Source organism: Modestobacter sp. VKM Ac-2985 (assembly GCF_026967925.1).
Classification (GTDB): Bacteria; Actinomycetota; Actinomycetes; order Mycobacteriales; family Geodermatophilaceae; genus Modestobacter.
This window is the reverse complement of the sequence record NZ_JAPVBI010000001.1, coordinates 171401-402086: the sequence shown is the minus strand read 5'-3', so window position 1 is coordinate 402086 and position 230686 is coordinate 171401. Positions and strand designations below refer to the sequence as shown.

The 230686-nt window shown below is 73.6% G+C and carries 195 protein-coding genes, 5 tRNA genes, 1 other RNA gene and 3 pseudogenes (2 of these 204 cut by a window edge); 87 read left to right on the top strand and 117 right to left on the bottom strand.

Translation table 11 applies throughout. The features are described from left to right. The 4 genes in view from O2V61_RS01775 to nth are tightly spaced (each overlapping or abutting the next) and all read right to left on the bottom strand, a layout consistent with a single transcriptional unit that may run on beyond the window. Positions 1-482, bottom strand: partial view of a plastocyanin/azurin family copper-binding protein gene (locus O2V61_RS01775; protein ID WP_269181620.1) — the 5' portion only. Its footprint begins 28 nt before the window's first position; the window shows 482 of its 510 coding nt (coding positions 1-482); its start codon is at positions 480-482; its stop codon lies beyond the left edge, outside the window. After that, positions 479-1243 carry an NUDIX hydrolase gene (locus tag O2V61_RS01770; RefSeq protein WP_269181619.1) on the bottom strand — a complete coding sequence of 255 codons (765 nt, stop codon included), beginning with the start codon at positions 1241-1243 and terminating at the stop codon, positions 479-481. The genes O2V61_RS01775 and O2V61_RS01770 overlap by 4 nt, the downstream gene beginning before the upstream one ends. Next, on the bottom strand, positions 1240-1836 hold the full coding sequence (locus tag O2V61_RS01765) for a TlpA family protein disulfide reductase (protein WP_269181618.1): 597 nt from the start codon (positions 1834-1836) through the stop codon (positions 1240-1242). The genes O2V61_RS01770 and O2V61_RS01765 overlap by 4 nt, the downstream gene beginning before the upstream one ends. Then, complete coding sequence (nth, locus tag O2V61_RS01760) at positions 1833-2645, bottom strand: endonuclease III (RefSeq protein WP_269181617.1); 813 nt, start codon at positions 2643-2645, stop codon at positions 1833-1835. The genes O2V61_RS01765 and nth overlap by 4 nt, the downstream gene beginning before the upstream one ends. A gap of 158 nt (positions 2646-2803) precedes the next feature. On the opposite strand from nth, the gene O2V61_RS01755 reads away from it, so the two are divergent. Next, positions 2804-3094, top strand: coding sequence for a hypothetical protein (locus O2V61_RS01755; RefSeq protein WP_269181616.1), 291 nt, complete (start codon positions 2804-2806; stop codon positions 3092-3094). A 165-nt stretch (positions 3095-3259) separates the two neighbouring features. Continuing rightward, on the top strand, positions 3260-3934 hold the full coding sequence (locus O2V61_RS01750; protein WP_036335203.1) for a Crp/Fnr family transcriptional regulator: 675 nt from the start codon (positions 3260-3262) through the stop codon (positions 3932-3934). 283 nt (positions 3935-4217) lie between these two features. Here O2V61_RS01750 and O2V61_RS01745 read toward each other — a convergent pair whose 3' ends face one another. Genes O2V61_RS01745 through O2V61_RS01735 form a run of 3 tightly spaced genes read right to left on the bottom strand, consistent with a single transcriptional unit; the run spans position 4218 to position 5669 of the window. Beyond that, positions 4218-5024, bottom strand: coding sequence for an NUDIX hydrolase (locus O2V61_RS01745; RefSeq protein WP_269181615.1), 807 nt, complete (start codon positions 5022-5024; stop codon positions 4218-4220). Continuing rightward, positions 5021-5488, bottom strand: a complete 468-nt coding sequence (locus tag O2V61_RS01740) for a RidA family protein (protein WP_269181614.1) — start codon at positions 5486-5488, stop codon at positions 5021-5023. Before O2V61_RS01740 ends, O2V61_RS01745 begins: the two co-directional genes overlap by 4 nt. A 7-nt stretch (positions 5489-5495) precedes the next feature. Beyond that, positions 5496-5669 carry a hypothetical protein gene (locus O2V61_RS01735; protein ID WP_269159666.1) on the bottom strand — a complete coding sequence of 58 codons (174 nt, stop codon included), beginning with the start codon at positions 5667-5669 and terminating at the stop codon, positions 5496-5498. A gap of 61 nt (positions 5670-5730) precedes the next feature. On the opposite strand from O2V61_RS01735, the gene O2V61_RS01730 reads away from it, so the two are divergent. From O2V61_RS01730 to O2V61_RS01715, 4 genes are all read left to right on the top strand, one after another. Beyond that, a complete protein-coding gene (locus tag O2V61_RS01730) occupies positions 5731-6753 on the top strand; it encodes an ArsA-related P-loop ATPase (RefSeq protein WP_269181613.1) in 1023 nt (340 codons plus the stop codon). Then, the gene (locus tag O2V61_RS01725; RefSeq protein WP_269181612.1) at positions 6750-7973 is read left to right on the top strand and encodes an ArsA family ATPase; all 1224 of its coding nucleotides are present in this window, start codon (positions 6750-6752) and stop codon (positions 7971-7973) included. The genes O2V61_RS01730 and O2V61_RS01725 overlap by 4 nt, the downstream gene beginning before the upstream one ends. Positions 7974-8118: 145 nt before the next feature. Continuing rightward, on the top strand, positions 8119-9237 hold the full coding sequence (locus O2V61_RS01720; RefSeq protein WP_269181611.1) for a fatty acid desaturase: 1119 nt from the start codon (positions 8119-8121) through the stop codon (positions 9235-9237). A 100-nt stretch (positions 9238-9337) separates the two neighbouring features. Beyond that, positions 9338-11632: a transglycosylase domain-containing protein gene (locus O2V61_RS01715; protein WP_269181610.1), complete on the top strand. Its 2295-nt coding sequence runs from the start codon at positions 9338-9340 to the stop codon at positions 11630-11632. Positions 11633-11704: 72 nt separating this feature from the next. Here the strand turns inward: O2V61_RS01715 and O2V61_RS01710 are convergent, their stop codons facing one another. Then, a complete protein-coding gene (locus tag O2V61_RS01710; RefSeq protein WP_269181609.1) occupies positions 11705-12157 on the bottom strand; it encodes a GatB/YqeY domain-containing protein in 453 nt (150 codons plus the stop codon). 67 nt (positions 12158-12224) lie between these two features. Between O2V61_RS01710 and O2V61_RS01705 the strand changes: the two genes are divergently transcribed. After that, the gene (locus tag O2V61_RS01705; RefSeq protein ID WP_269181608.1) at positions 12225-13139 is read left to right on the top strand and encodes a metallophosphoesterase; all 915 of its coding nucleotides are present in this window, start codon (positions 12225-12227) and stop codon (positions 13137-13139) included. Positions 13140-13176: 37 nt separating this feature from the next. Beyond that, positions 13177-13253 (top strand) — tRNA-Pro (locus tag O2V61_RS01700). Between the two features lie 73 nt (positions 13254-13326). Here the strand turns inward: O2V61_RS01700 and O2V61_RS01695 are convergent. Next, positions 13327-14601, bottom strand: a complete 1275-nt coding sequence (locus tag O2V61_RS01695) for an MFS transporter (RefSeq protein ID WP_269181607.1) — start codon at positions 14599-14601, stop codon at positions 13327-13329. A gap of 169 nt (positions 14602-14770) precedes the next feature. Here O2V61_RS01695 and O2V61_RS01690 point away from each other — a divergent pair, with 169 nt between their 5' ends. Then, positions 14771-16576, top strand: a complete 1806-nt coding sequence (locus tag O2V61_RS01690) for a S9 family peptidase (RefSeq protein ID WP_269181606.1) — start codon at positions 14771-14773, stop codon at positions 16574-16576. Positions 16577-16817: 241 nt separating this feature from the next. On the opposite strand, the gene O2V61_RS01685 is transcribed toward O2V61_RS01690, so the two are convergent. Together O2V61_RS01685 and O2V61_RS01680 are read right to left on the bottom strand one after the other, a co-directional pair. Further along, positions 16818-17852, bottom strand: coding sequence for an aspartate-semialdehyde dehydrogenase (locus O2V61_RS01685; protein ID WP_269181605.1), 1035 nt, complete (start codon positions 17850-17852; stop codon positions 16818-16820). Then, positions 17849-19114 carry an aspartate kinase gene (locus O2V61_RS01680; protein WP_269172303.1) on the bottom strand — a complete coding sequence of 422 codons (1266 nt, stop codon included), beginning with the start codon at positions 19112-19114 and terminating at the stop codon, positions 17849-17851. Before O2V61_RS01680 ends, O2V61_RS01685 begins: the two co-directional genes overlap by 4 nt. 317 nt (positions 19115-19431) lie before the next feature. Here O2V61_RS01680 and O2V61_RS01675 point away from each other — a divergent pair, with 317 nt between their 5' ends. Together O2V61_RS01675 and leuA are read left to right on the top strand one after the other, a co-directional pair. Continuing rightward, positions 19432-20208 (top strand): helix-turn-helix domain-containing protein, encoded by a 777-nt coding sequence (locus O2V61_RS01675; protein WP_269181604.1) that lies wholly within the window; start codon positions 19432-19434, stop codon positions 20206-20208. A 156-nt stretch (positions 20209-20364) separates the two neighbouring features. Beyond that, positions 20365-22098 carry a 2-isopropylmalate synthase gene (gene leuA / locus O2V61_RS01670; RefSeq protein WP_269181603.1) on the top strand — a complete coding sequence of 578 codons (1734 nt, stop codon included), beginning with the start codon at positions 20365-20367 and terminating at the stop codon, positions 22096-22098. Between the two features lie 46 nt (positions 22099-22144). Here leuA and mnhG read toward each other — a convergent pair whose 3' ends face one another. From mnhG to O2V61_RS01610, 12 genes are all read right to left on the bottom strand, one after another. Then, complete coding sequence (gene mnhG, locus O2V61_RS01665; protein WP_269181602.1) at positions 22145-22636, bottom strand: monovalent cation/H(+) antiporter subunit G; 492 nt, start codon at positions 22634-22636, stop codon at positions 22145-22147. Next, positions 22633-22974, bottom strand: a complete 342-nt coding sequence (locus tag O2V61_RS01660; RefSeq protein WP_269181601.1) for a monovalent cation/H+ antiporter complex subunit F — start codon at positions 22972-22974, stop codon at positions 22633-22635. The genes mnhG and O2V61_RS01660 overlap by 4 nt, the downstream gene beginning before the upstream one ends. Continuing rightward, positions 22971-23561 carry a Na+/H+ antiporter subunit E gene (locus tag O2V61_RS01655; protein WP_269181600.1) on the bottom strand — a complete coding sequence of 197 codons (591 nt, stop codon included), beginning with the start codon at positions 23559-23561 and terminating at the stop codon, positions 22971-22973. Before O2V61_RS01655 ends, O2V61_RS01660 begins: the two co-directional genes overlap by 4 nt. Further along, a complete protein-coding gene (locus O2V61_RS01650; RefSeq protein WP_269181599.1) occupies positions 23558-25312 on the bottom strand; it encodes a Na+/H+ antiporter subunit D in 1755 nt (584 codons plus the stop codon). The genes O2V61_RS01655 and O2V61_RS01650 overlap by 4 nt, the downstream gene beginning before the upstream one ends. Next, complete coding sequence (locus O2V61_RS01645) at positions 25309-25851, bottom strand: Na(+)/H(+) antiporter subunit C (RefSeq protein WP_269181598.1); 543 nt, start codon at positions 25849-25851, stop codon at positions 25309-25311. Before O2V61_RS01645 ends, O2V61_RS01650 begins: the two co-directional genes overlap by 4 nt. Further along, on the bottom strand, positions 25848-28745 hold the full coding sequence (locus O2V61_RS01640) for a Na+/H+ antiporter subunit A (protein WP_269181597.1): 2898 nt from the start codon (positions 28743-28745) through the stop codon (positions 25848-25850). Before O2V61_RS01640 ends, O2V61_RS01645 begins: the two co-directional genes overlap by 4 nt. Positions 28746-28916: 171 nt before the next feature. Next, a complete protein-coding gene (locus O2V61_RS01635) occupies positions 28917-30767 on the bottom strand; it encodes an ABC-F family ATP-binding cassette domain-containing protein (RefSeq protein WP_269181596.1) in 1851 nt (616 codons plus the stop codon). Positions 30768-30827: 60 nt separating this feature from the next. Next, on the bottom strand, positions 30828-31472 hold the full coding sequence (locus O2V61_RS01630) for a dihydrofolate reductase family protein (RefSeq protein WP_269181595.1): 645 nt from the start codon (positions 31470-31472) through the stop codon (positions 30828-30830). A 68-nt stretch (positions 31473-31540) separates the two neighbouring features. Next, positions 31541-32446 (bottom strand): transglutaminase family protein, encoded by a 906-nt coding sequence (locus O2V61_RS01625; protein WP_269181594.1) that lies wholly within the window; start codon positions 32444-32446, stop codon positions 31541-31543. Positions 32447-32451: 5 nt separating this feature from the next. Beyond that, on the bottom strand, positions 32452-33402 hold the full coding sequence (locus O2V61_RS01620; RefSeq protein WP_269181593.1) for an alpha-E domain-containing protein: 951 nt from the start codon (positions 33400-33402) through the stop codon (positions 32452-32454). Next, a complete protein-coding gene (locus O2V61_RS01615; protein ID WP_269181592.1) occupies positions 33396-35015 on the bottom strand; it encodes a circularly permuted type 2 ATP-grasp protein in 1620 nt (539 codons plus the stop codon). The genes O2V61_RS01620 and O2V61_RS01615 overlap by 7 nt, the downstream gene beginning before the upstream one ends. A 71-nt stretch (positions 35016-35086) precedes the next feature. Beyond that, positions 35087-36115 (bottom strand): LacI family DNA-binding transcriptional regulator, encoded by a 1029-nt coding sequence (locus O2V61_RS01610; RefSeq protein WP_269181591.1) that lies wholly within the window; start codon positions 36113-36115, stop codon positions 35087-35089. A gap of 200 nt (positions 36116-36315) precedes the next feature. On the opposite strand from O2V61_RS01610, the gene O2V61_RS01605 reads away from it, so the two are divergent. The 8 genes from O2V61_RS01605 (at position 36316) to O2V61_RS01570 (ending at position 45399) form a co-directional block, all read left to right on the top strand. Beyond that, the gene (locus tag O2V61_RS01605) at positions 36316-37647 is read left to right on the top strand and encodes an ABC transporter substrate-binding protein (protein WP_269181590.1); all 1332 of its coding nucleotides are present in this window, start codon (positions 36316-36318) and stop codon (positions 37645-37647) included. Between the two features lie 156 nt (positions 37648-37803). After that, positions 37804-38790, top strand: a complete 987-nt coding sequence (locus O2V61_RS01600) for a carbohydrate ABC transporter permease (protein WP_269181589.1) — start codon at positions 37804-37806, stop codon at positions 38788-38790. Between the two features lie 9 nt (positions 38791-38799). Further along, complete coding sequence (locus O2V61_RS01595) at positions 38800-39708, top strand: carbohydrate ABC transporter permease (protein ID WP_269181588.1); 909 nt, start codon at positions 38800-38802, stop codon at positions 39706-39708. 55 nt (positions 39709-39763) lie between these two features. Continuing rightward, positions 39764-40861, top strand: a complete 1098-nt coding sequence (locus O2V61_RS01590; RefSeq protein WP_269181587.1) for an ABC transporter ATP-binding protein — start codon at positions 39764-39766, stop codon at positions 40859-40861. Between the two features lie 123 nt (positions 40862-40984). Then, entirely contained in the window at positions 40985-42382 is a 1398-nt protein-coding gene (locus O2V61_RS01585) for a GH1 family beta-glucosidase (RefSeq protein WP_269181586.1), read from the top strand. 13 nt (positions 42383-42395) lie between these two features. Next, positions 42396-43352, top strand: a complete 957-nt coding sequence (locus tag O2V61_RS01580; protein WP_269181585.1) for a glycoside hydrolase family 88 protein — start codon at positions 42396-42398, stop codon at positions 43350-43352. Positions 43353-43424: 72 nt separating this feature from the next. Further along, positions 43425-44423, top strand: coding sequence for a pirin family protein (locus O2V61_RS01575; protein ID WP_269181584.1), 999 nt, complete (start codon positions 43425-43427; stop codon positions 44421-44423). Positions 44424-44433: 10 nt separating this feature from the next. Continuing rightward, positions 44434-45399, top strand: coding sequence for a pirin family protein (locus O2V61_RS01570; protein ID WP_269181583.1), 966 nt, complete (start codon positions 44434-44436; stop codon positions 45397-45399). A gap of 67 nt (positions 45400-45466) precedes the next feature. Here the strand turns inward: O2V61_RS01570 and O2V61_RS01565 are convergent, their stop codons facing one another. From O2V61_RS01565 to O2V61_RS01540, 6 genes are all read right to left on the bottom strand, one after another. Continuing rightward, positions 45467-47152 carry an ABC transporter ATP-binding protein gene (locus O2V61_RS01565; RefSeq protein WP_269181582.1) on the bottom strand — a complete coding sequence of 562 codons (1686 nt, stop codon included), beginning with the start codon at positions 47150-47152 and terminating at the stop codon, positions 45467-45469. Next, entirely contained in the window at positions 47149-48336 is a 1188-nt protein-coding gene (locus O2V61_RS01560) for an ABC transporter permease (protein ID WP_269181581.1), read from the bottom strand. The genes O2V61_RS01565 and O2V61_RS01560 overlap by 4 nt, the downstream gene beginning before the upstream one ends. A gap of 1 nt (position 48337) precedes the next feature. Continuing rightward, entirely contained in the window at positions 48338-49447 is a 1110-nt protein-coding gene (locus O2V61_RS01555) for an ABC transporter permease (RefSeq protein ID WP_269181580.1), read from the bottom strand. 90 nt (positions 49448-49537) lie between these two features. After that, positions 49538-51181 (bottom strand): ABC transporter substrate-binding protein, encoded by a 1644-nt coding sequence (locus O2V61_RS01550; RefSeq protein WP_269181579.1) that lies wholly within the window; start codon positions 51179-51181, stop codon positions 49538-49540. Positions 51182-51359: 178 nt separating this feature from the next. Next, on the bottom strand, positions 51360-53429 hold the full coding sequence (locus tag O2V61_RS01545; RefSeq protein WP_269181578.1) for a TPM domain-containing protein: 2070 nt from the start codon (positions 53427-53429) through the stop codon (positions 51360-51362). 107 nt (positions 53430-53536) lie between these two features. Further along, complete coding sequence (locus O2V61_RS01540) at positions 53537-54295, bottom strand: VOC family protein (protein WP_269181577.1); 759 nt, start codon at positions 54293-54295, stop codon at positions 53537-53539. A gap of 143 nt (positions 54296-54438) precedes the next feature. On the opposite strand from O2V61_RS01540, the gene O2V61_RS01535 reads away from it, so the two are divergent. Then, complete coding sequence (locus O2V61_RS01535; protein ID WP_269181576.1) at positions 54439-54792, top strand: Rieske (2Fe-2S) protein; 354 nt, start codon at positions 54439-54441, stop codon at positions 54790-54792. A gap of 48 nt (positions 54793-54840) precedes the next feature. Here the strand turns inward: O2V61_RS01535 and O2V61_RS01530 are convergent, their stop codons facing one another. The 5 genes from O2V61_RS01530 to O2V61_RS01510 all read right to left on the bottom strand — a co-directional run bounded on the left by O2V61_RS01530 (position 54841) and on the right by O2V61_RS01510 (position 58748). After that, positions 54841-55662 carry a MetQ/NlpA family ABC transporter substrate-binding protein gene (locus O2V61_RS01530; protein WP_269181575.1) on the bottom strand — a complete coding sequence of 274 codons (822 nt, stop codon included), beginning with the start codon at positions 55660-55662 and terminating at the stop codon, positions 54841-54843. Positions 55663-55700: 38 nt separating this feature from the next. Next, the gene (locus tag O2V61_RS01525; RefSeq protein WP_269172337.1) at positions 55701-56360 is read right to left on the bottom strand and encodes a methionine ABC transporter permease; all 660 of its coding nucleotides are present in this window, start codon (positions 56358-56360) and stop codon (positions 55701-55703) included. Then, positions 56357-57448 carry a methionine ABC transporter ATP-binding protein gene (locus tag O2V61_RS01520; protein ID WP_269181574.1) on the bottom strand — a complete coding sequence of 364 codons (1092 nt, stop codon included), beginning with the start codon at positions 57446-57448 and terminating at the stop codon, positions 56357-56359. Before O2V61_RS01520 ends, O2V61_RS01525 begins: the two co-directional genes overlap by 4 nt. 321 nt (positions 57449-57769) lie before the next feature. Further along, entirely contained in the window at positions 57770-58369 is a 600-nt protein-coding gene (recR, locus tag O2V61_RS01515; protein ID WP_269181573.1) for a recombination mediator RecR, read from the bottom strand. Positions 58370-58412: 43 nt separating this feature from the next. Next, positions 58413-58748 carry a YbaB/EbfC family nucleoid-associated protein gene (locus tag O2V61_RS01510; protein WP_036335186.1) on the bottom strand — a complete coding sequence of 112 codons (336 nt, stop codon included), beginning with the start codon at positions 58746-58748 and terminating at the stop codon, positions 58413-58415. Between the two features lie 93 nt (positions 58749-58841). Here O2V61_RS01510 and O2V61_RS01505 point away from each other — a divergent pair, with 93 nt between their 5' ends. From O2V61_RS01505 to O2V61_RS01495, 3 genes are all read left to right on the top strand, one after another. After that, positions 58842-60092 (top strand): MFS transporter, encoded by a 1251-nt coding sequence (locus tag O2V61_RS01505; protein ID WP_269181572.1) that lies wholly within the window; start codon positions 58842-58844, stop codon positions 60090-60092. Between the two features lie 79 nt (positions 60093-60171). Continuing rightward, complete coding sequence (locus tag O2V61_RS01500; RefSeq protein WP_269181571.1) at positions 60172-60654, top strand: cation:proton antiporter regulatory subunit; 483 nt, start codon at positions 60172-60174, stop codon at positions 60652-60654. Then, on the top strand, positions 60654-61853 hold the full coding sequence (locus tag O2V61_RS01495) for a cation:proton antiporter (protein ID WP_269181570.1): 1200 nt from the start codon (positions 60654-60656) through the stop codon (positions 61851-61853). Before O2V61_RS01500 ends, O2V61_RS01495 begins: the two co-directional genes overlap by 1 nt. 16 nt (positions 61854-61869) lie before the next feature. On the opposite strand, the gene O2V61_RS01490 is transcribed toward O2V61_RS01495, so the two are convergent. The 3 genes from O2V61_RS01490 to ffs all read right to left on the bottom strand — a co-directional run bounded on the left by O2V61_RS01490 (position 61870) and on the right by ffs (position 65046). Further along, the gene (locus tag O2V61_RS01490; RefSeq protein ID WP_269181569.1) at positions 61870-64125 is read right to left on the bottom strand and encodes a DNA polymerase III subunit gamma and tau; all 2256 of its coding nucleotides are present in this window, start codon (positions 64123-64125) and stop codon (positions 61870-61872) included. Between the two features lie 81 nt (positions 64126-64206). Continuing rightward, positions 64207-64875, bottom strand: coding sequence for a YceI family protein (locus tag O2V61_RS01485; RefSeq protein ID WP_269181568.1), 669 nt, complete (start codon positions 64873-64875; stop codon positions 64207-64209). Between the two features lie 75 nt (positions 64876-64950). Next, positions 64951-65046, bottom strand: an RNA gene (gene ffs, locus O2V61_RS01480) — signal recognition particle sRNA small type. Between the two features lie 58 nt (positions 65047-65104). On the opposite strand from ffs, the pseudogene O2V61_RS01475 reads away from it, so the two are divergent. Then, positions 65105-65941: pseudogene (locus O2V61_RS01475) on the top strand (DMT family transporter); the annotation flags it as partial. 66 nt (positions 65942-66007) lie between these two features. Here O2V61_RS01475 and O2V61_RS01470 read toward each other — a convergent pair. Further along, positions 66008-66092 (bottom strand) — tRNA-Ser (locus O2V61_RS01470). Between the two features lie 139 nt (positions 66093-66231). Here O2V61_RS01470 and O2V61_RS01465 point away from each other — a divergent pair. Genes O2V61_RS01465 through O2V61_RS01455 form a run of 3 tightly spaced genes read left to right on the top strand, consistent with a single transcriptional unit; the run spans position 66232 to position 69093 of the window. After that, positions 66232-66579, top strand: coding sequence for a hypothetical protein (locus tag O2V61_RS01465; RefSeq protein WP_269181567.1), 348 nt, complete (start codon positions 66232-66234; stop codon positions 66577-66579). A gap of 34 nt (positions 66580-66613) precedes the next feature. Next, positions 66614-68566, top strand: coding sequence for a serine/threonine-protein kinase (locus tag O2V61_RS01460; protein ID WP_269181566.1), 1953 nt, complete (start codon positions 66614-66616; stop codon positions 68564-68566). A gap of 26 nt (positions 68567-68592) precedes the next feature. After that, the gene (locus O2V61_RS01455; RefSeq protein WP_269181565.1) at positions 68593-69093 is read left to right on the top strand and encodes a hypothetical protein; all 501 of its coding nucleotides are present in this window, start codon (positions 68593-68595) and stop codon (positions 69091-69093) included. Positions 69094-69145: 52 nt separating this feature from the next. Here O2V61_RS01455 and O2V61_RS01450 read toward each other — a convergent pair. From O2V61_RS01450 to O2V61_RS01435, 4 genes are all read right to left on the bottom strand, one after another. Continuing rightward, a tRNA-Ser gene (locus tag O2V61_RS01450) sits at positions 69146-69230 on the bottom strand. A gap of 10 nt (positions 69231-69240) precedes the next feature. Further along, positions 69241-69699, bottom strand: a complete 459-nt coding sequence (locus O2V61_RS01445; protein WP_269181564.1) for a nucleoside deaminase — start codon at positions 69697-69699, stop codon at positions 69241-69243. Between the two features lie 94 nt (positions 69700-69793). Beyond that, entirely contained in the window at positions 69794-70435 is a 642-nt protein-coding gene (locus tag O2V61_RS01440) for an HAD-IA family hydrolase (RefSeq protein WP_269181563.1), read from the bottom strand. Further along, the gene (locus O2V61_RS01435) at positions 70432-70956 is read right to left on the bottom strand and encodes a tRNA adenosine deaminase-associated protein (protein ID WP_269181562.1); all 525 of its coding nucleotides are present in this window, start codon (positions 70954-70956) and stop codon (positions 70432-70434) included. The genes O2V61_RS01440 and O2V61_RS01435 overlap by 4 nt, the downstream gene beginning before the upstream one ends. A gap of 12 nt (positions 70957-70968) precedes the next feature. Here O2V61_RS01435 and O2V61_RS01430 point away from each other — a divergent pair, with 12 nt between their 5' ends. The 3 genes from O2V61_RS01430 to O2V61_RS01420 are packed head-to-tail and all read left to right on the top strand — an operon-like array spanning position 70969 to position 72645. Beyond that, a complete protein-coding gene (locus O2V61_RS01430; RefSeq protein ID WP_269181561.1) occupies positions 70969-71451 on the top strand; it encodes a PaaI family thioesterase in 483 nt (160 codons plus the stop codon). Further along, positions 71448-72368: a prephenate dehydrogenase gene (locus O2V61_RS01425; RefSeq protein ID WP_269181560.1), complete on the top strand. Its 921-nt coding sequence runs from the start codon at positions 71448-71450 to the stop codon at positions 72366-72368. The genes O2V61_RS01430 and O2V61_RS01425 overlap by 4 nt, the downstream gene beginning before the upstream one ends. A gap of 43 nt (positions 72369-72411) precedes the next feature. Then, positions 72412-72645 carry a DUF2630 family protein gene (locus O2V61_RS01420; RefSeq protein ID WP_269181559.1) on the top strand — a complete coding sequence of 78 codons (234 nt, stop codon included), beginning with the start codon at positions 72412-72414 and terminating at the stop codon, positions 72643-72645. A gap of 6 nt (positions 72646-72651) precedes the next feature. Here the strand turns inward: O2V61_RS01420 and O2V61_RS01415 are convergent, their stop codons facing one another. Further along, the gene (locus O2V61_RS01415) at positions 72652-73857 is read right to left on the bottom strand and encodes a PucR family transcriptional regulator (RefSeq protein WP_269181558.1); all 1206 of its coding nucleotides are present in this window, start codon (positions 73855-73857) and stop codon (positions 72652-72654) included. A 170-nt stretch (positions 73858-74027) separates the two neighbouring features. Here O2V61_RS01415 and O2V61_RS01410 point away from each other — a divergent pair, with 170 nt between their 5' ends. The 6 genes from O2V61_RS01410 to O2V61_RS01385 all read left to right on the top strand — a co-directional run bounded on the left by O2V61_RS01410 (position 74028) and on the right by O2V61_RS01385 (position 81265). Continuing rightward, positions 74028-74927 carry an ABC transporter ATP-binding protein gene (locus tag O2V61_RS01410; protein ID WP_269181557.1) on the top strand — a complete coding sequence of 300 codons (900 nt, stop codon included), beginning with the start codon at positions 74028-74030 and terminating at the stop codon, positions 74925-74927. Further along, positions 74920-75690, top strand: coding sequence for an ABC transporter ATP-binding protein (locus tag O2V61_RS01405; RefSeq protein WP_269181556.1), 771 nt, complete (start codon positions 74920-74922; stop codon positions 75688-75690). The genes O2V61_RS01410 and O2V61_RS01405 overlap by 8 nt, the downstream gene beginning before the upstream one ends. Positions 75691-75739: 49 nt before the next feature. Further along, complete coding sequence (locus tag O2V61_RS01400; protein WP_269181555.1) at positions 75740-76624, top strand: branched-chain amino acid ABC transporter permease; 885 nt, start codon at positions 75740-75742, stop codon at positions 76622-76624. Positions 76625-76626: 2 nt separating this feature from the next. Further along, positions 76627-77802, top strand: coding sequence for a branched-chain amino acid ABC transporter permease (locus O2V61_RS01395; RefSeq protein ID WP_269181554.1), 1176 nt, complete (start codon positions 76627-76629; stop codon positions 77800-77802). 113 nt (positions 77803-77915) lie between these two features. Then, on the top strand, positions 77916-79250 hold the full coding sequence (locus O2V61_RS01390) for an ABC transporter substrate-binding protein (protein WP_269181553.1): 1335 nt from the start codon (positions 77916-77918) through the stop codon (positions 79248-79250). A gap of 353 nt (positions 79251-79603) precedes the next feature. Next, positions 79604-81265 (top strand): VWA domain-containing protein, encoded by a 1662-nt coding sequence (locus tag O2V61_RS01385; protein ID WP_269181552.1) that lies wholly within the window; start codon positions 79604-79606, stop codon positions 81263-81265. 41 nt (positions 81266-81306) lie between these two features. Here O2V61_RS01385 and O2V61_RS01380 read toward each other — a convergent pair whose 3' ends face one another. The 9 genes from O2V61_RS01380 to O2V61_RS01340 form a co-directional block, all read right to left on the bottom strand. Next, on the bottom strand, positions 81307-82284 hold the full coding sequence (locus O2V61_RS01380) for a glycosyltransferase family 9 protein (protein ID WP_269181551.1): 978 nt from the start codon (positions 82282-82284) through the stop codon (positions 81307-81309). Beyond that, positions 82281-83678, bottom strand: coding sequence for a D-glycero-beta-D-manno-heptose 1-phosphate adenylyltransferase (gene rfaE2, locus O2V61_RS01375; RefSeq protein ID WP_269181550.1), 1398 nt, complete (start codon positions 83676-83678; stop codon positions 82281-82283). The genes O2V61_RS01380 and rfaE2 overlap by 4 nt, the downstream gene beginning before the upstream one ends. Continuing rightward, positions 83675-84343, bottom strand: a complete 669-nt coding sequence (locus O2V61_RS01370) for a D-sedoheptulose-7-phosphate isomerase (protein WP_269181549.1) — start codon at positions 84341-84343, stop codon at positions 83675-83677. The genes rfaE2 and O2V61_RS01370 overlap by 4 nt, the downstream gene beginning before the upstream one ends. 23 nt (positions 84344-84366) lie before the next feature. Next, positions 84367-85575: a glycosyltransferase gene (locus O2V61_RS01365; protein WP_269181548.1), complete on the bottom strand. Its 1209-nt coding sequence runs from the start codon at positions 85573-85575 to the stop codon at positions 84367-84369. Continuing rightward, the gene (locus tag O2V61_RS01360) at positions 85572-86537 is read right to left on the bottom strand and encodes a glycosyltransferase (RefSeq protein ID WP_269181547.1); all 966 of its coding nucleotides are present in this window, start codon (positions 86535-86537) and stop codon (positions 85572-85574) included. Before O2V61_RS01360 ends, O2V61_RS01365 begins: the two co-directional genes overlap by 4 nt. After that, a complete protein-coding gene (locus tag O2V61_RS01355) occupies positions 86534-87535 on the bottom strand; it encodes a glycosyltransferase family 9 protein (RefSeq protein WP_269181546.1) in 1002 nt (333 codons plus the stop codon). Before O2V61_RS01355 ends, O2V61_RS01360 begins: the two co-directional genes overlap by 4 nt. Further along, positions 87532-89031: an HAD-IIIA family hydrolase gene (locus tag O2V61_RS01350; protein WP_269181545.1), complete on the bottom strand. Its 1500-nt coding sequence runs from the start codon at positions 89029-89031 to the stop codon at positions 87532-87534. Before O2V61_RS01350 ends, O2V61_RS01355 begins: the two co-directional genes overlap by 4 nt. Positions 89032-89120: 89 nt before the next feature. Beyond that, positions 89121-89636 (bottom strand): MarR family winged helix-turn-helix transcriptional regulator, encoded by a 516-nt coding sequence (locus O2V61_RS01345; protein ID WP_269181544.1) that lies wholly within the window; start codon positions 89634-89636, stop codon positions 89121-89123. Between the two features lie 59 nt (positions 89637-89695). Continuing rightward, positions 89696-90901 carry a hypothetical protein gene (locus tag O2V61_RS01340; protein WP_269181543.1) on the bottom strand — a complete coding sequence of 402 codons (1206 nt, stop codon included), beginning with the start codon at positions 90899-90901 and terminating at the stop codon, positions 89696-89698. Between the two features lie 246 nt (positions 90902-91147). Here O2V61_RS01340 and O2V61_RS01335 point away from each other — a divergent pair, with 246 nt between their 5' ends. Then, positions 91148-92470 carry an alpha-hydroxy-acid oxidizing protein gene (locus O2V61_RS01335; protein WP_269181542.1) on the top strand — a complete coding sequence of 441 codons (1323 nt, stop codon included), beginning with the start codon at positions 91148-91150 and terminating at the stop codon, positions 92468-92470. Between the two features lie 94 nt (positions 92471-92564). Next, on the top strand, positions 92565-93476 hold the full coding sequence (locus O2V61_RS01330) for a universal stress protein (RefSeq protein WP_269181541.1): 912 nt from the start codon (positions 92565-92567) through the stop codon (positions 93474-93476). A 136-nt stretch (positions 93477-93612) separates the two neighbouring features. Here O2V61_RS01330 and O2V61_RS01325 read toward each other — a convergent pair whose 3' ends face one another. Next, positions 93613-96294: a penicillin-binding protein gene (locus O2V61_RS01325; protein WP_269181540.1), complete on the bottom strand. Its 2682-nt coding sequence runs from the start codon at positions 96292-96294 to the stop codon at positions 93613-93615. Between the two features lie 231 nt (positions 96295-96525). Here O2V61_RS01325 and O2V61_RS01320 point away from each other — a divergent pair, with 231 nt between their 5' ends. After that, a complete protein-coding gene (locus tag O2V61_RS01320; RefSeq protein WP_269181539.1) occupies positions 96526-96945 on the top strand; it encodes a PaaI family thioesterase in 420 nt (139 codons plus the stop codon). 154 nt (positions 96946-97099) lie between these two features. Further along, positions 97100-97768: a biliverdin-producing heme oxygenase gene (locus O2V61_RS01315; RefSeq protein WP_269181538.1), complete on the top strand. Its 669-nt coding sequence runs from the start codon at positions 97100-97102 to the stop codon at positions 97766-97768. A 71-nt stretch (positions 97769-97839) separates the two neighbouring features. On the opposite strand, the gene O2V61_RS01310 is transcribed toward O2V61_RS01315, so the two are convergent. The 3 genes from O2V61_RS01310 to O2V61_RS01300 all read right to left on the bottom strand — a co-directional run bounded on the left by O2V61_RS01310 (position 97840) and on the right by O2V61_RS01300 (position 99321). After that, positions 97840-97912: transfer RNA gene (locus tag O2V61_RS01310), tRNA-Arg, on the bottom strand. A gap of 23 nt (positions 97913-97935) precedes the next feature. Continuing rightward, a tRNA-Ser gene (locus O2V61_RS01305) sits at positions 97936-98024 on the bottom strand. 88 nt (positions 98025-98112) lie between these two features. After that, entirely contained in the window at positions 98113-99321 is a 1209-nt protein-coding gene (locus O2V61_RS01300) for an MFS transporter (RefSeq protein WP_269181537.1), read from the bottom strand. Positions 99322-99425: 104 nt separating this feature from the next. Between O2V61_RS01300 and O2V61_RS01295 the strand changes: the two genes are divergently transcribed. From O2V61_RS01295 to O2V61_RS01280, 4 genes are all read left to right on the top strand, one after another. Next, entirely contained in the window at positions 99426-99956 is a 531-nt protein-coding gene (locus O2V61_RS01295; protein WP_269181536.1) for a CGNR zinc finger domain-containing protein, read from the top strand. A gap of 14 nt (positions 99957-99970) precedes the next feature. Beyond that, positions 99971-100516, top strand: coding sequence for a phosphatase PAP2 family protein (locus O2V61_RS01290; RefSeq protein WP_269181535.1), 546 nt, complete (start codon positions 99971-99973; stop codon positions 100514-100516). A 238-nt stretch (positions 100517-100754) separates the two neighbouring features. After that, positions 100755-101297 carry a hypothetical protein gene (locus O2V61_RS01285; protein ID WP_269181534.1) on the top strand — a complete coding sequence of 181 codons (543 nt, stop codon included), beginning with the start codon at positions 100755-100757 and terminating at the stop codon, positions 101295-101297. Between the two features lie 322 nt (positions 101298-101619). Next, positions 101620-102204 carry a hypothetical protein gene (locus O2V61_RS01280; protein ID WP_269181533.1) on the top strand — a complete coding sequence of 195 codons (585 nt, stop codon included), beginning with the start codon at positions 101620-101622 and terminating at the stop codon, positions 102202-102204. Here O2V61_RS01280 and O2V61_RS01275 read toward each other — a convergent pair. Then, on the bottom strand, positions 102195-102875 hold the full coding sequence (locus O2V61_RS01275; protein WP_269181532.1) for a hypothetical protein: 681 nt from the start codon (positions 102873-102875) through the stop codon (positions 102195-102197). The two genes, O2V61_RS01280 and O2V61_RS01275, sit on opposite strands and share 10 nt — an antisense overlap. 465 nt (positions 102876-103340) lie before the next feature. Here O2V61_RS01275 and O2V61_RS01270 point away from each other — a divergent pair, with 465 nt between their 5' ends. The 5 genes from O2V61_RS01270 to cysC all read left to right on the top strand — a co-directional run bounded on the left by O2V61_RS01270 (position 103341) and on the right by cysC (position 106656). Beyond that, entirely contained in the window at positions 103341-103889 is a 549-nt protein-coding gene (locus O2V61_RS01270) for a DoxX family protein (RefSeq protein WP_269181531.1), read from the top strand. A 9-nt stretch (positions 103890-103898) separates the two neighbouring features. Beyond that, positions 103899-104951 carry a PHP domain-containing protein gene (locus O2V61_RS01265; protein ID WP_269181530.1) on the top strand — a complete coding sequence of 351 codons (1053 nt, stop codon included), beginning with the start codon at positions 103899-103901 and terminating at the stop codon, positions 104949-104951. Between the two features lie 111 nt (positions 104952-105062). Beyond that, positions 105063-105206 (top strand): hypothetical protein, encoded by a 144-nt coding sequence (locus tag O2V61_RS01260; protein WP_269181529.1) that lies wholly within the window; start codon positions 105063-105065, stop codon positions 105204-105206. Positions 105207-105392: 186 nt separating this feature from the next. Further along, the gene (locus tag O2V61_RS01255; RefSeq protein ID WP_269181528.1) at positions 105393-105572 is read left to right on the top strand and encodes a hypothetical protein; all 180 of its coding nucleotides are present in this window, start codon (positions 105393-105395) and stop codon (positions 105570-105572) included. Between the two features lie 55 nt (positions 105573-105627). Continuing rightward, on the top strand, positions 105628-106656 hold the full coding sequence (gene cysC / locus O2V61_RS01250; protein ID WP_269181527.1) for an adenylyl-sulfate kinase: 1029 nt from the start codon (positions 105628-105630) through the stop codon (positions 106654-106656). Between the two features lie 3 nt (positions 106657-106659). On the opposite strand, the gene O2V61_RS01245 is transcribed toward cysC, so the two are convergent. From O2V61_RS01245 to O2V61_RS01235, 3 genes are all read right to left on the bottom strand, one after another. Next, positions 106660-107550 carry a hypothetical protein gene (locus tag O2V61_RS01245; protein ID WP_269181526.1) on the bottom strand — a complete coding sequence of 297 codons (891 nt, stop codon included), beginning with the start codon at positions 107548-107550 and terminating at the stop codon, positions 106660-106662. Positions 107551-107614: 64 nt separating this feature from the next. Next, positions 107615-108364 carry a 3'(2'),5'-bisphosphate nucleotidase CysQ gene (locus O2V61_RS01240; protein WP_269181525.1) on the bottom strand — a complete coding sequence of 250 codons (750 nt, stop codon included), beginning with the start codon at positions 108362-108364 and terminating at the stop codon, positions 107615-107617. 75 nt (positions 108365-108439) lie between these two features. Then, positions 108440-109942, bottom strand: coding sequence for a sugar transferase (locus O2V61_RS01235; protein ID WP_269181524.1), 1503 nt, complete (start codon positions 109940-109942; stop codon positions 108440-108442). Between the two features lie 351 nt (positions 109943-110293). On the opposite strand from O2V61_RS01235, the gene O2V61_RS01230 reads away from it, so the two are divergent. Both O2V61_RS01230 and O2V61_RS01225 read left to right on the top strand, forming a co-directional pair. Continuing rightward, positions 110294-111403 carry a glycosyltransferase gene (locus O2V61_RS01230; protein WP_269181523.1) on the top strand — a complete coding sequence of 370 codons (1110 nt, stop codon included), beginning with the start codon at positions 110294-110296 and terminating at the stop codon, positions 111401-111403. Next, entirely contained in the window at positions 111400-112848 is a 1449-nt protein-coding gene (locus tag O2V61_RS01225; protein ID WP_269181522.1) for a glycosyl hydrolase family 28-related protein, read from the top strand. Before O2V61_RS01230 ends, O2V61_RS01225 begins: the two co-directional genes overlap by 4 nt. Positions 112849-112857: 9 nt before the next feature. Here the strand turns inward: O2V61_RS01225 and O2V61_RS01220 are convergent, their stop codons facing one another. The 5 genes from O2V61_RS01220 to O2V61_RS01200 are packed head-to-tail and all read right to left on the bottom strand — an operon-like array spanning position 112858 to position 118576. Next, a complete protein-coding gene (locus O2V61_RS01220) occupies positions 112858-113364 on the bottom strand; it encodes a hypothetical protein (RefSeq protein WP_269181521.1) in 507 nt (168 codons plus the stop codon). Further along, positions 113354-114439: a glycosyltransferase family 4 protein gene (locus O2V61_RS01215; RefSeq protein ID WP_269181520.1), complete on the bottom strand. Its 1086-nt coding sequence runs from the start codon at positions 114437-114439 to the stop codon at positions 113354-113356. Before O2V61_RS01215 ends, O2V61_RS01220 begins: the two co-directional genes overlap by 11 nt. Further along, positions 114439-115761 carry an oligosaccharide repeat unit polymerase gene (locus O2V61_RS01210; protein WP_269181519.1) on the bottom strand — a complete coding sequence of 441 codons (1323 nt, stop codon included), beginning with the start codon at positions 115759-115761 and terminating at the stop codon, positions 114439-114441. The genes O2V61_RS01215 and O2V61_RS01210 overlap by 1 nt, the downstream gene beginning before the upstream one ends. Then, the gene (locus tag O2V61_RS01205) at positions 115758-117095 is read right to left on the bottom strand and encodes a lipopolysaccharide biosynthesis protein (protein WP_269181518.1); all 1338 of its coding nucleotides are present in this window, start codon (positions 117093-117095) and stop codon (positions 115758-115760) included. The genes O2V61_RS01210 and O2V61_RS01205 overlap by 4 nt, the downstream gene beginning before the upstream one ends. Before the next feature lie 2 nt (positions 117096-117097). Continuing rightward, positions 117098-118576, bottom strand: coding sequence for a hypothetical protein (locus tag O2V61_RS01200; protein WP_269181517.1), 1479 nt, complete (start codon positions 118574-118576; stop codon positions 117098-117100). Positions 118577-118774: 198 nt separating this feature from the next. On the opposite strand from O2V61_RS01200, the gene O2V61_RS01195 reads away from it, so the two are divergent. Next, on the top strand, positions 118775-119908 hold the full coding sequence (locus O2V61_RS01195; protein ID WP_269181516.1) for an acyltransferase family protein: 1134 nt from the start codon (positions 118775-118777) through the stop codon (positions 119906-119908). A gap of 8 nt (positions 119909-119916) precedes the next feature. Here O2V61_RS01195 and O2V61_RS01190 read toward each other — a convergent pair whose 3' ends face one another. After that, positions 119917-121236: a UDP-glucose dehydrogenase family protein gene (locus tag O2V61_RS01190; RefSeq protein WP_269181515.1), complete on the bottom strand. Its 1320-nt coding sequence runs from the start codon at positions 121234-121236 to the stop codon at positions 119917-119919. 242 nt (positions 121237-121478) lie between these two features. On the opposite strand from O2V61_RS01190, the gene O2V61_RS01185 reads away from it, so the two are divergent. Continuing rightward, positions 121479-122564 carry an LCP family protein gene (locus tag O2V61_RS01185; protein WP_269181514.1) on the top strand — a complete coding sequence of 362 codons (1086 nt, stop codon included), beginning with the start codon at positions 121479-121481 and terminating at the stop codon, positions 122562-122564. Positions 122565-123274: 710 nt separating this feature from the next. Here O2V61_RS01185 and O2V61_RS01180 read toward each other — a convergent pair. Together O2V61_RS01180 and O2V61_RS01175 are read right to left on the bottom strand one after the other, a co-directional pair. Then, positions 123275-124444, bottom strand: coding sequence for an acyltransferase family protein (locus O2V61_RS01180; RefSeq protein WP_269181513.1), 1170 nt, complete (start codon positions 124442-124444; stop codon positions 123275-123277). 526 nt (positions 124445-124970) lie between these two features. Then, the gene (locus tag O2V61_RS01175; protein WP_269182981.1) at positions 124971-126005 is read right to left on the bottom strand and encodes a glycoside hydrolase family 5 protein; all 1035 of its coding nucleotides are present in this window, start codon (positions 126003-126005) and stop codon (positions 124971-124973) included. A gap of 697 nt (positions 126006-126702) precedes the next feature. On the opposite strand from O2V61_RS01175, the gene O2V61_RS01170 reads away from it, so the two are divergent. Continuing rightward, positions 126703-127488: a hypothetical protein gene (locus O2V61_RS01170; RefSeq protein WP_269181512.1), complete on the top strand. Its 786-nt coding sequence runs from the start codon at positions 126703-126705 to the stop codon at positions 127486-127488. Positions 127489-127582: 94 nt separating this feature from the next. Continuing rightward, positions 127583-129040, top strand: coding sequence for a hypothetical protein (locus O2V61_RS01165; RefSeq protein WP_269181511.1), 1458 nt, complete (start codon positions 127583-127585; stop codon positions 129038-129040). Positions 129041-129145: 105 nt separating this feature from the next. Here O2V61_RS01165 and O2V61_RS01160 read toward each other — a convergent pair whose 3' ends face one another. The 10 genes from O2V61_RS01160 to O2V61_RS01115 all read right to left on the bottom strand — a co-directional run bounded on the left by O2V61_RS01160 (position 129146) and on the right by O2V61_RS01115 (position 144039). Continuing rightward, positions 129146-130093: an aldo/keto reductase gene (locus O2V61_RS01160; protein ID WP_269181510.1), complete on the bottom strand. Its 948-nt coding sequence runs from the start codon at positions 130091-130093 to the stop codon at positions 129146-129148. Continuing rightward, on the bottom strand, positions 130090-131499 hold the full coding sequence (locus O2V61_RS01155) for a GMC oxidoreductase (RefSeq protein WP_269181509.1): 1410 nt from the start codon (positions 131497-131499) through the stop codon (positions 130090-130092). Before O2V61_RS01155 ends, O2V61_RS01160 begins: the two co-directional genes overlap by 4 nt. A 25-nt stretch (positions 131500-131524) precedes the next feature. After that, positions 131525-132433, bottom strand: a complete 909-nt coding sequence (locus O2V61_RS01150) for a lipopolysaccharide biosynthesis protein (protein ID WP_269181508.1) — start codon at positions 132431-132433, stop codon at positions 131525-131527. A 430-nt stretch (positions 132434-132863) separates the two neighbouring features. Beyond that, a complete protein-coding gene (locus O2V61_RS01145; protein WP_269181507.1) occupies positions 132864-133841 on the bottom strand; it encodes a glycosyltransferase in 978 nt (325 codons plus the stop codon). Beyond that, positions 133834-134898: a glycosyltransferase gene (locus O2V61_RS01140; RefSeq protein ID WP_269181506.1), complete on the bottom strand. Its 1065-nt coding sequence runs from the start codon at positions 134896-134898 to the stop codon at positions 133834-133836. The genes O2V61_RS01145 and O2V61_RS01140 overlap by 8 nt, the downstream gene beginning before the upstream one ends. Before the next feature lie 804 nt (positions 134899-135702). After that, complete coding sequence (locus O2V61_RS01135) at positions 135703-136764, bottom strand: hypothetical protein (protein ID WP_269181505.1); 1062 nt, start codon at positions 136762-136764, stop codon at positions 135703-135705. A gap of 373 nt (positions 136765-137137) precedes the next feature. After that, entirely contained in the window at positions 137138-138448 is a 1311-nt protein-coding gene (locus tag O2V61_RS01130; protein ID WP_269181504.1) for a hypothetical protein, read from the bottom strand. Positions 138449-138655: 207 nt separating this feature from the next. Continuing rightward, positions 138656-140212, bottom strand: coding sequence for an oligosaccharide flippase family protein (locus O2V61_RS01125; protein ID WP_269181503.1), 1557 nt, complete (start codon positions 140210-140212; stop codon positions 138656-138658). Next, positions 140209-142098: a hypothetical protein gene (locus O2V61_RS01120; protein ID WP_269181502.1), complete on the bottom strand. Its 1890-nt coding sequence runs from the start codon at positions 142096-142098 to the stop codon at positions 140209-140211. The genes O2V61_RS01125 and O2V61_RS01120 overlap by 4 nt, the downstream gene beginning before the upstream one ends. A gap of 396 nt (positions 142099-142494) precedes the next feature. Continuing rightward, entirely contained in the window at positions 142495-144039 is a 1545-nt protein-coding gene (locus O2V61_RS01115) for a sugar transferase (protein ID WP_269181501.1), read from the bottom strand. Positions 144040-144430: 391 nt separating this feature from the next. Here O2V61_RS01115 and O2V61_RS01110 point away from each other — a divergent pair, with 391 nt between their 5' ends. Continuing rightward, the gene (locus O2V61_RS01110; RefSeq protein ID WP_269181500.1) at positions 144431-144619 is read left to right on the top strand and encodes a glycosyltransferase; all 189 of its coding nucleotides are present in this window, start codon (positions 144431-144433) and stop codon (positions 144617-144619) included. Here the strand turns inward: O2V61_RS01110 and O2V61_RS01105 are convergent. Together O2V61_RS01105 and O2V61_RS01100 are read right to left on the bottom strand one after the other, a co-directional pair. Continuing rightward, positions 144582-145709 (bottom strand): phytase, encoded by a 1128-nt coding sequence (locus O2V61_RS01105; protein WP_269181499.1) that lies wholly within the window; start codon positions 145707-145709, stop codon positions 144582-144584. The genes O2V61_RS01110 and O2V61_RS01105 overlap by 38 nt on opposite strands. Before the next feature lie 11 nt (positions 145710-145720). Next, the gene (locus tag O2V61_RS01100; protein ID WP_269181498.1) at positions 145721-147985 is read right to left on the bottom strand and encodes a fibronectin type III domain-containing protein; all 2265 of its coding nucleotides are present in this window, start codon (positions 147983-147985) and stop codon (positions 145721-145723) included. An 868-nt stretch (positions 147986-148853) separates the two neighbouring features. Between O2V61_RS01100 and O2V61_RS01095 the strand changes: the two genes are divergently transcribed. From O2V61_RS01095 to O2V61_RS01080, 4 genes are all read left to right on the top strand, one after another. Continuing rightward, positions 148854-149720, top strand: coding sequence for an alpha/beta hydrolase (locus tag O2V61_RS01095; RefSeq protein ID WP_269181497.1), 867 nt, complete (start codon positions 148854-148856; stop codon positions 149718-149720). Between the two features lie 50 nt (positions 149721-149770). Continuing rightward, the gene (locus tag O2V61_RS01090; RefSeq protein ID WP_269181496.1) at positions 149771-150460 is read left to right on the top strand and encodes a YveK family protein; all 690 of its coding nucleotides are present in this window, start codon (positions 149771-149773) and stop codon (positions 150458-150460) included. A gap of 71 nt (positions 150461-150531) precedes the next feature. After that, entirely contained in the window at positions 150532-151959 is a 1428-nt protein-coding gene (locus O2V61_RS01085) for a hypothetical protein (RefSeq protein ID WP_269181495.1), read from the top strand. Positions 151960-152071: 112 nt separating this feature from the next. Then, positions 152072-152803, top strand: a complete 732-nt coding sequence (locus tag O2V61_RS01080) for a hypothetical protein (protein WP_269181494.1) — start codon at positions 152072-152074, stop codon at positions 152801-152803. A 29-nt stretch (positions 152804-152832) separates the two neighbouring features. Here the strand turns inward: O2V61_RS01080 and O2V61_RS01075 are convergent, their stop codons facing one another. Beyond that, positions 152833-153699 carry an ATP-grasp fold amidoligase family protein gene (locus O2V61_RS01075; protein ID WP_269181493.1) on the bottom strand — a complete coding sequence of 289 codons (867 nt, stop codon included), beginning with the start codon at positions 153697-153699 and terminating at the stop codon, positions 152833-152835. A gap of 157 nt (positions 153700-153856) precedes the next feature. Here O2V61_RS01075 and O2V61_RS01070 point away from each other — a divergent pair, with 157 nt between their 5' ends. Continuing rightward, entirely contained in the window at positions 153857-155659 is a 1803-nt protein-coding gene (locus O2V61_RS01070; RefSeq protein WP_269181492.1) for an ABC transporter ATP-binding protein, read from the top strand. A gap of 102 nt (positions 155660-155761) precedes the next feature. Here O2V61_RS01070 and O2V61_RS01065 read toward each other — a convergent pair whose 3' ends face one another. From O2V61_RS01065 to O2V61_RS01035, 7 genes are all read right to left on the bottom strand, one after another. After that, positions 155762-156769, bottom strand: coding sequence for a glycosyltransferase (locus tag O2V61_RS01065; protein WP_269181491.1), 1008 nt, complete (start codon positions 156767-156769; stop codon positions 155762-155764). 2 nt (positions 156770-156771) lie between these two features. After that, positions 156772-157893, bottom strand: coding sequence for an acyltransferase family protein (locus O2V61_RS01060; RefSeq protein ID WP_269181490.1), 1122 nt, complete (start codon positions 157891-157893; stop codon positions 156772-156774). Positions 157894-158047: 154 nt separating this feature from the next. Beyond that, entirely contained in the window at positions 158048-158599 is a 552-nt protein-coding gene (locus O2V61_RS01055) for an acyltransferase (RefSeq protein WP_269181489.1), read from the bottom strand. Next, positions 158600-159853, bottom strand: a complete 1254-nt coding sequence (locus O2V61_RS01050) for a polysaccharide pyruvyl transferase family protein (protein WP_269181488.1) — start codon at positions 159851-159853, stop codon at positions 158600-158602. Further along, positions 159850-161481, bottom strand: coding sequence for a lipopolysaccharide biosynthesis protein (locus tag O2V61_RS01045; RefSeq protein WP_269181487.1), 1632 nt, complete (start codon positions 161479-161481; stop codon positions 159850-159852). Before O2V61_RS01045 ends, O2V61_RS01050 begins: the two co-directional genes overlap by 4 nt. Next, positions 161478-162644, bottom strand: coding sequence for a glycosyltransferase (locus O2V61_RS01040; protein WP_269181486.1), 1167 nt, complete (start codon positions 162642-162644; stop codon positions 161478-161480). The genes O2V61_RS01045 and O2V61_RS01040 overlap by 4 nt, the downstream gene beginning before the upstream one ends. 18 nt (positions 162645-162662) lie before the next feature. Further along, positions 162663-163583, bottom strand: a complete 921-nt coding sequence (locus O2V61_RS01035) for a hypothetical protein (protein ID WP_269181485.1) — start codon at positions 163581-163583, stop codon at positions 162663-162665. 297 nt (positions 163584-163880) lie between these two features. On the opposite strand from O2V61_RS01035, the gene O2V61_RS01030 reads away from it, so the two are divergent. The 7 genes from O2V61_RS01030 to O2V61_RS01000 all read left to right on the top strand — a co-directional run bounded on the left by O2V61_RS01030 (position 163881) and on the right by O2V61_RS01000 (position 170643). Then, positions 163881-165032: an Ig-like domain-containing protein gene (locus O2V61_RS01030; RefSeq protein ID WP_269181484.1), complete on the top strand. Its 1152-nt coding sequence runs from the start codon at positions 163881-163883 to the stop codon at positions 165030-165032. Next, positions 165029-165694, top strand: a complete 666-nt coding sequence (locus O2V61_RS01025; RefSeq protein ID WP_269181483.1) for a C40 family peptidase — start codon at positions 165029-165031, stop codon at positions 165692-165694. Before O2V61_RS01030 ends, O2V61_RS01025 begins: the two co-directional genes overlap by 4 nt. A 15-nt stretch (positions 165695-165709) precedes the next feature. Further along, entirely contained in the window at positions 165710-166681 is a 972-nt protein-coding gene (locus O2V61_RS01020) for a glycosyltransferase family 2 protein (RefSeq protein WP_269181482.1), read from the top strand. Positions 166682-166838: 157 nt separating this feature from the next. Beyond that, positions 166839-167960: a hypothetical protein gene (locus tag O2V61_RS01015; protein WP_269181481.1), complete on the top strand. Its 1122-nt coding sequence runs from the start codon at positions 166839-166841 to the stop codon at positions 167958-167960. A 5-nt stretch (positions 167961-167965) separates the two neighbouring features. Further along, positions 167966-169015, top strand: coding sequence for a glycosyltransferase family 4 protein (locus O2V61_RS01010; protein ID WP_269181480.1), 1050 nt, complete (start codon positions 167966-167968; stop codon positions 169013-169015). 436 nt (positions 169016-169451) lie between these two features. Then, positions 169452-170306, top strand: a complete 855-nt coding sequence (locus tag O2V61_RS01005; RefSeq protein ID WP_269181479.1) for a tyrosinase family protein — start codon at positions 169452-169454, stop codon at positions 170304-170306. A gap of 13 nt (positions 170307-170319) precedes the next feature. After that, the gene (locus tag O2V61_RS01000; RefSeq protein WP_269181478.1) at positions 170320-170643 is read left to right on the top strand and encodes a twin-arginine translocation signal domain-containing protein; all 324 of its coding nucleotides are present in this window, start codon (positions 170320-170322) and stop codon (positions 170641-170643) included. A gap of 242 nt (positions 170644-170885) precedes the next feature. On the opposite strand, the gene O2V61_RS00995 is transcribed toward O2V61_RS01000, so the two are convergent. Further along, positions 170886-172424, bottom strand: coding sequence for a sugar transferase (locus O2V61_RS00995; protein WP_269181477.1), 1539 nt, complete (start codon positions 172422-172424; stop codon positions 170886-170888). A gap of 691 nt (positions 172425-173115) precedes the next feature. Between O2V61_RS00995 and O2V61_RS00990 the strand changes: the two genes are divergently transcribed. The 4 genes from O2V61_RS00990 (at position 173116) to O2V61_RS00975 (ending at position 177547) form a co-directional block, all read left to right on the top strand. Next, a complete protein-coding gene (locus O2V61_RS00990; protein WP_269181476.1) occupies positions 173116-173907 on the top strand; it encodes a hypothetical protein in 792 nt (263 codons plus the stop codon). A 108-nt stretch (positions 173908-174015) separates the two neighbouring features. Next, a complete protein-coding gene (locus O2V61_RS00985; RefSeq protein ID WP_269181475.1) occupies positions 174016-174528 on the top strand; it encodes a diguanylate cyclase domain-containing protein in 513 nt (170 codons plus the stop codon). Positions 174529-174741: 213 nt separating this feature from the next. Further along, positions 174742-176178, top strand: coding sequence for a hypothetical protein (locus O2V61_RS00980; RefSeq protein WP_269181474.1), 1437 nt, complete (start codon positions 174742-174744; stop codon positions 176176-176178). A gap of 400 nt (positions 176179-176578) precedes the next feature. Further along, on the top strand, positions 176579-177547 hold the full coding sequence (locus O2V61_RS00975; RefSeq protein ID WP_269181473.1) for a nitroreductase family protein: 969 nt from the start codon (positions 176579-176581) through the stop codon (positions 177545-177547). A 117-nt stretch (positions 177548-177664) separates the two neighbouring features. Here O2V61_RS00975 and nrfD read toward each other — a convergent pair whose 3' ends face one another. The 3 genes and pseudogenes from nrfD to fdh all read right to left on the bottom strand — a co-directional run bounded on the left by nrfD (position 177665) and on the right by fdh (position 183342). Beyond that, positions 177665-178765, bottom strand: a complete 1101-nt coding sequence (gene nrfD / locus O2V61_RS00970; protein ID WP_269181472.1) for an NrfD/PsrC family molybdoenzyme membrane anchor subunit — start codon at positions 178763-178765, stop codon at positions 177665-177667. A 55-nt stretch (positions 178766-178820) separates the two neighbouring features. Next, positions 178821-179945: a 4Fe-4S dicluster domain-containing protein gene (locus O2V61_RS00965; RefSeq protein WP_269181471.1), complete on the bottom strand. Its 1125-nt coding sequence runs from the start codon at positions 179943-179945 to the stop codon at positions 178821-178823. Positions 179946-179991: 46 nt separating this feature from the next. Then, positions 179992-183342, bottom strand: a pseudogene (gene fdh, locus O2V61_RS00960) (formate dehydrogenase). Positions 183343-183807: 465 nt separating this feature from the next. On the opposite strand from fdh, the gene O2V61_RS00955 reads away from it, so the two are divergent. The 4 genes from O2V61_RS00955 to O2V61_RS00940 all read left to right on the top strand — a co-directional run bounded on the left by O2V61_RS00955 (position 183808) and on the right by O2V61_RS00940 (position 191085). Then, entirely contained in the window at positions 183808-186507 is a 2700-nt protein-coding gene (locus O2V61_RS00955; protein WP_269181470.1) for a putative bifunctional diguanylate cyclase/phosphodiesterase, read from the top strand. After that, positions 186504-189131, top strand: a complete 2628-nt coding sequence (locus O2V61_RS00950; protein WP_269181469.1) for a diguanylate cyclase domain-containing protein — start codon at positions 186504-186506, stop codon at positions 189129-189131. Before O2V61_RS00955 ends, O2V61_RS00950 begins: the two co-directional genes overlap by 4 nt. After that, entirely contained in the window at positions 189128-189940 is an 813-nt protein-coding gene (locus tag O2V61_RS00945) for an MBL fold metallo-hydrolase (protein WP_269181468.1), read from the top strand. The genes O2V61_RS00950 and O2V61_RS00945 overlap by 4 nt, the downstream gene beginning before the upstream one ends. Before the next feature lie 152 nt (positions 189941-190092). Beyond that, positions 190093-191085 carry a glucosyl-3-phosphoglycerate synthase gene (locus tag O2V61_RS00940; protein WP_269181467.1) on the top strand — a complete coding sequence of 331 codons (993 nt, stop codon included), beginning with the start codon at positions 190093-190095 and terminating at the stop codon, positions 191083-191085. An 85-nt stretch (positions 191086-191170) separates the two neighbouring features. Here O2V61_RS00940 and O2V61_RS00935 read toward each other — a convergent pair whose 3' ends face one another. Beyond that, positions 191171-191836 carry an HAD family hydrolase gene (locus O2V61_RS00935; RefSeq protein ID WP_269181466.1) on the bottom strand — a complete coding sequence of 222 codons (666 nt, stop codon included), beginning with the start codon at positions 191834-191836 and terminating at the stop codon, positions 191171-191173. Positions 191837-191911: 75 nt separating this feature from the next. After that, a complete protein-coding gene (locus O2V61_RS00930) occupies positions 191912-193018 on the bottom strand; it encodes an NDMA-dependent alcohol dehydrogenase (RefSeq protein ID WP_269181465.1) in 1107 nt (368 codons plus the stop codon). A gap of 140 nt (positions 193019-193158) precedes the next feature. Between O2V61_RS00930 and O2V61_RS00925 the strand changes: the two genes are divergently transcribed. After that, positions 193159-193830 carry a TetR/AcrR family transcriptional regulator gene (locus tag O2V61_RS00925; RefSeq protein WP_269181464.1) on the top strand — a complete coding sequence of 224 codons (672 nt, stop codon included), beginning with the start codon at positions 193159-193161 and terminating at the stop codon, positions 193828-193830. 5 nt (positions 193831-193835) lie between these two features. Here the strand turns inward: O2V61_RS00925 and O2V61_RS00920 are convergent, their stop codons facing one another. The 3 genes from O2V61_RS00920 to O2V61_RS00910 form a co-directional block, all read right to left on the bottom strand. Then, the gene (locus tag O2V61_RS00920) at positions 193836-194462 is read right to left on the bottom strand and encodes a TetR-like C-terminal domain-containing protein (protein WP_269181463.1); all 627 of its coding nucleotides are present in this window, start codon (positions 194460-194462) and stop codon (positions 193836-193838) included. A gap of 82 nt (positions 194463-194544) precedes the next feature. Beyond that, the gene (locus O2V61_RS00915) at positions 194545-194877 is read right to left on the bottom strand and encodes a hypothetical protein (protein WP_269181462.1); all 333 of its coding nucleotides are present in this window, start codon (positions 194875-194877) and stop codon (positions 194545-194547) included. Positions 194878-194889: 12 nt separating this feature from the next. Beyond that, the gene (locus O2V61_RS00910; protein ID WP_269181461.1) at positions 194890-195780 is read right to left on the bottom strand and encodes a 1,4-dihydroxy-2-naphthoyl-CoA synthase; all 891 of its coding nucleotides are present in this window, start codon (positions 195778-195780) and stop codon (positions 194890-194892) included. Between the two features lie 123 nt (positions 195781-195903). Here O2V61_RS00910 and O2V61_RS00905 point away from each other — a divergent pair, with 123 nt between their 5' ends. Continuing rightward, positions 195904-196698, top strand: coding sequence for an endonuclease/exonuclease/phosphatase family protein (locus O2V61_RS00905; RefSeq protein WP_269181460.1), 795 nt, complete (start codon positions 195904-195906; stop codon positions 196696-196698). Between the two features lie 36 nt (positions 196699-196734). Here the strand turns inward: O2V61_RS00905 and O2V61_RS00900 are convergent, their stop codons facing one another. Both O2V61_RS00900 and O2V61_RS00895 read right to left on the bottom strand, forming a co-directional pair. Next, positions 196735-197409 carry a Pr6Pr family membrane protein gene (locus tag O2V61_RS00900; protein ID WP_269181459.1) on the bottom strand — a complete coding sequence of 225 codons (675 nt, stop codon included), beginning with the start codon at positions 197407-197409 and terminating at the stop codon, positions 196735-196737. After that, the gene (locus tag O2V61_RS00895; protein ID WP_269181458.1) at positions 197406-197879 is read right to left on the bottom strand and encodes an NUDIX domain-containing protein; all 474 of its coding nucleotides are present in this window, start codon (positions 197877-197879) and stop codon (positions 197406-197408) included. Before O2V61_RS00895 ends, O2V61_RS00900 begins: the two co-directional genes overlap by 4 nt. Before the next feature lie 84 nt (positions 197880-197963). On the opposite strand from O2V61_RS00895, the gene O2V61_RS00890 reads away from it, so the two are divergent. Beyond that, complete coding sequence (locus tag O2V61_RS00890) at positions 197964-198260, top strand: hypothetical protein (RefSeq protein WP_269181457.1); 297 nt, start codon at positions 197964-197966, stop codon at positions 198258-198260. A gap of 47 nt (positions 198261-198307) precedes the next feature. On the opposite strand, the gene O2V61_RS00885 is transcribed toward O2V61_RS00890, so the two are convergent. The 12 genes and pseudogenes from O2V61_RS00885 to O2V61_RS22395 form a co-directional block, all read right to left on the bottom strand. Further along, positions 198308-198901: a hypothetical protein gene (locus tag O2V61_RS00885; protein ID WP_269181456.1), complete on the bottom strand. Its 594-nt coding sequence runs from the start codon at positions 198899-198901 to the stop codon at positions 198308-198310. Further along, positions 198901-200592 carry a PHP domain-containing protein gene (locus O2V61_RS00880; protein WP_269181455.1) on the bottom strand — a complete coding sequence of 564 codons (1692 nt, stop codon included), beginning with the start codon at positions 200590-200592 and terminating at the stop codon, positions 198901-198903. The genes O2V61_RS00885 and O2V61_RS00880 overlap by 1 nt, the downstream gene beginning before the upstream one ends. Positions 200593-200716: 124 nt before the next feature. Beyond that, positions 200717-201511, bottom strand: coding sequence for an IclR family transcriptional regulator (locus O2V61_RS00875; RefSeq protein ID WP_269181454.1), 795 nt, complete (start codon positions 201509-201511; stop codon positions 200717-200719). Then, positions 201484-202401, bottom strand: a pseudogene (locus O2V61_RS00870) (PDR/VanB family oxidoreductase); the annotation flags it as partial. The pseudogene O2V61_RS00870 and the gene O2V61_RS00875, both read right to left, overlap by 28 nt. A gap of 161 nt (positions 202402-202562) precedes the next feature. Continuing rightward, a complete protein-coding gene (locus O2V61_RS00865) occupies positions 202563-202883 on the bottom strand; it encodes a hypothetical protein (protein ID WP_269181452.1) in 321 nt (106 codons plus the stop codon). Continuing rightward, the gene (locus O2V61_RS00860) at positions 202880-203971 is read right to left on the bottom strand and encodes an aromatic ring-hydroxylating dioxygenase subunit alpha (RefSeq protein WP_269181451.1); all 1092 of its coding nucleotides are present in this window, start codon (positions 203969-203971) and stop codon (positions 202880-202882) included. The genes O2V61_RS00865 and O2V61_RS00860 overlap by 4 nt, the downstream gene beginning before the upstream one ends. A 78-nt stretch (positions 203972-204049) precedes the next feature. Beyond that, positions 204050-204820, bottom strand: a complete 771-nt coding sequence (locus tag O2V61_RS00855) for a TIGR03084 family metal-binding protein (protein ID WP_269181450.1) — start codon at positions 204818-204820, stop codon at positions 204050-204052. Then, positions 204817-206349: a class I adenylate-forming enzyme family protein gene (locus O2V61_RS00850; protein ID WP_269181449.1), complete on the bottom strand. Its 1533-nt coding sequence runs from the start codon at positions 206347-206349 to the stop codon at positions 204817-204819. The genes O2V61_RS00855 and O2V61_RS00850 overlap by 4 nt, the downstream gene beginning before the upstream one ends. A gap of 18 nt (positions 206350-206367) precedes the next feature. Beyond that, complete coding sequence (locus O2V61_RS00845) at positions 206368-207636, bottom strand: ABC transporter substrate-binding protein (RefSeq protein WP_269181448.1); 1269 nt, start codon at positions 207634-207636, stop codon at positions 206368-206370. Further along, positions 207633-208844, bottom strand: coding sequence for a branched-chain amino acid ABC transporter permease (locus O2V61_RS00840; protein ID WP_269181447.1), 1212 nt, complete (start codon positions 208842-208844; stop codon positions 207633-207635). Before O2V61_RS00840 ends, O2V61_RS00845 begins: the two co-directional genes overlap by 4 nt. Beyond that, positions 208837-209730 (bottom strand): branched-chain amino acid ABC transporter permease, encoded by an 894-nt coding sequence (locus O2V61_RS00835; RefSeq protein ID WP_269181446.1) that lies wholly within the window; start codon positions 209728-209730, stop codon positions 208837-208839. Before O2V61_RS00835 ends, O2V61_RS00840 begins: the two co-directional genes overlap by 8 nt. A 25-nt stretch (positions 209731-209755) precedes the next feature. Next, positions 209756-211318, bottom strand: a complete 1563-nt coding sequence (locus O2V61_RS22395) for an ATP-binding cassette domain-containing protein (RefSeq protein ID WP_269181445.1) — start codon at positions 211316-211318, stop codon at positions 209756-209758. A 182-nt stretch (positions 211319-211500) separates the two neighbouring features. Here O2V61_RS22395 and O2V61_RS00825 point away from each other — a divergent pair, with 182 nt between their 5' ends. The 7 genes from O2V61_RS00825 to O2V61_RS00795 all read left to right on the top strand — a co-directional run bounded on the left by O2V61_RS00825 (position 211501) and on the right by O2V61_RS00795 (position 218031). Beyond that, complete coding sequence (locus tag O2V61_RS00825; protein ID WP_269181444.1) at positions 211501-212343, top strand: PaaX family transcriptional regulator; 843 nt, start codon at positions 211501-211503, stop codon at positions 212341-212343. A gap of 67 nt (positions 212344-212410) precedes the next feature. Beyond that, on the top strand, positions 212411-213319 hold the full coding sequence (locus O2V61_RS00820) for an SDR family NAD(P)-dependent oxidoreductase (RefSeq protein ID WP_269181443.1): 909 nt from the start codon (positions 212411-212413) through the stop codon (positions 213317-213319). Positions 213320-213333: 14 nt separating this feature from the next. Then, on the top strand, positions 213334-214197 hold the full coding sequence (locus tag O2V61_RS00815) for an amidohydrolase family protein (protein ID WP_269182980.1): 864 nt from the start codon (positions 213334-213336) through the stop codon (positions 214195-214197). Next, a complete protein-coding gene (locus O2V61_RS00810; RefSeq protein ID WP_269181442.1) occupies positions 214194-215738 on the top strand; it encodes an acyl-CoA synthetase in 1545 nt (514 codons plus the stop codon). The genes O2V61_RS00815 and O2V61_RS00810 overlap by 4 nt, the downstream gene beginning before the upstream one ends. Further along, positions 215735-216190, top strand: a complete 456-nt coding sequence (locus O2V61_RS00805; protein ID WP_269181441.1) for a MaoC family dehydratase — start codon at positions 215735-215737, stop codon at positions 216188-216190. Before O2V61_RS00810 ends, O2V61_RS00805 begins: the two co-directional genes overlap by 4 nt. Before the next feature lie 142 nt (positions 216191-216332). Beyond that, positions 216333-216905: a TIGR00730 family Rossman fold protein gene (locus O2V61_RS00800; protein ID WP_269181440.1), complete on the top strand. Its 573-nt coding sequence runs from the start codon at positions 216333-216335 to the stop codon at positions 216903-216905. A gap of 10 nt (positions 216906-216915) precedes the next feature. Continuing rightward, positions 216916-218031 (top strand): NAD(P)/FAD-dependent oxidoreductase, encoded by a 1116-nt coding sequence (locus O2V61_RS00795; RefSeq protein ID WP_269181439.1) that lies wholly within the window; start codon positions 216916-216918, stop codon positions 218029-218031. Between the two features lie 19 nt (positions 218032-218050). On the opposite strand, the gene O2V61_RS00790 is transcribed toward O2V61_RS00795, so the two are convergent. From O2V61_RS00790 to O2V61_RS00770, 5 genes are all read right to left on the bottom strand, one after another. Next, positions 218051-218920: a WecB/TagA/CpsF family glycosyltransferase gene (locus O2V61_RS00790; protein ID WP_269181438.1), complete on the bottom strand. Its 870-nt coding sequence runs from the start codon at positions 218918-218920 to the stop codon at positions 218051-218053. 149 nt (positions 218921-219069) lie between these two features. Then, positions 219070-224844 (bottom strand): pectinesterase family protein, encoded by a 5775-nt coding sequence (locus O2V61_RS00785; protein ID WP_269181437.1) that lies wholly within the window; start codon positions 224842-224844, stop codon positions 219070-219072. 258 nt (positions 224845-225102) lie between these two features. After that, the gene (locus O2V61_RS00780; protein ID WP_269181436.1) at positions 225103-226362 is read right to left on the bottom strand and encodes a hypothetical protein; all 1260 of its coding nucleotides are present in this window, start codon (positions 226360-226362) and stop codon (positions 225103-225105) included. Then, complete coding sequence (locus tag O2V61_RS00775; RefSeq protein WP_269181435.1) at positions 226352-227635, bottom strand: O-antigen ligase family protein; 1284 nt, start codon at positions 227633-227635, stop codon at positions 226352-226354. Before O2V61_RS00775 ends, O2V61_RS00780 begins: the two co-directional genes overlap by 11 nt. After that, positions 227632-228540, bottom strand: coding sequence for a glycosyltransferase family 2 protein (locus O2V61_RS00770; protein ID WP_269181434.1), 909 nt, complete (start codon positions 228538-228540; stop codon positions 227632-227634). The genes O2V61_RS00775 and O2V61_RS00770 overlap by 4 nt, the downstream gene beginning before the upstream one ends. Positions 228541-228683: 143 nt before the next feature. Between O2V61_RS00770 and O2V61_RS00765 the strand changes: the two genes are divergently transcribed. Continuing rightward, positions 228684-230006, top strand: coding sequence for a Wzz/FepE/Etk N-terminal domain-containing protein (locus tag O2V61_RS00765; protein WP_269181433.1), 1323 nt, complete (start codon positions 228684-228686; stop codon positions 230004-230006). On the opposite strand, the gene O2V61_RS00760 is transcribed toward O2V61_RS00765, so the two are convergent. Then, positions 229999-230686, bottom strand: partial view of a GGDEF domain-containing protein gene (locus O2V61_RS00760; RefSeq protein ID WP_269181432.1) — the 3' portion only. It continues 338 nt past the right edge of the window; the window shows 688 of its 1026 coding nt (coding positions 339-1026); its start codon lies off the right edge, out of view — the gene reads right to left on this strand; the stop codon is at positions 229999-230001. The two genes, O2V61_RS00765 and O2V61_RS00760, sit on opposite strands and share 8 nt — an antisense overlap.

Sequence of the window (230686 nt, the reverse complement as noted above, 5' to 3'; positions counted from 1 at the left end):
CCGACCTGCCCCAGTGCCACGTGGAAGCTGCACTCGAAGGGGTACTCGCCGGGCTCGGTGACGGTGAACTCGATCGTCTCGCTCCGGCCCGGGCCGAGCACCGGGATCTGCTCGGCGATCTCGGCCGGGCCCGCCCCCGCGGTGAACAGGAGGTTGTGCGTCATCTGCTGCCCCGAGTTGAGCAGGGTGAGCCGCACCTCCCCGGGGGCCACGGTGAAGGCGTCCGGGGTGAAGACGTAGTCGTCGCCGGTCTCCACGGTGATCTCCTGGACGCCGTCGGCGGCGGTGCGCACCGCACCGGCCTCGGCGCCGGCGGTGCGCTCCACCTCCGGGAGGGCCGGCTCGGAGCTGCAGCCCGCGAGCAGGGCGGTGGCGACGGTCAGGGCCAGCAGCGGGCCGGGCAGCGTGCGGGCAGCCCGGCGGCGTCGTCCGCCGTCGGTACCGGGGAGGGCCGTGCGCATGGCCCTGGAGCGGGTGGTCATCGCCCCGGAACGGTACGCGCGGAGCCGGGCCGCCCGGCGTCCTCGGCGACCGTCGGCGCGGCGCGGTCGGCGACGTCGGAGTCGACCGGCTCGTCCCGCACGTCGCCCGGGCGCACGGGAGGGACGGCGAGGGGACGTACGTCACCGTCGTCCCACGGCAGCTCCAGCCCGGCAGCCTCCAGGAGCGCGTCGAGCAGGGCCGCGGTGAAGCCCCAGACCACCATGTCGACCACCCCGAACGCCGGGCCGACGTACCCGGCTGGGTGGCGCACCCGGAAGCGGTTGGCAGGGTCGACCAGGTCGCTCAGCGGCACCCGAGCCACCCGCGCCACCTCCCGGGGGTCACCGGTGGTCACGTCGCGGGGGTCGTCCCACCAGCCGAGCACCGGGACGACGAGGTTGTCCGACGGGCCCAGGAACAGGGCGGGCAGAGTGGCCAGCACCCGGACCCCGGCCGGGTCGACGCCGGCCTCCTCGTGCGCCTCGCGCAGCGCCGTCCCCACCGGGTAGTCGTCGCCCGGGTCGGCGCCGCCGCCCGGGAAGGCCGGCTGCCCGGCGTGACTGCGCAGGTGCGCCGACTTCTCGATCAGCAGCACGTCGGGCCCGGCCGGGCCCTCCCCGAAGAGGATGAGCACCGCCGAGCGGCGGGCGCTGCCGGAGGCCGTCCCGTGCCGGTGCCACAGCGGCAGCTGGCCGGCGTTGGCCAAGAGCCGCTGCAGGTGTTCGGGGAGCTCCTCGAGCTCTGCGGCGGAGGCCGTCACAGCTGCACCCCGAGGTGCTCGGCCACGAGCCCCTCGAACTCCTCCAGGGAGTGCACCGGACCGACCTGGACGTAGGCGACCGACCCGTCGGCGGCCAGGAAGAGCGTGTACGGGAGGTTGTTGACGCCCATGCCGGCCATCACCTCACCGTCGGCGTCGAACGCGCTGGGGAAGGTCACCCCGGCGTCGTCGGCGAAGGAGGCCGCCGCGGGCACCCGGTCCACCGAGACCACGCCCAGCACCCGTACCTGGTCACCGGCGGCGTCGGCGAGCTGCTGCACCAGCGGCAGCTCCTCCCGGCAGGGGCCGCACCAGCTGGCCCACAGGTTCAGCACCGTGGGCACCCCCGGGGCCCGGCTGAGGTCCAGGGTGCCGCCACCGAAGCAGTCGAAGACGGTCGCCGGCAGGTCGCTGTCGGCGGCCGGGACGTCGGCCTGCTCCGGACAGGGGTCGAGGTCGGTCTCCACCGAGCCGACGTCGCTGCCCGCCGGTGAGGCGAGGGTCGGCTCGGGTGCGGCGTCCTCGGACGAGCACCCGGTCAGCACGCCCACCAGCAGGCCGAGGGCGCCGAGGGCGCGCAGCGCGCGGCTCACTCGGTGTCCGAGGCGGCCGGGGACTTGACCAGCCTGGCCGCGGCCTCGGGGTCGAGCGGGCCGATCCCGGAGGACGGGCACCAGGCCGCCAGACCACACGCACCGCAGGCGGGCTTCTTGGCGTGGCAGACGCGCCGGCCGTGGAAGATCACCCGGTGGGAGAACATCGTCCACTCCTTCTTCGGGATCACCTCCGCGATCTGGGCCTCGACCTTGACCGGGTCCTCCTCCGCGGTCCAGCCGAACCGGCGGACCAGCCGGCCGAAGTGGGTGTCGACGGTCAGGCCCGGCACCCCGAAGGCGTTGCCGAGGACGACGTTGGCGGTCTTGCGGCCGACCCCGGGAAGGGTCACCAGGTCGGCCAGCCGGCCGGGCACCTCGCCGTCGAACCGCTCGACCAGTGCCTGCCCCAGGCCGATCACCGAGTTGGCCTTGGCCCGGAAGAAGCCGGTGGGCTTCAGGATCTCCTCCAGCTCGGCCCGGTCCGCCCCGGCGTAGGACGCGGCGTCGGGGTGACGGACGAACAGCACCGGGGTGACCTTGTTGACCGTCTTGTCGGTGGTCTGCGCCGACAGGACGGTGGCGACCAGCAGCTCCAGCGGCGTGGTGAAGTCCAGCTCGCAGTGCGCGTCGGGGTGGATGACCGCGAGCTCGCGGGCCATCCGCCGGGCCCGGCGCGTGCGGGCCAGCGCGCTCTCCTCCGGGTCGAACGGGGACACGCCCGACCGGGCGGCGCGGCCGGGGCGGGGGGCGCGCGCCGGGCGCGTGTAGGCCGGCGGGGCGTCGGGTGAGGTGGCGGGCCGGGACACGCGAGTGAGGGTAGGCGTCTCCGCTGACAGCCACGGCCCGTCATACTCGGTGGTGGTGCAGACCCGGTCGGTGGCCGGGGACGCCCCACGACCGCTGGAACGACCTGGTCCCCGCCCGACGCCCCCGTCCCGGGGGTCGTCCTCCCGAGGAGGTGCTCGTGGTCGCCCTCATCGTCATCCTGTTCCCTCCCCTGCTGATCGCGTTCCTGCTGGTCATGGAGCGGGTCGAGGAGCCGTTGCGGCGCCCGACGTCGCAGCGGGAGGTCGAGGACTTCCTCGGCTCGGCCACCCCCGGCGAGGTGGACACGCTGGCCCGCTCGGGCATCCGCCGGGCGATGAGCCGCTGGCGGGCCCGCCGCCGCGGCCGCGCCCGCAGCGCGCCCCGCCCGGTGCTGACCGAGCGGGCCCACCCGGTGGCCGACGACCTCGACCCGGTCGACGAGGACTGAGTTCCGAGCCTCCGACCTGCACGTCAGGGAGCCACGACCACCCCGCTGCCACTCAGAGTGGGCAGGCTCGTGACGGAGTGCACTGGTGAGGCGGGCCACAGGCCCTAGACTCTCCGAGTAACGCGGGTCGCCATCGCACCCGTGAGGACGTTGCGAGAGGTGCACGTGGACGAGGTCCTTGCCCAGTCCGGTCTCTTCCAGGGGCTGTCGGAAGATGCCGCCGAGCCGGTGGCGAGCGCACTGGAGACGGTGGTGCTGCCCCGCGGCCGGGTCGTCTTCAACGAGGGCGAGTCGGGCGACAGCCTCTACGTCGTCCTGTCCGGCAAGGTGAAGATCTCCCGCCGGGCACCGGACGGCCGGGAGAACGTGCTGGCCGTGATGGGCCCCTCCGATCAGTTCGGTGAGCTATCCGTGTTCGACCCGGGGCCGCGCACCGCGACGGCCACCGCCGTCACCGACGTGCGCCTGGCCAAGATGCCGAACACCATGCTGCGGCCGTGGATCACCGCGCACCCGGAGATCGGCGAGCAGCTGCTGCGGGTGCTGGCCCGGCGGCTGCGGCGGACCAACGACTCGGTCGCCGACCTCATCTTCACCGACGTCCCCGGCCGGGTGGCCAAGGCGCTGCTGCAGATGGCCGACCGCTTCGGCAGCCGCGAGACCGACGGTCTCCGCGTCAAGCACGACCTGACCCAGGAGGAGCTGGCCCAGCTGGTGGGCGCCTCCCGCGAGACGGTGAACAAGGCGCTGGCCGACTTCGTGCACCGCGGCTGGATCCAGCTGCAGGGCAAGTCGGTCGTCGTCCTCGACGAAGAGCGCCTCCGCCGCCGCGCCCGCTGACACCACAGCACTGACGAGGGCCCCGTCCGGTTCACCGGACGGGGCCCTCGTCAGTGCTGGGCAAGTGACCACCGCTACGGACCCGAGCGAAGCGAGGGTGGCCCGGGGACGGGGCCCGGAGGGTCCCTCACCGGGCCACGGCCAACAGCTCAACGCAACCGGCACCGGCACCTGGCCGCGCTGCGGCCCGTCAGGGTCGCAACGTGCACAGCCCTCACCGGGACACGGCCAACGGCTCAGCGAAACCGGCACCGAGTACTGGCCGCGTTGTGATCCGACAGGATCACGATGTGCCCAGAGCCAAGACCATCCGGATCCGCGTGCCGTCGGGCAGCACCGCATAGTTCCCGTCCGGCCCCTGCTCGAACGTGGGGCTGATCGGCTCGAGGGGCGCCGGTGGCGATCCGGCCAGCGTCGCCGCGGAGTCGGCGAACGCCGCCAGCTGGCCCAGCGTGTGGATCGTGGGGGGGAGCATCGGCCGGGTCCCGGCCGCGTGCTCGGCGAGCGCGGCGGCCGGCGTCGTCCAGACCGCCTCGTCCGCCTCGCCGGAGACGTCGCGCGCCTCCTGGCCGACGGGCAGCAGCGCGGCGAAGAACTTGGTGTCGTACCGCCGTCGTTCCGGGGGCGGGGTGATCCAGTGCGCGAAGGGCCGCAGCAGGTCTGCCCGGAGCGCGAGCCCGCGACCGGCCAGCAGCTCGGCGAGGGAGAGCTCGTGGGCCATCAGGGCCTGCCGCTGCGCCTCCCAGTCGTCGCCGGAGACGTCGGGCACGACGGCCCCGGAGCCGTCCGCCGGGCCGGCCAGCAGGACGCCGGCCTCCTCGAACGTCTCCCGGACGGCGGCGCACACCAGCTCCCGGGCCAGCCGCTCGTCGCAGCCGAAGGCGCTCGCCCAGTGCGCCGGTGGCGGCCCCACCCAGGCCAGCTCGGTGTCGCCGTCCCGGTCGTCGACCCCGCCACCGGGGTAGGCGGTCATCCCACCCGCGAACGGCATCCCCCGGGTCCGCCGGAGCAGGTACACCTCCGGCCCCGCGGCACCGTCCCGCAGCAGCAACACCGTTGCCGCCTGCCGGATCGGCACCTGCCCGTTCACCTCAGCTCGACGGTGAGCTCGACCTCGACGGGGGCGTTCATCGGGAGCTCGGCGACGCCGACGGCGCTGCGGGCGTGCTGCCCGGCCTCACCGAAGACGCGGCCGAGGAACTCGCTGGCGCCGTTGACGACCCGCGGCTGGGCGGAGAAGCCCTCGGCGCTGGCGACGTAACCGACGACCCGCACGATCCGGGCCACGGAGTCCAGGCCGACCAGGTCGTCGATCGCGGCCAGCGCGTTGAGCGCGCACACCTTGGCGTCGCCCGCGGCGTCCTCGATGTCGACGGCACCGCCGACCTTGCCGGTGCGGCGCAGCCCGCCGTCGACGAACGGCAGCTGACCGGAGGTGAAGACCAGCTGGCCGGTGCGGATGGCCGGCACGTAGGCGGCGACCGGGGCGGCCACCGGGGGCAGCCGGACGCCGAGCTCGGCGAGCCGGGCGTGCCAGGAGACGGGCGTGGTCATCGTGGCCTCAGCTGGTCGGGCGCTTGAGGTAGGCCACCAGCTGGTCGCCGCCGCCCGGACCGGGGACGACGGTCACCAGCTCCCAGCCGTCGACGCCCCAGGAGTCCAGGATCGCCTTGGTGTTGTGGGTGAGCAGCGGGATGGTCGCGTACTCCCAGGTCCGACGGGCTGAATCACTCATGCCGCGACGCTAGCGCAGCCGGGACGCGCCGGGATCGACCACCGCTCGTAGGCTGGTGCGGGTGAGCCCAGAGCCCGTGCACCGGGAACAGTCGCGTCCAGGAGCGGTGCCGGTGCGGTGCCATGTCGTCACCGGGAAGGGCGGCACCGGGAAGACGACGGTCGCCGCAGCCCTCGCCCTCTCCCTCGCCGCCGACGGCGGCCACGTGCTGCTGGTGGAGACCGAGGGCCGGCAGGGCATCGCCCAGCTGTTCGACACCCCGCCGCTGCCCTACGAGGAGCGGCGGGTCGCGGTGGCCCGCGGCGGCGGTGAGGTGAAGGCGCTGGCGATCGACGTCGAGGCGGCCTTCCTGGAGTACCTGGACATGTTCTACAACCTGAAGCGGGCCGGTCGGGCGCTGCGCAAGATGGGCGCGATCGACTTCGCCACCGCCATCGCGCCCGGGCTCCGCGACGTGCTGCTCACCGGGAAGATCAAGGAGGCGGTGACCCGGCGGGAGAACGGCCGCCCGGTCTACGACGCGGTCGTCGTCGACGCGCCACCGACCGGCCGGATCACCCGGTTCCTGAACGTGACCAACGAGGTGTCCGGGCTGGCCCGCTCGGGCCCGATCCGCGCGCAGAGCGACGGGGTGATGGCGGTGTTCCGCTCGCCGCAGACGGCGGTGCACGTGGTGACCCTGTTGGAGGACATGCCGGTGCAGGAGACCGCCGACGCGATCACCGAGCTGACCGCGGCCGGGCTGCCGGTCGGGTCGGTGATCGTGAACATGGCGACCGAGCCGCTCCTGCCCGCGTCCAGCCTGGCCCGCATCGCCGAGGGCCGGCTGACCGGGGAGGACCTGCAGCCTGCGCTCACCGCCGCCCAGCTGGCCGGGGTCGACGGGCTGGCGGACGGGCTGGTGGCCGAGGCGGTCGAGCACGCCCGCCGCTGGATCTCCCAGGACGCACTGCGCGGGGACGTCGAGGCGCTGGGCCGCCCGGTGGTCGAGCTGCCGCTGTCGTCGTCCCCGATCGACCTGGGCTGCCTGTTCGAGCTGGCCGACCGGCTCGACGGGCACCTGCGCAGCGAGGTCGCGGCGTGACCGCCGCCCAGCCGCCCCGGCGGCCCGCCCCGGCCCCGTCCCTGGACCTGGCCGCGCTGGTCAGCGACCGGGACACCCGGATCATCGTCTGCTGCGGCTCCGGGGGTGTGGGCAAGACGACCACCTCGGCGGCGCTCGCGCTGGCCGCGGCCGAGGCCGGGCGGGAGGTCGTGGTGCTGACCATCGACCCGGCCCGCCGGCTGGCCCAGTCGCTGGGCCTGGTCGAGCTGGACAACGAGCCGCGGCTGGTCGAGACGCCCGGTGCCCCGGGCGAGCTGCACGCGATGATGCTGGACATGAAGCGGACGTTCGACGACGTCGTGTCCGCACACTCGACGCCCGAGCGGGCGCAGGTGATCTTCGAGAACCCCTTCTACCAGGCGCTCTCCTCCTCCTTCGCCGGCACGCAGGAGTACATGGCGATGGAGAAGCTCGGGCAGCTGCGGGCCAGCGACCGCTGGGACCTGGTCATCGTCGACACCCCGCCGTCCCGGTCGGCGCTGGACTTCCTGGACGCCCCGAACCGGATGAGCCGCTTCCTCGACGGCACGATGATCCGGCTGCTCACCGCGCCGGCGCGGGCCGGCGGCCGGGCCGGGGTGCGGTTCGTGGGGGCCGGCTTCCTGCTGTTCAGCCGGATCATCAGCAAGATCCTGGGCGGCCAGCTGCTCAACGACATCTCCGCGTTCGTCTCGGCGCTGGACACCATGTTCGGCGGCTTCCGGGAACGGGCCGACGCGACCTACGAGCTGCTCCGCAAGCCGGGGACGTCGTTCGTCGTCGTCGCCGCACCGGAGCCGGATGCGCTCCGCGAGGCCTCCTACTTCGTCGACCGGCTCTCCACCGAGGGGATGCCGCTGGCCGGGCTGGTGCTCAACCGCACCCACCCGCCGGCCACCACGGCCCTGTCGGCCACCCGCGCCGAGGGCGCCGCCGAGGCGGTGGCCGAGGCCGGGGGGCCGGGCTCGAAGCTCGCCGCCGGGGCGCTGCGGGTGCACGCCGAACGGATGACGGTCGCCACCCGGGAGCAGCGGCTGGCCGACCGGTTCACCAGTGCCCACCCGGAGGTGCCCGTGCGGACGGTGCCGGCCGCGGCCGGGGACGTCCACGACCTGGACGGGCTGCGGGTGATGGGCGAGGCGCTGCTCGCCGCAGAGGGCGACACCGGGACGGGCACGCCGCGCAGCCGGGTGCTGCCGGTCCGCCCCCAGACCGGCTGACCGCTGCCCCTCCCGCGGGGCGGGAGGGGCAGGAGGAACAGGCGCGTCCCCCGTTCGTGTCCACGTCATCCCGGAGCCTGGTCCCGGTCGTGACGCTCCGTTAGCGTCCGCCCGACCGTTCCGTCGGAGGGATGACACACCACGCATGAGCACCACACCCGAGCTCGACCGCACCACCACCACCACGACGACGTCGCCGCGACCGGCCGGCCTCTTCGGCACCACCGTCCCCGCCGCCGCCGACCTCCCCGTCGACATCCCGGTCGACACCGCCGGGCTCTCCCCCGACGACAAGGCCCGCACCAAGGTCATCACCTCGGCGATCCGCCGCCGCTCGCAGGAGCTGCGGCGCGACCACCCCGTGCTCCGGCACCAGGACGCCCTCGGGCTCACCGCGTTCGCGGTCGCGGTGCTCGGCTTCACCGGCAGCGGTGCCCTCTACCTGACCGGGGTGCTGCCCTGGTACGTGACCCTGCTGCTGTCGGCGGCCTTCGCCGCGGTCGGCCACGAGGTGGAGCACGACCTGATCCACGCGCTGTACTTCCGCCGCCGCAAGGCCGTCCGGTACGCGCTGCTCTTCGGCGTCTGGGCGATCCGCCCCTACACGATCAACCCCGTGTACCGGATCCGGCTGCACCTGCGGCACCACGCGTACTCGGGTCTGCCCGACGACATCGAGGAGGTGTCGATCACCAACGGCAAGCCGTGGGGCGCCGTCCGGCTGTACAGCCTCCTCGACCCCTACGTCCCCGCCCTGATCCGGATCGTCACCACCCGACCGAAGGACGCCGAGGACGCGCTCTGGCGCCGCACCATCCTCAAGGCCAGCATCGGGCTGACCCCGGTGGCGATCACCATCTGGTACGCCTTCCTCGGCCTGCACCTGGCGAGCTGGCTGGGTGCCGAGGTGCCCGCGACCTGGCTGCAGACGCTGACCGTGCTGACCGTCGTGTGGGTCGGCCCGAACGTGTGGCGCGGCTTCTGCCTGCACTTCATCAGCAGCAACATGCACTACCAGGGGGACGTCGAGCAGGGCAACGTCCTGCAGCAGACCCAGGTCTTCAACCGCTGGTACCTGGTGCCCTTCCAGGTCTTCTGCCTCAACTTCGGCAGCACGCACCCGATCCACCACTTCTACGTGGCCGACCCGTTCTACGTGCGGCAGCTGATGGAGCGCGACATCCACCCGGTGCTGGCCGCCAACGGGGTCCGGTTCAACGACATGGGCACGTTCACGCGGGCCAACCGCTACCAGATGTCCTGACCGCCGTGCGGAGCGGCCAGCCGACACCATCGGCGGCCGCTCCGCGCGTTGCGTCCGAGGCACCCCACGCGGGCCCGCTGGGCAGGTACCTTGGCCTGCGATGTCCGAGTCTGCGAGCCCCCGCCTCGGCGCCCTGGTCAAGCTGGCCGTCACGATCGTCGTGGCCGGCGCCCTGGTCGCTGCCATGTTGCTGCCCTGGGTCGGGGGGACCGGGCTCGTCGCCCGGAACTCCGCCAGCCTGCTCGACGCCCTCCCGGTCGAGCTCACCGACGAGACGCCGAACGGCAACGCCCTCATGGTGGCCGCCGACGGCCAGCCGATCACCCAGTTCTACGACAACAACCGCACGCCGGCGACGCCCGACCAGATCTCCGACGTGATGAAGCAGGCGATCGTCGACATCGAGGACTCGCGCTTCTACCAGCACAACGGGCTGGACGTCGAGGGCACGACGCGTGCGCTGGCGAAGAACCTCGCCGCCGGGGACGTGCTCGAGGGCGGGTCGACGCTGACCCAGCAGCTGGTCAAGCAGACGCTGCTGCAGACCGCGGACAACGCGGAGGAGCGGGCTGCTGCCGCCGAGGAGTCGGTCGGCCGCAAGCTCAAGGAGGCCCGCCTCGCGCTCGCGCTCGAGGAGGAGTACCCGAAGGACGAGATCCTCACCCGGTACCTGAACATCGCCTACTTCGGGCAGGGCGCCTACGGCATCCAGGCGGCCGCCCAGACCTACTTCAGCATGAACGCGGCCGATCTCGCGCTGCCGCAGGCCGCGGTGCTGGCCGGCCTGGTGCAGAGCCCGGGCCGGACCGACCCGATCGGCTACCCCGAGGCCGCGCAGGCCCGCCGGGACCAGGTGCTGAACCGGATGCACCAGCTCGGGCACATCACCGACCAGGAGCTCGCCGACGTCTCCGCCGCGCCGATCCCGCTGGCCCCCGGCGGCAGCTCGCCGAACGGGTGCATCGACGCCACGATCGGTGGCTTCTTCTGCGACTACGCCGTGAGCTACCTCACGGGCACGCTCGGCCTGAGCATGGACGAGATCAAGAGGAACGGCTGGACGGTCCAGACCACCCTCCGCCCCGACATGCAGGCGGCCGCCGACCAGGCCGTGCTCAAGACCCAGGGCATGGGCGACCCGATCGTCGGGGTCTACGACGCGATCGAGCCCGGCACCGGGCACGTGCTGGCGATGAGCGTGAACCGGCGGTTCGGCTGCGGTGACCCGGCAGCCGGCTGCGAGTCGGTCAACTTCGCCGTGGTCCCCACCAAGGGCTCCGGGTCGACGTTCAAGACGTTCGTCGCCGCCGCCGCCCTGGAGCAGGGGCTGCCGGCCAGCCACACGATCACCACCAGCGAGCCGTACACCAGCCGGGTCTACGAGAACTTCGACACGGAGACCGAGGAGTACGAGCCGTACTCGGTCGGCAACGTGGGCAACAACTACCCGAACACGCTGACCATGACCCAGGCGCTCTACATGTCCTCCAACACCTACTTCCTGGCCCTGGAGGACGCCCTCGGTCGCATCGAGCCGGCCGTCACCATGGCGCAGCGGCTGGGCATGACCTTCGACTACTCGATCACCCAGACCCCGGCCGAGCGCATCATCGCCGAGAACCGCCCCTCGTTCGCCTACGGCACCGACGGGGTCAGCCCACTCGACCTCGCCAACGCCTACGCGACGATCGCGGCCAGCGGGGTCAAGTGCGCCCCGAAGCCGGTGCTCCAGATCCTCGACCGCAACGGCGAGCCGGTCACCGACGACGACGGCCAGCCCCTGGTCCCCGGCGACCAGTGCGAGCAGGTGGTGGAGCCCGGCCTCGCGAACACCTTGAGCCAGATGCTGCGCAAGGACGTCGAGCCGGGCAGCCGGATGCAGACCGGGGCGCGCGCCTACATCCCCGGCCACCAGATCGGCGGCAAGACCGGCACGGTGAACAACAACGACTCGGTCACCTTCGTCGGGTTCACGCCGGAGTACGCCGCCAGCGTCATGGTGTTCCGCCCGACCGGCATCGAGAGCGTCGGTGGCTACGGCGGCGGCCGGCCGGCCACCATCTGGCACGACGCGATGTTGCCGATCCTGTCCGGGCAGCCCACCGCGGAGTTCCCGGCGGCCGACCCGACGTACGCCGGGCGCGGGGTGGACGCGCCGCCCACGAGCACCCGACCCGCGTCCTCGTCCTCGTCCTCGTCCTCGTCCGACGACAGCGGCTCGCAGCGCTGGGACCGCACGTCGAGCCGGGACAGCAGCCCGGCGCCCGCCCCGGCCCCGGCGCCCGCCCCCCAGCCGGCACCGGAGACCGCCGCGACGCCGTCCACCGAAGCGACTCCCCCGGCCGACCCCGCGGCTCCGCAGCCCGACCTGGACGGGGACGGACAGCCGGGCTGACCCAACGGCAGAGGGGCCGGGCCTGCGGGCCCGGCCCCTCTGCCGTTCCCAGGGCGCTGACCGCGCCCCTGCTCAGCCGAGCTGGCGGCGCACCTCTGCGGCCACCCGGCCGCCGTCCGCGCGACCGGCCACCCGGCCCTGCACGGCGCCCATGACCTTGCCCATGTCCTTCATCCCGGCGGCACCGGTCGTGGTGACCACATCGGCGACGAGCGCGCTCAGGTCGGCGTCGTCGAGCTGGGCGGGCAGGTAGGTGGCCAGCACCCCCTCCTCCGCCTTCTCCCGCTCGGCCTGCTCGGCGCGGCCGGCACCGGCGAAGGCGTCGGCTGCCTCACGGCGCTTCTTCGCCTCCCGGCGCAGCACCGCCTGCACCTCGTCGTCGCTCAGCTCACGGGCCTCCTTGCCGGAGACCTCCTTGGCGCTCACGGCAGAGAGCACCATGCGCAGCGTCGCGGTGCGCAGCTCGTCGCGGCTCTTCATGGCGGTGGTCAGGTCGGCGCGCAGTCGGTCCTTCAGCTCAGGCACGGTGCAGAGCCTGCCACCTCCACCCGGACCCGGACGACGCAGTTCCCCCGCCCCCTAGGCTCAGGCGATGCGCGCGACCACCGCCGTCCCTGCCGCCCTGCTGGCCACCGGCGCCGCCACCGTCGCCTACGCCGGCCTCGTCGAGCGCACCCACTGGACGCTGCGCCGCTTCGACGTCCCGGTGCTGCCGCCCGGCTCGCGGCCGCTCACCGTCCTCCAGCTGTCGGACCTGCACATGACCGCCGGGCAGCACGGCAAGCAGGCCTGGGTCGCCGGGCTCGCCGCCCTGCACCCGGACGTCGTCATCACCACCGGCGACAACCTGGCCGGGATGGACGCCGTCCCGCCGACGCTGCGGGCGCTGGAGCCGCTGATGGCGCTCCCCGGCGCCTTCGTGCTGGCCAGCAACGACTACTACGCGCCCCGGCCGAAGAACCCACTGAAGTACTTCAAGACCGACCACAAGCGCGTGCACGGGGACGAGCTGCCGTGGCGCGAGCTGCGCGACGGCATGACCTCCCGCGGCTGGCTGGACCTCACCAACGGCACCGGCACGCTGGACGTGCGCGGGGTCCGGATCGCGCTGGCCGGCGTCGACGACCCGCACCTGAAGCTGGACCGGTACGACGACGTCGCCGGGCCGGCCGACCCCACGGCCGACGTGCGGATCGGGCTGGTGCACTCCCCCGAGCCGCGGGTGCTCGACCGGTTCGCCGCCGACGGGTACGACCTGCTGCTGTGCGGGCACACGCACGGCGGGCAGCTGCGGGTGCCGTTCCACGGCGCCCTGGTCACCAACTGCGGCATCGACCGGGAGCACGTGCGCTGGCTGCACCAGTGGACGCAGCCCGGCGAGGGCACCCCGAACGGCACCTGGCTGCACGTCTCGGCCGGGCTGGGCACCAGCCCGTACGCGCCGCTGCGGTTCGCCTGCCCGCCGGAGGCCACCCTGCTGACCCTGGTCCCCAGGACCGCCTGCTGACCGCCACGAGGCGTCGAGTACAGTTCTCGACGGACCTCGGGGTGTGGCGCAGCTTGGTAGCGCGCGTCGTTCGGGACGACGAGGCCGCAGGTTCAAATCCTGTCACCCCGACCAACGACTCAGGGACCGCCGATCCGGCGGTCCCTGAGTGCGTTCGTGCCTGAGTCCGTCCGTCGCCTCGACCCGCTCAGCGGCGCGGCGGGACCACCATCCGGCGGACGTCGACCAGGGCCAGCGCGGCCAGCCCGAGGATCGGCAGCAGGGTGACCTGCACCAGGCCGGCCCCGGACCAGTCGAAGGCGGCGACGAGCCGGGCGAACAACAGGCCGGAGAAGGCTGCTGCCATGTAGTACGTGAACATGAACAGCCCCGCGCCCCGGCCCACGTGCTCCGGGCGCACCGCACGCTGCATGCCCGTCGTGCAGTTGGTGAAGAGCACGCCGCTGGCGAAGGCGCCCATCAGGAAGGCCAGCACGTACTGCGCGGACGCACCCTCGGCGAACCGGTAGACCGCCAGACCGGTGAGCGAGGAGCCCACGAAGCCGATGGCCAGCAGCATCCGCTGGTCGTAGCGGTCGGCCAGCCAGCCCACCGGCAGCGCCATCATGGCGCCGAAGCCGACCAGCGAGGCCGCCCACGCCGCCTGCGCGGGCGCCAGCCCGAGCTCCTCCCGCAGGAAGGTCGGGTAGAGGCCGAGGAAGCCGTAGAAGACCAGGCCGGAGATCGCCGAGGCGATCCCCATGCCCAGGGTGCCTCGGTTGTACGGGCTCGCCGGCACGTGTGCGTAGTCGGCGGTGTCAGCCGTGCCGCCTCGTCCGGCCAGCGCCTCGCTCATCGCCTTCGGCACGGTGAACACCAGCACGACCGCCATGACCAGGCCCGCCACGCCGAAGACGAGGAAGGGCGCCCGCCAGCTGTCGACGGCGAGGGCGAGCTGCTGGCCGAGGATCGGTCCGAGGAACACGCCGAGACCGAAGGCGACGCCGATGAACCCGGCGGCGACGGCCCGCCGGTGGAAGAAGTAGGCGCCCACGATGGCGTAGATGGCGGTGGCCTGCACGCCCTCCCCCACGCCGGAGATGAGCCGGTACACGGCCATGTCGCCGAAGCCGGTCGCCAGCGGGATGGCGAGCGTGCCGAGGGAGTAGACGACCACGCTGACGACGACGATCAGCTTCCGGGACAGCCGGTCCAGCAGGTACCCCGCCGGGACACCGGTGAGCGCGATGCCCAGCGTGAAGCCCGTGGCCAGCAGGCCGGTCTGGTCGAGGGAGAACCCGTACTCCTCGCGGATCTGCGGCAGCAGCGGGTAGAAGACCTGCCGGTCCATCGCGTTGAGCATGTAGGAGAGGCAGAGGGCCGCGAAGCCCACTGCCACCGCCACGGTGGTCGCCGGGCCGCCCGTCCGGGTGGCTGCCGGCGCTGCTGCGCCGGGGGGCGGTGGGAGGGTCGAAGAGGACATGAGAGCTCCTGGGATCAGCACCGGTGACGCGTCCGGCAGACGGACGTCCGTCCGCTCTGCGGTAGAGTGAGGCCCATCACGCTGCCCGTCAAGCCCGCACCTCGAGGCCCCGCGTGTCCTGCGCGGGACGCGCCGGAAGGCTCGCCACCGACAGGAGGAAGATGACCCGGTGACCGCCGAGCCTCCGCAGGACCAGCCCGCAGCCGCCCTCCCCGAGGAGGTCACCACGCGTTGGCAGGCCCGCTTCCGCGCCCCCCGGGTCAGCCTCCCCGACTGGGCCGAGGACGCCCCGCAGCGCAGCCTGTACGCCTCCGACGTCAGCGGCGTCGTCGAGCAGTACGCCTGGGACCGGGACACCGACGCCCACCGGCAGGTGACCGACCGGCCCAACGGCACGCTGGCCGCGACGCTGACCCCGGACGGCGAGACGATCTGGTGGTTCGCCGACACCGACGGCGATGAGTTCGGCGTCTGGATGACCCAGCCCTTCGCCGGCGGCCCGGACGCCGTCGCGCTGCCGGAGGTGGGTCCGGCCTACCCCGCCGGCCTGGAGCTGGGCCACACGGTGACCGCCGTGGGCCGCTCGACCGACGACGGCAGCGAGCTGTGGATCGCGCCCGCCGGCGGGACGCCCACGGTCTTCTACTCCTCCCCGGACACGGCCGGGGTGGACGCGCTCTCCCGCGACGACTCGCTGCTCGTCTTCTCGCACTCCGAGCACGGCGACCCGCGCTACCCGGCCCTGCGCGTGCTGCGCACCGCCGACCTCTCCCTCGTCGCCGACAAGTGGGACGGCGAGGGCCGGGGCCTGCACGCGCTGAGCTTCTCCCCCGCGCCCGGCGACCAGCGCCTGCTGGTGGGCCACGAGCGCCGCGGCCGCGAGGAGCTGCTGATCTGGGACGTCGCCACCGGCACCGAGACCGAGCTGGTCCTCGACCTGCCCGGTGACGTGACCGCCGGCTGGTACCCGGACGGCTCGGCCCTGCTGGTGGGGCACGACCACGCCGCCCGCAGCGAGCTGTACCGCTACGACCTGGGCTCGGGGTCGCTGGAGCAGCTGGACACCCCGCGCGGCGTGGTCCGCGGCGCGACCGCCCGCCCCGACGGCACGGTGGAGCTGGCCTGGTCGTCGGCCGAGCTGCCCCCGGTCATCCGCCGGGCCGACGGCCCGGTCGTGCTGGCCGCGCCCGGTGAGGCACCGCCAGCCGCCTACCCGGTCGAGGACCGCTGGGTGCCCGGCCCGGGGGGCGACGTGCACGCGCTGCTGGTCCGGCCGGCCGGGGAGGGTCCGTTCGCGACCGCCTTCCTGGTGCACGGCGGCCCGGAGTCCCAGGACGACGACTCCTACCGCGCGCGCCGGGCGGCCTACGTGGACGCCGGCTACGCGGTCGTGCACGTGAACTACCGGGGCTCCACCGGCTACGGCAGCGAGTGGCGTGACGCGCTCACCGGGCGGCCGGGGCTCACCGAGCTGGAGGACGTCGGCGCCGTCTACGACGCCCTGGTCGCCGAGGGCGTGGTCGACCCGACCCGCACGATCCTCTCGGGCGGGTCGTGGGGCGGCTTCCTCACCCTGCTCGGCCTGGGCACCCAGCCCGAGCGCTGGTCGGCCGGGATCGCCGAGGTGCCGGTGGCGGACTACCTGGCCGCCTACGAGGACGAGATGGAGGGGCTGCGCGCCTACGACCGCGCGCTGTTCGGCGGCTCACCGGAGGAGGTCCGCGACGTGTACGTGCGCTCCTCGCCGATCACCTACGTCGACGCCGTCACTGCCCCGGTCCTCGTCGTCGCTGGTGCGAACGACCCGCGCTGCCCCATCCGCCAGATCGACAACTACCTGGCCGCACTGACCGAGCAGGGCAAGCACCACGAGGTCTACCGCTTCGACGCCGGCCACGGCTCCCTGGTGATCGAGGAGACCATCCGCCAGGTCGAGGCAGCCCTCAGCTTCGCCCTGCAGCACGTCAAGCCGTAGACGCGGTCGAGCCCGCACGTAGGAGCAGTCGAGCCCGTAGGAACGACCACTGCGAGTGCGGTTCGGCGGCACTGCAGCGCCAGCTGCTGGTGCCCGCCCGGCGCGGGGCCGAAGGCTCCCGCCGGGCGGGCACCGGTGCCGCGGTCGCGCCGACGGGAGGACGGAGTCCTCCCCGAGGTGCGACGGGCAGCGGCTCAACGCAGCCGGGGCACGGCTCCTGACCGCGGTGTGACCCGGAGGGTCACAGAGAAGACGCAGCGATCAACTCCGCGATCTGCACCGTGTTGAGGGCAGCGCCCTTGCGCAGGTTGTCGTTGCTGACGAACAGCGCCAGGCCACGGTCGCCGTCCTGGCGGATCCGGCCGACGAAGCTCGGGTCCTTGCCGGCGGCCTGCAGCGGGGTCGGGACGTCGGAGAGCTGCACGCCCGGCGCGGTCGAGAGCAGCTCGGTCGCCCGGGCCACCGACAGCGGCCGGTCGAACTCGACGTTCAGCGACAGCGAGTGCCCGGTGAACACGGGCACGCGCACGCAGGTGCCGGAGACCCGCAGGTCGGGGATGCCGAGGATCTTGCGGCTCTCGTTGCGGAGCTTCTGCTCCTCGTCGGTCTCGAAGCTGCCGTCGTCGACGACGGAGCCGGCCATCGGGAGCACGTTGAACGCGATCGGGGCGACGTAGACGGCCGGTGCCGGGTACGCCACGGCCGACCCGTCGTAGGCCAGCTCGTCGGCCTTCTCGACGACGGCGAGCGCCTGCCCGTGCAGCTCCCGGACGCCGGCGACGCCGGAACCGGACACGGCCTGGTAGGTGCTGGCCACGATGCGGGTCAGCCCGGCCTCCTCGTGCAGCGGCTTGAGCACCGGCATCGCGGCCATCGTGGTGCAGTTCGGGTTGGCGATGATCCGGCCCTCGCCGGCCAGCGCGATGTCCCCGGGGTTCACCTCGCTGCAGACCAGCGGGATCGCCGGGTCACGGCGGAACGCCGAGCTGTTGTCGATGACGGTCACGCCGGCCGCGGCGAACCGCGGCGCCAGCGCACGGGAGGTCGTCGCACCGGCGGAGAACAGCGCGACGTCCAGCCCGGTCGGGTCGGCGGTGGCGGCGTCCTCGACGACGATCTCGCCGTCCCCCCAGGGCAGCGTGCTGCCGGCCGAGCGGGCGGAGGCGAAGAACCGGATGGAGGCCAGCGGGAAGTCCCGCTCGGCCAGGATGGAGCGCATCGCCACGCCGACCTGACCGGTCGCGCCGACGATGCCCAGGTGCAGCGGGCGGCTCATCGTCCGGTACCTCCGTAGACCACTGCCTCGCCCTGCTCGGAGCCGAGGTCGAACGCGTCGTGCACCGCGCGGACGGCGAGGTCCACGTCGGTGTCCCGGCAGACCACGGAGATGCGGATCTCCGAGGTGCTGATCAGCTCCAGGTTGACCCCGGCGTCGGCGAGCGCGCCGAAGAACTTCGCCGAGACGCCCGGGTGCGAGCGCATGCCGGCGCCCACCAGGGAGACCTTGCCGATGTGCTGGTCGAAGCTCACGTCGGTGTAGCCGACCGTGTGCTTCACCCGCTCCAGGGCGGCGATGGCGGTGGGGCCGTCGCTGACCGGCAGCGTGAAGGAGATGTCGGTCAGCTTCGCCTCGGTGGAGACGTTCTGCACGATCATGTCGATGTTGACCTCGGCGTCGGCGAGCACGCGGAAGATCTGCGCTGCCTCACCCGGGCGGTCGGGCACCCCGGAGACGGTGATCTTGCCTTCGCTCCGGTCGTGCGCGACGCCGGTGATGATCGCCTGTTCCACGGTGAGGTCCTCCATCGAGCCGGCCACGATCGTGCCGGGGAGCTGTGAGTAGGAGCTGCGGACGTGCACCGGGATGCCGTACCGGCGGGCGTACTCGACGCAGCGGAGCATGAGCACCTTCGCCCCGGAGGCGGCCAGCTCGAGCATCTCCTCGTAGGTGATGGTCTCCAGCCGCTTCGCGTTCGGCACGATCCGCGGGTCGGCGGTGAAGACGCCGTCCACGTCGGTGTAGATCTCGCAGACGTCGGCCCGCAGCGCGGCCGCGACGGCGACGGCGGTGGTGTCCGAGCCGCCCCGCCCGAGGGTGGTGACGTCCTTGGTGTCCTGGCTGACGCCCTGGAAGCCCGCGACGATGACGATCGAGCCGTCGTCCAGCGCATCCCGCAGCCGGCCCGGCGTGACGTCGATGATCCGCGCCTTGCCGTGGCTGGAGGTGGTGATCACCCCGGCCTGTGAGCCGGTGAACGACCGCGCCTCGTACCCGTGGGTCGAGATCGCGATGGCCAGCAGCGCCATCGAGATCCGCTCACCGGCAGTCAGCAGCATGTCCAGCTCGCGACCCGGCGGGTTGGCGGTGATCTGGCTCGCCTGGTCCAGCAGCTCGTCGGTCGTGTCGCCCATGGCGGAGACGACGACGACCACGTCGTCGCCGTTCTTCTTCGCCTCGACGATGCGCTCGGCCACACGCTTGACGCGCTCGGCATTCGCGACGGAGGAACCGCCGTACTTCTGTACCACCAAGGCCACGGGCCCAGGCTACCGGCGCGGCGTGGCCGGCCCGACGCCCGCACGGCGCGCCGCCCGCATCTCGTCCACCGCGCCCACAAGCTGTGCGCACACCGTGGCCGCCCACCGGAAGACGGTGCTCCTCCGCGCGTCTGCGCCGCAGGTCCTCCGTGAGCCGCTCCGCAGGACGCACCTCTGGGCGAGTCGTGCTCTGGCGCAGCAGTGCAGCCAGAGCACGACTGCTCGCGACCTGCCTCTCCCCGTCCACCACGGTGCGCGGCGTCCACAGCTCTCTCGCGGGTGCGGTCATCGGGCCGCCGAGCCGACACGCTCGGCCGGTGCCAGCGCCCCACCCCCTCACCGCGCCCGGGGCCCAGGGTCCGGAACCCGAGGTCCAGGCCCCGGAACCCGAGGTCCAGGTCCCCGAGGCCGACGTCCAGGTCCCCGAGCCCCAGGCCGTGCCGATGGCCCCGGGGGTCGACGTGGCTGGGATGCTGCGGCGGGTGCGCCGGCTGGCGGACATGTCGCAGCGTGAGCTGGCCGAGGCGAGCGGCGTCTCCCGGGACCGCCTGGGCCGCGCAGAGTCCGGCCGCGGCGACCTGCACGTGGGCGAGTTCGCCCGCACCGTCTCGCTGGCCCGGCTGCGCCTGGTCCTGCTGGACGCCGCGGGGCAGGAGGTCGCACCGATGTCCGCCGCTGCCGTCCGGGACCGGGCCGGACGGCAGTTCCCCGCGCACCTGGACACCCGGCACGGGGACGAGGACTGGTGGTGCGGCCCGCACCGGCACACCCGGAGCCAGCCGGACGTCACCTTCGACCGGGACCGCCGCAGCCGGGACTCCTGGCGCCGGCAGCAGGGCACCCCGGACGACCACCTCGTGCACCGCCCGGGCGACTCCCTGGCGGAGCGGGCCGCCGCGCGGAGGTGGGCGGCACTCCTCCGCCGGCGGGAACAGCGCGAGGCCGCCTGGCGAGCGTGGCTCGCGGCCGGCGGTCTCGGCGGCCCCGACTGGGGCACCGGCTGCACCTGCCTGCCCGGGTGCGAGTACGCCGAGGCGTCCAACGCCGACCTCGGGCACGCACCGGCCTGCGCCTGCGGCTGCGACGTGGCCTGACCCGCTGCTACGGTTGCCCCGTGCGCGGCAGCCTCCTGCTTATCAGCCGCGGCGAGGCCCTCTCCTAGGTCGGCTCCCTCGCCGCGGCGATCGCGCGTCCCAGGGCGCCAGCTGACCGCATCCCGGAGCTGTCCGCAGCCCGCCAGAGGAGCCCCCGTGAACGAGAACCACCCGCACGCACGCAACCCCCAGCGCCCGTCGCCGATGCCGATCGGCAAGTACGCGCCGTTCGCCCCCGTCCCGCTGCCCGACCGCACGTGGCCGGAGACGACGACGACGGCCGCGCCCCGCTGGTGCGCCGTCGACCTGCGCGACGGCAACCAGGCACTGATCGACCCGATGACCCCCGAGCGCAAGCGGCGGATGTTCGAGCTGCTGGTGCGGATGGGCTACAAGGAGATCGAGGTCGGCTTCCCGGCGGCCAGCCAGACCGACTTCGACTTCATCCGCGAGCTGGTCGAGGACGACCTGGTCCCCGACGACGTGACCGTCCAGGTGCTCACCCAGGCCCGCGACGAGCTGATCGAGCGGACCTTCGAGTCGCTGCGCGGCGCCAAGCAGGCGATCGTGCACCTCTACAACTCGACCTCCACGCTGCAGCGCCGGGTCGTGTTCGGCCAGGACCGCGCCGGCATCACCGACATCGCCGTCCACGGCGCACAGCTGGTGCGCAAGCTGGCCGAGCAGGCCGGGGACACCGAGATCCGCTTCCAGTACTCCCCCGAGTCGTTCACCGGCACCGAGCTGGAGTTCGCCGTCGAGGTCTGCAACGCCGTCACCGACGTCTGGGAGCCGACCCCCGACCGGCCGACCATCCTCAACCTGCCGGCGACGGTGGAGATGGCCGAGCCGACCGTCTACGCCGACCAGATCGAGTGGATGCACCGCAACCTGGGCCGCCGCGACTCCGTCGTGCTGAGCCTGCACCCGCACAACGACCGGGGCACCGCGGTGGCCGCCGCCGAGCTGGGCCACCGCGCCGGCGCCGACCGGATCGAGGGCTGCCTGTTCGGCAACGGCGAGCGCACCGGCAACGTCGACCTGGTGACCCTGGGGCTCAACCTGTTCAGCCAGGGGATCGACCCGCAGATCGACTTCTCCGACATCGACGAGATCCGGCGCACCGTCGAGTTCTGCAACCAGCTGGGTGTCCACGAGCGGCACCCCTACGGCGGCGACCTGGTCTACACCGCGTTCTCCGGCTCGCACCAGGACGCGATCAACAAGGGCTTCGCGGCGATGAAGGTCGACGCCGAGGCGGCCGGCACGAGCGTCGACGGGATCCCGTGGGCGGTCCCCTACCTGCCGATCGACCCCAAGGACGTCGGTCGCAGCTACGAGGCCGTCATCCGGGTGAACAGCCAGTCCGGCAAGGGCGGCGTCGCCTACATCATGAAGACCGAGAACCACCTCGACCTGCCGCGCCGGCTGCAGATCGAGTTCAGCGCCGTCGTCCAGCGGCACACCGAGGACGAGGGCGGCGAGGTGACCGCCGAGCAGATGTGGGCCGCCTTCTCCAACGAGTACCTGCCCGACGCCGACGCCCCCTGGGGCCGGTTCGCCCTGAGCGGGCACGAGCACACCGCGTCCGGCGCCGGACCCGACGAGCTCACCGCCCAGCTCGTCGACGCCGGGGTGCCGCACACGCTCCTCGGCCGCGGCAACGGCCCGATCGCGGCGTTCGTCGACGCGCTGTCCAGCCTGGGCGTCGACGTCCGCGTGCTCGACTACGCCGAGCACGCGCTCTCCTCCGGCGGCGACGCCCGGGCCGCCGCCTACGTCGAGTGCGCCGTCGGCGAGCGGGTGCTGTGGGGCGTCGGGATCGACGCCAACATCGTCACCGCGTCACTGCGGGCGGTCGTCTCCGCGGTGAACCGGGCCCAGCGGTAGGAGCCCGACCCGTCCGGGTGCGGAGAGTGCCCCGCACCCGGACGGCTCAGCGGCGAGGTCCTCCGGCCGGCTCGTCCGCAGCGGGATCCTCGGCCTCGTCGTCCTCGGCCACCGTCGGACCCGGCCCCTGGTCGACCGGCGCATCCGCCGGTTCGTCGCCCCGCCGGCCGCGTTCCCCCGCCTGCACCTCCGCGCCGCGCGGTGCGACCCCGAGCTCGTCGACGAACAGGTGCTCCGGTGCCACGTGCCGGCGCCGGTAGGCGATCCGGCTGACCATGTGCGCGTTGACCGGTGCGGTGATCAGCTGGAACACCGCGACGAGCAGCAGCATCCAGGTCACCGACCAGCCGGTGAGCCGGATCGCCCCACCGATCATGATCAGCAGGACGCCCATGACCTGTGGCTTGGTGCCGGCGTGCATCCGGGACAGGACGTCGGGGAACCGCAGCAGGCCGACCCCGGCGGTGAGGCAGAGGAAGGCACCGACCAGCAGGAACGCTGCGGCGATCCAGTCGGCCACCGAGTCGAAGTCGTTCACGATCTGCCCCCGCCCTCGAGTCGCCCCAGTTGCTCAGCCGCCGGGGAGCCCCCCAGCTCCTCGTCGTCCGCTCCCGTGCGGATCAGCATGCCGCCGATGTAGCGGACGACGGAGATCGCGCCGACGAAGACCAGCAGGGCGACGACCACGAGCACCGGGACCACCGTGGGGTCCCGCTGCAGGGCCGCGTGCACCGCGAGGCCGACCGCGACGATGACCAGGATGGAGTCCGTGGCCACCACCCGGTCCAGCAGGGAGGGGCCCAGCGCCAACCGCACCATCGCCAGGAGGGCACCGAGCCCCAGCATGCCGTAGATGAGGACTGCCACGACGGTCATCGGGTGGGCTCCGCGGCGGCGGGAGCGGTGGCGCGCTCCTGAGGTGGTTCCTGGTCCAGCCGGGCGATGTCCTCCGCGGACCCGAAGGCCCGCACCACCCGTCGCTCGGTCGCCAGCACCTCCGCGCGCTGGCGCTCGACGTCGGCCTCGTCCCCCACGTCCAGCACGTGCACGCCCAGGGCCATCCGCCGTCGGTCCAGGTCCAGCACCATCGACCCGGGGACCAACGTGAGGTTCTGGGAGATGATGCTGAGCAGCAGGTCCGAGTCGGTGCGCAGCTGCACCCGGATGACCGCGCTCTGCCGGATGCCGCTCGGCCGCAGGGTCTGCCAGGCGACCTGGGCGCTGGACACGGTGAGGTTCACCAGGAAGTGGCCGATCAGGTAGAGCGCCGGCAACGGGTGGATCCGGGCACCACCGGCGACCACGGGCAGGGGCAGGACGACGGTCACCGTCAGGGCGACCAGCACCCCGGTGATGAGGTTCGCCCAGGACCAGGTGCCCCACAGCAGGTTCCAGATCAACACCAGCCAGATGAGCAGGGGTGCCCGGAGCCGCAACCGGCGGAGGGGTGAGTCGACGGTCACTCGTCCACCTCCGCGCCGTAGACGGCCTCGATGTAGGGCGTCCGCTCCCGCAGGTCCCCGGCGGCCCGTTCGGTCATCCCGTACAACGGCCCGGCGATCACCGTGAGCCCGACGGTCAGCAGCACCATCGCGGTGGTGGCCGCCATCATCACCGCCGGCAGCGGACGCGTCGACGGCCGGGAGTCCTCCGCCCCCCGGCTCGGCTGCCCCTCACCTCCGGCAGGTGCCGCGGTCGCCACGGCGACGTGCCGCAGCCAGGCCCCCCGGCGTCCGGTCTGGCGGGCGGTGGTGGTGGAGGTCGCGCCGCCGGCCAGCCCCGCCGGCAGGGGCTCCTCAGCGGGCTCCTCGCCTCCCGCGGGGTCGTCCTCGGGGCCGTTCTCGGGGCCGGCGTCGCGGGCCGCCGCGGCGGCGGTGTCCGCCGAGGCGGCCTGCGTCGGCGGCCGCCAGAACGCCCGGGTCCAGACCCGCGACATGGCCACCAGGGTCAGGAGGCTGGTCACCACCGCGCCGCCCACCAGCACGTACACCTGCCAGCCGCCGACGGCGACCCCGGCGTCCAGCAGTCCCACCTTGCCGATGAAGCCGGAGAACGGGGGGATGCCGGCCAGGTTCATCGCCGGCACGAAGAAGAGCACCGCCAGCAACGGGGACGCGGTCGCGAGCCCACCGAGGCGCGCCGTCGACGTACTGCCGCCGCGCCGCTCGATCAGCCCGGCGACCAGGAAGAGGGTCGTCTGGATGGCGATGTGGTGGACGACGTAGAAGATCGCTCCGGCCAGGCCGGCCGTGGTCGCCAACGCGATCCCGAAGACCATGTACCCGATGTGGCTGACCAGCGTGAAAGAGAGGATCCGCCGGATGTCGCTCTGCGCGACCGCGCCGAGGATGCCGACCAGCATGGTGGCCAGCGCCGCCCACATGAGCAGGTCGTCGAGGGCGCCGTCGGGGAACAGCAGCGTCTGGGTGCGGATGACGGCGTAGACGCCGACCTTGGTCAGCAGGCCGGCGAACACGGCGGTGACCGGGGCCGGCGCGGTCGGGTAGCTGTCCGGCAGCCAGGCCGACAGCGGGAAGACCGCCGCCTTGATGCCGAAGGCGATCAGCAGCATCGACTGCAGCATCAGCTGGGTACCGGCCGGGAGCTCGCCGAGCCGGCCGGCCAGCTGGGCCAGGTTGACCGTGCCGGTCGCGGCGTAGACCAGCGCGATCGAGGCCAGGAAGAGCAGGGAGCTGAGCAGGCTCACCACGACGTAGGTGATGCCGGCCCGGATCCGCGGTGCGGAGCCGCCCAGGGTGAGCAGGACGTAGCTCGAGGTCAGCAGGATCTCGAAGCCCACGTAGAGGTTGAACAGGTCCCCGGCCAGGAAGGCGTAGTTCACACCGGCCATCAGGACCAGGAACGTCGGGTGGAAGATCGACAGCGGCGTCTCCTCGTCGCCGTCGGCCGTGCCCTGGCCCACGGCGAAGACGAGCACGCCGAGCCCCACGGTGCCGGCCACCACCAGCATCAGCGCCGAGAGCCGGTCGACGACGAGCATGATCGCCACCGGGACCGGCCAGTCACCCACGGCGACCGCAGCCGCCCCCTCGGCGTCGGCGATGAGCAGCAGGGCGACCGACACCCCGACCACCCCGGCCAGCACCGCGATGCTGACCGTGCGCTGCACCCGGGGGTGCCGGCCGACGAGCAGGGCGGCGGCGGCCCCGAGCAACGGCAGCAGCACCGGCAACGGCGCGAGGTCGCCGATCACTGCTCGCCCCGCCGGGTCGGTGGGAGGGCGATGTCGTCGGAGGCGAACCCGTCGTACCGACGCGCCAGCTGCTCCTCGACGTCGACGTCGGAGTGCAGGGTGTTCCCCTTCCCAGCCGGACGGTCCTCCGTGCGGAGCTCGTTCGGGTCGATGTCGTCGGGGTCCACGTCGTCGGCGTCCATGCCCTGCCGGGCTGCCACCCGCCGGTCCTCCTCGTCGACCTCGATGACCTCCTGCCGGACCAGCCGCCAGGACCGGTGCACCATCGCCAGCAGGAACGCGGTGACGCCGAAGGTGATCACGATGGCGGTGAGCACGAGTGCCTGCGGCAGCGGGTCGCTCATCTCCTCGGGCTCGGCGTACCCGAAGAACGGGGCCAGCATGGCCGGGCCGCTGGAGGACAGCAGCAGCAGGTTGGTCGCGTTGCCGAGCAGGATGAAGCCCAGGATCACCCGGGTGAGGCTGCGGTCCAGCAGCAGGTAGACACCCGCCGCGTAGAGGCCACCGATCACGACCGGCAGCACGATGGTGGGGGTCATCGGGCGATCACCTCCTCGGGAGCGGTCTCGGCCGGGTCCTGCTGGTCCTGCTCGTCCTCCTGGCGGTCCTGCTCGGCGCCCAGGCTGCGCAGCACGTCCAGGACCAGGCCGACGACGATGAGGTAGACGCCGACGTCGAAGAACAGGGCGGTGGGCAGGCTCACGCTGCCGAGCACCGGCACCTCGCCCGAGAAGTAGGCGGACTCGAGCGCTGCACCACCCAACAGCAGGCTGATGACCCCGCTGCCGCCGGCCAGCAGCAGACCGCTGCCGAGCAGCAGGCCCGGCGACACCCGGGCCGCCTCGCCCAGCTCGTACCGGCCACCGGCCAGGTAGCGGAGCACCAGGGCCAGTCCGGCCACCAGCCCCCCGGCGAAACCGCCGCCGGGCTGGTTGTGCCCGGAGAACAGCAGGAACAGCGAGAAGACGACGATCGGGTGGAACAGGAAACGGGTGGCCACCTCGAGCACCACCGAACGTCGCTGGGGCGCGAGGCTGGAGCTGGCCGAGAGCCACCGGCTCTTCGGCGCCCGCCGGGCCTCCGTCGGGTCGGCTCCGGACGCGTGCTCCTCACCCGGCCGGTCGACCGCTCCGGTCCGGCCGCGGAGGAAGACCAGGCTGGCCACGCCGGTGGCCGCCACGACCAGCACCGACAGCTCGCCCAGGGTGTCCCAGGCGCGGATGTCGACCAGGATCACGTTGACCACGTTCTCCCCGTGCCCCTCGATCAGGGCGAGCTCGGGGATGTCCGTGGAGACCGGCGTGGCGGTGCGCGCGCCCAGCGCAGCGGCACCGACACCCGCCATCAGCACGCCGGCCGAGATGGCCAGCACCGCCCGGATCGTCCGCTCGACGGGGCGGTGCCGCTCGCTGATGTCCGAGGGGAGCTTGCGGAGCACCAGCACGAAGACCACCAGGCTGAGCGTCTCCACCAGGAACTGGGTCAGCGCCAGGTCCGGGGCGCCGTGCAGGACGAAGAGCAGGGCCAGGCCGTAGCCGGTCACGCCGACGACGAGGACGGCGGACAGCCGCTGGCGGAGCGGCACCGCCACGGCCGCGGCGATCAGCACGACCGCACCCACCACCGCCTGCAGGGGTGTGTCCCAGGCCCGCCACTCCTGCGGCCAGGGTGCCTGGAACAGCAGCACGGACCCCGGCAGCGCCAGGACGACGACGAGGATGGTGCCCAGGTAGGCGGGCAGCGACCCGCGCTGCGTCGTCCCGGTCACCAGCACGGCGAGCCGGTCCAGGCCCTGCAGGACGTTCCAGTAGCCCTCGTCGGCGGAGGCGCCCACGGCCAGCCGGTGCTGCAGCCGCATGAACGGCGACCGCAGGGCGAACAGCGCGGCGCCACCGAGCAGGGTGAGGGCGGAGAGCCCGAGCGCCGGCTGCCAGCCGTGCCACAGCGCCAGGTGCTCGGCCTCGGGGGCGATCAGCGGCAGCGTCTCGGCGTAGACCACCACCAGGTGGTCCAGCAGCGGGCTGGCCGGGCCGGCCACCAGCCCGGCGAGGGCGAGGACGGCCGGCGCGGCGAGGAACAGCGGACCGGGGTGGTGCTCCAGCTCCTCGGGTGCGCTGTCCGGCAGACCCGGCTTCCGCGCGAACGCGCCCCACAGGTACCGGGCGCAGTAGGCAGCGGTGAACACCGACCCCAGCACCAGCCCGACCAGGACGACGACGGCGGTGAGCCGGTCGGGGACCCCGCCCTCCCAGAGCGCGGTGAACGCCGCCTCCTTGCCCACGAAGCCCAGGAACGGGGGCAGCCCGACCAGGCTGGCGGCGGCCAGCGTGCTGATCACGGCGAGGGCGGGCATCCGCCGTCCGAGGCCGGAGAGCAACCGCAGGTCACGCACCCCGGTCGCGTGGTCGATCACCCCGACGGAGAGGAACAGCGTCGACTTGCTCAACGCGTGCGCGATCGTCATCGCCAGCCCGGCCGCGGCCAGCTCCTCGCTGCCGGCACCGACGAGCGTGATCAGGAAGCCCAGCTGGCTGACCGTGCTGAACGCCAGCAACAGCTTGAGGTCGTTCTGCCGCAGCGAGCGCCAGCCGCCGATCAGCATGGTGGCCACGCCGAGCCCCAGCACGACCGGCCGCCAGCCGGGGACGTCGGCGAAGCCGGGAGCGAGCCGGGCGACCAGGTAGATGCCGGCCTTCACCATCGCCGCGGCGTGCAGGTAGGCGCTGACCGGGGTCGGCGCCTCCATCGCGGCCGGCAGCCAGAAGTGGAACGGCACCATCGCCGACTTGGTCACCGCACCGGCCAGCACGAGCATCGTGCCGGCCACCAGCACCGGGCCGCTGCCGGGGTCGGCGACGATCTCCGACAGCAGCCGGCTGCCACTGGCGGAGGAGATCATCAGCAACCCGACGAGCATCGCCAGGCCGCCGGCCGTGGTGAGCAGCAGCGCCTGGCTGGCCGCCCGCCGCCCGGCCAGCTTGGCCCCCGAGCCGCCGATCAGCAGGAACGAGAAGACGGTGGTGAGCTCCCAGAAGACGTAGAGCACCAGCACGTCGTCGGCCAGCACCAGGCCGAGCATGGAACCGGCGAAGGCGGTCATCACGCCGGCGAACCGGCCGACGCCCTCGTCGTCGGGCTCGAAGTAGCGCGCGCAGTAGACCAGCACCAGCGCGCCGACCCCGGTGACCAGGGCGGCGAAGGTCAGCGCCAGCGCGTCCAGCCGCAGGGCGATCTGCAGGTCCAGCGCCGGGATCCAGGTGACGGTCTCCCGGACGTCTCCCCCACCGACGACGGTGCCCAGCTGGGTGAGCGCCCACCCGAACGCGGCGGCCGGCACCAGGGCGAGGGCCAGGAACGCTTGTCGCCCCCACCACCGCACGAGCAGTGGGGCTCCGACCGCGGCGAGGAGGTGGAGCAGGAGCAGCAGGCCCAACGGGTCCCTTCCGGTCGTTCTCAGGCTGGCGGGCAGCAGCGCGCCTGTGGCTCAGCGCGTTCGAGCGTCGTGGGCCATCCTCCTGGGCGCCGCCGGTCGCGGCGAGTCGAACGGTCCATCCCCGGGGCCAGCAGTGAGCACGCTCACGGCCGGCCCCGAGGGGGTGCTCCGTCAGGCGTCGGCGACCTCGGCCGCGGCCAGCCAGTCGGTCTCGACCTGTTCCTTCTCCGCCTGCAGCGCCTTGAGCTGAGCGTCGAGCTCGGCGGCCTTGCCGTAGTCGGTGGCGGCCGCGGCCAGCTGCTCGTGCAGCTTCTTCTCGTCGGCGTCCAGCTTGAGCATCCGGCGCTCCAGCCGGGACGCCTCCTTGCGGGCGGCCCGGGAGTCCGCCGCGCTGTGCGCCGGGGCCGAGGATCTGCCCACCGGCGCCGCGGTGCCGGACCCGGGCAGCGCGGCCTCTCCCGCGGCGCGGCGCCGCAGGTACTCCTCCACCCCGCCGGGCAGCGCGGCCAGCGAGCCGTCGCCCATCAGCGCGACCACCGAGTCGCAGACCCGGTCGACGAAGTACCGGTCGTGGCTGACCACCAGCACCGTGCCGGGGAAGCTGTCGAGCAGGTCCTCCAGCGCGGTGAGGGTGTCGATGTCCAGGTCGTTGGTCGGCTCGTCGAGCAGCAGCACGTTGGGCTCGGCCATCAGCAGCCGCAGCAGCTGCAGCCGGCGCCGCTCGCCGCCGGAGAGGTCGCCCACCGGCGTCCACTGCCGGTTCGCCGCGAAGCCGAAGCGCTCGGCCAGCGTGGACGCCGAGATCTCCTGGTTGCCGATCTTCGCGATCCGGGCGACGTCCTGCACCGCCTCCAGCACCCGCTGCCGGGGGTCCAGCTCGGTGACGTGCTGGGACAGGTACGCCGCGGACACCGTCTGGCCGACGACGACGCGCCCGGCGTCGGGCTGCGCCTCCCCCACCAGCAGCTTGAGCAGCGAGGTCTTGCCCGCACCGTTCACCCCGACGACGCCGATCCGGTCGCCCGGGCCGACGTGCCAGGTGAGGTCGCGGAAGAGCGTGCGCTCCCGCGGGCCGTCCGGGTCGGCGGGACCCGCGGGGTCGTCGGCGTCGTCACCGCGGCCGCGCACCGTGAAGGTGACGTCCTCGACGTCGTAGACCGTCTTGCCCAGCCGCCGGGCGGCGAAGCCGGCCAGCGCCATGGTGTCCCGGGCGGGCGGCTCGTCGGCGATCAGCGCCTGGGCCGCCTCGATCCGGAACTTCGGCTTGCTGGTGCGGGCCGGCGGGCCCCGGCGCAGCCAGGCCAGCTCCTTGCGCACCAGGTTGAGCCGGCGCTCCTCGGTGACGTTGGCGATCCGGGAGCGCTCGGCGCGGGCCAGGGTGTAGGCCGAGTAGCCGCCCTCGTAGGCGTGCACGCTGCCGTCGGCGACCTCCCACGTGGTGGTGGAGACCTCGTCGAGGAACCAGCGGTCGTGGGTGACGACGATCAGGCCGCCGGTGCGGGCCTTCACGTACTCGGCCAGCCAGGCGACGCCCTCGACGTCGAGGTGGTTGGTCGGCTCGTCGAGCACCAGCAGGTCCAGCGGGCGGATCAGCTGGGCGGCCAGCGCGACGCGGCGCCGTTCACCGCCGGACATCGGGGCGACCGGGGAGTCCAGCCCGATCCGGTCCAGCTCCAGCCCGGTGAGCACCGAGCGGACGGCGGCGTCACCGGCCCACTCGTGCTCGGCGGCGAACCGGGAGGGCGGGAGCACGACGTCGCGCACCGTCGTCCCGGGCGGCAGCGTGCCGGTCTGGTCGAGGACGCCCATCGCCAGGTCACTGCGTCGGGTGACCCGGCCGGAGTCGGGCTCCTGGGTGCCGGTGAGGACGCCGAGCAGGGTGGACTTGCCCCCGCCGTTGCGGCCGACCACGCCGATCCGCTCGCCGGCCGCGACCCCGAGGGAGACGTCGTCGAGGATGACCGTCGTGCCGTGTGCCTTGTGCACCCGTTCGAGGTTGACCAGGTTCAGGGGTGCGCTCATCACCACCCAGCATCCCAGGTCCGCCGGGCCGACTCCCGCCAGCCCGCGGCTGCCGGGTCCTCAGCGCCGCCAGAACAGGTGGTGGGTCACCCCGCTCGGGCTGGGCACGACCTCCAGGTGGAACCGGTCGCGCAGCTCGTCGGGCGACGTCCACAGCCGGGAACCGGCACCGAGCTCGACCGGGGACACCGCCACGTGGAGGGTGTCCACCAGGTCGGCGTCCAGGAACTGCCGGATGGTGGTGGCTCCCCCGCCGAGCCGGACGTCGCGCCCCTCGGCCGCCTCCTTCGCCTGCTCGAGGACCGTGGCCGGCTCGCCGGCGACGAAGTGGAACGTCGTGTCCGACAGCGAGAACGAGGGTCGCGGGTGGTGGGTCAGCACGAACACCGGCGTGTGGAACGGCGGCTCGTCCCCCCACCAGCCCCGCCACTCGTGGTCGCGCCACGGTCCGCGCTGGGGCCCGAACTTGTTCCGGCCCATGATCTCGGCGCCGATGTTGCGCCCGAACTCACGCATGAGGAGGTCGTCCAGGCCGCGGGTGCCGCCGGGTTCGGTGCGGTTGGGCCAGCTCGCGGTGGCGAAGGCCCAGGCACCCAGCACCGCCGGGTCGGCGTGGCCGAACGGCCGCTCCAGGCTCTGGTGCTCCCCTGCACCGAAGCCGTCGCTGGACAGCATGACGTTGTGGGCCCTGAGCAGCTGCTGCACGTGAACTCCTCCGACGCGGGTGTCGCGAGGAGAGACCGTCGCCGCCGGCAGGACTCATCGCCCCCCGCTCAGGCGAGGCGGGTGACCTCCACGGTGACGCTCGAGCCCTCGCTCCGGGGGCCGGAGAAGATGCCCTTGAGCGGTGGGACGTCGGAGTAGTCGCGCCCCCGGGCCAGGGTCACGTGCCGGGGTCCGATCTGCACCGAGTTCGTCGGGTCGTAGCCGGACCACCCGCCGTCCCACCACTCCACCCAGGCGTGGCTCTCGCCGGTGACCGACTGCCCGACCTCCGCCGCGGGCCGGGGGTGCAGGTACCCGGAGACGTACCGGGCGGGCAGGCCCAGGGCGCGGAGCAGGCCCACGGAGACGTGCGAGATGTCCTGGCAGACCCCCTTGCGGTGCGTCCACGCCTGCATCGCGTTGGTCTTCACGTTGGTCGAGCCGGTCAGGTACTCCATGTGCTCGTGCACGAAGTCGCAGACCAGGTGCCCGGCCTCGCGGGGACCGGCGTCCCCGACGACGGCCCGCACCTCCGCGACCACCGAGTCGTCCATCGCGGTCAGCAGGGTGGGGCGCAGCATCTCCCCGTACCGGTCGCGCAGGTCCGCGGTGGCGAGGTCGGCCCAGTCCACCGGGTCCGGGACGTGCGGCTCCGGCCCGGCCTCCACCTCCGAGGTGGCCTGCACGACGAGCTCGGTGTGCGGGCCGTGGGTGTCGAAGGCGGTCACCGTCGCCCCCCAGTAGTCGCGGTAGGCGTGCACCGTGGCCAGCGGCTCGATCTCCACGCGGGAGCGCAACGTGGTCTGCCGGCTGCTGTTCTCCGGGGTCATCCGCGCCTCGTTGTAGGAGGAGCGGACCGGCCCGCCGTAGCGGAACGCGCTGCGGTGCACGACCTGCAGCCGCCACCGGTCCACCGGGACCCGCACCGGGCCGGCCTGGACCTGCGACTGCGACTGGCTCTGTCCCTGCGGCACCGTGGTCACCCCACGCCTTCCGGCACCCAGACCTGCGGCGCCTGCTCGGTGAAGAACCGGTTGGTGACCGCCTCGCTGGCCGCTGAGCAGGTGCGCTGCAGCTCGTCCAGCCGGGCCGGCAGCCGCGCCAGTATCTCGTCGGTCTGCATGAACTCCAGCATCGTCCGGGCGCGGCCGACGATCCGGTGCGCCTCGCCGGCGACGCCGATCCGGTGGCCCTCGCGCACGTTCACCCGCTCCAGCTCGGCCAGGCACCCCTCCGCGCGCTCCAGCGAGGCGAACACCGAACGCGGGAAGAGCCGGTCCAGCAGCAGGAACTCCGCCGCACGGCTGGAGTTCACCGCACCCCGGTAGGTGCGCAGGTAGGGCTCGTAGGCGCCGGTCGAGCGCAGCACGAGGGTCCAGGACGGCGCGGCGTCACCGGCCAGCACCCGGGTGGACAGCATCCGGGCGGTCATGTCCACCCGCTCCAGCGACCGGCCCAGGACGAGGAACAGCCAACCCTCGTCGCGGCTCATCGTGGCGTCGGCCAGGCCGAAGACCATCGCCGAGCGCTCCCGGACGAACCGGAACATCGAGTGCGGGCCGTACCGGCGGGCCATGGTGCGCTGCTGGGGCAACGCGTTGTGGGTGACGTTGAGCGACTCCCAGATCTCCGCCGACAGCACCTCCCGGGCGCCGCGCGCGTTCTCCCGGGCGGCCGAGAGCGCGCCGGTGATCGAGCTCGGGCTGGCCCGGTCGAAGGCCAGGGTGGCCAGCACCCGCTCGGTGTCGGCCTCCTCGGGCGGGCAGGGCACCCCCATCAGCGCCAGCAGGTTGGCGCAGGCCCGCTGCTCGTCGATCCACGGGTCCTCGACCAGCCGCTGGGTGTGCACGTCGAGGATCCGGGCGGTGTCGTCGGCGCGTTCGACGTAGCGGCCGATCCAGAACAGCGACTCCGCGATCCGGCTCAGCACGGCCGGACCTCCCCCCGGGCAGAAATGGCCATTTCTGCCCCTTGCTGTTGTTGCTGGGACTGGGCGAGGGCGTCCTCGTTGGGCGGCCCCGGGTCCTGGGCGGGCGGATCGACGGGCAGGTCCTCGGTGGTGAACTCGATCCGGGTCACGTCGTGCTCGGGAACCGGCTCGACCGACGGCCGCGGCGGGGTGATCACCCAGGTGTCCTTCGAGCCCCCGCCCTGGCTGGAGTTGACCACCAGCTCCCCCTCCGGCAGCGCCACCCGGGTCAGCCCGCCGGGCAACACCCAGACGTCGGTGCCGTCGTTGACCGCGAACGGCCGGAGGTCCACGTGCCGCGGGGCGATCCGGCCGTTGATCAGCGTCGGGGACGTCGACAGGCCGATCGGCTTCTGTGCGATCCAGTCCCGCGGGCTGCTGCGCACCTTGACCGCGAGCTCGGCCAGCGTCTGCTCGTCGGCCCGGGGCCCGATCACGATGCCCTTGCCACCGGAGCCGTCGACCGGCTTGAGCACCAGCTGGTCGAGGGAGGCGAGCACCCACTCGACGGTGTCCGGGTCGTCGAGCCGGTGGGTCTCAGCGTTGGCGAGCACCGGCTCCTCCCCGAGGTAGTACCGGATGAGGTCGGGCACCCAGGTGTAGAGCAGCTTGTCGTCGGCGACCCCGTTGCCCACCGCGTTGGCGATCGTCACCCGGCCGGCGCGGGCGGCGTTCAGCACCCCGGCGCAGCCGATCACCGAGTCGGAGCGGAAGTGCACCGGGTCCAGGAACTCGTCGTCGATCCGGCGGTAGATGACGTCGACCCGCCGCTGGCCGTCCGTCGTCCGCATGCTGACCTGGCCGCCGGAGCAGACCAGGTCCCGGCCCTCGACCAGCTCGACGCCCATCTGCCGGGCGAGCAGTGCGTGCTCGAAGTAGGCGGAGTTGTAGACGCCGGGGGTCAGCAGCACGACCGTGGGGTCGCTGACCCCGGACGGCGCCGACGCCTTGAGCGCCGCGAGCAGCCGGCCCGGGTACTCCGCGACCGGCTGCACCCGGTGGTCGCCGAACAGCTCCGGCAGCACGGAGGTCATCGCTGCCCGGTTGGTGATCACGTAGCTGACCCCCGAGGGCGACCGGAGGTTGTCCTCCAGCACCCGGAAGTCACCGGCCTCGTCGCGGACCAGGTCGATGCCGCTGACGTGCACCCGGACGCCGTTGGGCGGGACCAGCCCGTGCGCGGCCCGGTGGAAGTGCGCGCTGGTGGTGACCACGCTGCGCGGCACGACCCGGTCGGTGAAGACCTCGCCGGCGCCGTAGACGTCGGCCAGGAAGGCCTCGAGGGCCCGCACCCGCTGGGTGACCCCGCGCTCGATCACCGCCCACTCCTGGTGGCCGATCACCCGCGGCACGATGTCCAGCGGGAAGGGCTGCTCCTCCCCGGCGTGGGCGAAGGTCACCCCGGCGTCGCGGTAGGTCTGTGAGAGGACGTCGGCCCGTGCGGCCAGCTCCTCCCCCGACATCGGCTGCAGCGAGCTGAACAGGCCGGTGTAGGGGGCGCGAGGCTGGCCGGGGGCCGAGAACATCTCGTCCCACTGCTCCCCGAGCGGGTAGCCGTCGAAGAGGTCCGCCATGGGACGAACCTAGACAGGCCGTGTGTCCCTCGCGTTTCGACGCCGTGGGTGACGCGCCAGGACGGCCCCCTTCAGGCCGAGGCGCGCCGGACGAGCGAGGTGTGGCACACCCGGGACTCCGCCGGCTCGCCCACGCCCTCGATCTGGCGCAGCAGCAGCTCGGTGAGCAGCGGCGTCATGTCGGTCAGCGGCTGCGCGATCGTGGTCAGCGGCGGGTCGCATCGGGCGGCGACGGCGGCGTCGTCGAAGCCGACCACGGCGACGTCCTCGGGGACCCGCCGGCCGGCGGCGCGCAACGCGCGCAGCGCACCCACGGCCATGGGGTCCGAGGCCACGAAGACCGCGTCGAGCTCGGGGTCGCGGGCCAGCAGCGACTCCATCGCCCGGACGCCCCCGACCTCGGTGAAGTCGCCCTCCGCCTCCAGCTCCGGGTGCACCTGCCGCCCGGCGGCGGTGAGCGCGGCGCGGTGGCCGGCGAGCCGGTCGACCCCGGCGATCATGTCCAGCGGCCCGGTGATCGTGGCGATCCGGCTGTGGCCCGTGGCGATCAGGTGGGCGGTGGCCGCCTCGGCGCCGCCGCGGTTGTCGGCGTCGACGTAGGCGACCGCCCGGTCGTCGAAGGGCCGCCCGCACATCACCAGGGGCATGCCGGCATCGGCGAGGATGTCGGGCAGCGGGTCGTTGCTGTGCACCGACATGAGGATCACGCCGTCGACGTGGCCCTGGCGCGCGTACCGGCCGATCTTCTGCTGCTCCCGCTCGTCCTGGGCGGTCAGCAGCACCAGGTTGAGGTCGGTGTCGGCGAGGGTCGCGGAGACGCCGCGCACGATGCTGGCGAAGAACGGGTCGGAGAAGACCTGGGTGTTCGGCTCGTTGAGGACCAGCGCGATGGTGTCGGTGCGCCGGGTGACCAGGCTGCGGGCCATCCGGTTGGGCACGTACCGCAGCTCGGCGATCGCCGAGTGCACCGCCGCCCGGGCCTCCGGGCTCACCCGCGGGGAGTCGTTGACCACCCGCGAGACCGTGGCGCGGGACACGCCCGCGAGCACGGCGACCTCGTCCAGCGTCGGCGACGCCGGCCGCGTGCTGATGTCGGTCATGGGTCTCCAGTGCTCCGGGGGTGGTCGCCATCGTGCCACTGTGAGAGCGCTCCCGCACAGACCCCAGGCCGTTACCCACCCGTTACTTGACAGCCTCGTGTGGCCCAGACCACTCTGATCGCCACGGCCGTGAGAGCGTTCTCACGCACCCGGTGGACGATGCAGCGGAGCACGCGTCCCGGGCCGACCCAGGAGGTCTGATGTTCCACTCCACCAAGAGCAGGGCGGCGTGGGGAGCGGCCCTGGCCGCGGTCCTGCTGACCGCCGGCTGCGGCGGTTCCGACGACGCGAGCGCCGACGCCGCCGACTACGACCCCGACGCTCCGGTCACCCTGACCGTCGGCACGTTCGGCACCATGGACCTGGACAACGCGGGGCTCTACGACGAGTACATGGAGCTCCACCCGAACGTCACGATCAAGCAGAACAACGTCGCCCAGTCCGCCGCGTACTACAAGTCGCTGCAGACGCGGTTGGCCGCCAACTCCGGCCTCGACGACGTCCAGGCCCTGGAGATCGGCTTCATCGCCGACGTCGTGCGCAACCACGCCGACGCCTTCGTCGACTTCGCCGCGGAGGAGAACGCCGACGAGCTCGAGGGCAACTTCTACGACTGGAAGTGGGGCCAGGCCTCCACCGCCGACGGTGAGACGATCGCCCTCGGCACCGACATCGGCCCGCAGGCCATGTGCTACCGCAAGGACCTCTTCGAGCAGGCCGGACTGCCCACCGACCGGGCCGAGGTCGCCGAGCTCTGGCCGACCTGGGAGGCGTACATCGAGGTCGCGGAGCAGTACATGGCCTCCCCGACCAAGCCCGCCGACAGCGCGTTCGTCGACAGCCCGGCGAGCATCTTCTCCTCCTCGGTGTACCAGGGCGACCTGGCCTACAACGACGAGGAGGGCAACCCGATCCCGGCCGAGAGCGACGGCGTGCAGCAGGCGTGGGACCACGCCAGCCAGGCCGCCGACGAGGGGCTGACCGCCAACCTCAGCCAGTTCGGTGACGAGTGGAACGCCGCCTTCTCCAACGGTGCGTTCGCCACGATCGCCTGCCCGGCGTGGATGCTCGGGTACATCAACTCCCAGATGGGTGAGACCGGGGCCGGCCTCTGGGACATCGCCCCGCTGCCCGGCGCCGACGAGAGCGCCAGCAACTGGGGCGGCTCCTTCCTCGCCGTCCCGGAGGACGGCCCGAACGCCGAGGCGGCCAAGGACCTCGTCGAGTGGCTGACGGCTCCGGAGCAGCAGGTGAAGATGTTCACCCGCGCGGCGCACTTCCCCTCCAGCCCGCAGGCGGCGGAGGACCCCGAGGTCGTCGGCGCGACCAACGAGTACTTCGGCGGCGCCCCCACCGGGGAGATCTTCGGTGACTCGGCCGCGAACATCCAGCGCACCCCGATCGGCCCGTACGACACCCAGATCCAGGAGGCGTTCACCACGGCGCTGACCGACATCGCCTCCGGCGGTGCGGACCCCGACGAGGGCTGGGACAACGCACTGAAGGCCGCGCAGCAGGCGACCGGCGGCTGAGCCCGGCTCAGCACCGCGCAACGCCGACCGGACGCGGTGCCCGGGAGCGTCACCCGCTCCCGGGCACCTGCACCGGCCCCCGCCGTCCCGGCCCGCTCGCGCCCCCGGGACCCGCCCGGCCCGATCCGCGCCCACCGACACCGTCGAGGACACTGCATGACCATCGCGAGTGGCACCGTCCGGGAAGCGGCGATCGCCGCACCACCACCGGCCCCCGCCGCCACCTCCCCCGCCCGCCCGCGCAAGCGCCGGCAGCTGACCCGCAACCGCTGGGGCTACGCCTACGTCGCACCGTTCTTCCTGGTCTTCGCTGCGTTCAGCCTGTACCCGTTCATGTACACCGCCTGGGTCTCACTGCACGAGACCAGCCTGTCGAACATCAACGGCGGCACCTGGGTCGGGCTGGAGAACTACCGCGACCTGCTGCAGAGCGAGTTCTTCTGGAACGCCACCCGCAACACCTTCACCATCGGGATCCTGGCCACGGTGCCGCAGCTGTGCATGGCCCTGGGGCTGGCGCACCTGCTGAACTACAAGCTCCGCGGCCGCACCTTCTTCCGCACCGTGATGCTGATGCCCTACGCGACGTCCATCGCCGCCGCGACGCTCGTCTTCTCCCAGCTCTTCGGCCGCGACTACGGCCTGATCAACACCATGCTGGAGGCCGTCGGCCTGCAGGCGATCGACTGGGAAGCCGGGACGGTGAGCAGCCAGGTCGCCATCGCGGTGATCGTCACCTGGCGCTGGACCGGCTACAACGCACTGATCTACCTGGCCGCGATGCAGTCGATCCCCGGTGAGCTGTACGAGGCCGCGGAGATCGACGGCGCGAGCAAGTGGAAGCAGTTCCTGCACGTGACGATCCCGTCGCTGCGCCCGACGATCCTGTTCACGATCGTGGTCTCGACCATCGGCGCCGTCCAGCTGTTCGGCGAACCGCTGCTGTTCGCCGGCAACGGCACCACCTCCGGCGGCGCCTCGGGGCAGTACCAGACGCTCGGCCTGCTGATGTACCAGCAGGGCTGGAGCAACTTCCACATCGGCCAGGCAGCCACCACGGCCTGGGCCATGTTCATGATCATCCTGGTGATCGTGGGGGTCAACGCCGTCATCGGCCGCCTCCGCAACCGGGCAGACCGGTAGGAGACCGGCATGGCGACCCTCGCTCCCCCCGTTCCCGACGCCGGCCGGAGTCCTTCCCCCGCCGCACCCCCGCCCCGCCGCCGGCACCGGGGCGGCAGCAAGGCCGGCAAGCCCGGCCCGGTCACCTACACGCTGCTGACCCTGGTGGCGCTGGTGTCGATCTTCCCGCTCTACTGGACGCTGGTGGCGGGCTCGCACACCAACGCCGAGATCGCCGCGACCCCGCCGCCGTTCCTGCCCAACGCCAGCCTGTTCGACAACTTCCAGGCAGCCCTCGAGCAGGCACCGATCGGCAAGGCGATCCTCAACTCGGTGCTGGTCGCCGGCAGCATCACCGTCGGCACCGTGCTCTTCTGCACGCTGGCCGGGTTCGCCTTCGCCAAGCTCCAGTTCCGCGGCAAGGGCCTGCTGCTCGGGCTGGTGATCGGCACGATGATGGTGCCGACCCAGCTGGCGGTGATCCCGCTGTTCATGATGATCGCCGAGCTGCAGTGGGTGAACCAGCTGCAGGCGGTCATCCTGCCCACGCTGGTCAGCGCCTTCGGCGTCTTCTTCATGCGGCAGTACCTGATCTCCGCACTGCCCAACGAGCTGCTGGAGGCCGGCCGCGTCGACGGCGCCTCGACCTTCCGGATCTTCTGGTCGATCGTCGTCCCGGTCGCCCGGCCGGCGATGGCGGTGCTGGCGATGCTCACGTTCCTCACCGCCTGGAACGAGTTCTTCTGGCCGCTCATCGCGCTGACCACCGCCAACCCGACGGTGCAGGTGGCCCTGGCCGGGCTCGGCTCGGGTTACGTGCCACAGCGCTCGGTGATCATGGCCGGGACGCTGCTGGGCACCCTGCCCGTCCTGATCGTCTTCACGATCCTGGGCAAGCAGATCGTCGGCGGCATCATGCAGGGCGCGGTGAAGGGATGACCCGCGGTACAGCTCCGTCCTCCCCTTCCTCCCCCCTCTCGAGAGGTGCCTGACCATGGCCACCGTGTCCTTCCAGCAGGCCAGCCGGATCTACCCCAAGGCCGAACGGCCGGCGGTCGACGCCCTGGACCTGGAGATCGCCGACGGCGAGTTCCTGGTCCTGGTCGGGCCCTCCGGGTGCGGCAAGTCCACCTCGCTGCGGATGCTCGCCGGGCTGGAGGAGGTCGACACCGGGTCGATCGTGATCGGCGACCGGGACGTCACCGACTCCCCGCCCAAGGAGCGGGACATCGCGATGGTGTTCCAGAACTACGCCCTCTACCCGCACATGACGGTGGAGGAGAACATGGGCTTCGCGTTGAAGCTGGCCGGCATCTCCAAGGACGAGCGCGCCACGCGGGTGCGCGAGGCGGCGAAGATCCTGGACCTGGAGGCCTACCTGGCCCGCCGCCCCAAGGCCCTCTCCGGTGGCCAGCGCCAGCGCGTGGCCATGGGCCGGGCGATCGTCCGCAACCCGCAGGTCTTCCTGATGGACGAGCCGCTGTCCAACCTCGACGCCAAGCTGCGGGTGCAGACCCGTACCCAGATCGCGGCCCTGCAGCGCCGGCTCGGCACCACCACCGTCTACGTCACCCACGACCAGGTCGAGGCGATGACCATGGGCGACCGGGTCGCGGTGCTCAAGGACGGCGTCCTGCAGCAGTGCGACACGCCCGGTGAGCTGTACGACCGGCCGGCCAACGTGTTCGTCGCCGGCTTCATCGGCTCGCCGGCGATGAACCTGGTCACCGGGGACGCCGTGGACGGCGGCGTCCAGGTCGGCGGCGCGGTGCTGCCGGTGCCTCGCGACCAGCTGACCCGGGCCGCGGCGAGCAACGGGACGGTGACCGTCGGGTTCCGCCCCGAGGCCGTGCGCCTGGCCGCCCCCGGCGAGGGACTGCCGGTGCGGGTCGAGGTGGTGGAGCAGCTGGGCTCGGACGCCTTCCTCTACACCTCGCTGGCCGACGCCCCGGACGACGTCCTGCACTCCGCCGACCTCGTCGTGCGCACCGAGCCGCGGTCGGGCGTCACCAGCGGGCAGCAGCTCTGGCTGAGCACGGACCGCAGTGCCCTGCACGTGTTCGACGCCCAGACCCAGCAACGGGTCGACTGAAGGAACACCCCCTGCCCCCAGCCCGCTCGCGGCGGGCCCGGCAGGGGGGCCACCACACCGTTTCCCGCACGGCCTGACCTCGCCGTGCGGTCCCCCCACGCCCTCGCAAGGAGCACTCCTGTCATGACCTCCACCGACGTGCGCCCGCAGACCGCTGCCGGGCTGACCTTCCCACCGGGCTTCGTGTTCGGCGCCGCCACCGCCGCCTACCAGATCGAGGGCGCGGTCGACGTCGACGGCCGCGGGCCGTCGATCTGGGACACCTTCAGCCACACCCCGGGAAAGACCTTCCAGGGCGACACCGGCGACGTCGCCGTCGAGCACTACGTGCGCTACCCGGCCGACGTCGCGCTGATGAAGGACCTGGGCCTGGACGCCTACCGGTTCTCCGTCTCCTGGTCCCGGGTGCTCCCCACCGGCGCCGGCGCGGTCGAGCAGCGCGGCCTGGACTTCTACCGCCGGCTGGTCGACGAGCTGCTCAGCGCCGGGATCGCACCGTGGCTGACGCTGTACCACTGGGACCTGCCGCAGGGGCTGCAGGACACCGGCGGCTGGACCAACCGGGACACCGCGCTGCGCTTCGCCGACTACGCCGGCATCGTGTACGACGCCCTGGGCGACCGGGTGCCGCACTGGTCGACGCTGAACGAGCCGATGTGCAGCTCGCTGCTGGGCCACATGGCCGGCCAGCACGCCCCCGGCCACCAGGACCCGGTCGAGGCCTCCCGCGCGGTGCACCACCTGCTGCTCGGGCACGGCCTGGCCACCCAGGTGATGCGCGACAAGGGCGCCGACCACCTGGGCATCACGCTGAACTTCACGCCGATGTCGCCGGCGACCGACTCCGCCGCCGACGTCGACGCCGCCCGCCGGCTCGACGGGCAGCAGAACCGGATGTTCCTGGTGCCGATCGCCACAGGCGAGTACCCGGCCGACGTCGTCGCCGACCTGGCGGCCGCCGGCGCCCCGCTGCCGATCGAGGACGGCGACCTGGAGGTCATCTCCACGCCGGTGGACTGGCTGGGCGTGAACTACTACTTCGAGTCGACGGTCCGCGGGCTCACCGAGCCCAGCGGCAAGCACCCGACCTTCATCGGCGCCGAGCGGGTCGAGGACCTGGCGCCCGAGGGCCCGACCACCACGATGGGCTGGGGCATCTCCCCGGAGGCGTTCACCGCACTGCTCACCCGGATCTCCGGGATCGCGCCGGGCACGCCGCTGTTCATCACCGAGAACGGCTCGGCCTGGCCGGACGAGGTCTCCGCGGACGGTCAGGTGCACGACCCCGAGCGGGTCGACTACCTGCTGCGGCACCTCGCGGCGATGACCGAGGCGATCGAGGCCGGCGCCGACGTCCGCGGCTACTTTGCCTGGTCACTGCTGGACAACTACGAGTGGGCCCGCGGGTACGCGCAGCGCTTCGGGCTGGTGCACGTGGACTACGACACCCAGGTGCGGACGCCGAAGGACAGCGCCCTGACCTACGCCGAGGTCATCCGCAACGCCAAGGACGGCGGGTGACCTGCGCCTGACGGTGCTGACCGACGAGGTCCGCGAGCGGGTGCTGTGCTGCCTGCTCGTGGTCCAGCGGCACTCCTGGGACCAGGGGCTGACGGCCGCCGTGCTCGACGACTCGGGCGCGGCGGTCGCGCTGCGCGCGCTGGTCGACGACGCGGTGGCCCGCCAGCTGCCCGACGGCCGGCTGGCCGAGCTGGACCCGGTCTGCGCGGTGAACGGCGCGGCGCTGGGTGAGTTCGTGGACTCCCTGGCCCACCGGCTCGGCGACCCGGCGCTGGCCGCAGCCGCCACCCGCCAGCACGGCTGGCTGCGGTCCGGCGCGCCGCGGGCGGCGGACGGGACGCTGTTCCACCTGGTCGGCAGCCGCCAGGTGTGGGCCGACACCGTCCACATGGTGGTGCCGTTCCTCGCCTGCCGCGGCGACGGCGCGGCCGCCGTCGCGCAGCTGGCCGGCCACCGCGCCCGGCTGCGCGATCCGGCGACCGGCCTGTGGGCGGCCCGCTGGGACGAGGACGCCGGGGCGCTCACCGACCCGCGCGCCTGGGGCACCGGCAACGGCTGGGTCGCCGCCGGCGCGGCCCGGGCGGTGCGCTGGCTGCCGGGGGCCGCCGGCGCTGCGGTCGCCGACGAGGTGCGCGCGCTGCTGGACGCCGTCCTGCCGCTGCGCCGTCCCGACGGCCTGTTCGGGGACGTGCTCGACGACGTGGCCACCCCGGCGGACACCAACGTCGCGTCGATGGTCGCCCTCGCGGCGCTGACCGGCGCGGCCGAGGGCTGGCTGCCGTCGCAGTACGCGGTCGTCGGCGAGTCGCTGCTCGCCGCCGTCTGCGACCGGGTGGACGACCTCGGCCGGGTCACCGGCGCGAGCGCTGCCCCGTACTTCGACCGGCCCGGCCACTCCCCCGAGGCGCAGGCCTTCCTGCTGCTGGCCGACGCGGCCTGCCGGCGCTGGCGCGCCGGCCGCTCACCCTGACGGGGAAGACAGGGCGGTCGCGGCGGTTTACAGTGACCACGTAGTTGAGCCCTCAACAGAAGTGAGGCCGCCATGCCCGCCGTGACCGTCGAGGACACCACCACCCTCGCCCGGGTCCCCCTGCCCGCACCTCGCACGGTGCGCCGCCGGGTGCGCTCGGTGACCACTGCGCCCTCCGGCTTCGAGGGCGAGGGCTTCCCGGTCCGGCGCGCGTTCGCCGGGGTCGACCTGCGCGCCCTGGACCCGTTCCTGCACATGGACCAGATGGGCGAGGTCGAGTACGCCCCCGGTGAGCCCAAGGGCACCTCGTGGCACCCGCACCGCGGCTTCGAGACCGTCACCTACCTGCTGGACGGCACCTTCGAGCACGCCGACAGCCACGGTGGCGGCGGGACGATCAGCGACGGCGACACCCAGTGGATGACCGCCGGCGGCGGCGTCCTGCACATCGAGCGGCCACCGGAGGCGCTGGTGCTCAGCGGCGGGCTGTTCCACGGCCTGCAGCTGTGGGTGAACCTGCCCGCGGCGCAGAAGTGGGTCGAGCCGCGCTACCAGGACCTGCGGGCCCGCCAGTCGGTGCTGCTGACCAGCCCGGACGGCGGCGCGCTGCTGCGGGTGATCGCCGGTGACGTCGGCGGGCACCGCGGCCCGGGCAGCACGTACACCCCGATGGCGATGGTGCACGCGACCGTCTCCCCCGGCGCCTCGCTGGACCTGCCCTGGCGGCCGGACTTCAACGCGCTGGTCTACGTGCTCTCCGGCTCCGGCTCGGTGGGCGTCGACGGCGCCCCGGTGCACACCGGGCAGCTCGCCGTCCTCGGCCCCGGCGACACGGTGACCGTGCACGGCACCCGGGCCGGCGACCGGCACGCCGAGGCGCGCACGCCGGACCTGGACGTCGTCGTCCTCGGTGGGCTGCCGATCCGGGAGCCGATCGCGATGTACGGGCCGTTCGTGATGAACACCCGGCAGGAGGTGCTGGACGCGATGACCGACGCCTCCGCGGGCCGGCTCGGCACCATCCCGGCCGCGCGGGTCGCGCACGGTGACGTGCACGGTCTGAGCGAGTAGGAAGGCGGCCATGAGCAACCTCGAGCCACGGCCGGCGCCCCACGAACTGGGCGGGCGCGCCCAGGCGTCGGCCGGTCCGGCGCTGGACCTGCTGCCGGGCAAGGAGGTGCTGCTCGGCGAGGCCACCCACGTCCGGCGACTGCTGCCCACCCTCGGCCGGCGGCTGGTGGGCGCCTGGGCGTTCGTCGACCACTACGGCCCCGACGACGTGTTCGGCTCGACGGGGATGCAGGTGCTGCCGCACCCGCACACCGGGCTGCAGACGGTCTCCTGGCTGCTGGACGGCGAGGTGCACCACCGCGACTCCCTCGGCAGCGACGTGGTGATCCGGCCGCGCGAGCTGGCGCTGATGACCGCCGGCCACGCGATCGCGCACGCCGAGCAGTCGCCGGCGGTGCACCCGCGGTACCTGCACGGCGCGCAGCTGTGGGTGGCGCTGCCCGACGGCGTCCGGGACGTCGCCCCGGCCTTCGAGCACCACACCGCGCTGCCGGGCTTCGACTCCGACGGGGTGCAGGCGACCGTGCTGATGGGCGCGATGGCCGGCGCCACCTCACCGGGGACGGCGCACACCCCGCTGGTCGGCGTGGACCTGGCGCTGTCCGCCGGCGCGGACGTGGAGCTGCCACTGGAGCCGGACTTCGAGTACGCCGTCCTGACCGCCTCGGGGTCCGCGGACGTCGAGGGCGTGCCGCTCACCCCCGGCGCGATGCTCTACCTCGGCTCGGGCCGGCGCACCGTACGGCTGCGCGCGGACGACGCCGCGCAGCTGCTGCTGCTGGGCGGCGAGCCGTTCGAGGAGCGGATCGTCATGTGGTGGAACTTCGTCGGCCGCTCGGGTGAGGAGATCGCCGAGTACGCCGAGCAGTGGGCCGAGGGCGACCGCTTCGCCGACGTCCCCGGCTTCGACGGCCAGCGGCTCGGCGCACCCGCCCTGCCCCCGCTCCCCCTCAAGCCCCGCGGCCGCACCCGCTGAGGAAGGACCCCCCTGCCCCCCACCACTCGCAAGCTCGCGGCGGGGCCCTGCAGGGGGGCCGCGAACGCTAGTCGGCGGCGCGGAGGGCGTTCCAGTGGGTGCGGCGGCGGGCCTGCTCGTCCGGGTCGGGCACCGGCAGGGAGGCGAGCAGCCGCTGGGTGTACGGGTGCTTCGGCGCGCCCAGCACCTCCGCGCCCGTCCCCTCCTCGACCAGCCGGCCGCGGTAGAGCACCGCGATCCGGTCGGCGAGCAGGTCGACGACGGCCAGGTCGTGGCTGATGAACAGCGCGGCGAACCCCAGCTCCCGCTGCAGCTCGGCGAAGAGCTCCAGCACCCGGGCCTGCACCGACACGTCCAGCGCCGAGGTCGGCTCGTCGGCGACGAGCAGCTCGGGCTGCAGGGCCAGCGCCCGGGCCAGGCTGGCCCGCTGCCGCTGCCCCCCGGAGAGCTCGTGCGGGTACCGGTCGCCGAACGCCTTCGGCAGCTGCACCGCCTCCAGCAGCTCGTCGACCCGCGGCCGGGCCGCGCGGGGGTCCTTGGCCCGCTTGTGCACGACGAGCGGCTCGGCGACCGCGTCGGCGATGGTGAGCAGCGGGTTGAAGCTGGACGCCGGGTCCTGGAAGACGAACCCGATCCGCTCGCGCACCGGCCGGAACGTGCGCTCCTTCATCCCGTTCATCTCGGTGCCCAGCACCGTCAGCGAGCCGTCGCTGACCTTGGTCAGCCCGGCGATCGCCCGCCCGATGGTGGTCTTCCCGCTGCCGGACTCCCCGACCAGACCGAGCACCTCTCCGGGGCGGATGCTGAAGCTGACGCCGTCCACGGCGACGAAGTCCGGACGGCGCATCCGGCCGGGGTAGACGATCCGCAGGTCCCTCGCCTCGACGACCGGTGCGGCGCGGTCCCAGCCGGCCGCGCGCCGGGCGGCTCGCTCCCGGGTCCGCTCGACGCCCTGCCCCAGCCGCGGGACGGCGGCCAACAGCTGCTGGGTGTAGGGGTCCTGCGGCGCGCTGAACAGCGTGCGGACGTCGGCCTGCTCGACGATCCGCCCCTGGTACATGACGGCGACCCGGTCGGCGAGGTCGGCGACCACGCCCATGTTGTGCGTGATCAGCACGACGGCGGCGCCGAAGTCGTCCCGGCAGCGGCGCAGCAGCTCCAGGATCTCGGCCTGCACCGTCACGTCCAGCGCCGTCGTCGGCTCGTCGGCGATGATCACGCCGGGGTCGAGCACCAGCGCCTGGGCGATGACGATGCGCTGCTTCTGCCCACCGGAGAACTGGTGCGGGTAGTGGTCGACCCGGTGCTCGGGGTCGGGGATGCCGACCCGGCGGAGCACGTCGATCGCCTTGGCCCGGGCCTCCTTCTTGCTGTACTCGCCGTGCGCCCGCAGTCCCTCGGCGATCTGCCAGCCGATCGGGTAGACGGGGTTCAGCGAGGTCGAGGGCTCCTGGAACACCATCGCGGCGTCCTGCCCGCGGACCTTCCGCAGCTGCGCCCCGCGCAGCGGGACGACGTCGTGCTCGTCGGTGCCGTCCTTGCTGCTCAGCACCACGGCGCCGCGCACCCGCGCGGTCTCGGGCAGCAGCCCCAGGATGCTGCGCGCGGTGACGGTCTTGCCGCTGCCGCTCTCCCCCACGATCGCCAGCACCTCACCGGCCTGGACGTCGAGGGTGACGTCCTGCACCGCGGTGACGGTGCCGGCGTCGGTGGCGAAGGAGATCTGCAGGTCCTTGATGTCGACGACGCTCATGAGCTGGTCCCTCCTCCGTCCCGGCCGGTCACGTCCGGCCCGGCTCCCTGCCCCTCGGCGGGCTCGGCACCGGTGGCACCGGCCGAGGCCGGCGTCCCGGGTCGTTCGCCGGCCACGGTGACCCCCAGGCCACCGACGCCCGCCGGTCCCCTGGTCAGCGCGCCGCCGGGGACGGCGGCGACCTCGCCCTCCTCCGCCGGCTCCTGGTCGGCCACCCGGCGGCGGGTGCGCAGCCGCGGGTCGGCCAGGTCGTTGAGGCTCTCCCCGACCAGCGTCAGGCCGAGGACCACCAGCACGATCGCCAGGCCGGGGAACAGCGAGGTCCACCAGATGCCGCTGGTCACGTCGGACAGCGACTGCTGCAGGTCGTAGCCCCACTCGGCAGCCTCGGTGGCCTCGATGCCGAACCCGAGGAAGCCCAGGCCGGCGAGGGTGAGGATCGCCTCGGAGGCGTTCAGCGTGAGGATGAGCGGCAGCGTGCGGGTGGCGTTGCGCAGCACGTGCCGGAGCATGATCCGGCGGTTGCTGGCGCCGATGACCCGGGCGGACTCGACGAACGCCTCGGCCTTGATCCGCACCGTCTCGGCCCGGACCACCCGGAAGTACTGCGGGATGAACACCACGACGATCGAGATGGCCGCAGCCAGGATGCCGCCCCACAGGCTGGACTGGCCGCCGCTGATCACGATCGCCACGATGATCGCCAGCAGCAGCGCCGGGAAGGCGTAGATCGCGTCGGCGATGACGACGAGCACCCGGTCGAGCCAGCCGCCGAAGTAGCCGGAGACCAGCCCGAGCAGCACGCCGGCGACGATCGACAGCAGGAGGGCGACGACGATCACGTAGAGCGCCGTCCGCGAGCCCCAGATCACCCGGGACAGCACGTCGTACCCGCCCACGGTCGTGCCGAGCAGGTGGTCACCCGACGGTGGCTGCTGGGCCCCGAACAGGCCGTCGGCGTCGCGGAGCTGGCCGTACTCGTACGGCGCCAGCAGCGGCGCGAACAGCGCGGTGAGCAGGAAGACGCCCATCAGCACCAGCCCGGCCACGAGCATGCCGCGCTGCAGGCCGACGCTCTGCCGCAGCTGGTGGACGATCGGCAGCCGGCGCCAGGAGCGGCGCCGGCGGGCCGGCGCCGTCCCGGGCTCGACGGCCGCGGTGGGCACGGAGGTCGCCGTGGCCATGTCAGTACCTCACCCGGGGGTCGATGAGCGCAGCGATGATGTCGACGAGGAAGTTGGTCACGGCCACGATGACCGCCAGCAGCACGACGATGCCCTGCACCGCCACGAAGTCGCGGGCCTGCAGGTACTCGGCCAGCTGGAAGCCCAGGCCCTTCCACTCGAACGTCGTCTCGGTGAGGACGGCGCCGACCAGCAGGATCGCGATCTGCAGGCCGATGACGGTGATGATCGGGATCAGCGCGGGGCGGTAGGCGTGCTTGCGCAGCAGCCGCGACTCCGCGACACCTCGGGAGCGGGCGGCCTCCACGTAGCCGGTGCCCAGCGTGCCGATCACGTTGGTGCGCACCAGCCGCAGGAAGATCCCGGCGGTGAGCAGGCCCAGGGCGATGGCGGGCAGGACGGCGTGCGCCAGGACGTCGCTGATGATCTCCCAGTCGCCGGTCTGGATCGCGTCGATCAGGTAGAAGCCGGTCGGGTTGTCCAGGAACTGCAGCTCGATCTCCGTGCCGGTGGAAGCCCGGCCGGCGACCGGCAGCCAGCCCAGTCCGGAGGCGAAGACGAGCTTGAGCAGCAGACCGGCGAAGAAGACCGGCGTGGCGTAGCAGAGGATCGCGAAGACCCGCAGGACGGCGTCGGGGAAACGGTCCCGGAAGTAGGCGGCCACCATGCCCAGCGGGATCCCGACGATGAACGCCACGATCAGCGCGTAGACCGTGAGCTCCAGCGTGGCGATGCCGAAGGTGGTCAGCACCTCCAGGACCGGACGCCGGTCGCTGAGGGTGGTGCCGAAGTCGCCCTGCACCAGGTTGCCCAGGTACTCGAGGTACTGGGTCATCAGCGGCCGGTCGTAGCCGGCCTCCCGGACCCGCTCGGCCAGCTGGTCGGCCGGCAGCCGCCCGCCGAGCGCAGCGGTGATCGGGTCGCCGGTGGCCCGCATCAGGAAGAAGACGGTCGTGACCAGGATGAAGATGGTCGGGAAGATCAGCAGGAACCGGACCAGCAGGTAGCTGCCCAGCCCCCCGCTGCCCTTCCGCCGGCGCCGGGGCGCCGGGTCGGGGTCGCCGGCGGGGTCGGCCGTGCTCCCGGTGCGTTCGGTCGTGGTGGTGGTCATCTCTCCCAGCCTGCGGTGGCGACGGACATGCCGGTGCCCCGGGCGACCCACGGAGGGCGGGTCGCCCGGGGCGGTGTGCTCCGGGCTCGGTCAGCCCTTGCTGAGGGCTCCGAAGCGGAACTTGAAGGACGCGTCGAGGGTGTCCTCGACGCCCTGCACGTCGGTCCCGGTGACGGCGACCTGGGCACCCTGCAGGTACGGCAGCGTGGACAGGTCCTCGGCGACCGCGCCCTGGATCTGCTCGATCAGCGCCTGGCGCTCGGCCGGGTCGACGGTGGTGGCCTGCTGCAGGATCAGGTCGTTCACCGCCTCGTCCGAGTAGTGGTTGCCCAGGAAGTTCTCCGTCAGGAAGAACGGCGTCAGGTAGTTGTCGGCGTCGGAGTAGTCCGGGAACCAGCCGAGCTGGTAGGCCGGGTAGACGTCGGCGGTGCGGTCCTCGGAGTACTGCACCCACTCGGTGGTCTGCAGGTTGACCGTGAACAGGCCGCTGGACTCCAGCTGGTCCTTGATCAGCGCGTACTCGTCACCCGAGGACGGGCCGTAGTGGTCGTTGGAGTACTGCAGGTTGAGCTCCACCGGCGTCTGCACGCCCGCGGCCTGCAGCACCTGCGCGGCCGCCTCGGCGTCCGGGGCGCCCGAGCCGTCGCCGTACTGCTCCAGCAGCGGCTCGACGGCGCCGGTCAGACCCTCGGGCACGTAGGAGTACAGCGGCGTGTAGGTGCCCTTGTAGACCTGGTCGGCCAGCTCCTCGCGGTCGAGCAGGTGCGCCGCGGCCTGCCGGACGGCGAGGGCCTTGGCCGGGTCGGCCTCGGGGGTGGTGGCGCCGTAGGGCTGGGTGTTGAAGTTGAACGTGATGTAGCGGATCTCCCCGCCCGGGCCGTCGACGACGTTGACGGAGTCGTCGCCGCGCAGGTCCTCGACGTCGGTCGCCGTGAGGCTGCGGAAGGCGACGTCGATGTTGCCCTCCTGGACGTCGAGCTTCAGGTTCGAGGCGTCGGCGTAGTACCGGACGTTGACCGTCTCGGTCGCCGGCGCACCGAGCAGGCCCTCGTAGCCCTCGAACGCCTCGTAGGAGACGAGGTTGTTCTGGTCGTAGTTGGTGATCGCGTACGGGCCGGCGAAGGCGTTGCCCTCGACGATCTCCTGGTCCGTGGTCAGCGCGTCGGCGGCGAAGACGTCCTCGTCCACGATCGGGCCGGCGGGGCTGGAGAGGATCTGCGGGAACACCTGGTCATCGGGCGAGACCAGGTTGAACACCACGGTCGTGTCGTCGACGACCTCGGTGCTGTCCAGGTTGTAGAGCAGCGACGCCGGGCCGCTCTCGTCGTCGATCGCGACCATCCGGTCGAAGGAGAACTTCACGTCCGAGGCGGTGAGCTCGTTGCCGTTGGCGAACGTCAGCCCGTCCTTCAGCGTCACCGTGTACTCGGTGGGCGAGGTGAACTCGGCCGACTCGGCGATGTCCGGCTCGACGTCGGGGCTGCCCAGCGGCGTGTTCATCAGGAACGGGTAGACCTGGTTCATCACGGCGAACGAGCCGTTGTCGTACGAGCCGGCCGGGTCGATCGTGGTGATCTTGTCGGTGGTGCCGACGATCAGCGAGTCGCCGCCGCCCGAGCCGCCGCCGTCCCCGTCGTCGCTGCCGCCGCCGCACGCAGACAGCGCCAGCGCCGTCGCCGTGATGCCCGCTGTGGCGACCAGCGCACGCCGGCCGCTCCTGGACACGGAGTTCATCCGCTACCTCGTTCTCATGGGCGGCGGTCCGCGGGCGCCACGATGCGCCACCGCAGCCGCCGGTGGCTTGTGGAGATGCATGACTAACACATCCATCTCACGGGGTGGGACAGGTGGGTGAAGGCGTGATGGTCTTGTGACCGGCGAACGACCCGGCCGAGGACGGGTCGCCCAGAGGTCAGAAGCTCCCGCCGCCACCGAAGTCGCCGCCACCGAAGTCGCCGCCACCGCCGAAGCCACCACCGCCGCCGTCTCCGCCGCCGAAGCCACCGCCGTAGCCCCCGCCGAGACCGCCGAGCAGGATGCTCCCCAGCACGCCACCGGCCACCCCGCCGGCGACGCCACCGGCGAAGCCACCGCCGCCGTACCCCCGCCGGGGGCCCGCGCCGTAGCCGGGGCGCCCGCCGTAGCCGCCGGCCATGTACTGCTCGACGTCCTGCTGGGCGGCGGTCAGCGCCTGCCGGGCCAGGCCGTCGGCGCGCTGGACCTCCCGGAGCGCGGTGATCGGATCGGCCGCGGCGGACCGCGACGCCTCGTCCAGGTGGCGTTCGGCCTCGGCCAGCCGGGTGCGCGCGGGGCTCCCGACGGCGCCGCGCCGGGTGGAGATGAAGTCACCGGCGACGGCGACCGAGGAGTCGGCGGCGCGGATCGCCTGCTGCAGGTGGGCCGCGGCCCGTTCCTGCTGCTGCCGGACGTCACGCGCCGGCTCCAGGGCCGCCTCCAGGGCCAGGTCCGCCTCGTCGAGCCGCCGGACCACGGCCAGCGGGTCGGGCAGCTCGCCGTCGCGCGGCTGCAGCTGCGCAGCGCTGCTGGCCAGCGCCCGCTCGGCCCGGGCCAGCTGCTCCCGCAGCCCCGGGGTGTCGACGTTGCGGGACAGCATCGCCTGGGCCTCGGCGATGTCCCGCTCGGTCTCCGCCCGTACCTCGTCGTACCGCGCGCCACTGCCGGCCAGTTCGTCGGCGAGCCGGCCCACGGCGTCGAGCAGGGTGCGGCTCTGCGCCAGCGCGTCCTCGGCCGCCCGGATCGCCGGGACCGCCCCGGCCGGTCGACCCTCGTCGATCTCCGCCTGCCCGGAGGCCACCGCCTGCTCGGCCAGGTCGGTGCGGGTACGCGCTTCGATCACGTTGTCGGCGACCGGCGACCAGGCCGACCGGGCGTAGCGCTGCTGCAGGTCCTCCAGGACCCGTTCGGCCGCCGGGATCCGCTCCCGGACCCCTCGGATGAGCGGGGCCAGCCCGGCCAGTGTCTCGGGCGCGGAGTCCTGCAGGTGGCGCAACTCGGCGTAGGCCTCGGCCTGCTCGGCCAGCCGGGCATCGGCGGCGGCGGTGAGCTGCAGCAGCTGGGTGAGCATCCGCCGCTGGGTGGGCTCGTCCTCGGGGAACTCGTCGTCCAGTTCCTGGCGCAGGGCGAACGCCTGGGACAGCTCGGCCTTGGACCGGCTCAGCGCGTCCTGGAAGCCCGCGACCGACTGCTCGCCGTACTGCGACCGCGCGTAGGCCAGGTCGAGCTCGGAGGTCTTGACCGCCTCGTCGAGGTCGAGCAGCTCCTGGCTGGCCCGGAAGGTCAACTGCTCGGTGGAGGTGCCGTGGTGCGGGTCGCGGGCGGCGGCCTCGGCGGCGGCGCGCTCCTCCGCCGCGCGAGCGGCGGCTGCCTGCTGCTTCTTGCGCCGCCGGCTCTTCATCAGCGCGTAGCCGCCCCCACCGACGACGGCGATGCCGACCAGCACCGCGAGGGCTCCGCCACCGCCGTCACCACCGCCGGCGCTGCCCGCGGAGGCCCCGTCTCCGGACTGGATGCCCTCCGCCAGCGTCACCGCGGCGCCGGACCAGTCCCCTTCGGCCAGGTACGGCTCGACCTCGGTGCTCACGAAGGAGTCGAGTCCGGACTGCGTCACCGGAGAGCTCTGCCCGACGTAGTAGCCGACGCGCTCCTGCTCCGTGGCGACGGCGAAGAGCACCTCGTTGGTGCCCAGACCGGCCACATCGAAGGCCTCGGCCGCCCACTCGGGGCCCGACAACTCGTCGAAGGTGTCGACGTAGACGACGTAGAGCTGGGTGCCGTCCTCGGCCTGCAGCTCCTGCAGGGCCGATTCGACCTCGCCCTCCTCACCGCTGTCGAGCACGTCGGCCTCGTCGACGAGCTGCTCGGTCGGGGCGAACGGCTCGACGGCGAGGGCCGGACCCGCGGTCAGGAGGACGGCGGGCAGGCCGGCCGCCAGCGGGAGGAGCAGCCGGGAGAGGAGACGCATGGGTCCATCGTCGCCGATCACGCTGTGCTGGGGGTGGCCGAGGGCTCCGGCACCGCTGGCCGGCCCCCGGTCGGCCCCCGCGACGGTGGCCGCGCCGACCCGGCGTCTCACTCCTCGGCGACCTCCATCACCGAGAACACCGCCCCCCACGGGTCCGTGACGACGGCGAACCGGCCGAACGGGGTGTCCTCGGCCGGCATGAGCACCTTCCCGCCGCCGGACTCGACCGCCCCGACCGCCGCATCGGTGTCGGCCACCGCGAAGCAGGTGCTCCAGCCCCGCGGCAGCCCCTCGACCACGCCGCTCAGCCCGCCCAGCGGGCCGTCGCCGGTGGCGAAGGTGCAGTAGCCACCCGCGTCGGGGACCTCCTCCCAGGCGAAGCCGAAGACGGCCGTGTAGAACTCCTGCGCCGCCGCCGGGTCGTCGACGGCGGCCTCGTTCCAGACCAGCGCCCCGGGTTCGTTGAACAGCTCCACCCCGATGGTGGCGCCGGCCTGCCAGAGCCCGAACGGGCTGCCCTGCGGGTCGGTGACGATCGCCATCCGACCGGCCGGACCGGCCTGGCGCGGCGGGGCGAGCACCCTGCCGCCGGCCGCGGCCACCCGGGCGGCCGTCGCGTCGGCGTCGTCGGTGGCGAAGTACGTCGTCCACCGGGACGGGCCGGCCGGGTCCTGCAGCGGACCGAGCCCGGCCACCTCCTGCCCGTCCTCGAGGCACATGCGGTGGCCGTCGGAGCCGGGGCTCGGGTCACGGTAGGTCCAGTCGAGGACCGCCGTGTAGAAGGCCCGGGCGGCGTCCGGTTCCGGGGTGCCGAGGTCGACCCAGCACGGGGTGCCGGCGGGCCAGGGTGTCGTACGAGTGGGCATGACTGCTCCTCGAGTCGGGAGGCCGACCGTCCCACCCGGCACCGACAGTTCGACGGCCTCGGCGCGCCACGTCTGCCCGCCGCTGCACCGGGTAGGGGCTCGGGCACCGCCCGACACCAGCCCGCCCCAGATCAGGAGGACCCGTGCCCGACCGCGTCCCCGCCGCCGACCTCCCCCCGGGCGCTGTGCGCCCCGCCGGCCAGTGGGCGGTGGCCAACACCGGTGACCGGCTGGCCGCGGTCTCCCGCCGCTGCCGGCACCAGCTCGCCGACCTGGCCGACGGCCACGTCGACGCCGAGGGCTGCCTGGTCTGCCCGTGGCACCAGGCCCGCTACGACCTGTCCACCGGGGAGATGGTCTCCGGCCCGCGCGGCTTCCTCGGGTACCACGGGCCCACGCCCGGCTACTCCGGCCTCGTCAAGCGGTTCGGCCAGGTGGTCCGGCTGCGGGTGCGCCGGGCGGTCCGGCGGGGCCCGGACGTCGTCGTCGAACCCTGACCCACTCCTCGTCCACCGAAATGGCCATTTCGGTGGACGAGGAAGAGGTCAGAAGGCGGGGATGACCGCGCCCTCGTAGTTCTCCTCGATGAAGGTCCGCACCTCGTCGGAGTGCAGCAGCTCCTCCAGCTGGCCGATCCGCTCGTCGTCCTCGGTGCCGGCGCGCACGACCAGCAGGTTGGCGTTGGGGTTGCCCTCCGCCTCCTCCAGGGCCAGCGCGTCCTCGGCCGGCACCAGGTCGGCGTCGATCGCGTAGTTGCCGTTGATCACCGCGGCGTCGACGTCGACGAGCGACCGGGGCAGCTGCGCCGCCTCGACCTCGGTGATCTGCAGGTCCTTCGGGTTGCCCTCGACGTCCAGCGCGGTGGGCGCGGCATCCCCGGTGTCGGCCAGCGTGATCAGGTCGTTGGCGGCCAGCAGCCGGAGCGCCCGACCGGCGTTGGTCGGGTCGTTGGGGATCGCCACCGTCGCGCCGTCCGGCAGGGCGGCGAGGTCGGTCAGCGACTCGGAGTAGATGCCCAGCGGCTCGATGTGCACCGGCTCCAGGGCGGTGAAGTCGTAGCCGGCGTTGGCCTCCTGCTCCTCCAGGTAGGGGATGGTCTGGAAGTAGTTGGCGTCGATCGACCCGTCGTCCAGGGCGACGTTGGGCTGGACGTAGTCGGTGAACTCGACGACCTCGAGGTCCAGGCCGGCGTCGTCGGCCAGCTCGTCGTCGATGTAGCGCAGGATCTCCGCGTGCGGGACCGGCGAGGCACCGACCTGCAACGGCTCGTCCTCGGCGGACAGCTCGGCGCTGCCCCCGCCGCAGGCGCTCAGGACGAGGGCGGTCGCAGCGGCGGCCGCAACGGCCAGGGGGCTCTTCGAACGCATGATCAGTTCTCTCTCCTCGTGGAACGGGGGACGGACGGTCAGGAGGTGGCGAGCCGGCGGGCCCAGCGGTCGCCGGCCCACTGCAGGAGCTGCACCACCACGAGCAGCAGGACGACGGTCGCCAACGTGATGTCGGTGCGGAACTGCTGGTAGCCGTAGCGGATGGCGAAGTCGCCCAGCCCGCCGCCGCCGATCGCCCCGGCCATGGCCGAGTAGCTGATCAGCGCCACCACGGTCACGGTGACGCCGGCGACCAGCGACGGCAGCGCCTCGGGCAGCAGCACGGTGCGGACGACGTCGCGGCGCCGCGCGCCCATCGCCAGGGTCGCCTCGACCTTGCCGTGCGCCACCTCGCGCAGGCTGGTCTCGACGAGGCGGGCCAGGAACGGGACGGCGCCGATGGTCAGCGGCACGATCGTCGCCGTCGAGCCGATGGTGGTGCCGACGATGCCGCGGGTGACCGGGGCGACCAGGACCAGCAGGATGATGAAGGGCAGCGAGCGGCCGAGGTTGACCACCAGGCCGAGCAGCCGGTTCACCAGCGGGTGCGGGGCGAGCGCCCCGGGCGCGGTGATGGTGAGCAGCACGCCGAGGGGCACGCCGAGCAGCACGGTCAGCGCGGTGGCGACGCCCACCATGTAGAGCGTCTCGCCGGTGGCGTCGACCAGCTGCGGGGCGATCCGGGACCAGTCGTTCACCGCTGCACGTCCGGGGCGTCGGCGAGCCGCTGCACGTCGGGCTCGCGGTCGGGTCGGGGTGGTGCGTCGTCGGCGTCCGGCTGGGGGCGCGGGTCGCCCGCGGCGGTGCGCTCCACGAGGGCACCACCGGCCCGCAGTCGCGCCAGCGCCGGGTCCAGCCGGCCGTCGTCCCCCTCGACCCGCAGCAGCAGCCGGCCGAAGCGTCGGCCGGCGACGGTCTCCACCGACCCGCCGACCACCTCGACCGACAGGCCCAGCTCGGCGGTGAGGGTCTGCAGGACGGCGCCGTGCGGGGTGGCGTCGGTGACCGTGAGCTGTACCAGCGCACCGTCGCCGGTCTCCGGCCCGGCCGGGGCCGGGACCAGCTGGGCGGCCAGTGCGGAGTCCGGCCGGGCCAGGACCTCGGTCAGCGGACCGCCGTCGACCACCCGGCCGTCGCTCATCAGCACGGCGCTGTCGCAGACCGCCCGGACGACGGACATCTCGTGGGTGATGAGCAGCACGGTGAGCCCCAGCTCGGCGCGCACCTGGCGCAGCAGCTCCAGCACGCCGGTGGTGCTGGCCGGGTCCAGGGCCGAGGTCGCCTCGTCGCAGAGCAGCACGGAGGGGCGGGCGGCCAGCGCGCGGGCGATCGCGACCCGCTGCTTCTGCCCACCGGAGAGCTGCGCCGGCCGCGAGGCGTGCCGGTCGGCGAGGCCGACCAGGTCGAGCAGCTCGGCGACCCGGCGCCGGCGCTCGGTGCGGCCGACCCCGGCCAGCTCCAGCGGGTGCTCGACGTTGCCGGCCGCGGTGCGGGAGTCGAGCAGGTTGAAGTGCTGGAAGATCATGCCGATGCTGCGACGGGCCTCGCGGACACCGGCGGCATCGAGGTCGGTGAGCACCCGGCCGTCGACGGTGACCGTGCCCGAGGTCGGCCGCTCGAGCAGGTTCACCAGCCGGGCCAGGGTGCTCTTGCCCGAGCCGCTGGGGCCCACCACCCCGGCGAACTCACCGCGGGCGACGGACAGGCTCACGCCGTCGAGGGCGACCACCTCACCGGCGGTGCGGCGGGCGGGGAAGACCTTGCGGACGTCGGACAGCTCGATCACGGGGGTCCTCGCAGGTGGAGCGGACGGCGGGCACAGCTCTCCACTGCCGGGGTCCAGCTGGCTCGGCGCCGAACGGCGCGGCGCGGACCTCCGGTCAGGGGCGTCGGCTCACCGACAGAGCGTGCCGGCCAGGCGCATCAGGTCGATGGCGCGACGACGCGTCAACGAACTGGGCCCGACCACCACCCGAGGATGGCCTGCCTCCGCTCCGGATGCCAACCACGACCCCAGGGTTGTGATGGATCGCTCAACCACCGCCCGCCCCTACGATCCGTCGGCCGATCGGGCAGAAATGGCCATTTCTGCCCGACGAGGCGGGCTTCAAGCGTCGATGCGGCGGCGGCCCTCGAACGCCCGGCCCAGCGTCACCTCGTCGGCGTACTCCAGGTCACCGCCCACCGGCAGCCCGCTGGCCAGCCGGGACACCGCCATCCCCAGCGGGCCGACCAGCCGGGCCAGGTACGCGGCGGTCGCCTCGCCCTCCAGGTTCGGGTCGGTGGCGATGATCAGCTCGGTGACCTGGCCGTCCATCAGCCGGGTCATCAGCTCCTTGACCTTCAGGTCGTCCGGGCCGATCCCCTCGATCGGGCTGATCGCCCCGCCGAGCACGTGGTAGCGGCCCTTGAACTCCCGGGTCCGCTCGATCGCCACGACGTCCTTGGGCTCCTCGACGACGCAGATGACGTCGAGCGTGCGCCGCGGGTCACGGCAGATCCGGCACTGCTCGGCCTCGGCGACGTTGTGACAGGTCACGCAGAAGCGGACCTCGGCCTGCACCCGCTGCAGGGCGGCGACCAGTCGGCCGACGTCGGCCGACTCGGCGGCCAGCAGGTGGAAGGCGATGCGCTGCGCGCTCTTGGGACCGACGCCGGGCAGCCGCCCGAGCTCGTCGATGAGGTCCTGGACAGCGCCCTCGTACACGGTTCTCCTTCGATGCGGGTGGCGGTGTGCGCACCCGGGTGGATCAGAGGCCGGGGAGACCCAGCCCGCCACCGAGACCGCCGGTCAGCGGGCCCATCGTGGAGGCGGTGAGCTCGCCGACGGCGCGCTGGGCGTCACGGACGGCCGCGACCACCAGGTCCTGCAGGGTCTCGACGTCGTCGGGGTCGACGGCGGCCGGCGCGATCGTGACGGCGGTGACCTCACCGCTGCCGGTCATGGTCACGGTGACCAGCTCGCCACCGGCCGAACCGGTCACCTCTGCGCGGGCCAGCTCCTCCTGCGCGGCAGCGAGCTGCTGCTGCATCTGCTGTGCCTGCTTCATGATCTGCTGCATGTCGGGCTGGCCACCGGGTCGCATGGTCCGAGCGTAGGTGCTGGCACCGACAGTCCGCCGCACGCGCTGTGCGGGTCGACGTGTGGCGGCACCGGGCTCGGTGGCAGGGTCACCGGCGTGGCAGGCGACGGCGTGCAGGTCCGCAGCACCGCGGGCGGGGCGCGCACCGGGCCGTGGTCGCAGCTGGCGCTCATCGCGCTGACCCAGGTGCTCGCCCTGGCCGTCTGGTTCTCCGCCTCCGCAGTCCTCCCCGTGCTGCGTCGCGACTGGCAGCTGGGCACCGCCGGCGGGGTCGGCCTCACCGTCGCCGTGCAGCTGGGCTTCGTCGTGGGTGCGCTCGCCTCGGCGACGACCGGGCTGGCCGACCGGGTGCGCCCCGAGCGGCTGCTCGCCACCGGGGCCGGGGCCGCCGCTGCCTGCACCCTCGGCGTCGCCGTCCTGGCCGACGGGCCGCTGCTGGGCGTCGCACTGCGCTTCCTGACCGGGATGGGCCTGGCACTGGTCTACCCGATCGGCATGAAGCTGATGGCCTCGTGGTTCGGCGCCCGCGGGCGGGGGCTGGCGCTCGGCGTGCTGGTCGGGGCGCTCACCCTGGGCTCGCTGCTGCCCCAGCTCCTGGTCGGCGTGCTCGGCGACTCGTGGCGGACCGTGCTGGTCGCCGCGGCGGCCAGCGGCGGGGTCGCCGCCCTGCTGGCGCTGGGCCTGCTGCGCGCCGGGCCGCACCTGTCGGTGGGCAGCCGCCCGCGCGCCGCCCAGGCCTTCGACGGCTTCCGGTCGGCCCGGCCGCGGCTGGTGAACCTCGCCTACCTCGGGCACATGTGGGAGCTCTACGCGCTCTGGACCTGGGCCGCGGTGTGGATCACCGCCTCGCGGGACGTGGTCGACCCCACCCTGCCGACCTCCCGGATCGCCCTGCTGGCCCTGGTCGCGTTCGGGGTCTGCGGCGCGGCCGGCTGCGTGCTGGCCGGCTGGCTCGCCGGCCGGTGGGGCCGGGCGCCGGTGGCCACCGTCGCGGTGGCCACCAGCGGCGTGTGCTGCCTGCTCTCCCCGTGGGCCTGGTCCTGGCCGACCGCCGCCCTCGCCGTCTTCGTCTGCGTCTGGGGGGCCAGCGTCATCGCCGACTCGGCGATGTTCTCCACCCTGCTCAGCGAGGTCTCCGACCGGCGCTGGGTCGGCACCGCCCTCACCGTGCAGACCGCGACCGGCTTCCTGCTCACCACGGTGACGATCAGCGCGCTGCCCTACCTGGCCGACCTGGTCACCTGGCGGTGGACGCTGGTGCTGCTCGCTGCCGGCCCGGTGCTGTCGGTCGCCGCGCTGGCCCGCTTCCGCGCCCTCGACCGGGGACCAAGGACCGCTGTCGGCTGACCACCCGGCGGGGCACGATGAGCGCCGACGGCGGGGGCCTCTCGCCTGGGACCACGACGAGACAGGAGCACGGACGCCGATGGACGTCGAGGAGACACGACTGCCCGGGATCGGACTGCGGCACGACCTGGTGACCGCGCAGGGCCGGCGGGTCGGGGTCATCTCCCAGCGCAACGGGGCCCGGCACGTCCTCCTCTACGACGAGCGGGACCCCGACGCCACGGCGGCCACCATCGAGCTGACCGCGGAGGAGAGCGAGGTCGTCGCCGAGCTGCTGGGCGCCCCGCGGATCACCGAGCGGTTGTCCCGGCTGCGTCAGCAGGTGGAGAGCCTGGCCACCGAGGGCGTGCCGATCGAACCCGGCTCCCCCTACGTCGCCGCGACCCTGGGTGACGCGGCCATCCGGTCCCGCACCGGTGCCTCCGTCGTCGCCGTCGTCCGGGGCGAGCAGATGATCGCCTCGCCCACCCCGGACTTCCGGTTCCAGGCCGAGGACCGGCTGGTGGTGGTCGGCACGTCGGACGGCGTCGCAGCGGTCGGTGACCTGCTCAACCCGCGCTGATGGACCTGGGGCACACCGCCGTCCTGCTGCTCGAGCTGGGCGCCGTCCTCTTCGGGCTGGGGCTGCTCGGCTCGCTGGCCGGCCGGATCGGCCTGTCCCCCATCCCGCTGTACCTGCTCGCCGGGCTGGCGTTCGGCACCGGCGGGCTGCTGCCACTGGACGCCCCCGAGGGCTTCTTCTCCACCGGCGCCGAGGTCGGCATCGTGCTCCTGCTGCTCGTCCTCGGGCTGGAGTACACCGCCGGCGACCTGGTCGAGAACCTGCGCCGCCAGGCCCCGGTCGGGGTCGTCGACCTGCTGCTCAACGGCCTGCCCGGAGCTGCCCTGGCGTTGTTCCTGGGCTGGGGGCCCACCGCCGCGCTGGCCCTGTTCGGCGTCACCGCGATCAGCTCGTCGGGGATCGTCTCCAAGCTCCTGACCGACCTCGGCCGGCTCGGCAACCGGGAGACCCCGGCCGTGCTCGGCGTGCTGGTCATCGAGGACCTGGCGATGGCCGCCTACCTCCCGGTGCTCACCGGCGTCGTCGCGGCCACCACCACCGGCGACGCCCTGCTGTCGGTCAGCGTCGCCCTGGCCACCCTCGCGGCCGTGCTGGCCGTCGCGGTGCGCCACGGCACCACGGTGACCCGGTTCGTCGGGGCGCGGTCCAACGAGATCCTGCTGCTGCGCGTGCTCGGCCTGGCGTTGCTGGTCGCCGGTGCCGCGGAGGCGGTGCACGTCTCGGCGGCGGTGGGCGCCTTCCTGCTCGGGATCGCCCTCTCCGGGGAGGTCGCCGAGCGGATCGGGGACGTGCTCGCCCCACTGCGCGACCTGTTCGCCGCGGTCTTCTTCGTCTTCTTCGGGCTGTCGACCGACCCCTCCCAGTTGCCCGGCGCGCTGCTGCCCGCAGCCGCACTGGCCGCGGTCGGGATAGTGACCAAGTTCGGCACCGGGTGGGTCGCCGGGCGCCGGGCCGGCGTCGGGCCGCCCGGCCGGGTGCGCGCCGGGGCGGCCCTGGTCGCGCGCGGCGAGTTCTCGATCATCATCGCCGGTCTGGTGCTGGGGAGCGTGCCGGCGGCCTTCGGCTCGCTGGTCGCCGCCTACGTGCTGATCTTGGCCGTGCTGGGGCCGCTGATCCCGCGGCTGGTCGACCCGTGGGTGCGCCGGCTCGCCCAGCGTTCTGCGCCGCCCCGTCCCACGCCGCCCCGGTCCGCGCCGTAGGGGACCGGGGCGTCGGTCAGCTGTCGATCGGTCGTGCGCCGAGCTGGGTGCGCAGCAGCTGGAGCGCGGCGGCCTCGGGGTCCAGCGTCGGCGCGGTGTCCGCGGTGTCGCCGGAGGCCGCGTCGGCGGCCCGCTCGGCCATCAGCTCGTCGGCCTCGGCGGACTCCGCGGCCTGCACGGCGGCCCGCGCCGCCTCCGGCGACACCGGTGCCCCGCCCCCCGAGCCACCGCCGGCGGCCCCGGGCTGACCCGGGCCCCCGTCGACGACGGCCTGCACCTTCCAGCGGACGCCGAGCAGCTCCTGCAGCGACTGCCGGATGACGTCCTTGTTCAGGTCGTCGCCCAGCATCTTGGCCAGCGCCGGCGAGGTGGCCGCCAGGGTGAGCACCCCGTTGGTCAGGTCGTGGACCTGGGCGCTCTTGAGCAGCGCCTCGGTGGTGCGCTTGTGCCCGCGCACCACCTTGAGCAGCTCCGGCCAGATCCGCCGGACGTCGGCGGTGGTCAGCGCAGCGTCGTCACCGGCGGGCTCGGCCGGCGTGGCCGACACCAGCGGCGTGGGCTCACCGCCGCGGGGCGCCGGCGCGGACTCCGCCGCGGCCCGGGGTGCCGGCGCGGCATCCGTGGCCGGCGCGGGGGCGCGGTGCGGTTCCGCCGCCGGGCGGGCCGCCTGCGGCCAGTCCTCGTCGTCGGTGGGCTCGGGCGGCAGCGGCACCTCGGACGCCGGCGCGCTCTCCGACCGGGGCCGCGGGTGGTCGGCGGCGGGCGGCTCTGCAGCAGACGGCTGGGCAGCCGGGCGCGCCGCGGCGGGTGCGCCCGGGCGGGCGGTCACCGGCCAGCCGTCGTCCCCCTCCGGGGCCGGCGGGGACGCCGGTGCAGGCGTGGGGGCGGCCGGCGCGGAACGGGCCTGCGAGGGACGGACGTACGCCGGCCGGCTGGTCGGCGCAGCGGCAGGAGGTGCCACCGGCTCGGCGGCCGGGGCCTGCGCAACCGGGGCCGGGGCAGCCGGGGTGGGGACAGCGGGCGGCGGGGCCTGGACCGGGGCCGGCCGGGCGGGCTCGCGTACCGGTGCCGGGACGGCGGCGGCCTCCGGGCGGCCGGCGTGCTCCCCGGCGATCGACATCCGCCGTTCCAGCCGCTCCAGACGCTGCAGGGTGGCCACGGCCGAGCCGTCGACCCCCGGCAGCAGCATCCGGGCGCAGACGAGCTCCAGGAGCAGCCGGGGGGCCGTCGTCCCGCGCATCTCGGTGAGGCCCTCGTGCACGGTGTCGGCCAGCCGGGAGAGCGTGGCCGAGCCCAGCGCCTGGGCCTGCCGGCTCATCACGTCGATCCGGTCGGGCGGGCTGTCGAGCAGGCCGTTGCCGCCGGCCTCGGGCACGGCGTCCAGCACGATCAGGTCGCGCAGCCGGTCCAGCAGGTCGGTGGCAAACCGGCGGGGGTCGTGCCCGGCCTCGACCACGCGGTCGACGGCCTGGAAGACGCCCGGCGCGTCGGAGGCGGCCAGCGCGTCGACGGCCTCGTCGAGCAGCGCCTCGTCGGTGACGCCGAGCAGGCCCACGGCCGACCGGTAGGTGACCCCCTCGGGGCCGGCACCGGCCAGCAGCTGGTCGAGGATCGACAGCGAGTCGCGCACCGAGCCGCCCCCGGCCCGGACCACCAGCGGGAACACCGTCGGCTCCACGGTGACGCCCTCGGCCGCGCACGTCTTCTCCAGCAGGGCGCGCAGCGTGCTGGGCGGCACCAGCCGGAACGGGTAGTGGTGGGTGCGCGAGCGGATGGTCGGGAGGACCTTCTCCGGCTCGGTGGTGGCGAAGACGAAGACCAGGAACTCCGGCGGCTCCTCGACCACCTTGAGCAGGGCGTTGAAGCCCTGCGAGCTCACCATGTGCGCCTCGTCGACGATGTAGACCTTGTAGCGGCTGTGCACCGGGGCGAAGAAAGCCTTCTCGCGCAGGTCGCGGGCGTCGTCGACACCACCGTGGCTGGCCGCGTCGATCTCCATGACGTCGATCGAGCCCGGGCCGTCGGGGGCCAGCGCGATGCACGAGCCGCAGACGCCGCAGGGCGTGGACGTCGGCCCCTGCTCGCAGTTCAGCGAGCGGGCCAGGATCCGCGCCGACGACGTCTTCCCGCAGCCCCGCGGCCCGCTGAACAGGTAGGCGTGGTTGATCCGCCCGCCGTCCACCGCGTTCATCAGGGGCGCGGTGACGTGCTCCTGCCCGACCACCTCGGCGAAGGTCGCCGGACGGTACTTGCGGTAGAGCGCCAGAGCCACGCCGCGAGGTTACTCAACGGACCTCGTCCCCCTCACCACTCGCAGGCTCGCGGTGAGCCTCTGGACGAGGCCGAGACGACGTCAGAGGGTCAGGCGCAGGAAGAACTCCACGGCGCCGGAGTCCTCGACGCTGACGAAGCCCAGGTTCGGCGGCTCGATGCCGAAGTCGGTGAAGACCACCGGCACCGCACCCGAGACGTCCACGCCGTCGGCGGTGCGGACGACGGAGAGCTCGGTGGTCACCGGCTGCGTCGTGCCGGCCAGGGCCAGCTCACCGGTCACCGGCACGGTCACCGGGGTGCCGGAGAGCTCGGGGAGGTCGGCCACCTCGGTGACGGAGAAGGTCGCGGTGGGGTTCGCGGCGACGTCCATCACGTTGTCCCGGAAGTAGGAGTCCCGGCGGCTGCTGTCGGTGCTGATCGAGGCGACGTCGACGGTCACGTCGGCGTCGGCGAGGTCGCCCTCGGAGATGACGACGGTGCCGGTGACCTGGTCGGTGGTGCCGGCGACGGTCACGTCGGCGCCGTTGAGCACCTCGTCCACGCGGTAGCCCGCGGTGGACCCGGGGCCGATGGTCCAGGTGCCGTCGGTGTCCGCGGTGAGCTCGACCTCCTCCGGCTGCGCCTGCACGGTCGGGGCCGGGGCTGCGTCCTCCGCGACGGCGGCGTAGATCAACGGCCCGCCGATGGCCCCTGCGGCGACGACCGCCACGGCCCCGCCGGTGATCCACCAGGTACGACGACTGGGCACGGCCACTCCCCCGCTCGAAGGTGGGTGCATCAGAGCGCACGAACCTGGGAGGAGCCTGAGAACCGCGACGGAGAGAGAAAGGACCCCCCGCACACCCGCCAGAGCCCGCTTATCCTTGCTGCCTTCCGGCCCTGGGGAGGTTCACAGGGTGACGCCGCACGAGGGGTCGCCGTCCACTGTAGAGGACGCCGCCGATGCCGGAGCCGCCCTCCCCGTACGCTCCCGCCGCATGACCGGGCGCACCCCTCAGCCCGTCCCGCCTGCCCGCGGTTTCCTGCTCGTCGTGCTGGCCGCGCTGTGCTGGGGCACCGCGGGCATCACCGGCGACCTGGTCGCCGACCGCACCGACCTGGACCCGCTCGACGTCGCCTGGCACCGGATGGCCGTCGGCGCGCTCGCCCTGCTCGCCGTCCACCTGCTCGCCCGGCGGGCCTTCTCCGGGCCCGCCGCTCCGCCGGTCCCCTGGCCGCGCGCGCTGCGCTGGCGGCTGGCCGGCGTCGGCGCCGGGCTGGCGGTCTACCAGAGCGCCTACTTCGCGGCCGTGGCCACGGCCGGGGTGAGCATCGCGACGCTGGTCGCCCTCGGCCTGGCCCCGCTGCTGGTGGCCGTCGGTGCCGCCGCACTCGGGCACGGCCGCCCGGACCGGGCCACCGGCGTGGCCCTCGTCGTCGCCCTGGCCGGGCTGGTGCTGCTCGTCGGGGTCTCGGCGGGCGGCGACGGCGGCGACGCCGTCCTGCTGGGGGCGCTGGCCGCGATCGGCTGCGCGGTCGCCTACGCCGCGGTGGTGCTGCTGTCGGCCGGCGCACCGGCGGGCGTGCCGACGACGACGGTCGGCTTCGCCGTGGGGGCCGTGGCGCTCACCCCGGTGGCGCTGGCCGCCGGGCTGGACCTCACCACCGACCCGCTGGGGCTGGCGCTGCTGGTCTACCTGGGACTGGTGCCGACCGCGCTGGCGTACGGGCTCTTCTTCACCGGGGTGCGGGCCGTGCCGGCCGCGGTCGCCTCGATCGTGACCCTGCTCGAGCCGCTGACCGCGACCGCGCTGGCGGCCGTGGTGCTCGGGGAGCGGCTCACCCCGACCGCGCTGGCCGGGGGAGCGCTCATGCTCGGCGCCGTGACGGCGCTCTACCTGCGGAGGATGGGAGATTCGAACTCCCGAGGGCTTGCACCCAACCCGCTTTCCAAGCGAGCGCCATAGGCCACTAGGCGAATCCTCCAGTGCGGGGCCACTGTACCGGGCGGGTCCGCGGCAGTCAGCCGCTCCCCTCCACCCGAGCGGCCTGCGGGGCCGGAGAGTGGTTGAGTGATCTACGGGACGGCGACCGCCGCACGGAACCGGACACCGGAGGGACCGACATGAGCAGCGCTGAGCAGGTACGCCCCGAGGTGGTCGCGGCGATCGTCACCGCACTGGAGCAGACCGACCCGAGCGACCTCCCGCCCGACGCCACCCGCGCCGAGAAGGACGCCGCCAAGGACCAGTACCTCTCCGGCCTGGTCGCCGGGCGGGCGCAGCGTGAGCGGCAGACCCGGGCCTGGGAGCTGCTGCTCACCCGCAGCCACGACGAGCCGCCGAGCTGGCGTCAGCTGTTCGACGAGCTGCCGCAGAGCTCGGTCGACCAGCTGGGCGAGCTCTACGACGCGCTGCCCGAGGGGGCCCAGGCGGAGTACACGCGCCGGTACGGGGCCCCCGTCTCCGCCTGACCCGCGGCGCGGCCGGCGTGCGAGCAGGGCTGGGATGACGGCGCCGGGTGCCCGGGTGGCCGGGCGCTACCTGCTGGAGTCCAGGCTCGGTGGCGGGGCCATGGGCGCGGTCTGGCTGGCCCGGGACGAGCTGCTGGGCCGCGAGGTCGCGGTCAAGCAGGTGCTCATCCCGTTCGGCAGCGACCCCGAGGCGACCGCCGGGCACCGCGAAGCGGCCATGCGTGAGGGCCGGATCGCCGCCCGGCTGACCCATCCGCACGCCATCGCGGTCTACGACATGGTCGACGACGGCGGGACGCCGTGGCTGGTCATGGAGCACCTGCCCTCCCGCAGCCTGGCGAGCGTGCTGGCCGAACGGGGCACGCTGCCGGTGCAGCAGGTGGCCCTGATCGGCGCCCAGGTCGCCGATGCACTGGTCGCCACGCACGCCGTCGGCGTCGTCCACCGGGACGTGAAGCCGGGCAACATCCTGATCGGTGAGGGCCCGCGCAGCGCCGGCCTGGTGAAGATCACCGACTTCGGCATCTCGCGGGCTCGTGGCGACGTCTCGCTCACCCAGACCGGCGTGGTCAAGGGGACGCCGGCCTACCTGGCCCCGGAGGTCGCCCGCGGGCAGGAGCCCCGGGAGGCCAGCGACGTCTTCTCCCTCGGCGCCACGCTCCACGCCTGTCTGGAGGGGACGCCGCCGTTCGGGATGACGGAGAACCCGCTGGAGATGCTCCACCGGGTCGCCGGGGGCAACGTGGCCCGGCCGCGGAACGCCGGGCCGCTCACCCGGCCGCTGATGCGGATGCTGGCCAACGACCCGGCGAAGCGGCCGACGATGGCCCAGGCGCGCGACCAGCTGGCGAAGCTGGCCGCCGGCCGGGACGGCGACACCACCGAGGTGCTGGCCGCACGCACGCCGCTGCTGCCGACGCTGGCCGACCTGCGCGCGGTGCCCGGCGCGACGACCACCGGCGCGACGGACGCCCCCGCCAGCACCGACTCCCCCACCACCGGCTCCGCCACGGCCGACTCCTCCACCGACTCTTCCACCACCGGCTCCGCCACCGGGGCCCCCACCACCGGCTCCGCCACCGGGGCCCCCACCACCGGCTCCGCCACCGGGTCCCCCACCACCGGGACCCCCGCCGGGGCGGCCGCCGCCGAGCCGGCGCTCCCGGCCGACGCACCACCGTCCCCGGAGGCACGGGCCCGACCGGGGACGGGCGATCAGCCGGCGGACACCGACCGGCCCGAGGACGCCGGGGCCACACCGCCGGCTGCTGCGGCGGCCGGCGCACCGCCTGCGGCCGGCCGGCCTCCCTCGCCCACCCCCCGACCGGGGCGCAGCCGCCGGTCCCGGCTGGTCGCCGCCGCCGCGATCGTGTTCCTCGCCCTGTCCGGCACGCTGGGTGCGGTCTGGTTCGGAACCCGGGACGACGACGACCGGGTCCCGGCGGCCGAGGCCGGCAGCTCGCCGTCGGCACCGTCGTCTGCCGACCCGGCACCGTCGTCCGCCGCCCCGACGCCGACGCCGACGCCGACGACCGAGGAGGAGCCGGTGGTCACCTCGGAGACGCCGGCGCCGACCTCCGCCGTCCCGACCCCGTCGGTGACCCCGCCGCCGACGGCGCCCACCGCGGCCCCGACCCTCACGCCGACGCCGACGCCCGCGGGTCCGGCACCGGGCTCCGCGGCCGAGGTCGTGCAGGCGGTCACCAGCTACTACGCGCTGCTGCCCGGCGACGCCGGGGCGGCCTGGGAGCGCACCGGGCCCCGGCTGCGCGCGGAGATCGGCAGCCGGGCGGCCTACCTCGCCTTCTGGGACCGCTTCCAGAGCGTCAGCCGGGGCCCGGTGTCGGCGCAGGACGGGTCGCTCGTCGCCTCGGTGCCGGTGACCTTCACCGAGCGCAACGGCACCGTCAGCGCCGAACAGCACCAGGTCACCCTGGTCCGCGGGGACGACGGCCGGCTGCTCATCGACTACGACGTCCCGGTCTGAGGGCAGCGCGTCATTACCGTGCGGCCATGCGCACCTCCCGACTCCCCGCCGCCCTCCTGCCGTTGCTCGTCGTCCCGGCGCTGCTGAGCGGGTGCTCGTCGGACGGGTCGGCGACCACCGCCGCGTCCACCCCCAGCGCGCCGTCCTCGAGCGCCTCGTCGACGGCTCCCGCCACCACCGCGGGCTCGGCGGACACGGACGCGCAGGAGACCTTCTGCACCGAGGTGCCGGGCCTGCTCACCGACATCACCACGGACCTGCAGGGCGCCACCACGACCCCGGAGCAGGCGCCACAGCAGGTCGCCGAGGCCGTCGACCGGCTCGCAACGGTCGAGCCGCCGGCCGGGGTGACCCCGCAGTGGGAGCGCCTGGTCGCCGCCTGGACCTCGATGCGCGACCTGATGAACCAGGTCGACGTCACCGACCGGGCGGCCAACGCGGACCTCGCCCCGCAGCTCCAGGCGCTGCAGACCGAGCTCGTCGAGGCCGGCAGCGCCGTGGACGAGTACGGCAAGACGACCTGCTGACACGACGACGGCGGCGCCCGGTCCAGGTGGACCGGACGCCGCCGTCTCGATGCGGTGGCGGTGGGATTTGAACCCACGGAGGCTTGCACCTCACACGCTTTCGAGGCGTGCTCCTTCGGCCGCTCGGACACGCCACCGTCGGACAGACTACAGGCCCCGCTTCGAGCGGAAGAACGCACGTAGCAACGCGCCGGACTCTTCGGCGCGGACGCCGCCGGTGACCTCGGGGCGGTGGTTGAGCCGCCGGTCCCGGACGACGTCCCACAACGAACCGGCCGCCCCCGCCTTCGGGTCGTCGGCGCCGTAGACCACCCGCGCCACCCGGGCCAGCACGCTCGCACCGGCGCACATGGTGCAGGGCTCCAGCGTGACCACCAGGCTCGCCCCGGTCAGCCGCCAGCCGTCACCGTGCACCGCCGCGGCGGCGCGCAGGGCCAGCACCTCGGCGTGTGCGGTCGGGTCGCCCTGCTTCTCCCGCTCGTTGGCCGCCTCGGCCAGCACCGTCCCGTCGGGACCGAGGACGACGGCGCCGATCGGCGTGTCCCCCCACTCCTGCGCGGCGGCCGCGAGCTCCAGCGCCCGCAGCATCGCCTCGTCGTCGGTCACCGCCGGCCCGCCCACGGACGGGCGGACAGGGATGCCTCGCCGAGAGTCGTGCTCTGGTGCACCGGTACAGCCAGAGCACGACTGCGCCGGGAGGTCATGCCAGGTCCAGGCCGGTGAGCGCCGACAGCTCGGCGAGCGCGGCGGCGGGGTCGACGACCTTGATCGTGTGCATCCCCAGCGCCCGGGCCGGCTTCAGGTTGATGCCGAGGTCGTCCAGGTAGGCGCAGTCGGACGGCGCGAGCTCCCGGCCGACCGCCTGCGACAGGCGCTGTACCGCGAGCGGGTAGATGGCCGGCTCGGGCTTGCGCACCCCCTCGACCGAGGACTCGACGACGGCGTCGAACAGCTCCAGCAGCTCGCCCAGCCGGCCGGTGCGCTGCATCGGCGCGACGTTGTTCGACAGCAACGCCAGGGGCAGCCCCGCCGTCCGCAGCCGTCGCACCGCCCTCACCATCGCCGGGCGCAGCTCCCCCGCCAGGGCGGCGAGCACCCGGCCGGCGTCCAGCGGGTGCCCGGCGGCGGCGGCCTCGGCCTCGAAGGCCCGCCGGAACCCCGGCTCGTCGAGCTCCCGGCGCTCGTAGCGGGCCCAGGCGTTGGTGTCCGGGTCGGTGCTGTTGAGGCCGACGATGAACCCGGCGGGCAGCTCCGCCTCCTGCTCGTAGGCGGCGAAGGCGGTCAGCGGGCTCTCGGTGAGCACGCCACCCAGGTCGAAGACGACAGCACCGACGTGGTTCACGGCGCCGCGACCGCCGTGAGCTCGTCGGCGAAGCCCAGCCGTTCGGCGATCGCCAGCACCACCTCGTCGGCCCACAGGTCGTCGGAGTCCAGCAGCCGGCTCAGCTCCTCGGCCGGGAGCCCGGCGTCGGCCAGGACGTCGAGGTCGCCGCCGGGCCGGCCCTGCTCGTCGGCGTCGAAGGCGTCGTCGATCGTGGTGCCGGTCTCGACCGGGATGCCGTAGCGCTCCACCACCTCGGCCGCGAGCAGGTGCTCCTGGAAGGTCGCGTCGGAGATCAGCGCCCGGACCATGCCGCCCGGCCCGTGCCGGAGCACGACGAAGTAGAGCCGGCTGTCGACGACGAGGACGAACGGGCCCGGCCAGCCGGGGGCGCCCGGGTCACCGAGGGCTCGTTCCAGGGCCGGCAGCTCGTCGTCGGCATCGGCGGCGAGGAGCTCGCACTGCCAGCGGCCGGCGGCCGAGCTGACCCGGACGGCGAAGCTCTCCTGCAGCGAGGTGCCGGAGTCGGAGGGAGGGGCCATAGCCTGTAGATCATGGCCGACGCCCTCTCCGACGACAGCGCGCCGGTCGAGGTCCCCGCCGTCGCCCCGGCGCTCTTCGCCGCCCTCGCCGCCGATCCGCTCGCCGCCCACCTGGGCATCGAGCTGGAGGAGGTCCGACCCGGCTACGCACGGGCGTCGATGACCGTGGGCCCGAGCCTGCTCAACGCGGTCGGCACCGCGCACGGCGGCGCGACGATGGCACTGCTGGACGTGGTGCACGCCGCGGTGAGCAACAGCCACGGCACGATCGCCGTCGCCCAGGACGTCCACACCGAGTTCCTCTCCCCCGGCCGGTCCGGCGACCACGTGGTCGCCGAGGGGGTCGAGCTGCACCGGACCGGCCGCACCGCCGTCTACCGGATCGACGCGGCCACCGCGGACGGGCGCCCGGTCGCCACCGCCCTGGCCCGGGTGTTCCGGCTGGGCACCCCGTGGGAGACCGGCCCGGCGACCGGTGGGGAGGAGGCACCGTGACCGGCTCCTTCCCGGTCCCGACGATGCCCGCGCCGCCGGTCTCGGTGATCGGCCTCGGGCAGCTGGGCGGTTCGCTGGCGGCGGCGCTGGTCGCGGCCGGCCGGCCGGTCTCCGGCTGGGACGTCGACCCGGCCGCCCGGCAGGCGGCGGAGGACACCGGCGTGGAGATCCGCCGGGAGCTGACCGGCGTGGTCGTGCTCGCCGTCCCGCTCCCGGCGATGGGCACGGCACTGGCCGGGCTGCGGATCGACCCGGGGGCGACGGTCACCGACCTCGGTTCGGTGAAGGTCCCGGTGCTGGCCGAGCTGGGTGCCGTCCACGGGGACCGGTACGTCGGCGGGCACCCGATGTGCGGCACCGAGCGCTCCGGGCCGACCGCCGTCGACCCCACGCTGTTCACCGGCGCCCGGTGGGCGCTGTGCCTGGAGGCGGACACCGACCTGCGGCGCTGGCTGCGGGTCGCCGAGATCGCGATGGCCGTCGGTGCCGAGGTGGTCCCGGTGACCGCGGCCGAGCACGACGACGCGGTCGCGGCGATCAGCGCCGTCCCGCACCTGCTGGCCGCGGCGGTGGCCGCCGCCGCCGGGCAGGCCGGGCCGCTCGCCCTCTCCCTGGCGGCCGGCAGCTTCCGGGACGCCACCCGGGTGATCGGCAGCGACCCGGCGTTCGTGACCGCGCTGGTGACCGGCAACGCCGGGCCGGCGACGGCGGCGCTGGACCGGGTCCGGGCCCAGCTGGACCGTCCCTGGCCCGAGCTGGTCACCGACGGGCACGCGGTGCGGGTCGCCGACGCCGGCCGCCGGACGGTCCGGGTCCCGCTGGAGCGGGCCGCGCTGCTCGCGCTGGGCCGGGCCGGGGGCGCGGTCACCCGGCGGCTGGCGGCGTTCGTCGAGGGCTGGGTGCCGGATCGGGCGTGATCCGCACGCGTGGGAGACGCCCGGACCGGGCAAGGTGACCGCCATGGGCGACAAGGACATCCGCAGCAGGATCGAGGCGCTGGTCGAGGAGGAGCACACGCTCCGCAACGCCAGCGAGCACACCGACGAGCAGCGCGCCCGCCTGCGGCAGATCGAGGAGGACCGCGACCAGCTGTGGGACCTCCTGCGCCAGCGGGACGCCAAGCGGCAGTACGGCGAGGACCCCGACGAGGCCCAGCCGCGCCCGGAACCGCAGGTCGAGAACTACCTCCAGTAGCGGCGCTCAGCGGTGGTGGTCGGCCCCCAGCAGGGCCAGCTGCCAGAGCAGCCGGGACCGGGGGTCGGCCACCGAGCGGCCGGTGACCTGCTCGATCCGGCGCAGCCGGTGCATGACCGTGTTGCGGTGGCAGTACAGCTGGTCGGCGGCCCGGGTCGGTGACCCGTCGGAGGCCAGCACCGCGGTCAGGGTGTCCAGCAGCACGTCACGTTCATCGGGGGGCAGGTCGAGCAGCCGGCCCAGCGACTGCTCCACGAGCCGGCGGGTGATCTCCGGCGAGCTGCTCAGCAGCGCCTCGGGCAACCGGTCGTCGATCGTGACCACCCGCGGCTGGCCCGGGGGCAGCGTGCGGGCCGCGGTGTCCGCCAGCCGCCAGGCGGAGGCGACCGCCGAGGCGCCGTCCACCACGGCCGAGACGCCCACCGGGCCGGCGGCGAGCTCCGCCAGCCAGGTCACCACGTCGCCGACCTGACGGGTGCCCAGCGCGACGACCCCGACCTGGGCACCGGAGCGCCAGCCCCACACCGACCGCACCCCCCGCTTCAGCAGCCGGGCGCCGGGGTCGGCGAGGTTCGGCCCCCCCGACTCGTCCGGGGGCGCGACGGCACACACCAGCCGGCCGTCCAGCGGCAGGGCCAGCAGCTCCGAGGCCGTCCGGACGAACACCGGGTCACCTCCGCGGCCACCCAGCAGCCCGTCCAGCACCTGCTGCCGGGCCTGGTCGTCGATGCCGGCCAGCCGGCGCTCCTCGGTCCGGTAGGCCTCGGCCAGCGCGGCACACTGCACGTCGTTGACGTGCCAGACCGACCCGGCCACCTCGAGCAGGACGTCGCTGTCGCCGGGCGCCTCGGCGGCCCGGGCCGTCGCCCGCAACGCCTCCCAGGTGACCTGCCCGCCCAGCCGGTAGGCGCGCAGCACCGTCTCCAGCGGCACCCCCTGGATCGCCCGGCGACGGCCGACCTCGCGGGCCGCGGCCAGCGCACCGCGGCCGCCGTCGTCGGCGTCGCCCATCAGGGTGCGCACCGCCCGCTCGAGGTTCGTCCGGCCGGACTCGAACAGCTCGGCCCGGACGACGGGCCCCTGCTCGGTGTACGCACCCTCGGTGCGCTCCAGGATGCTGATCATCCGGGAGGTCATCTCGTCGAGCTGGCCCAGCAGCGGCGGGGCGAGCTGGGCCAGCCGGGCGGAGACCTCGGGCCGGAACGGTTGCACCTCGCCCCCCTCTGTGACACACGGCACACTGCACAAGCAACCGGAGTGATCACTGTGCTCCCCGCCCATTGTGACGGCACTCACCGCACCGCACGCTCGGGTGGTCGGATCATCCGGCACTCGTTCGCCGCGCCATGCCCGGCGGACGGGGCACCCGAGGCAAAGGAGCCGTGGGCCCGTTGGCGCAGCCGACCCCGTCTGCAGGCAGCACCGCGATCGACCGCACCGCTGCCCCGGACACCGACCGCGCCCCCTCAGCCAGCCTGGAGATGACCGGGATCACCGTCGCCTTCGGCGGCGTGGTCGCCCTCTCCGAGGTCTCGCTGGTGGTCGAGCCCGGTCAGGTGCACGGGCTGATCGGCCCGAACGGCGCGGGCAAGACGACGCTGTTCAACGTCGCGTGCGGGATCGTGCGCCCCACGGCCGGTGAGATGACCTGGCGCGGCCGGCCACTCCGCCGGTTGAAGCCGCACCAGCTGGCCGGCCTGGGCATCGCCCGCACCCTGCAGGGCGTGGGCCTCTTCCCCGGCATGACCGTGCTGGAGAACGTGATGATCGGCGCCCACCGGCACGCCCGCGCCGGCTTCGGCTCCGCGCTGCTCGCCCTGCCGCGCTCGGACCGTGACGAGCGGGAGCTGCGTGCCCGGGCCATGACCGCGCTGAGCGACCTGGGCGCCCAGCAGCACGCCGGCCGCTACCCCGGGGGGCTCCCCTACCCGGTGCAGAAGCGGGTCGCGCTGGCCCGGGCCCTGGTCTCCGCACCGGACCTGCTGCTGCTCGACGAGCCCGCCAGCGGTCTGGCCGAGGACGAGATGCACGAGCTCGGCGAGCTCATCCGCACGCTCGCCGGCCGGATGAGCGTGCTCCTGGTGGAGCACCACATGGACCTGGTCATGCGGGTCTGCGACCGGATCACCGTCCTGGACTCCGGGCGGCAGATCGCCGCCGGCACGCCGGCCGAGGTGCAGGCCGACCCGGCCGTCACCGAGGCCTACCTCGGCGACGAGGTGACCGCCGAGGAGGACGCGGCCGGCACGACCCCCACCGACGGAGGGCGCCACCATGGCTGACACCCGCCCGCATGGCAGCACCGCGGTCGCGACCGCGGGAGGCACCGCCACCGCTCCCGCCCTGCTCCAGATCGAGGACCTCACCTCCTCCTACGGGGCGGTCCGGGCGCTGGACGGGGTCTCGTTGACCGCGGACGCCGGCCGGATCACCGCCGTCCTCGGGGCCAACGGCGCCGGCAAGACCACCCTGCTGCGCACCGTCAGCGGGCTGGTCCGGGCCTCCTCGGGCCGGGTCACCCTCGACGGGGAGGACATCACCACCGCCTCCGTCGAGTCGATGGTCGGCCGCGGCATGGCCCACGTGCCCGAGGGGCGCGGCGTCATCGCCGAGCTCACGGTGCACGAGAACCTGCGGGTCGGCGCGCTGTTCCGCGGCAAGGTGGAGAAGAGCGAGTACGACCGCATCTACGACCTGTTCCCCCGGATCGCCGAGCGCCGCGACCAGCCGGCGCACGTCCTCTCCGGTGGTGAGCGCCAGATGCTCGTGATCGGGCGGGCACTGCTGGCCCAGCCGCGGATCCTGCTGCTCGACGAGCCGTCGCTGGGCCTGGCCCCCCGGATCGTGGCGCAGATCTTCGGCCTGCTCCGCCGGCTCGTCGACACCGAGGGGCTGTCGGTCCTGCTGGTCGAGCAGAACGCCCGGAGCGCCCTGTCGGTGGCCGACGTCGGCGTCGTCCTCAACCTCGGCCGGGTGGTCGTCACCGACTCCGCCCGCACGCTGATGGCCGACGAGGACCTCCGGCACGCCTACCTGGGCTTCTGACCCACCTCTCCCCGAGTCCCCTCCGCACCGCCAGGAAGGCACCTCCTCCGTGCAGTACTTCGTGAACGTCACCCTCACCGGGCTGACCGAGGGAATGGTCTACTCGGCCTTCGCCCTCGCCCTGGTGCTGATCTGGCGGTCCACCCGGATCGTGAACTTCGCGCAGGGCTCGATGGCGGCGGCGACGACCTTCATCGCCCTCGCGCTGATCCAGGCCGGGCAGTCCTACTGGGTGGCGCTGATCGTCGCCCTGCTCTCCGGGCTGCTGCTGGGGGCCATCGTGGAGCGGGTCGTCATCCGGCGCGTCGAGGGTGGGCCGGAGCTCAACGCGGTGATCGTGACCCTGGGCCTCTTCGTCGCCATCCAGGCCGCGATCGCGATCGTCTTCGGGTCGGCGTTCCAGTCCTTCCCGACCCCGTTCGGCCTGGAGGGCTTCCAGGTCGGTGACAACCGGATCGCGCTCACCCCGAACAGCGTCTGGGTGATCGCCGCGGTGCTGGTCACCATGGCGCTGCTGGTGGTGCTGTTCCGGTTCACCCGGATCGGCCTGGCCATGCGCGCCTCGGCGTTCGGCCAGGAGGTCGCCCGGCTGCTCGGCGTCCGGGTCGGCCGGATGCTCACCCTGGGGTGGGCGCTCGCGGCCGTCGTCGGCTCACTGGCCGGGCTGCTCATCGCCGGTGGGGAGTTCGTCTACCCCGCCTACATGGACAGCCTGATCGTCTTCGGCTTCGTCGCCGCCGTGCTCGGTGGCCTGGACTCCCCCATCGGCGCGATCGTCGGCGGGCTGATCCTGGGCCTGGCCCTCAGCTACGTCAGCGGCTACGTCGAGCGGGGCAGCGCCCTGGTCAACGTCGCCGCCCTGGTCATCCTGATGGTCGTGCTGCTCGTGCGGCCCGGTGGCCTGTTCGCCAGCAGCACGGCCCGGAGGGCATGACGATGAGCGACCTGCAGAGCCCCACGAACACGACCGCCGAGGGCACCAGGACCGGCGGCAAGGCCGCCGAGGAGGCCCCCACCGCGGCGACCGCCGGAGCCGACCAGCCCACCGCCACCCCGCGGCGCAGCCTGCTCCCCTCCTCGACGCTGCTGCGGCACCTGCTGGTGCTGCTGCTCGCGGCCGTCGGCGCGGTGGTGCTGCTGGAGATCACCGACCCGTTCACCAACTCCCAGCTGGCCACGCTGACCTACTACGCCATCGCAGCCGGTGGGTTGACCGTGCTGACCGGGATGAACGGCCAGATCTCGCTGGGCCACGGCGCCCTCATGGCGGTGGGCGCGTACACCACCGCGCTGTTCCTCTCCGCCGACGAGCCGCTCCCGCTGCCGCTGATCCTGCTGGCCGCGATCGTGACGGCCACCGCCGTCGGCGCCCTGGTCGGGGTGGCCGCCGCCCGGCTGCACGGCCCCTACCTCGCCGGCGCCACGCTCGCCCTCGCCGTCGGCCTGCCCGGCCTGGCGATCTACTTCCACGACGTCCTCGGCGGCGAGCAGGGCATGCGGGTGCGGGCCCCCCGGGCCCCGGAGGCGTTCGACTCCTTCATCAGCGCCGTCTCGGGCAACTCGGCGACCAACACGAAGTGGCTGGCCTACCTGGGCGCCATCTGCCTGCTGATCACCTACTTCCTGCTGGCCAACCTGATCCGCAGCCGGATCGGCCGCACCTGGCGCGCGGTGCGTGACCAGGAGGTCGCCGCCGAGCTCGCCGGGATCAACCTCGGCGCGTGGCGGGTGCTCGCCTTCGTGGTGAGCGCGGCCGCCGCCGGGCTGGCCGGTGGCGTGCTGGCGCTCGTCGTCCGGCTGGCCGCCCCCAGCGGCTTCACGCTGGTCCTCTCCCTGTCCCTGCTCACGGCGATCGTGATCGGCGGGCTGGGCAGCCTGCTCGGCGCCCTGCTCGGCTCGGCGCTGCTGGTCTTCCTGCCGCCGTTCGTCACCGACCTGGGTGCCGGCTGGGGCCTGGACAACACCGAGGCCGCCCAGCTGGCTCCCTTCGTCTACGGCGTGGTGCTCATCGTCGCGATGATCTTCGCCCCCGCCGGCTTCGTCGGCACCCTCCGCATGCGCTGGCTCACCCGCCGGGCGAAGCGGGCGGCCGCCCAGCCGAGCAGGGGGTGAGGGCGACCAGACCGGACCGCCGCTCCCGGCCCCACGACCCCCCACACACTCCCGGGCAACGAAGCCCGGACAGCACCAGAGGAGAACCGTTGTCCAGATCCTCTCGACGCCTCATGACCGTCATCGCCGCAGCCACCGCCGCCTCCACCCTCGCCGCCTGTGGCGGGAGCGATGACGGCGGCGGGGACGGCGGCGGTGGCGGTGGCGACGCCAGCGCCAACGAGGCCTCCGACATCGGCATCACCGAGGACTCGATCAAGCTCGGCGCCCACTTCCCCCTCACCGGGGTGGCCGCGCCCGGCTACAGCGAGATCCCGACCGGCGCGCAGGCCTACTTCGACTGCCTCAACAACGAGGGCGGGGTGAACGGCCGGACCATCGAGTACATCTACCGGGACGACGCCTACAACCCGACCAACACCAGCCAGGTGGTCAACCAGCTGGTCCTCGAGGACGAGGTCTTCGCCATCGTCGGCGGCCTCGGCACCCCGACGCACAGCGCCGTCCTGGACTTCCTGAACAGCGAGGGCGTGCCCGACCTGTTCGTCTCCTCCGGCTCGCTGCTGTGGGGCGATGACCCGGAGACCAACCCGTACACCTTCGGCTGGCAGACCGACTACGAGAGCGAGGGGAAGATCATCGGTGACTACATCGCCGAGAACTTCCCGGACGCGCAGGTCGGGCTCTTCCTCCAGGACGACGACTTCGGCGAGGACGGCGAGGCGGGCATCCGCGAGTACATCGACGACCAGATCGTGGCCGCCGAGCGCTACACCCCGGGCAACACCAACGTCGGCCCGCAGATCGCCGCCCTGCAGGCCGCCGGGGCCGACTTCGTCGTCGGGTTCAACGTGCCCAGCTACACCGCCCTGTCGCAGCTGACCGCGCTGCAGCTGGGCTACGACCCGCAGTGGTTCTACTCCAACGTGGGGTCGGACCCGACGCTGGTCGGCAGCCTGCTGAACAACTTCTCGCAGGGCCAGGTGAGCGACGCCAGCCTGCTCGACGGCGCGCTGACCACCGACTACCTGCCGACGGTCGACGAGCCGGACAACCCGTGGGTGCAGGAGTTCCAGCGCATCTGGGACGAGTGCGGCGGCGACGGCGAGCTGACCAACTACCGGATCTACGGCATGTCGCAGGCCTACACCACGGTGCAGGCCCTCCAGGCGGCCGGTCAGAACCCGACGCGCGACGGCCTGGTCGAGGCCATCGAGATCGCCGGCGGCGACTGGGAGGGCCCGGTGCTCGCACCGTTCCGCTACTCCGAGGACAGCCACATGGGCACCTCCGGCATGTCGATCAGCCGGGTCACCGGTGACACCACCGAGGAGGTCGTCCCGGTGCAGCTGACCGACATAGGCGACGCCGAGATCGAGCCCTTCGACGGCGAGATGGCCGAGGTCCCGGAGAACGGCATCCCGAACGAGGAGTCGGTCATCGACTGACGGAGGACACCGCTGCCCCCATGCCTCGCAGGTTCGGCGCGGGACCCCGCAGCAGTGGCTGACCGACAGGCCGCCGGTCTCCCTCACGGGAGGCCGGCGGCCTGTCGGTCGTCCGACACCAGGAGGCTGCGGTGCACGGTGGCGTGGTCCGCCGCCCAGCGCGGCGCCTCGGCAACGCGCTGGGCGGCCCTGCCGCCCCCGCGACGGAGGGTGATCGGCCGAGCGCGGTGGGCATGATCGCCGACCGTCTGTCGCCCAGAACTGGGTAGAGTGCCGAGACGACGCGATGCTCCGCGCCGCCCCGCGGACAGCGCAGGGCAACCGCACGGAACCAGACACGACGGAGAACCCAGATGGGGCGGCACGCCCGTACTCCCGCCCGTTCCGGGACGGCCAGCCGACCAGCCCTGCTCGCCGGGCTCGCGGTCGTGGTCGCCCTGGCCCTGATCGCCGGCGTCGCCTGGTGGGCCACCGACCCGGACGCCGGGACGGCGGAGGCCGCCGGTTGCGACGAGCCCGAGACGGTCCGGGTGACCGTGGCCCCGGAGCTGGACACCCTGGTCCGGGAGCTGCTGGCCGAGCCGCTGCCGCTCGGCGGCGACGCGTGCGCCGTGGCCGACGTCGAGGCGACCGAGCCACTGCAGACGCTGGCCGCCCTGGGCTCCCTCGGCGCCGACTCGCTGCCCCAGGTGTGGGTGCCCGACTCCTCGCTGTGGGCCGCCCGCGCCAGCAGCGCCGACCTCGAGGTGGCCGGGTCGCTGGCCACCTCACCGCTGGTGCTCGCCACCAGCCGGGCCGCCGCCGACGAGCTGGGCTGGACCGGCAGCGCGCCCAGCTGGGGCGAGGCCCTGACCACCGGCCGTCCGCTGGCCGTGCCCGACCTGGCCGCCAGCGCCGAGGGGCTGTCCGTGCTGGCCGCCGTCCGGCAGTCGCTCGGCGGCGGGGAGGACGCGGACAACGCCGTCGTCGAGGCCGTGCTGGCCGCCGGTCGGGGCGACGTGCCCAGCGTCGCCGACGCGCTGGCCACCGGGACCGAGAACGGCGCCGACGCACCGCTGGTGCCGGTCAGCGAGCAGGAGGTGCTGGCCGCCAACCTCGCCGCCGGCTCGGACTCCCTCGTGGCGATCTACCCGACCGAGGGCTCCCCGTCCCTGGACTACCCGGTGCTGCGGCTGCCCACCGCCGAGCAGGACTCCGCGGCCGTGGACGCGGTGGTCGACGCGCTGACCGCCGCCTCGGCCGGCGAGCAGGCCCGGGCAGCCGGCTTCCGCGACGCCGCCGGCACCGCCCCCGAGGGGGCCGGACCCGACACCGGCGTGCAGGCGGAGGCGCCGGAGCCGCTGGCGCTGGACGCCGCTGCGGTGCAGGCCCTGCTCGGCCGGCTGTCCAGCCTGGCCACCCCCTCCCGGCTGCTCACCGTCATCGACGTCTCCACCTCGATGAACGCCCCGGCCGGCGACGGCACCCGCGCCACCCTCGCCCGGGACGCGACCAAGAGCGCGCTCACGCTGCTGCCGGACTCCTACTCCGGCGGCGTCTGGGGCTTCGCCTACCAGCTCGACGGCGAGCGCGACTGGGTCGAGCTGGCCCCGCTGCGCGCCCTCGGGGCCGACGTCGGTGGCCAGACGCACCGCGCACTGGTCGACGAGCAGCTCGACACCCTGCCCAACCTGCTCGCCCCCGGCGGCACGGGGCTGTACGACACGACACTGGCCGCGGTCCGCGCCGCGCGCGATGCCTACGACCCGAACTCGGTGAACAGCGTCGTGCTGATCACCGACGGGACCGACGACGACGACGGCGCGGCCATCGAGCTGCCCGCCCTGCTGGACACCCTGCGCGCGGAAGCCGACCCGGAGCGCCCGGTGAAGGTCATCGGGATCGCACTCGGCCCCGACGCCGACCTGGACTCACTCGAGCAGATCGGCGAGGCGACCGGTGGTGCGGCCTACCAGGCCCTGGACCCCGAGGACCTGCAGAGCGTGCTGTTCGACGCCATCCGCCGCCGCGGCTGAGGAAGGACCCCGCTGCCGCCACCCGGCCGAGGGGCCAGGGGTCAGGTGCGGGCGAGGAGGTCGTCGAGCGCTGCGGTGACCTCGGCGACGGAGACCCGGGCGAGGGCGGGGTCCAGCGTCGTCCCCCAGGGGTCGCCGGTGCCGTCGCCGTGCCAGCAGACGACGTGCTGCGCGCGGGGCGGTGGCCCCCACCGCGCCGGTGACACCGGGCCGAAGAGCACCACGGACGGACGGCGGTAGGCGGTCGCCAGGTGGGCCACCCCGGTGTCGCCGCAGACCACCACCCGGGCGGCGGCGACCACGGCGGCCAGCTCCAGGGACGTCGTCCGGCCGGCCAGCACGGACTCCGGGCCCAGCCCGGCCTGGGCGGCCACGGCGAGGGCCAGCTCCCGCTCGGCCGGGCCGCCGGTGATCGCGACCGGCAGCCCGGCCGCGGCCAGGTGCCGGGCCACGGCGGCGAACCGCTCCGAAGGCCAGCGCCGGCCCGGGAATGCCGCCCCCGGGTGCACGACCGCGACGTCCCGCACCGGCGGCTCGACGTCCGGGACGGCGAGGTCCAGGGCGTCCGGGTCGCAGTCGACGCCCAGCCCCTCGGAGACCAGCCGGCACCAGCGGCGCACCTCGTGCTCATCGGCGTACCAGGTCGGCCCGGGGTAGCCGGGGCTGTCGAAGGTGAGCAGCCGCTGCGGGCGCAGGCCGGCCACCACGACGTGCGAGGCCGGGCCCTTGCCGTGCAGGTCGACGGCGAGCTCCGGCGGCGGGCCGGTCCAGTCCAGCGGCTCGAGCTCGACGGCGGGCAGCACCTCGTCGACGGCGTCGATCAGCGCGGCCAGCGGCGCCAGCGCCCGGGTGGTGGCCAGCACCAGCCGGTGGTCGGGCACCGCGGCCCGGATGCCGCGGATCGCCGGCACCCCGGTCAGCAGGTCCCCCAGCCCCAGCGGCCGCAGCACGACTGCCGTCTCCCGGCCGTCCTCCCCACCACCAAGATGGCCATCTTGGTGGGTGACGGGGTCGGTCACCAGACGCGGGAGCGCTCGACCAGGGCGGTGGTCGAGTGGCCGTCCAGGTAGGGCAGGACGACGGCCTGCCCGCCCCACGTCTGCAGCACGGCGGCCTCCGGGAGGTCCGCGCCGGCGTAGTCCCCGCCCTTGGCCCAGACGTCCGGGCGCACCTGCTCGAGCACCTGCGCCGGGGTGTCCTCGTCGAAGACGACGACGGCGTCCACGAACTCCAGCGCCTCGAGCACCCGCGCCCGGTCGGGGGCGCTGACCAGCGGGCGGGTCGGGCCCTTGAGCCGGCGCACCGAGTCGTCGGAGTTGATGCAGACCACCAGGCAGTCACCGAGCCCGCGGGCGGCCTGCAGGGTGGCGACGTGCCCGGCGTGCAGCAGGTCGAAGCAGCCCCCGGTGGCCACGACGGTGCCGCCGGTCGCGCGCACCCGGTCCAGCACCGCGGCCAGCCGGGGCGCCGGGCCCGACACGTCGGCGTCGGGCACCGCAGCGACGGGCACCGCGTCCCAGGCGGTGGCCCCACCACGGGCGACGAACGCCCCGGCCGCGGCGACCGCAGCGGTGACCGCCTCGCCGGTGACCGCGCCATCGGCCAGCGCCACGGTGACCGCGGCGGCGAAGGCGTCACCGGCGCCGCACGGGTCACCGCCGGTGACCGGGGTGGCGGGGACGACCATCGGCGCGCCCTCGCCGTAGGAGAGCAGGGCACCGCGGGCGCCGAGGGTGATCGCGACGGCGCCGACCCCCCACCGTGCGATGAGCGCCTCCGCCCGGGCGCCGACCGCGGCGAGCCCCTCGCCGGTCACGTCCAGGCCGGCCACCCGGGTGGCCTCGGCACCGTTGGGGGTGACCAACCGGGCCGAGGGCACCGGGTCCGCGCCGCGGGGGTGCGGGTCCCAGACGACCGGGCCGGAGGCGGCGGAGAGCGCGGCCCGCACGTCGGGGGCCGACGTCGTCCCGCGGCCGTAGTCGGCGACCAGCACGGCGGCGGCGTCCCCGATCGCCGTCGCGGCGGCGGCCGGCAGCGCGCCGAAGGTCGAGCTCGCTCCCCCGCTGTCCAGCCGGGCGACGGAGTGGTCACCGACCCGGATCCGCTGCTTGACGGCGGTGGGGCTGCCGGCCGGGATCTCGATCAGCCGGACCCGGCTGTCGAGCAGGGCCCGCAGCCGGGCGGCGCCCTCGTCGTCGGCGAGCGGGGTCACCAGCACGACCTCCCGGTCGCCGGCGGACCGGGCGGCCAGCACCGCGGCCAGCGCGGCCCCGCCCGGGCGTTCGCGGGTCTCGACGTCCTCGACCACCGGCACCGGGGCGTCCGGGGTCAGCCGGGACGCCGTGCCGACCAGGTCGACGTCCAGCAGGGCGTCGCCGACCACCACGATCGGCCGGGAGACCGCGCGGGTCACGAGACCACCTCGACGTGGTTGCGGGTGGAGATCCGGGGCGAGTCGGCGAGCACGGCGGCGTCGAACGCGGCGCACAGCAGGTGCAGCGCGACGAGGTGGCACTCCTGCACGGTCGCCGTCCACGGCGAGTCGATGGCCACGGTCTCGTCGGCGGCGGCAGCCAGCGGGTTGGGCGCCGGCCCGGTCATCGCCAGCACGGTGATCCCGCACTCGCGGGCCCGGCGGGCGGCGGCGACCGCGTTGGGGCTGCGGCCGCTGGTCGACAGCAGCACCAGCACGTCGCCGTCCCGGCCGTGCGCCTCGACCTGCCGGGCGAACAGCTCGTCGGCCGGGTAGTCGTTGGCGATCGCCGTCAGCGAGGAGGTCTCGGCGGTCAGGCAGATCGCGGAGAACGGCGGGCGGTCGGCGCGGTAGCGGCCCACCAGCTCGGCGGTGAGGTGCTGCGCCTGCGCCGCGCTGCCGCCGTTCCCGGCGGCCAGCAGCCGGCCGCGGGACGGCCCGGTCAGCACGTCGGCGAGCAGCCGGCCCCAGCGGTCCAGCGTCTCGACCTGCTCGGTGAGGCCGCCCAGCGCGGCGCTCAGCGAGGCGACGTGGTCGTGCCCGGTGAGGTGCGTGCAGGTGTCGGGCGAGACGACCTCGCGGTCGGCGGAGGGGGCGGTGCTCATGACGGTCCTTCCAGCGAGGGGGTTCATCGGGCGGCCTCCACCGGGGTCCGGGCGGAGACCACCTGCCGGTACACGGCGTCGGTGTCGGCGACGACCCGGGACCAGCGGTAGCGGGTCCGGGCGCGGGTGACGCCGGCGGCGCCGTAGGCGACCCGCCGCTCGTCGTCGGCGAGCAGGGCGGCCAGCGCCTGCCCGAGGGCGTCGGGGTCGCGGGGTGGGACGAGGTCACCGGTCACGCCGTCGGCGACGGTGTCGACCAGCCCGCCGACGGCGGTGGCCACGACCGGCCGGCCGCAGGCCATCGCCTCCAGCGGGGTGATCCCGAACGGCTCGTACCAGGGCACCGCCAGGACGACGTCGGCCGAGCGGATCCAGCCCGGCACGTCTCCCCGGCAGACCGCACCGGTGAAGACCAGCCGGTCGGCGACGCCCAGCTCGGCGGCGATCGCCCGCAGCCGGCCGACCTCCGGGTCGGTGTCCAGCTCGTCGGTCGGCGGGCCGCCCACGACGACCAGCTCGGCGTCGGGGACCGCGGCCAGCGCCCGGACGGCGTCCTCCTGGCCCTTGCGCTCGACCAGCCGGCCGAGCACGAGCAGCCGCGGGCGGCCGGCGGGCGGGGCGACCGGGCCGTGCGGGGTGAAGACGTCGGTGTCCACCCCGCACGGCACGATCGACACCCGGTCGCTGGCCAGCCCGAGCCGGCGCAGCTCGAACACCTCGTCGCTGCAGGTGGCGACCACGTGGTCGACGTCGGCGCACAGCCCGCGTTCCAGGTCGATCCGCTGCTCGGGCGAGGTGTCGGCGTCGCCCTGGTGCCGGCGCTTGACCGAGCCGAGCGCGTGGAAGGTCTGCAGCACCGGGATGCCCAGGCCGGACGCGGCCTGCACCGAGGCCAGGCCGCTCATCCAGAAGTGCGCGTGCACCACGTCCGGCCGGGTGGTCGCCCACTCGGCGCGCAGGACGTCGGCGAAGGCCGCCATGTGCTGGAGCAGCTCGTCCTTGGGCACGACCCGGGCCGGCCCGGCGGCGACGTGCGCGACGTCGTAGCCGTCGGCCGTGGTCACCCGGTCGGGCAGCGCGGCGTCGTCCCGGCGGGTGTGCACGGTGACCTGGTGGCCGCGCTGGGCCAGGCCGGCGGCGAGCGCGGCCACGTGCACGTTCTGCCCGCCGGCGTCGACGCCGCCGATCGCGGCCAGCGGTGAGGCGTGCTCGCTCACCAGGTCGATCCTCATCGGGTCACCTCCGCGAGCAGCGTGTCCCAGTCGGTCAGGAACCGGTCCAGGCCGTACCGCTCCAGCGCCGCGGCGCGGGCGGCCTTGCCGGCGAGCCGGGCGGCGTCCGGCTCGGCGACGAAGTGCCGGATGGCCTCGGCCAGCCGCTCGGGCCGGGTGGAGAGCACCCCGGCCTCGGCCGGCACCGCCTCGACGGCCTCGGTGGTGGCCAGCCCGACGACCGGCATGCCCAGGTGCATCGCCTCCAGCAGCGACAGCCCCAGCGAGGTCCAGCGCACCGGGTGCACGTAGACCCGGCGGCGGGCGAGCTCGTCGTGCATGGCGGCCTGCGGCGGGTCGTCGTGCAGGCCCACCCGGTCGGGATCCAGCCCGTAGCGCTCGTGCAGCCCGGCCAGGCCCATCCCGAACACGTCCAGCGGCGCGGCCGCGGACAGCAGCGGCAGCAGGTCGCCACCGGTGTACCGGCCGCGGCGGACCGGCTCGTTGACCACCACGCCGGCCCGGGCCAGCTCGCCGGTGTACCGCTCGCCCGGGTCGACGATGCCGTGCTCGATGACGGTCGTCGGCGCGCTGCCGTTGTCGTAGAAGAGCTGGTTGAAGAAGGTCACGTGGGCGATCGGGATCGCCGACTGGTCGGCCAGCGGGTGCCGGGTGTTCGGCACCGCGCCGTCCGGGGCGTTGTGCTCGAGGAAGACCGCCGGCAGGTCACGGCCGGGCTCGCGGCCCAGCCACTCACGGACCAGCTCGAGGTCGCGGGGGCGCTGCAGCACGACGACGTCGACGTCCTCGTCGCGCAGCTGGTCGGGGGTGACCTCGCGGGCGGACGCCGGCCACTCCCAGGTGCGGGCGCGGCCGAGACCGTCGGGGCCGCGATCGGGTGTCACGGGGAGCAGGTAGTCGTGAGAGCCCTGGACGAACGACGTCGTCCAGGAGCCGTGCACGTGCCAGAGCAGGACCTTCATGGTGCGACCACCTTGTCGACGGCGGCGACGACGTCGGCTGGGCTCACCGACGTCAGACAGGGATGACCGGGCACCGGGCACTCGCGGGCCCGGGTGTCGCGGCAGGGGGCGGACTGGTCGCCGAGCAGCACGGTGGGCACGCCGTAGGGCGCCCACCGCACGGCCGGCACGACCGGGGAGAAGAGGGAGACGACGGGCGTGCCGACGGCGGCGGCCAGGTGCGCCGGGCCGGTGTTGCCGACGACGACGGCGGCCGCCCCGTCGAGCAGCGCGGCCATCTCGGCCAGCGTGGTGGCCCCGCCGAGGTCGGTGCCCCGCCGGCCGGCGACGGCCGCGGTCAGCGCCCGCTCCCCCGGCCCGCCGGTGACCAGCACCCGCCAGCCGGCGTCGGAGAGCGCCTCGACCGCCTCCGCGCAGTGCTCGGCCGGCCAGGCCCGCGCGGGCACCGAGGCGCCGGGGTGCAGCACGACGTAGCCCGGCTCCTGGCCGGTCACCGGCAACGGACGGCGCACGGCGAGCAGCCCGTCGTCACCGGCCGGCAGCTCGAAGCCGGCGGCTCGGGCCAGCGAGAGGGCCCGTTCCGGCTCCGGCAGGTCGTCCTCCACCCGGTGCCGGACGTCGAGCAGCGAACCGGGGTAGTCGACGCTGATCGCGGAGATCCGCCGCACCCCGGCGGTGCGCAGCACCAGGGCCAGCGGCAGCGGCGACTGGTGGAAGCTCGTGCTCACCACCGCCTCGTCGACGCCGAGGGCGCGGACCCGGTCGGCGAGCGCGGCGATGTCCTGGGCGTCCACGGGCTGCGGTGCGCCGTCGATCCACGGGCAGTGCCAGGTCAGCACGTCGTCGACGCCGGGCAGCAGCTCGGCGGCCGCCGTGCCCTGCGGGCTGGCCAGGAAGACCACCCGGTCGGCGCCGGCGGCCACGGCCCGCACCAGCGGGCCCTGCAGCAGCACGTCGCCGGCGTTGTCCAGCCGGGCGACCAGGACGGTGCGGGTCACCAGGCGCCCGCCAGCACGTCCTCGACCGCCTCGACCAGGGTGGGCGCCCGGTGTGCCGCGGCGGTCACCTCGGCGGGGCGGGTGACCGTCGTCGGCACCAGGATCGAGGCCGCGCCGGCCGCGGTGGCCGCCTCCACGTCGGCACCGATGTCACCGATGACGACGACGCGGGAGGGGTCGACGTCGAGCTCGGCGCAGGCTGCCTTGACCATGCCGGGCGCCGGCTTGCGGCAGTCGCAGCCGTCCTCGGGCGCGTGCGGGCACACCTGCACGGTGTCGAAGGGGCCGAGCAGCTCGGCGACGCGGGCATTGACCGCGTCGGCCTGCGCCCGGGTGATCAGCCCCCGGCCGACGCCGGACTGGTTGGTGACCAGGCCGATGCGCACGCCGCGGGCACGGAGGGCGTCCAGCACCTCGCGGGCGCCGTCGACCGGGCGCACCTGGGCCGGGTCGCCGTTGTAGGGCACGTCGTGCACCAGCGTGCCGTCGCGGTCGAGGAGCACCAGGTCGGGCAGGCCGCGCCACGGCGTCACGGTGCGGTGCTGCACGACGCCGCGCAGGACGTGCCAGCTGGCCAGCGGCGGGATGAGCGCGCTGGTGGCGAGCATGGTGGTGACCTCGGCACGGTCCCGCGGCCCGGGGGCGATCCGCGCCCAGGCGAACTCGGCGGTGCCGGCGGCCCAGCCCAGGGCCGCGAGCGCCGCGGCCCGCGGCCGTCCCGCGGCGGCCAGCCCGAGGGCGGCCACCGCGGCCGCCGTGACGGCGAGGTGGCGGGGACGGCGGCCGACGGCGGCGTCGGCGCGCGCCCGCCAGGTCGGCCCGTGCAGCCGGCGCATGAGGACGTCATCGGCGTTGCCGGCCTGCACCCGGGCGGACACCCAGCGGTCGGTCGGCCGGACCGGGTGGGTGATCCACCGCTCGCCGCGGGTCAGCGCCGACCCGGTGTCCATGACCCGCAGCGCCAGGTCGGAGTCCTCCCGGAAGGCCCGGGGGAAGCGCTCGTCGAACCCACCGACCGCGGCCAGCGCGGACCGTCGGTAGGCCAGGTCGGCGGTGATCCAGCTGCTGGTGGCCAGCCCCGCGGTGCCGCGCTCCCAGTCGGTGGGGCGACGGTCGGCAGGCAGCGGGACCCGCACCCGGCCCTGGGTGCCGGCCGCGTCGGCCGGGAGGGCGGCCAGGTCCTCGGCGAGCCGGGCGTACCAGTCGGGGTCGGGCACGACGTCGTCGTCCAGGAAGGCGACCCACTCGGTGCGCGCGGTGCGCCAGCCCAGGTTGCGGGCCACCGCCGGCCCACCGCCGCCGGTGCGCACCACCCCGACCGGGGGCAGGCCCGGGCGCTCCGGGCGCAGCGGCTCGCCGCTGGGCCGGTCGTCGACCAGCACGATCTCGGCCGGACGCGGGCCGGTGGCGTCGGTCAGGGCGTCGAGGAGCACGCCCAGCGACGGCCGGCCGATCGTCGGCACGACGACCGTGCAGTTGCAGAGGGCACCGGACATGCCCGGCTTCGTTCCCGGGAGATCGTCCCCGAAACACTACGGGCTTTAAGTTGTCCGGCTGTCCACCCGACGGGCGGTGGAGTCCTCGGTCAGCGCGGCCGGCGAGTGGCGGAGGACACCCGGGCGAGCGCATCGGTGACCACGGCGGCGTCGTCGCCGAGCATCGTCAGCAGGTGGGCGACCAGGTCGTCGTGGGTGGCCATGGCCGCGCGGACGCGCTCCCGGCCGGTGTCGGTCAGCCGGGCGTGCAGCAGCCGCCGGTCGCCGTCCAACCGTTCCCGGGTGACCAGCCCGTCCTCGACGAGGCGGTTGACGGTGCTGGTGATCCCCGGCCGGGAGAGGCCGACCGCCTCGGCGAGGTCGCCCATCGACGCGTGCTCCGCCGGCGACTCGGACACCCGGCGCAGCACCTCGAAGCCGGTGAGCGACACCCCGTGCTGCCGGTGCAACGCCGAGTCGACCCGCCGGGTGATCCGGTCGTGGACCTGGACGATCCGCAGCCAGGTCTCCGGCGCGCTCGGTCCGGCAGCTGCCAGACCCCGCATGTCCCGGGGCACCCCCCGGGGTGGTGCGCCGTCGTGCAGCCGGTCCGCAGGCTGGTCCATCGGTGGGTCCACGTCTCCTTCGCAGTGCTCGTCCCGGTGCCGTCCGCCGGACTGCCCGCTCACCGTCGGCCCCCGGGGTGCCCGCTCCGCGACCGGCGCACACCCACCAGCCCGATCGACCCGGCCACGGTGAGCAGGGCCAGTCCGGCGGCGAGGACCACCGGTGAACCGGTCTGCTCGGTCACCGGTGCGGCGCGGGCGGCCACCTCCAGGTCGACCCCGGCGGTCGCCGCGGACTCGCCGCCGACGAACTCCAGCGTGGCCGCGCCCAGCGCGATCCCGCGCGGGATCTGGACGACCGCCTCGACGCTGCCGTCGGCCGCCGCCGTGACGGTGCTGAGCAGCTCCCCGTCTCCGGCCAGGCGGACGTCGACCGGTTCACCCGGCAGGAAGCCGCTGGCCCGCACGGTCACCACCCCACCCGGGGACACCGACGCCACCGGCGACCAGCTCGCGTCACCGCGCGGCCGGGACGCACCACCGGACCCGGCCCCGGACCCCGTCGTGGACGTGCTCGTCGGCGCGCCGCCGGCGGTGCCGGGTGCTGCCGTGGTGGGCAGTGGGGTGGTGGGCAGGGACGAGGGCGGCGCGGGCGCCCCCGTCGACGGGGCCCGGGGCCACGGCGTCGTGCTGGACGGCACGGGTGACGGCATCGGGCTCGACGTCACGGGCGGGAGCGGCGTGCTGGAGGGCTCGGGAGGCGAGGGCTCAGGAGGCGAGGACTCAGGAGGCGAGGACTCGGGGGGCGAGGGAGGAGGGCTCGACGGAGGCGGTGTGGAGGGCACCGGGGTGGCGGTCGGCGGGGCCGGCGCGGGCGTCGACGGATCCGACGTCGGGGTCGGGGTGGGCGGCGGCATGACCGCCGCGCAGTCCTCCTCGCTCGGCCGGGTGTAGGTCTGGAAGTGCAGCGGCTGCTCCACCGTCCCGTCCGGGTCCGCGACCGTCACCGACACCTCGACGGTGACGCCCCAGTCGACGTCCTCGCTGGTCAGCTCCGCCTGCTCGCCGGGGCCGAGGTCGGCGACGTCCTGCTGCTCGGCCCCGTCGAAGACCAGGGCGACCCGGTGCGGCTCGGTGCCGTTGGTGACCTGGACCCGGACGACGGCCGGGCCGCAGCTGGGGCCGTGGGTGACCGTCGCGGTCGGGCGCCGTGGGTCCTCCAGCGCGGCGGCAGGACCGGCCGCGGCGACCCCGGCGACCAGGAGCGCGCCGAGGGCGAGGCCGGCGGTCAGCGCCGGGCGGGCGGCCGGGCGCGTCAGCGGCACGGTGGTCCCCCGTTCTCCAGCGCCCGGCGGACGACTGCTCTGCGACGTGCAGTCGTCCTGCCCAGCAACTGTCTCCACCATGCCCCGTGGCGCCGACCAGCCGCGAGTACGCCACACCCGTCACGTCCGCCCCACTGGCGTGTCGCCACGGGCGTGTCGACCGGGGCGCCGACCGTCCACGGCCCCGGCTCTCGCCTGTGGCGGTCTCGGGACCAGCGGGGAGACCTCGGTCACTACGGTGGGCCGATGACCTCAGCGGCAGGGACCGGGCGGCGGCGGCAGGGCGACATCTACCGGGCGGGCGTCTACGGCCGCCACCCCCGGGTGCCCACCGCCTACCGGGCACTGGCGCGCGAGGCGAAGCGGCGGCTGGACGCCCGGGCGTACGGGTACGTGGCCGGCGGCGCCGGCGACGAGGCGACGGCGCGCGCCGACCGGGAGGCGTTCGACCGGTGGTCGGTCGTGCCCCGGGTGCTGCGTGACGTGAGCCGGCGGGACACCTCGGTGGAGCTCTTCGGACGGCGGCTCCCCGCCCCGGTGCTGCTCGGACCGGTGGGCGCACTCGAACTGGTGCACCCCGAGGCCGACCTCGCCGTCGCCCGGGCCGCGGCGGCGGTCGGGGTGCCGATGGTCTTCTCCAACCAGGCCTCGGTGCCGATGGAGACCACCGCCACGGCGATGGGCGACGCGCCCCGCTGGATGCAGCTGTACTGGTCGACCTCCGACGAGCTGGTGGAGAGCCTGCTCGGCCGGGCCGAGGCGGCCGGCTGCGATGCAGTGGTCGTCACCCTGGACACCACGATGCTGGGGTGGCGTCCCCGGGACCTGGACCTGGGCCACCTGCCGTTCGCGCTCGGCAAGGGCATCGCGCAGTACACCTCCGACCCGGTGTTCCGCCGGCTGGTGGAGCAGCGCGCGACCGCGACCACCGCGCCGCCGACCGCCACGGCGGCCGGGGAGGTCGACCGGCAGCCCCGGCCGACGGTCGCGGCCGTCCGGGCCCTGGTCGGCATGGCCAGGGCCTGGTCGGCGGCCACCTCGATGCCGCTCACCGAGGCGCTGCGTTCACCGCTGCCCCGGGCCGCCGTCGAGACCTTCCAGGCCATCTACTCCCGGCCCTCGCTCACCTGGGCCGATCTCGCCTGGCTGCGCGAGCGCACCCGGCTGCCGATCGTGCTCAAGGGCGTGCTGCACCCCGACGACGCCCGGCGGGCGGTCGACGAGGGCGTCGACGGGCTGGTGGTCAGCACCCACGGCGGGCGGCAGGTCGACCGCTCGATCGCCTCGCTGGACGCCCTGCCCGACGTCGTGGACGCCGTCGCCGACCGGGTGCCGGTGCTCTTCGACAGCGGGGTGCGCAGCGGCGCCGACGTGCTGGTGGCCGTCGCCCTGGGCGCCCGGGCGGTGCTGCTGGGGCGGCCCTACGCCTGGGGTCTGGGCGTGGCCGGTGAGGACGGCGTCCGACAGGTGGTCGAGGACGTGCTCGGTGAGTTCGACCTGACGCTGGGGCTCACCGGGCACACCACCGTCGACCAGCTCTCCCGGGAGGTCCTGCGCCGTCGTCCCTGACCCGCCGGGGACGAGATGACCGTCCGGGGTGGTCAGGTCGGCGTGCGCGGGGCACAGTGCGGATCGTGATCACCTCCCCGCAGCCCGGTGCCCGATGACCGTCCTGCTGGGCCTGGAGGCCGCCGAGCACAGCGGCGGGGACGACGCCGCACTGCGGCTGGCCGCTGGGCTGGCCGGCGCGGAGGGCTCCCCGGTCGTCGTGACGACGGTCGTGCCGCTCGACCCGCCGGACGGGACCATCTCCCGGCTCGACCACGAGTACCGGCAGTGGCGGGCCGCCCTGACCGCCACCCGGCACGCGGAGGCGCTCACCGCGCTGCGTGCGGCCGGCGTCGAGGACGTCCGCACCGCCGTCGTCCCGGCGTCCTCGGTGCCCGCCGGCCTGGTGGAGGCGGCCCACCGGTACCAGGCACGGGTCCTCGTGCTGGGCGCCGCGACCGAGGCGCCGGAGGGCCGGTTCGCGGCGGGCTCGGTCGCCGAGCCGCTGCTGCACAGCTCGCCGGTGCCCCTGGCGCTGGCCCCGCGGGCGTGGTCGGCGCCGGCGGAGCCCACCCGGCTCACCTGCACGTGGGCCGACGCCGCCCGCTCCACCGACGCGCTCGCGGCCACCCGCGTCCTCGCCGGCCGCTGGGGGGTGCCGGTCCGGCTGGCGACCTTCGTGCCCGAGCGCGCCGCCCTGCTGCCGTCGGAGACCGGCGTGCCGCTGGAGCAGGTGGTCAGCGAGGAGTGGGCCAGCCGGGTGCAGGGCTCGCTGGACGACGTCGTCGCGGACTGGCCCGGGCCCGGGCCCACCCCGGAGACCGTGCAGGGCCGGGGTGCCGGCTGGGCGGGGGCGGTGGCCGCCGTGACCTGGGCGCCCGGCGACGTGCTGGTCATCGGGTCCTCGCGCCTCGGGCCGGCGGGGCGGGTGTTCCTCGGCTCGACTGCGACGAAGATCCTGCGCGCCGCCACCGTGCCGGTGCTGGTGGTGCCGCGTGGCGACGGGGGCTCGCCGTCCACCTCTTGACGTCCGATTGTGCTGTGGGTCACAGTTGTTGTGGGCGGGGGAGCCGGCTACGAGTGGCTCTCCACTGCTGGAGAGACCGACCAACGCGGCCAGACCGTCAGGACCGGCCCTCCGCCCACCACACGTCGCTCCGCCGTCAGCCGGCCGGCTCAGGTGCCGGCGCCGGTTCCGGCTGAGGTGCGGGCGCCCGCTCGGGTGCGGGCTCTGGCGCGCGTTCCGGCTGGGGCTCCGGCTCCGGCTGAGGGCCCGGCTCCGACCTGGACTCCGACTCAGGGACGGGATCGGGATCCGGGGCCGGCTCGGGAGCGGGCTCCGGTCCCGGGGCCGGTTCGGGAGCGGGACCCGGCGCAGGCGTCGGCTCCGGACCGGGCTCAGGGGCCGGTTCCGGGGCGGGGGTCGGCTCGGGTGTGGGCGTCGGCTCCGGGGCCGGCTCGGGCGTGGGCTCGGGCGTGGGCTCCGGGGCAGGAGCCGGCTCGGGCGCCGGCTCAGGGGTCGGCTCCGGCGTCGGGCTGGGCGCGGGAGCCGGTTCCGGCGCGGGCGCGGGGCGCGGTGCGGGGGTGCGCACCGGCGGCGGCGGCGCGTAGTCGGCCCCGTTGCTGACGTACATCGTGATCTGGCCACCCGGCGGGACGGACCGACCGCCCGACGGGGTCAGCCCGACCACCCGGCCGGCGGGCCGGGCGCCGTCCACGACCACGCGGGCGATCTGGAAGCCGCGCTCGGCGAGCAGGCCGGTGCAGCCGTCCGCCCAGGCGCCCACGCACCCGCCCGGCACGGTGGCGCGTTCGCTGCGCACGTACTGCGGGTCCGGCGGCGGGAAGGCCGCGACCGGCCGGGTGGTGAGCACCGGCGCCAGCGCGTCGTGCCAGATGGTGGCCGCCTTGCCGCCACCGAACCCGCCGACGTCCTGGTTGCGGACCGGGTCGTAGACCATCACGCTCGCCGCGAGCTGCGGGGTGTAGCCGACGAAGGTGACCGAGTAGTTCCCCTGGCTGGTCCCCGTCTTGCCGGCGATCTGGTGGCCGGGGACGTAGGCCCGGCGACCGGTCGCGCCCGGGTGGCCCGGCTCCACGTCCTTGCGCAGCGCGTGGTTGAGCGTGTCGGCGATGCCCGGTGCGATCACCTCGCCGGTGCACTGGGGCCCGCCGACCAGCGGCTGGCCGTCCGGCCCGGTCAGCGGCTCGCCGGCCCGGTCGACGACGGACTCGACCAGCCGCGGCTCGCAGTGCGTGCCGCGGGCGGCGAGGGTGGCGTAGGCGTTGGCCAGGGCCAGCGGGCTGGTCGGCTCGGCGCCGAAGGTGAACGAGCCCCGGTTCTCCTCGATCACCTGGTCGGCGATCGGGTCGAGGCTGGACAACCCCAGCCGCTGGGCCACCCGCACCGGCCCCTCGACGCTGCCCAGCGCGTCCTCGAGGGCGAGGAAGTAGGTGTTGGAGGAGCGGTAGAGGGCCTGCTCCATGTCCAGCCGGCGCGGGTAGTTGCCGGCGTTCTGGACGTCGTAGGGGCCGTCGCCGTCGCGGTAGACGCTGGAGACGTAGGGGTCCGACGTCCGCAGCTCGAAGTCCAGCCCGAAGCCCTGCTCCAGGGCAGCCGCGGCGGTGAACACCTTGTAGGTGGAGCCGGCGCCCTGACCGGCGGCGGCCGGGAGGTCGAAGGTGGTCTGCGTCGGGTCGGCCGGGTCGAGCCCGTACCTGCGGTTGACCGACATGGCCAGCACGCGGCCGGTGCCGGGCTCGACGTTCACGTAGACAGCGGCGCGCGAGTCCTCCAGCGGCAGGGTCTGCACCACGGCGGCGTCCCCGGCTCGCTGCAGTGCCGGGTCCAGCGTGGTGCGCACGGTCAGCCCACCGGCCTGCAACTGCTCGGTGGTCAGGCCGTACTGCTCGGCGAGCACCTTCAGCAGGTGCCCGCAGAAGAAGCCACCGACGGTCGCCTCGGTGCACCCGTTGGGCGCGCTGCCCCCGTCGACGACGCCGAGCGGCTCGGCCCGGGCGGCGTCCGCGGCGGCCTGGTCGAGCAGGCCGACCTCGGCCATCCGGCGCAGCACGAGATCCCGGCGTTCCTTCGTCGGCTCCGGCGCGGTCACCGGGTCGTAGTAGGCCGGGCTGCGGACCAGCCCGGCCAGCATCGCGGCCTGGGCGGGGGTGAGCTGGTCGGCAGTGGTGGCGAAGTAGCGCTGCGCGGCCGCGGCGACCCCGTAGGCGCCGTTCCCGAAGTAGACGGTGTTCAGGTAGCGGGTGAGGATCTCCTCCTTGGTGTACTGCTCCTCCACCGCCAGGGCGATCTGCGCCTCCCGCAACTTGCGCCCGACGGTGTCGGCCGTGGCCGCGGCCCGCCCGTCGGCGTCCTCGGCCGTCTGCAGCCGCAGCTGCTTGACCAGCTGCTGGGTGATCGTGGAGCCGCCCTCGGCGACCTCGCCGGCGGCGATGTTGCGCGCCAGCGCCCGCAGCAGCCCGCGAGAGTCCACGCCCGGGTGGTCCCGGAACCGGGCGTCCTCGATGGCGATCAGCGCGTCCTTCATCACCGGGGCGATCTGCTCGCCGGTGAGGGGCAGCCGGTTGTGCGTGTAGAACTCGGTGATCAGCGAGCCGTCCGCGGCGAGGACGCGCGTGTTCCCGGGCAGCCGGGTGTCGACGGCGGCGGTCTCGAGGGGACGCACGAGGGCGGCACCCCGCTCGGCCAGCGCGCTGACCCCGCCGATCCAGGGTGCGACGACCCCGGCGACCAGACCGCCGGCGAGCACGAGGGCGATCACCAGGCGGAGGACGAGGACGCTGCGGCCGCGCGGCCGGGCGGCGACCGGCTCGGCAGCCGGCAACAGCCAGGGCTGGCCACCCGGGGGCCCGACTCCACCTCCGGCGATGACCTGCACCTCTTCCTGACGTGCGCAGCCGACTCCTGCCCATCGGCCACGGTGGGTTGTCCTCCACCGTGCTCCGGGATCGCCGGTCCATGCACGCTCAGGGCACTTCTCAACGAGATCGTCATGTTCGCCATGCCGCCGCCCGCAGGGGTGGCGGGGCCCGCATCGGGCCGTACGGTCGCTCGGGTGACTGCTGCGCAGGAGCTGCTGGCCGAACGGGTCCAGGGCGTGCTCGACGTCCCGCTGCACGCCTGGCTCGGCCTGCGGCTGGCCGATCCGGCCGACCCCGCGGCCGGCCTGGTGCTCCCGGTCGGGCCGCCGGCACTGAACAATGGTGGGGTGCTGCACGGCGGGCTGGTGGCGGCCCTCCTGGACGTCGCCGCCTACGTCCACCTGCTCCCGCACCTGGGCCCGGGCGAGAACGCGGTGACCCACGACGCGACGAGCTCGCTGCTGCGCGCGGTGCAGCCGGGGGCAGAGGTGCGGCTGACCGGCACGTTGCTGCGGCTGGGCCGGTCCGTGGCGTTCCTCCGCGCCGAGGCGAGCGTCGACGGGGTGCTGGTCGCCGCCGGCCAGGTGACCAAGACGGTGGTGCGCCCCCGCTGAGCCGGCCGTCCGGACCGGACGACCGCCATGCTGGTGCTCCTGGCCGTCGTCACGGCATGGTGGACGCCACGTCGACGCCGACGGACGCCCACCGATTAGGCCCCCGCCCCTCCCCCGCCGGCTCCACGCCCGTGACGATCAGAGAGACCCACCGATGACCAGCACCCTCGCCGCCATCCCCGGGTTCGCCGCCCGGCTCAAGGAGGCGACCCAGGCCGACCACACCGCGGCGGAGGGCTCGGGGTTCGTCACCGCACTGCTCGCCGGTGAGCTCCCCCGCACCGCCTACGCCGACCTCCTCGGCCAGACCCACGCGGTCTACGCCGTGCTGGAGGAGGCGGCCGAGGCCCAGGCCGACTCCCCCGAGGTGCGCCCGTTCCTGCACCCCGGGCTGGTCCGGCTGCCCGCGCTAGAGGCGGACCTGGCCTTCCTGCTGGGGCCGGAGTGGCGGCGCGAGCTGGCGATCCTGCCGGCCACCGAGCGGTACGTGGCCCGGCTGCGGGAGGTGGCCTTCGACTGGCCGGCCGGGCTGGTGGCCCACCACTACCTGCGCTACCTCGGCGACCTGTCCGGTGGGCAGATCATCCGCCGGCTGGTCGGTCGCACGTTCGGCCTGGAGCGGGACGGGCTGCGGTTCTACGTGTTCGACCAGATCCCCAAGCCCAAGCCGTTCAAGGACGCCTACCGGGCCGCGCTCGACGCCGCGCCGTGGAGCGCGGCGGAGCAGGACCGGGTGATCGCCGAGGTGTCGCTGGCCTTCCGGCTCAACGCCGACGTCTTCGCCGACCTCGGCGCACGGCACGGCGGGACCACCCCGGCCTGACACGCCCCAGAACACACTGCGGCCCCGCACTCGCCAGGAGTGCGGGGCCGTGGTGCTGTCTCAACCAGACGTGCGCCCGAAGGGACTCGAACCCCTAACCTTCTGATCCGTAGTCAGATGCTCTATCCGTTGAGCTACGGGCGCGTGGTGCGTGTTCAGTTGTCGCGCGGAGGCTCCGGGATTTGAACCCGGGATGGGGATGAACCCAAACCGCATTAGCAGTGCGGCGCCATAGACCGGACTAGGCGAAGCCTCCCGGGGACCGGGTTTCCCCGGAACCACCGAGGAGAAAGGCTACCAGCGCGTGCGGGCGGCTCCCAACCGGGGTCGGGAGCCGCCGTCGATCAGGCCGGGACGACGTCCCGCCGAGAGGCAACGGGCAGGTCAGAACGGCGCCCGGGCAGGAGCGTGACCGCCACGGCCAGCGCCGCGGCACCGGTGGCCATCAGCAGCGCACCGGCCACGCCGGCCGAGGTCTCGATCAGCGCGCCCCCGACCGCCGCACCGATCGCCGACGCCCCGAAGGTCACGGTCGACAGCCAGGTGAACGCCTCGGTGACCGCCGAGGCGGGCGCGATCGAGCCGACGAGCGAGCTCTGCACCGTGAGGGTGGGGGCGATCGCCGTCCCGCCGAGGAAGAGCAGGGCGCCCAGCACCCACGGGTCGGAGATGGCCGCCAGCGGCGCCAGGCCGATCGTCACGCCCAGCAGGCACCAGCGGTACTGGCGGGGCAGCGAGGCGCTGACCACTCGGGCGCCGAACCAGAGGCCACCCCCGGCCGAGCCCAGCGCCCACACGGCGAGCAGCAGGCCGGACATGCCGGGTGAGCCGGCGTCGTCGGCGAACGCCGGCACCGCCACCTCGAGCCCGCCGACGCCGAACATCAGTGCGGTGCCGCTCAGCAGGATGCGCGGCATGCCCGGGGTCGTCACGGTCGACAGCAGCCGGCGACGCTCCGCGACCACCGGGCGCCACGCGCGCATCGGCGCACTCGTCGCGACCCCCAGCGCACCGAGGACACCCAGCACACCGGCCACGCCGAGGGCCACCGCCGGCCGGGTCAGGAACGTCAGCGCCGCGACCAGCGTGGGGCCGGCCACGAACACCAGCTCGGTCGCGGTCGCGTCCAGGGCATAGGCCGTGGGGCGGACCCGGGCATCGACCCGCGACCAGAGCGCCCGGACCGTGCCCGAGACCAGCGGGGTGCTGGCCCCGACGGCGGCCGCGGCCGCGAACACCCAGGGCAGCGATGCACCACCGAGGACGGCGGCGGCCATGAGCGCCAGCAGCAGCGGGTAGGCCGCCGACTGGACGAGGAGCACCTGGCGCGGGCTGCGCCGGTCGGCCAGCCTGCCCAGCACCGGCGCCATCACCGCGGTCGCGACGCCGTACGTGGCGGAGACCCCGCCGGCGATCGCATAGGAGCCGGTCTGCTGCTGCACCATGAGCAGCAGTGCGAGCGGCACCATGGAGGAGGGCAGTCGTCCGGCGAAGCCGGCGAGCAGGAGCGCCGGGGCGGACGGCAACCGCCACACGGCGAGGTACGAACGCATGACTGAGCTCACTTCGAGACGTGCGAGAGGGAATCTGTAGGTGGTCAGATGCTGTTGACCGCCTACAGGTGCCGAAGGCTACGGACCAACGAGTAGGGAGTCAAATGGACTACGACACCTACGGGTCGAACGCCGTGGAACTGGCCATCGACCTGGCCAACGCCGAGCGCGACGACCCGGCCTGGGTGCAGCTGTTCCTCGACGCCCACCACGAGTGGTTCACCGCCGGGACGGCGCTGGAGCTGGGGTCCACCGAGGCCACCGCGGTCGCGCAGACGTCGTCACTGGTGCGCGACGTCGCCGAGGCCGACAGCGAACCGGAGGTGATGGCGCGGCTGAACGCCCTGCTGGCCCTGGCCTCGCCGAGGCCCTATGCCACCGACCACGACGGCGAGCTGCACCTGCACTACGCCCGCCCCGACGCCGGCGTGGTCGAGCAGCTGACCACGACCGTGGCGATGGGCCTGTCTCAGGTCGTGGTTCAGCACGGCTGGCAGCGTCTGGGCGTCTGCGCGGCCGAGGGCTGCGGGCACGTCTACGTCGACACCTCGCGCAACGCCAGCCGGCGGTACTGCTCGAACACCTGCGCGAGCCGCTCCACGGTCGCCGCGTACCGCGCCCGCCAGCGCACCTGAGGGGCCGACGCCGGGTGCTCCACCCCCGCGACTGGGACGCGACGCTGTTCGAGCGCATCGGCAGGCTGCCGACGACGCCGGCCGACCGGTGGCTGCGCCGGCTGTCGGTCACGGCAGACCACGGCAAGCTCTGGGCGCTGATCGGCGTCGTCCTCGCGCTGCGGCCTGGCCATCTGCGCCGGGCCGCACTGCGTGGGCTGGGGGCGATGGCCGTGTCCAGCGCGCTGGTGAACGGCGTCGTCAAGCGGGTGTTCCGCCGGGTCAGGCCGGAGCTCGCGGCCGTACAGGTCGAACGGACCCTGCGGCGGGCACCGCACTCATCGTCCTTCCCCAGCGGGCACTCAGCGTCCGCGGCGGCCTTCACGACGGGGGTCGCGCTGGAGAGCCCGGTGACCGGGGCGTTGATCGCGCCTCTGGCGCTCGGAGTGGGGTGGTCCCGGGTGCACGTGGGCGTGCACTACCCGGGGGACGTGGTCGCCGGGATGGCGTTCGGCTGTGGGATCGCGCTGGCCAGCCAGCGTTGGGGGCGCGTGCACCGGGCGGAGCCGGCCGACAGGTAGCCGGCACCCCCGGCCGCGGCCGGGCCACCTCCACCGCCAGCACGGCCGGCGGGCCGCATGCTGCACCTCGTGGTGCTAGTGCTCTGGCTGCACTGGTGCACCAGAGCTCTAGCGTCCACAGTTCGACCTTTCGGGCGACGCGGCAAGCCGCTGACCTGCGTACTCTCCTGACGACCTCAGTCGGGTGGAGCAGGGAGGACGACGCATGCGGCCGGTTCGGGCAGCTGTGGCAGCGGCCGTGGCGATCGCCGTGCTCGGCGGCTGCTCACGCGGGGAGACGGCGAACGAGACCCTGCCCGAGGCAGCCCCCTCGTCGACCGAGACCAGCGAGGCACTCCCACCCCTCGGCCCACCCGATCTCCCCATGCCCGCCGAAGCCCGCGAACAGACCCCCGCCGGCGCCGAGGCTGCGCTTCGCTACTACCTGGAGCTGGTCACACACCAGGCTGGAGTAAGCGGTCAAACACTCCGAGACCTCAGCCGAGACTGCGAGTTTTGTGAGTTCATCGCCGACCGCTACGACGAGGACGCGTCGGCCGGGAATAGCTATACAGGCGGTCAACTAACGATCCAGGGGATGAGCCCGCCAGCACTAAGCGGCAACACCGCCGAATTCTCCTTCACGGTCGACCAGGCGGACGTGAGCATATTTGCGCCCGACGGCAGTCCTGTGGTTGGCCGTGGACAAGCTGCCGCAGCTGGCATGAATGCTGGTGCACTGATGACGTGGAGCGATCAGGTTGACGCATGGTTCATCAACCAATTGCTGATTAACAGCTAGCATGACCGCTCGGCGCACAATATTGGTAGCCACATTTCTTATAGCCACGTGGCTATCTAGCTCCCCGGCTAGTGCATGTGAATCTCTGTCGTGCGCGTCCCCCGATCCTGACGTCGGCTTGGGGGACGGGGCCGTCCTGGCTGGCTATGTGGATGGCACCCCGGGCCAAAGCTTGCGGCGGGCCAGCCTGAGTGGCCCCATCCGGGAGTACGAGTATCAGTTGGTCCGGCCCTGCGACTTCACCGACACTCCGCTGGGCGGCTGTCAACCAGGCATCGAGCCGTGCCCTGAGACACCCGACCGAATTGTCACGGAGTACTACGTGCTGGCGCAGCGCCTGGTCCAAGATGACTACCGACCCTTGCGGGGACTCGCTCCGGACAGCTCCATTTCAGTCGGCCAACCCTATGGGGGTCAGATCAACGAGGGCATCTCCTGTGTTGATGTCACGGATCTGAACCCGCCGCCGTCGGCGGCGGAGGTCTTCCGTTACTTCCAGACCCTCCCGCTCCCCCAGCTGACCACCCGCCAGCAGCCACCGGGCGAGGCGCTGGTCGGCCTGCCGGTCATCTTCTTCACCGACAGTCCGACGACTCAGACGTTCACGGTCGACATCCGCGGGTTCGACGTCCTGATCACCGCCACCGCGGTCAGCTACACCTGGCGCACCGGCGACGGGACGACCCTGACCACCACCGACCCGGGCGCCGCGTACCCCGGCCAGACGATCACCCACGAGTACTCCTCGGGCACCTACACGGCCTCCCTCACCACCACCTGGGGCGCGACCTACTCGGTCGACGGCGGGGTCAGCGCCGACGTCCCCGGGACCACGACCACCGACGGCGCACCGACCACCTTCACCGTCCGGCAGGCCCGCTCGGTGCTCACCAGCCCCTACGACTGACGACCGCCCCGGCGCACCCGCCGGGGTCGCCAGGCCGACGTCGCGGCCAGGAGCAGCAGTGCGGCCACCGCCTCCCCGCCCTCCTCCACGCCCGTCGCCACCGCCAGGGCCACCGGCGAGCTCGTCGTCCACCGGACCAACGCGGTCACCTGGTCCAGCCCCAACACCGCGACCGCACAACCGGTCAACGCCAGGGTCACCGGGGTCGCGCCGCGCACCGCCCAGCGCCGTCCGGCCCGCCACAGCAGCGGCAGCCCGACCGCCGACAGCAGCACGCCCACGGCCAACGTCGTGTACCTGCCGCCGCTCTGCTCCGCCGCCGAGGAGGCGCTGGCCGCCTTCGCCGTCCCGAGCACGACGCCGACGCCCAGGACCACCGCCCACCACCACCGCGCCCGCCCCGCCGACCCGGCCACGGCGAGCGCGGCCGTCGACCCGACCGCGAGGAACACCGCGGCCGTGAACAGCCGGGGCAGCGCCCCCGGCGCGTCCAGCGCGAGGAACCGGGACCACCCGGCAGCCGGGCACCGGTCGACCGCACAGCGCACCTCGACCAGCAGCCCGAGGCTGAACAGCAGCCCGCCGACCGCCGCCGGCGCCAGCACCCAGCGGGCCGGCCGAGGGGGCGCGTCCCGCGGCGACGGACGCGCTCCCGACACCTCTCCCGTCACAGCGCCATCCTCCCGACCCACCCGTCTCGGCCGGGCGACCGACAGGCGTCGTCCGTGCGCGAACCCCCAACGACGATCACCCAGCTTGGTCAGGTTCTGCCGTGCGGACACCGGCCTGACCACGGCCTGCGCCCAGTACGAAGTACCTGTGATCGTCGCTGTCGTTGCCCTGTCGTGGGCCGCCGTGTCCGGAGTCGTCGCACTCGTCATCGGCGGGTGCGTCCGCATGGCCGATGAGCGTGCCCCCTTCACCGACCACCTGGTCGGCCTGCCCGCCGACCTGACGGTCGCCGACGTCCTGGGCGCGCGCAGCCCGCAGCCCAGCCACTGACCCCGGTCCCCTCCAACCGGGGGCCGCTCGCCCGGCGGTGATCGCCACTTCTCACTACGGTTCCGATGCAGCGGTTGCCCAGGTCCCGACCAGGGCACCGCACCGCTGACGTCACCGATGGGAAGAGGTCACAGATGTTGGTCCGCCGGATCGCCCGGCCGATGCTCGCCGCCACGTTCATCTACGGGGGGATCAACACCCTCCGGAACCCGCAGTCGCGCGTGCCCGGTGCAGCACCGATCGTCGAACAGATCACCGAGATCGCTGACAAGCAGCTCCCCGTCGAGCTCCCTCGCGACGTCGAGCAGTGGGTCAAGATCAACGCCGGCGTGCACGTGGGCGCCGGCACGCTGCTGGCCCTCGGCCGGTTCCCGCGCTTCTCCGCCCTCGCGCTGGCCACCTCCCTGGTGCCCACCACGCTGGCCGGCCACCGCTTCTGGGAGCACGAGGACCCGAAGGAGCGCTTCGGGCAGACCAGCAACTTCGTGAAGAACGTCGGCATCCTGGGCGGCCTCCTCATCGCCGCCGTCGACACCGAGGGCAAGCCGTCGGTGGGTTGGCGCGCCAAGCGCACCGCCGGTGTCGCCGCCGCTGCAGCCGAGGCCAGCTACACCAAGGCCTCGAAGCGGGCCGCCAAGGCACAGAAGCGCGCGACCAAGCAGGCGAAGAAGCTCACGCACTGAGCTGACCGCATGAGCACGGCACTGACACCCGCGGGCGCGCTCCGGAGGATCGCCTTCCTCCTGGAACGCGCCCGCGAGCCGTCCTACCGGGTGCAGGCCTTCCGGACGGCGGCCACCGTCGTCGCCGCCCTGGACGACGCGGAGCTCGACCGCCGGGTCGCGACGAGGACGCTCACCGACCTCAAGGGCATCGGCGACAAGACCGCGGCGGTCGTCCTCGAGGCCCACCGGGGCGAGCTGCCGGCCTACCTGGCCAGGCTCGAGGAGGCCCACGCCGAGCTGACCCCGCTGGCCGACGACGCCGCGGCGCTGCGGGCCGCGCTCAAGGGCGACCTGCACGCCCACTCCGACTGGTCCGACGGCGGCAGCCCCATCCGGGACATGGCCGAGGCCGCGATCGGCATCGGCCACGAGTACCTCGCCCTCACCGACCACTCCCCCCGGCTCACCGTCGCCAACGGGCTCACCCCCGAGCGGCTGGAGCAGCAGCTGGACGTGGTCGCCGCGCTCAACGAGGAACTGGCGCCCTTCCGCATCCTCACCGGCATCGAGTGCGACATCCTCACCGACGGCTCCCTGGACCAGACCGACGAACTGCTGGGCCGGCTGGACGTCGTCGTCGCCAGCGTGCACTCCGAGCTGCGCGCACCCCGCGCCCAGATGACCGAGCGGATGCTGGCCGCGGTCGCCAACCCGCACACCGACGTCCTCGGGCACGTCACCGGGCGTCTGGTCATCGGCCGCAAGCAGCGCAACGGCACCCAGCGCCCCCGGCCGGAGAGCGAGTTCGACGCCGACGCCGTCTTCCGCGCCTGCGTCGAGCACGGGACGGCGGTGGAGATCAACTCCCGCCCCGAGCGCCTCGACCCGCCCCGGCGGCTGCTCAGCCAGGCGGTGGAGCTGGGCTGCGACTTCGCCATCGACACCGATGCCCATGCCCCCGGCCAGCTGGACTGGCAGGACGCCGGCTGTGCCCGGGCGGTGGAGTGCGGCGTACCGGCCGACCGGGTGATCAACACCCGCTCGGCCACGGAGCTGCTCGCCCGCACGCAGCAGGCCTGACTCCCCGCAGGCGGCCGGTGTGACAGGGCGTGCACCCCGTCATGAACTCGCAACGGACGCCGACCGTGTGTCGCCGTCCCCGCACCACCGCAAGCGCCCTAGCTTTCGGTCATGACGCGTACTGCACACGCTCCGGTCGCCGGTCCCGCTGACTCCGCCCTCGCGCTCGCCGACGCCCTGCAGTCCGGCTTCGCCGCCCAGCGGGCCGCCGACGAGCGCACCGCGCGCGACCCTGCCGGGCCCGACCCCCGCTGACTTCGGCCGCCGCTGCGCCCGGCCGACCGGGCGCAGCGGCGGTGGGCGGGCCCCGGGCGTCGACCACGCTCGGTGACCACCGCCCCTGGACCACCCGTCCGGGCCACCCCATCCGGGTGACGCAGTTCATCCGCTGTTGGTGCCCGGGCCCTTCCGCGGCGGGCCGACGGGCTCCACACTCAGCCCGTGCGCTTCCTCGCATCGCCGCTCCCCGCGTCTGCCGCCGGGCTGCCCTGGGTGCTCCGCCCGGCCCGCCGGGGGTCGTCGCCGGTGCACCTGCACCGCTACCGCCGCACCGGGGACGACCCGTTCAGCAGCGCCTCTCTCTACGCCTGCCGCTGCGGGGTCGTCCGCCCCGGCATGTGACGTCCGCACCCGGCCGGGTCAGGCCCGGTCACCCGGTGCTTGCCAGACTCCCTGCATGGCACAGACGCGGGCCCGACTGACCGACACCGAGCTCGCCGCGCTCGCGCGGTACGGCTTCGGCCTCGTGGCCGGCGCACCCGCCGTGCCGCCGGCCGCCGAGCTGGAGGACGCCGAGGGCGTGCTGGTCGCCACCCGGGACGACGGCGGGCTGACCGTGCGGGAGATCCCGCGCTGGCGTGCCCCGTCCGCCGTCCGGGCCGAGCTGGCCCAGCGCGGCTGGCCGGCTCCGCAGGCCTGGGTGGGTGGACCCCCGGCCGAGGGCACGGACCTGCCCGACCAGCTGCTGGTGCTGCTCCCCGCGGCCGGCACCTCGCCGGACTCGGCCGCGCTGTCGCTGGCCTCGGCGGCCTGGGCGCCGTGGGCCGAGGGGCGTGCGCTCGTCGTCGTCCCCGTGCCGGTGACCGCGGCGGCACCGGAGGCCGGCTGGGCCGAGGTCGCCGCCGCCTACGGCGCGCAGCTGCTGGGCGACCGGCTCGACCCGGCGCCGCTGCGCACCGGCGGCCGGGTGGTCATGTTCACCGGGCTCTCCGGCGCCGGGAAGTCGACGATCGCCGGGCGCCTGGTGGAGCTCCTGCTGGAAGCGGGCCGCACGGTGACCCTGCTGGACGGCGACGTGGTGCGCACCCACCTGTCGGCCGGGCTCGGCTTCTCCCAGGCCGACCGGGACACCAACGTGCGCCGGATCGGCTGGGTGGCCGCGCAGATCGCCAAGCACGGCGGGCTGGCGGTGTGCGCACCGATCGCGCCCTACGCCGCCACCCGCGCCGACGCCCGCCGGCTGGTGGAGGAGCAGGCCGGACCCGGCTCATTCGTGCTGGTGCACGTGGCCACCCCGCTGGCCGAGTGCGAGGCCCGCGACCGCAAGGGGCTGTACGCCAAGGCACGGCGCGGGGAGATCACCGGCTTCACCGGGATCAGCGACCCCTACGAGGAGCCGACGGACGCCGAACTGACCATCGACACCCGTGACCTGTCCCCCGAGGAGAGCGCCCGGCGGGTGCTGGCGCACCTCCTCGCGGGGTGAGGATCAGGAGCCGGACCAGCCGGGCAGTCGCTCGGGGCCGGTGCGCCAGGCCGGCAGCTGACCGGGGGCGTCGACCGTCTCGGCGTCGGCGCGGCGGCGCAGCGCCCAGTCGGCCGGGAGCACGAGCCGGGGTGCGACCCCCACGAGGACGGCGGTGAGCACGGCGACCGCACCGACGGCCTCACCGCTCTCCTCGACGAACGTCGCGACGGCGGCCCACGGGAACGCACCGGACGCCGACCCGACGACGGCGGAGACCCCGGAGAGGACGACGGCGGCCCCGGCGTAGATCGCGAAGGCGGTCATCACCCGCCGGCGGTCGCGCCGCTCGGTGCGGCTGAGCCACCAGAGCACCGCGAGGGTCACGACGGCGATGCCGGCGCTGACGGCGGTGGCCAGCACCGGCCGGCCGGCCAGACCGGCGGTCCGCAGCGCCTCGACGTGCACGGTCCCGCCGCCCTTGACCTGGGCGGCCAGGGCCGCCACGACCCCGACGCCCAGCCACCACGGCCGGCGCTCGGTGGCGCGGGCGGCGCCGACGAAGGCGGCCACGGCGGCCGTGGCGAGCAGGGCGGCGACCCACATCCGCGGGACGGACAGCGGGGCGTCCATGGACAGGTAACGGGCGGCGCCGCGGTCGTTGCCGGCGAGCCGCAGCCCGAGGCCGACGGCCTGCAGGCTGAGCCCGACACCGATGAGCGCGGCGGACAGCGGCGGCACGGGGAGCCGGCGTCGGCGCGAACGGGTCCGGAAGGCGAGGCGGAGGCCGGTCGGCAGCGGGCCGGTCTGCCCCCGCGAACGCAGCTCGGCGATCCGCAGGGCCATGCCCAGGGGCACGGCGACGACGACCGCGAGCGTCGTCCACCCGACCAGCACCCACCCCCACCACGGCATGTCCTCGTGATCGGCAGGTCCGCACCGGTGCTTGACCGGGTCGGGGCTGCCGATTCTCCAGGGTTCAGCCCCGGGCGCCCGCCGCCAGGGCGGCCAGCAGCTCCTCGGCGTACTCGGGCCGGCAGACGAGCAGGTCGGGCAGGTAGGGGTCGGGCCGGTTGTAGCGCAGCGGGGAGCCGTCGAGCCGGCTGGTGTGCAGCCCGGCGGCCCGGGCCACCGCGACCGGTGCGGCGGAGTCCCACTCGTACTGGCCGCCGCCGTGCACGTAGGCGTCGGTCGCCCCGCGGACGACGGACATCGCCTTGACCCCGGCCGACCCCATGGCCACCGGCTCGGCACCGAGCTGCGCGACGAGGTCGGCGACCAGGGCCGGCGGGCGGCTGCGGCTCACCGCCAGGCGCAGCGGGCCGTCCGGGCGGGCCGGCGGCGGGCTGACGGCGGCGGTGCCCAGGGTGGTGCCCTCGGCCGGCAGGGCGACGGCCCCGGCGACCAGGTCGCCCCGTTCCCAGAGCGCGACGTGCACCGCCCAGTCGGTGCGCTCCAGCTCGGAGAACTCCCGGGTGCCGTCGAGCGGGTCGACGATCCAGACCCGGTCGGCGGTGAGCCGGGCGGGGTCGTCAGCGGCCTCCTCGGAGAGCACGGCGTCCCCGGGGCGCAGTGCACCGAGCTGCTCGGCCAGCCAGCGGTGGGACTCCCCGTCGCCGGCGGCCTTGCGCGCCGCCGCGTCGGGGAAGTCCCGGCCGCGCACGGTGAGCAGCAGCTCGCCGGCCCGGGTGGCCAGCGTGCGGGCGAGGTCGTGATCGGTGCCGGTCAACGTCGGTCTCCGTCCGGGCGGGGGTGGGTGCCATCCTCCGGCCCCGCACCCCCGCGCCGATGCGGCGGGTCGGCGTCAGTAGGCCCCGGAGCCGCGCACCACCGCACCCAGGGTCTTGCCCAGGATCATCAGGTCCAGGGCGAGCGACCAGTTCTCCACGTACCGGACGTCGATCCGCACCGAGTCGTCCCAGGACAGGTCCGACCGGCCGCTGACCTGCCACAGGCCGGTGATCCCGGGCTTGACGAGCAGGCGGCGCCGCATGTCGAAGCCGTACTGCTCGACCTCGCGGGTCACGTGCGGCCGCGGGCCGACCAGCGACATGGTGCCGCCGAGGACGTTGAACAGCTGCGGGAGCTCGTCGAGCGACCAGCGCCGCATGACGGCGCCCACCCGGGTGACCCGCGGGTCGCGCTTCATCTTGAACTGGACGGCGTTGCCCTCGTTCTGCGCCATTAGCGCCGCCATCCGCTGGTCGGCCTCGGGCACCATGCTGCGGAACTTCAGCACGTGGAACGGCTGGCCGGCGCGGCCGATCCGCTCGTGCCGGAAGAACACCGGGCCCCGGCTCGTGGTCCTGACCGCCACGGCCAGCACCAGCAGCACCGGCAGCAGCACCACGATGGCGGCCAGCGCCACCGACCGGTCGAAGACGTCCTTGGTGACGCGGCGCAGCCCGCGGAACTCCGGCCGCTCCAGGTGCATCAGCGGCAGCCCGTTGACCGGCCGGATGCCCACCCGCGGGCCGGCGAACTCGGTCACCGCCGGGGCCAGCAGCAGCTCGGCCTCGGTGGTCTCCAGGTCCCACCCGAGGCGGCGCAGGGCGGCGCCGTCCAGCTCCGGTGAGGGCAGCACGGCGACCGTGTCCACCTCGTACCGGCGGACGACGTCGGCGATGTCGGTGAAGCCGCCCAGCACCGGCAGCCCGTCGAAGACGGTGCCGGCGGGCTCGGCCGACGGGAGGCAGACGCCGATCACCCGGAGGCCGTGCCGGGCCTGGCGGACCAGCTGGGCGTGCAGCTCGGCTGCGCCGTTGCGGTGGCCGACCAGGATCGCGGTCTGCTGGAACCGGCCGTGCGTGCGCTGGTGGTGCAGCCAGGCGCGCTGGGCGTAGCGCTGCAGCAGGCCGAGCGCGGTGGCCAGGGGCAGCGCGACCACGACGAAGCTGCGGGCGACCTCGAGCTTGAACGCCCAGGAGACCGTGCCCACCGATGCCAGCAGCAGGACGGCGGAGAAGAAGACCCGGCGGAACTCCTCCGGGCCGACCCAGAGGAAGCGCTCCTCGTAGCTGCGGCCGACCGCCATCGCGGCCACCCAGACCAACGGCAGGACGACGACCGGCCAGGGGCCGCCGTGCGCGGCGAGCGGCCCCTGGTCGGGCAGCAGCCGACCGACCAGGGCGGCCAGCACGGCGACCAGGGCGTCGCCCAGCAGGATCCGGCGCACGTAGGTCTTCCGCCAGGCACGGCGGGCGGCGGTGCCCTCACCCCGGAGGCGCGCCACGGACCAGAAACGCCGGCGGGCGACGACCTCCGTCCGGGGCTCGACGAGCTCGTCGGACGCTTCCAGCAGCAACAAGGTCCGGCTCCCGTACGTCGTTGGTCCCCAGGTCAGCGCGGCGGGTGGACGCCGCCGGTCCGTCGGGAGGAGACCCCGCCGACCGACCCGGGGGAACGTACGGTCCGCCCGCTCGGGGGGACCAGCCCCGACGAGGCGCCCGGGACACCCGCGGAACGGCCACCGTGGCGCGCACCACACCCGATCGAACCCATCGCCCGGTCCTCACTCGCGCACAGTGACGACGCGCAGGAGGCTCCATACCGCCGTTTCCTGCCGTACACCTGCCGTCAGCCTCGTGAGTTCGCTCACCTTCTGGACGTCCGTGGTGTCGTCCGGCCAGCCCGTCGCCGGGGGCCCCATGCTCGACCCGTGGGCGGATCCGAGAACCCGACGCTGCGCGTCCTGCACGTCAGCCAGCCGGTCGAGGCGGGGGTGGCGCGCGTGGTCGCCGGGCTGGTCGCCGACCAGCGTCACCGCGGCTGGGAGGTGCTGGTGGCCTGCCCGGGCGAGGGCTGGCTGGCCGACACCGTCCGGGCCGCCGGGGCCGAGCTGGTGCCGTGGCGGGCGAGCCGCTCCCCCGGCCCGTCGGTGCCCGGTGAGGCGGCGGCGCTGCGCCGGGTCGTGACGGCCACCGACCCGCAGGTGGTGCACCTGCACAGCGCCAAGGCCGGGCTGGCCGGGCGGCTGGCGGTGCGGGGCAGGCGGCCGACGGTCTTCCAGCCGCACGCCTGGTCGTTCGAGGCGGTCACCGGGCCGGTGCAGACGGCCTCCCGCGGCTGGGAGCGGTTCGCGCAGCGCTGGACCGGCCTGACCCTCTGCGTGAGCGAGGCCGAGCTGGCGACCGGGCGGGCTGCCGGCCTGACCGGGCCGTCGGTGGTGGTGCCCAACGGCGTCGATCCCGAGCTGTGGGCCCCGCAGGACCGGGCCGCCGCCCGCGCCGCCCTCGGGCTGCCCGCGGCGCCCACCGTGGTGTGCGTCGGGCGGCTGGCCCGGCAGAAGGGCCAGGACATGCTGCTCGCCGCCTGGCCCGGCGTGCGACGGGCCGTGCCGGACGCCCAGCTGGTGCTCGTCGGCGCCGGCCCGGACGAGCCGGCGCTGCGCGCGCAGGCCGACGGCTCGGTCCGCTTCGCCCCCGGGGAGCGGCTGGCCGAGTGGTACGCCGCCGCCGACGTCGTCGCCGTCCCCTCCCGCTGGGAGGCCGGGCTGCCGCTGGTGGCGATGGAGGCGATGGCCGGTCAGCGCAGCGTGGTCGCCTTCGACGTCGCCGGCATCGGTGCCTCCCTCGGCGGCGCGGGTGCCGCCGTCCCGGCGTTCGACGTCGAGGCGTTCACCGCCGCGCTGACCGCCCGGCTGCTCGACCCGGCCGCCGCGGCCCGCGAGGCCGAAACGGGCCGTTCCGTCGCGACCACCCGGTTCGCCGCGGCGACCTCCCAGGCCGCCGTCGCCGAGCACCTGCTGCGCCTGGCCGGCTCCCGATGAGCCGGGCGTCGGCGCGCCGGCCGCGGACCGTGTCCCGGGCACTGGTGGCGAGCGCGCTGCTGGCGCTGTGCCTGGTCGGGTCCACGGGGGTGGCCGAGCCGCGGCCCAGCGCCCTCACCGGCGGCCCGGCCGGTGCCGCGCCCACCGCCGTCCCCCCGGTCGGCGGGGCCACCGCCACGGAGCCGGGCGCGGCCCTGCCGGTGCCGCTGCCGGCGCCCGGAACGGACACCGCACCGGCCACCGGGTCCATGCCCCCGCCACCGCCCGGTGCGGGCGGCGCGGCGACCGCCGCCCCGTCCTCGGGCCCGAGCGCGTCCGGCACCGCAGCGGCCGGCGCGACGGCCGGCCGGACGGAGGCCCTGGTGGTCGCCGGCGCTCGCGGCGACATCCCGGTCGAGCGGTTCGGCGCGGTCGGCGACGGCGTCACCGACGACACCGCCGCGCTGCAGAAGGCGCTGGACACCGTGCCGACCGGGAGCATCCTGCGGCTGCGCGCGGGCGCGACCTACCTGCACTCCGACGTCCTCCGGGTGCGCACCCCCGGGCTCACCGTCCTCGGCCGGGGCGCGACCGTCACCGCCACCCAGGAGACCCGCTCGGCGTTCCACGTCGACGCCGACCGGGTGGTCGTCGAGGGGGTGACGTTCGCCCTCGCCACCTCGACCGAGCGCTTCCACGCCTACGAGCAGATGAAGGTCCGGGTCTCCGCCGACGGGGTGGTGCTGCGCGAGGTGCACGTCCGGGGTGCGGCGGCCGCCGGCTTCTACGTCGGCAACGGCTCCGGGGACTTCCTGCTGGACCGGGTGACGGTCGTCGGCAGCCGGGCCGACGGCGTGCACGTGACCGGGGGCGCGCACGACGGCCGGGTCGTCTCCCCGGTGACCACCGACACCGGGGACGACGGGGTCGCCGTGGTCTCCTACCGGGCCGACGGGGTGCCGTGCGCGCGGGTGGAGATCTCCTCCCCGCAGGTGAACGGGACGACGTGGGGCCGGGGCATCTCCGTCGTCGGCGGGGACGACATCACCTACACCGACGTGGCTGTCCGGGACACCGACGCCGCGGGGGTCTACGTCGGCAGCGAGGGCGACCCGTACTACACGTTCCCCTCCCGCCGGGTGCGGATCAGCCGGGGCACGGTGACCGGCGCCAACACCAACCCGGCCAAGGACCACGGCGCGGTGCTGGTCTACGCCGGCCACAGCGGCACCACGACCGCCGACGTGACGATCCGCGACCTGGCGGTCAGCGGCACCCGGCCCGGTGCCAGCTGGGAGCTCGGGGTGCTCGCCGACCCGGGCGCGGGCGTCCAGCGGGTCACCTTCTCCGGGATCTCGCTCACCGGCGGCCCGACGCGGCCGTTCCACACGAACGCGTCCCCCGCGGTGCGGCTGTTCGACGTCTCCGACGACGGCGCCGCCGTCCCCGAGCACCGCGGCTGGTGAGCCGCCGGCTCAGCCGGGAGGTCGGGCCCCGAACGCGTGCGCCCGGGCCGTCCACGCCGACAGCACGGTGACCGCGGCCGGCTCGGGCAGACGCTCGGGGCGGTGCGCCAGCGGCACCGGCGGCCCCCAGCGGGTGTAGCGCTCGGCCAGGCCGGCGGGCACCAGCAGCAGGTTGGTGTGCGCCGCCCGGCGCAGCTCGCGGACCCAGTGCAGCGGCGAGGTCAGCACCGCCCGCACGTCCCGGGCGCCGAGGACGACGACGGTCGCCCGGCGGCCGGCGACGACGTCCCGCCCGGCGGCGGCGTGCCGGCCCCACAGCACCACCACGTCGACGTCGTCCAGCGCCGCCTCCGGCAGCGCGGCGGGCTCGAGCACGCCGGTGCGCCAGCCGGCCGCGGTCTGCGCGCCCGCGACCGCCCGGGCCGTCGCGAGCTCGCCGGGGCCGGCGACGTGCAGCACGCCCAGCACCTCGCCGTACACCGGGGTGGAGAGGATAGCGCGCACGTCAGCGGGCACGGCGCACCGCCTCCAGGGTCTCCTCGACGACGTCGTCCCAGCCGCGGCGGGCCGGCCGGAGCAGCACCGGGGGCCGGGGCCGGCCCAGGTGCTCCACCATCGCGGCGGCCCACACCTCGGGACGACGCCCGGGCAGCCGCTGAGCGCCCGCTGGGGAGGCCTCGGCCAGCGCCGGGTCCTCCGACGTCAGCACCGGCGCGCCCAGCCCCAGCGCCTCCGCGGCGGGCAGCCCGAAGCCCTCGGCGAGGCTGGGGCACAGCACCACCCGGGTGCGCTCGTAGAGCCACCGCAGCCGGGCGTCGGGGACGTGGCCCAGCGCGGCGATCGCGCCGTCGGCGGCCAGCTCGGCGAAGGCCCGGCCGCGGTCGGTGGGCCCCCAGCTGTCCGGGCCGACCACCACGAGCACGGCGTCGGGGACGGCGGCGCGCACCTGCGCCCACGCGTCGACGACCAGGCCGACGTTCTTCCGCGGGGAGGGGTCGCCGACGACCAGCGCGAACGGCCGGCCGGCCAGCTCGGGCACGGCCTCGGCGGCGACGTCGGTGAGCGAGGAGCCGTCGGGGTGGTGCACCACCGACGTCCGCGGGGCGGTGGACGGCAGGTAGCTGACCAGCCGCTCCCGGGTGGCGGCGCTGACGCAGACCAGCGCGTCGGCGGCCCGCAGCGAGGCCAGGTACGGCGGGCGGACCAGCCAGCGCTTGGCCCGGCCGAAGTCGTGCGGGCGGTCCAGGGCCAGCATGTCGTGCACGGTGAGCACCCCGACGCCGGCCACCCCGCGGGGCAGCAGGTGCTTGGTGCCGTGCACGACGTCCATCCGGCCGCCGACCCGCGCGCCGGCCAGCCGCTCGACCGCGGAGACCAGCGGGCCGCGGCCGGGCAGGGTGTGCACCCGGTCGCGGTCGACCAGGTGGGTGAAGGCCCCCTGCGCGCCGGCGCCGGCCAGCACGTGCAGCTCCACGTCGTCCCGGGCGGCGAGCCCGCGGGCCAGCTGCACGACGTAGCGGACCATCCCCCCGCCCTCGCCCGACGGCGGGACGTGCGTGCCGATCAACAGGTAGCGCAGCGGGCGGGCCATCAGCGCACGGCTCCGGCGCGGCGGCGCCGGCCGCGGTTGACCAGCAGCGCCACCACCACCAGGGCGACCAGCCCGGGGGTGGCCCGGCCCTGGCCGAGGTAGAAGTAGCGCGGCAGCTCGAGCATGGTCAGCACGAACAGCGGATAGAGCAGCAGGCCCCAGATCCGGCCCTCACGCAGGGCGCGGTGCAGGCTGCCGGTGAGCAGCCCGGCGCCGAGGAAGAACAGCAGCCCGCCGGCGATGCCCAGGTCGACGAACGGGCTGGCCACGGCGCCGTAGTTGTTGAACTCGGGGTTGCCGAACTGGGTGAGGGCCAGGGTGTACGCCGGCTCGGGGTCGACGCCGGTGAGCGACCGGAACAGGTTCAGGCTGCCGATGCCCGGCGCCGTCCAGAACGCCGACCACAGGTCGTAGGGCAGCCCGGCCGGCTCCTGGTGCAGCAGCCGGATCACGCCGTTGTTGTAGGCGGTCACGTAGTAGCCGGCGAAGCGCTCGACCACGAAGACGGGGAAGGACTGGCCGCCCTGCGCGGCGTAGAACACCCAGCTGCGCGAGTACTCGAAGGCGGCGAAGACCACGACCACCACCGGCGCCAGCACCGCCGGCAGGAACGCGGCGCGCCGGGTGCCCCGGCTGGTCCGCGACATCCCGGCGACCACCAGCACCAGCAGCGGCACGAGCAGCTCGAGCAGGGCCAGCCGCTCGGTGACGAAGAAGGCCCGCAGCAGCGCCAGGAAGGCGACCACCGCCAACCGGCGCAGGTGCTGCGGCCGGCGCCCCTCGGCCAGCACCAGCACCCCGGTCAGCACGACGAAGGCGACGCCGAACTGGGTCATCGTGGTCAGCCCGGGCACGGTGCCCAGCTGCTCGCGGATGCCCAGGCCGTAGAGCTCCTGGTCGATCAGCGCGGTCACCAGCACGACCGGGTCCAGGCCCACCCGGACGGCGTTGATGCCGTAGGCGACGTAGCCGACCATGGTCAGCCAGAACAGCACCGTCGCCGCGCGCCGGAGGACGTGCAGGTCGCCGGGCGACAGCGCCGGCCAGCCCGGCACCCGGCGGACGCCGCGCAGCCCCGGCAGCAGCGCGCCGCCCAGGAACAGCAGCAGCCCGGCGGTGAACCACAGCGTCCACTCCAGGTCGACGGCCTTCGGGGTGCCCCACAGCGCGCGGTACCGCTCGTCGGCGATGGCCAGGCTCAGCCAGGTGGCCGGCAGCGCGACCAGGCCGATGAGCGCGATCGGGGAGAGCCACCACACGCCCCCGGGCCGGCCGCCGAGGTCCGCCGTCCGCGGCCGGACGGCGGTGATCCGGGTGCTCACCGTGCGGCCACGTGGTCGGGTTCGCGGCCGGCCAGCACCCGGAGACTGTGGCGCAGCTGCAGGCCGGGCAGCGGCGCCGTCCCGAAGGTCCGGCGGCAGACGACCGCGTAGGAGCCGAACAGCACGACGGTCGCCGTGGCGCTGACCAGCGCCAGCGCCAGCGGGCCGCCCAGCTGGGCGGCGAGCACGGCCGCGGGCACGACCACCAGCAGCGCGACGCCGACGGCGCGGGCGGCGGTGCGGCCGTGGCCGGTGACCACGAGCAGCACCGCGCAGGAGCCGAAGACGGCCATGCCCAGGCCGCCGGTGGCGAGCACGGACAGGTAGGGGGCTGCGTCGTCCAGGCCGGCGCCGTAGAGCGTGAGCACCTGCGGGGCGAGCAGCCAGGCCGCGGCGACCAGCACCACGGTGACCGCGCTGGACACGGTGGCCGCTGCCGACAGCAGGGCCAGCACCCGGTCCCGCCGCCCCTGGGCCTCCAGCCGGGCGGCGACCGGGGTGATCGCGATGTTGGCCAGCCCCTCGAGCACGGTCACCTGCATGGCGAGCACGCTGGCGGTCGAGTAGAGCAGCGCCTGGTCGCCGGGGAAGGCCCAGCCGGCCAGCCAGACGTCGCCGCGGCCGACCAGGAAGGCGCCGAGCTCGACGGTGAACAGCCAGGCCCCGCCCGCGACGGCGGCGGCCATCGGCGACCACCAGCGGGCGCCGCGCACCCGGGCCCGCAGCGGCAGCCGGAGCAGCATCACCGCCAGCAGCACCACCGACGTCGCGGCGTAGACGGTCAGCAGCGCCACCAGCGTCGTCCGGCCCCCCTGCACCAGGACGACGACGACCATGGCGAGCAGCGCGAGCACCGAGCGGCTGTGGTGGGTGGCCGCGACCGACCAGCGGATCCGGCCGACCGCGGCGTACACGTCGCTGATGGTGAGGCGCAGCGTCTCCAGCACGATCAGCGCGGCGACCAGCGCGACGACGAGCGCCCGGTCGTCCCGGACGACGGCGGTGGCGACCCAGGCGACCGCCGGCGCGGTGACCAGGCTGAGCAGCGCGACCGCCCGCAGGTGGGCGAGCACCTGGGCGGCCACCTCGGCCGGGGAGGCGGCCGCGGCGATCGCCCGGATGGCGTGCTGCCCGAGGCCCAGCCGACCGACCATCGGCCCCAACATGAGCGCGCCCAGCACGGCCAGGAACCCGGTGGCCGCCCGGGCGTCGAGGGTGCGGACGGCCAGCACCGACGTCAGGAAGGTGGCGAGGAGCCCGAGCACGGCCACGACCATGCGCAGGCCGAAGCTCCGGCGGACCTCCTGGGTCTGCTCCCCCGCCTGGACCGCCACGGTCAGGCCTCGCTGGCGACGGGCTCCTGCCGAGGGGACGTCGTCTCCTCCGCAGCCCGCGGGGAGGACGGCTGGGGGCGCTCGCGCCCCAGGTGCCGCCCGGTGGTGGTGACGACGACGCCCTGCAGCGCCGGGCCGGACGACGCCACGTCGCGGACCGCGGCCAGCGCGTCCTCCAGCGAGGAGACCCCTTCCCCCACGACGACGACGGCCCGCTCGGCGTGCCGGGCCGTCTCGTCGAACCGGGCGACGGAGGTGAGCGCCGGGGCGTGCAGCAGCACCTGCCGGCCGGCGGCGGTGTGCCGGGCGACGGTCGCGGCGAGCACCGCGTCGCCCTCGTGCGGCGGGAGGGCGACGACGGTCAGCAGCGGGGTGAGCACCTGCTCGCCGGGGAACTCCGCCGACGCGGTGGGGCGGCTGCTGTGCGCGTGCGCCGCGGTGGTCACCAGCACCACGGGGGCGCCGGTGGAGGAGATCGCCCAGGCCAGCTCCCAGGCGACCTCGGCGGCCCCGGCCCGCTCGTCGGCACCGACGACGACGAGGCTGCGGCCGCCGGCGTCGAGCACCTGCGGGGCGAGCAGCCGGGCCGCGGAGAGCGCGCCGGCCCGGGGCAGCTGGGCCGGCACCTGCGCGCTGCGGTGGCGCACCCGCCCGGCGGGCAGCCGCGGCAGCAGCACGGGCACCCCGGCCGCCACCAGCAGCCGGGCGTCGAACAGCCGGTCGGAGGTGGCCCGCCACACGGCGCCGGCGGCCAGCAGCAGCACGGCACCGAGCACGGCGCCCAGCACGGTCGAGAGCAGCGCGGCCGGTGCGCCGGTCTCCTCGTCCGGGGTGGGGGCGCGCAGCACCGGCACCAGGTCGGGGACCCGGGTGGCGGCGCCCTGGAGCTGGCTCTGCTCGGCGAGCAGCCGCTCGACCTCCTGAGCGACGGGGCTGTTCACCGCGCCCGGCTCGCCGAGGGCGTCCAGCCGCTGCTGCACCGCGGCCAGCGCGGCGGTGACCGCCGTCCCGGCGGCCTCCTGACGGGCGGTGACGTAGCCGTCGACCAGCGCCGTCACGGCCTGCCGCGCCTCCTCGGCGGTGGGGGCGGTGGCGCTGATCCGCAGGACGTCGGAGGTGCCGACCTGGGCGACGGAGACGGTGACCGCGTCGTCCGGCTGCGGCTGCTGGCTCAGCCGGAGCGCGTCGAGCGCCTCGAGCTGGCCGGCGACCAGGGAGTCGTCAGCACCGGTCTGCGTGGTGGTCGGCAGCGGGCCGCTGAGCACCTGGGCGTCGGGGACCACCTCGACGGTGGCCGAGGCGGTGACCTCCTCCTCGGCGGAGACCCCGACCAGGAGGCCGAGCAGCCCACCGAGCAGGGCACCGACGAGCGCGAGCCGGGCCAGCCAGGCCAGCGGTGCGGCCGGCCCGGGCCAGGTGTCGGCCCGGGTGTCTGCGTCGCCTGGATCAGTGCCGGCCGACCGGCCTGTCGAGCTGCTCATGCGCGTGCGTCCTCCCTCGTGCCATCGGCGGAGTCCGCCCGCAACAGCGTCCAGATGATAGGGCCCGGCTGATCACGCCGGAACGCGTCATCCCTCCGGGTGAACGCCAGGTGGACAGCAGGAGACGGGCCGCTGACCTGCGGATACGTCTGCACACCCCGGGTGGACAGAGGAAGATCCACACCTAGGCTCTGCCGCGTGACCGAGGCCCCCGCCCGCCCGCAGCGGGTGGCGGCGATCGACGTCGCGCGGGCCGTGGCGATCATCGGGGTCGCGGCCAACCACTCGATCGACGGCATGCTCAACGCCGGTCTGATCCCCACCGACCACCCGCTCGAGGTGGTCAACTCCGCGCTCTACCTGTTCCGGATGCCGGCCCTGGCGTTCCTGCTCGGGCTGTTCGTGCCCCGGGCGGTGGCCAAGCGCGGGGCGGCCGGTTACGTCCGCGAGCGGGCCACGCTGATGCTCTGGCTCTACCTGCTCTGGTACCTGGTGCAGAGCGTCGCCGAGCTGGCGACGAACCAGGTCAAGAACGTGCCGCGGGAGCCCGGGGCGCTCTGGCGGGTGTGGGAGCCGTTCGCCCACCTGTGGTTCCTGCCGTTCCTGATCGTGACGGCGGTCGTGCTGGCGGCGCTGCGCCCGTGGCAGGGCCCGGTGCGCCGACTGCTGGGCGGGGGTGCGCTGCTGCTGGTGTGCCTGCTCACCTGGGGCTGGAACCCGACCCTGTTCGGGCTGACCGGGCTCTCGCTGCTGGCGTTCACGGCGGCCGGATCCGTCGTCGGGCTGGCCCGGCTGGGCGCGTGGATGCAGGGCCCGCTGTGGGCCTGGACGGCGGCCGGGCTGCTCGGGGCCGTTTCGCTGGGGCTGCTGCTGCAGGCCGACGTCGTCCCGTCGACGCTGCCGGCCGAGGTCGGCCTGGCCGAGCGGGCGCTGAGCCTGGGTGCCGCGGTGGCCGGGACGATCGCGTTGCTCGCCGTCTCGGTGCTGCTGACCCGGGTGCCGCCGCTGCGCGACCTGCTGGCCGCGATCGGCCGCCGCACCCTGCCGATCTACCTGGCCCACGTGCTGGTCGTCGCTGGGGTGCGGGTCGTGCTCGTGCGGCTCGGGGTCGACCAGCCGTACGTCATCGCCACGCTGGCGGTCCTCGCCGGCGTCGGCATCCCGTTCGCCGTCGCGACGTTCACAGCCGGCCGGCCGTGGGCGAACTGGCTGTTCGACCTGCCACCGGCTCTGGGACGGCGACCCAGCGCCTCGGCTCCCGTCCGCCGCGTGGGCGCCCACCGGCAACGGGCGGCGACCCGGCCGCGGGACCGGGCCGACGCCCGCCGGTAGACGCAGGCTCAGCCGGCCCGGCGGCCCAGTGCCCGGTAGGTCCAGCCCGCGGCGACCCAGCGGTCACGGTCGAGCGCGTTGCGGCCATCCAGCATCCGCTTCTGACCCACGATCTTGCCGAAGGAGACCGGGTCCAGGTCCCGGTACTGCTGCCACTCGGTGAGCACCAGGACGGCGTCGGCGCGGTCGGCGGCCTCTTCGGGGGTGTCCACGGCGTCCAGCTGGGGCCAGCTGCGCCGGATGTTGTCCCCGGCCGCCGGGTCGGTGACCCGCACCGCCGCGCCCTGCAGCTGCAGCTGGGCGGCGACGTTGAGCGCCGGGGAGTCGCGGATGTCGTCGCTGTTGGGCTTGAACGCCGCCCCCAGCACCGCGACCCGCTTGCCGACCAGGGAGCCGTCGCAGACCTCGCGGGCCAGCTCCACCATCCGGATCCGGCGGCGCATGTTGATGTTGTCCACCTCGCGCAGGAACGTCAGCGCCTGATCGGCGCCCAGCTCCCCGGCACGGGCCATGAACGCCCGGATGTCCTTGGGCAGGCACCCGCCTCCGAAGCCGAGGCCGGCGTTGAGGAACTTGCGGCCGATCCGGTCGTCGTGCCCGATCGCGTCGGCCAGCTGCTTGACGTCGGCGCCGGTGGCCTCGCACAGCTCGGCCATCGCGTTGATGAAGGAGATCTTCGTGGCCAGGAACGAGTTCGCCGCGGTCTTCACCATCTCCGCGGTCGCGTAGTCGGTGACCACCTGTGGGGTGCCGGCGGCCACGATCGAGGCGTAGACCTCGTCCAGCATCGCCCGGGCGGTGTCGCCGTCGGGGCCGGCGGGCAGGCCGTAGACCAGCCGGTCGGGGTGCAGGGTGTCCTGGACGGCGAAGCCCTCGCGGAGGAACTCCGGGTTCCAGGCCAGCATCGCTCCGGGCACCTTCTCGGCCACCAGCTCCGCCAGCCGGGCCGCTGTGCCGACCGGCACCGTCGACTTGCCGGCGACCAGGTCGCCGGGCTTGAGAGCCGTCAGCAGACCCTCGACGGCCGACTCGACGAAGCGCAGATCGGCGGCGTACTCGCCGCGCTTCTGCGGAGTGCCCACGCAGACGAAGTGGATGACGGCGTCGGCGGCGTCGGCCATGTCGGTGCTGAACCGCAGCCGCCCCGAGGCCAGGGAGGTGCCGAGCAGCTCCTCGAAACCGGGCTCGTAGAACGGCGCCTTGGCCCGCTGCAGCGCGTCGATCTTCGGCTGGTCGACGTCGATGCCGACGACGTCGTGCCCCAGCTCGGCCATCGAGGCCGCGTGTACCGCGCCGAGGTAGCCGCAACCGATGACCGAGATCTTCATGCGCGTGCAACTCCCCTAACGGCGGACACCCGACGCGCCCAGCTCCCGCGAACCGTAGACAACGGACGCGACCGGACGCCAGCCGTCGTCCCCCAGAGCGGCGGACGGATCGCCCGTTGGGACGAACGTCACCGACAGCACGCGCGCCTGGGTCGTCCCTCGCCCGGATGACGTCGCCGTCCGTGGCCGCTTCACCGCCGCCCTCCGCGCTTAGGGTCCGCTCGAGCGAGAGGGCGGTGGGCATGAGCGAGCGAACCGAGGACGACGGACCCGCTGCGGACGGCGGAACCGCAGAGACGTTCGAGACCAACTCGCGGCCTCGCTGGGTGCGCCGAACGCTGATCAGCCTCGGTGCGCTGGCCCTGGTGCTGGCATTGGTCATCGGTACCGGCCTGTGGTTCGTCAGCAACCGGTACGGCGGCAACATCGCGCGGGTCGGCAACGTCTTCGCCGAGCTCGATGAGGACTCCCGCCCCGCCCCCGCCTCACCGGCCGACCAGCCCGAAGCGACCGCCGATCCGGTGACGTTCCTGCTGGTGGGCTCGGACACCCGCGCCGAGGTCGCGCCGGGTGACCTGCCCGACGCCCGCTCCGACGCGATCATGCTGGCGCGGTTCGCCGGCGACCGGGAGCACGCCCAGGTCATCTCCCTCCCCCGCGACTCTTGGGTCGACATCCCCGGGTACGGCAAGAACAAGATCAACGCTGCCTACGCCCTCGGCGGCCCGACCCTGCTCATCCAGACGATCGAACAGCTGACCGGCGTCCGGATCGACCACTACGCGGCGATCGACTTCGCCGGGCTGATCCAGGTGACCGATGACCTCGGTGGCGTCGACGTCGTGGTCGCCGAGACGACGAGCAACGGGCCATACACCTTCACCGCCGGGATCAACCACCTCGACGGCGACCAGGCCCGGTGGTACGTCGGCCAGCGCTACGACCTGCCCGGCGGCGACTTCGACCGGGTGAAGCGACAGCAGAACTACCTGCGGGCGATGTTCACCAAGCTGTTCAGCCAGCAGGTCTTCACCTCACCGGGCAAGCTCGACTCGACACTGTTGTCGGTCACCAACGCAGTGGCCGTCGATGCAGCTCTCGGCAACGGTGACCTGCTGTCGCTGGCCTACTCACTGCGCGGCCTCACCCCGGCCGACGTCGAGTTCCTCACAGCCCCGGTGCTCGGCACCGGCACCGAGGGTGCAGCCAGCGTCGTCTACTTGGACCAGACGGCCGGCGAGCGGATGTGGGGCTACTTGCAGACGGATTCGCTGGGCCAGAACGCCGACGAGTTCAGCGAAGAAGCGCTGCCCGACGCTCCGCGCTGACCGCCCCTGCCCCCGGAACGCCTGGAACCGAAGGCAGCGGGGCCATGGCAAGCCGCCGGGCCGCCAGCATCAGAATCAGGTCGACCGCAGACAACAAGCCCAGCCAGCACCGGAAGTCGCCCTGCGCCATGAAGTCGAGGGCAGAGTGACATCCGACCTGCCGCTGTCCGCTTCGGCCCGACTCACGCGAAGGCGGTTTGTCGCGTTGGGACGGCGAGCTCTCCGTCGCGGTGAGACGGCCGACGCTTCACGCCCAGTGACCTGTCACAGCACCCGCCACGTTGAGAGGTGGCAGATCATCGATCCGGCGACCGTGGCGATCGCTCCGCCCGCGCACCTCGAGGGGCCCCCTTCGTCTCGATGAGACGGCCTTGCAGTGGCTCCGCATGTCGAGTCCCAGCACCGCCCGGCTGGCGATCAACACCATCCTGCACAGCCCTTGCACTTCAATGACCCGCGCCGCACCTCGCCCTCGACGAGGCTGAGGAACTGATGCTCCCCACCCGCTGGCACGTGACCGGAGGCAAGAGCAGGAGACCTGACACCTCGAAGACAGCCGCCTACCGGCAGCACCGCGGGGAGCCCTCGATTGCCTCGCACCCGCAGTCGCTGACCTTACGAAGAGTGAGGCAACCCAACCCGACCAGTCGGCTTTCGAGGGGCACGGCCAGAGACCCACGGATTGGCGGTGCCGCAATCTCACCCCGCCGTCATCGCCCTCGAGTGAGGGACATCCGGGAACCGCGTGAACCAAACCATCGCAACGCGAAAGCTCGAACGACCCCCGTGTGGCGCTCGGTCAGCCAATAGAGCGGATAGGTGAGCGCGATCGCCACAACCGCCAGCACGTACACGGCCACCGTCGTCAGCGGCTGACTAACGTCCCACCAGTCTCGGGAGATGACGACTCCGAGGACGACGATCGGCCGGTGGAAGACGTACATGGAATACGACCATCCGCCGACCCACGATCCTATTGAGACCCATCGACGCGGCTTACCGTGGGAAGAGTCCAAGCACATCCAGACGATGGGCACAGATCCTAGCGCGACCAATGGGTACGTAATGTACGCGGCCGGACTCGTGGCACTGGACGCAAGAGAGATGCCGAGGAGCAATGCCACGCTGCCCAGCCATGCCATCATGGCCCGCCGGGCCGTCCGCCGCCCTGCGGGCCTGTGGCCTCCTGCACAGCGTGCACGAGCTTCAGCCACGAGAACACCTACGAGCCATGCCGGGAAGAGCCAGAGCAACTCGACTCCGAAGGCCAGGACCGATATCGCAAGCGGAACGAGCGCCAGACCGAACCGCGCAGTGCGACGATTGACCATGGCGTACCAGGCAGTCGTGGCACCAGCGAAGGCAACGTAGAACCAAAATTCGTACGCCAGCGACCACAGCGAGGTATTGGTTCCATAAGTGGCACAGCGGGTCGGCATCAAGAACAGGGCGTTGCAGGCTGCCGCATCCAAACCCAAGATGGGTTGAGGGCCGACCGCATCGACTGCGCCAGCATCGACGCGGATCGCGATCGAGTCGATGACTGCAGTCAGGACCAAGCCGGGCAGGAGGACGATCCAGAGGCGCGACAATCGCTTGGCGAGGTAGTCACCCCATCGAAAGCGGTCTTCTCTAGCCTGCCGCAGCACCTGCCCGCCGACAAGGTAGCCGCTGATGACGAAGAACACCGCCACTGCTTCTTGAGCAAATGACGTTGGGACCAACAGAAGCCGAAAGACGCCCGAGGCCGACTGATCGAGGTCTCGAGCGCTGAAGAGGCTGTCCCGGGAATGCCCCAGCACGACCAACACGGCAGCGATACCCCTCAGCGCGTCGAGGCCCCGACTGTGGCTGGGCTGCGGCTCAGTGCTGGCGGTCACAAAGGCCCTGACCGGTCAGGGGAGTGCAAAGCGTCACGGGCACGCGAAGCACACCGCCCACTGACAACGAGGGAGAACATGGGCACACGCGCAATGCGTCGACTGCCCCAAGACCACAGTGGTGCCGCATGCGTTGGATGACGACTCCTAGGTCTTCCTGCCGATCCGACGCCCACCGTAGGGGACCGCCAGCACTGAGCGCTATGCCGTGCACGGCCGAGGCGCAGGTCACATCCCTCGTTCGGGCGTTATCCGTGGCGTCAGGTGCACCCGCTCGAGTCGTCACCGCTCGACCCTGCCAACGTCCCAGACCTGCGACGACTCATCTTCCACAAACAGCTTGCGGGAGCTCGCTCTCCCCGCCTGCGGAAGCCACCGGCAATTGCTCTTCCCCAGTAGGGGGCGTTCGAGGTCTACTCCGGCCCGCCGCTGAGATCGGAAAGCGCACGCCCGAGCCACTTCTCTCGCCGACTCACCCCGCGCGGCAGGGTCGTGCATGCCGCGGGATCGGCGACGCGGCCTGGCATCAACACCCCTGGACTTGATCGTTCTTCAGGAGGGACTGATGACACGGAAACTCGATGACCTCCGCCTGGGCTTGGGGCTCGCCCTGTCCCCTGTTGTAGGCGTCGAGCGCGTACATGCCGCCATCGGTAGCCAGCCACTCTCCCGTCGCCCAGTAAGTGGCGCCCACCTCGGCATCATTGAGCAGTTGGTACGCCAGTTCCCCGATGGTGTTCCACTCGGCCGCATCCGTCCCGCTGGGCCAGCCGATCTCGCCGACGAAACCGCGCTGCTCGTGCTCGGCCAGCCACGCGGTGTAGTTGCCGATCTCGCTGGCAACTCGGTCCTCGAGACCGTCCCAGCCGCGGGCCACTGCATCGGACTCGGTCGCCTCATAGGAGTTGACGTAGGTCCCGGAGGTGTTCGCATCGAAGTAGATGTGCGCCTCGTAGTAGACGTTGTCGATGGGGTCGTCGATCCACGGCTCTCCGTTCTCCTGAGCCCAGTTCCAGACGCCGCTCCACTCATCCCCGGCCACGAAGACCGCCCGCTCGTCGCCTGTGGATCGAATCGCCTCCACAGCAGCTTGGCTGTAGCGCTGCCAGACGCTCGGCGACTCGGCGACACCGGGGGCGTCCAATCCCCAGGGTTCGTTCATCAATCCGTACGCCACGACAGCCGACTGATCGGACAGGGATTCAGCCAACCTCTTCCAGACACCGGCAAAGTCGTCGATGGATATGTCACGGCCCAGCATGGCCTGCGTGTCATCCGCAAGCCAGTAGCGCCCATAGTTCTTCATGTCCAAGATGACGAGCAGGCCCGCATCTTCAGCTCGCCGCACTGCTTCCCGCAGCTCCATGACACCCTGATCGTTCAGCTCTGCGCCGGGACGAAGTTGGACTCGCTCCCACAGGAAGTCGATTCGAACAACCCGGTGTCCGCGCCCATAGAGATACTGGTAGAAATCGCCACTGTTCCAGTGATAATCAGTGTCAGCAGTTCCCGGGACACGCCGAGGGTCCTCCTGAGACCCGCCACCTCCCTGAGTGTTCACTCCTCGCAGGAACCGGAAGTCGTCCAGCGCAACGTCCGAGACAACCGGCACTGGGGGCACCGATGGCGCGTCCACTCCAGGAGGAGGTGCCGACGGGACGGCGCCGAGCTCTCCGCCGGGGGCCTGACCGTCCGGCAGCACCGGGGCGGTGGGGACACGAGTTGGCGACACCTCAGTGACCTGAGGGGCTCCCGCTGGCAGAGGGGGGCGGGCGGGCGACTGACCGCAGGCGCAGACGAGGCCGATGATCAAAGCCCCGATGAGACCTCGGCGTGATGCCGCAGCGGGGGTGTGCACCGTTGGACGGTATCGCGGGCCATGGGGTCACCAGCCGTTCAGTGGTGCGACATGTCGCGCGGAACTGCCTTCTCATGAGGTCTCGACGCTGCGCACCGCACAACTCGCGCCGAACAGCCAACTCGATGCTGGGACACTGCAACTGGCAGTTCCAGTCTCTGTGGTCGGATGGTGACAAATGACACGCCAACGCCTATTGGGACTAGCGGAGCCATCTGTTCCACTAGTTCCTGGCAGTTTGACAGGGACGGTATCGTCCACAGGCTGCCAATGGAGTCTGGACGGTGCAGCCCGCGTCGCAATTTCCCATGGGCATCAGGGCCTGGTTCGGTCCCGAACTGCAACGCCAACATGGCCGGACGCAGCGCCGCAAGGCGTGGCCGGCAAGTAGCTGGCCAGAGTGACCGGGGAACAGAAGGGGACTGACCTGTCCGAGACGATGACCTTGAAGCCGAGACACCGTGGCAAGTTCACGGAGTCATCGAGCGGAATCCCGACCTGGCTCACGGCGGCGTTCCTCTTGCTGGTCGTGATGGTGCCGACGGTCATCGCTTACTTCGTCGGTGCGAGCGGAGCGGCGATGTACGCAGCCCGATCCGAAGTGCTGTTCGTGGCTACGACGTCCAATTCAACGGCGGACGATCAAGCCATGGCCACTCAAGTTGCCTTGATGACGTCACGACCCGTCGTCGCCGCCGTGGCGGAGCAGTACGACCTGAGCGTCGAAGAACTCTCAGACGCAGTGACTGCTGAACGAGTCGACCGGAGCCAGATGCTCCGATTGACGGTCGAGGATGGCGATCCCGCCAGAGCTGTCGAGATCACCGAGTCCCTCACGGAAGCGATCCTCGCCCGGTCGGCCGGCCGCAGCCCGCAGGCCGGCCAGGAGGAGGCCTATCTCTCCGGCAGGATCGCTGAGTTGCAGCAGCGTCTCTCCCAGGAGGGAGCTGGGACCGGCAGCCAGCAGCTGGTCCTCGAGCAGCTCATCGACCTGCAGGCGCGACTGACCGATCTGCAACTGCCTCCTGAACCGGCGATCGAGCCGTTGACCGCGGCCTACGAACTCCCCGACCCCGTAGGACCTCAACCAGTCCGATCAGCGGCGGCTGGCGCCATCGTCGGGATCGTCCTCGCTGCGCTGACCGTGGTGGCCCTCCTGGCGCGACGCCGGTCGGCCGACCGATAACGGCTGGCGACGTGCAGCTCGGCCCTGTTGGACGCTCTCGTTGAGACCGTTTCGTCACAGCGCATCAACAGAGAATCGCGATGCCGCGACTCCCATGGGATTGCTGACCAGCGCACTGGTGTTGGCGGTTCTCCTCGGGCTGTCCGCCGGACGTTGGTCCACGTACACCGTCGCAGGCGTCGTCGGTATCGCCATGGTCGCCTTGGTGGCCAAGCATCCCCGATTTGCTGCGTACGCCTATCTCGCAATCGGTCCTCTGGTGGTCGGTCTGGAACGAGGGACCGCTCTTCCACTGATCCGGGTCAACGAGCTGCTGCTCGCAGTGCTCTGGCTGGGGTTGCTCGCGGGACCGGTCCGCCGCTGGGCGGTGCAGGGCTTCCCACCGATCCATCTACACGTCGTCGACTGGTGCGTGCTGGCGCTCGCCGTCTTCAGCTCGGTCACGGGCCTGCTGTGGATGTTCGTGCGGTCAGAGCCCCTGACCCTGGACGACATCCTGTTCGCCTTGACCCTATGGAAGTACCTGGCTCTCTACGCACTGGTGCGTATCGCCATCAGACAGGGCGAGCATGCCCGCACCGCTCTCGTGCTCGCGCTTGCGTCGTCAGCAGTGGTCGCCTTGCTGGGGATCTTGCAGGTCCTTCAGTTCGGTCCCGTTCCAGGGCTCCTGACCCCATTCGTGTCTGCTGACGAGCCCGAGAAGATCGAGCAGCTCAACGCCAAGTCGACGATCGGCGGCTCCATCGCCTTCGCGGACCTCATGGCCATCCTCGTGGCTGTATCGCTGAGTTGGTTCGTGCTCGTTCGCTCCTCACGCCCAGTCACCGGCGTGGCTGCAGCCATCTTTGCCATGGCCACCCTTGCATCAGGACAGTTCTCGGGCGTTCTCGGGCTCATCGCCGTCGCCATCACCACCGGCGCCCTCCTCCGGATACTGACTCGCCTGGCCGTGCTCTCGATTCCCTTGATCGTCGTGGCGGCCATAGCGCTCCGGCCGGCTCTCGAAGCGCGGCTGTTGGAGCTCGACCCGAACACGGGGCTCCCCGTTCAGTGGACGGGCGACACCGGTCGCCTGGCGAACCTGCAGACGTTCATCTGGCCGCGACTCGGAGAAGGGCTGAATTGGCTTCTCGGCGTCCAGACATCCGCGCGGATCCCCGCGCCGGAGTCCTACAGAGAGTGGATCTGGATCGAGAGCGGGTACACATGGCTTCTGTGGAACGGTGGCGTGCCACTCCTCCTGGCTTTCATGGCCTATGTGGCGTTCGCCGGGAGGGCGTGCTGGCGCACGATCTCGTCCACGGCTCACCCGGCCTTCCGCATTGCCGCGATAGCCGCCTTGGCAGGGTTGGTACAGCTGTCGCTCTTGATGGTCGTCGATACTCATCTGACCATGAGGGGCACCGCGGACTTCCTCTTCCCCCTGGTCGCCATGGCCGTGACGGGGGGCATGGCCACGCGCGGATCCCTCACCGACTCGACGACAGAGCCACTGGCGGCTGAGAACCAGATCGCAGGAGAACACTCGAGCAGGACTCGACCGCACGCCTGATCAGCGTGTACCGAAGCTCGGCTTCCACCGGACAGCATGCCCACTGGCTGCCGATCCGTACGCGTGCAGTCGGGTCAGGCCAGCTGAACGCCCTGTGGCCAGGCGCTACTGCAGGTGCGCCTGTAGACGACGAAACACCTCAGCGAGAGCTTCTGGAGAGAGGCGCTGGTCATTGCGGACTGCAGCGCCGAGCCGCTCGAGGTTCGCGTGGCTGGTGGATCCGATCAAGAGGGTGTCATCCGGCCAGCGATCAAGGGCCAGCATCGCCAGCAAGCTGGCGACGTCGGCCTTGGTCCGCAACGGGAGCCCGATCGACGACTCAACGGCTCGTCCCAGTCCCGTGGAACACAGCCGCTCCGTCAAAGGGTGCAGGTAGCGGGAGAGCAAGCCATAACGAATGGTGCCCATGCAGGAATCCCCTCGGCGGGGTGCGAAGGTGACTTCTGCGCCCAAGTCGACCGGGATCTGGACGACGACAGTGTCCAGGCCGAGCCGCGCTGCACCCCCCTCTGCGACTTCCTGCGGACCCGATGCGCCGACGTAGGACACCGACCCGTCCTGCTGCAACCGTCGTAACGTCGCTGCGACATCGTCACCGAGCGCACTTGCCGGCACCTCGTGCAAGAGGAGCACATCCGGGGACCGACCGATCTCCCGGAGGCTCTGGTCGAGGCTGTTCTCGATCTGAGCGACCGAGGGGGCCGCGCCAGACGAGGTGGCGAGAGAGCTCCTTGCCTTCACCCACCCCCGCAGCCGCGGACTCGCGGCCAACACCCGTCTGAGGGGGCCTTGGACCATGGCCACCCGCGCCGCGACTTGGCTCGGGGGCAAACCGACCTTGGTGGCGATGGTGACGTCCGCACCTGCGCTCGCGAGCCAGGTCCCGAGGAGCGTCTCGGCACGTCCCAGTCCGTACGCCGGTGCCACATCGAAGTGCCGGAAGCCGGCGCTGTAGGCCGCATCCAGCACTCTCATCTGATCAGCCGTCTTCGGCAATCTCATCACTGTGGCCAGCCCGAGGCCCAGTGGGGACGTGGAGAAACGAACAGTCACGAGACGCCACCCATGTAGGAGTCGACGGCAGCCACTGCCATGGCTCCAGCCGTGAAGGTCGGATTGGCCAGGCCGCCGGTGGGAAAGACAGAGGCGCCCAGAACACTCAAGTTCGAGACCTGATGGTGCCTGAGGTTCGGGGTGACGACTCCCCGTGCCGGATCCGAAGACAACCTCGTTCCACCCATCAGGTGATACGTGTCTTGAACCACGTACTCGTCGAGTATGCGCTTCACACGTAGACCGGATCGGCTGAGGTCGTGCGCATCCAGGAAGCTCTCGGTTGTGCGCCTCGCTGCATTTAGGTCAGCTCTTTCGACCGCCCACTTCATGTTGACGACACCACCCTCGGCGGCAAGTCGTTTGCTCTGTGTCGGCAGCTGCTCAACGTTGATGCTGAGATAGATCCCAGCCTCTTCGGGAACGTATCGCCGGTGACGCAATCGCGCCCCGACCAGCCCCCTGAGCTCAGCCGTCAAGCCGGGCAGCAAGGACCCGAGCTGTTCGGGCCGCCCCCCACCACCACGCTGCATGCTCCGGAGGAGCTCTCTGGCCCGCAGAAGTGGCGAAGTCGCAGGGAGTTCCGTCTCCCACTGAGCCAGCACACCAGGCACACCCAGCGACTGCTGCAGATCCGACGACGCCGCATACCGCTTCGTGAACAGCGAGTTACCCTCGTATCGAGGAGCCTCGTACTCCTGGTACGCGTCCCAATCCAAGACCTCGAGCTCTGCGGTGCGCACGGAGAGGTGGTCCATGAAGCCCGCCCCTACAGTGGCACCTTCGCTGCGCGCAACCGCGTTCAGCAGAGCGACGTTACCGAGCGTTCCTGCAGCCAAGAAGTAGTGGTCAGCAGCGATTTCATGGCATCCAGCACCGACCAGGCCGACCACCGTTCCGTTCTCGACCTTCAGAGACTGCACTGGGTGTCCCGTCAACACCTTGACGGCTTCGGCCCGCCTGAGGTCGCGCCCGAGTGTTTTTCCCAGATTGCGATGCCGCCACCCCAGCCACGTGGACTCCCGAAGCTCGAACCCCGGGGTCGACGTGCCCCTCGGCGTCTCCACCGAGCCGCCGACAAGAGCCCTCTGAGCGCTCCGGAGACCCAGGATGTCGGCAACGTGGCCATAGCTCCGTCGCAGGTCGTCGAAGTCGTAATCCCAACCCGCCATGCCCAGCCACGGACGAGGAGATAGCTCACTCGCGATCCATGGCCACAACTGGCCGCCCCAGAGCTGCGTAGAGCCACCCAGTCCGAAGCCCAGCGCTTCGGTGGCACCTCGATACCCCGGCGCCTCACGCGTGTCGACCTCGTAGGCATACGGAGACAGAGGGCCCGCTCCGGCTTCCAGCACGATGACAGAGGCACCTAGGGACGCCGCTCGAGTGGCAGCGATGAGCCCCACGGCCCCTCCCCCGATGATGCAGACGTCATACGCCTTGTGCCTCAACGGCCTCCACCCTCTCAACGCTCCGAAGCGGACCATTTATCTTGATTCGGACCAACAGCAGGGCGAGCAGCCAACGGCCGACTTCGGCGACCACAATTCCGATCGCACAGCCCAGTATTCCCCCGAGGTGCCATCCCGCGACCAATCCGCCACCCACCATGAGCAATGAGGCGAGACCGATGATCAGACTGGTTCGCGCTGTTCGCGCGCCCGTGACCGCTACAGCGACGACTCCATACAGGTCGTGGAAGATCCGACCGAACAAGAGGATCCACGCAAGGACGACGCTGCTACGAAAGTCGTCTCCGAACATGATCGGGATCACCAGCGGGGCGGCGCCGGCCAGGAACATCGCTCCCAACACAGAGAGGAGAGCCGTCTGCTTCTGGGCGGTGACCATGCGCTGCCGGGAGGCGTGATCGTTGGAGATCGCACTGAATGCGCTGAGGCTGATGGCCACCACAACGGTCTCGAGGAGGGCAGCGTATGAGAAAGCCACCGCAAAGAGCCCCAGACTCCGATCATCTGCCAAGAAGGATATGACCGCCTGGTCGAAGCCGGCGAACGCGACCGCCGACAAGCCGGCTACCGCCTGGGCCAGTAGAGAAGGCAACGAAACAGAAGAGGAGACCGGCTTCACGGATCTGATCGTGCTACGACTCACCCAGTACAGGACGATCGCCAGGCAACCAGCAACGACGAAGGCCACCAATTGGGAGGCAAGCGCGAAGGTGGGGGTCAATCGCCCGGACAGGAAGGCCACAATCAACACCAGGAGGTTCGCACCGTATGGAGCCAAGAGTGCCACGTTGAAACGCGAAGCAAGTCCCGATCCCATGAAGGCGCCCTGCACGCACGCGCTGATGTTGTGACCCAGCACCGCAAGCACTGCGAGTCCCTGAAGAACCGGCGATTGACCAGCCAGTGCGAACACTGCGCCGAGAGCGGCGAACGGTGCGACAGCAGTGACCGAGTGGGCTGCCCTGCGCCCAGACCACTGCCCCCGGGCAACAAGATGTCCCGCCCGCTGGGTCAGACCATAAGACGAGATGAAGGCGACGGTGACGAAGGGGGCAAGGGAGCCGGCCAGTTCCCCGCGTCCGTCCGCCCCTAGGGCGTGAGCAAGCAGCGGTCCGCTCACGAGTCCGAAGAGCTGAAGCAGGGCGCCACCCGCGGCGAACCGGATGGTCTGACGCGACAGCTGTCTGACTCGAGCCACCGCTGCCTGGGCAGGCCTCATCGCCTACCGCGGCCGGGTCGCGCCGGTGCCAGGGCGACCTGGCGACGGCCAGGGGCTGACTGGAGGCGTCGGCTCTGCCTCACGGCGCTGGTGAGCCATGGTGGCCGACTCTGCCAACGCGTTCACTTGTGGCGGCCCGTATGTGCTCAGTGCTCAGCTCCTCGGCCTCACACGTGACGGCGAGACCGCGCGACTCCAGGTACGCGGCCAACTGCACCTGATGGTCATCGGTGTGCTCCCCCCGTGAAGCCCGTCGAGGCAGCAGCAATGGCAGCTTGCCAGCTTGCATGGCCATCAGCGCGGTGCCCACTCCAGCATGGCCGATAACGAGATCGGCCTCCATGATCGCATGATGAAGAGCAGACGCAGGCACCAGCCGATGAGTACTTCGGCCGATCATGCGCTCGCCGTCTTCCCCTGTCTGACAGAGCACGTCTGCATCGTCCTCGACGAGCGGCGAAAGAACCTCGTCAACTCGCTTGATGGCCGTTCGGAACATCCAGTCGCTGCTCGTACCAAATGTCACGACCACACGACGCAAAGGTCGCTCATGGGCCGAACTCGCAGCCGGCAGCCGCTCGAAGCCATCGAATATGTTCGTCGCGATCGGTATCCCAGGACCCATGTCGAACTGAGCGGCCACCGCCGCGAGGCGACTTGCTCTCAGCAGCCGTCCTGTGACGCTCAGCCGGTCCTGTCGAGCAGCACTCTCGACGTACTGGAGGGGGATCCCCTCGATCTTACAGGCGGCAGCGAAGGGCAGGGCGATGGCTGCTCCCGTCGTGATCACACGCACGACACCGTGCTCACGGATGATTCGCCGAGCGAGGGGAACAGCGCGGGCGACTCGTGACAGGCTCTTGGCTGGGATGTACGGAAAGAGCACGGTATCCGGCTCCCGAGGCTGTCCTGACGTGCACCAGACCAGCGCCGAAGAACTGACCACCCCATCCGTCAGCTGCTGCAACTCAGCCAGGTGTCCGCCACCCGAGGCGAGAGCCAGAACGGGGCCGCCAGCTTGCAGAAGGGAGTGGAGGTCGAGCTTGGAGTCATCCACGCGCGGCCTGCTCGACTGCGTCGACCATACGACTCCTGAACGTCACAGGAGACCACTGACTGGCATGTAGCCGAATCGCGTCCGAATCCCAGGGAATTCTGTCGAGGTCGTCGATGGCACCGAGGAGCTCCCGCTCCTCTAGTGCGTCGATGAACACCCCGGTCGCCCCCTCGACATTTGTTTCGAGATAGCCACCTGCTCGCAAGAGGGCAACCGGCTTCCCGTGAGCCATGGCCTCCGGAGGTGTCAAGCCGAAGTCCTCGTATGAGATGCCCACCAACGCGCGACAGTTTCGGTACAGCCATCGCAGTTGCGAGTCCGGGAGGTTGCGCAGGACTGTCACGTTCGGCGCGTCCTCGGCGGGTTCACCGCCGACGGCGACGAGTCGATCCTTCGGCCTCTTGGCCATTGCCCTGATCAACAGTTCCGTGTTCTTGTAGCCGCGTGGCCGCCCCACCGTCAACAGGTATCCCGGCTCGACACCGGATGGCCGCTCCTCTGGCCCGTCCGGCTCGAGGCCCCGGGGCGGGTTGATCACCTGCGCTTCGCGCCCATACGTCGCTCGAATGCGCCTTGCCACTACCTGCGAGTTGGCAATGTATGTGTCCGCGCTGTCCGCGCCGAGGCGATCGAACCGCTCAAGGCGTCCAGCTAGCAAGCTGAGTGGCAGGCGAGCACGCTGGCGTCCCGAGAGGTACTCCTCCTGCTGATACAGCCATCTAGGCGGGTTGTGGCAGTAGACGACCTTGGCAGCCCGCCCCGCCCTGAGTCCGTGGGCCCAACCAGACGAGCTGCAGAGGAGCACGTCCACGTCCGACACCTGCAGAGACCTGATCGCGCTGGGCAGCAACGGCAGCAGAGGCCGTGGGTCTCTCTTGGCTCCGGGGAGCCGGTTCAGCCACGATGTGGTCACCTTTCTACCGGCAAATCCCGGGAAGGTCTGCCCCGGGGCGAAGACCGTGGTGTACATCGGGGCTTGCGGGAAGGCAGCCCACAGCTCCAGGGCTACCCGTTCGGCTCCGCCTCGCTGCGTGAGGTAATCGTGTGCCAAGGCCACGTTCACAGCCTCGGGTTGATCCGCTGCTGTCGGCACGGTTTGCACCGAGCCGACGCCCAACCCCTGCCGCCTACATTTTTGATCCAACAGTCCCGCCCCCGTGGTTTCGCCGGCCCGACCCGTCCAACACTGCTTGCCGACCGCGCGTACTACCGACGGGATGTTTGAGGTCACCGCCGTCTTCTAGACGGGGCAACCCAATCGGGACATTGGCTTCTGCACCAGACACTTCACCCCGCGAGAGTGATTTCGTGGGCTACATCACTGTCGATTGAGCGTTTGAGCTACCGTTTGCACATAGCTACTGACGATGAGTGCTCGTCCGCGAAGTTGCTCGAACGACACGTGATTGGAGTGATCGACGAGGCCGCATAAGGACGTGCAGCCATCAACGAAGGCCGGACTGTAGGTACCGGATAGGAGGTCGACGTGTCAGCACGCTGGGAGCGTGGTCGACCGGCCCACACACCGCCTTCATCAGGCCTTGGACCGTCACCCGCGCAGGGCGGCGGGCTCCACACCTGCGTTCGTCGTCGAGCAATGGAGCCAGGCGTCGACGCGGCATGAGGACGACCACGCGGCCGACTCAGCCCTGAAGCAATACACCTCTTGGGCGAGGAAGGTCCGCGGCCGAGTGAGGAATTCGCCCCGGAGTTCATGAGTCGCCGGGGACAATCGCGGCGCTGGCCACACACCGCTCACCGTGCGAACCCGCCCACACACGAAGTCAGCAATACCTGACGCCGGAGCCTGCGTGTATCACCCAACTGCGGCGCCACTGCCACTAGTTGGTGCTGTTGCGCCTCAGCGGTAGCCGGGCGAGGTGTAGCTCTGGCCGACCGAGCCGGCCGGGACGAAGTCACCCGAGGACGGGCGCCCCTGCCGCACGCTGCCGGAGATCGAGCTGTCCTTCGGCCAGGTCGCGACACCGTTGGCGACCGTCGCCGCGCACTGCTTGTGGGTCACCGACGGCCATACGCTCTGCCCGAAGGGACGGCCAGGCCGGGGAGAGACGTAGACGCCGTCCAGGGCCAGCGGGTAGTCGTCGTTGCAGTCGGTCCAGATGTAATAGCCGCCCTTGTCCACCGTGCCGTCGTTCGTGCCGACGATGTTGGTGTTCCGGATCGTGCCGCGGCCGATCGGGCCGGTGTTCTCGAAGACGTGCAGCCCCTGGAAGTTCGACGAGCCGGTCAGCCGGTCGATGCGGTACTCCCGCAGCCCACCCCAGGGCTGGAAGACGTCGGAGTGGTTGCCCCTGCTGCCGCCACGCAGGCCGTCGACCCGCACGTTCTGGATCTGCAGCACCGCCTTCGGCGCGTTGGCGGCGATGCCGTCGGTCTGGGCCCCGCTGACGGCGCCGTTGATGTGCACGCCCTCGATGTGCACCGTGCCGGTGCAGTTGCGCACGTAGATCGCCCGCTGGTCGTGACCGTTGACCTTGGCCGAGGGCAGCGCCCGGATGCTGCCGCCGATGATGACGGCGTTGCGGCAGTCCGCGATCGTGATCGGGCCGACCGCCCGGTCGGTGGGCAGCTTGATCAGCACGTCACCGCCTCGACCGCTGACCGTGGTCATCGACGTCGTCGCCGTCACCTTCTTGACGGGGTAGTTGGCGTACCCGGCCGGCGGCGCCCAGCTGAGCTTGGGGCGGCTGGTCGCGGCGGCCAGCTCGAGCTGCGGCGATGCGATGGCCACACCAGGCGCGGACGCCTGGGGTGCGGCGGCATCGGTGACGGTGGTCGTCACCGGCACGAGGCAGCCGACGGCGATGGCGACAGCGAGCCAACGGCTGCGGCCGCCGCCCGTGATCGCGCGGCGCGGGGCCGAGGCGGGAGTTTGCGAGGAGACGAAACGGGGGCGAGGCACGCGGGGGAAGGTAGCAGTGTGATTACGTCACACCGAAGTGCTTGTGGAACCGCCTGGTCCGGTGATACGCGAGCCACTCCAGGTGATGCAGCACCCACCGAGCGAACCGGCGCACCGGCCGCGGTGGGTCGACGGACTCGACAACGTCACACGCATTTCATCCGGCGAACGAGCTCTCTCGGCAGCGAGTGCATCACGTCCGCATCGGTCGCTCGGCGTCGCCGTACGTCGCCCCCTCGCCGGAGTGGTGCGGCGTGCGGGCCACCAACGACGAGTGCCTCGCCCCCGGGGTCCCGGGGACGAGGCACTCGGTGCCGCCTGTCGGCGGCAGGAGATCGGTCGCTGAGCGCGACGGGCGGGCTCTGACCGAAGGTCAGCGGTAGCCGGGCGAGGTGTAGCTCTGGCCGACCGAGCCGGCCGGGACGAAGTCACCCGACGACGGGCGACCCTCGTTGACGCCACCGGTGATCGAGCTGTCCATCGGCCAGGTCGCCACGCCGTTGGCGACCTTCGCCGGGCACTCCTTGTGGGTCACCGACGGCCAGACGCTCTGGGTGAAGGGCCGGCCGGGCCGGGGGGCGACGTAGACGCTGTCCAGCACCAGCGGGTAGTTGTCGTCACAGTCGGTCCAGAGGTAGTAGCCGCCCTTGTCGACCGGGGCGTCGTTCGTGCCGACGATGTTGGTGTTCCGGATCGTGCCGCGGCCGATCGCGCCCTTGTTCTCGAAGACGTGCAGGCCCTGGAAGTTCGACGAGCCGGTCAGCCGGTCGATGCGGTACTCCAGCAGCCCGCCCCAGGGCTGGAAGACGTCGGCGTGGTTCCCGGTGCTCCCGCCGCGCAGGCCGTCGACCCGCACGTTCTGGATCTGCAGCACGGCCTTGGGCGAGTTGGCGGCGATGCCGTCGGTCTGGGCACCGCTCACGGCGCCGTCGATGTGGACGCCCTCGATGTGCACCGTGCCGGTGCAGTTGCGCACGTAGATGGCGCGCTGGTCGTAGCCACCCACCTTGGCCGAGGGCAGCGCCCGGATGCTGCCGCCGATGATGACGGCGTTGCGGCAGTCCGCGATCGTGATCGGGCCGACCGCGCGATCGGTGGGCAGCTGGATCAGCACGTCACCGCCACGCCCGCTGACCGTGGTCAGCGTGTTGGTCGCCGTCACCTTGGTGACCGGGTAGCTGGCGTAGCCGGCAGGCGGCGCCCAGCTGAGCGCCTCACCGGCACCGGTGGCCACGCTGGACGCTGCGATGGGAGCCGCGGTGACCAGTTGGGCGGTCGTCGGCGCAGGCGCCGGCTGGGTGGTCGTGACGGGCGCCGGCTGAGCGGTGGTGGGCGCGGGCTGGGCTGTGGTGGGCACGGGCTGGGCGACGGTCGGCGCCGGCTGAGCGGTGGTGGGCGCCGGCTGGGCAGTGGTCGGCGCGGCCAGGACCGGCGTCGAGGCGGGCCGCTTCGCCTGCTGGGCGGCCACCTCCGCGCCGCTGCCGGACACCGGGCTGCCGGCGTTCGCCGCGGGAGCGGTGGCGACCTCGGCGGCGGCCGGCTCGCTCGAGCCGACGTTCTCCACGACCGGGACGAGGCAGCCGAGCGCGAGGAGCAGCGCCAGTGACCGACCGCGGCGACCGAGGAGGGTCCGGCAGGCCGCCGAGGTGGACTTTCCGGGGGAGCGGAGACGAGAGTTCGGCACGCAGCGCAACGTAGCATCACGGTTACGTAACGCAATGCCGATGCGAGACCTCAGCGTCTCGTGGGTCGAGAGTGACGACTACGTGACCCAGGGCACAACAAAGGGAGGCGTGCCGCGTTCCCCGCCCGCTGTGTCATCGGCAGGCCGCCTGGCGTCCGGGTGATCTCGCCGATGTGATCTGCACCATGTACCGGGACGGTCGGTCGGTCACAGCTCCGTCGGTCCGGCCGGCGCCGCCGCCGGGGCCGGTGCCCGCCGGCCGGGGCGAGCCCGCGCCGTCCTCAGCACGGCCATCTCCTCGGCGAACAGCCGGCGGGTGAGCAGCAGCACGAGCCCACCGACGACGATCCCCGCGACGCTCGTCGCGGCGAGGGTGACCAGGTCCGGCGCCGAGTCCCGCAGCCAGGCCGCCAGCGGGACGCACACGGCCGCCATCGCCGCGGTCGCCGGCAGCACCTTCAGGTACGACCGCAGCACGCCCCCGATGACCCCGGGGTGCACCCGTGCCGAGAAGACCAGCATCGTCGTGAAGTGCAGGAAGATCGCGATCGAGGCACCGACGGCCACGCCGACGACTCCCCAGTTGCTGCCGATCCAGCACCCGGCCACCACCTCGGCCGCGTAGAGCCACTGCCGCACCGCGCCGCGGAAGACCGCTCCGGTGGCGCGCATCAACGAGCCGCTGATCTTGTAGGCGGTCCGCGGGAGGAGCACCACGGCGAAGATCTGCAGCGGCAGCGCCACCGCAGACCAGTCCTCGCCCAGCAGGACGTCGACCACCTCGGGCGCCAGCACGAACAGCAGCAGGCTCCCCGGCAGGGTGAGCACCGCAACCAGGGAGTTCACCAGGACGTAGGCCCGGGCCAACCGCGCGCCGTCGTCCTGCATCCGGGCGAAGGCCGGGAACAGCACCTTGTCCGCGACCAGTCCGATCAGGTTCGCCGGCTGGACGAGGAGCTGGTAGGCGCGCGAGTACAGGCCCAGCGACACCGGCCCCAGCAGGCTGGCGACGACCAGGTTGTCCCCGTTGACCCCGACCCAGTTGCCCAGCCGGGCCAGCGAGTAGCCCGAGCCGAAGCCCAGCAACCGCTTGCTGCTGGCCAGCAGCACCGCCGGCCGGGGCGGGCGCACGTCGGGTCGGACGAACAGGCAGTAGCCCAGCGCCGCCAGCAGCGCCTGGACGACCTGCGCCCAGATGAGCGCCGCCGCACCGGCTCCGGCGACCGCCAGCGCGACCGCGGTACCGAGGTACCCGACCCCGTAGGAGACCAGCCCGACCAGGGCCAGCTCACGGAATCGCATCTGCCGCTGCAGCAGCCCCATCCCCACCGCGCTGAGCCCACCGAGGACGACAGCGATCGCCAGGATCTGCAGGTACGAGGAGTCGGCGGGCAGCCCGACGAGCGGCCCCAGCACCGGCGCCAGCAGGACCAGGGCGCCGGCGAGCAGCACCCCGAACGCGGTGGCCAGGGCGAAGGCGGTGGCGATGTCGTCCCGGTCGAGGTCGCGAGCCTGCACCAGCGCCGGGCCGATGCCCAGCTGCCCGAGCATCACCGCGAAGCTCATGATCACCGCGGCGGCGACGGCGACGCCGAACTCCTCGACCGAGACCAGCCTGGCCAGCACGACCAGCGCGACCATCTGCAGCAGCGCCTGGCCGACGGCGCCCAGCATGGACCAGGACAGGCCCCGGAACACCGAGCCGGCCATGGACCCCGCGGGGGCCTTGCGGGTACCGCCCACCGGGTTCTCCGTGGACGTCATCCGCGGGCGCCCATCCGGGACTGCCGCCGGTCACCGACCCGGACCAGGAACCGGCGGAGCCCCGTCCGGGCCGTCCGCGCGTGCCGGCCCCCGCCGCGGAGCGTGTCGCGGGCGATCGCGCGCAGCCCCATGTACAGCCAGCCGAGCAGCAGGCCCACCTCGACGACGGCGTACGGCAGCCGCCCCGGCCAGTTGAGCAGGAGCCGGCGCGGGACGCCGGTGACGACCGGGTGGAAGGCCGGCCGGGCGGACTCCCCCTGCGTGCTCACCCCCAGCGGGACGTCCACCCCCGGCAGGCCGTTCGGGTGGCCGAGGACGGTGGGCGAGTCGACCACCGGCGGGATCTCGTCCGGGTAGTCCTGGAGGAACTCCCAGTCCAGCACCTTCAGGCCGTACTCGGGATCGCTGAGCAGGTTGAACGGCGACACGTCGAGCAGGAAGGCTCCCTTCTCGTTCAACGCCCGCACCATGCCGGCCAGCGCCAGCGAGGAATCCGGGGTCAGCTGGATCTGCCGGCTGCGGGGCAGCCGGCGTCGCACGTGCTCCCCGGTGTCGGTGTACCGCTGGGTCAGCAACCAGTTGTCCCCGGCAGCGAGCAGCGTCGGCATCTCCGGCAGGAAGGCGAAGTCGATCCGGGCGCGCAGCTCCCGGTCCCGGAACCGGTGCGCACTGGGGTAGAAGAGCTTGCACATGCAGGCCCCGAACACCGGGTGCTCGACCACGGCCGTGACTGCCCGCCGACGCAGGCTGACGACCTCCTCGATCACCGGGAACGGGAACACCATCTGGGCGGCGATCTCGTCGATCGCCACCCGGACGCGGACCAGCGCCCCCGGGTCCCCCACGTGCGCGAGGTAGTCCAGCGCCTGCCGCGGGTGGTCCGAGCTGTGCAGCGGGTTGTACCGCTCCCCCGGCGGGACGTCCTGGAGGAGCCGCCGCCGGATGGCCAGCTTCCCCTGGGTCACCCGGTCGAAGTCGTACGTCGCCGCACCGCCCGGTGTGCTCGCGCTGAGGTCGTAGGCGACGACGTAGGCGACCGGGTCACCGCCACCCACCGGCCACGGCCCCTTGTTCCAGTTGCCGCCCCGCACGTTCGCGGCGACCCGGGCGCGGGTCTCCGCGTCGAACTCCACCGTCTCCAACGGTTCCCAGCCCTGCCGGAGCAGCTCGCTGCGCAGCCGGTCGGCCAGGTGGGCGGCGCGCTCCCGCAGCACGAAGACGGCCAGGCCGGGGATGCCGGCGTCCACCGGCCCGAACTGCTCGTCGAGGTGGTGGCGCAGCCACCCGTTGGACTCGGCGAGCTTGTCCAGCGTGTCCACCGGGGGGCGCACCCCCTTCTCGGCGAGGTACCTGTCCAGGCCGGCCAGCGTGAGGGGCACCGACAGCCCCGTCCGTGCCGCGAGCTCGGACAGCACCCGGGTGTAGTCGTGCTCGGCGGCGGTCACCTGCGGCGTCGCTGCGTCGGCGTCCTCGGGGAGGCCGGAGCCCGTGCCCTTGTGGTAGGCCGCGTGGTAGGCCATCGAGTCGAAGTGGTCGACCGGGCTGGGCACCCGGTACCGGCCCCGGAGCAGGACCGCACGGTCCAGCAGCCCGGCTGCGAGCGCGGGCGTCAGGTACGGGATGCCCCGGTAGTCCGAGCCAGGCAGCCCGGAGACCGAGTAGACGTCGAACTTCTGCCGGCTCGGGGCGACCAGGTGCGACGTGAGCATCGTGCCGACGAGCGCCATGTCCTCGTCGGCCACCAGGATGTCGATGTCCTCCCCCGGCTCCACGGCCGGCAGGGACTCGAACCACCGCAGGACGGCGTAGCGCACGCCCCGCCGGTTGAGCTCGTCGAAGAAGTCCTCCAGCGACAGGCCGGCACGCAGGTAACGCCGGGTCCGCACCCGGGGACGCGGTAGGAGCCGATGCACAACACCGGTCGAACCAAGCATGAACATCGCCTCAGATCTCTTCCAGCCGGCTCGCGGCCGCCCTACGGTCGCTACCAGTACTCGGTGGCTGTCCTGCCCGTGGTCGTCGGGACCACCGGCGTGCCGCCACCGCCACGTGCTCCGGCAGGTCGGCTCTCCGAGCCACCGTCACGCGCGCTACATCGCAGCACACCCACCGGGCCCGTGGTTCGTCCGACGAGTCCGCGCCGTGCAGGACGCGTCGACCGTTCCCGAGTCCTGCAGCTGCCCCCGCGTGCATCGGCGACCCCGGGACGCTCTCCGCGGCAGCCCCCTGGGCTCGCACGGTCCCCATGGCGGCCGGTCGTCCGTCACCGGGCCTGCCGCCGGTCAATACCCCGTGCCGCGGAAGACGGCACCGAAGGTCTTCCAGAGGATCATGAAGTCGAACGCGAGCGACCAGTTCTCCACGTACCGGACGTCGATCCGCACCGAGTCGTCCCACGAAAGGTCGGAACGTCCGCTGACCTGCCAGAGCCCGGTGATGCCCGGCTTCACCAGGAATCGCCGGTGCATGTCGAAGCCGTAGCGCTCCACCTCGTGCGCCAGCGGCGGGCGCGGCCCCACCAGGGACATGTCGCCGCGGACGACGTTGATCAGCTGGGGCAGCTCGTCGAGGGAGTAGCGACGCAGCACGCGCCCGATGCGGGTGACCCGCGGGTCGCCCTTCATCTTGAACAGCACGCCGTTGCCGTTGCTCTGCGCCTGCAGGTCCGGCACCATCGTGTCGGCGCCGGGCACCATGCTGCGGAACTTCAGCATCTCGAAGGTCTGCCCGTCGCGGCCGACGCGCTCCTGCCGGTAGAAGACCCCGCCACGGCTGGTCAGGCCGACGGCCAGCGCCAGCGCGGTCAGCACCGGGAGGAGCAGCAGCATCCCCAGCACGGCCGACGTGCGGTCGAACGTCTCCTTGGTGAACCGGCGGACGCCCCGGAGCTCCGGCCGCTCCATGTGCAGCAGCGGCAGACCGCAGACCGGCCGGATCCGCACCCGCGGCCCGACGATCTCGGTGACCGCCGGCGCGAGGAGGAGCTCCGCGCGGGTCTTCTCCAGGTCCCAGCCCAGCCGCCGAAGCGCCGGCCCGTCCAGCTCCGGGGATGGCAGCACCGCCACGGTGTCGACCTCGTACCGGCGCACGACCTCGACCACGTCGTCGAGGCCACCCAGCACGGGCATCCCGTGGAAGGTGTCCCCCGCCTCAGCACCCGCCTCGGCCACCTGGCCGCCGGGCACGCACGACCCGATCACCTGGTAGCCGTGGTAGGCCTCGCGCTCGATCTGCTGGTGCAGTGCGGCGACACCGTTGCGGTGCCCGACGATGATGGCCGTCTGCAGGAACTGGCCGCCGGCGCGCCGCCGGTGCAGCCACCGCCGCTGCGCGAAACGCTGAAACAGGGTCAGCACCGCCGCCAGCGGGAGCGCGACGACCACGAAGCCCCGGGCGATCTCCAGCTGGAAGGCCCAGGAGATGGTGCCCACGGCGGCGAGCAGGCTGATCGAGGCGCTGAAGACGCGGCGGTACTCCTCCGGCCCGAGCCAGAGGAAGCGCTCCTCGTAGCTGCGGGCGAGCAGCATGGCCCCCACCCAGACCACCGGCAGCAGCACGGTCATCCACAAGTAGGAGAGCTCGCTCGCCGACGTGAGCCCGCCACCGAACCGCACGAGGTAGCCGACGAGTGCGGCGACGGTCGCGACGGCGGCGTCGCCGAGGGCGACCCGCCGCACGTAGGCGACCCGCCAGGCGCGGCGGGCCACGGTGCCCTCGCCGCGGAGCCGGGACAGCGTGAACGGACGACGCCGAGCCTCCGGAGCGCGCGGCGGCGTGGCCACCTGTTCCCCGCGGGTGTCCGCCTCCTGCTGACCGACCACGCTCATGCAGACAGACCCCCTCGCAACGAGAACCACAGACCTCAGGGCGACCCGCAGCTGAACAATGACCGAACAGTCGTTGACCACTGTGTGCAACCAACCTGGGTGAAGGTATCGAAGTGAGACCCACAACGGCAGCCCAGCCAGGTGAGTGTCGGGTGACGTTGCGTAACGGGCCGCTCAGTCCGATGCACTGTGTAGCCGAGCACTGGCTTTGCGTTGCAACGGCGCCCAGAAGGTCCGTATCGCTCCCCCAGGCGCCCTGTGAGTCGAGTCACCGGCGCCGACCGGCGGCTGGTCCGGTCCCCTCGAGCGGTGCCCGTTTCCGGGGCCGGGTCGACGTCCGGGTCGAAGTGCTCGGCGGCTCGTGGGGTCGTCTCCCACCGCAAGGGGATCGATGGCGCTGCTCGACCGGTCCCGGGTCGCCGTGCTGCCCTTCCGGGACGAGGCGATGCCGATGCTCGGCCTGGAGGTGATGACACGAGGCGACTGCGGGGTCGCCACCGACGTCGGGGGCATCGCCGCGGAGCTGAACCCGGGGCGGCTACTCAGCCCGCGAGGAGACGGTCCAGCGGCACCAGCTTGAAGTTCTGGTTGCCGTCGTCGTTCTCGCCGTCCTGGACCACGAGGACGCCGGCGGGGAAGTCGGGGCCCAGCGGGGCGGTCTCCGCGACGAGGCCGTCGGTGTCTTCGGCCCCGTCGACGTCGGGGCCGTCCACCACGCGGAACGACGTCACGAACTCATTGCCCCCGTCGCGGCGGTAGACGGCGTAGGAGTCGTCACCCTGGCTCGACGCAATCAGGTACCCGGTGCCGTCCGGCCCGGCGGCGATGGTCAGGCCCTCGACGTCGGCGACGAGCGGTCCGGAGCGGGACACCTCCGCGACCGCGGTGCGCTGGTCACCGGCGTCCGGCTCGGCGTCGTACCGCCAGATGCCGACGTCCTCCTCCCCCACGTACAGGTGGCCCAGTTCGTCGTCGGCGACGCAGCCCTCGATCTGCGAGTCCAGGTCGAAGGAGCGCACCGGCTCCCCGCCCACCCGGCCGGACCCGTCCTCGACCAGCTCGAACTGGACGACCCGGCCGGACTTGCTGGTCACGAACGCGAACAGCCTCCCCGTCTCGGCGCTGCTGTACAGGCACGACCCGTAGACCTCCAGGCCCGGGGCCAGGCGGCCGGCGGCGACGTCGCGCAGCTGTCGGGTGTCCGGGTCGAGCTCGTACACCCCGATGCTGTCGTCGGTGCGGTTCCCGGTGACCACGAGCGCGCGGTCACCGGCCGTCCGGACGTCGACGTTGTTGACCTCCCCCACCGGCAGGTACTGGAGCTGCTGGCCGTCGAGGTCGTAGACCAGCAGGCCGCCCTGCTTGTCCGTGCCGATCACCGCGCTCGCCGCGGGGTCGGTCGGGTTGACCCACACCGCCGGGTCGTCGGCCGCGTCGCCACCGTGCGGCACCGGCTCGGTCTCCACCGTTGCCCGCACCTCGTCCGGCCACTCGGCTCCAGCGGCGTCGTCGGTCAGCGCCGGCTCCGCATCGGGCTGCGGGGCGCCGGGTCGTGACTCGGCCGGCTGCTGCTCACCAGGCTCCGGCGAGGTGCAGCCCGTCAGGCCGACGGCGGCCGCACCCACCAGCGCGGCCACCGTGCTGCGGCGGCCACCGGGCCGCCGCAGCACCGTACGGCGGGTCAGGCCGCGGGGCGGAGAGCCCGCAGCCAGCCCGCCGACTGGATCGAGTAGCTCATCCGCCAGGCGACGTCGCCGGTGGCGCCGGCCGTGGGTCGCGCCTGCCAGGCGAGCTCGGCGACCTGCGCGCCCCGGCTCTCGACCGACTCGGTCCACCCCGAGGGCTGGGCCACCCCGACCGCACCGCTGTTCGGCCCGGCCCCACCCACGAGCACCGCACCGGGGGTCGTGGTCGTCAGACCGGGCACGGTCAGGACCGTGCTCGAGGAGGAGTTGACCCGAGTGCTGGCTACGGTCTCGAACGGCTGCGCCGGGTCCACCCCGGAGAAGGCGGTCATCGCGCCGTTCCACTTCTTCGACGCCGACAGCTGCCAGACGTAGGAGGCCGGCTCCGCCGCCGCGTCGCCCACCACGCGGGAGTAGGCGAAGACCCGGGCGCCGGTGCTCACCGACAGCGGTGCGACCACCGCCGTCCACCCGGCCGGTGCGGCGCTCATGTTCGGCACGCCGTCGGCCGTGATCTGGGCGATCAGCACGTCACCGGTCGCGACGCCGGCCGGCTTGGGGATGGTGACCGTCGTACTCGCCGTGCTGCCGACGCCCTGGCTGGAGGCCCCGACGCTGATGCCCGCACCGGGCTCCGGTTCAGGCTCCGGCGCGGGACCGGTCGCGGGTGTGGTGACCGAGGCCGCCGCCGACTCCGCCGACCGGTTCCCGGCGGCGTCCACGGCGGAGACCGTGTAGCGGTGGGTGGTGGCGGCCGAGGCGGTCTGGTCGACGAACGACGTCCCACCGGTGACCGCGCCGGCGACCACGGCGCCGTCCCGGGTGACCCGGTAGGAGGCCACACCCACGGCGTCGGTCGACGCCCCCCAGGTCACGGTCACCTGGGTGGGCGCGTTCGCCGTCGCCGCCACGCCGCCGGGCACCGTCGGCGCCGTGGTGTCCGCCGGCGGCGTGCTCGTGCCGCCGCCCAGGGAGAGCTCCGCGTGGTAGTAGCGCTTGGTGACCTCGTCGTCGGAGGCCAGCACCACCAGGCCGGAGCCCGCCGAGATCGGGGCCTTGGCGAGAGAGGCGTTGTTGATCTGGGCGCCGGACCAGCTCAGCATGGTGAGGCCGCGGCCGCTCGAGGGGCTGAACGACGGGTTCGCGCCCATCGGGGCGGTCTTGTAGTAGACACTGCCCCCGCCCTCGGTGGACATCACCACGTAGACCCGGCGGTTGGTGGTGTCCAGCGCCAGCTGAGGCCGGGTCAGGCCCTCGGCGACGGTCGCCGCGACACCGTTGGTCCAGCTGCCGCTGGACGAGCGCACGAGCACCCCGACGCTGGGGTCGGACGGGCTGTCGGTGGAGGAGTCGCCGCGGGAGGTCTTGATGGCCGCGTAGACCTGTCCCTGGTCGTCCTCCATCAGCGACTTGAGGTTGATGTGGTCGTCCGCGCTGCGCGGGCCGGTCACCGCGGTCTCCAGCGTCCAGCCGGTCTGGTCACCAGCCGTGTCCGGGTGCACGGCGAACCGGATGACCGAGTTCTGCTGGTCGGACCACATCACGCCGATCTTGCCGCCGAACGCCACGATCGCCGAGATGTCGTCGGCCTTCACCGTGTTGTCCGAGACCGGCACCAGGAACGGCGCGGTCCAAGCGGTGTCGCTGGTGGTGGAGTGCGCCACCCACACCTGGTCGAGCGAGGAGTTCGTCGGGTGCGGCCGGGTGAAGGTCACCCAGAGGCGCTGGAGGCTGTCCCGGGCGATGGAGACGGACTCGATCGGACCGCTCGTCACCGCCTTCGGGAAGCCGCTGTCCATCGTCCAGCTGTCGGTCGCGGTGGCGTAGGAGAGTCGGGCGACCTCGATGTTGCCGTTCGGCACCCGGCTGGAGACGTACAGCTTGCCGCCATCCCACAGGGCGTCACCCGTGCTGGCCGCGCGCCGGTCCACGACGGTGCCGGTGTTGGCCCAGGTGTGGTCGGGCTGCAGCCGGTGGACCGTGATGTCCGGGTTGCCGTCGGTGCCGTTCGCGGCCGTTCGCATGAGCGCCCACCAGGACCCGTCGGCGAACCAGAGCTTGCTCTGCGGCTTGTCCTCGGTCGGAGAGGAGGCCGCCGTCGGGAAGGCCGGTCCCTGGTACATCTGCGGGGTGGGATCGGCGGCCCGCGCACCAGGTGCACCCAGCACCTGGACTGTCGCGAGCCCGGCCATGAGCAGGGCCAGCAGGACGGCTGCCGTGCGCTGACGCGCCCGGGGCACCTGGGGGACGGCGTGGGTCAAGGAGCACCTCGGACGGATCGGGGCTGCGGTCAGCCGAGCCGGGCCCCTCGGCTGGAGCGTGGCCGAGCGAACGATAGGGACCGGACACCGTCCGGCCACCGCGTGACCGGTGAAAACCGGGACGATTCGGTACGCCGTCACCGAGCGTGGATGAACAGGTCGTGTACCGCTGCTGTCCGACGGGTGCTGGTGGGGGCGATGGTGTGGCTCCAGCCTCCGTACTGGTCATGCCGAGTGATCGACAGCCGGCGTGGTCCGCCGAGGGGTCGACCTCCGGGAGATGGCAGACCGTGATCGTCAGGCCGATCTCGGCCGCCAGCGGGAGATCGCCGGCTCCGCATCGATCCCGCCGCTGAGGGTCGTCCGGACCAGCACTTCGGGCTCCGTTCCACGACGACGAGGGTTCCTGTGGGCGACACCCGTTCCAGTGACAGCGCCACCGCATCGGCGCGTGGGCCGACTAAACTCACGACTCGCCATGACCTGTGCTTCGACCAGTGAGGACGCGCACCAGTTGCTGTGAGCGATCATTTCCCGCCGGCTGGTGAGTCCCGTCACTCGGGTTCCCGGATCAGCCCGGCGCTTTCCTCTCCCCCGCCCTCAGCCGGCGGGAGGTCGTGACAGCGGTCACGGTCAGCACCGCGCCTCGGGCGCTACGTTCACCGGGGTGCCTTCCGCCGGTTGCCCGGCGACGGCACGCTGACGGAGCGCAGCCGCGCTGCACCGATGAGCCGATGGCCTCGACGAGACCCGGCCCCGCCCGTGCCCGAGCACTGGGGCCCTCGTCCGTCGCCGCCCAACGGATTCGAGAACCCCGATGCCTGTGACCAGTCCCGCCACGTCGCGACGTGGCCTCCCCCGCGCAGCCATGGGGCTGACCGCACTGCTCGTCACGCTGACCGCCTGCTCCTCCTCGACCGAGCCGACGAGCCGGCTCGATCCCGGCCCGGACAACGTCGCCGTGGAGGAGGGGCTGACCTACTGGTCCGACGACCAGACGGAACTCAAGCTCGACGCCTGCCTCCCCACCGACGCCCAGGAGCCGCTCCCGGCCGTGCTGATCGTGCACGGCGGCGGCTTCACCGAAGGTGCGCGCGACAGCACCGGACTCCGGACCCTGTGCGAGCTGACCGCCGAACAGGGCGCGGCCGCCTTCTCGATCGACTACCGGCTCGCGCCGGAGTTCACCTACCCCGCCCAGGTCGACGACCTCGCCAACGCGGTGCAGTGGCTGCGCGAACCCGCTCAGGTGGAGCAGTTCGGGATCGACCCGGCGCGGATCGGCGCCATCGGCAGCTCGGCCGGGGCGATCATCGCGCAGAGCCTGGCCACGCGTGGCGAAGGCCCGCTGGACACCGGTGAACGGCTGGGCGCGGTGGCGTCCCTGAGCGGCGTCTCCGTGCTGTCCCCCGAGGGCCTCGAACTGGGTCAGCCCACCGAGGACGCCGCCGACCTGGTGCTGAACTACCTCGGCTGTACCTCGGTGACCGACTGCCCGCAGTCGGTGCCGGCCTCCCCCATCACCGGGGTCGACCCGTCCGACCCACCGATGCTGCTGGTCAACGGCACCGACGAACTGGTGCCGGTGGAACAGCCCGAGGCACTGGCGGCAGCGCTGGCGGACGCCGGCGTCCCGGCGGAGCTGCTGATCGTCGACGAACCCAGCCACGGGATCACGCTGCTCAACAGCGACGTGCGACGCGCGGTCCTGACCTTCCTCGAGGAGCAGCTGTGATCGGCGCATCGGACTCCCGCACATCGGCACCACCCGAGAGGACCACTGACATGACCACCGACACCGCCGCGCCTCCGCTCCCCCGCTATCGGCACGAGGCCCCGGACTCCATGCAGCTGCGTGACGTGCTGCGCGTGATCCGCCGGAGCTGGCTGGTCATCGTGGCCGCCGTCGTCGCCGGGCTCCTGGCCGGCTGGCTCGTGACCGTCTTCCTGCCGGAGCGCTACGAGACCGAGACGAAGATCCTCGTCGACCCGGTCATCTCCGTCCCTGCCGATGGCGCCGCCCCCGCCGACAGCCTGTCCCAGGCATCGGCGCTCGTCGCCGACCGGCTGGAGACCTACGCCGCGCTCGCGCAGACCCCCGCGGTCCTCGACCCGGCGATCGACGAGACCGGCGCCGACGTCGCCTCCACCGAGCTCGTGGACAGCGTCTCCGCGGAGGTGCTCCCCCAGACCTCGATCATCAACATCACGGTCGAGGCCAGCACACCGACGAACGCGGCCGAGCTCGCCAACGCGATCGCCGCCAGCCTCATCACCCAGATCGAGGGCGCGGACACCGTCGCCAGCCCGATCGGCGTGACCGGGACCGTGGTGGAGGCGCCGGAGGTCCCCGACGAGCCGGCCTCGCCGCTGCTCCTGCTCAACCTGCTGGTGGGTCTTGCGGTCGGCCTGCTGGTGGCCTTCCTGGTGATCGTGTTCCGGCAGGCGCTCTCCGCGGGGACCCGGGGACGCTGATGTCGGCGCCGCCGACGACCGCCGCGGCTCCCGCCCGGTCCGATCCCGGATCGCCTCCCGGGCCTGCCTGGGTGGCTGCTGCCGCCGTCCTGGCCTTCGTCCTGGTCGCCCTGGCCTGGATCGAGCAGGCCCTGCCGATCGTCCTGCTCGGCGGCGTCACGGCCGTGGCGATCGCCGCATTCCGGCCGAAGCTCTTCGCGCTGATCGCGCTGGTCGTGATCATCCTCTCGGCGCCGATCCAGAACGTGCTCGGCCAACTGGGCACCTACGCCGACGAGGGCGTCATCGCCCTCGCCGTCGTCACCTTCACCACCCGCCGGCTGGTCACCGAGGGGCGCCTGGTCTGGCTGCCGGGGACCGGCTGGTTCGTGGGCTTCCTCATCGCCGGGTTGCTGAGCGCCGCGCTGGCCGACGTGCCCGTGGGGCTCGGCATCCCCGCGGCCTTCATCGCCGTCAAGGGCATCGTCTTCGCCTTCGCCCTCGCCCAGCTGCACTGGACCCGCGACGACCTGGCCCTGCTCGTCCGCCTCGGCATCACCGCGATCGTGCTGATGGGCTTCACCGCCGTGCTGAACCTCGCGATCCCGGCGGCGTGGGCGAACTTCACCACCGGGCAACCGCCGATCAGCTACATCGGCCCGTTCCCGGCGATCAACGGCGCCTTCCAGCACCCGGCCGCCTTCAGCCGGTTCTGCGGCGTGCTCGCCGTCGGCGCACTCGTCTACGGCCTCATCGTCCGCCGCTCCGTCGCCAACACGGTCCTGGTGCTCGTCTCCGGCGGCCTGGCCTTCCTGACCTTCCAGGTCAAGTCGATCGTCGGTCTGCTGGCCACGCTGGGGGCGGTCGGCGCCCGCTTCCTCCGGCCGCTCGGGGTCGCGGCACTCCTCGGCATCGGCCCGCTCGTGGCGCTCCTGACGGTGCCTCCCCTCGCTGACCTCATCGGTGGCGACATCGAGATCTACCTCACCCAGGACTCCGCCCGGGGACTCCTCACCGCAGGCGGGGTCACCGTGGCGGCGCAGTACTTCCCGCTCGGCGCGGGGTTCGGCAGGTACGGCAGCTCGTCGGCCGCGGAGGACTACAGCCCCCTCTACTACGCCCTGGGCTTCCCCGGCCGCTACGGCCTGGGCCCGGGGCCGGACTCCGGCCAGTTCCTCAACGACTCCCAGTGGCCGGCGATCTACGGCGAGGCCGGCTGGTTCGGTGCGTTCTTCTTCGCGGCCGGCCTCGCCTGCATGCTCGTCGCCCTGCTCCGGCGGGTCTCCGCCCGCGAGGACGTCCTGGTCCGCTGGATCCGGATCACCGGGGTCGGGTGGCTGATCCTGCTGCTGGTGGAGTCCGCGGTCGCCCCGGTGTTCGTGTCGTCCCCGTCGTTCCCGTTCGTGTTCGCGGCTGCCGGCGTCGTCGCCTCCCTCCGCGTGGACGCCCGGCAGCGCGTCGCTCCAGGGGGCACGTCCCGACCGCCGGCCTCGGAGCAGCGAGGACCCGCCGTTCCATGACCGTCCTCGAGTCACCACGGTGGTGCGGCATGGGCTGCGGAGGCTCGCCCCCCGGACGGACCCGCAGCTCCCGGGGCAGCGGCAGCCCAGCCACCGGCTACTCTCCGCGCCCATGACGGGGTTACACGACGAGGACCGGGTCAAGCTGCTCTGGACAGGTGGTTGGGACTCCACGTTCCGGTTGCTCCAGCTCACCCTCATCGAGAAGCGGCCGGCGCAACCGATCTACGTGATCGACGTGGGCCGGAACAGCCTCCGCAACGAGATGCTCGCCATGCAGGCCATCCGCAAGGCGCTGCTCCCACGCCTGGAGGACCCGTCGCTGCTGGCGCCGACCTTGGTGGTGTTCGGCGATGAGCACCCGCCGCCCCCGCACGTCGTCGAACTCGGTGACCTCATCAGGTCGCAGGTGAAGATGGGCGCCCAGTACACGTTCCTGGCGGGGGTGGCCGAGGGCCTGGGGCTGCGGGACGTGGAGATGTCGGTGGAGACGCCGGACATGACCGCCGGGTACTGGGTGGAGTTGGTCTTCTCGGAGCCGCCGCAGCTGCGAGACACGCCGGAGGCGGCGTTGTTCAAGTACTGGCGGTTCCCGATCACCCACCTGACGAAGGCGGACATGGCGGACATCGCCCGGGAGCACGGGTTCCTGGACCTGCTGGAGCTGCACTGGTCCTGCTTCGATCCCCTGGGTGGGCGGCCGTGTGGAGTGTGCCGACCGTGCACGCTGAACAGCATGACGCGACGTGACGAGTTCGCCCCCATGGCGCTGGTACGGGGGCGGAGGCTCGCGAGGCAGGCGCGGCGGCGGGCCCGGGCGCTGGCCGGTCGTCCCCGCCCCTGACCCTCGGGGTGCACTGCGCAGGTCGCCGCTCAGCGGAGGCGGAGCAGCCCTCGCGTCCCCGTGACGGGGAGCTCCCACCAGCTGCCCAGCAGCCGGTCCAGCTCGGGTTCGTACCGGGCCAGGCCGGCCGCGGGGTAGGGGGTCAGCTCCCCGAACCACAGCACCCCGTCGTGCTCGTAGAAGTCCACCCGCATCATGTCGAAGTCCGCGGCGAGCAGGGACGCCGCCTCCAGCATGTCCGCCAGCCGCTCCGGCCGGGCGGTGTCGGGCCCCGGCGCGTAGCCGCCGGTCCAGGGCAGCGGCTCCCAGTCGGTGCTGTAGTAGCGGGCCTTGTGCACGTCCCCGTCCCTGCTGTGGACGGCGACCACCCGGGGCTTCCCGTCGAAGACGAACACCTTGAGGTCAGCAGGCACCTCACCGGGCGTGCCGATGAACTCCTCGACCAGCAGCCCGGGGCGCGCCGTGCGGTAGGCCCACTCGCCGCTGCGCCGCCAGTACGGCTCGGTCACCCAGCCTGCCACCTGCTCGGACAGCGTCTCGACGTCGGCGGGGCCACCGCTGATGATGACGCGCTGGCTCGCGTGGTTGGGCTTCAGCACCCAGTTCGCGGGGAGCTCCACGTCGCGCAGCTCGGCGACGTCCGTGCCGAACCAGTAGGTCTCCGGCGTCCGGGTGAGACCGGGTGAGACCCGGGCCGCGTGCTCCTTCATCGCCAGCTTGTCGCAGGTGGTCCGGAGCAGCTCTCGCCGGTCCCGGCTGACCCGCCACTGCACCTTGTCGTTGAAGGTCGTGAACTCCACCAGCGGAGGGAGCCGACCGTGCCGGAGGTAGAACTTCCTCGCCCGCCGCAGCTGTACGGGTACCAGCCGCTGCAGGTCGAGACGAGAGAACGGCACCGGCGCCACGGCGCACACTCCAACAGACGGGGGGCCGCGCCGCAAGGTGGCCCCACGGCAGTGTGGTCGACGACGCTCGGCAGGGCCAGAGGCCGACGGTAGGGTTCTGCCGGACGACGCCCCGGACCAGGCCGCGCACGTGATCTCAGGAGGGCAGTTGTCACTGCCGAAGCAGTGGCCGACCCCGACCAGGGTCGTCCGGCGCTACCGGACAGCCTGGCAGCAGTTCGGCCCCTTCCTCGGCTCGTCGAAGTCCCGGATCGCGCTGATGGCCGGCGGCTCGGTGATCGCCGGCCTGGTCGAGGCCGCCCTGCTGGCGCTCGTCGCCTCCCTCGCCACCGCGCTCTCGCAGGGGACGACGCAGGTCGACGCCATCCCGGGCCCGATCGAGCTCAGCGCCCCGCTGCTCGTCCTGTGCGGGATCGGCATGGGGCTGGCGGTCTTCCGGGGCGCGCTGCAGGTGGTGCTGGCCTACGTGCCCGCGTCGATGAGCGCATCGGTGATGGCCGACCTCCGGCGTGACCTGTTCGAGCGGTTCACCTCCGCGTCCTGGACGATCCAGTCGGCCGAGCGGGACGGGCACTTCCAGTCCCTGATGACCACGCAGGCGATCCAGGCCTCGGCGGCGGTCACCACCCTCTCCGAGGGCATCGGCGCCGTCCTCATGTTCTTCACGCTGCTCGCCTCGGCCTTCCTGCTCAGCGCCCCCACGGCGCTCATCCTCATCGGGGCCTCGGCGGTCCTGTTCGTGATGCTGGCCCCGCTGGCCCGCCGCCAGCGCGGTCACGCCCGGGCGCTGAGCGCGGAGAACGTCGAGTACGCCAAGGGCGTGCAGGAGATGGTGCAGCTGGCCGAGGAGACCCAGGTCTTCGGTGCCAACCGGGCCTACCGCGCCGCCGTCGACGAGATGATCCAGGAGGTGCACCGTCCGCTCCTGCAGACCCGCTTCCTCAACCGGGCGGTGCCGGCGCTCTACCAGAGCGTCGCCTTCTTCCTGCTGCTGCTCGCCCTCACGATCGTCCACGTGTCCGGGGCGACGGCGATCGGCGAGCTCGGCGCCGTCGTCCTCATCCTGATCCGGTCGCTGAGCTTCGGGCAGCGCATCCAGGCCTCCTCCACCCGGATGAACGAGCTGATCCCCTACATGGGCCGGCTACGACGCGCGCTCGACCACTACGCCGGCCACACCCGGCAGGACGGCGACCAGCCGCTGTCCCGCGTCGAGCGGCTGGGCATGTCCCACGTGGACTTCGCCTACGACTCCACGGCGCCCGTCCTGCACGACGTCTCCTTCGAGGCCGCCCGCGGTGAGGTGATCGGCATCGTCGGTCCGTCCGGGGCCGGGAAGTCCTCCATCGTGCAGCTGCTGCTGCGCCTGCGGCTGCCCACCAGCGGCACCGTCACGGTCAACGGCCAGGATGCCCGCGACTTCCGGCTCGGCGACTGGCGGGAACGCGTCTCCTACGTCCCGCAGAGCCCGCAGCTCCTCTGGGGCACCGTCGCGGAGAACATCCGCTTCTACCGCGACGACATCACCGACGCCGAGGTCGAGGAGGCCGCCCGCAAGGCCTCGCTGCACGAGGAGATCTCCAGCTGGCCCGAGGGTTACCAGACGGTCATCGGGCAGCGGGCCTCGGCGATCTCCGGCGGGCAGCGGCAGCGGCTGTGCCTGGCACGCGCCCTGGCCGGCCGGCCCGACGTGCTGATCCTCGACGAGCCCACCAGTGCCCTGGACGTCATGTCCGAGCAGGCGGTCCAGGAGTCCCTGGCCCGGATGAAGGGCGAGGTGCTCCTCCTGCTCGTCGCGCACCGGGTGTCCACCCTGTCGATCTGCGACCGGGTGATGGTGATGGGGGCCGGGCGGCTCCAGGCCATCGACGAGCCCGCGGCCCTGATGCACGACAACGAGTTCTTCCGCGAGATCACGACGATCTCGCAGGCCGGGCACCCCGTCGCCTGAGCCGGCCGACTCCCTCGACGTCCCCGGCCGGCGGTCAGTGGGTCGGGCGGGCGCCCCCCGGCCCGCACCGCACGCCGCACGCCGCACGGCGCGCGGCGGCCGTCACGGCCGGTCGGCGCCCGACAGCGACGTCCCGGTCCCGCCGGGCCCACCGGGATCGACCTCCACCCGGACGCGTGCCGCAGCCGCGACGACCTCCGGGCAGAGCTCGTCCACCTCGACGGCGATGCCGATGCCGCTGCTCGTCATCAGCGACGCCAGCTGCTGCTGGTGGTCGTCGACGTGCTCGCCGCGGAAGCGGCGGCGGACGACCGCGATCGGCGAGATGCCCATCTCCAGCAACCCGAGGACGCTCCCCACGCCGGCGTGGGTGATCACCACGTCGGCCTCCCGCGCGTACCTGTCGAAGTCCGCGCCGGACACCTCACGGTGGACCTGGCCCGGCAGCTCGGTCGCGGGCTCCGTCTCGCCGAGCTGCCAGACCGTGTTCTCGTCGGCCAGCCCGAACTCGAGGATGCGGTCGATGATCGCGTGGAACGGGTAGCCGCGGAGCGTGCCGAGGGTGATGAACAACCGCGGCGGCCCCTCCGGCTGGTCCGGCCGGGGCACCGTCCGGTACGCCGAGAAGACGCTGGGGTGGGTGCCCCAGCGGCCGCCCGCCCAGCCCGGGTGCTGCGTCCGCAGCTGGGCGAACCGCATCGCGGCCAGGACCCGGCCGCTGACGGAGGGGCCGTTCACCCGCGAGACGCTCTCGATGTAGAGGGTCGGGATCCCCGCCAGGTGCGCGGCGGGCAGCGCGGCCAGCGCCAGCGCCGACCCGGTGCTGACCGCGGCGTCGAAGTGCTCCGACCGCAGCCGCGGCACGATCGACCGGAACGCCCGCGCGATCTGCAGCGCCTCCCGCGGTCGGATGTAGGGCACGTGCAGGACGTTCCGGCCCGCCAGGAGCGACTGGCTCTGGGCGGTGTCGAAGGTGATCCAGAGCGAGTCGGCCGACGCGCCGAGCCCCGGGGCCAGCCGCACCAGCTGGGCGAGATGACCGCCGGTGGAGGCAGCCAGCACGAGCCGCCGCTCGGCACCCGGGCGGAGCTCGGGCAGTTCCCGGGGCATCGTCATTCCCTCGTCTCGGTGGGCCGGGGCGTCAGGTCGCGCTGCGGGCTGACCGCCGCCTCGGGGTCGTTGGGGGTGGGGTCCTGCCGTGCACCGCGACGGCGTGGGCCGCGGAGGAAGGCTGGTGGGGCGTACAGCCAGCGCACCCGGCTGGTGAGCCGGGCGAGCCCGAACGACGCGACGACGGTGACGATCACCAGCGCCACCTGCACGATGACGTCGAGCCACCGCGGCCAGGCGGGCTCCAGCAGCCCGATCAGCGCGGTCGCCACGACGATGACGTAGAGGTGCAGCAGGTACAGCTTCAGGCTGGCCTGGCCCATCGAGGTGAAGATGCCGAAGCCCGGCAGCCGGACCAGGTGCCGGACGATCAGGATGCCGACGGCGACGGCGGAGAGCTGCCCGACGAGCACCACCAGCGGCACCCAGCGGAAGCCCAGCACGATCAGCGCGGTGGACACGACGAGGGCGGCGAACGCGATCCCGAGGTGCACCGGCCGCGCCTGGGCGACGAGGTCCCGGATCTCCCGGGAGAACACCGCGCCCAGCACGAAGAAGAAGAAGAGCGCCCCGACCCGGTTCCAGCCGATGTTCTGCGCGTCGATCAGACCGCTGGTGAAGAGGGTGGAGACCAGCCCGGAGCCGGCCAGCTGTGCCCAGACCGGTGCACGGGCGATCAGCCAGCGGCCGAGGGTGAAGAGGAAGAGGGCGTAGAGGAACCAGTAGCTGCTGCTCGGCCAGAAGAGGATCAGCGGCAACGCCAGCGGGTCGGTCGCCGGGATCTCGCCGAGCTCGCCGTTGAGCCCGGGGACGACGAAGTAGAAGACGGTCCGGATGACCGACCACACGACGTAGAGGTACAGCAGCGGCAGCAGCCGCCGCTTCCACAGTGCGCGGAACTTCGTGGCCCCGTGCCGGCCGGCGAAGATGCCGGCGATCAGGAAGAACGCCGGCATCGGGAAGAGCTCGAAGACTGCCTTGGCCCGGCCGAGCACGGCGTCCACGTCCGCCGTCTTCAGGTACAGGGTCACGTGGTAGGCGATGACCATGAAGATGGCCAGGCCCTTGACGGGCTCGAGCCACGCGAACCGCCCCGTCGTGGGGGCCGCACTGTGGGCGCTCATCGAGGTTCCGTTCTCCCTGCGGCCCGGTCCGTCGCCCGACCGCGTCCGGTCATGTGCTGCCGAGGTGTCCCGCCTGTCATCCGGGCGGACCCTAACAGCCGGTGCTCCGACGGTACGGGGATCGTGATCACCCGGCGGACTGGGAGGACGATGTTCACTCTCCCGTGGAGGGCGTCGACTCCGCCCGGGACGATGCCGGCTCGGATCCCGACGGACCCAGTCGGCGGATCAACCGCGCCGGCACCCCACCGTAGACGCCGTCGGGCTGGGTGTCGGAGCTGACCAGGGAGCCGGCGGCGATGACACAGCCCTCGCCGATGGTCACCCCGCCCAGGACGGTGACCCCCGCGCCGAGCCACGCGCCGGCCCCGATCGTGATCGGGGCGCTGGTCGACGCCCCGGCGCGCTGCTCCCGCGCCCCCACCTCGTGCGAGCTGGGCAGCAGGCTGACCCCGGGGCCGAGGTGGACCCGGTCGCCGATGACGATGCGGGCGTTGGCACCGATCGTGGCGTTGACGTTGACGAACGCCCCCCGACCGATCTCCAGGTGGTCGACGCCGCCGATGAACCGGATCCACGGGTAGACGCGCGCACTGCCGTGCACCCGGACGCCCAGCGCCCGGAGCAGTCGCGCCCGGGTACGGGGGGCCCAGACCGGGCTGCCGGCCACCGAGCTGGCGAGCGCGCCACGCATCCTGCCGGCCATCTACGCCTGCCCGGTGGTGACGGGCGCCGACAGGTCGGCCGTGTTGCGCCGCGCCATCGCCACGACCCCCGGCAGTGCCTGCCGGATCGACTCGCGGGCAGCCGAGTCCGCCGGGAGGACCCGGTCGACCACCTCGACCACCTCCGCCGCGAAGCCGGGGGCTGCGTCGATGCGCAGCTCGGGCGTCCCGAACAGCTGCATGAGGCCCTCGACCTTGCCCTGGGACGCCAGCGTGATCGCCGGGACGCCGTTCAGGAACGACATGACCGCCAGGTGCATGCGCCCGGTCACCGCGATGCTCGCCCGCGCGGTGAGCCCACGGACCTGCGCGGGGCTCAGGATCGACGGCACACCGCTCACGTCGGCCAGCTCCCCCACCCGCGCCAGCAGGGCGGCGCAGGCCGCCATGTCGCCGGCCTGCGCCCGGTCGACGTGCGGGAGGACCAGCACGTGCAGGCCCCGCTCCCGCAGCGCCGCCACGATCCGGACGTACTCCTCGGTCTGGTCCATCCGGTCGGCCAGCAGCCCGCTGACGTTGACCAGCGCGACCGGCTTGGTGACGTGCTGCAGCAGCTGGTCGGCCGCTGAGCCGTCGACACTCCGGGCGGCGAAGACGACGTCGGCGACCTCCTCGACCGGGGCGATCCCGTCCCGCCGGGCACGCCCGGCGGAGATCGGGTCGCGCAGCAGGAGGCGCACCCCGTCGCGAGCCGCGGCAGCCAGCGACCGCCGCGCCGCGACCCGGGCGCGGTCGCTCCAGCTGAACCCGATGACCCGGGTCTCGACCCCGGCGCGAGCCGCGGCCCGGGCCAGGGTGGACCGGCGCACCGACGCCGGCAGCGAGTACCGGCCGTCCATCACGTCCGCCCCCAGGACGGACAGGTGGGCCGCACCGGCGAGCGCACGGCCGAACGACGCCACCGACGCCCGGTGGTCGGCCCCGGTCCCGTAGACCAGGTGCGGGATCTCCAGGACCTCCACGCGCTCCCGGAACTCCGCGGGCAGCTGCACCGCGGCGCGGTCGGGGACGACCAGGGTCACCGGTCCGGCGGTGTTCTCCAGCACCGCCTCGAGCATCGCCTGGTCACCCACGTTCCCGCCGCCGGGGGCGGCGAGGAGCAGGTGCCCGGCCCGCTCGCCCGGTTCGGCGCGCACCCGGGAGCGGATGATCGTGCGGTCGACGAGGCCGGGCAGCCCCGACCCCACCACCGTGCGTCGCCAGATCCGCTGTGCGCGCTGCATGGCCTTGCTCATCGGTCGAAGCCCGCCTTCGGTGTCGTGATCGGGTCGGTGGCCGCCGCGCCGGTGGAGGAGAGGGCGGCCGGGTCGGCGGTCTGGGCGGCCGGCGCGGTCACCGGCTCCGCGGCGTCGTCCGCCGTCCGGTCGGCCGGACGACGCTGCCCGCGCCGGAAGTACCGTCGTACCCCGGCGATGTCGCGCAGGTCGCGGCGGAACGTCGGCCAGACCAACGCGGTGAGACCGGCCGCGGCGACCACGGCGGCGACCCCGACGACCAGGCGCAGCGCGTGCGCGTCGGCCGGCAGCGCGACCGTGGACAGCCAGGAGAGCGCCGAGGCGGCACTGAACACCAGCCCGGTGCGGAGCCCGTTGCGGAACATCCGGCCGGCGGGGGCGTCGGAGATGCGTGCGATCCAGAGCAGCGCCACCGGCCACACCAGCGCCGTCCCGACCGCGTAGCCCATCGCCACGCCCTGCAGCCCCCAGAGGGAGCCGACCACGATGAGGCCGGCGAGCACGGGCCGGGTCGCCAGCGCGTAGACGAACTGCGACCGTGTCAGCCCCTTGGCGAGGAAGACCCATGAGGTGGCGTAGGTGGCGGCCTGGAAGAACCCGGCGACGAGCAGCACCCGGAAGACCGGCACCGCCTCCGTCCACTGCGACCCGAGCATCACGAGCACCACGGACGGGGCCTGGGCGAACAGCGCGGCGAACAGGCCGCCGATGAGGGTCAGCAGCGCGACCTGGCCGAAGCTGATGAACTCGGCGAACCGCTTCTTGTCGTCCTGGAGCCGGGAGAGGATCGGCAGGGCCACCCGGGTGGACGGCGCCTGGACCTGCAGCAGCGGCATCGTGACCAGCTGGGCGGCGCGGTTGTAGATGCCCACGGGCGCCACCCCCAAGCGGGCGCCCAGCACCACGACGTCCACGTTCCGGCCCAGGTAGTTGAGCAGGTGCGTGCCGAGCAGCGGCAGGCCGTACCCGAGGAACGGCCGGACGGACGCGCGCCGGTCCACCCAGCCCGGCAGCCACCGGTTGGTGGCCACCAGGAACACCTGGGCGACCAGCCCCTGGGTGAGCTGCTGGGCCACCAGCGCCCAGTAGCCGGCCCCGAGGACGGCGAGCACGATGCCGACGGTCACCCCGGCGACCTGCCCGCCGATCTCCGACAGCGCCAGCTTGCCGAACCGCAGGTGCCGGGAGTGCATCGCCCGGTACTGGGTGGACACCCCGTTCAGCAGGAACATGGCCGACATGGCGATGGTGACGAGCGTGAGCCGGTCGTCGTCGAAGGCGATCGCGATCAGCGGCGAGAGGGCGCAGACCAGCCCGGCCAGGACCGCGCCGATGCCGGTGTTGAGCCAGAAGAGGTTGTCCCGCTGCCCGTCGGAGAGGGTGGTGGCCTGGACCGCGGCCGAGGAGAGACCGAAGTCCCGGAACAGCTCGCCGAAGCCGACGATCAGGGCCACGATCGCGACGAGCCCGTAGTCCTCCGGTTCGAGCAGCCGGGCGAGGACGACGATGCCCAGGAGCTGGACCAACACGCGGAGCCCCTGGCCGCCCAGGGTGACGGCGGCGCCCCGGGAGGCTGCCGCGGCCAGCCCTGGCTGACGGGCCCTGCTCGCCTGGGGGTCGGCGGTCACCCTCGCCCGCTGAGCGCTCGGGCGCGGCGGTAGGCGTCGCGGTGGTGGAGCCCGATCCGCGCCCAGTCCCGGTCGTCGAGCCGCGGTTCCTCGCTCGGCCGGGAGGCCGTCGAGGCGATGGCCGTTTCGAGCACCTCCGGGGTCAGCTCACCGGGGTACTGCAGGATCCACCCGGGACCCACCTCCTCGGCCAGCGACGCGTTGGTGGGCGACTCCGGGACGAGCACCGGGCGACCGAGGGACAGCGCCGCGAAGAGGGACCCGGAGTTGTGCATGCTCCCCCGGTAGGGCAGCACCACCAGCTGCGAGCGGCGGATCTCCTCGACCAGCTCCTCGTCGCTCACCAGGCGGAGCAGGGTGTCGATGCGGGGGTCGCCCTGGCACGCGTCGTGCACCAGCTCGGCCTGGCCCCGGTGCGGGTTGCCCACGATCCGCAACCGGAGGTCGTCTCCGGTGATGCCGCGGAAGGCCGCGATGAGGAGGTCGACGCCCTTGTACGGCCGGATGATGCCGAAGTACAGGACCCGCCCCGGCTCCGCCTCGGGCTGCGGGTACCGGGAGAAGGGCTGCCGGTAGTGGCCGTGCGGGATCGTCACCGTCTCGCGCCCGGCGGTGACCTGACTGGCCGGGTTGAGCCGGATCACCAGGTCGACGTGCCGGTAGAACCGGCCCAGCGACCGGTGGTCGGACCGGCTGCCCTGCTCGTGCGGGTTGAGGTTGTGGGCCGTCCACACCAGCGGGATCCGCCGCAGCCGCAGCCGCAGGAGCAGCAGCTCCAGCAGACGGCGCTTCGCGAAGCGCCGCCACGGCCGCCGGCTGTCCCGGATGAGCAGCTCGGGCCAGTGCACGTGGAGCACGTCGTACCGGCCGAACAGCCCCGTCTGCCAGTCGAAGAAGCGGATGTCGACGTCCGGGGCTGCGCCCTCGACCATCTGGTCGGCGTACTGCGTGGTGCCGTCCGGCTCACGCAGGGAGTGCAGCACCACCAGGCGCCGGTCGGGGTCGCTCCGCTCGACCGCCGGACGCGTGGGCCGGCGGCCGATCACGACTCGCCGGACCCGGTGCCAGGCACGCCACGGTCCGGCCCGACGCACGACGTTCCTCGCGCGGTCACGGGTGGCGCCGATCGCGGGACGGCGGACCGGGTTCGGTGCAGCGGACATCAGGCCGGGGACCGGCGCTCACAGCCAGGAGGAGAAGGTGGAGACCATGTCGGAGTGCGTCCAACCCGGCACGGTGTGCCCCTGGTCGTGGTACTGGATGCGGACGTCGGCCGCGACGGGCTGGGCGAGAGCGGCCAGCGCGAGGCCGTGCCGGTCGGGCGGCAGGAGCGGGTCCACGAGGGACACCACGGTCTTGACCCGCTTGCCGGCCCAGGCGCTCTGCGGCATGCGGGCGGGGTTCGTGGCCGCGACGAGCGCCGGGTCGTTCCCGTAGGGGGGACCGATCCGGCCGGGGTCCCGCGCGTACAGGTCCTCCATGTCGTAGCTCGCGTTCGCGAGGTAGATCCCGCGCATCCCGCGGACCATGTTCTTCGCGTAGGCGTAGGTCATCAGCGAGCCGCCACCGGAGTTGGCCCGGGCGAAGGCGACACCGACGTTGAAGACGCCGCTGATGTACTTGTCCCAGTTGACCTGGTGGGTGAGGGCGGTCTGCGTCGTCCAGGTGCTGCCACCGAAGTTGGGGCAGACGCACACCATGCCTCGGTCGACGAGCATCATGGCGGGGTAGGCGTAGGCGCCGTCGAGCGCGGTGTGCGTGCTGCCGTTCGAGTGGTACAGCCAGGCCACGCCGCCGGGCTTCGGTGCCTTCGGCGGGGTCGCCCACGGCACGTAGAGCCGGGCCCGGTCCTTGCCCCAGACGACCTCGATCGCCTCGTACTGCTTCTTCCCGATCCGGGTGGTCCGGGTGTCGCTGCGGGAGACCTCACCGGGCAGCTTCGGGATCGGCGTGTAGACCGGGGCGGCCTGGGCGGGGCCGACACCGACGGCCACACCGGCGAGCCCGGCAGCGGCACCCAGCAGGACGCTGCGCCGGCTGGCCAGCGGGCCGCGGACGGCGGGCAGGTCGGACGCGGGGACGTCCGGGTGGACTCGGGACACGGGCTGGGCCCTCCATGAGAACCGGGACGTTTGGTCGGCACCGAGCCGCAGGACCGGAACGGGTGTAGACGCAAGCTATCCCCCGGAGACCACAGATGCCAGGGCCGACCTGCGGTCGAGCCCGTCCGGGGGTCACCCGTACGGGGGACGCCGCGACCCGACAACAGGCCCCTGTCCGGCGGGCCCCTGCTCGTGAGCGGCCGGCACAGCCGTTCCGGCACGTACCCTGGACGAAGGCCAAATCCCTGGCCTGCCGCCCGTCGTGGCACCGTCCCGCGCCCGTCCCCGAGGAGGAGCATGGCGTCGATCGCCATCCTGAGCCCTGCTCCGGGAGCCCGGGTGCGGGGCACGGTCGAGGTGCGGGTCCAGGTGCGCGGCGGCAGCCGGGTGAGCACTGTCACGGTCGCCATCGGGGACCCCGGGTTCGGGACCCGGCAGGCCGAGTCCGTGGGCGACCGGACGTACGCCGTCCGCTGGGACACCACCCGCAAGCTGGTCGACCCCGACGTCCGTGCACCGGCCGACGCGCTCTTCTGGATCACCGCCTCGGCGGTCGTGGACGGCATCCGGGTCGAGGCGCCGTACGTCGCCGTCGTCACCGCCAACGACCGCAGCTCCGCGCGTGCGGAGTCCGCCGGCGGATGGCGGGAGGAGCTGGCCTGGGCGGCGGACTACAGCGGTTCGACCGAGCAGTGGCTGGCCAGCAACACCGCCGTCATCGGGGCCGAGTACGCCTCCGTCGAGCCCGACCCGGTGCTCGGGCCGGCGCGGCGGGCCGTCCGGGTCTCCGTGCCGGACAGCGCGCGGGGCGACCGCGACCAGCCGACCTCGACCACGGTGCGGTTCCAGTCCTCCAGCGTGTCCAACATCCGCGAGGGTGACGAGTTCTGCGTCGGGTTCGCCTTCCTGCCGCCGGCGGACTTCCCGTCCGTGCACCCCCGGGACGGCGTCCTCGCCCCCGGTGGCGACGCCTCCGGCTACATCGCGGTCTTCCAGTTCTACGGCCCGCCCTACGAGCAGGGCTCCCCTTTCGTGCTGCACACCGAGCGCCGCACCCCCGACGACCCGATCGACGAGTTCAGCGTGCGGGGCAACGAGCTGAACCCCGGCGACCCGGTCCCCTTCCTCTCCCTGCCCTACCGCCGCGGGCAGTGGACCGACGTGGTCTTCCGGATCCGGGCGTCGTCGTCCATCCGGTCCGGCTGGGTGGAGTGCCACGTCAACCAGGGCGAGTCCACGGCGGTCCGCCCGATGCACCTCGCCGACGGCCGGCTCCAGGTGCCCCGGGTGCTGCTCCGGCCCGACTCCGCGGACCACCGGACCGACATGCAGCTCTACCGGGTGGCCGGCCGCTTCGACCGGGTGACCCTGTGGCACACCGGCCACCGGATCGCCCGCACCGTCTCCGAAGCCGACCCGGGCTCCTACCGGAACGGGGTGCCGGCGTGATCGACCCGCACGGCCCGTCCCTGCACGGCGACCCGCCGACCGGCCCCGACGGTCGGCACGGCCGGGCCCGGGGCGGTCGGCCGGTCAGCCGTCGCGCCTTCCTGCTCGCGGGCGGCGCCGTCCTCGCCGGAGGTGCGGCCGTCGTGGCGGGGATCAACCGGCCGGGGCAGCCGGAGGCCCCGCCGGTGACGGCGCCGGCCCCGGAGACGACAGCGCCGGCCCCGTCGGTGCTGGTGCCCGGCTCCCTGGACGCAGTGCTGGCCGAGGCCGACCAGACCGCCGGTCGCCGGCTGCTCGGCAGCCCGTGGCGCGCCTGGTTCGGTGAGACCTCCGAGCCGTGGAGCGCCATCTACGTCAGCTGGCTGCTGCGCGACGTCGGGCTGCCGACGACGGCCGACCCGGTGACCCTGCACGCGGAGCTGCAGCGCGCCGGCCGGGTGGGCCCGGACCCGGAGCCCGGTGCACTGGTCTTCTACTCCCGCGGTGAGGTCAACCGGCCGCACCACGTGGGGCTGGTGACCTCGGTGACCCGCGGCGTCCCGCAGACGGTCGAGGGCGACCACCCGTTCTCCCTCCCCTACCCCGAACGCTTCGTGCGCCGGTACGCCCGCCCATGGGAGGACGCGGAGCTGATCAGCTACGGCTACCCTGCCTACGCCTGACCTCCCGGAGGAAACGTGCTGATCAGCGTCGTCCTGCCCGTCTACGACGACGAGGCCCACCTCGCCGACTCGATCGACCGGGTGCTGGGCCAGGAGGGTGTGGACGTCGAGCTGGTCGTCGTCGACGACGGCTCCACCGACCGGTCGCGGGCGATCGCCCGGGCCGCGGCCGACCGGGACCCCCGGGTCCGGTTCGTCCCCCTGCCGGAGAACGGCGGGGTCGCGCGGGCGCGGGAGCGCGGGGTGCGGGAGGCGACCGCGGACTGGGTCTGGTTCGTCGACTCCGACGACAGCTGGCCGCCCGACGCCGCTGCGCAGCTCCTGGCCGCCGCACTCGCCTCCCCCGACACCGACCTGGTGGTCGCCGGCGCGCGCGCCACCTTCGCGTCGGGCAAGGCACCGACCAGCACCGAGCCGCCGACCGGCCCGCCCGTCCCGGGCCGGGAGGCGTTCCGCCTCTTCCTGGCCGGCCGGATCACCGGGCACCTGTGGAACAAGCTGTTCCGCCGGGAGCTGCTGGACAGCATCGACTTCACCCCCGCCCGGGTGCAGTCCGACCTCGCCATGGTCGCCCAGGCGGTGGCCGGCGCCCGCCGGGTGGGCTTCCTGCCGGTGACCGTCTACGAGTACCGGGTGCGCAGCGCCTCGATCATCACCAGCCGGTCGCAGCGGGCCGAGTCCCTCGAGCTCATCGGCGCCGCGGTCGAGTCCGCCGCCCGGCAGGTCGGCCCCGGGACGACGGACACGGCCGAGTACCGGTACTTCGTGACCCGGTACCTCACCCTCTCCGGGATCAAGGACGCCGTCCTGGGGTCCTACAGCCCGGAGCAGAGCGCCGAGCACCTGCGCCGGCTGCGCGGCCGGCTCGGCGTCCGGGAGCTGGTGCTGCTGGCCCGGCGGCGGGACGCCAAGCGGCTGGCGCTGGCGGTGTCGGCCAAGGTGTCCCTCCCCGCCTACCGCCGGCTGCTGGCCGTCGCCGACCGGTGAGCGCCCCGGCCGTGCACGGTGCGTTACGGTTCTGCGGCTCCGTGAGCCGCCGGACCGGCGCGTCCCAGGGTGCCGTCGAGGTGACCCGCGGACCTGCGAGTCCCGAGGTGCCGTCGACGCCACCGCCCCCGCCGCCACCGTCCCGAAAGGCGCCCGCATGACGAAGGTGTTCGCGATCGGCCGCGGCCAGTACGAGAACGTGGGAGACATCATCCTGCGCCGTCAGCTCCTCGACTGGGTGCGGCCCGTGGGCGAGCTGCACGTCTACGTGGGCGGCTCCCCCGCCGGCTACGACGAGGGCCTCGGGCTGCGGCCGGGAGACCACGTCTACCGGTCGCTGCGGACCTGGTACCGGGTGGCGCTGGCCTCGGCCGTGCGCGGCGAGGCGGCCTACGTCTTCAAGCCCGGGGAGATCCAGCTGACCCTCGTGGGCATGAAGGAGCACCTCTCCCTGCTGCCCCTCCTGGTGGCGCTGAAGCTGCGCGGCGGCGCGGCGGTGCGGGCCGGGGTCGGCACGCGCAACTACGCGGCCGTGCCCCGCGCCCTGATGCGCCCGTCGATCGCACTGTCGGACCGGACGCTGTGGCGCGACGACGCGACCGGCCGGTACATGGGCACCGGCGCGGTGATGCCCGACCTGGCCTTCGGCGAGGGGGCCGACGACGCCGCCGTCGCGAGGTTCGCCTCCCCCGCTCCCGAGCGGAACGCGCTCGTCGTCTCCATGCGGGGCGAGGACCCGGCTCGCCCCTACCCCAGCCAGGCCTGGCTGGACGGCGTCCGGGCGTACGCCGCCGCGCACGAGCTGGAGATCTGGGCCGTCACGCAGGTGTGGACGGACGAGGAACGCACCCGCCGGCTGGCGGCGGACCTGGGCGGCCAGGTGCTCGGTTGGGTCGGCCCCACCGGCCACGACGAGCAGGAGCGCCGACTGCGCGAGCTCTACTGCCGCACCGCGATCGTCCTGTCGGACCGGCTGCACGTGGTCATCGCCGCCTTCACCGAGGGCGCGGTGCCGGTCGGCTCACCGGTCGAGAGCTCCGACAAGGTGGACCGGCACTTCACCACCATCGGCATCTCGGGGGTGACCGTGTCGGCGGCGATCGCCTCCGCCGACGAGCTGGTGGCCCGGTTGGAGGCCCTCGCCGGACGGCGGGCCGAGCTGTTCGGCGCCCTCCTGGACGCGCGCCGGCGGCTGCGCGGGCACCGGGACGACATCCGGCAGGTGCTGTCCGGGCGTCCCCCGGCCCCTCCGGCCACCACCGAGCCGGTCGCGAGCTGACCGTGGTGACGTCCCGACCGACGGTGCACCACCTGGGCCGCGTGGGCGACATCCCCGGCGGGATGACGCAGGTCATGAACGGCTACCTGGCCTGGCCGTTCCCGCGGGTCGACGTCGCGGTGATCACCTCCCGGGGGAACCCGCACGACGTGCGGGCGGCCCTGGTGAAGGCGACCGGCGCGCTGGCCCGGGTGCTGCGGCTGCCCCGGCGGACCTCGGTCGTGGTGGCACACGTGTCCGAGCGCGGCTCGTTCCTCCGCGAGGGTGCGCTGATGCGGGTGGCGCACGCGCGCGGGATCGCCACGGTGGCGCACCTGCACGGCAGCTCCTTCGCCGCCTTCGCCGCCGCACACCCGCGGCTGACCGGCTGGGCGCTGCGCGGCGCGGACCGGGTGATCAGCCTGTCGACCGAGTCCTCGGAGGTGGCGGCCCGCTTCGTGCCGGCCGAGCGGGTGGTGCTGATCCCCAACGCGATCCCCTCCAGCGCGCCCACGGCCAAGGAGGACCTGGTGGTCTTCGGCGGCGTCGTGTCGCACCGCAAGGGGATCGACGTCCTGCAGGAGGCGTGGTCCCGGATCGACGCCCCGGGCTGGCAGCTCGTCGTGGCCGGGCCGGTCCAGGACGCCGACCTCGTGCGTCCGGGCATCGGCGGGCTCACGATGGCCGGCTCGCTGGCGCACGAGGAGCTCATGGCGCTGCTGGACCGCTCCCGCATCGCGGTGCTGCCCTCCCGGGACGAGGCCATGCCGATGTTCATCCTGGAGGCCATGGCCCGTGGCAACTGCGTGATCTCCACCGACGTGGGGGGCATCGCCGCGGTGCTCGCAGACGAGCACGGCATCGTCGTCCCGCCCGGGGACGCCGAGGCGTTCCGGGCCGCCCTGCAGTCGGTCCTCAGCGACCCGGAGCGCCGGTCGCAGCTGGCCGCGTCGGCCCTGCAGGCGTTCGAGGAGCGCTTCAGCGCCGAGGCGGTGTTCCCCCGGGTCGAGGACCTGTGGCTCGCCGCGCTCGCCGACCGCCGTCCGTCCGGCCCGGGCACCACGCAGACCGACTGAGTCTGCCGGCCCCCGGAGACGGGCCCGGGCCCGGCGACGCACCACCAATGCGTCATCCGATGTGCGCATTGAGTGACAGCGGGAAATGCGCATCGTGACTCCGTGATCACGGAAAGAAGTGCACGCCGGCCCTCGTCCTTAGCACGTACATGTGTGGCTATGGTGTCGACGACTTGACGAGTGGTCGACCACCCAGTTCGCACTCCCCGTGCGGATCAATGGCGGTCGAATTGCACTCTGCTGTGTTGCCGTCAACCGTTGTCGAAGGGGCGCGCATGCTCGCACCACGCCCTTCGTCGCCATTCGGGCCACCGTCTCGTCAGCGAGTCCGGCCGACACCCGAGACCAGGGATCGGTCGACGACTCAGGATCTCGTGCGAGGCACCGTGGAAAGGGCGTGTTCCTGATGACAGGGACGAGACGGAACATCCTGAGCTTGTCCGCAGGTGAGGTGCAGCGACTCACCTCCGCGTTCAACGTGCTGAAGGCGAACGGCACCTACGACCACTTCATCCGCAAGCACGTCGAGGCGATGAGCATCGCGACGCCCGCGGGCTCCACCCGCAACGCGGCCCATCGCGCACCCGCCTTCCTCCCGTGGCACCGGGCGACCCTGCTCGACATGGAGAACGCCCTGCAGGCCGTCGACCCGTCGATCGAGGGCATGCCCTACTGGCGGTGGCAGGACGAGGCACGCCTCAACGGCGGCGACCCGCGACGCTCGCGGCTGTGGACCGCCGGGGGCATCGGCGGCGACGGCGACCCGGCCCGGGGCAACCGGGTGCTCAACGGCCCGTTCGCGCACTGGGTGGCGCTCATCGTGAACAACAGCACCGGCGCCGTCGTCCCGCGTCCCACTCCTGGCCTGATCCGGCTCCTCGGCCGCGACCCCCGCGGCTCACGCGGGCTGCCGCCCCCGTCACAGGTCACCGACGCCATCGACCGCTACTCCACCTACGACCGGTCCCCCTGGGACGCCAGCGTCGCGACGTTCCGCAACCGGATGGAGGGCTGGTCCGGAGGCCCCCGCATGCACAACCTGGTGCACCGGTGGGTGGGCGGCGACATGCTCGCCGGCACCTCGCCGAACGACCCGGTCTTCTGGCTGACCCACTGCAACGTGGACCGGCTCTGGTGGGTCTGGCAGGGGATGCGCGGCATCACCAACTACCAGCCGGTGTCCGGTGGCCCGACGGGCCACAACCTCAACGACACGATGCAGGGCCTGGTCGTGCCGCGGACGCCGGCCGACGTCCTGGACATCAACCGACTCACCTACCGCTACGTCTAGGAGGACCGGGCTCATGGACCGCAGACAGTTCATGGTGGGGGCCTCCGTGGCCGCGGTCGGCACGGCGGTGGCCGTGACCGGCATCCCGCCGTTCGACGACATGCCGACCGCTGCCGCCGCAGGCGAGGAACGCTTCTCGGCCCGGGGGCGCGCGGTCGTGATCCAGAAGGTCGGGAAGAGCGCCCACGCCGTGATCAACGGCCGGCACGGGGTCCATCTCGAGCGGATGCTCGACGGGTACGCCACGCACCTGCTCCCCTTCGGGACGTACAAGTCGCCGCGCAAGCTCATCGAGGCCGTCATCCAGGCCGAGGACGCCGGGCTGCTGATCATCTAGCGGCGTCCTGACCGGACGCCACCGACCTCAACGACCCTCTCGGGCGACCGCCCGAGAGGGTCGCTGTCATCAGTGCACGCTCGGCCGGTGCGGGCACTCGACGGCGGCGGGCGCCCTGGCCTGCGGCGCGGGCGGTGGACGCGAGCCCGCAACGCGGCGGTGGACGCGAGCCTGCCGCTCCGGCCAGGCCGGAGCGGCAGGGGTGGTCCCGTGGCAGAGGCGACGAGCGCCCGCCGGTTGCGTCAGTAGGCGCCGGAGCCGCGGAAGACGGCACCCACGGTCTTCCACAGGATCATGAAGTCGAAGGCCAGCGACCAGTTCTCCACGTACCGGACGTCGATGCGCACCGAGTCGTCCCAGGAGAGGTCGGAGCGTCCGCTGACCTGCCACAGCCCGGTGATCCCGGGCTTGACCAGGAAGCGGCGGTGCATGTCGAAGCCGTAGCGCTCGACCTCGGTGGGCAGCGGCGGGCGGGGGCCGACCAGGGACATCTCACCGCGCAGCACGTTGAGCAGCTGCGGCAGCTCGTCCAGGGAGTAGCGGCGCAGCACCCGGCCGACCGGGGTGACCCGCGGATCGCCCTTCATCTTGAACAGCACGCCGTTGCCGTCGCTCTGCGCGGCCAGGTCGGGCACCATCCGGTCGGCGCCGGAGACCATGGTGCGGAACTTCAGCATCCCGAAGGTCTGCCCGTCCCGGCCGACGCGCTCCTGCCGGTAGAAGACCCCGCCGCGGCTGGTGAGCCCGACGGCCAGGGCCAGGGTGAGGAGCACCGGCAGGATGACCAGGATCCCCAGCGTGGCGGAGACCCGGTCGAAGGACTCCTTGGTGAGCCGACGGACGCCGCGCAGCTCGGGGCGCTCCACGTGCAGCAGCGGCAGCCCGCACACCGGACGGATGCGCACCCGAGGGCCGGCGATCTCGGTGACCGCAGGAGCCAGCAACAGCTCGGCGCGGGTCTTCTCCAGGTCCCAGCCCAGCCGGCGCAGGGCCGGCCCGTCCAGCTCCGGGGAGGGCAGCACCGCGACGGTGTCGACCTCGTACGCATGGACGACGTCGACCACCTCCTCGAGGGTGCCGAGCACCGGCAGTCCGTCGAAGGCCTCCGGGGACTCGCCCTGCGGGGCAGCCGGGAGGCAGCAGCCGATCACCCGGTAGCCGTGATAGGCCTCGCGGTCGATCTGCGCGTGCAGCGCGGTGACCCCGCTGCGGTGACCGACGATGATCGCCGTCTGCAGGAAACGCCCTTCACCGCGACGGCGGTGCAGCCACTGCCGCTGCGCGTAGCGCTGCAGCAGCGACAGGCCGGTGGCCAGGGGCAGGGCGACCACGATGAAGCCCCGGGCGAGCTCGAGCTTGAAGGCCCAGGAGACCGTGCCGACGAGGGCCAGCAGCAGGATCGCGGCGGAGAAGACCCGGCGGAACTCCTCCGGGCCCACCCAGAGGAAGCGCTCCTCGTAGCTGCGGCTGACGAGCATGAGGCCCACCCAGGCCACCGGGAGGATCGCAGCCATCCAGAGTGAGGGCTGCGAGTTGAAGGCCATCCCCTCGGGCCCGAACCGGGTCAGGTAGCCGACACCCGCGGCGAGCCCGGCTGCGACCGTGTCGCCGATCGCGATGCGCTGCACGTACTCGGCCCGCCAGGCCCGGCGGGCCAGGGTGCCCTCACCGCGCAGCCGGGACAGTGCGAACGTCCGGCGCCGGGGGTCCTGCGACCGGTGCTTCGACGCCGAGCGGCGTCGAGTACGGACGGCGCTGTTGCGCTCGTCGATCATGCTCATGCAGTGCACCCCCGGGCGGCCTACGCCGTGGAGGGGGCGTGACCTGGTAGCCATGTCTGAGACGGACCGATGACTGCGCTGTCCGACCGGCAGAGGTGACCGTAACGAAACTGTCGTGAACGCGGCACCCCGAGAGAATTGGCGTCCGACCAATCCGCGTCGCCAGATCATTCATCGGGTACGCCTAGTCATCTAGCCAATACTCACTGCAATCAACACCCCCGCATGGCATCTCCCGTTCACCTGTGCACTTGCACGTGAAATGGGTCACGCGGCGGTCTCCGCCACACAAGGGGACCCAGTTCCCGACCAGGCACAGGGCCTTGGCGCCTCTGCAGCCGTCCCGGCCGGAGCGTCCGCGGCCACGGGGTCCAGCGCGTCTCGTGCCCATCGTCAGCGCACGCTCATCGCGGGTTCGACTCGAGACCCGGGATGAGCGATACAGCGTGTCGACACCGACACGCCGTAGTCATCTAGGCACACGCTGCTACGACAACTACCTTCCCGTCGTCGGCTCCTGGCCGGCGCGAGAGGGGAACGCAGGACCGTGCACACCGATCGACCTGGCCCAGAGACGTCGGGCCGCCACCGCCAGGTCCAGGCACCCTCGGCCCCTGCCGAGACCGGCCGACACCGCGGGGTCCTCGCGCAGCCGTCCTTGCCCCCGCTCCCGACCTCTCCGCCGCTGCCCGTGCGACGACGCCACGCGGCGGACGAGGCGCCGAGCTCGCACCCGGACGCGCGCCGCCGCCGCCGCAGTCGCACCCCGCAGCGGGTGCTCGCCGGCGCGACCCTGCTGCTCATCACCGCGACCCCGGTGCTCGCCCGGTCCACCAGCACCCTGGGCCTGCACGACGCCGTCGCCGCCGAGATCGCCGCCCACCCCGACCAGGCCGAGGACACGCGGGCAGCGCTGACCGGCGCCGCATCGCCCAGCCCGACCCGCGCCTCCCCCGCCGCGGGCCGTCCCGCCCCGGAGACGGCGCTGCCCGAGCGCCCACCACCGGCCGGCCCGACCGCCCGGGCGGACCGCTCCGCACCCGGCACCGCCGGTGCCCCGACCACCGGTCCCGCGCCTGGCTCCCCCGCGGACAGCCCGTCGGCCGGTCAGCCGGCCGAGGCCGGGACCGAGGTCGAGGCCGCACCGACGGAGCCGACGCCGGCCGGGCCCGGCCCGGCAGCACCCGTGCCCGTCGGTGCGACGCCGACCGGTGTCAGCACCCCCGGGACCAGCGCCCCGGAGACCTCGGACGCCCCGACGGCCGACGAGCAGTCGCGCGAGGTCGCCCCGACCCCTGACCCGCCGCCGTCCTCGCCGCAGCCCAGCCCGACCCCGTCGTCGTCCTCGGGCGCGCTGGAGACGGCGGTCGCGCCGCTGCCCTCCGGTCCGGCACCGAGCGGGACCGCCACCGCGCCCTCCTCGGCGGCGGGCGCAGCCGCCAGCGCCGTCACCGAGGGGGACGGCTCCCTCGTCGCCCCCTGAGCCATTGCCGGGTCGACCGGACCGGCGAGCAGCGACCGCTCCCTCCAACGGGGCAGCCTGGCGGTCGCTGGCCTCAACCCGAGCCTCCAGGACGACGACATCCCCGCCATGCCGATCGCCGCAACCCCGGTCGCCGACGAGGTCGAGTCACCGCCCGACCTCCCGGCCACCGCCGCCGTCACCCTGCTGCCCACCCGAGCCACCCTGCTCGGCCGGATGGCCGACCATGCGGCAGCGCCCGGCCTCTCCCCGGTGACGCTCGTGCTGGTCGGCCTGCTCCGGCGGGACACCGGCTGGCCGCTGCCGGGCGGCCAGCTCGACCGGGTGGCTGCGGCGTTGTCGGGGAACGTCCGCGGCGACGACTGGCTGGCCCGCTCCGGGCCGTCGGAGTTCGCCGTGCTGCTGGGTGCGGCCGAGCAGGACGCCGAGACCGCGGCCGACCGGCTGCTCGAGGTCGTCACCGGCGCCGACCTCCCCGGCATCACCGCCTGCGCCGGCATCGCCGAACTCGGGCCGGACACCTCGCCCAGCGAGGTGCACCGCCGAGCCACCCTCTGCCTGACCGCCGCGCGCAGCATCGGCGGCGGCCGGGTCATCCGCTACCGCGGCAGCCGCCGCTGACGCCGCGCGTCCACCGCAGCGGCGCGGTGGACGCGGGCCCCGCGGCGCCACCTCCAGACCTGCCCCGTGCCGCCGTGTCCCGGCGGCACGGGGCAGCTCCACCTGCGGATCCCTCACCAGGTGAGACGCCCGATTGACGGGGAGGCCCGACCGGGCGAACCTTGGCATCGAGACCCTGCCGCGTGGGCAGAGCGGCCGAGACGGGGGAACTCCGTGGCGTGGTGGTGGCTGCTGGTCGCCTGGCCCGTGCTGGGCCTCCTGGCCGCTGCCGTCTTCCACGTCGTCGTCGCGAACGTGCCACCGGACCGCTGCTACGAGCTGCCCCCCGCCGCGCACGCTCCCCGCTCCGGTGGCCGTCTCCGGAGGCTGCGCCGCAGGCCCGCCTCGCGTCCGCCGGCCGGCCGGCCGGGTGCCGTCACCACCCGCCACCGCCTGACGACCGCAGCCGGCACGGCCCGCCTCGTCCGCGGGCCGGTCCACCGGATCTCCCTGCAGGCACGGCTCGTCCCGCGCCGCCGGCCCGGCACGTCGAGCCGGTCGTCCCTCCCCCGCGTGACCGGCGCCGCGGCGGGCGCGTGCTGCGCGCCCCGACGGACCGCCGACCGTGCCCTCCTCGCCACAGGAGCGCGGCGGTACGCCACCGTCGCCGACCCGGCGGAGTCCCACCGACCGTTCCGGCGCCTCGGCGCGGGCGGAGCGCCGACCGGTGCAGCACGCCGCACCGGGTCGGCATGGACCCGGGGAGGGGCCCATCGGCCGGGTCTGCGGGGCCGCGGTCCGCAGCGCCTGCTCGCCCTCACCGCACTGTCGGCCATCGCGCTCGCACCGGTCCTGGCCCGCTCCAGCAGCAGCCTCGGGTTCAGCGACCCGCTCTCCGCCCAACTGGCCGCCAATCCCGACCAGGTCCCGGCCACCTGGGAGGCCATCAACCAGGGTGCTGCGATCTCCGGGCTCGCCACCCCTGTCACCATCCCCGGCTGGGAGGGGTCCCCGGCCGATCCCGTGCAGACGGACACCCGCGACCAGTCGCCGGAGCCCGCCACGGACAGTCGACCCGGCACGGTCACGGACGAGCCGGGCCGGACCGACACCCCACCCGCGACCTCGCCGGGCGCCACGACCAGCGAGCCGTCGACCGTGCCGCCTCCCGCCGTGACCGACGACGAGCCGCCGGCGGACGACGCCGGGTCCGGCGGGGGCACCCGCACCACCGTGCCGACGCCGACGGACCCCGCCGACCCGGCCGACCCCACGGTGTCGCGCCCCACCCCGACGCCCAGCCCGACCGACCCGGAGCCGACCCCCGACCCGGAGCCCACCCCGACGCCCACGCCGACCCCGGAGCCCACCCCGGAGCCGACTCCCGACCCGGAGCCCGCGCCCACCCCGGAGCCGACCCCCGACCCGGAACCCGCGCCCACCCCGGAGCCGACCCCCGACCCGGAACCGACCCCGACGCCCACGCCGACCCCGGAGCCCACCCCGGAGCCGACGCCGAGCCCGACGACCGACCCGGAGCCCGCGCCCACCGATCCGGCAGAGCCCACGGAACCGACGCCGACCGGCGCGGGGCCGACGCCCGGACCGACCGGGGACACGGCCTCCGCGGAGCCCTCCGCACCTCCGACGGACTCGATCGCCGTCCCCTGACAGGCGAGCGGACGGGGCCGCGAGCGGATCCAGCAGCACGCAGGTGACCGCGGCGCTGCCGTCCAGGGCGGCACCAGTGAGCACCGTCCCCCGCCACGACGGCTCGGCCCACGGGTGCGACGGATGTGCCCTGCAGCATGGGTGACAGGACTGGAGAAGTCCGACATCATCAGCCGGGGCGGGCCCGCCGGCGGAGTCGGGCCTGACACCACGGCCTGCCTCGCCGCGCCTGTGCCCGAGCCTGCACGACAGGTCCGGCGAGCCTGGTCCAGCTGGATGCGAACCACGGTGCCCGCGTGCCGGGCCACCTGCAGACCGACTCCCTCGGCGGACCACTCCGCCGAGCTCGGCGATGAGGCCCTGTGTGAGCCGAACCGGTGAACGACCCATCGGAGACGACATGGGCACTGAGGACCAGGGACTCCGCCGGCTGGCCGGCGCCCGCCTCCGGCTGAACGTGCGGCACGCGCTCGACCGTGCGGCCATCTGGCGGGAGACGATCGCCGATGGCCGCCGGCACATCCGGTACTCCGCCGCGACCGACAGCCGCAGTGCGCTGTCGGCGCAGACCCGGCAGATCGAGGCGCAGATCACCAAGGACTACCACCGGATCGAGAAGGGCCTCGCGCTGCGCTCTCCGCGGGAGAACTTCGGCGCCGCCCCCGCTGCCCGGCTCGACCGCGACCTGGCCCGCTACCAGCAGCTGCCCGACCACGACCCGGCCGTGGTCTCCCACGCCAGCAGCGCCCTCGCCGGCCTCCACCAGTGGCACGAACACACCCGGCACACAGACGGCGGGCCCACCAAGTTCCCCGTCGCCTGGGCCCCGCTCGGCGACGCGGAGGTCGAGGCCTTCTTCCGCAGCCGGGTCAGCGTCCGCGACTTCGCCGACGAGCCGCTGGACATGGCGCTCGTCCGCCGTGCCGCTGACCTGGCCCTGTCCTCCCCCTCCGTGTGCAACCGCCAGGCCTGGGGGCTGTGGAGCTTCTCCGAGCCTGCGGACATCGCCCGGCTGGCCGAGCTGCAGAACGGCAACGCCGGCTTCCGTGACCAGATCCCGTGCCTGATCGTCGTGACGGTCGACGCGCAGCTGTTCGCCGGCGCAGGCGAGCGCAACCAGCGCTGGATCGACGGCGGCCTCTACGCGATGTCCCTGGTGTGGGCCCTGCACGCCCAGGGTGTCGCCTCCTGCATGCTCAACTGGTCCGTCGCCAACGCCCAGTCGCGCCGACTGCGGGCGGCCGCCGGCATCCCGGACCACCTGGACGTGATCACCATGATCGCCGCCGGTCACCCACGGGAGGGCCTGCGGGTCGCTCGCTCCCCGCGCCGCTCGGTCGACGAGGTCCTGCACAGCGACCGGTCCTGAACACCCGAGGACGCCGACCGCGCAGCCGCGCCAGCCGGCTCGAACCGGGGCACGAGACCACACCGCCCGGTCACCCTCCTGGGGTGCCGGGTCGGTGGGCTGCTGTCGTCGCCGTGCTCAGCGGGTGATGGTGCTGGCCTCGTCCTGGCGCTTCTGCTCCTCGCGGGCGGCCATCCGGGCCCGCTGCGGCACGACGGTGTACTTCGGGTCGCGGGCACTGGCCATGCCGGCCTCGAAGACGCCGAACCGGGTCAGCAGCGAACCGGCCGCCAGCAGTGCCCCGGACACCGCGGCACCGACCCGGGTGCGGCCGGCCACCACGGTGAGCCCGGCGCCGGTGGCGGTGCAGGCCTTCGCGGCCTTCATCATCGTCCCGGCCTTGCCCAGCTGGTACGGCTCACCGACGATGCCGTGGTCGTGCTCGACCTTGTGCATCGCGACCAGCTCGACCGCCGCGCCGGCGACCGCCATCTTCCGGGCCGGCCCCGCCTCGGCGACCGGGGTGAACGCCATGCAGATGCCCCCGCCGGCGGCCATCCCGGAGCCGGCGAAGACGAACGGCAGCTCCTTGTACGGCTCGTGCCACGACGGCACCGCGGTGTTGGCCAGCAGCACCGCCGTGTAGGTGGTCATCGGGCCACCGAAGACCGCCGAGACGCCGCCCACGGTCTTCCGCAGCCCGGGGAACCAGCCGGCGATCCGCGTCAGCCCGAGCACCTGCAGCTTCGGGAAGGCCTCCAGCAGCTGGAGCCCCGCAGTCGCCGCGGTGAGCGCGCTGAACGGCGCCAGGATGTAGGAGCCCACCGACAGCGGCGACGTCGGCTTGATCACCCGCAGCATGTGCAGGAAGCGCGCCGGCCGGCCGAGGTCGTGGATCAGCCAGACGACCGAGGCCAACGCCCCGCCACCGGCGGTGTAGTGCGCGGCGCGGGTCAGCGCCGGGCGACCGGTGACGTCGGCGATCGCGCCGAGCACCGCCGAGGTGCCCGCCGCACCACCCAGGAACAGGTAGAGCGGCACGTCCGGGGTCTTCCACACCGGCGGCTTGATGATCGGCCGGCCGTAGTACGAGGTGAACTCGGCCTCGTCGACGGTCGGGTCGCCGTCCCGGCCGCCACCGCGGCGGCCGCCCTTGCGCCGCTTCTTCTCCCGCGCCTGCGCCGGCGGGCCGTCGGCCCGCCGCCAGCCCGCGCCCGGCGTCGCCAGTCCCTCGGTCACAGGAACAGCCCCTCTGATGGCGGCAGAAATGGCCATTTCTGCCCACGGACGTCGGTCATCGGGAGCGCCTCGAGCCGAGCACGGCGGAGAGTGCGAAGCCGACGACCATGGCCGCCCCGCCGACGGCGTGCTTCCACATCGACGGCAGGTCCCGGGTGGTGACGATCGGGTCCGGCGGGAGCCCGTAGACCTCCGGCTCGTCGAGCAGCAGGAAGAAGGCCCCCGCGCCGCCGACGCCGTCGTCCTCGTCGCGCCCGTAGAGCCGGGCGGTCTCGACGCCCTGCTCCTTGAGCGTGGCCAGCCGGGCGTCGGCCCGGGCCTGGAGCTCATCGAGGTCGCCGAACTGGATCGACTGGGTCGGGCACGCGGTGGCGCAGGCCGGCTGCAGCCCGTCGGTCAGCCGGTCGTAGCACATCGTGCACTTGAAGACCCGGCCGTCCTCCTTGCGCTGGTCGATGACGCCGTAGGGGCAGGCCGGCACGCAGTAGCCGCAGCCGTTGCAGATGTCGCCCTGCACGACCACGGTGCCGAACTCGGTGCGGAACAGCGCCCCGGTCGGGCAGACGTCCAGGCAGCCGGCGTGGGTGCAGTGCTTGCAGACGTCGGAGGACATCAGCCAGCGGATCTCCCGGTCGGCCGACTGACCGGTCTGCGGGTCGAACTCGCTGAGCGCCTCGGCGTTGAGCACGCTGGACTGGGCCATCCCCACCCCGTCGGCGTTGCCGCCGGCCGAGGTGGCGTGCGGGTCGCCCGAGCCACTCCCGCAGCCCCCGCCGCCACTGCCGCACCCGGCGGCGGGTGCGGCAGCACCCTGCGCACCTGCTCCCGGCAGCCCGATCCCGGGCATCGGCAGGTCGACGGCGCGGCTCTGCTCGACGAACGCCACGTGCCGCCAGGAGTTGGCACCGAGCATGCCGGTGTTGTCGTAGGACATCCCGGTCAGCGCCATGGCGTCGCGGTTGCCGTCCGCGTCGTCCATCGGGAGCGTGTTCCACTCCTTGCAGGCGACCTCGCACGCCTTGCAGCCGATGCACACCGAGGTGTCGGTGAAGAAGCCCACCCGCGCCGGGTGGTCCTCCTCGTAACCGGCCTCGCCGCTCACGTCGGGCAGCGGACCGAACAGCCGGTTGGCCGGGTCGTTGCCGGTGAGCGCCGGGCTCGCCGAGCTCACGGTGGTCACGAGCGCTCCTCTTCCATCGGGTCGCACTCCATCGGGACGTGCCGCATCAGCTCGTCCCCTCCTCGACCGGGACCCGGCCGCCGCTGGGGATCAGCCCCGACTGCACGCCCGCCCGGATCCGGTGGTCCTCCACGAACTGCACCAGCGCCTTGCCGCGCGGACGCCGCCCGGGCTGGATGTCGCAGGTGGCGACCTTGGACTCCTGGATGTGCACGTTGGGGTCCATGACCACGCCGAACAGGTCGTTGCCGGAGTCGCCGGTGGACAGCCCCTGCTCACCCCAGTGGTACGGGATGCCGATCGTCTCGACGACCTGGCCGCCCTTGACCTTCATCGGCCGCATCCGCTCGGTGACCAGCACCCGGGCCTCGATCGCCGCCCGGGCACTGATCAGCGTCGCCCAGCCGCCGTTCTCCAGACCGCGCGTCTCGGCCAGCTGCGGGCTGACCTCGACGAAGAACTCCGGCTGCAGCTCCGACAGGTACGGCAGCGTGCGGCTCATCGCCCCGGCGGTGTGGTGCTCGGTCAACCGGTAGGTGATCATCGCGAACGGGTAGACCTCGCTGCGCGGCGGGTTGCCCCGATTGTAGGCGGCGTGGATCTCCTCCCGGCCCGGGTTGGCCTGCTGGCCGTAGAGCGCGTTCTCCACCGGCGACTCAGCCGGCTCGTAGTGCGCCGGCATCGGGCCGTCGGCCAGCCCCGCCGGCACGTACAGCCAGGCCTTGCCGTCGGCCTGCATGACGAACGGGTCGGCACCGCCGATGCCCGCCTGCGCGACCGCGCCCTCCGGCGGCACGTAGTCCGGCCGCTTGGTCGCCTCGAAGTCGGGGACGTCGTGACCGGTCCACTTCCCGGCCTCCTCGTCCCACCAGACGAAGGCCTTCCGCTCGCTCCACGGCTTGCCGTCGGGGTCGGCGGACGCGCGGTTGTAGAGCACCCGGCGGTTCGACGGCCAGGCCCAGCCCCACTCGGCGGCCACCCAGTCCTGCTCCCGGCCGGGCTTGCGCCGGGCGGCCTGGTTGACCCCGTCGGCGTAGACGCCGGTGTAGATCCAGCAGCCGCCGGTGGTCGACCCGTCGTCCTTCATGTCCAGGTAGGTCGAGAGCATCTCGCCGTCCGGACCCCAGCCGTTGATCTCCCGCAGGACGGCGTCGGCGTCGGGCTCGTCGTGCTCCCCGTGCGTCGGGTAGTCCCAGACGAGGTCCAGCAGCGGGCGGTCGCGCGGGTCGGTGGACCCGGCCAGCCGCTCCTGCAGCTTGCGGCCCAGGTGGAAGTAGAACCACAGGTCGCTGCGGCAGTCGGCCGGCGGCTCGACCGCCTTGTGCCGCCACTGCAGCAGCCGCTGCGTCTGGGTGAAGGTGCCCTCCTTCTCCACGTGCGTGGCCGCGGGCATGAAGAAGACCTCGGTGGCGATGTCCTCGGTGACCAGCTCCCCGGTCTCGATCTCCGGGGCGGTCTTCCAGAACGTCGCCGACTCGATCATCTGCAGGTCGCGGACGACGAGCCACTCCAGGTTGGCCAGCCCGAAGCGCTGCATGCGCCCGTTCGCGCTGCCCACCGCGGGGTTCTCCCCCACCAGGAAGTAGCCGGGCACCTTGCCCTCGATCATGTCGGCGACCGTGGTGTACGTGCCGTGGTCACCGGAGATCTTGGGCAGGTAGTTGAACGCGAAGTCGTTCTCCGCCGTCGCTGCGTCGCCCCACCAGGACTTGAGCATGCTCGTGGTGTAGGCGCGCATGTTGCCCCAGAAGCCCACCCGGTCGTCGCTGGAGGCGCAGAAGCTGTCCAGGTCGGTGTGCTGCTGGGCGTGGGGCATCGGGATGTAGCCCGGGAGGATGTTGAACAGCGTCGGGATGTCGGTGGAGCCCTGGATGCTGGCGTGGCCGCGCAGCGCCAGGATCCCGCCACCCGGGCGGCCCATGTTGCCCAGCAGCGCCTGCAGCACCGCCGCCGTCCGGATGTACTGCACGCCCACGGTGTGGTGCGTCCAGCCCACCGAGTAGACCCACGCCGTCGTCCGCTCGCGGTTGCTGTTGGCGGTGACCCACTCGGCGACCTTGAGGAACACCTCCGGCTCGATGCCGCAGATGTCGCTGACCATCTCGGGGGTGTAGCGGGCGTAGTGCCGCTTGAGCACCTGGAAGACGCAGCGCGGGTGCTGCAGCGTCTCGTCCCGCATGGGCTTGCCGTGGATGTCGGCCGACCCCTGGGCACCCTGCTGCTGGTCGGCCTCCTTGACGTCCTCGGTCTCGTCGTCGGTGCCGTCGTCCGCGGCGTCGTCGGGCCGGTCGCCGTCGTCCCGGAAGGCCGACCCACCGGGCTGGCTGGGCGAGCGCTGACCGGCCGAGGCCGGGACGTTCACCCCCTCGTACTGCCAGGTGGTCTCGTCGTACTGCCCGGTCTCGGGGTCGAAGCCGGAGAACAGGCCGTCGAGGTCCTCGGTGTCCTGGAAGTCCTCACGCAGGATCGCCGCCGCGTTGGTGTAGGCGACGACGTACTCGCGGAAGTCCAGGTCGTTGTCCAGGACGTACTTGATCAGCCCACCGAGGAAGGCGATGTCGGTGCCGGCGCGCAGCGGGACGTGCAGGTCGGCGAGCGCACTGGTGCGGGTGAACCGCGGGTCGATGTGGACGATCTTCGCGCCCCGCGCCTTGGCCTCCATGACCCACTGGAAGCCGACCGGGTGGCACTCGGCCATGTTCGAACCCTCGATCACGATGCAATCGGAGTTCACCAGGTCCTGCTGGAAGTTCGTGGCGCCGCCACGACCGAACGAGGTCCCCAGACCGGGGACCGTCGCAGAGTGCTATATGCGGGCCTGGTTCTCGATCTGCACCGCGCCCATGGCGCTGTACAGCTTCTTCATCAGGTAGTTCTCTTCGTTGTCCAACGTCGCGCCGCCGAGGCTCGCGATGCCCAGCGTGCGGTTGACGGCGTGGCCGTCGACCTCGTCCTGCCAGCCCTTGCGGCGGGCGTCGAGCACGCGGTCGGCGATCATCTCCATCGCCGTGTCGAGCTCGAGGTCCTCCCACTCCGTCCCGTGCGGACGGCGGTACTTGACCGTGGTGACCCGGCTCGGGCTGGTGACCAGCTGCTTGGTCGCGCTGCCCTTGGGGCACAGGCGCCCGCGGCTGATCGGCGAGTCGGGGTCGCCCTCGATCTGCACGATCTGCTCGTCCTTGACGAACACCCGCTGGCCGCAGCCCACCGCGCAGTACGGGCAGACCGTCTGCACCACCTTGTCGGCGGTGGCCGTGCGGCTGACCACCTGTTCGGTCGCCTTGCTGCGGGCGGCCTTGCCGCGCCCCAGCGGATCAGGACCCGTCAGCTGCCGGAACACCGGCCATGCATCCAGCCACGTCTTCACGCCGAAGAGCTTGCCACCCGTCCGCGCCACGCGCGCGCTCAGGCGTCCGGCGGGTCGCACGCCGGCGGACGACCCGCCGGCTCCCCCGGCCGGACGACGTGGTGTTCGGGGGCGGGGGGCTGGTGCAGCTGAGTAGCGTGATCGGGGACACCAGGAGGCGCCCCATCGCAACCGACCACGCACGCTGTCCAGAGACCGACCTCGGCTGCCCCTGCGCCGGCGACCCGACCGTCCACGCGGGCCGCGCCCAGCCGGCCGCCGGAGCTCCCGCCGGCGCCGAGGCGATGGTCGAGTGCCCCGAGTGCGGCGAGCCCAGCAGCCCGCTGCGGATCGTCACCTGGGGTCACTGCCGGGTCTGCCGCACCGCGGACTCCCGGGCGACCCAGCCCCTGCGCTGGTGAACCGGCGCCACTGAACAGGAGGTCCCCCGCCCCTTCGGGTGAGTCGCCCCCGCCACCCCTGCAGTCCGGCGGCCCGGGTCCCGACAACTGACCCGTGACCTCCGGAGCCCTCACCGCACCGACGCGGGCCGTGGTCGCTCCGACGCGGGGCGGCCCGGCCGCCGTCCGCACGCTGACCCGACCACTGCTCCTCGCCGTCCTCGCCGCCCTCGCGACCCTCTCCGCCGGCCTGCTGCCCGCCCCGACCTCGGTCACCGTCGCCGTGACGGCGAACTTCCTGGCCGTCGCCGGTGCCCTGGTCCTGCTCACCCACGCCGGGCGGCGGAGCGCCCACCCGGCCGGCTGGCGCTGGTACGTCGTCTCGGTGGGCGTCAGCGCCCTCGGCGCGCTGGCCGCGGGGGCGGTGCTGCCCTGGGGGCAGACCGCACTGGGCAGCCTCCCCGGTCACCTGCTGGTGGTCGTCGCGATCCTCCGGATGCTCGACCGTGCCTCGCTGCGGGCCGCGCGGGCCCAGGTCGCCACGATGCTCGTCCTGTTCGTGCTCGCCGACCTGCTGACCGTGCACACGCTGTACCACCTGACCATCGGCCGGGAGGGGCTCCTCTCCCTGTCCGAGACGGTCGCGCTCTTCGCCCTGCTGTCCAGCATCGCCGTCGGCACCGGCTTCTCCCTGGTGTTCATCGCGATCTGCCCGGCCGTCCAGCGCCCCGTCGGCTGGCTGCTCTTCGCCTCGCAGGTCGCCACCGCACTGGCCGGCGCCTGCTCCTCGATCGCCTCCGGGCCGGGTCCGGTCCAGTACCTGGCCTGCGCCCTCAGCGTCCTCGGCATGGCCCTCCTCGTGGTCGCCTGCCGCGCCGACCGGCCACGGCCCACCACCGACCGCGGGAACGCGGCCGGCTCCACCCTCGGCGCACTGCTCCCGCACGCCACCGCGCTGGCCGGCGGCTCGCTGCTGCTGCTCAGCGTCCCGGTCACCGGCACCCTCACCGTCTTCGGAACGACGCTCGGCACGCTCGGGCTGGTCGCCCTGCTGGCCCACCAGGCGGTGTCCTGGCGCACCCAGCAGCGGCTCACCCGTGACCTGCAGCGCAGCGAGGCCTACTTCCGCACGCTGGTGCGCGGCAGCGCCGACCCGGTGCTGATCCTCGACGACCAGCTGCAGGTGCAGTGGGTCTCCCCGGCCATCACCGCGCTGCTCGGCCTGGACCCGCAGCGCATCGTCGGCCGCTCGATCGCCGCCGCCGTCCACCCGGACGACGCCCCGGGCCTGGTCGCCGCGCTGAGCGCCACCTCGGCCGACCCCTCGGAGACCAAGACCCGGACGGCGCGGGTGCGGCACCTCGACGGTCGCTGGCTGCTGATCCAGTCCCAGGTCCGCGACCTGCGCGGCGACCCCGACGTGGGCGCCCTGGTGCTCTACTGCCGCGACGTCAGCGCGAGCGTCCCGCAGCCGGCCGACCCCCTGCCGACCTTCAGCACCAGCGACCCCACCACCGGCCTGCCCAACCGCTCGGCGCTGACCCAGCGGCTCGCCGCCGCCCTGCGTGCCCCCGCGGCCGGCACCCCCTCGGCCGGCAGCGCCTCCCTGGTCGTGCTGGGCGTGGACGGTCTGCCCGCGGGCGACGACGTCCCGGTGCTGCGCGAGCTGACCACCCGGTTCGCCCGGGCGCTGCGCGGCGACGACTGGCTGGCCCGCTCCGGGGCGAGCGAGTTCGCCGTCCTGGTCTCCGGCACGGTGGCCGACGCCGAGGTCATCGCCGGCCGGCTGGTCGCCGCCGTCGAGCCGGTGTCCACCGGCAGCGGCACGCTGCGGCTGACCGCCGCCGCCGGCGTCACGTCCCTGGACGCCGGTGCGGACGCCGGGGAGGCGCTGCGCTGGGGCGACCTGGCGCTGCGCAGCGCCCGCGCCGCCGGCCCCGGCCGGGTCCGCCGGCACTCCGACGCGCTCCGGATCACCCAGCACCGCGAGGAGACGCTGCGCACCGACCTGCTCCGGGCACTCGCCGAGGGTCAGCTGCGGCTGGCGTACCAGCCGGTCGTCGACCTGGCGCTGCACCGCACCGTCTCGGTCGAGGCGCTGCTGCGCTGGCGGCACCCGACCTACGGCGAGGTGTCCCCGGCGGAGTTCGTGCCGCTGGCCGAGGAGTCCGCGCTGATCACCGAACTGGGCCGGTGGGTGCTGGCCGAGGCCACCGCCACGGTCGCCGCGCTCCCCCACCCGGACCTCGGGGTGGCGGTCAACGTCTCGGCGCGGCACGTGCGCAGCGGCGAGCTGGTCGCCGACGTGCTGCACGCCCTGGGGTCCAGCGGGCTGGCCGCCTCCCGGCTGGTCCTGGAGATCACCGAGTCGGTGCTGCTGGACGACGAGCACGTGACCGACGACCTGGCGGCCCTGCGGCGGCTGGGCGTCCGGATCGCCGTCGACGACTTCGGCACCGGCTGGTCCTCGCTGGCCTACCTCGTCGGCCTGCCGATCGACGTGCTGAAGATGGACCGGCAGTTCCTCGCCGACGTCGAGACCGACCCGCAGCGCCGGGCGCTGTGCAGCTCCGTGCTGCACCTGGGCACCAGCCTGGGTCTGGTCGTGGTGGTGGAGGGCGTCGAGACGGCGACCGAGCTGCAGCTGCTCCGCGACATGGGCCACCGGTTCATCCAGGGCTACCTGCTGGCCCGGCCGCTGGACCGGTCCGCGCTGACCACCCAGCTCCCCGGGCTCGGTGGGGCACCCGTGCCCACGTCGGCCGCGGGCCTGCCCAGCCTGCTCCGGGCCGGGGACGACGGGCCGGCGACGTGACCGGGGCCCGGCGTCCGCACCTGGCACCGGTGCTGCTGGTCGCGCTGGTCGCGCTGACCCTCACCGTGCCGGTCAGCCCGCCCGGGGCGGTGCCGCAGTGGGACAACCTGGTGCTGACCGCGGTCGCGACCTGGGCGGCCTGGCGCTGCAGCCGGCTGACCCGGCGGATGGCCCGCCCGGACCGGCTGCCCTGGCAGCTGCTGGGCCTCAGCTCCCTGCTCCTCGCGTGCGCCAGCCTGGTGACCGGGCTGGGGGTCGGGGGCGCGCAGGGCCGGTTCGGCGCGGGCGTCGTCCTCCTCGTCGCCGCGCTGGTCCCGACGGTGAGCGCCGCGCTGATCGGCGCGCGGGTCCGCGGCACCCGCTGGCCGGTCCTGGTGGTCGACGGGGTGATGGTGGCCTTCGCCCTCGTCGTCGTCGCCGACGTCCTGGTGCTGGCCCCCGCGCTGACGCCGGGAGCGATCCGGCCGGACCTGCAGCCCTTCGTCCTCGCCTACGGCATCTACCCCGCGGTGGCCGTGGGCGTCGTCGGGGCGCTGTGCACGGTGTCGGCCGCAGCACTCCGGCGCCCGGCGACCGCGGTGATCCTGATGACCGCCCTCCTGGGTCTCGCCTCGGCGTTGCTGGCCGCACACCTCGTGCAGCCGACCGGGCTGTGGTCCGCGGCAGCCGACGTCGTGATCGCCGGTGCGCTGGTCACCGGGGTGCACGCCGTCCAGCTGGCCAGCGCCGTCCCGGCCGGGCCCTCCCCCGCCGACGCCACCCCGACCGTGAACTCGGCGGGCGTGGTCGTCGACGTCCTGGCGCTGGTCGGGGTGCCGCTCACCCTGGTGACCGCCCTGCTGGTGGACCTCCGCCTCTCCGACGGCGCGCTCGCCTGCACCGCCGTGGTGGTCCTCCTGCTGCTGGCGCGGCTGTTCATGCGGATCCGGGACAGCGACCGCATCGAGGAGGACCTGCTCCGCAGCGAGGAGGACTTCCGCGGCCTGGTCGAGGCCAGCTCCGACGGCGTGGCGATCGTCGACGCCGACCTCCGCCTCGAGTTCACCTCGCCGGCGGCCCGGACCCTGCTCGGGATCGCCGCGGCGGCCGACCTGCGCCCGTCCCTGCTGGACCTGCTGCACGAGGAGGACCGCTCCCGCGTCCGCCGCGAGCTGACCGCCGCGGCCGGCGGGACCTCCCCCGTGGTCCACCTGCGGCTGCAGGGCCCCGAGGGCGAGCGTCGGGAGCTGGAGGTCAGCCACCACGAGCGCCCCGGCAGCGGACGGCGGCTGCTCCACCTGCGGGACGTGACCACCCGGCAACGCCGCGAGCGGGAGCTCGAGCGGATGGCGTTCACCGACCACCTCACCCGGCTGCCCAACCGCGCACTGCTCTTCCAGGAGATGGCCACCGGGTCGGCGACCACCGGCGAGCGCTCCCTGCTGGTGCTCGACCTCGACGGGTTCAAGGCGGTCAACGACTCCGCCGGCCACGAGGCGGGCGACCTGCTGCTGGTCGAGGTGGCCCGGCGGCTGCAGGGCCTGCTGCGCGCCGACGACCTGGTCGCCCGCCTCGGCGGCGACGAGTTCGCCGTGCTGCTGGCCGGGGCCGAGGACGCCGCCGTCGAGGCCGCCCAGCGGGTGGTCGAGGCGCTCGCCCGGCCCTGCCGGATCGGCGACCGCACGTTCACCGTCGGCGCCAGCGTGGGCCTCTGCCGGGTCCACCCCGGGGGCGGTCAGCTCGCCTTCCGTCAGGCCGACGCCGCCCTCGGCGCCGCCAAGCGGGCCGGCAAGGGCTGCTGGCGGCTGCACACCGAGGACCGGGTGGCGCAGGCCGCGGCCAGCAGCTCGGTCGCCACCGCCCTGGCCGACGGCGAGGTCCAGCTCCGCTTCGACACCATCGCCAACGGCGACACCGGGATCCTCGCCGCGCTGCACGCCCAGCCGGTCTGGGAGCACCCCGAGCTCGGCACGCTGCCCGCCGCCGAGCTGTGGGCCGCCGCCGAACGGCAGGGCTGCACCGCCGCGCTGCAGCAGTGGCTGATCACCCGCGCCTGCACCGACGTGGTCGCCCTCGACGACCAGCTGCTCGTCGCCGTCGACCTGCCCGCGGGGCTGGTGCAGGCCGACGAGCTGCCCGGCGAGGTGGCCGTGGCGCTCGCCGCGGCCGACCTGGCTCCTCCCCGGCTCACCCTCCTGGTGACCGAGGAGGTGCTGCAGACCTCCTCCGCAGCACTCATCCCGGCGCTGCACGCCGTGCACCGGACCGGCGTCCGGCTCGGGCTCGACGACTACGGCATGGGCTCCACCCTGTGGTCGCAGCTCGCCCGGCTGCCCCTGGAGATGGTGATGGTCGACGTCCGCGACCTGTCGGCCGGCGGCAACCACGACCGGACGCTGGAGCTGCTCGGCGCGATCGGCCGCAGCGCCCGCGACTTCGAGGTGTCCACGGTGGTCAAGGACATCACCTCCCGAGAACTGCTCCACGAGCTGCGCGTGCAGGGCGTGGTCGCCGTCACCGGCCCGGTGCTGCCGACCGGCCTGACCGCCGCGGAGGTGGCCGACCTGCTGCGCCACCCCGGTCCCGCGGTGATCGCGCCACTGCCCGTGCCCGGGCGGGTGGTCGGCGCGACACTGACCCGGTGACCGCGCCGTCCCTGCGCTTCCTGGGCCACTCGACCGTCCGGGTCGAGCTGGCGGGCCGCACGGTGCTCACCGACCCGCTGCTCACCCACCGGCTGGGCCCGCTGCGGCGGGTGGTCCCCCGGCTGGAGCCGGAGGCCTGGGCCGGCGTCGACCTGGTGGTCGTCTCGCACCTGCACAACGACCACCTGCACCTGCCCTCCCTGCGCCGGCTGGGCCGCAGCACGCCGATCGTGGTCCCCCGCGGCGCCGGCCGGTGGCTCACCCGGCACGGCTTCACCGCCGTCACCGAGCTCGGGGCCGGCGAGAGCCTCACCGACGGCGGCCTCACGGTCACCGCCACCCCCGCCGACCACGCCGCCCACCGCTGGGGGCCGCTGCTGACCCACGGCCCGCACGCCCCGGCCATCGGGCACCTGCTCTCCGGGGACGGCGTCACCGTCTACGCCGCCGGCGACACCGACCTCTTCCCCGGGATGGCCGACCTCGGCGCGGACGGCGTGGACGTCGCCCTGCTGCCGGTGTGGGGCTGGGGCCCCTCGCTCGGCCCCGGCCACCTGGACCCGGCGGGTGCGGCCCGGGCCGTGGCGCTGCTCCGCCCGAGCGTCGCCGTCCCGGTGCACTGGGGCACCTTCGCCGTCGCCGGCCTGACCTCACTGCCCAACCCGTGGCGGGCCCGGATGCGGGCGCTGCTCGTCGAACCACCCCGCGACTTCGCGGCCGCGGTCGCCGCCGCCGGCTCGGCGACCACGGTGGCCCGCACCGCCCCTGGGGCCCCGGTGGTCCTGCCCGCCCTGGGCACCTCCCCCTGACACCCGGCGCAGCCGCCCGCCCCCGCCGCTCACGTGTGAGTTGCCGGGTCCCCGGGCAGCAGTCAGGCTCTGATCCAGGGGGAACGTGAAGTTCATGTGAACGACGCCCCGCCGACGTGCCGGAGGTGGGTGTGGTGCTCGACAGTGGGCCGATGCGACCTGACGCCCGCGCCTGGTTCGAGCACCGCACCACGTCGGCCACCTCGCTGGCCGAGATCGACGTCGACGCCCTGCTGCTGGCCAAGCGCCGCGGCGGGCACCGGATCAGCGTCGTCCTGCCGGCGCGGAACGAAGAGGCCACCGTCGGGGTCCTGGTCCGCGACCTGGCCGAGCGCTGGGTCGAGGGCGTCCCCCTCATCGACGAGCTCCTCGTCATCGACTCCCACTCCACCGACGCGACCGCCGAGGTCGCCCGGGCGGCCGGCGCCGAGGTCGTCGCGGCCGGCGACGTCCTGCCGATGCAGGGCGACCGCCCGGGCAAGGGCGAGGCGCTGTGGAAGTCGCTCGCGGCCACCACCGGCGACCTCATCGTCTTCATCGACTCCGACCTGCTGGGCGACGTCAGCCACTACGTGCCCGGGCTGCTCGTGCCGCTGCTCACCGACCCGCGCGTCGAGTACGTCAAGGGCTGCTACACCCGCCCGCTGTCCGTGGACGGCGAGCACCGCCCGGCCGGTGGCGGCCGGGTCACCGAGCTCACCGCCCGGCCGCTGCTGAACGCGCTGTGGCCCGAGCTGGCCGGGTTCGTGCAGCCGCTGGGCGGCGAGTACGCCGGCCGGCGCTCGGCCCTGGAGCAGGTGCCGTTCGTCTCCGGCTACGGCGTGGAGGTCGGGCTGCTGGTCGACCTGCTGCAGGTCTGCGGCCTCAACGGGCTGGCCCAGGTCGACCTCGGCACCCGCACCCACTCCCACCAGACCGACGAGGCGCTGGGCACGATGGCCGGCCAGATCGTCTCCACCGTGCTGTCCCGCGCCGAGCGGGGCCGGCCGGACCGGCGCCGCCTCGAGCCGGGCGGGCTGCTCACCCAGTTCGCCCACGACGGCCGCGGCTTCGTGCCGAAGAGCCACACCGTCGCCGTCGACGAGCGGCCGCCGATGTGCGCCGTCGACGAGTACGCCTCGCTCCGCGCCGGCGTCGTCGGCTGAGGAGCGTCCCCAGCACTGTGCGATGAAGGCACGTTCCCGGCCGGGAACGGGCCCACACCGCACAGTGCCTCCCGCGGCAGCCCTCTCAGGCGAGGGGGGTGTCGTCCAGGGCGGCCGCGAGGTCGGCCGGGGTGTCGTAGATCCCCACCGCACCCGCGTCGCGGAGCTCGTCGTCCCCGAAGCCACCGGAGCGGACGACGATCGCCGGCATCCCGGCGTTCTTGGCGGCCACCACGTCCCACACCGAGTCACCGATCATCACGCTGGGCGCGTCGTCAGCGGCGTCGAGCTTGCGCCGCGCCACCTGCAGCAGGTCCGGCTCCGGCTTGGAGGACTCGGCGTCGCTGCTGTCGGTGACGGCGTCGGCGAGGTCCCTGGCGTCGAGGAGGTCGAGGAAGACCTCCACGTGCTTCGCCTTGCCCGAGCTGGCCAGCACCAGCCGGTGCCCGCGCTCCTTGATCGCCACCAGCAGGTCGCGGGCGCCGGGCAGCGGGGTGATCTCGTCGATCATCGGGTCGACCTCGGCCACCCACCTGTCCCGGGCCTCGTCACCGATCCGCCGCTCGACCTCCTCCCCGCCGAGGGCGGCGACGAGCTGGTCACCACCCATGCCGATCAGGCGGTGGATGCGCCAGACGGGGAAGGTCTCCCCCAGCGAGCGGAGCGCCCGGTACCAGGCCAGGGCGTGCTGGTAGTTCGAGTCGACGAGGGTGCCGTCGACGTCCATGACGGCGATCGTGGGTTCAGCCATGCCCGATGCCCTGCCCAGCCGCCCGGACGATCACCCCTGAGCCACCGAAATGGCCATTGGTGGCTCAGGGGTGGCTCAGTGCTGGTGCTGGAGGACGCCGCGGATGACCGTGCCGTCGCGCTGGTCCTGGTAACCCTGGTTGACCTCGTCCAGCGAGTAGCGCTTCGTGATCAGCGACTCGACCTCGAGCGCGCCGTCCTCGTAGAGCCGCAGCAGCCGCGGGATGTCCCGGTAGGCGTTGCACATCCCGTACAGCGCGCCCTGGACCCGCTGCTCGTAGACGGTGGTGATGTTCCCGGGCAGCGCGACGGTGGTCGCCATCGTGTGGTCGGCCAGGCCGGTGAGCACCAGCGTGCCGCCCTTGCCCAGGCAGCGGTAGGCGCCGCCGGTGATCTCCGGGCTGGTCGTGCCGGTGGCCAGGATGACGACGTCGGCCCCGGTGCCGCGGGACAGCTGCTTCGCCAGGCCCGCCGCCTCCTCGGTGCTCGCGACCGCGTGGGTGGCGCCCAGGGTCTGGGCGAACTCGCGGCGGAAGGCGACCGGGTCGACGGCGACGACGGCCCCCGCGCCGGCCATCGCCGCGCCCTGCACCGCGTTGCAGCCGACCCCGCCGGTGCCGACGACCACCACGACGTCGCCCTGGCGCACCGGCCCGGCGTTCACCGCGGACCCCCAGCCGGTCGGGACGCTGCAGGCCATCAGCGCGGCGACGTCCAGGGGCAGGTGCGGCTCGATCTTGACGCAGGAGAACTGGGACAGCACCGAGTGCTGGGCGAAGGCACCGACCATGCAGAAGCCGCCGAGCTCCTCGCCGTCCAGCCGGAACGGCCAGGTCCCGTCCGGCAGCTGCCCGGTGCCGATGGTCGCGCCGAGGTCGCAGAGGTTGGAGCGGCCGGTGGCGCACCAGCGGCAGTGGCCGCACGCCGGCAGGAAGGAGGTGACCACGTGGTCGCCGGGCTGCAGGCCGGCGACGCCGGTCCCGACGGCCTGGACGACGCCGGCGCCCTCGTGCCCGCCGACGATCGGGTAGCGCTGGCTCTCGAAGCGCAGGTGCTCGTCGGAGTGGCACAGGCCCGCGTAGGCCATCTCGACCAGCACCTGCCCCGGTCCGGGGTCGACCAGCTCCAGCTCCGCGACCTCCCAGTCGCCGGGACCCCGCAGCACCGCACCGTGCGTCCTCATCCACCGTCTCCCCGCCTCGAACGTGACGGGGCCCACGCTAAGGGGTCCGACGCCGGGTGGCACCCAGTGCCATCCCCGAACAGCACCCGGCCGGCTCTCGCAGCCACGGACACGGTGAGCAGCGCTCTACATTGACCACCGTGGACACGGCCGCAGGGGGGCGCCGGGAACGCCGGAAGGCGCAGACCCGGGCGGAGATCCGCGCGGCGGCGCAGCGCCTGTTCACCGAGCGCGACTTCGACGCGGTGACCATCGCCGACGTCGCCACCGCCGCCGACGTCGCGGTGCAGACCGTCTTCAACCACTTCGAGAGCAAGGAAGCACTCTTCTTCGACGGCCGGACGCCGTGGGTCGAGGGGGTCGCCGCCGCCGTCGCGGCCCGACCGGACGGCACCGGCCCGCTCGCCGCCCTGCGCGACTTCGTGGAGCGGGACCTCCACCAGCTGCTCGAGCAGGAGTCGCGGCCGGAGAGCCGCCACTACCTGGAGGCCCTGGCGCGGACCCCCAGCCTGCAGGAACGCGAGCGGACCCTGGTCGAGCAGGCCGGCGGGCGGGTGGCCACGGCCTTCGCGGCAGCGCTCTCGGCATCGGGCCAGCCGGACGGCGCAGCGGTCGACGTGCTCAGCCGCCTGGCGGCCGGGCTGTTCCTCGTGGCCGGCCGGGTGCTGGTGCTCTCGCACCGCCGGCAGGTGCTCGGCGCGGAGCCCGGCGAGGCGCACGGACCGGAGCACGCGACCACGGTCGCCACCCTGGCCATGCTGGAGGACGGCGTGCGCCGACTCGCCCGCCAGCTGGACGTGCGGATCGACTGAGGGGCTCAGCCCGCCGGCAGCTGCTCGGGCGCGACGATCGGCAGCAGCACGTCGGTGACCAGCTGCTCGACCTGCGGGGTGCTCATCGGCACCGGACCGAAGGTCGTGTACCGCTGCCACCAGAGCGCCTGGACCACCGAGCCGAGCAGCGCGACCCGCTGCTGCGACAGCTCACGCCCGCGGGTGGCCTCCCGTGCCGAGATCTCCCGCACGACACCGGCCAGCGGGAGCACCAGCGCCTCCTCCAGGCCGGCGCGCAGGTCGTCGTCGTGCCGCGCCGCGCCCATCAGGCTCGCCGCCGCGCGCTCGGCCCGGTCCAGCGGCCGGGTCCAGCGGGCCAGCAGCTCGCAGAGGTCACCGCGCAGCGACCCGGAGTCGGCCGGCAGCTCCACCAGCGGGGCAGTGCTCAGGGCATGCCGCGCCAGCGCGGCCATCGTCGGCCACCGCCGGTAGATGCCGGCCTTGCCGGCCCGGGCACGGGCGGCGACGCGGTCGCTGTTGAGCCTCCCCCAGCCCTCGTCGGCGAGGATCTCCACCGCCACGGCCACCAGTTGGTCGGACAGCTCCGAGGACAGCGGACGGCCCGGAGGGCGTGCGCCGGCGGGTCGCGGAGGCCGTTCGGTCGTCGTCACCGTGCAATCGTGCCCACACAAGTGGAGTGACCACAACAACCGAGCGACTCCACATCGAGATCACACTGGCGGCGCACCGGCTTCAGGCCGACGCGGCGGGCTCCACGTGCACCTGCAGGCTGGCTCCGTCGTCCGCGGTCCAGCCCTTCTCGACGGCCTGCGCCACCATCCGGTCGAAGTCCTGCGCCCAGTCGTCGGCGGTCGCCCGGGCACCGGCCGCGGCGCGCAGGGCCGCCACGTCCAGCAGCGCGGTGTCACCGTCGGTCAGCCGGCCCATGCCCGCGTCACGCAACGCCCGGTCGACGTCCTCGTCGGTCAGCGCGCCCACGGCCAGGTGCAGCCGGGCCACGTCGTCGACGTCGGCCACCCGCACCTCGGGGACCTCGTCGGCGCCACCGATCACCTCGACGATCATCTTCGTCCTCCTTCAGGCGTGCCAGGGGAAGCGGGAGAAGTCGGCCGGGCGCTTCTCCAGGAACGAGTCCCGGCCCTCCACGGCCTCCTCGGCCATGTAGGCCAGCCGGGTGGTCTCCCCGGCGAACAGCTGCTGACCGACCAGGCCGTCGTCGATCAGGTTGAACGAGTACTTGAGCATCCGCTGGGCGGTCGGGCTCTTGGCGACGATCCGGCGCCCCCAGTCCAGCGCGGTGGCCTCGAGCTCGGCGTGCGGCACGACCCGGTTGACCATGCCCATCCGGTGCGCCTCCTCGGCGGAGTACTCCTCGCCGAGGAAGAAGACCTCCCGGGCGAACTTCTGCCCGACCTGGCGGGCCAGGTACGCCGAGCCGAAACCGCCGTCGAAGCTGCCGACGTCGGCGTCGGTCTGCTTGAAGCGGGCGTGCTCGGCGCTGGCGAGGGTGAGGTCGGCGACCACGTGCAGGCTGTGCCCGCCACCGGCCGCCCAGCCGGGGACGACGCAGACGACGACCTTCGGCATGAACCGGATGAGCCGCTGCACCTCGAGGATGTGCAGCCTGCCGGTCGCGCCGTCGCCGGCCTCGTAGCCGTACTTCCCGCGCACCCGCTGGTCGCCGCCGGAGCAGAACGCCCAGCCGCCGTCCTTCTCGCTCGGGCCGTTGCCGGTCAGCAGCACGCAGCCGACGTCGGTGGCCAGCCGGGCGTGCTCGAAGACGGCGAGCAGCTGGTCGACCGTCTGCGGGCGGAAGGCGTTGCGCACCTCGGGCCGGTCGAGCGCGATCCGCACGACCCCGGCGTCCACGGCGCGGTGGTAGGTGACGTCGGTCAGCTGCTCGAAGCCCTCGACCGGCCGCCAGGCGGTGGGGTCGAAGATCTCGGACACGTCGGCGCGGGCACTCACGAGCCCGAACCTAGCTGCCCGGCCCTCCCCCCGCCTCGCCGACCAGGTGCCCTCCGGCACCTTGTGCTCTGCTCACCACGGGTGAGCAGAGCACAAGTACCACCGGACTGGTCTGATGGCGGCATGGAACTCCGGGTCGGGACGCTGAACCTCGCCTCCGGCCGGGACGGCGTCGGGCGCTCGCTCGACGCCGCCGGGCTGCGGGCCGCGGTCGCCGGGGTGGACGCCGACGTCCTCGCCGTCCAGGAGGTGGACGTCGGCCAGCCGCGCTCGCACGGTGTCGACCAGCCGGCCGAGGTGGCCGCCGGGCTGGGCGCCGCCGACTGGCGGTTCGCCGCGGCCGTCGCCGGCACCCCCGACCCCTTCCGCAGCTGGACGCCGGTCGACCCGCCGGTGCTGCGCGGGTCCTGGGAGACGTTGACCGGTCCGCACTACGGGATCGCGTTGGTCAGCCGGCTGCCCGTGCAGCGCTGGTCGGTGCTGGCGCTGGGCGCCGGGCGGGCGAGGCTCCCGCTGCGGGCCACCGATCCGCGCACCGGGCAGCTGCGCCGGTGGTGGTTCCCCGACGAGCCGCGCCTGGCGATCGCAGCGGAGCTGGAGCACTGCACCGTGGTCAGCACCCACCTCTCGTTCGCACCGCACACCGCGCTGCGCCAGCTGAACCGGCTGCGCCGGTGGTGCGCCCAGCTCCCCGGCCCGGTCGTGCTGGCCGGCGACCTGAACCTCGTCGGTGGGGTGCCGGCCCGGGTGTTCGGCGCGCCGCGGCTGGTCCGCGAGCTCAGCTACCCCGCGCCGGCCCCCCGGGTGCAGTTCGACCACGTCCTCGGCCCGGCCGGCCTGGACCCGCAGCGCCCCGAGGTCCGGCAGTTGCCACTCGGCGACCACCGGCTGGTCACCGTCACCGTCACCGTGGGCTGAGCGCCGCCGCACGGATGGCCGCCGACCCGCCCGTGGTCAGCCCGTCGTGGCGGCGCCCTGCGGCTCGCGGGGGCGGTCGGGGGTGGCCGGCAGCCACCGGTCGGCCGCCCAGTAGACGAGCAGGAACACCAGCGCCAGGAGGACGACGAGGGCGGTGTTCCGCAACGCGATCGCGAGACCCAGGTCGCGGGCGTTCAGGAAGAAGTAGGGGTACCAGCGGCTCTGCGCGCCGTGCCACATCGTCCAGCCGATCCAGCCCACCGGGAAGAGCATCGCCCAGGCGACCGTGCCGCCGGTGATCCGCGGCCGCGGCCCGAAGACCAGCCAGCCGACGACCATGGCCAGCGGGGACAGGTAGTGCAGCACGAGGTTGGTCCACACGGTCACCCCGGCGGGGTCCACGGTCGGCGAGAGCAGGACCGAGAAGACCAACCCGGTGACGGTGATGGCCAGCAGCGCGTCCAGCAGCAGCACCCGCCAGAGGCGACCGGAGCGCACCGGGTCGAGCGCCAGGGACGTCGCAGCGGCCAGCACCAGCAGGTTGCTGCAGACGGTGAACAGGCTCAGCCACCGGATCAGCTCGGTCACCACGGTGGTGCGGCCGCCCGACGTCTCGACCAGGGTGCGCGTCAGGGACGTCACGAGGCAGGCCGCGACGACGAGTGCCAGCACCGTCCAGTGGACCCGGGCTGCGGTCTGCCGTCCGGTCATGAGGCGGCGGAGCCGGTCAACGCGTGCATGAGCACCGGCAGGGCCGCGGCGAACCCCGGGTGCAGCACCGGCAAGGCGTCCACGGGGAACCAGCCGACGCCCGCGCTCTCCTCGGTCAACGCCAGGTCGTCGGGCTCGAGGACGCCGGCGGGCGTGGCCAGGACGGTGGTGTAGACCCAGCCGCCGTGGTCGTCGACGGACTCCACGCCCAGGACGACGTCCGCCGGGCGCAACCCGAGCTCCTCGGCCGCCTCGCGCAGCGCGCCGTCGGCCGGGGACTCCTGCGGGTGCAGCGCACCGCCCGGGGTGCCCCAGGTGCCGCCGTGGTGCGACCACTCGACCCGCAACTGCAGGAGGACCTCGATCCCACCGGCACCCGGCCGGTGCAGCAGCAGGCCGGCCGCGCCGGCCAGCCCCCAGTGCCGGTGGCCCAGGGCGCAGGTCGTCCAGCCGTCCGTCGGGGAGCGCACACCGACAGTCTGCCGTGGGTCGCCGGTCGACCGCACAGGCACCGGCCGGCGGTGCCGCCGGACGACGACGGGCAGGATTGCGACATGGAGACCGTGCAGCTGCGCCGATACGTGCTCGAACCGGGCCGGATGGCCGACTTCCTGGCCTGGTTCCCGACCCTGCTGCCGGTGCGCGAGCAGTACGGCTTCCGGGTGCTGTTCGCCCTGGCCGACGAGGAGCACCAGACCTTCACCTGGGCCGTCGCACACGACGGCGACCAGGACGAGTTCCGCCGGGTCGAGGACGTCTACCACGACTCCCCCGAGCGGGCCCGGGTGTTCGAGACCTTCCCGGCGTGCGTCGCCGACAAGGAGATCGGCTTCGCCACCCCGGCGGTCTGAGGGCCCCGGGGGGCAGAAATGGCCATTTCTGCCCCCCAGGGAGTCGGTCAGTGACCGCCCTCGCAGCACTCGTGCGGGTTCTCGATCTCGAACGGCTGGAGCACGCCCCCGGCCGCCCGCTCGACCAGCAGGGCCAGCCGGCCGCCGGAGAACCGTGGCCGCAGGAACCCGTTCGGCCCGGTGTCCACGACATCGGTGCCGGCCGACTCGACGCCGATCCCGACGACCTGGTCGATCGCGGTCGCGGCGATCAGGTCGGCCACGGAGACCCGCCCGGTGATCGAGGCCGAGCCCGGGAAGCGGATCGCCCGGCCGGCCTCACCGGCACCGGCCTCGCGCAGCGCCGTCCGGGCCGCCCCGGCGACCTCGGCGTCCTCGGTCCCGCCGGCCACCACCGGGCCGGCCAGCGCCCGGGCCAGGGCCGATCGGGTCGCCGCCGGGTCGGCCGGCTCCCCGGTCAGCCGGACCGAGACGCCGACCCGGGGCGCCGGAGCGGAGCTGTCCACGTGGGTGCAGACCAGCTCCGCCTCGGCGCCCGAGCCGGACAGCGCCTCGTCGACCGCCGCCAGGAGGTGGGCGTCGGCGATCTGGTCGTCCGCCGGCGCCCCGCCCCACCAGAGTGCCGTCAGCGAGGCGGTCATCAGACGGCGTCGACGAAGACCGGGTTGGCGTAGAACCAGAGGTCCTCCCACGGGTTCGCGTCCCCGACGACGTCCATCAGCGGGTTGCCGGCGGCGTCCAGCTGGTTGCCGTCGCTGCCCCGCAGGCGCACGTAGAAGGACCGCTCCACGTTCGTGAACGTGTGCTCGAACGTCCACTGCGCCCGGCCGCGACCGACCTCGAAGGTCTTCACGACGGCGGTCTCCGGGGCGGTGAAGACGTCCCGGTCGGACGCGGCACCGGTGACCGGGCCGCTGATGACGTCGACCTTGGCCAGCTTGGGCACGTCGCCGTTGGCGTTGGCGCCACCGGCCACCTTGACCGTGATGGTCACCGTGACGTCACCACCGCGGCGCACCCAGGTGCGGCCACCGAGCGTGGCGCCCTGCGGGTCGCCGTCCTTCGCGGAGCGGACCCGCACGTCCAGGGCCTCGATGATCCGGCCGTGCACGGCGACGACCTTGCCGGCCTGCAGGCCCTGCATGATCCCGACGTAGGAACGGGAGTCCGAGCCCACGAGGGTGCTGCTGTACTGGCCGGGCCAGAAGTCGCCGTACTGGGTGATCGGACGGCCGGTGTCGACCGCATCGCCCTTGGTGCCGTTGGCGTTGAAGTCCAGCGGGCCCTGGATGCGGGTGTCCCGGAAGACCCGGTGCGAGTCCGACGTCGCGGTGACCCACCAGGGCTTGCCCTCGGCCAGCAGCGAGTCCCAGAGGCCACCGACGGTGGCGGTCATCCAGTCGAAGCCACCGAAGGTGCGGTAGGACTCCGGCGGGTAGGGCAGGAACCGGGTGGGGTTGGCACCGGCGTTGTCGTAGTAGCCGCGGCCGCTGCCGGGGCCGCCCTGCGACGTCGGGATGCCGGCGGCCTGGTGACCGGGCGCGCCCTCCATGCCCACGGCGACCTGCGGGGCGGCGTCCCGCCAGTTGCGGATCTCGTGCGGGCTGTCGATGCCCTGCCGGCTCGGGTGGTTGGCGAACATCAGCGCGATCTCGGTGCGCCGGTTGCGCACCTGGTTGTCCAGGTACTTCAGGGCGTCGATGGCGTAGGGCTCCACGTTCCCGGTCACGCCCTTGGCCGCCAGCGCGCTGCCGTCGTAGCCGGCCTCGAAGGCCTTCAGGATGTCGACGGTCGCGCTGCCCGGGGGCAGCATGACCGTGGCGTGCTCGGCGCCCGGGATGTTCCACTCCAGGCCCTGGTAGATCATCGTGCCGGCGTACTGCCGGCGGACCTTCTCGATCTCCGGGGTGATCTTGTCGATCGAGAGCTTCTGGTGCGCGACGCCACCGTGGTCGGTGATGACCATCCAGTCCAGGCCGTACTGCCGGCCCTTGATGATCTGCGTCGCCACGTCGTACTGCGCGTCCGGCGAGTACTTGGTGTGGATGTGGTGGTCACCGGCGTAGTACCGGGTGCGCCCGGTCCAGGCGTTCGCCGTCGTCCCGGCGCCGGCGGCGGCAGCGACCCCCTGGCCCACGCCGCCGACGGCGCTGCCCAGCCCGGCAGCGGCACCGGCGACGACGGCGGTGGTGGCCAGGAAGGCGCGACGCGACACCGACAACGGGTCGTCGGCCTGCGGGTCGGCCCAGGTGCCCTCCACGCCGGAGACCGCACCGTGCGAGTGGCCGTGGTCGTGGTCGTGGTGGTGGGGGTGGTCGTGGTCGTGGCTCATCGAGGCGCTCCCGCATAGTCCGTGCTGCATCTGTCGCGGGAACTCTCCGTCGCCGGTGCAGACCAACGGGTGACACCCAGACGATCTTCGGGAGAACTCCGGGAGTCCGTTAGCGCGCCATACCTCAGCCCTCGGCCGGGCCTCCGGCCAGGGTGCGACTGATCGCCCGCGCGGCGGCCCGGACGCCGGACGCCATCGGCCGGACGGCGGCCGGAGAGCTGCCCCGGACCACGATCGACAGCGCCGCGACCACCTCGCCGCGGGCGGAGATCGGCGCGGCCACCGAGACCGCGTCGTCGGTGACCTGCCGGTCGCTGACCGCCACCCCGGCGCGACGGACCTCGGCCAGGACCCGACGCAGCTGCACCGGGTCGGTGATCGTCTGCGCGGTGTACCGGCGCAGCGGCGAGCCGAGCACCTGCTCCTGCACCTCGGGCGGTGCGTGCGCGAGCAGCACCAGCCCGACGCCGGTGGGCGGCAGCGCGAACCGGCCCCCGACCTCGGTGTAGACCGCGACCGCGTCCCGGGACGCGAACCGCTCGACGAACACCACCTCCACGCCGTCCCGGACCGCCAACTGGACGTTCTCGTGGGTCACCTCGTAGAGGTCCTCCATGAACGGCAGGGCCGCCTCCCGCAGGCCCAGTCCGCGCGGTGCCAGCGCGCCCAGCTCCCACAGCCGCAGCCCCACCCGGTACCGACCGTCGGGGTCGCGTTCGAGCCCGCCCCAGCTGCACAGCTCGGCGATCAGCCGGTGTGCGGTCGACAGCGGGACGTCGGTGGCGCGGGCGATCTCCGACAGGGTCAGCGCGCGCCGGTCCCGGGTGAACGCGTCGAGGACGGCGAGCAGCTTGCTGCCCGCCGTCCGCCGCGCGCCCGGCCCGGCCGGGGTCAGAGCTCCAGGACCAGCTTCGGACACGCGGCGCGGGAGACGCAGATGAACATCGTGTCGTTCGCCGCCTGCTCCTCCGGGGTCAGCAGCGAGTCGCGGTGGTCGACCGTCCCGTCCAGCACCGGGGTCTCGCACGTGCCACACGTCCCCTCCTGGCACGAGGAGAGGACCGGGATGCCCGCCTCCTCCACCACCTGCAGGATCGACTTGTCCGGCGGGACCGTCAGCGTCGTGCCCGACAGCGTCAGCTCGACGTCGAAGTCGCCGCTGAGCACCCGCTCGCCCTGCTCCTTCGGGGCGAATCGTTCCACGTGCAGCGCCCCGGGTGGCCAGTCGGCGCAGCGCTGCTCCACCGCGGCCAGCAGCGGCTCGGGGCCGCAGCAGTACACCTTGGTGTCCGGCTGCGGGGTGCCCAGGATGCGGTCGAGGTCGATCAGCCCCACCTCGTCCTGCGGGTGCAGCGTGACCCGCAGGCCGTGCCCGGTCTTCGCCTCCAGCGCCTCCAGCGCCTCGAGGAAGGCCATCGACGTCCGGGTGCGCCCGCCGTAGTGGAACTCCCAGGTGGCGCCGGCCTCCTCGGCGGCGGCGGCCATCGGCAGGATCGGGGTGATGCCGATGCCGCCGGCGAGGAACACGTACCGCGGGGCGGGCACCAGCTCGAAGTGGTTCCGCGGCCCCCGGACGTCGATCTCCGCGCCCTCCTGCACCTGGTCGTGCACGAGGGCAGAGCCGCCCCGCCCCGCCGGCTCGCGGAGCACCCCGATCTGCCAGACCGCCCGGTCGTGCGGGTCGCCGCACAGCGAGTACTGCCGGGTCAGCCCACCGGGCAGCAGCAGGTCGATGTGCGCGCCGGGCGACCAGGCCGGCAGGTCGGCGCCGGTCGGGTCGCGCAGCTCGAGGACGACGACGCCCTCGGCGCCCGTCGTCCGCCGGGCCACCTGCAGCCGCAGGTCGACCTCGTCATGCGTGCTGTGCACTTCTCTCCTCGTCGTGGCACGGCGAGGCATAGGAGGCTTTTCACCCACTCTCGGCCGAGAAACTGGGCGGAAAGCTTCCTATGCCTGTCGCGGAAGGGGCGTCAGGCGGGGACGGGCACCCGGCGGATGATCACCAGGGGGTCGGTCACCAGGTGGGCCGGTGGGGTGGGCAGCGGGCCCGTCGCCGGGGGCTCGGTCGGGCCGTCCGCCGGGTGATCGGGGTGGGCCAGCAGCCACTCCCACATCTCCACCGGGTCCGACGCCTCGGCCTCGGCGCCGCAGTGGCACAGGCCGCGCAGCCGGTCGGAGCCGGGCAGCCAGTTCACCCGCAGCACCCGCTCGCCCTCGAGCACCTGGCGCGGTGCGGGCAGCTCCGGCTGCCGGGTGACCGATCCATCGCGCGGCGCGGGGACGCCGGTCACCGGGTGGCCGCCGCAGGGGTGCGGGCCGGCGGGGTGGCAGGTGCCTGCTCGCCGTCGCCCTCGGCCGCCAGCCGGGCGATGATCCGCCGGGCGGCCAGGCCACCGGTGTCGATGTTGATGGAGAGCTCCTGGTAGCCGTCCGGCTCGCCGGTGAGCACCTTCTCCAGCACATCGAGGGCGACGACGTCCTGCAGGACGACGGTGCGGTTGCTCTCCCGCAGGAACTCCGACACCCCCTCGTCGTCGAGGGCGAAGTCGCGGGCGACGGCCCAGAAGTCGTGCGTGGTCGACTCCGTCTCCGGGGTGATCGCGTAGACGACCTCGACGTGGAAGGCGTCCGGGTCGGTGCCGTCGTCGTTGGGCAGCACCCCGACCGGGGCGATCCGGCTGTGCAGCTTGTACAGGCATGGCGGGGTGAACTCGATGTCCTGCCAGCGGGTGATCCGGCCGGTGATGCCGGTGCTCTTGGCGTAGAACGGCGGGCACTCCGCGTCGGCCATGTGCCGGCTGACGTAGACGACCCCGGCGGCGTCGTCGACCTCGGTGGTGATCGGGGTGTTCGCCACCTCCGGCGTCCCGATGTACCCGCCGTGCAGGTAGGTCTCGTGCGAGAGGTCCATCAGGTTGTCCACCAGCAGGCTGGCCCGGGCGGCGAGCGGCTCCATGCCGCTGACCGTCGTCCAGCCCTCCTGGGCCAGCCACGGCGCCCGCGGGATCGTGACGCTCTCCGCCTTCTCGGCGTCGCCGATGAACACCCAGACGAAGCTGTCCTGCTCCACCACCGGGTAGCTCTTCAGCCGGGCGGTGCGCGGCACCCGGGTCTGGCCGGGCACGGCCACGCAGCCGCCGTCGGCGCCGTAGGTGAAGCCGTGGTAGCCGCAGACGACGGTGTCGCCGACCAGGTGACTGGGCGCCTGCGAGAGCGGGAACCGGCGGTGCACGCAGCGGTCGCTCATCGCGGTGACCTCGCCGGCCTCGGTCCGCCAGAAGAGGATCGACTCCCCGCAGATCGTGCGGCTGAACAGCTCGCGGCCGACCTCTCGGCCGTAGGCGGCCACGTACCACTGGTTCCGGACGATCGACGTCATGGTGTTCCTCCCGCTGGTGTCCTCTTCGACTCCCCCAGCGTGACGGCAGTCACGGCGGAGGACAGCCCTCCTTCCGCCTCACGGAAGACCGTCGCTGCCCCGTCCCGGCGGGCCGGCGAACGCCTGCGCCACGTCGAGCCACGCGTCGGCGTCCGAGCCGACCGCGACGAGGGACAGGGCAGTCCGGGGACGGCGCTGGACGACCCGCAGGCAGAAGTCCAGCAGCGGCCCGGTGACCGACTGTCCGGCGTCGGGCGGCCCGTCGGTCCAGCGCGAGCCGTCGGTGCGGGTCAGCTCGACCCGGATCGGGGCGGTGGGCGCCGGCCGGCCGTGCGCGGCGAAGGCGAACGCCCGGGTGCGCACGCCGAGGTGGGCGACGTGGTCGAGCCGGGCGGAGGGGTGGGGCGGGCGGCCGAGGGCGTCCCCGACGTCCACGCCGTGCGCCCAGGTCTCCATCAGCCGGGCCGTGGCCATCGACGCCGCGCTCATCGGCGGGCCGAACCAGGGCAGCCGGGTGCCGTCGGGCACGGCCGCGAGGGCCTCGGCCAGGGCTCCCCGGCCGGTCCGCCACCGGGCCAGCAGCGCCGCGGGCGGGTCGGCCGCCCCCTCCTCGGCGCCGCGGGTGACGGCGTCGGCCGGCTCCCCGGCGGCCCGGACGGCGAAGGCGGCCGGGTCCGTGGCGGCCAGCAGGGCCACCTCGTCGGTCCAAGCCAGGTGGGCGACCTGGTGGGCGACGGTCCACCCGGCCGCGGGGGTGGGCCGGGCCCAGTCCGTGGACGCCGACGGGACGAGCAGCCTCTCCAGCGCCTCGCCCTCGGCCGCGAGGTCGGCCAGCAGTCCGGATCTCACAGCGCCGCCGCGATCCGGCGCAGCTCGGCGCGCTGCACCTTGGCCGAGGCGGTCATCGGCAGCTCGTCCACCACCCGCCAGGAGCGCGGCACCTTGAACGGCGACAACCGCTCCCGGCAGTGCTCGGTCAGCTCGGCCGGGTGCGGGTCCCGACCGCCCGCCGGGACGACGAAGGCCACCACCAGCTCTCCCCACCGCTCGTCCGGCACCCCGACCACGGCGGCCCGGGCGACGTCCGGGTGCTCGGCCAGCACCTCCTCGACCTCGACCGGGGAGACGTTCTCCCCGCCGGTCTTGATCATGTCCTTGAGCCGGCCGACGACCCGGCAGGCGCCACCGGCGTCCATCGCGGCCAGGTCGCCGGTGTGCAGCCAGCCGTCGGCGTCGATGGCCGCGGCGGTCGCGGCCGGGTCGTCCAGGTAGCCGCGGGTGATCCGCGCGCCGCGCACCCACAGCTCCCCCGGCGTCCCGGGCGGCACGGCGTCACCGTCCGGGCCGGCGATCCGGACGTCGGTGCCGGCCAGGGGCGCGCCGACGGTCTCCCGGCGCATCGGGTCGGGGTCGGTCGGCGCGGTCTGCAGCACGGCCCCGCAGGTCTCGGTCATGCCGAAGGTGATCGACAGCCGCGCGTCGAAGACCTGCTCCACCCGGTCGACGAAGGCCGGCGTCACCGTCATCCCGCCGGTGAAGAGCACGCGCAGGTCGGGCAGCTCGGGCGGGCCGTGGGCGGCCAGCAGGTCCAGCAGGGTGGGGGCCGCCGACAGCATGGTCACCCGGCGGTCGGCCAGCGCCTGCAGCACCGGCCCCGGCGCGAACGGCAGGACGACGTGCTCGGCCCGCGCCCACAACGCCCCGACCACCCCGAGCACGTTGCCCGCGGTGTGGAACAGCGGCATGGGGTTGCACCAGGTCCGCCCGGCGGTGGGCCCCAGCCGCGCGGCGAAGGCGTGCCCGGTGACCACCATGGCGCGGTGGGTGATCCGCACGCCCTTGGCCCGGCCGGTGGTGCCGGAGGTGAACTGCACCTGGGCGAGGCTGTCGGGGTCGACGACCGGCAGCTCCCCCGGCACGGCCGCCGGCAGGGCGGCCCGCCAGTCGGCGCCGACCCGGACGACCTCGACGCCGGCGACGGCCGCGCAGAGGTCGGCCACCGGGTTGCCGGCGACGTCCTCGGCGGCGACGACGCACTCCGCGCCGGAGAGCCGCAGGGCGTGCTCCAGCTCGGCCGGCCGGGACCGGGGGTTGACCGGCACCAGGGTCATCCCGGCCAGCGCGACGCCCAGTTGCAGCAGCACCGGCGCCGGCCCGTTGCCCAGGCAGGTGGCGATCCGGGCACCGGGCGCCCGGTCACGCAGCAGCCCGGCGGCCACCGCCCGGGCGTCGGCCAGCAGCTCGGCCGCCGTCCAGGTCTCGCCCGTGGCCGGCGTGCTCAGCAGCAGGTCCTCGGGCCCCTCCCGGACCGCCCGGGAGAGGACGTCGCCGAGCACGCCCTCCCCCAGGCCGACGCCCGGCGACCGCAGCTCGCTCACCGCCAGCGCCGGCACCGCTCAGCCCCCGTAGGAGAAGGACTCCGCGCTGGGGCCGCTGAACTCCTCCAGCAGCGCCAGCCCGGCCTCGGCGTCGGCGTCCACCTTGGAGACGTAGACGGTGGTGGTGGGCGACTGCCCGGCCTGGGAGTAGTCCAGCCCGTCGGGCAGCAGACCGTCGGTGTCCACCGAGGAGCTCTCCTGCAGCGCGGCGACGACGCCCTCCGGGGTCAGCTCGCCGGACTCGCAGGCACCCTCGAGCGCCTGCCGGAGCAGCTCGCCCTGCACGTAGGCCAGCGGGACCTCCCAGCCCAGGTCGCCGTCCGGGGCGACGCTCGCGTACAGCTCGTTGGCGGCCTGGACGCCCGGGGCGTCCGAGGCGTACGGCGCCACGCTGGTGATGCTGTAGGCGTTGGCCAGCAGGGCGTCCGCGACCGGGCTGCCCAGCAGCGAGGGGTTGAACGTCGGGTTCATCCCGACGATCGGGACGTCGGCCCCCTGGGTCGCCAGCACCCCGGCCAGCGAGGCGAGCTGGGTGGGCGCGGCGGCGAGCACGACGCCGGCCACGTCGGCCTGGACCAGCGCCGAGGCCTGCGCGGACAGGTCGGTGGTCTGCGAGGTGATCTCCTGGGCGACGATCTCCACACCCCGCTCCTCCGCGGCGTGCTCCGCCCCCGCCAGGGCGTCGCCGCCGTAGTCCCCGGCGAAGTAGACGACGCCGATGCTCCCGCCCTCGGGCACACCGAGCTCGTCGACCAGGTAGTCGACGGCGTTGGCGGCCTCGATCGCGTAGCTGGCGCCGGGGAGCTGGTTGTTCTCGTACTGCAGCGCGGAGCCGGTCCACCCGACGCCGCCGACGTACACGTCGTCCTGCTCGGCGAGCGGCAGCACGGCCGCGCTGGTCGGGCCGCCGAGGACCTGCTGCAGGGCGATGACGTCCGGCGCCATGCTCCGGTAGAGGGTGACCGCGCGCTGCGGGTCGTAGCCGTGGTCCTGCACGTCGACCACGACGTCCCGGTCGCAGACCCCGCCGTCGGCGTTGACCTGGTCCCAGTAGGCGTTGGTCTGGGTGACCTGCACCGCGGCGCCCGCGGCGAAGGGCCCCGACAGGTCGGTGAGCATGCCGACGGTGATCTCGGAGTCGGTGACCCCGCTGCCGGTGGTCACGTCACCCTCGGCACCGCCGCCGCTGCCGCCCGACGCGTCCGGGTCCGTGGTGCTGCAGGCGGCCAGCGAGAGCATCGTGACGGCCGCGGCGGTCAGCGCACAGGTGCGGGGCAGGTGCTTCATCGGGTGGTCTCCTTCGACCGGGGGTGGGTGACCGCGGCCGGGTGGCTGCCGTCGGGGGTGCTGGGGTCGGTGGTGCCGGAGGCCGGTGCGGTGCGGCCGGCGGGGCCGGGACCGGGGGTGTCCGGGTCGGTGGTGCCGGCGTCGCCGGAGGGACCGCCGCCCCCGAGCCGGTGCCGGAGTCGGCGACCGGCGCCGGCGAGACCGCCGCGGAGGAAGACCAGGACGGCGATGATCGCCACCCCGTAGACGATCCGGGAGGCCGTCGAGGGGTCCAGGCCGCCCGAACCGGGGGCGGCGAGGAAGGGCAGCGCCGAGCTGTACTCGGCCAGCACGAGCGGCAACGCCGTCACGAAGAGCGCGCCGACGACCGCACCGGCCACCGAGCCCAGCCCGCCCAGCACGATCATCACCAGGAAGTCGACCGACGCGGTCAGCGAGAAGACGTCCGGCGCGACCCGGCCGTAGGCGAGCGCCAGCATCGCGCCGGCGGTCCCGGCGTAGGCGGAGGAGACGACGAAGGCCGCCGCCTTCGCCCGGGCCACCCCGATGCCCATGGCGGCCGCCGCCGTCTCGGAGTCACGCACGTTGGCCCAGGCCCGGCCGGTGCGGCTCGCCCGCAGGTTGCCGGCCAGCCAGCAGGCCACGACCGCGAGCAGGAGGAAGAGGTACCAGAGCCGGTGCAGGCCCTCGAACTCCACGCCACCGACGGCGAGGTAGTCGGGGTCGCGGTTGCTGAAGCTGAACCCGCCGAGTGCGAAGGACTCGACCGACCGGCCGGTGAACCCGCCGGTCCAGTCGGTGAGGTTGAGCAGCAGGTGCCGGACGATGAAGACCAGCCCCAGGGTGGCCAGGCCGAGGTAGATGCCGCGCAGCCGGCCGGCCACCGGCGAGAAGGCGGCGCCCACCCCCGCCGCGACGAGCGCGGCCAGCGCCAGCCCCAGCAGCGGGGGCAGACCCCCGCCGGTGACCGACGTCGTGGTCTCACCGGTGGACCACGCGTACACGTAGGCGCCGATCGCGGCGAAGGCCGCGTGCCCCAGCGACAGCTGCCCGGCGACGCCGACCAGCAGGGTGAGCCCGACCGCCCCGATGGCCGCGGCCATCACGAACAGCCCGGTCTGCAGCCAGAAGTCGTTGAGCACCAGGGGCAGCGCCAGGGCGACGACGAGGAGCGCGAGACCGCCGAGCCGACGGAGGAGATCAGACACGGACGGCCTCCTTGCTGCCCATGAGGCCCGAGGGCCGCACGAGCAGGACGACGATCATGACCACGTACGGCGCGACCTCGCCGAACCCGGCGCCCAGGACGTGCTCGAGGTCGCCCTCGTAGCCGGTGACCAGGGCACTGGTGAGCCCGATGAGCAGGCCGCCGACGACAGCCCCGGGCACCGAGTCGAACCCGCCGAGCACCCACGCCGGGATCGCCGCGAAGGCGCTGAGCGCGATCGTCGGGGCGACTCCCGGCGAGGGGAAGGAGGTGAGGAAGACGCCGGCGACCGCGGCCAGCACCCCGGCCAGCGCCCAGCCGGTGGCCGCCGTCCGGGACAGCCGGATGCCCATCAGCGAGGCGGTCGGGCCGTCGGCGGCCGCGGCCCGCATGCCCACGCCGAGATCGGTGCGGGAGAAGAGGTACCAGAGGGCGGCGAACGCGACCACCGTCACCCCGGCCGCCACCACCCGTCCGGTGGGCAGCGCGATCTCGCCGAAGCGGACCACCGAGGCCCCCCACGGCGCGCCGACCGGGAGCACCTGGTTGCCGATCCGCCGGGTCAGCTCGGTGAGCAGCACGATGTCCACCCCGAGCATGAGGATGGCCGCGGCCCCGGGCGTGGGATCGGCGAGGTTGCGCACCAGGAGCGCGTTGATCAGCACCCCGACCAGCGCCGCACCGAACAGCGCCACCAGCATCGCGGGCCAGAAGCCGATCGTCGGGTGCAGGACCGCGACCAGGTACGCGCCCAGCAGCACGATCGAGCCGTGCGCGAAGTTCAGCACCCCGGTCGAGGTGAAGACGATGGCGAACCCGGCCGCGATCAGGCTCAGCACCAGCCCGTAGGACAGGCCGTTGAGGACCTGGGTGAGGAAGTAGCTCATCTCGGGGTCTCCGCTCCGCTGTCGTTCACGCCGCCGACGCCCCGAGGTAGGCCCGGAGCACCTCGGGGTCGCGCTGGACCTCGGCCGGGGTGCCCTCGGCGATCTTCTTGCCGAAGTCCAGGACGGTGACCTGCTCGGCGAGGCCCATCACGAAGGGCATGTCGTGCTCGACGAGCAGCACCGACAGCCCCAGGTCCCGGCGCACCTGGCGGATCGTCTCGGCCATCTCCTGCGACTCCCCGTGGGTCATCCCGGCGACCGGCTCGTCCAGCAGCAGCAGGGACGGTCGGGCGGCCAGCGCCCGGCCCATCTCCACGCGCTTGCGGTTGCCGTAGGACAGGCCGTGCACGGGCACCTGCAGCAGCGGGCCCAGGCCGAGCAGGTCGGCGATGTCGCGCACGGTCGCCCGGTGGGCGCGCTCCTCGCGGCGGGCCCCGGGCGTGCGCAGGGCACTGGCCAGGACACCGGAGCGCATCAGCCGGTGCCGGCCGACCAGCAGGTTGTCCTCGACGGTGTCCTCGAGGGCCAGCGAGATGTTCTGGAAGGTCCGCGCGACGCCCAGCCCGGCGGTCCGGTGGGAGGGCAGCGCGGTCAGCTCGTCCCCGCCGTAGGTCACCCGGCCCTCGGTGGCGCGGTAGGCGCCGCCGAGCACGTTGATGCAGGTGGACTTGCCCGCCCCGTTCGGCCCGATCAGCGCGTGCACGGTGCCGGGTTCGACGGCGAAGGAGACCTCCGACAGTGCGGCGATGCCACCGAACCGCACGGTCAGCCCCTCGACGGCGAGCCGCTTGGGCGCCTCCGCGGTCGGGATCCCCGGCTCGGTGACGACGACGGCCGCGGGACGCTCCGGCGCGGCGGCGCCCAGGTAGCGCTGCCGGACGTCGTCGCTGGCCGCGAGCTCGTCGGCACTGCCGGACGCGGTCACGTGGCCGACCTCGAGCACGTAGGCCCGGTCGGCGACGCGCAGGCCCATCACCGCGTTCTGCTCGATGAGGAGGACGGCGGTGCCCTGGGCGTTGATCGTGGTGACGATCTCGCCGATCTGGTCGACCAGCAGCGGGGCGAGACCGAGCGAGGGCTCGTCCAGCAGCAGCAGCTGCGGGGAGGTCATCAGCGCCCGGCCCATCGCCAGCATCTGCTGCTGGCCGCCGGACAGCAGCCCGCCGAGCTGGGTGCGGCGCTCGGCGAGCACCGGGAAGAGGTCGAAGACCCGGTCCCGGGCCTCGTCCCGGGCCTTCGCGTCACGGACGGTGAACCCGCCGGCGCGCAGGTTCTCCTCCACGGTGAGGTCCCGGAAGACGCGCCGCCCCTCGGGCACCTGGACCAGCCCGCGCCGGACCACCGTGGAGGTGTCCACCCCGGCGAGGTCGACGCCCTGGTAGCGGATCGTGCCGCCGGTGACCGCGCCGCCGTAGGAGCCGAGGGCTCGGGAGACCGCCCGCAGCAGGGACGTCTTCCCGGCGCCGTTGGAGCCGAGGACGGCGACGACCGACCCGGCCGCGACCTCCAGCGACACGTCGCGCAACGCCTGGACGGCGCCGTCGTAGGAGACGTCGAGGTGCTCGACGCTCAGCAGCGGTTCGGTCATCGCCGTCCTTCCTGGTCGCTCCGAGAGGCCGAGCGGTGCTCGCCCGACGTGGTCCGTGTCACAGGAAAGCTAGAGAGGGTCTCGACGCGCGTCAAGGAGTTGTCTAGCTTTGTGCCCGAGCCGCCGCCCGGCGGCTCGGACGGGGGGGTCTTGTGGAGGCGACTGCGGACGTGGGCACAGCCGTGAGCACCCAGCCGGCGCCGGCCGACCGCGGGGCGGACGGGCCGCACCGGCCCCAGTCGTTGCTGCTGGGCTTCCTCGGCGGTCTCGTGCAGGGCCGGGAGGTGCCCCCGCTGCCGGCGGTGGTGCTGCTCGACCTCCTCGGGGAGCTCGGCGTCACCGAGGCCGCCGCCCGGGCCACGCTGAAGCGGATGACCCACCGCGGCCTCCTGGAGCGGTCGCAGGTGGGGCGGACCGCGCGCTACCAGCTGACCGCCCTGAGCGAGGGGGTGCTGAGCCGGGCCGGCCGACGGGTCGACTCCCCCACCCCGTTCGAGCACCCGGAGGGCAGCTGGACGCTGCTGAGCTACTCGATGCCGGAGAGCCTGCGCGACCTCCGGCACCGGGTGCGCTCCCGGCTGGCGTGGGCGGGCTTCGGCGGGCTGCGCGACGGGCTGTGGATCGCCCCGGGCACGGTCGACGTCGCAGAGGTCTTCGCCGAGGCCGGCCTGGAGGACGCCGCCGGGCTGGCCGACTGGTTCGCCGCGCAGCCGCTGCCGGGCACCGACGTCGACGGGATGGTCCACCGGGCCTGGGACGTCCCGGCCGTGCTCGCCGCGCACCGGCTCTTCCTGCAGGCCTGGAGCACCCCACCGGAGCAGCTCAGCGAGCTCGCGCGGGCGACCCTGCTCATCGCCGACTGGCTCCGGCTGCTGGGCACCGACCCCGGGCTCCCCGCGCGCCACCTCGGCCCGGACTGGCCGGCCGCCCGCAGCACCGAGCTCTACCGGCGGACGTTCGCCGCACTCCGGCCCGGGGCCGAGGCCGCCCTGACCCGGGCGATCCGGGCCGCACCCGGCCCGTGACACCCACCCACCGACCCACCAGATGTCCCCAACCGTCGCCACCACGGCGTCGAACGAAGGAGCACCCATGGACCTGACCGGCAAGGTCGCCGTCGTCACCGGATCCGGGCGGGGCCTCGGCCTCGCCTACGCCACCGAGCTCGCCCGCCACGGGGCCGCCGTCGTCGTCAACGACGTCGACCCCGCCGTCGCCGAGGCGGCCGTCGCCTCGATCACCGCGGCCGGCGGGACAGCCGTCGCCGAGGTCGTCGCCGTCGGCAGCAGCGAGGCCGCCCAGGCCCTGGTCGACCGGGCGGTGGCGGAGTTCGGCCGGCTGGACGTGCTGGTCAACAACGCGGGCATCCTGCGCGACACCACGCTGTGGAAGATGACCGACGAGCAGTTCGACGCGGTGCTGACCACGCACCTGCGCGGCACCTTCACCTGCACCCGCGCCGCCGCAGTGCGGATGCGCGAGCAGGGCGAGGGCGGCCGGATCATCTGCATCGGCTCCCCCACCGGCCAGGTCGGCAACTTCGGCCAGACCAACTACGCCGCCGCCAAGGCCGGGATCGTCGGCATGGTGCGCACCTGGGCGATGGAGCTGGCCCGGGCCGAGATCACCGTCAACGCCGTCGTCCCGGTCGCCGCCACCGCGATGACCGAGACCGTGCCCTTCCTCAAGCCCTACGTCGACGCCCTCGCAGCCGGCGACCCGCTGCCGGCCTACGCCCGTCAGGAGCTGGGCTTCGGCAGTCCTGAGGACGCCGCCGGCCTGGTGGCCTTCCTCGCCTCCGACGCCGCGGCCGGGATCACCGGGCAGGCCGTGGGCATCGGCGGTGACCGGCTGGCCCTGTGGACCCACCCGACCGAGGTCGTCGTCGAGTTCGCCGACGGCACCGGCTGGTCGCCCGACGCCATCGCCGACGTGTGGCCCCAGCGGTTCGCCGCGGCGCACCAGACCGTCGGCCAGCAGCTGCCGGAGCCTCCCCAGTGACGGCCCCGACCGGGCTGGACCTGGACGCGCTGGTCGCGATCGACGTGCACGTCCACGTGCACGCCGACTCCCACGGGCACCTCGCGCTGGACGACGAGCTCAACGCCGCCGCCAGCCAGTACTTCAAGGGCGACCCGTACGACCCGACCGTCCCGGACATCGCTGCGGACTACCGGGACAAGAAGATGGCCGCGGTCGTCTTCACCGTCGACGCCGAGGCAGCCACCGGGCAGCTGACGCTGTCGAACGAGGAGATCGCCGACCTCGCCGCGGAGCACCCCGACGTGCTCGTCCCGTTCGGGTCGATCGACCCGGCGCGCGGGGTGGCCGGCATCCGCGCCGCCCGCCGGCTGGTGCAGGAGCACGGGGTGCGGGGGTTCAAGTTCCACCCCAGCCTGCAGGACTTCTTGCCCAACGACCGTGCGGTGTACCCGCTGTACGAGGAGCTGCAGTCCCTCGGCGTCCCGGCGCTGTTCCACACCGGGCAGACCGGGATCGGCGCCGGGCTCCCCGGTGGGCGCGGGATCAAGCTGCGCTACTCCGACCCGATGCTGCTCGACGACGTCGCCGCCGACTTCCCGGGCCTGACGATCATCATGGCCCACCCGTCGGTGCCCTGGCAGGACGCCGCGATCTCGGTGGCCACCCACAAGGCCAACGTCTACATCGACCTGTCCGGCTGGTCACCGAAGTACTTCCCGCCGCAGCTGGTCCGCGCGGCGAACACGATGCTCAAGCGCAAGGTGCTCTTCGGCTCGGACTACCCGCTGCTGCGCCCCGAGCGCTGGATCCGCGACTTCGAGGCCCTGGAGATCAAGGACGAGGTCCGGCCGCTGATCATGAAGGAGAACGCGATCGTGGCCCTGGGGTTGCGGTGAGGAACGCCGGACTGGGCTCCTGGCCCGAGCGCCGGCTGCGCAGCTCACCGCACAAGCCGGCGCTGTGGTTCGAGGGCACGACGACGACGCACGGCGAGTTCGCGCTGCGGGTGCGGCGGGCCGCCACCGCGCTGGCCGAGCTCGGCGTGCAGCGCGGCGACCGGGTCGCGTGGTTCGGCACGAACCACCCCGCCGGGCTGGAGGTGCTCTACGCCTGCGGCCAGCTGGGCGCGATCTGGGTGCCGGTGAACGCCCGGTTCACCCCGCCCGAGGCGCAGTACGTGCTCGAGCACTCCGGGGCGTCCCTGGTCGTGCACGGCCGGGAGCACGGGGCGACGGCGGACACCCTCCGCGCGGCCCTGCCCGCCGTCCGGCACTGGGTGGCCGCCGAGCCCCCACTGGCCGGTGGCGCCGACTCGCTGGACTGGGCGACGCTGCTGGCGGAGGCGGAGCCGGTGCTGCGCGACGAGCTGGTCACCCTCGACGACGTCTGCCTGGTCATGTACACCTCCGGCACCACCGGGCGGCCCAAGGGCGCGGTGCTCACCCACGGGAACATGACCTGGTCGTGCATGAGCCAGGTGCTGGGCTTCGACTTCACGCCGGACGAGCGCACCCTGGCCCTGGCCCCGCTGTTCCACATCGGCGGGCTGAACGGGACGCTCAACCCGACCCTGCTGCGCGGCGGCTGCGTCGTGCTGGTCCGGGGCTTCGACCCGCCGGCGACGCTCGCGGTCATCGCCGAGCAGCGGGTGACGTCGTTCTTCGCCGTCCCCACGATGCTCGACGCGCTCAGCCGCCAGCCCGGCTTCGGCACCCTCGACCTGTCGGCGCTGCGCACCATCGGCGCCGCCGGCGCACCCCTCCCCCTGCCGCTGCTGCGCACCTGGCTGGAGCGCGGGGTGACCGTGCAGCAGGCCTACGGGATGACCGAGACGGCCCCGGCCGGCACCGCGCTGGACAGCGCGGACGCGGTGACCAAGGTCGGGTCCGCCGGGAAGTCGCAGTTCTTCACCGACGTCCGGGTCGTCCGGCCGGACGGGACCGAGTGCCCGCCGGGCGAGGTCGGCGAGATCGTGCTGTCCGGGCCGAACGTCATGGCCGGGTACTGGAACGCGCCCGAGGCCACCGCGGCCGCGATCGTCGACGGCTGGTACCACTCCGGGGACGCCGGCTCCACCGACTCCGACGGCTACCTCTACATCCGCGACCGCTACAAGGACATGATCATCTCCGGCGGGGAGAACGTGTACCCGGCCGAGGTCGAGTCGGTGATGCTGGAGCTCCCCGAGGTGCAGGAGGTCGCGGTGATCGGCACCCCCGACCCGCACTGGGGCGAGGTCGGCCTGGCCGTCGTCGTCCCCGTGCCCGGAGCACCCCGGGACGCCGACGCGCTCCGCGCCGCACTGCGGGAACGGCTTGCCGGGTTCAAGGTGCCCAAGGAGGTCCGTTACGTGGACGAGCTGCCCAAGACCGCGACCGGCAAGATCCGCAAGCCGGACCTGCGACAGATGTACGCGCCAACCGAGGAGGACGCATGAGCACCACCACGACGATCGCCGAACTGCCCGCGCTGAAGGGCCAGGAGCTGGGCACCAGCGACTGGCACGAGGTGACCCAGGAGGCGGTCAACCTGTTCGCCGACGCCACCGGGGACCACCAGTGGATCCACGTCGACGTGGAGCGGGCCAAGGCCGAGAGCCCGTTCGGCGGCCCGATCGCCCACGGCTACCTGACCCTGTCGCTGCTCGTGCCGCTGGTCACCCAGACCTACACGATCACCGACGCGAAGATGGGCGTGAACTACGGGCTGAACAAGGTCCGGTTCCCCGCGCCGGTGCCGGTCGGCTCCAAGGTCCGTGCCCACGTGACGCTCAAGGACGTGGAGGAGGTCGCCGGCGGGCTGCAGAACACCTTCGCCGTCACCATCGAGCGCGAGGGCGGCGACAAGCCGGTCTGCATCGCCGAGTGGGTCACCCGCGCGTACGCCTGAGGAAGGCCCCCGCCGCCGGGACCCTCCGCCGCTTCAGGCATAGGAACCTATTCACCCAGTATCCGGAGCCACACCGGGTGAATAGGTTCCTATGCCCCCCACCCGCCGGGTGGGGGCTCGGAGCGCTGCCTACCGTGGCGGGGTGCGCATCGCCGTCTTCACCGGGTCCCACGCCGGGCCGCCGTCCCACCAGCTGGCCGCCGCCACCTTCGCCACCGAGCTGGCCCGGGCCGGCGTCGGCATCGTCTACGGCGGCGGGAACGTGGGCCTGATGGGCGTCGTCGCCGACGCGGCGCTGGCCGCCGGCGGCGAGGTGGTCGGGGTGATCCCGCAGCACCTCGTCGACGACGAGGTCGCGCACCCCGGGCTGCCCCGGCTGGAGGTCGTGCAGACGATGCACGAGCGCAAGGCGGTGATGGCCGACCTGTCCGACGCCTTCGTCGCGCTGCCCGGAGCCGCCGGCACCCTGGAGGAGCTGTTCGAGGCGTGGACCTGGGGGATGCTCGGGCTGCACGCCAAGCCGACCGCGCTCCTGGACGTCGACGGGTTCTGGCAGCCGCTGCTGGACCAGCTGCGCCGGATGGTCGACGACGGCTACCTGGCCGCGAACCGGCTCGACGCGCTCGGCGTGGTGCACGACGCGGCGGAGCTGCTGGCCTTCGTCGCGGGCTATGAACACCCGGCGCGCAAGTGGACCCCGCCGCCGGCCGCCTAGCCTGCTGGCCATGGAGCACGCGGACGTCGTCGTGGTCGGGGGCGGGCCGGCCGGTGCGGCGTGCGCGGCCGCCGTCCGCCGGGCCCGGCCGGACGCCGACGTGCTGGTGCTCGACCGGGCCGACTTCCCCCGGGACAAGGTCTGCGGCGACGGCATCGCGCCCGAGGCGCTGGACGTGCTCGCCGGGCTGGGGATCGACGTCCCGGCCCTGACCGCGGGGTTCCCCGCCGTCCCCCGGCTGCGGATGCAGGGCCCGGGCGGGACGACGGTCGAGCGCACCCTGCACCGGCCGTCGCTCGTCGTCCCGCGCGCGGTCCTCGACGGGCGGCTGCTGGAGCAGGTGCTGGCCACCGGTGTCCGGTTCCGCCGGCACACCGTCCGCCAGGTCACCGTGCACCGCACGCACGTCGAGGTCGACGGCGTCGTCCGGGCCGGGGTGCTGGTGGGCGCCGACGGCGCCGAGTCGGTGGTGCGCCGGGCGCTCGGGATCGCCCCCAACCCGCCGGACCGGCTGGCCGTGGCGATCCGCGGCTACGCGCCGGTGCTCCCCGGCATGGACGGCGTGCAGGTGGTGACCACCACCGACCAGCGGTGGCCGGCCTACGCCTGGTCCTTCCCGCTCGGCGACGGGCGGGCCAACGTCGGCTACGGCGAGCTGGTCTCCGGGGGCGTCACCCGCACCGAGCTCGTCGCCGGGCTGCACCGGATGCTGCCGGGCGTGCAGCCCGAGGGGCTGCGGGCGCACCGGCTGCCGCTGTCGACCGGCCGGCCCCGGTTGCCCGGCGGCCGGGTGCTGCTGGCCGGGGACGCGCAGTCGCTGATCAACCCGCTGACCGGGGAGGGGATCTTCTACGCCGTGCTCTCCGGCGCGCTGGCCGGCGCGGCCGCCGGCTCCGGGGCGCGCGCCGGTGAGGTGCACCGGCGGCTGCTGCGCCGCCGGCTCGGCGGGCACCTCCGCGCGTCCTCGGTGACCTCCCAGCTGAGCCGGTGGCCGGTGCTGATGGACGCCGCCGTGCGGGCCGCCCAGGCCGACCAGCGGGTCTTCGACGACGTCGTCGCCCTCGGGTTGGCCGACGGACGGCTCACCGCCCGGACCCTGGCGGCCACGGCCCGCCGACTGCGCTGACCGGGTCGGTCGCCCCGGCTCAGGAGCTGCTGGCCTCGGCGGCCCACCGGTCGTCGACCTCGGGCCAGGCGTACCACCGCAGCCGCCGGAACCCCGGGGCGGCGAGCACCTCGGCGCGCAGCGCGGCACGGGCGCGCAGGGCCGCCAGCGCCTCGACCGAGTAGCGCCGCCACATCCGCCGCGGCTCGCGGGCCAGTCGCACCAGCCAGTTCAGCTTCAGCGGGTAGGCCCAGGCCGGGTAGTAGCCGGCCTGCTGCACCTGGTCGAGGAAGCCCCCGCAGGTGAGCGCCAGCCCCTGCGGCAGGTGCCGGGCGACGTCCAGCACGAACTGCTCCTGCAGCGGTGCGCCGAGCCCGGCCAGCACCACGGTCGGCCGGGTGCGGGCCAGCCAGACGTCCAGCTCGTCGGCGGCCGGGCGGCCGGCGTAGCCGTCCCGGACGGAGACGATCTCGCCGTCCGGCGGGAGCAGCGCGGCCACCGCGCGGCGCAGGCTCGCGACGTCCTCCGGCCGGCCGCCGACCACGGCGACCCGGGGCGCCCGGAGCCGACCGAGCAGCTCCGGGAGGACGAGGTCGGCGCTGGTCCGCGGCACCAGCCCGCCGCCGAGCAGGCTGCGCAGGAACAGGCCGTCGACGCCGAGGTAGGTGAGGCGGCCCAGCAGCTCGGGGTCGGCGTGCAGCAGCGCCAGGGCACTGTGGTGGTTGACCCAGGAGACGGTGGCCACCGGTTGGCCGGTGTCGTGCAGCCGGGCGAGGTGGCCGGCCACCTCGGCGACCGGGTCGGCCTGCGCGGCCGGCGCGGGCCGGGTGACCGGCTCGGCCCGGCGGAGGGCCCGTTCGGTGGTGAAGTCGACGACGGAGCCGAGCGGTGGGGTGTCCGGGGTGCGCACGTACCGTCCTCGCCTCGTCGATCCTGTTGTGCACGGCCATTCGATCCCGTGGTGGAGCCCCGGTGCTCGTCCACGGGCAGGTGCGTCACCCGGGCGGGTGAGCGGGCCGCAGCCTGCCCACCCGCCCGGGTGACGAGGACCCGGTGGGGTCAGATCGGGCGCTTGGCCGGCCAGACGACCTCGTCGTCGGCGACCGCGCCGTCCAGCCGCTGGAAGTAGTCGCCACCCGCCGGCAGGACCCCCTGCTCGGCCAGGGACGTGGCGACGATACGAGCCAGCTCGATCGCCCCCCGCGCCTGGAAGTGGGTGTCGTCCGCGCGGCCGTCCGGGTAGTTCGGGTACTCACCCGGCTCGACGTGGAGGAAGTAGTCCTTCGTCCCCTCCGGGCCCAGCTCGTTCCACAGGTCGGTGCTCATGGCGGTCAGGTCGACCACCGCGACGCCCTGCTCGGCGGCCAGCGCCCGCATCGCGGCCGGGTACTCGCCGTGGGTGGTCTTCGCGACGCCGGCCTCGTCGAACCGACGGCGCTCGACCGAGGTCACCAGCACCGGGGTGGCCCCGGCGGCCCGGGCACCGTCGATGTAGCGCTGCAGGTACTCCTGGTACGTGCCGTACGGGTCGGTGTACCGGCTCGGGTCGTCGTCCTTCTGGTCGTTGTGCCCGAAGGAGATGAGCAGGAAGTCACCCGGCTGGATCTCCGCCAGCGTCCGGTCGAACAGGCCGCTGTCGTAGTAGTCCTTGGAGCTGGCCCCGGACTTGGCGTAGTCGACCACCGTGGCGTTCTCGGTGGTGAACAGCCCCAGGGCCTGGCCCCAGCCGGTCCGCGGGCCCTCGTTGGCCTGGTAGACCGACGCGGTCGAGTCACCGATGACGAAGACGCTGAGCGGGCGGGTCTCTCCGCTGCCCTCGGTCACCGTCGCGCTCGCCGTCGCCGCCGCGGACTCGTTGCCCGTGACGTCGACCGCGGTGACCCGGTACCACCCGGTGGAGCCGACCGGGACGGTGTTGTCCAGGTAGGTCGAGGCGGTGATCGGGCTGCTGGTGAGCCGGGCGTAGCTGCCGGCCTCGGTCAGCGCGCGGTAGACCACGTACCCGGCGGCGTCGGACTCGGCGTTGTCGGCCCAGTCCAGCGTCACCGCACCCGGTGCCACCGTGGCGGCGAGCCCGGCCGGCGCGGCCGGCGCGGTGGTGTCCGACGGCGGCGGCTCGACCTCACCGGTGGGGTTCCAGCCGTCCTTGCCGGCCAGGTAGTCCCACTTGGTGTACTGCTCGGCCTCGGCGGCGCTCAGCTGCGGACGGTTCTCGTTGACCCCGGCACCCGGGCCGGTGTTCTGGAACTCGGAGAACCGGGCCTCGGTCCAGGAGAACCCGCTCATGTCCGTCCACGGCGCGGACTTGATCGCCGCGGGCAGCTCGGTGTCGCGGATGACGACCTGGGCGATCGCGTTCACGTCACCGCTGGGGTGCCACGGGCGGCCCAGGTGGAAGGTGCCCGCCGGGGCGTCGCTCTCCACGGTGCTGTCGGTGATCAGGATCCCGTACGGGAGGCTGATGTCGATGCTGCCGGCCGTGATGTAGCCGTTGTTGGAGCTGCTGCCCCGGGTGGACGCGAAGATCGTGCTCCGGTCGAACACCGCGGTGCCCCGGCCGAAGATGAAGTCCACGTCGCCCTCGACGTAGCTGTCCACGAAGTACGACCGCGCCTGCACGCCGGTGCCGGGCGAGTCGACCATCAGCGTGTCCTGGTCGCCCAGGAACCGGACGTTGTCGAAGACCAGCCGGTCACCCTGGGTCTTCAGCGCCAGCGCCTGCTGTGCCGACAGCGTCGAGGTGGCCTCGTCGAAGTCGTTGGCGAAGGTGAGGTCCCGGACGGTGATGTCGCTGCCCTTGATCAGCACCGTGGCGCTGCCGGACGAGCCGTAGGTGCCCGAACCGTCGGGCTTGGTCGTGCCGGCGGCGTTGTCCTCCACGATGACGACGTCCGCGGCGTTGCCGGTGGTCCCGATCAGCGTCACGTGGTCCCGCGGCATCGCGACGACCCCGCGGTACTCACCCGGGGTGACCGCGATGACGACCGGGTCGGCTGCGGTGCCTGCGCCGGCGGCGTCCACCGCGGCCTGCACGGTGGTGAAGTCACCGGACCCGTCCTGGGCGACCAGCAGGTCGTGGTCGGGCAGCGGCGTGCCCCCGGTGGTCAGCGTGGCCGGCGCCGAGGCGGCCGACACGTTGCCGGTGGTGTCCACCGCGGTGACCAGGTAGCTGTACTCGACGCCCGGGGAGACGGCGGTGTCGCGGTAGCCGGCCTCCGTGAGCAGCTCGGTGGTCAGCTGGTTGGCCGCGGTGGCCTCGACCGTGCTGCCGGTGGCCCGGTAGACGTGGTAGCCGGCCAGGTCGGCCTCGCCGTTCGCCGTCCACGTCACGGCCACACCGGCGCCGTCCGTGGCGGCGGTGAGGCCGGCCGGTGCTGCCGGGGCGGTGATGTCGCCGGCCGCCGGCTCCTCGGAGCCGATCGGGTTCCAGCTGTCGCTGCCGGCCAGGTAGTCCCACTTGGTGTACTCGGTGGCCTCGGCGGCGGTCAGCTGCGGACGGTTGGCGTTCACCGTCGCACCGGCACCGGTGTTGGCGTACTCGGCGAAGCGACCGTCGGTCCACAGGTTCGGGGACATGTCGGCCCACGGCTGGCTGGTCCGGATCGCGGCGGGCAGCTCGGTCTCGCGGATGGTGACCTGACCACGCGAGTTCGGCATCTCGACGCCGTTCTTCGTGTAGTCGTCGCTCCAGCCGCGCCACGGGCGACCCAGCGAGAAGGTCTCCGCCGGGGCGTCGCTGGTCACCGTGCTGTCGGTGATCAGGATCCCGTACCGGTTGTCGTCCGCGGTGCTCGCGGCGGTGAGGTAGCCGTTGTTGGAGCTGCTGCCCCGGCTCAGCGCGTGGATCGTGCTCCGGTCGAACACCGCGGTGCCCCGGCCGAAGACGAAGTCGACGTCGCCCTCGACGTAGCTGTCCACGAAGTAGGACCGGGCGACCCGGTTGGCGTCACCGGAGTTGACCAGCAGGGTGTCCTGGTTGCCCAGCAGGCGCACGTTGTCGAAGACCAGCCGGTCACCGGTGGTGTTCAGCGCCACCGCCTGCTTGTCGTTGAACGTCGCCGCCGCCTCGTCGAAGGCGTTCTCGATCGTCAGGTCGCTGACCGTGACGTCGTTGCCCTTGACCAGCACGCTCTGGCTGTTGCCGGTGCCGTAGGCCGAGCCGGTCGCCGGGTTGATGGTGCCGGCGGCGTTGTCGTAGCTGAGCACGACGTCGGTGGCCGTCCCGGTGGTGCCGAGCAGCGAGACGTCGTTCTTGGGGATGCTGACCAGCTCGCGGTAGGTGCCCGGCTTGATCGCGATGACGACCGGGTCGCCCGTCGTGCCGGCGCCGGCGGCGTCGACGGCGGCCTGCACGGTGGTGAAGTCACCCGAGCCGTCCTGCGCGACCAGCAGGTCGTGCGCCGGCAGCACCTCACCGGTCGGGGTGGCCGAGACTGTCGCCGAGGCGGCCGACGCGTTGCCCGCACCGTCGACGGCGGTGAGCACGTAGGCGTACCCGGTGCCGCTGACCACGGCGCGGTCGGTGTAGGAGGAGCCGGTGAGCAGCTCGGTGTTCACCTTGTTCGCAGCCGTCACCTCGACCGTGGTGCCTGCGGCCCGGTAGAGGTCGTAGCCGGCGAGGTCGCTGTCGGCGTTCGCCGTCCAGGTCAGCTCGACCTGGCCGTCGCCGGCGGTGGCCGTGAGGCCGGCCGGCGCTGCCGGGGCGGTGGTGTCGGCGGGCTCGGTGGGCAGCTGCTGCCCGACCGGGGCCCAGCCGTCGGTGCCGGCGAGGTAGGCGGCCTTGGTGTGCTGCGCGGCCTGCTCGTCGGTCAGCTGCGGGCGGTTGGCGTTGACCGTCGCGCCCGGGCCGGTGTTCTGGTACTCGGAGAAGCGACCCGAGGTCCACGGGGTCGTGGCGTTCCAGTCCTTCCACGGCTGGGCGGTGTTGATCGCCGCACCCAGCTCGGTGTCGCGGATCGTCACCTGCGCCTGCGAGGTGGTGCTCGCCGGGTAGGGGCGGCCCAGGTAGATGGACTCGGCGGCCCCGTCGGTGACGATCTCGCTGTCGGTGATCAGGAAGCCGTAGGGGTGCTCCGAGCTGATCGACGAGTCGGTGATCGCAGCGTTGGGCTGGTCGAGCACGTGGATCGTGCTGCTCTCGAAGACGGCGACGGCACGGCCCAGGACGATGTCCTGGCCACCCTCGACGTAGGCGTTCGAGAAGAAGAGCCGGCTGTAGGTCGTCGTGTTCGACGTCTGCAGCTGCAGGGTCTGCTTGTTGCCGAGGAAGGCGACGTTGTCGAACACGTCGCGGTCACCGGAGTTGACCTTCAGCGCGGTGGCCTGGGCGCCGGCGACGCCGGTGCCGTTGGTGTTCGCCACCGTCAGGTTCAGCAGCGACCACTCGGCTCCGGAGAGCGAGACGGTCGGGTTCGCCGCGTCGGCGGCGGTCAGGACGGTGTCGGCAGGGTCGGTGGTGGCACCCATCATCGTGACGCCGTACCGGTTGCCCGAGGTGACCAGGCCCTCGTAGGTGCCCGGCTGGACGAGCACCAGCTGCGGGTCGGCGCGGTGGTCGGCGTTGTTCGGCACCAGGTCGACGCCGGCCTGCACGGTGGTGGCGTCGGCGGACCCGTCGGCGGCCACGACCACGTCGGCGTCCACCGGGGTGGCGACGGCGGCGGTCGAGGGGGCCGAGGTGTTCGCCGCGGTGTCGGTGGCGGTGACCGTGTAGGAGTACCGGGTCCCGACCGTGGCGGTCTCGTCGGTGAACGAGGTGCCGGTGAGCGTCGCGTCGGTCAGCTCGACCGGCTCGCCGCCGGCCTCGGTGCGCTGGACGTCATAGCCGGCGAGGTCGTCCTCGGCGGCAGGTGCCCAGGTGACGGTGACCGAGCTGTCGCCCAGCACGGTGGTCACGTCGGCCGGCGCGGCCGGCGCGGTGGTGTCGACCGGTGTGGGGTCGACCGGCGCGGCGTCGGCCGCCTGCCGCTCGCCCAGGCTCCGGGTCAGCGCGAGGTCGCCCGCGCCGCCCCACCAGGTGCTGGCACCGCCCTCGACGAACCACTGACCGGTCGAGGGGCGGAACACCGCGATGTCGGTGGCGCCGTCGCCGTCGTAGTCCGCCGGCACGGCCACGTCACCCTGGCTGCCCCAGTACGTGCTGGCACCGCCCTCGATGAACCACTGCCCCGTCGAGGGGCGGAACACCGCGATGTCCGCGCTGCCGTTCCCGTCGTAGTCGGCCGGCACGGCCACGTCGCCCTCGCCGCCCCAGTACGTGCTGGCACCGCCCTCGACGAACCACTGCCCCGTCGAGGGGCGGAACACCGCGATGTCGGCGGTGCCGTTCCCGTCGTAGTCGGCCGGCACGGCCACGTCCCCGGCCTCGCCCCAGTACGTGCTGGCACCACCGTCGACGAACCACTGACCCGTCGAGGGGCGGAACACCGCGATGTCCGCGCTGCCGTCGCCGTCGTAGTCCGCCGGCACGGCCACGTCACCCTGGCTGCCCCAGTACGTGCTGGCACCGCCCTCGACGAACCACTGACCCGTCGACGGGCGGAACACCGCGATGTCCGCGCTGCCGTCGCCGTCGTAGTCGGCGGAGACGTCGACGTCCCCGTCACCGCCCCACCAGGTGGTGTCCTGGCCCTCGATCAGGAACTGGCCCGCAGCGGGCCGGAAGACGCCGAGGTCGCTGGCGCCGTCCCCGTCGAAGTCGGCAAGCGCGGTCGAACCGGTGGCAGCGGCGGCGCTGGGCACGCCGACGACGAGGCTGCCGAGCAGTGCGGCGGTCGCCAGGGTGGCGGCGCCGGCACGCGAGGCGAGTGCGGGCGAGCGGGAAGCGCGAGACACAGACGAGCTCTTCTCTGCAGGGGCCGGGGAGACAGGCTCCGAGGACGGCGACACGCCGAGCTGCACACCGGTGGGCGCTCGGGGGTTCGGGGCAGGACGCTACGACCCCGATTGCGCGCGATGCAACGCAGAGTCATGGCCATTCAGGCAGCCGAGGTCTGTTTCACCTGTTCGAGTGCACGGCCTCTCGCAGCGATACCGGTGCTCGACTACGTAGTGTGAGTGACTTTCCGCTCAATGGAACGGCGGTGCGGAGCGTCAGACCGGCGCGGGACCCAGCCGCAGCGAGCGGCGGTAGAGGCTCCACCAGACGACCCCGGAGACCAGCCCGGCCGCCACGTAGCCGACCGCGACGCCCAGGACGCCGGCCAGCGCGGCGCCGGCCCAGGCCAGGACCAGCAGCGCCGGTGCGGACATCAGCTGGGCGGCCAGGCTCCGGCGCGAGTCGACCAGCCCGTGCAACCCGGTGGCCGCCCCCGACTGGACGCCGACGGCCACCAGCCAGAGACCCAGCACGGCCACCACGCCCCGGACCTCCGGCCACTCCGGCCCGAGCACGACGCTGACCACACCGGTGGGCAGGAGCAGCAGCACCCCGGTCCAGAGCACCGCCACCGCGGCCAGCGCCGCACCGACCGTGACCGACCAGCGCTGGTGCGGGCCCGCGCCCTGACCGCGCAGCTGCACGCTGCGCACGGTGGCGATCGTGTAAGCCCCCTGGAACAGCACGTTGACCGGGCTGAGCGCGGTCAGCGCCAGCCGGAGCGCGCCCGCGAGGGCGAGGCCGAACTGTGCGGCGAGCGCGTAGACCAGCACCTGGTAGGCACCGAAGCCGGTGAGCGACTCGAGGCAGTACCGCCGGATCAGCTGGGAGTTCTCCCGCAGGTACCGCCACCCCAGGACGACGTCGGGGCGCACCCGGTCCAGCAGCACCGCCAGCGGCAGCGACGCCGCCCCGGCGACCCCCCACGCCAGCAGCAGCGAGGGGGCGCTCACCCGGTCGGCGACCAGCGGGACGGCGAACGCCGGCACGAGCAGCACCACCCAGACGCCGTCCAGTGCCGATGCGGCCCCGGCCCGCCCGGCGCCCAGGAGGCAGTACCGCCAGGCGTCCTGCACCAGCAGGCCCGGCAGGGTCAGCGCGAGCACCACCAGCGCCGGTCCGACGCGGCCGCCGATCACCAGCCCGACCGCCGCGACCAGCGCGGCGGCGAGGCACCCCCCTGCCGCGGCCAGCCCGGTCACCGCCCGGGTCAGCACCGGCCAGTCGCCGGCCGGCGCCCCGGCATGGCGCACCAGCAGCGTCTCCCCGCAGGCCGCGCGCACCAGCCCGAGCATGATCAGGTAGGTGGCCACGGCGACGGCGAACGCGCCCAGCTCGGTGGGTGCCAGCTCCCGGGCAGCGACCAGGGACAGGGCGAAGTTGGTGACGCTGGACAGCCCTTGGTCGAGCAGCGTGTACACCCGCTGACGCCCGGGGCGCACCTCCTCCCCCGGGATGGCCTGCTCAGCCGACACGTGCACCAGCTGCCGCGCCCACCGGTGCCGGACGGTCGGCTGCCCCGACCGGGTGCTCCGGCGGTCCGGCGTCGTCGGGCTGCCCGAGCAACCCGAGTGCGAGCACCAGCGCGAGCGGGACGAAGTGCCCCACGTCCACGTCCTCGGCCACCGACCAGACCGCGGTGAAGACGACCAGCGCGAGCGCCGCCGCCTCCCCGCGCCGCCAGGCCACCCAGCCGGCCACGACCAGGGCAGCCAGGAACAGCAGCAGGGCGAGCGCGCCGCCGCGGTAGAGCAGGCCCAGGTAGCTGCTGTGGCTGCCCAGGCTGGCCACCAGCCCGGGCACCCGCTCCTTGACCCCCGAGCCCAGCAGCGGGGTGGGCGAGGCGAGCACCCGGTCCAGCGTGATCAGGTAGATCTCACCGCGCGTCTCGGCCGACCCGGCGCGCGTGCCGTTCAGCGACGCGATCAACGCGGGGACCGGCAGCGCCGCCAGCACAGCGACGGCACCGGCAGCCGACAGCGACAGCAGAGCGGCGAAACCGGGGCCGCCCAGCCGGCGCCGCAGCAGCACCGCCCCGGCCGCGACCAGGGCGACCACCAGGGCCAGCACGGTGTTGCGCGAGTACGACAGCACCAGCGACGGCAGCAGGACGACGACGCCCACCGCCGCGAGCGCCCAGCCGCGCACCCCGGGGCGCCGCAGGCCGAACGGGTCCACCAGCAGCAGGAGGATCCCGAGCGCGGCGAGCGCACCGCCCCAGGTCGGGTTGCCGAGGATCCCGCCGCTGCGGACGACCGGCATCGCGAAGTAGTCGGGGAAGGCCAGGTGGGTGACCACGAAGGCGGTGATGCTGGGATCGGCCAGCACCGAGTCGGGCAGCAGCCGCCCCAGCGGCAGCACGAGGTCCTGTGCCCGCGGGTACACCAGCAGGGCGATCAGGGTCAGCGCGGCCTGGACCAGGGCCAGCCCCACCAGACCCGCGGCGGCCTCGGCGAGCTGACGCCGGGACGGCCGGGCGGCGACGAGCAGCACGACGCAGACCCACACCAGCAGGTTGAGCGCGGCGCCCAGCACCCGCCCGGCCGGGGGACCCTCCACCACCGCGAGCAGCAGGCTCAGCCCGAGGAAGCCGGCCACCCCGGTCAGCAGCAGCGGCGGCCGGTGCTCGGCGCGGGCACGCAGCACCAGCCGGACCAGCAGCCACGGCCACCACAGGAAGCCCGCACCGGCCAGCCACAGGGCGGCGTAGCCCAGCACGAAGCGGCGGGACAGCGCCGGGGAGGTCACCGGCGGATCTCCGCCCAGACCAGCGGGCTGACCCAGCGCAGCGGCGTCCAGCGGCGCAGCGCCAGCCCGGCCCGCTGCGCGCGGCCGCACGCCGTCCAGCCGTGCTTGCGGTGCAGCCGGGTGTGGCTGGCCTCGTACCAGGCGTCGGTGGTCGGGCTGCGGGTCCAGCGTTCGGCGTGCACCACCGGGGACCCGGGGGTGACCAGGCACAGCCGCCAGCCGGCCGCGACCGCCCGCACCGACCAGTCGATGTCCTCGGCGTACAGCCGGAACCGGCGGTCCAGCGGACCCACCGACGTCCAGGCCTCGCGGCGCACCGCCACGCAGGTCCACGGCAGGTACTCACCGTCCGGCAGCAGCCGGACCGGCGCGCTGGGAGCCCCGGCGTTGCGCGCCCGCCAGGTGGCCGAGCGGCGCAGCAGCAGGCGCTGCCACTGCAGCAGCCGGCCCTGGCGCAGGCCGGCGGCGCGCAGGAACTCCAGCACCGGACGGGGCAGCCGGCCGGAGCTGAACACCGGCTCGCCGTCGTGCCCGGTCAGCAGCGGCCCGACGGCGGCCACCTCCGGGTGCCGGTCGAGCGCGGCCACCAGCTCCTCGACGGCGTCCAGCTCGAGCTCCAGGTCGAAGTTGACGCTCAGCAGGACGTCGACCGGCGCGGCCGCCAGCAGCGCGTCGACCCCCCGGTCCACGTTCACCGCGAACCCCGCCGGCTCGTCGTTGACCAGCGTGACCGCGGCCGCGGGCAGACGGGCGTACCGCCCGGGCCCGGGGTCGTTGACGACCAGGACCAGCGGCATCGCCCGGGCGAGCAGGAACAGCCACGCCGGCACCTCCGGGTCGCCGTGCAGCACGCAGACGGCACCGACCGAGCCCGCCGGCGCAGCCGCGCTCCCCGTGCCCGTCACTGGCGTCTCCGTGCCCACGAACGTGCGCCCTCCACGACTTCCTGCGAGCGGCTCGTTACGCTACGTCGGCTCGGCGCCACCGAGGGCACGGTACAGGTGCGGACGTCGCCACCCGGACACCGTCGATGTGATGAGGCACCTCCATGACCTTCCGCGAGATCTCCCGCGCGCTCCGCCGCGGCGCACTGCCCATCGCGGCGTGCATCCTGCTCGGCATCGCCCTGGCCCTGGCCGGGTCGCTGCTGCGCACCCCGGTGTACTCGGCCGAGGCGCAGCTGTTCCTCGGCGCGTCGGAGGAGGCCGACGACGGCGTGGTCACCCGGCAGGACACCGCCTACCTGCAGCAGCGGATGCAGTCCTACGCGGCCGTGCTGGGCAGCCCGCTGCTCGGCGAGCGGGTCGCCGAGGGCCTCGACCTGGACCTGACCGGCGCCGAGGTGGCCGGGGAGATGACGGTCGAGGTGCCGGCGGAGACGGTGCTGCTCACCGTGCGCGTGCAGGACCCCGTGCCCGAGCGCGCCCAGGAGATCGCCAACGCCGCCGGGGGTGCGTTCTCCGACCTGCTGGCCGAGCTGGAGGACGCGCCGGGGTCCACCGTGGACACCGTGCAGGTCAGCACCATCCGGCCGGCGGCGCTGCCGACCACCCCGACCGGGACCACCACGGGGGTGCTGCTCACCGTCGGCGCGCTGCTCGGGCTGGCCGTCGGCGTCGCCGTCGCGTTCCTCCGCGAGTCGATGGACGACACCGTCCGGGACGCCGACGAGCTGGCCGCGGCCGGCGTCCCGGCCCTCGCGGTCGTCCCGCAGCGCGACCGTCGGCGTCGGGGCGGAGACCTGGGCGCGGAGCGCGGCGAGGCGCTGCGCCGGATCCGGGCACACCTGGGGGACCGTCCCGGGCGCCGCACCGCGGCACCGCGCACCGTCACCGTGCTCGGCCCGACGGCACGCGCCGACGGCGCCGCGCTGGGCTGGGACCTGGCCGGGGTGTTCGCCGCCGCGCGGTTGCGGACGGTGCTCGTCGAGGCCGACCTGTGGGCCCCCCGGGCCGCCGGGCTGCTGGGCCTGCCGGAGCAGACCCCCGGCCTGGCCGAGGTGCTGGCCGGCCGCCTCACCGTCGCCGAGGCGCTGCGCCCGGGGCCGCACGGCCTGCGGGTGCTGCCGGCCGGCCGGGCGCCGGACGCAGGTGGCGAGGACCTCCTCGACGGCCCCCGGATGGCCGAGGTCCTCACCCAGGTCGCCGGCGACGCCGACGTCACCATCGTCGTGCCCCCTCCGCTGGACCAGCGTTCGGGGGCCGCGTCGCTGACCACGCTGAGCGACGGGGTGGTCCTGGCCGTCCGGGCCGGTGGGACGACGCGACGCGAGCTGCACGACGTCACCTCCCTCCTGCACACGCTCGGCGCGCCGCTGATCGGCGCCGTCCTGGAGTCCTCCGACCGGGCGGTCCCCCGCCGGGTCAGCTGACCGCGGCCATCTCGACCCGGCCGCGGCCGGCGCGCTTGGCCGCGTACAGGGCGGCGTCAGCGGCTGCGTAGAGCTCCTCCAGCCCGACGGCGTGCGTGGGGGCGTGGGCCACGCCCAGGCTCACCGAGATCGCCAGCAGGGTCCCGTCGGGCAGCACCAGGGGCGCAGCCCGCACCGCGTCGAGCACCTCGGCGGCCCGGGCGGCGGCCACGTCCGCCGGGCAGTCCGGCAGCAGGACGGCGAGCTCGTCACCGCCGGTCCGGCTGAGCACGGCGTCCCCGGCCCGGACCACCGAGCGCAGCACCCCGGCGATGTGCACCAGGGCGTCGTCCCCGACCGGGTGGCCGTGCTCGTCGTTGATCGCCTTGAACGAGTCGACGTCCACCAGGACCAGCGAGGTGCCGCGCGGCGCGACCGGGGCGGCCAGCGCCGTGCTCAGCGCCGCGTCGAGCACCCGACGGTTGGCCAGCCCGGTGAGGGAGTCGGTGGCGGCCTGCTGCTGCAGCTGGGCCACCAGCCGGTCCTGGGTCTCCCCGGCGCGCACCAGCATCGTCGCCATGACCACCAGCACGGCGCCGAAGAAGCTCAGGTCGCTGACCGCGTGGCCGGCCGGCTGGAGGTGGAACAGCACGACGGCGTCCCCGGCCAGCGCCGTGGCGGTCACCAGGGCCACCGCGGTG

What these genes read in the sequence shown, in the direction of transcription:
- O2V61_RS01740 (WP_269181614.1), bottom strand. Translation starts at nt 5,488, where the DNA reads ATGACCACGCCCGTCTCCTGGCACGCCCGGCTCGCCGAGCTCGGCGTC.
- O2V61_RS01735 (WP_269159666.1), bottom strand. Translation starts at nt 5,669, where the DNA reads ATGAGTGATTCAGCCCGTCGGACCTGGGAGTACGCGACCATCCCGCTG.
- O2V61_RS01720 (WP_269181611.1), top strand. Translation starts at nt 8,119, where the DNA reads ATGAGCACCACACCCGAGCTCGACCGCACCACCACCACCACGACGACG.
- O2V61_RS01715 (WP_269181610.1), top strand. Translation starts at nt 9,338, where the DNA reads ATGTCCGAGTCTGCGAGCCCCCGCCTCGGCGCCCTGGTCAAGCTGGCC.
- O2V61_RS01705 (WP_269181608.1), top strand. Translation starts at nt 12,225, where the DNA reads ATGCGCGCGACCACCGCCGTCCCTGCCGCCCTGCTGGCCACCGGCGCC.
- O2V61_RS01695 (WP_269181607.1), bottom strand. Translation starts at nt 14,601, where the DNA reads ATGTCCTCTTCGACCCTCCCACCGCCCCCCGGCGCAGCAGCGCCGGCA.
- O2V61_RS01685 (WP_269181605.1), bottom strand. Translation starts at nt 17,852, where the DNA reads ATGAGCCGCCCGCTGCACCTGGGCATCGTCGGCGCGACCGGTCAGGTC.
- O2V61_RS01660 (WP_269181601.1), bottom strand. Translation starts at nt 22,974, where the DNA reads ATGACCGTCGTGGCAGTCCTCATCTACGGCATGCTGGGGCTCGGTGCC.
- O2V61_RS01645 (WP_269181598.1), bottom strand. Translation starts at nt 25,851, where the DNA reads ATGACCCCCACCATCGTGCTGCCGGTCGTGATCGGTGGCCTCTACGCG.
- O2V61_RS01635 (WP_269181596.1), bottom strand. Translation starts at nt 30,767, where the DNA reads ATGAGCGCACCCCTGAACCTGGTCAACCTCGAACGGGTGCACAAGGCA.
- O2V61_RS01615 (WP_269181592.1), bottom strand. Translation starts at nt 35,015, where the DNA reads ATGGCGGACCTCTTCGACGGCTACCCGCTCGGGGAGCAGTGGGACGAG.
- O2V61_RS01610 (WP_269181591.1), bottom strand. Translation starts at nt 36,115, where the DNA reads ATGACCGACATCAGCACGCGGCCGGCGTCGCCGACGCTGGACGAGGTC.
- O2V61_RS01605 (WP_269181590.1), top strand. Translation starts at nt 36,316, where the DNA reads ATGTTCCACTCCACCAAGAGCAGGGCGGCGTGGGGAGCGGCCCTGGCC.
- O2V61_RS01600 (WP_269181589.1), top strand. Translation starts at nt 37,804, where the DNA reads ATGACCATCGCGAGTGGCACCGTCCGGGAAGCGGCGATCGCCGCACCA.
- O2V61_RS01595 (WP_269181588.1), top strand. Translation starts at nt 38,800, where the DNA reads ATGGCGACCCTCGCTCCCCCCGTTCCCGACGCCGGCCGGAGTCCTTCC.
- O2V61_RS01590 (WP_269181587.1), top strand. Translation starts at nt 39,764, where the DNA reads ATGGCCACCGTGTCCTTCCAGCAGGCCAGCCGGATCTACCCCAAGGCC.
- O2V61_RS01585 (WP_269181586.1), top strand. Translation starts at nt 40,985, where the DNA reads ATGACCTCCACCGACGTGCGCCCGCAGACCGCTGCCGGGCTGACCTTC.
- O2V61_RS01575 (WP_269181584.1), top strand. Translation starts at nt 43,425, where the DNA reads ATGCCCGCCGTGACCGTCGAGGACACCACCACCCTCGCCCGGGTCCCC.
- O2V61_RS01570 (WP_269181583.1), top strand. Translation starts at nt 44,434, where the DNA reads ATGAGCAACCTCGAGCCACGGCCGGCGCCCCACGAACTGGGCGGGCGC.
- O2V61_RS01565 (WP_269181582.1), bottom strand. Translation starts at nt 47,152, where the DNA reads ATGAGCGTCGTCGACATCAAGGACCTGCAGATCTCCTTCGCCACCGAC.
- O2V61_RS01560 (WP_269181581.1), bottom strand. Translation starts at nt 48,336, where the DNA reads ATGGCCACGGCGACCTCCGTGCCCACCGCGGCCGTCGAGCCCGGGACG.
- O2V61_RS01555 (WP_269181580.1), bottom strand. Translation starts at nt 49,447, where the DNA reads ATGACCACCACCACGACCGAACGCACCGGGAGCACGGCCGACCCCGCC.
- O2V61_RS01550 (WP_269181579.1), bottom strand. Translation starts at nt 51,181, where the DNA reads ATGAACTCCGTGTCCAGGAGCGGCCGGCGTGCGCTGGTCGCCACAGCG.
- O2V61_RS01545 (WP_269181578.1), bottom strand. Translation starts at nt 53,429, where the DNA reads ATGCGTCTCCTCTCCCGGCTGCTCCTCCCGCTGGCGGCCGGCCTGCCC.
- O2V61_RS01540 (WP_269181577.1), bottom strand. Translation starts at nt 54,295, where the DNA reads ATGCCCACTCGTACGACACCCTGGCCCGCCGGCACCCCGTGCTGGGTC.
- O2V61_RS01530 (WP_269181575.1), bottom strand. Translation starts at nt 55,662, where the DNA reads ATGCGTTCGAAGAGCCCCCTGGCCGTTGCGGCCGCCGCTGCGACCGCC.
- O2V61_RS01510 (WP_036335186.1), bottom strand. Translation starts at nt 58,748, where the DNA reads ATGCGACCCGGTGGCCAGCCCGACATGCAGCAGATCATGAAGCAGGCA.
- O2V61_RS01500 (WP_269181571.1), top strand. Translation starts at nt 60,172, where the DNA reads ATGGACGTCGAGGAGACACGACTGCCCGGGATCGGACTGCGGCACGAC.
- O2V61_RS01495 (WP_269181570.1), top strand. Translation starts at nt 60,654, where the DNA reads ATGGACCTGGGGCACACCGCCGTCCTGCTGCTCGAGCTGGGCGCCGTC.
- O2V61_RS01465 (WP_269181567.1), top strand. Translation starts at nt 66,232, where the DNA reads ATGAGCAGCGCTGAGCAGGTACGCCCCGAGGTGGTCGCGGCGATCGTC.
- O2V61_RS01460 (WP_269181566.1), top strand. Translation starts at nt 66,614, where the DNA reads ATGACGGCGCCGGGTGCCCGGGTGGCCGGGCGCTACCTGCTGGAGTCC.
- O2V61_RS01455 (WP_269181565.1), top strand. Translation starts at nt 68,593, where the DNA reads ATGCGCACCTCCCGACTCCCCGCCGCCCTCCTGCCGTTGCTCGTCGTC.
- O2V61_RS01435 (WP_269181562.1), bottom strand. Translation starts at nt 70,956, where the DNA reads ATGGCCCCTCCCTCCGACTCCGGCACCTCGCTGCAGGAGAGCTTCGCC.
- O2V61_RS01430 (WP_269181561.1), top strand. Translation starts at nt 70,969, where the DNA reads ATGGCCGACGCCCTCTCCGACGACAGCGCGCCGGTCGAGGTCCCCGCC.
- O2V61_RS01420 (WP_269181559.1), top strand. Translation starts at nt 72,412, where the DNA reads ATGGGCGACAAGGACATCCGCAGCAGGATCGAGGCGCTGGTCGAGGAG.
- O2V61_RS01405 (WP_269181556.1), top strand. Translation starts at nt 74,920, where the DNA reads ATGGCTGACACCCGCCCGCATGGCAGCACCGCGGTCGCGACCGCGGGA.
- O2V61_RS01395 (WP_269181554.1), top strand. Translation starts at nt 76,627, where the DNA reads ATGAGCGACCTGCAGAGCCCCACGAACACGACCGCCGAGGGCACCAGG.
- O2V61_RS01390 (WP_269181553.1), top strand. Translation starts at nt 77,916, where the DNA reads ATGACCGTCATCGCCGCAGCCACCGCCGCCTCCACCCTCGCCGCCTGT.
- O2V61_RS01385 (WP_269181552.1), top strand. Translation starts at nt 79,604, where the DNA reads ATGGGGCGGCACGCCCGTACTCCCGCCCGTTCCGGGACGGCCAGCCGA.
- O2V61_RS01370 (WP_269181549.1), bottom strand. Translation starts at nt 84,343, where the DNA reads ATGAGCACCGCCCCCTCCGCCGACCGCGAGGTCGTCTCGCCCGACACC.
- O2V61_RS01365 (WP_269181548.1), bottom strand. Translation starts at nt 85,575, where the DNA reads ATGAGGATCGACCTGGTGAGCGAGCACGCCTCACCGCTGGCCGCGATC.
- O2V61_RS01360 (WP_269181547.1), bottom strand. Translation starts at nt 86,537, where the DNA reads ATGAAGGTCCTGCTCTGGCACGTGCACGGCTCCTGGACGACGTCGTTC.
- O2V61_RS01350 (WP_269181545.1), bottom strand. Translation starts at nt 89,031, where the DNA reads ATGTCCGGTGCCCTCTGCAACTGCACGGTCGTCGTGCCGACGATCGGC.
- O2V61_RS01345 (WP_269181544.1), bottom strand. Translation starts at nt 89,636, where the DNA reads ATGGACCAGCCTGCGGACCGGCTGCACGACGGCGCACCACCCCGGGGG.
- O2V61_RS01335 (WP_269181542.1), top strand. Translation starts at nt 91,148, where the DNA reads ATGACCTCAGCGGCAGGGACCGGGCGGCGGCGGCAGGGCGACATCTAC.
- O2V61_RS01330 (WP_269181541.1), top strand. Translation starts at nt 92,565, where the DNA reads ATGACCGTCCTGCTGGGCCTGGAGGCCGCCGAGCACAGCGGCGGGGAC.
- O2V61_RS01315 (WP_269181538.1), top strand. Translation starts at nt 97,100, where the DNA reads ATGACCAGCACCCTCGCCGCCATCCCCGGGTTCGCCGCCCGGCTCAAG.
- O2V61_RS01300 (WP_269181537.1), bottom strand. Translation starts at nt 99,321, where the DNA reads ATGCGTTCGTACCTCGCCGTGTGGCGGTTGCCGTCCGCCCCGGCGCTC.
- O2V61_RS01295 (WP_269181536.1), top strand. Translation starts at nt 99,426, where the DNA reads ATGGACTACGACACCTACGGGTCGAACGCCGTGGAACTGGCCATCGAC.
- O2V61_RS01270 (WP_269181531.1), top strand. Translation starts at nt 103,341, where the DNA reads ATGTTGGTCCGCCGGATCGCCCGGCCGATGCTCGCCGCCACGTTCATC.
- O2V61_RS01265 (WP_269181530.1), top strand. Translation starts at nt 103,899, where the DNA reads ATGAGCACGGCACTGACACCCGCGGGCGCGCTCCGGAGGATCGCCTTC.
- O2V61_RS01260 (WP_269181529.1), top strand. Translation starts at nt 105,063, where the DNA reads ATGACGCGTACTGCACACGCTCCGGTCGCCGGTCCCGCTGACTCCGCC.
- cysC (WP_269181527.1), top strand. Translation starts at nt 105,628, where the DNA reads ATGGCACAGACGCGGGCCCGACTGACCGACACCGAGCTCGCCGCGCTC.
- O2V61_RS01245 (WP_269181526.1), bottom strand. Translation starts at nt 107,550, where the DNA reads ATGCCGTGGTGGGGGTGGGTGCTGGTCGGGTGGACGACGCTCGCGGTC.
- O2V61_RS01225 (WP_269181522.1), top strand. Translation starts at nt 111,400, where the DNA reads ATGAGCCGGGCGTCGGCGCGCCGGCCGCGGACCGTGTCCCGGGCACTG.
- O2V61_RS01215 (WP_269181520.1), bottom strand. Translation starts at nt 114,439, where the DNA reads ATGGCCCGCCCGCTGCGCTACCTGTTGATCGGCACGCACGTCCCGCCG.
- O2V61_RS01200 (WP_269181517.1), bottom strand. Translation starts at nt 118,576, where the DNA reads ATGAGCAGCTCGACAGGCCGGTCGGCCGGCACTGATCCAGGCGACGCA.
- O2V61_RS01190 (WP_269181515.1), bottom strand. Translation starts at nt 121,236, where the DNA reads ATGAAGATCTCGGTCATCGGTTGCGGCTACCTCGGCGCGGTACACGCG.
- O2V61_RS01185 (WP_269181514.1), top strand. Translation starts at nt 121,479, where the DNA reads ATGAGCGAGCGAACCGAGGACGACGGACCCGCTGCGGACGGCGGAACC.
- O2V61_RS01165 (WP_269181511.1), top strand. Translation starts at nt 127,583, where the DNA reads ATGGGATTGCTGACCAGCGCACTGGTGTTGGCGGTTCTCCTCGGGCTG.
- O2V61_RS01125 (WP_269181503.1), bottom strand. Translation starts at nt 140,212, where the DNA reads ATGACGTCCACGGAGAACCCGGTGGGCGGTACCCGCAAGGCCCCCGCG.
- O2V61_RS01115 (WP_269181501.1), bottom strand. Translation starts at nt 144,039, where the DNA reads ATGAGCGTGGTCGGTCAGCAGGAGGCGGACACCCGCGGGGAACAGGTG.
- O2V61_RS01110 (WP_269181500.1), top strand. Translation starts at nt 144,431, where the DNA reads ATGGCGCTGCTCGACCGGTCCCGGGTCGCCGTGCTGCCCTTCCGGGAC.
- O2V61_RS01095 (WP_269181497.1), top strand. Translation starts at nt 148,854, where the DNA reads ATGGGGCTGACCGCACTGCTCGTCACGCTGACCGCCTGCTCCTCCTCG.
- O2V61_RS01090 (WP_269181496.1), top strand. Translation starts at nt 149,771, where the DNA reads ATGACCACCGACACCGCCGCGCCTCCGCTCCCCCGCTATCGGCACGAG.
- O2V61_RS01080 (WP_269181494.1), top strand. Translation starts at nt 152,072, where the DNA reads ATGACGGGGTTACACGACGAGGACCGGGTCAAGCTGCTCTGGACAGGT.
- O2V61_RS01065 (WP_269181491.1), bottom strand. Translation starts at nt 156,769, where the DNA reads ATGCCCCGGGAACTGCCCGAGCTCCGCCCGGGTGCCGAGCGGCGGCTC.
- O2V61_RS01060 (WP_269181490.1), bottom strand. Translation starts at nt 157,893, where the DNA reads ATGAGCGCCCACAGTGCGGCCCCCACGACGGGGCGGTTCGCGTGGCTC.
- O2V61_RS01055 (WP_269181489.1), bottom strand. Translation starts at nt 158,599, where the DNA reads ATGGCCGGCAGGATGCGTGGCGCGCTCGCCAGCTCGGTGGCCGGCAGC.
- O2V61_RS01050 (WP_269181488.1), bottom strand. Translation starts at nt 159,853, where the DNA reads ATGAGCAAGGCCATGCAGCGCGCACAGCGGATCTGGCGACGCACGGTG.
- O2V61_RS01040 (WP_269181486.1), bottom strand. Translation starts at nt 162,644, where the DNA reads ATGTCCGCTGCACCGAACCCGGTCCGCCGTCCCGCGATCGGCGCCACC.
- O2V61_RS01030 (WP_269181484.1), top strand. Translation starts at nt 163,881, where the DNA reads ATGGCGTCGATCGCCATCCTGAGCCCTGCTCCGGGAGCCCGGGTGCGG.
- O2V61_RS01015 (WP_269181481.1), top strand. Translation starts at nt 166,839, where the DNA reads ATGACGAAGGTGTTCGCGATCGGCCGCGGCCAGTACGAGAACGTGGGA.
- O2V61_RS01000 (WP_269181478.1), top strand. Translation starts at nt 170,320, where the DNA reads ATGGACCGCAGACAGTTCATGGTGGGGGCCTCCGTGGCCGCGGTCGGC.
- O2V61_RS00995 (WP_269181477.1), bottom strand. Translation starts at nt 172,424, where the DNA reads ATGAGCATGATCGACGAGCGCAACAGCGCCGTCCGTACTCGACGCCGC.
- O2V61_RS00985 (WP_269181475.1), top strand. Translation starts at nt 174,016, where the DNA reads ATGCCGATCGCCGCAACCCCGGTCGCCGACGAGGTCGAGTCACCGCCC.
- O2V61_RS00975 (WP_269181473.1), top strand. Translation starts at nt 176,579, where the DNA reads ATGGGCACTGAGGACCAGGGACTCCGCCGGCTGGCCGGCGCCCGCCTC.
- O2V61_RS00940 (WP_269181467.1), top strand. Translation starts at nt 190,093, where the DNA reads ATGCGACCTGACGCCCGCGCCTGGTTCGAGCACCGCACCACGTCGGCC.
- O2V61_RS00935 (WP_269181466.1), bottom strand. Translation starts at nt 191,836, where the DNA reads ATGGCTGAACCCACGATCGCCGTCATGGACGTCGACGGCACCCTCGTC.
- O2V61_RS00930 (WP_269181465.1), bottom strand. Translation starts at nt 193,018, where the DNA reads ATGAGGACGCACGGTGCGGTGCTGCGGGGTCCCGGCGACTGGGAGGTC.
- O2V61_RS00915 (WP_269181462.1), bottom strand. Translation starts at nt 194,877, where the DNA reads ATGATCGTCGAGGTGATCGGTGGCGCCGACGAGGTCCCCGAGGTGCGG.
- O2V61_RS00905 (WP_269181460.1), top strand. Translation starts at nt 195,904, where the DNA reads ATGGAACTCCGGGTCGGGACGCTGAACCTCGCCTCCGGCCGGGACGGC.
- O2V61_RS00900 (WP_269181459.1), bottom strand. Translation starts at nt 197,409, where the DNA reads ATGACCGGACGGCAGACCGCAGCCCGGGTCCACTGGACGGTGCTGGCA.
- O2V61_RS00890 (WP_269181457.1), top strand. Translation starts at nt 197,964, where the DNA reads ATGGAGACCGTGCAGCTGCGCCGATACGTGCTCGAACCGGGCCGGATG.
- O2V61_RS00885 (WP_269181456.1), bottom strand. Translation starts at nt 198,901, where the DNA reads ATGACCGCCTCGCTGACGGCACTCTGGTGGGGCGGGGCGCCGGCGGAC.
- O2V61_RS00880 (WP_269181455.1), bottom strand. Translation starts at nt 200,592, where the DNA reads ATGAGCCACGACCACGACCACCCCCACCACCACGACCACGACCACGGC.
- O2V61_RS00860 (WP_269181451.1), bottom strand. Translation starts at nt 203,971, where the DNA reads ATGACGTCGATCGTCCGGAACCAGTGGTACGTGGCCGCCTACGGCCGA.
- O2V61_RS00845 (WP_269181448.1), bottom strand. Translation starts at nt 207,636, where the DNA reads ATGAAGCACCTGCCCCGCACCTGTGCGCTGACCGCCGCGGCCGTCACG.
- O2V61_RS00835 (WP_269181446.1), bottom strand. Translation starts at nt 209,730, where the DNA reads ATGAGCTACTTCCTCACCCAGGTCCTCAACGGCCTGTCCTACGGGCTG.
- O2V61_RS22395 (WP_269181445.1), bottom strand. Translation starts at nt 211,318, where the DNA reads ATGACCGAACCGCTGCTGAGCGTCGAGCACCTCGACGTCTCCTACGAC.
- O2V61_RS00820 (WP_269181443.1), top strand. Translation starts at nt 212,411, where the DNA reads ATGGACCTGACCGGCAAGGTCGCCGTCGTCACCGGATCCGGGCGGGGC.
- O2V61_RS00805 (WP_269181441.1), top strand. Translation starts at nt 215,735, where the DNA reads ATGAGCACCACCACGACGATCGCCGAACTGCCCGCGCTGAAGGGCCAG.
- O2V61_RS00795 (WP_269181439.1), top strand. Translation starts at nt 216,916, where the DNA reads ATGGAGCACGCGGACGTCGTCGTGGTCGGGGGCGGGCCGGCCGGTGCG.
- O2V61_RS00765 (WP_269181433.1), top strand. Translation starts at nt 228,684, where the DNA reads ATGACCTTCCGCGAGATCTCCCGCGCGCTCCGCCGCGGCGCACTGCCC.